A 203,419-nucleotide genomic window follows, 5' to 3' on the forward strand; every position below is an offset into this window, starting at 1 on the left:
CAAAATCTAATCCTTTTGCCCGTTCTTCGATTTCATCTCTCGCGGTAATAATAATGACTGGAACATTTATCGTTGACTCTCTTAAAAAGTTTAAAATTGAAAGCCCATCTTTATCAGGTAAATTCAAATCTAATAAAATTGCATCATACGTATTTACATAAGCTTTTTCTTCACCATCAAGACCTGAAAAAGCTAAATCAACTGAAAAGTTTTCTCGTTCTAACCCTTTTTTTACAGACAGAGCTAACTCTTTATTGTCCTCAATAATTAAAATTCTCATGCATGTCTCTCCTTACTAACGCTTACCATTTCCTCCATAAGATACTATAAGACTGTTCCTTCTGTCCAATCTCTAATGCTAATCTCCTCCAATAAAATCTACAATAAAATAACGAATATCCTTATAAAAAATCTTGATATACATTTTCAACTTCCATATCAAAAATCTATATAAAAATTAGATTTAAAATAATAAAAAGAGCTTAGAAAAAATCTAAGCTCCCTAAATATAATCGATTAAAATAACAGTATAAAAATGAATATGAACAAAATAAGTTTTTTCTTTAACTATTTATCTCTCACTTAAAATGCTTGCTACTTTCGTTGTAATTAAATCAATTGCCACATGATTTTCTCCACCTTCTGGAACGACAATATCTGCATAACGTTTCGTTGGTTCAATAAATTGGTGATACATCGGTTTAACTACACTTAAATATTGATCAATAACAGAATCTAACGTTCTTCCTCGTTCATCCATATCTCGCTTAATACGACGAATAATTCGAATATCATCATCAGTATCTACGTAAAGCTTAATATCCATCAATTCTCTTAAACGAGGATCTTCCAGAATTAAAATACCTTCTAAAATAATGACTTCTTTAGGTTCTTGAATAATGGTTTCTGTACTTCTTGTATGTGCAACGTAGTCATAAACTGGCTTCTCAATCGTTTGGTAATTAAGTAATTGTTTTAGATGTTCAATTAACAAATCTGTATCAAAAGCAAAAGGATGATCGTAATTGGTCGTTAAACGTTCCTCAAAACTTAAATGACTTTGATCTTTATAATAAGAATCATGCTCCAACATCATTATAGAATGATCTGGAAACTGATTGAAAATTGCTCGGCTAACACTTGTCTTGCCGCTACCAGATCCTCCAGTAACCCCTATAACAATCGGTCGTTTCTCTTTCATCCAACAAACCCTTCTTTCTATGTACTCAGCTTTTATGCTCCTTGTTCTATTATAATGAAAACTCAAAAGAAATCTACTACTTTCTCTACCTCAAAACATAACTTCCCTTCTCAAATTACACTAAATCGCAAATTAAAAAAAGACTAGAATCCACTACTAGCATTTATTGCCGGTAAAAAATGGAAGCTCTGAACCTGACGATCAGATATTCGGACGCTCAAACTTAACATTTGAGCTAAATAAAGAGCAAGCCCAAGTAACTCACATTGGATTCTTGGTACGGTTACTGGCAATAACTGCTGATAGTTCCGCTGGTCCTTTGAAAGCGCCTCTTTTTTGAATTAGCTGGACTAGAGTATGAAACGTTGTTTCGTATCTATTTTTATGAAATATTAGTGAACAAACACATCCTAATCGATAGATGACTTATGGTAAAATATTTTTAGAATCAAAATTATTTTATAAATTGGCTCGGTTTAATATAGTTAAATTTTATGCTATAGTCTGCTTTAGGAAGGAGAAAGATTTTATGAACATTAAGAAAATAACAACGATTACTGCCCCCCACTATGAGCTATTACTTTTAGCTGATCCTGCAAAAAAGTTAGTCAATGATTATGTGAAGCGAGGCATTGTTTTTGAGATTGCTCAAAATCACTTACTAGGAATCATCGTGCTACTACCAACTCGACCTGAAACCTTAGAAATCGTTAATATTGCTGTTCATCCTGCGTTCCAAGGAGAAGGAATTGGTCAAAAATTATTAGCTTTCGCTTTAGAGTATGCAAAAAAAGAAAACTATCAAACAATTGAGATTGGCACAAGTAGTACTGGATTCCCTCAACTTTATCTCTATCAAAAAATGGGTTTTCGAATGACTTCGATCGATAAAGATTTCTTCATTAGACATTATGAGGAAGAAATTGTTGAAAATGGTTTAATCCTTAAAGATATGGTTCGTCTAAGTTTGGACCTGTAAGAGAAGATAACTTTCTGGCTTCTCTTACTTATTTTTGATTAATTTTGTACAATCTAATACTAATTTATAAATAGAAAACACCTCAATCAACTGAACATGTTTCATTCAGTTGACGAAAGTGCCTGTATAGTTTGGTCAAAATTGAAGCCGTTTAGTGTAAGATTGAAAAAATATCTTCCAATTTCGTCATAGTATAATCTGGTTGAATCCCTTCAATCGCTGCTAATTTTTTGGGATTGAGCCAGGCGGTTTTAATCTTCGCCATGTTTCCTCCTTTAATATCAGAAGTTAACGAATCCCCCACTATCAAGGTTTTTTCAGGTTCAAAATTAGGTATTCGTTCAAAAACATAATCAAAATATTCTTTCATTGGTTTTTGATAACCTACTTCTTCTGAAACGAAGGTATCTTTAAAAAGAGGCAACAATTTGGACGCTTCTAAGCGAGGATATTGTGTTTCTGCAACACCATTTGTCACAATATATAAGTCATAATGGGGCTGAAGTTCTTCAATAATCTGCTTACTATTTCCAAGTAAATCATGTCCGCGGCTTAAATGATATCGATATTTTTCATCCATCTTTTTCCCGTCCACATCTCTACCTAGCTCTTCAAACAGTCTTTTAAATCTTGTATCTATAACCACTTCTTTCCCGATTTTTCCGATTTCAAAATCGGACCATAGTTGATGATTAATCTTTTTATAGGTAGCTTCAATCGTTGCCGTTAAAGAAATATTTTCTTCTTCAAAAAGAGCTTTTAGAGCTTTTTTTTCTGCCAATTGAAAATCTAACAATGTGTCGTCTACATCAAAAAGTAATGTCTTAAATTTCATTTAGTTGCATCCTCTCTACTTTCATTTCTATTTATAAAAATAAGGCAGTAATGTTTCTAATTCTTTCGGTGTTAATCGCCGATATTCTCCCGGTTTTAACTGCTGATCCAATTCAATGGGACCCATTTTCAATCGTTTAAGAAACGTCACTTTTTTGCCGACAGACAAAAACATTTTTTTTACTTGATGAAATTTCCCTTCATCAATATCTAAATACGCGCGACTTTCGTTATCAGATGTGGATAAAATACTCAGAACTGCTGGTTTACAACACTCACCGCCATGAAAAACAATTCCTTCTTGAAAGGACTTTACATCTTCGTCGTTTAGTCGCTCATTCACAATAACTTCGTAACGCTTAGTAACATTTTTATGAGGAAGTAATAGTTGATAACCTAGTTGGCCGTTATCAGTGATTAAAAGCAGTCCTTCGGTATCTCTATCCAATCGACCAACTGGATAAAGTTTCTGACGATAATCTTCTTCCTTAATTAAATCAACTACAGTTTGGTGGTCTTTATCATGAACAGCTGTGACCACGCCTTGTGGTTTATTCAGCATAAAATATTCATGTGTTTTTTGAGTGATTACAGTGTCTTCCACAGTAATTTCTTGCAGTTGAGCGTCTACATTCTGATTTTCACAAGTGACTACTTTACCATCAATCTTGACTTTTTTACTTCGAATTAGTCTTTTTACTTTTTTCCTAGAACCGAAGTTTTCATGTTCCAATAGCTTATCTAATCGCATGATATCTCCTCACTATTTCGATAACTTTTTATTATACATCACAAATAGTCAAAAATAAATACTTTTCCTTTAATTCCTTGACTTAAATTTTGATTAGAGGTATGGTTGTATATAAGAAGTGAATAAAGTTTCTCAAAATCAGCGTAATGACCTGGGAGAGAATAAGGTACTATATGAATTTTTCCCTGGATAATTGTGCACAATTATTCGGGATTTTTTATTTTCATGTAGGTTGTATTTTGAAGTTAAACTAAAATAAATTCACTCACTTAAGGAGGAATTTAGGTTATGTCAGTATCATTAGAAGTCAAAGAAAGAGCTGTCCGTCCACGTTCATTAAGAAAACAGTTACGTCACTCTGGTCAAGTTCCTGCGGTTGTCTATGGTTACCAGATCGAAAGCACTCCAATCTCTGTAAATGAAAAAGAATTAACAAAAACGTTAAGAGAGCATGGTGTGAACGCTGTTATTTCCATGACTGTTGGCGGCAAAAAAATTAATACATTGATGTATAAAGCCCAATTAAACACATTTACAAGTGAAATTGAACACGTTGAATTTCTAGCTGTAAATATGAACGAAGAAACTGAAGTTGAAGCAGAAATCGTTCTTATCGGTGAATCTAAAGGGGTTAAAGTTGGTGGCGTTCTTACACAAAACTTATACAATGTCCTTGTTTCAGCAACACCTGACAAATTACCAGAACGTGTTGAAGTCGATATCACAGAAATGGCGATTGGTGATTCACTTGTAATTGCTGATTTACCTGTTAATAAAGACTATACAATCGTAACTGATGGTGAAGAACAAATTGTTGCGGTTACTGAAGCGCAATCTGGAAGCGAAGAAGTAAGTGCTGACGCTCCTGAACCAGAAGTCATTGGAGAAAAAGAGAAAGAAAAATAATCAAAAATATTTTTTAATTTAAATAAATAGCTAGCTCTAGCTACTATAAAAAACTAGAATATTCGCCAGAATCTGGAACGAATATCCTAGTTTTTTTTCTAGCTAAATTGCAACAAGAAACGTTAGGAGTAATTCTTAAAATATTGTCCTTGCCATTTCTGAGTCTCATTAGCTGTTTTATTCACTTCTACACACCAGGGAGGATACACTCGCATCGCCATTTTTCCAGTTGATTTTTTTGACAGTCATTTCTTTCCCAAAAAGCCACAAAATAGCCCTCTTTTTCAGCGTCTTCTTAGCAAGTCTACTTCTTACCCTCAACTCATTATTGCCAGTAGCTAACAGCAAGCCTTCGTAAGACTGATTCAAATTTTCATACCTAATAATTTCAAACACACCAAACTCTTTTTTTAATCGTTTTAATGATTCTACTACTTCCTTGTTTCCTTTCTGGATAATTAGTCTAGCATTGTTCCATCCTCTAACCATGTTTCATCTAATTTATCTGAATAAAACTGAATTGCCTTTTGATACTCTTTAATTTTTTCATCATTAGAAGTCGTCGCTAGCAAGTTCAAAACAATGTTCATCGCCTCAGAATAACGTTTAAGATTATATAGAACCATTGCATAAAAGCCTTTTAAAGCGTTGTTTGTAGGAAATTCTTCCATTCCTTTTAGGAAAATTTTTTCTGCTTCATGATAACTGCCGATTGATCGATAGGTGCTACCTAAACCCAGATATGCTCCTTCCAAGTCAGCACCAATCAAGCCCAAATGAATTGCTTGCTCATAAAATGGAATTGCTTCTGTTTCTTTCCCCATTACATCAAAACTCCATGCTACTTGGTAGTTTAAGTAAGGGTCACTTGGTGTACTTTCTAGTAACTCAAGCAATAGTTGATTTGATTCTTCTAACTTTTCTGCTTTTCTTAAAGATAAAGCTTTGCTTAACTGTTCCGTCATTTTTTTGCCCTCTTTCTAAACTATTTTAATCAGAAATTCTAGTATTTCAACACATTTATTTCAGGTAGCACTCACTTTAAAAATAATAAAATAATTAGTGTGACAAATACAAAAAAATTCATGGCAATACCAACGACGAACATTTTTCGAATCGAAGCGGATGAATACAAGGGTAAGTGATCTAAATCAAGTTCTTTCACCTGTTTTACCATCTCCAATTCATTTTTTGGTAAACTAAAATGTCCTGGGCTGTCGGACAAATAGTGCTGTGCATAGGGGAAATAAACTGCCATTGTTGGTTCAGTATCAATTAGTCCTTCATACCAAGTATTTTTCACTATATTTACTTGTTCTAATGGAATATTGAATCCTTTTTCAACTTCTTTAGGATCAAATTTCAGAGAAAAAACATCGCTTGAGTTTAATGAAATTTCTTTCCCATAGCCTACAGATAAATTGCCCTCTAGCCATAATCTCTGATCTAATTTTTCCAACTTTGAATTAGACATCTGGCAATCAAAAATCAGAGACCGTTTTTTCAAACTATTTTTAATATCAACGATAATATTCCCTTCAAAATCAGTTGTTACCAAAGCCTTTTCAGCATTAGACTCCATTAGTCCATTCTTTTTATCATAACTTAATGTATTCGTATCATAGTCAATTATTAGCCAGCTTAACAACCCCGTTTCTTTATTTTCGGCAATGATATTTACTTCTAAACGAGTTCCCCAAAAAGCACTACTATGAACATTAAAGCAAGTGAAAATCATATAATACTTAGGTTCATCCTCTGTAAATATTTTTGTTTTTATTAAGCTAAAATTATCTGGTATTAACGCTTTAGCCTGCTCCAAATCCTTTATTTCATAACATAAAAAAACACTATAAGGCTCTACTACAAAACCCATATACGGATTTTTTTGAGCGGACTGACTGATTATTTTATTTTGAATTTTTTTTGGTACCCATTTCATAAACGGAGACATGGTTTGAAGAGTTGCGACATCTTGGGAATTTATTAGTTGTTCAATTTTTTTGATAAATTTATATTTTTCCATCAGTAAATTCCTCCTTAGTTCATTTTCCTTTTGTTCCAATGAAATCTAACTGATTCTAGTATCTCTTTGATTCTCATTTTTTTCAAAAATAACGAATTCCCTTTTACGCTTGAAAAATCAGAATAGAAGAAAATTTCAAACAAATGAAGTATACTTTATTTAATGATATAAAGGAGGTTGATTTTATGTTTGAAAGCTTTGATACTGACCGTCGTCGCTACGCTTCCCTTGGAGTCGTCTCCAGCCTACCTAGTGAATTGATTGATAGCATTTGGTTAATCATTGATTTAGATTTAAAAGGGGTTGTTCCTTTAACAAATATGCTTTATTTTGATTTAGTAAATAACAACGGCAAAGTAACGGTTCACTTCTCACAAGAATTAAGTGATGTTGAACTATCGATTGATTTACCGTTTCCTTTTTCAGAAGAATATCCTACTCAAATTTTTGCATTTGATGATGGAAACCATGAAACCATTCTTCTCCCTACCGAAATGTTAGAAAATGATTAATTTAAACTACCTATAAAACAATATTTCTAAAAAAACTATGAACCAAGCAGATGTTTTTGCCTCTACTTAGTTCATAGTTTTTTACTGATTTATTCTACATAGGCTAATCGATAAGAGACTGTTCTTCCAAATGGAAATACTTGTAAGTCTTTTAAATGGTCAGATTTTAAATAGCCAATTGCTCCTTGGAACAAAGGTAGAACTGCAGCATCTTTTTCAACCAGCGTTTTTTCTAAAGAAAGTAATTCATTCCAACGTTTTTCAGGTTCATTGGCTAAAGTAATTCGAGCCTCATTAAGCCCTCTATCATACTCTAAATTGCTATAACCAGCCGTATTCAGTCCGCTCTTTGAATCATAAAATTCTAAGAAATTAATTGGATCAGCATAATCTGGTGTCCAAGTTCCAAACACTAAGTCAAATTCACCGGCTGTTTGAAAGTCTAAACGATTTTGCAAAGGAACTGATTTTAATGTAATCGTTAATCCAGGTAAATTTTGTTGCAATTGTCCTTGGACATATTCGATTGTTTTTTTAGCAATCGCAGAGTCTGCTGAAAGAAGTTCTAATTTTATCTCTTCTTTGCCAAGCTCTTTCTTAGCAGTTTCCCAACTTTTTTGTGCCGCTTTAATATCATAAGGTAAGAGATCACCATTTTCTTTGCGGAAATCTTCTTTTGTTTCAGGATTTTTAGCAAAATCTTTAGGGACAAATCCATTCAGGGCAGTCGAACCATCACCAAGAATTTCCTTTGCAAAAGTTTCTTTGTCAATCGCTTGTAAAAAGGCTTTGCGAACATTTACATTTCCTGTTACTTCACGTTTTTGGTTAGGACTTAAATAACCTACTGTTGCTTTTGGAATAAAATGTGCTTCTGGAGCATCTTTGTATTCTAAAGCGTAAGTATCAGCTAATGCTGTATAATCTAAATCGCCTGCTTCAAAAAGGTTTGTGCCTGTTCCAATCTCTTTAATGACTTGAACATTAATCGTATCTAGACGAACATTTTTACTATCCCAATAATCATTATTTTTCTTTAATTTCCAGCTTTCTTGTGTGCCATCCCACCCAGTCAGGACAAACGGACCATTTCCTACAAAATTTTCAGCGGAGGTGCCATAATCTTGACCTTTTTCTTTAGCAAATGCTTCATTTTTTGGCATAAATGGTGTACCAATCAGAACTTGCGATAAATAAGGAATTGGGTATTCTAATGTTAATTCCAGGGTTTCATCATCAATCGCTTTTACACCAAACTCATCTAAGGTTGCTTTACCTTCACGAATGTTACGTCCATTTTTAAAAATGTCCATTTGGTTGCTACTACTTGAACCATAACTAGGATCGACTACATTTTTAAAAGAATAGACGAAATCACCAGCTTTTACCGGATCACCATTCGTCCATTTAGCTTTTCTAAGCTTAAAAGTATAAACGATTCCATCTTCACTAACTGTTGGTTTTTCAGCTGCTAAGCCTAATTCTGGATCGCCATTTTTATCCACACGATACAGTCCTTCAACTACTTGACCAATCATATCTGAACTATAAACATCTGTATAATGTGCGCTATCAAGTGTGGACAACTCGCCTCCAGAAGCGACCTGAATGACTTGCGTAGCTTTGCCAACCTTGTCATCTATCTTTTCTTTCGTCTTCTCAGTGGCTTTATTCCCCCCACTACATGCCGTTAATAATAACGCAGCTACAACAACTAAAACTCCAACCTTCTTCTTCATCTTTTATCCCCCTCTATTTATAAGTTTTTTACAACATAACGGAAAATATTCATTTCTTGTTCCAAATGATCGTATGCAAAATCTGGATGCCATTGAACGCCTAAAAAATTAACGTTTTTAAATTTGCTTTCTACTCCTTCAATAATCCCATCTTCGCTATAGGCGGTTGCTTTTAATGACGGTGCTAGTTTTTTTACCGCCTGCCAATGGAAAGAATTCACTTTTGTTTCTTTCCCATATATTTTTCTTAAAACACTTGTATCTGTTGTTCTAATCTTATGAGTCGGTATTTCTTTCGCAATCGGTGCCTGCATATGTTGAATGTTATCGTCCGCTATATGTCGAATATCTTGATGAAGACTGCCACCAAACGCCACATTGACTATTTGCATCCCACGACAAATAGCAAAAATCGGTTTTTTTTGTTTTAACGCCTCTTTAATTAAAGCCATTTCGAAAATATCTCGTTCTTTTGCCAAAGCACTTTCTTCACACTGAACTGATTCTCCATACCATTCAGGAGCAACATTTTGTCCTCCCGCTAAAATTAGTTTATCAATTTGATTAATATAATCTTTCGCTGTATCTGGTGAGCCTATCGGAAGAATCAAAGGTAATCCACCTGCATTATTAACAGCCTTTACATAGCCAGCCGGAGTATAACTAATCGGTAAATGATAGAGTGTTTTTCCAGCGTCCATAATTTCATTAGCCGCTATTCCCATAACTGGTCGTCCCATCAGCTATTCCTCCCTTTTCAAAATATAGATTATTATTTTTAGTTTATCAGATTCAGAAATGAAAGGATAGCCTTAATATTAAACTCGTGATACGTTTTCTTTATCACAGAATATTGAATTGTTTCAAGCTGATATAAAACTAGACTCTACTTAAAGTAGAGTCCATCTTTTTATCTATTCATCTTTTTCCTCTGTTTCAAATAAACCAAGCCACCTAATAGTACTAATGCACCTCCCGCAACTACACTAAATAATCTAACTTCCTCTCCTGTTTTCGGAAGCTTTTTGAAGCGCTGATCTTTGGAGACCGATAGTGTTGGTGGGAACATATTCGCTGTATCTATCAAGCTATCGGGTATTTTTCTATTTATAGTATAAACATAAAGAATAGTTTGAGATTGCTTCATAAAAATTCCTGTGCTATTCTCTGGTAGCTTAGTTTTATCTAACGTGTAGCCTTCTATTGTTAATTGATATGCTGCTGTTGACACATCATAGCCCTCGCCTATATTTCCACTAATTTTCTGTTCTTTATGAATTTCTACTCCTGATTGATCTACATACTTTACGGTCACATTTCCTGCTATTTTTGGATTTTCAGTGTAGGTATAAGTTACCGTTTGTTCCTGTTCGGTTAAAATTCCTGTGCTATTCTCTGGCAGCTTACTTTCATCTAATGTGTAGCCTTCTATTGTTAATTGATAGGCTGTTGTTGACGCATTATAGCCTTCGCCTACATTTCCACTAATTTTTTGTGCCTCATGAATTTCTCTTCCCGCTTGATCTAGGTATTTTACGGTCACATCTCCTGCTACTTTAGGATTTTCAGTATAAGTATAGGTTACAGTTTGTTCCTGTTCTGTTAAAATTCCTGTGCTATTCTCTGGCAGCTTACTTTCATCTAATGTGTAGCCTTCTATTGTTAATTGATAGGCTGTTGTTGACGCATCATAGCCTTCGCCTACATTTCCACTAATTTTCTGTTCCTTATGAATTTCCGTTCCAGCTTGATCTACATACTTTACTGTCACGTCTCCTGCTATTTTCGGATTTTCAGTGTACGTATAGATTACCGTTTGTTCCTGTTCTGTTAAAATTCCTGTGCTATTCTCTGGTAGCTTACTTTCATCTAGCGTATAGCCTTCTATTGTTAATTGATACGCTGCTGTTGACGCATCATAGCGCTCCCCTACATTCCCACCAATTTTTTGTGCCTCATGAATTTCCGTTCCAGCTTGATTGACATACTTTACGGTTATATCTCCTGCAGCTTTTGCAACTGGTTGCCAAACATAGGTATCGCTTTTAGGCATGTGATCAAAATTGTTCATAAATTCTGCACTAGTCCAGATATCAGTCCCTTGAGGAAAGCCCACAGTTCCTTCTCCAACATTCTGCCATTTTCCAGTATAATTATCATTTACAACAATATTTGGTAATTCTGGTCCGTTGCTTGAGTTCCTAAATTTGAAATTACTGCTTAAAACGATTTCCTTTAAGGAATTTGTATTTTGAAAAAAACGAGAGGTTGCATATGAATTCCAACTATCTAAATTAGTCATATTAAATCCAGATAAATCTAAATAAGCTAGAGAACTATCTCCCATAAATACTCCCTGTGCAAAAAGGTTCGGTGTGACCTGCCATTTTGACAAATCAAGCTCTTTTAACTTTTCCATTGAAGAAAATGCATAAGTAATAGCCTTCATTTGACGAGCGTCCCAAGTAGAAACATCTAGTTTTTCCATATTGACACAACCATTAAAAAGAGAAAAGATATCTTCAACATTTGATGTGTCCCAGCTAGTTAAATCTAATGTTGTTAAGCTAGAGCAACCACCAAAAACTCGTTGCATTGAAGTGGTATTTGACACATCCAAATAAGAAATATTTTGAATCTCAGTAACTTTTGACAAATAATCGAAAAGATTGTTTAAACTACTTGATGCTTTAACAGGTCCTTCAAATATGATTTTATTAAAAGTAGCAGAATAGTTAAGCCAAGGACTTTGAGAATAACCATTTACTTTTGGCGTATCAGCAAATTCTCCCTCTTCAATATGCAAGACTCCATCTAAATCTATGTACCAATCACTTGTACCAAAAGTTCCAGATGCAATAGATGTTGATAAAGTAGCTGTCATTTGGTCATTTTCACTTAGCTCATCATTTATTTTACCATCTATCAAAACAGGTACATCGGTAGAGCTTTCTGGCATGTCACTATTCCACTCATCAGCAAAAGTAATTACTGGTTGAAAAATACCTATCAACATGGCTAAAAGAAGCCCAATATTTATATACTTCATAAAATTCTCCTTAAATTTATTTAAAATTTGTTTTTCCATATAATATTAACATTAAATAAATATTTTACAATTGTAAATAGCTTATATATCAATTTTAAAGTAAATTTATCAAATGGCTATCCATTCAAAAAGGTTTAAAAGTCTTAAAAATAGTGGGTATTCAAAAATATAAAAAAAGAGAAAAAATATCATAAATAAAAATATATAATAACTATTTTCTGTTGCTAAATCTTATAAATAGAAATGATGCTTCATTTTTATCCTTTTCCATATAATTTGATAGAAAAGGACTTCTCCCAATCATTTATGCTCAATACATTCTATTGACTAAATTTTCTAACAATTTAGTTATTGACAGATGGCTATTCGGATGGTAAAGTTATAAAAAAACAAAGAACAGAAGAGTAGCTTTATTATTAGTTTTAGAGAGCCTTTGGTTGGTGAGAAGAGGTCTAATTATTTAGTGAAACACATCTGGGAGTTGATTTTCTGAAGGAACTAGTAGGAAAATTCGGGTAAGCCCGTTATAGCAGTTGAAGTTACAGACTTCATGAGGTTATTGTTGCAAAGCAATAACAAATAAAGGTGGAACCACGATTCTTTCGTCCTTTGGCATTTTGCCAGAGGACTTTTTATTTTTTATAAACAACCAATCATCGAAAAACAGATAAGCAAAACAAGTACTTAATGACTATTTCCAGAAAGAGACTTTTTCATATGCTGAGAGAAAAAGCTGGAAACCATTTAGGAACACATTTGCTTTAGTCATCTTCTGAATTCAGTAAGAGGATGCGGTCTTCTCCGTTATCAGAAAAGACTCTTTAAAATAAAGAGTTTGTGAGGTTATTGTTGCAAAACGATAACAAATTGAGGTGGAACCACGATTCTTTCGTCCTCTTGGCTTAATTGCCGAGAGGACTTTTTTATACCTATAGAAAATGGTTTACCTTTGAATGAAGTAAAATCGTAACAATAAATTGATTTACTGGAGGAATTATTTATGGACTATATTTTAGAAATTTTACCATCTTTACTAAGCGGTGCCGCGATGACATTAAAGGTCTTTTTCTTTACGTTAGTTGGCTCTATCCCCTTAGGAATTGTGGTCGCATTTGGTTTACAGATTCCTTTTAAACCTTTGAACTGGTTGTTAAATATTTATATCTGGCTAATGCGTGGGACTCCTTTGTTGTTACAATTAATTTTTATTTTCTTCGGTCTACCGGCTATCAATATAGTCTTTGAACGCTATGACGCAGTGATGATTGCCTTTGTCTTAAACTACGGTGCTTACTTCGCTGAAATTTTCCGTGGAGGGATTCAATCCATTCCGAAAGGCCAAACAGAGAGTGCTCAAGTTTTAGGTCTAACACCTTTCCAAACGGCATACAAAATTATTCTGCCACAAGTAGTAAAAATCATATTACCTTCTATCGGAAATGAAGTTATCAACTTAGTAAAAGACTCTTCTTTGATTTATGTTTTAGGATTAGGTGATTTACTACGAGCAGGAAAAATTGCCACAAACCGAGATGTTACTTTAGTTCCTCTAATTTTAGTTGGTGGATTTTACCTATTCTTTACAGCCGTTTTAACCTATGTCATGAAATTTTTAGAGAAGCGCTTTGATTATTATAAATAAGTGTAAAAGGAGAACAAAACTATGTTAACTATAAAAAACGCGACTAAAAGCTTTGGTACAAAAAAAGTGCTCGACCAAGTCTCTTACGACTTTCCAACTGGAGAAATTACGGTTATCTTAGGTCCTTCTGGCGGTGGAAAAACCACTTTACTTCGTTGTATCAGTGGATTAGAAAATTTTGATAGTGGTGAGCTTTTACTAGATAATGAAAATTTAACCAAGAAAAAAAAGACTGACCGAGAACGCAGTGTTGGCGTTGTTTTTCAAGATTTCCAGCTTTTTCCTCACTTAAATGTCCTGGAAAATATTATTTTAGCTCCTACAATGGTTTTAAAACAATCAAAAGAGGAAGCTAAAGAGAAAGCACAGGAACTACTAAAATTACTAGGGTTAGAAAATAAAGAAGACGCTTATCCTTACGAGCTCTCTGGTGGGCAAAAGCAACGAGTAGCGATTGCTAGAGCCTTGGCTATGGGTCCTAGAGTTTTATGCTATGACGAACCAACTAGTGCATTAGATCCTGATTTAAGTGGAAATGTGGCTGAAATGATTTTGAACTTAAAATCTCCTAATGTCACGCAAATTGTGGTCACCCACGATCCAGTATTTGCCGAAAAAATTGCCGATCAAACAATTCGGGTCGAATCTGTTTAAAGAATAACTAAAAAATGAGAAGGATGGATGAAAAATGAAAAAAAGAAACGTAGCAATTTTATTGATGGGATTATTGATGGTTTTTATAACAGCATGTGGCAACACGAAAGAAAAAACAGCGGAAACGAAAAAGGATCAATGGAGCACCATTGAGAAAAATAAAAAAATTGTGATTGGCTTAGATGATACCTTTGTACCGATGGGCTTTCGTGACAAGTCAGATGAAATCGTTGGTTTTGATATCGATTTAGCAAAAGCAGTTTTTGCAGAATACGGGATTGAACCAGAGTTTCAACCGATTGACTGGTCTATGAAAGAAAGTGAATTAAAAAATGGCACAATCGATTTGATTTGGAATGGCTATACGGTTACAGAAGAACGAGAAAAAAATGTTGCTTTTAGTATTCCTTACATGAAAAACAAGCAAGAATTAGTAGTTTTAGCTAATAGTGGGATAAAATCTACTGATAATATGAAAGAAAAAGTTCTTGGCGCCCAAAATGAATCCAGTGGTCTTACTGCTTTAGAGAAGAACCCAGAAGTATTAACAGATATCATCACAGACGGCGAGCCTGTTCTTTTTGACACATTCAATGATGCTTTCATGGATCTACAAGCGAAAAGAATTGATGGATTAGTCATTGATAATGTCTATGCTAATTACTATATCGCCCAACAAAGGAATTCAAAAGATTACCTTGTCATTAACACACCTTTTGAAGAAGAAGACTTCGCTGTAGGGATTCGCAAAAGCGATAAAGAATTGAAAAATAAAATTGATGACGCTTTTAAAAAATTAAAAAAAGAAGGCAAAATGAAAGAAATTAGTGAAAAATGGTTCGGGATAGATCAGACCATTTAATTAAAATAAATAAAGGTCTCCTTCAAAAAGAAATTCATGAAGGGGACCATTATTTTACTTGTGATTAACCTGTATCTTAATTTCCATTATTTTTAATCAAGTCTTTATACCAGTAGAAGGATTGTTTTCTAGAACGTTTTAATGTTCCATTTCCCTCGTCATCCATATCTACATAAATAAAGCCGTAACGTTTTTTCATCTCACCTGTTCCTGCAGACACTAAATCAATACAGCCCCATGGTGTGTAACCAATTAAGTCAACTCCGTCTAGTTCAATCGCATCCCGCATCGCAAGAACGTGTTTTTGGAAATAATCGATCCGATAGTCGTCTTGAATTGTCCCATCTGCTTCTATTTTATCAACAGCTCCAAAGCCGTTTTCTACTACAAATAGCGGAACATTGTAACGATCATATAATTTACATAGAGAAATACGTAACCCTAAAGGATCAACAGCCCAGCCCCATTCAGATTCTTCTAAATAAGGATTTTTAACTGCGGGCATTTGATTACCACCAACATATTTTACTTCACTAGGATCTGATGCAGAGACTGTTGACATATAATAACTAAAGCCGATATAATCAACCGTTCCTTCTTTAATAATCTCATCATCGCCAGCTTCTTTTTTGATCACAACATTTTCACGTTCAAATTCTTTCAGCTTATGCGCTGGATAATACCCTTTTACTTGAACATCCATGTAAAATTCTTGCTCACGATTAAATTTCAACGCTTCTAAGACATCTTCTGGTTTACAAGTCATTGGATAACTTGGTATATAAGCAACCATCATGCCAATTTTGAAATCTGGGTTGATTTCATGCCCTAGTTTTACTGCTTTACCGCTAGCCACAAACAAATGATGAGCTGCTTGATATTTCGCTTGTTGATCATTGTCATGGATGCCGATTTGAGTCCAGCTACGTAAGAAATTAATTTCATTAAAAGTCATCCAATAAGTCACTTTGTCTTTGTATCGTTTAAACAAAGTTTCACAGAAAAATAAGAAATAATCAATCACTTTACGATTCGACCAACCATCTAATTCGTCTGCTAGATACATTGGAATATCAAAATGGTTAATGGTTACTACAGGTTCGATACCATAACTTAATAACTCATCAAATACTTTATCATAAAAAGCTAAGCCTTCTTCGTTGACTTCCATCGTTCCTTTTGGACAAATTCTAGACCAAGCAATCGATAATCTAAAGCATTTAAAGCCCATTTCAGCAAACAAAGCGATGTCCTCTTTATAATGATGGTAAAAATCTGTTGCTACATGACTTGGATAATACTGATCTGGATCTACATAGCCAACGGCACCTTCCGGCAAAGCAGCACCTCTTGTACACGATTCGATTTTTCCTTCTTTGGTTTTATACGTAATCATTCGAGGTGTCGTATGGTTGCCACCTGTTATCGCATCTAATGTACTTAACCCTTTACCACCAGACAAGTATCCTCCTTCATATTGGTTTGCAGCCGTAGCGCCACCCCATAAAAAATTTTCAGGAAAAATGGTTTTTGTCATCTATAATTGCTCCTTGTCCAATAATTTTGCCGCTGCTTCATCTAAAATAATCGTTAAATGAGGATGCATTTTCAATATGGAAGCAGGTATTTCGTCTGTTATGGAACCTTCAATCATTGTTTTCATAATAGCTGCTTTTTCTTCTCCACTAGCAAAAAGAATTAAATGTCGAGCATTCATGACACTTCTCGGACCCATTGTCACATAAAAATCTGGAATTTCTTCTTTGTCTTCAAAATGCCCACTAATTCGTTCTTTCATTGCTTCATCACAATTTACTTTTGTTGTAAAATCAGTAAATTTAGTCGTACCTGGAAGATTTCCACAGTAATGTCCATCTGCACCAATTCCTAATAAGATAGCATCTAAGCCACCATCATCAAAAATTCTCTGGTCTTGTTCTTGATAATTTTTTTCATCCAACACATGAATTTGTGCTTCTGGAACTCCCGCTGGATTAAAATATAATCTTCTTAAATCACTAATTGTAATCCCTTCTTGTTTTCCTGAAAAATATGGAATTTCATCAAAATTGTAATAATGGACATGGGCTAAATAGTCTTTTCCTTTCACTTCAGGAGCTAAATATTCATACATTCCAATCGGAGTGCTACCTGCTGTAATGGCTAAATTTACTCGCTCATGTCGCTGAAACATTTCCCCTAACAAGTGTTGGGCTGCTACTTTACTTAAAGACTCATAATCTTTTACTACTATAACTTTCATTATTCTTCCTCCTTATTCTGCTACTAACTGTGTTTCATTATTTAAATAAGACGTACTTGGAACGATTGAAAGCAAGGGTTCTGACGCATTTACCTGTAATTGCTCATCTTTCGTTATAATAGACAGGTAGTCATCTGTATTCGTGATTACAACGATTACACTAGTATCATACCCCAGTTCACTAATTTTTTCACGGTCAAATGTCAATAGTGGAGTGCCAATTTTAACCGCTTGGTTTTGTTTACAAAGTAATTCGTAATGTTCTCCTTCTAATTCTACCGTATCAAGCCCAACATGAATTAATATTTCTACCCCTGTATTAGACTTCAACCCAATCGCATGTTTTGTTTTAAAAGCTACAGAAACAACTCCATCAACTGGAGAGACAATCTCATCTTGGCTGGGTAAAATTGCAATCCCTTTTCCCATCAATTCTTTTGAAAAAGTTTGATCTGCAACATCACTAATTGGATAAGTGGTGCCTGTTACTGGGCTAGCAACCGAGATAACACCTGCTACTTCTGATGCCATTTCATCTGTTTCAATTTCAGCATGCTGATCCTCGATTTTCAAGAAACTCTTTGCAAGTAAAAAGGTAATAACAAAAGTAGAAATGACGGTCACTACAAATCCCACAATGAACCCAAATGCGGTATCATTTAAATAAACTGGAATAGAAAGAATACTTGGCATTACGGGAGCCATTGCTTTTGCTCCTAACATTGATCCTACAGCTCCGCCAATCCCTCCACCTAGAGAAGCCCCTACAAAAGCAGCTTTATATTTCACCAAAACACCATACAGTGCTGGTTCTGTAATTCCTAAGTACCCGGAAACAGTTGAAGACATCGCAATTTGTTTCATTTTTTTGTTAGAGACTAAGAAATAAATCGCAAAAGCGGCTGTCGCTTGTGCCATCGTACTCATAAAGTTCATTGGACTCATGGTGGAAAAACCATACGTTGCAATTTGTTGCTGAGTAATAGGACGAATCGCATGGTGCATCCCCATTAAAACAAGGAGTGGACGAGTTGCACCAATGACAAACCCAGACAACCAAGGAGAAAATTTGATTAGTGCTTCAATACCTTGTGCAATGTATTCACCCGCATAAAAGCCAATTGGCGCTAAAATAACTAACATAATAGGAACCATCACTAGTAAAGATAACAAGGGGGTAAAAATAACCGTTATCATACTTGGGATTACTTTTTCAAAAAAACGATAAACATAACTTAATAACCAAACTGCAAGAATAATCGGTAAAATAGAGCTACTATAATTCACAATCGGAACGGGCAATAACCCTAAAAACTTAACACTGGTTAACTCCCCAGCTAAAGCAGCATTCAGTAAAGTGGGATACATTAGAACCCCCGCTAAACTTAAAGCCATATATTCATTTGTTTTAAATCTTCTAGCACTACTTACGGCCAGTAGAAATGGGAAAAAATAGAACATGGCATCACTGGTCATAGTTAAAACAAACATCGTTCCACTTTCCGGATTTACCCACCCCAGACTAGTAAACATAAATAAAAATCCTTTTAACATACCACCACCAACAATTGGTGCCAAACTAGGAACTAAAATTGCAGATAACGTGTTGATTAATCGATTTAAAATGGTATCTTTTTCCTCCGTTGTTGCCGAATCTCTTTGGTGATCTTCTAATCGCGGTAAAATTTTAATGATTTCATTGTAGACTTTGGCGACTTTTCCTCCAATAATTACTTGGTATTGTCCCCCTTGCGCCTGAACGCCCATTACGCCGTCTAAAGCTTCTAACTTTTTCGTATCCGCAATAGATTCATTCTTCAAGTTAAATCGTAATCTTGTAATACAATGAGTCAGACTAACAATGTTCTCATCTCCACCGACAATTAAAATAATTTCTTTTGCTAAATCGTGCATCTTCTTCTCCTCTTTTCCTTTTTCATCAATTTCTATTTCTGCTAAAAAATAAAAGACCTACTGAAAGAAGCCTATTTTTAGATAAAAAATAGCTCCTTTTCAATCAGGTCTTGCCAGCCGTACTGTAACGAATCCATTTATTGAAAAATTTATGCATATAATAATCGGGTTAAGTGTAGCGTCAAATATAACTGTTCATCTAAAGATGCCTTCTTTTTGTAACGTTCTTCCAAATATTTGCTAATCTTTAAACTACATTTAAATTCTTTTGGATACTTATTTTTTACGGTCAAGACAATTTCATCATTATCTAAGGAGTGCATAGATTCTTGTGTGTTCAATCTCATCAAATAGTAGCGCAAGTGATTTAGAAATCGTTGATAGTTAATAGAGTTTTCGTCAATTTCAACTTGAAAATAATATCTCACTAACTGCGTAATATCCCTCATCGCTTCCATATAATCCATCGTTAACTCCATGGATTCATGATCGAACTGATAATTGATAAAATGCATGGCAATAAAGACCGCTTCTGTCTCTGGTAATCGAATGTTTTTTTCTGTTTCAATCAATTCTAGTGCTTTTTTTCCGATTGCAACTTCTTTTGAATAAAATTGCTTAATTTCCCATTCAATGGGACTTCTAATAATCATATCCTCTTTCAGGCGTTTAAAGGCAAACAAGAGATGATCCAACAGGCTAAATAGAATGACCGGATTAATTTCTTTTCCCAGCTCCTTTTCGCCAATCTTAATCATTTTTTCAACAAGTAGTATTTCCTCAAAACTCGCTTCGTTAAGTAAAACAGCCATTTGTTTGACACTCATTTTCTCAGTAGGTAGATAAACCTTTTGAATCCGCTCCATATTTACAGGTTCTTTCGGATAAGCTTGAAATCCTAAACCTTTTCCAACGACAATTACTTCTAATTCCCCATCAACAGCTAAAATAACATTGTTATTGATCCGTTTTTTTATGTACACTTACTCCCCTCCTTATACCAACTAACTTATTGGGATGTGTCTGATAAATTCGGATTTTCCTATCGTTTTCAGACAAATCTTAGTAAACAAAATAAAAAACCATAACATAGCAAACATGACAAAAACGCTTATCACTTTTACTATACTATGGTTATGCCTGATCGAATCAGTAACAATTCCATTAACTGCCTTCAATATATCATAGGGAGAAAACGCTGTCAAACTCTTTTTCAACAAATTTCTATCTTCATTACAAAAAGATTAGTTACTATTAAACAACAGATAAAACAAATACTATTAGTGCAGATAAAACAGATGAAACTATTCTGATTTTTCAATAACTGGGCTCTGCTATAAGCAGTTAATATCAGTGAAAAACCGTGGAACAACTCTGAGCCCAAACCTTCAAACTTGTGCTAAATAAATAACATGCCCAAGGAATTCATATTGGTTTCTAGTCGCCGTTACTGGGCACCAACTCCTGATAGCACCGCTGTTTCTTTGGAAAGAACCTTTTTTGAAAATTGGTTAGATAGTATTTTGATAATGTTTAAAATCACTACGACTGCTTGCAAAGCAGGTGATGCACAGTATAAAGTGTCTTTCGGCCACTTTATACTGTGCATCATTAGATTATTCCGTTCTTTGAGATTTACACCAATGAAGTTGGCCCTTTACCACGTCTCCTGTAGTGTAGTCGCTGGCTTTGTTCTTTAATTTTGAACCTCTACAATTATAACTTTGTCAAGATACTAGAGGAAGAAACTTTGTTTAGTATCTTTTTTTATGGAACACTATTGAATGAATACATTAGTATTGATACATGACCTATGTTCAACTATCTTTAAAGCCAAAATTAGTTAGTTATTTATAAATTTTGCGGCTGAGTAGACTAAGTTCGATAACTTCTTAATTTTTTAAATTTTCAACATGTTTCTCCCTATTTTTTCTTCTTTATTTAAAAATTAACTTTCTACTTTACCATCCCAAGCAGACATTCCTTCTGAAACATTGATTACGTTATAGCCCGATTGTTTCAAAAATCCACAAGCACTTTGTGAACGAATCCCATGCTGGCAAATAACATAATGTGGCTCCTCTTTGTTTAATTTACTGATTGTTTCAGGCAATGTCGATAGAGGAAAATTTTTTGCTGATGGAATATGTCCTAGAGTAAACTCATCTATTTCCCGAACATCAACAATCGAAACAGGTTCATTCAATCTTATTTCCATCAGCTCTTTCAATTCTTTTACTGATAATCTATTCACTAGTTGTTCTCCTTTAGTTTCTTTAAATACCAACACTCCATGGCAGAATGTTCTGATCCTTTTAGAGGTTCTGCCAATTGTTGGAAACCAAAACTTTGGTATAATTTATTGGCTTTCTCCATCCGTTTCATGGTTTCTAAATAGCAAAAATCATAATGCTCTTCCGCATAAGCTAAAGCTTTGTTCATTAATTTTTTTGCGACTCCTTTTCCCTGACTTTCTGGAGTTAGATAGATTTTTTGAAGTTCGCAAATCCCTTTCTCTTCATCAAACGGACCGATGCCGCACCCTCCAAGGATCTGACCATTCTCTTCAACCACCCAATAGTTTCCATTCGGCAACTGCTGATAATAGCCGGCTAGATTGGCTAATTGCGGATCAAAATACGCCGTTCCTGGAATCGCTAGGTCAAAAGATTTTAGCGATTGCTGAATTATCATTTGAATGACTTGATTGTCCTTTTCTTGGATTTCTCTTATTAACAATTGATTCACCTCTTTTTAGCAGTATAGCATGTCTATTTTGGCAAATAAATATCTCTGCTTACTTTTCCCTCTATTCACTAACTATAATATCTGAATAATACCCGATTTCTTTGGTGATCTGCTGTCCTTTAATAACTAAAAAGACATCAAACATTTTTTCTAAAAAGAAGCGGTCGTGAGAAATGACTAATAGAGTCCCGTTAAAATTCTCTAAGATTTCTTCAATCTCTTCTCTAGTTTCAATATCTAAATGATTCGTAGGCTCATCCAGTAAAAGAAAATTGACTTGTTTTTGCATTAATTTTGCTAATTCTAAACGAATCTTTTCGCCACCACTTAAAAAGCGGACTTGTTTCATCACATCTTCTTGATAAAAACCATATTTGGCTAAGATTCGTCGATTCTCTTGTTCAAATTCCTCAGAAGCGTTGCTAAATTCTTGTAAAATAGTACGGGTTGGTTCAGTGTAGTGAATAATTTGTGGTAAATAACCGATTTGAACTTTACTTCCTATTTTTATTTCTCCTTCAGTAGGATTTTCGATTCCTGCAATCAGCTTTAACAAAGTACTTTTTCCAGTCCCATTTGCACCAATAATCGCCGTTCGATTTTGCCAAAATAGAGACACACTTGCTCCTTTAAACAATATCCGATGACCAAAAAGTTTACCTACTTTGTTTAACAGGACAACTTCTTTTCCAGATCGTTCCGCTTCTTTAAACTTTTTCTCCAATTTGGCTTTGTCCTCTTTCGGTTTAGGAACTTTCTGAATTTTCTCGAGTCTTTTTTCCAATTGCTTCGCCTTTTTGAAGTATTTTTCATTATCTCCTTCATGACCCCATTGTCTAAATCGTCGAATTGCCAACTTCATTTTTTGGATTTCTTTTTGTTGTTCCGCAAAATCTATTCTTAACTTCTCTAACTGAACTTCCTTTTCTTTTTTGTAAAAAGAATAATTCCCTTGAAATTCAAGTAATTGACCATCTTCCAGTTCAACAATTTTTTTCACGACATTATCTAGAAATGAGCGATCATGCGACACAATCAAACAAGCACTTTTACTATGTGATAAATAGCCTTCCAACCAACAAATTCGTTCTGTATCCAAATGATTGGTGGGTTCATCTAATAACAAAAGATCGTTTTCTTGAACTAATATTTTTGCTAATTCAACAAGTGTCTGCTCACCACCACTTAATTCAGAGACGTTATTATTTAATAGATGATTGATTTTCAAGCCATTTGTAATCATTTCTAATTTGCTTTCCAGCTCATAACCGCCAGCTAGTTGAAATTCCTCTTGGCGTGTTCCATAATTTGCTAAAACATTTTCTATCTCTTCAGGTCTTTCAGTCATTTGCTGCTCTAAAAAGGTTAATTGTTGTTGTAAATCATTCAATTTTGAATAACTACTTAATAAGTAATCTCTAACAGGCTGTTCTGTTGCTTTGATTATTTGGGAAAGGTAACCAATCTCGATATTTTTTTGGCAACTGACGGTTCCACTATCTGGACTCTCTAATCCTATGATAATTTTTGAAACCGTTGATTTACCTGAGCCATTAGCGCCAATTAAGCCGATTTTGTCTCCTTGATTAATTTTAAGATTTAAGTTTTCAAAAAGTGGTAACGTTCCATAATTCTTAGTAATTTTCTGTAATTGTACTAACATCATTCTTCCTTCTTTCTACCATTCAGAAATTAGGAAAATAACTTTTTATTCAAAAAGAAAAAGCCACAGGAAAGAACCCCATGACTTATCCGTTATTTTATTTAATAAATCTTCCTTGGTTTATAAGCCTGAATGGTTTGTTTTATTCGATTAATAGTCTGTTTTTGGATACACTCATCCCTTGGACTAAAAAATCGGAAATAATCACATGACAAAAAGCAAGATATTCAATAATAAAAGAATACTGATTTGTTATTTTTGACATATGAACCATTGACTTATTCACCACCTTAAAAAGTATTTGTCATTTTATTATATCACAATTTCTTACTTTCAAGCAAAGTAACTTTAGGTTTGTTGATATCGGTTTAAACGTTCTGATAAAGTTCCTGTATGAAGCTCAAATAAGTGGTTATCGAAATCATAAAAATAGATTGAGCTCGCCTCGGCTGAAATTCTTGGTCGCCCATCTTTAATTTCCAAACCTAAATTTTCAATCCTCTGACAGTATTCCTCAAAATCAGCTTCAGCTATTTTAAAAGCAATATGATTGTATGTTTTTGTTGGCAAAGACTCCCCTTTCATAACGGCAATCCAAAGATCATTTATTAAGAAAAATTTCTCTTCGGAAACGGAAAAAGTCTGTTCTCCACTAGCATAAATTTCTTTTGCATGAAATATCTCTTCAAAAAACTTTGTTGCTTACTCTAAATCTTTGACAATAAAGGTCATATGGCTGATCCCTTGAATTCCACTCATTACTTGTTCCTCCTTTACCTAATAGATGAAAATAGAAATACCAAAAAAATGGTATTTCTGTTTTAAACTAATTCGTTACCCTTATTCAAAATTTTTATGTAACGTTCAATAAATATATTTTACACTTAAAATAAATGATTGCAACACAACTTTTTAGATATGCATTAAACAGCAACACCCTTGTGTTCCTTAGAGTACTTTTATTGCTCACAATCACTTTACATTTCCTAATCAAATAAACATTCAAAAAACTAAAAAGCCTTTTGAATGTTCGTACAATAAGATAGAACAAGTATTTTCATTCTAACTGAATATCAAAGACTTTACTATCCAGCACTAACTAGGATAGGAAAATTCCTCTTCTATTTAACTAGAAATCCCTTATTCAGTTTTCGATAAATTAATGATTACATCCTCAAAAAATTTATTTTCAGTAAATTCTGTTTCTAATTGTTCTTGAATACTTTCAATAGTATTTTCTGGCGAGTTGTTGTTTGTTAACTGGTCTATTTTTATCTTCGAAATATTTTTCCAATACAGGTAAAACTTCTTGCCACGATTGAAGTTGTTCCCATGCATCATACAGTGCATAAATATCTTGGTGACTAATTTCTTTGATTGGTTGCTTATTTTCTGTTTAAATCATTTGTTTCACTCCTTCAATTTTTATTACATGAAAAAACGGTATCAGTGATTGTTGCCTCACTAATACCTTTCACAATAGTTTATACAATGTAGCTGATTGCACTTCAAATAAACATTCGAAAAGACTAGAAAAGTCCTTTGAATTTTTGTACAATAAATACAGTTAGCTTTTGTTAGCTATTGGCAACTTGATTAGTGAGGTCATGCTTACTACTATCCGACGCCAATCAGATAGTAAAGTGCCTTTTTTATTATCATCCTACATATAGCTTTATATTTTCTTTCTCAAATGCTTTAGGTAAGTTTTCTAAAATATAATTGATTCTTTTCTGTATATCAATCTTTATATCTTTATTTTTAATATTTTTTTCTATCCATTCCTTAACAAGTTTTATTTCTTTTAGAATCACTGGCATATCTTCTTTTTCAATCACTATTCCTGTTTCAAAAATAGGAACCCAACTCAATTGTAATTCGTTGGAAGCTTTTAGCCAATAATTAGTAAAAAATTCTTCTGTTGCAACTGGAATAAAAAACAATTGTTCTTCCTCGTTTTTTGGTTCATCAATTATAATACCGATTGACATATTCTACTTACCTCCAAATATAACTTCAAATGTATAATCTGGAAATTCAGATTGTAATTTTTTAATATTTTGATTTACAACACTTTGTAATTCAGCACTATTACCATCGAGCCTAAATACAAATTTTTTAATTCCTTTTATTTCTTGCAAAGAAGGAATAGACTGACTACCATTTACTGTAGGTCTAGTAGCTTCTGCAATATCTAAGTTTTTAATTCTATTTACGGTTTTTTGATAAATTTGTTTATCTGCAAATTGTTGTGGCGTCTGAGTTGGTAATCCTGTTCTAGGATTTACTACATCTAAACCCTTTGCAGTTTTATCTTCATAAAATATCCCTTTGTTTAAATCAATTTCATCAAATTCCCCAAGAGGGCTACCATTCTTATTAATTATTTCAACTTCTTTACTCGTTTTTCCAGCTCTACCAACTTTCTCCACCTTAACCGTTTTCCCGTGAAACCCATCCACTTCTACTTTCGGAACGACACCCTTTGTTCCTTTCATTGCTTTGATTCCTTTATAGGTTCCGTAAGCTGCTAAGCCTATATCCGCAATCCCAGCTAACCCTCGTAAAATACGATCGCCTTGGCTTAATTCTTTACCAGTAATCAGGTCTTTTCCGGAAAGAGTATCATACCCATTTTTCACGCCACCAGCTAATCCTAGCGCAATCATTATGGGGACTGGCAACATCGCTCCTACTGCTAGAGCTGTTCCGTTTACTATAATTGTGACGGCTAAGCCTGTAATCTGCTCTGATTTGGAATAATAATCAAAGGAAGTATCCGCAAAAGCCATCTTCTGATACTCTTCAAAGGAAACATCACCGACTTTCTGGCGCATCTCTTCATACTCCACCTGTAAATAATCAGTTAAAGGAGAGCTACTGCCTAGAATATCTCCTAGCCCGACTTTCATTTTGTATTTCGAGACTCCTACAGCATTCACGCCATTGGAATAAGCGCCTCGGGCCATCGTTGTATACCCCATAATATTCATATTGCTGAGCTTTTCCATGAATTCATCCATCGCCACATCAAATGGATGATCCACTCCAGCAGATAAGGTATCTGGAATAGGTTGCATCGCTCGTTGCAGTTGGTGCCATCTCGTTTCTAGTTCATTATACGCGGGATTTTTTGCGGTTTCAATGTCTATCGCTCGATCCGAGTCATAGCTTTCGCAAAGGGTTTCTGCTTGTTGACTGAGTAAATCTGCCTGTTGAAAATATTCAAATACCGTGGCGTTCGCCATTAATTCTACGCCTTGTACCAACGATAACCAATCGTTTGATTGATACTTTACCTCCTTCATGTCACCTCTCCTTTAGTTATTCATTTCAATTGGTTTAAAACTATTTTTTTTCATTCACACTTCTGGAAATAGACTGATCTACTTCTACGATTGTTTCTGAAGCAAAAGCAACATACGAAGAAAGACGCTCATAATGAGAAATCAATTCATCCATTCTTGCGCTAGTGACACCAAACATACCGACTTGTCCTTTGGCCTCTCCTTCTAAATAGTAGGACGCCCCTTGAATGTTGGTTAATGTTTCAGAAACGGCTGCTAACTCTTGAATAATGGACTGAATTGAGCTTGTAATGCCGGTTAACTCTGTTGGGTTTACAACTATTTTATCTGCCAAACCAATTCATCCTCTCTTGTACTGGTTCTTCTGGTTTTTCATAAAAAATACCTAAATGATCCACCAACCATTTATTCAGCCAATATTGACTTACTCTTTTCACTTGCTTTTCTTCAAGGCGATACAAGAGGTCTTCAGATAAAAGAAACCCATATTCCTTTCTTTCAATAGCCGTTTCTTTTCGGGTTAACCGCCCGACAACTAATGCGGCTTCACCCCCTTGTTCTTTTAGTTCCGCCAACGAAAGCTTTGTACGTCTGGTTCGAAATTCTTGTTCCTCTGGTTTGCCTTCTCGTCTAAGAATCGTGTATTCTGTCAACCATTGGCCTAATAACGCTTCTGGTTCCTGAATCGTTAGCTGAAACCCTTGTTCTTGTTTTTTTAATACGATTGATTGCTCTAAAGGGGCAACATAATAGGTGCTATCCAAACAAAGATAGGTGTCTGAATCGCCATATTTTTCAATCAATGAAGCCACTAAAAAGCCTTTCTTTGTTAAATGTTTTTCCGCATCTAACAAGCCTTTTTCCTGTAGTCCATAACTCCCCTTCGGAATAAAAGTAGCTTCATTTAAACGATAGTAAGGCAATTGGGTGACACCGAATAATTCTTGATGCCCCACCATATTCGCTAACACCAGTAATTCTTCCTCTGAAAAAGTTGCCATCCGTTTCCTCCTAAACACTTTTTATTTCACTCATCTCACTGGAATCAAATGTAGTACAATCTGTTTGTAAATTTTTTACTGCCTTTTTATAAAGTTTTAGACTTTTAGCTAACTCTTCGTGGTATTGCGTGACAATACTCAAATACATCAAATAGCTATCTTTAGCTTCTCCCGTCCAAGTTTGACCATAATCACTAGAGGACGCCACTAGTTTTTTCGCTTGTTCTAATGAGCTTGTTAATTGTCTTTCAGCAGAAGACGCCAGTTGCACAACTTCAGATAACCCACTTGCTTCAATATGTATACATCCATTCTTTTTTCCTCCTATCCAAAAGGATTTGATCGTTGCTGATGCTGTGTGAAAAAATCATCTCCTGATGCACCAGAATTTGAGCGTGAAAAATCAGGATTTGATCGTCTTTCCTGTTCCCTTCTCAAACTCTCCGCTGCCAATCGTGCTTGTTCCGCATGATACGCCTCTTCTCGTTGCTTTTCAGCCAGATATAGCTCATGATATTCTTGATATTTTTGTGCGGCTCTAACTTCAGCAGTAGCTAAATTCTCATTTCGGTCACTGAGCTTTTTTGAAAAAGTAGTTACTTTCTCCATAAGCTTATCTATTTTAGTAATAGTATCTTGATTGGGGGTACCAGAAGCATCGGATAGCTGGCCAAACTGATTTTGAGCTTGACTGATGACCTCAGTCGCTTGTTCTATATAGGACGTGTGCTGTGTTAACGTTGTCGAAAGCCCCTGTTTCAAGGTTTTATAATTGTCTCGTTTTTGTTTATATTCTGCAGTTAGAAACATGTCTACCTCCTTTATTATTTTCAACATAACTATTTTATCATAATAAATAAAGTGAATTAGGGGATTATCAAAACATTCCCTTTTGGTAAAAATATGTGATAATAAAAAAGAACTAAAAAGAGTGAACTGATTATTGAATCCCCTCGTTAGATTCAATTCATAAATTTTTCCAATTATTGAACCGATTAACATAAGCGAGGTATCACATTAGAAATCGCTCTATTTTTAAGTATGATGTAAACGATGATTCTCACTATCAATTTATAGGAATGATGAATCAGAATTGCTTTTTCAGTCCTATTTTCATTACTAGCGCAAAAAAAGTCAGAACAAAAATTTTACTTTTTGTTCTGACCTTACTTAAACTTCACTCATCTGTCCTATTTGGCAAAGAGCTAATTATTCCTGATATTTCCATCATCTGACTAATTTCTAATTCGCAACAATATTCACTAATTTATCTGGGACAACAATCACTTTGCGAATTGTTTTTCCTTCAATAAAAGATTGGACACTCTCAGAGGCTAAAGCCATTTCCTCTAATTGTTCCTTACTGGTTCCGCGAGAGATACTTTGTTTTGAGCGGACTTTTCCATTGACTTGGAAAACGACTTCTACTTCGTCTTCAACCAGTGCTGCTTCGTCATAGGTTGGCCAAGGAGCATAAGTTAAGCTTTCTTTGTTGCCTAGGATAGCCCAAAGTTCTTCCCCAATGTGAGGCGCAATTGGTGCTAATAGTTGAACAAAGCCTTCAACGTATTCATATGGCAATGATTCTGCTTTATTTGCTTCGTTTACAAAAACCATCAATTGAGAAATTGCGGTATTAAAGTGCAGATTTTCCATGTCCTCAGTGACTTTCTTCACAGTTTGATGGTAGACTTTTGTCATTTTCCCATCATTTACTGTTGTAATCCGATCGCGCATTTTACCATTTTCATCAACAATTAAGCGCCAAACACGGTCTAAGAATTTACGGCTTCCTTCAAGGCCATTTTCGCTCCAAGCGATGGAAGCATCCAATGGACCCATAAACATTTCATACATTCGTAATGTATCGGCACCGTATTTCTCGATAACATCGTCTGGGTTTACAACATTTTTCAATGATTTACTCATTTTCGCAGGCGCTTCTTCTAACGCTTCGCCTGTTTCAATATTCACCCAAACCCCATCACGTTTTTCAACCATATTAGTAGGAACAAGAACTCCACGACTATCACGGAAGCTTTGACCTAAGATCATGCCTTGATTGTATAGCTTTTGGAAAGGCTCTTTTGTCGGAACAACACCGATATCATAAAGGAATTTATGCCAAAAACGAGCATAAAGTAAATGTAATACTGCATGTTCAGCACCGCCAATGTAAATATCAACTGGCATCCAACGTTCTAATTTTTCAAAGTTCGCCAGTTCATTTTTATTGTGTGGATCGATATAACGTAAATAGTACCAAGAGCTACCTGCCCATTGTGGCATTGTGTTGGTTTCACGCTTACCTTTTTTCCCTGTTTCAGGATCAACCACATTAACCCATTCTGTGATATTCGCTAAAGGCGATTCTCCTGTACCACTTGGCTTAATATCGTCTGTTTTTGGTAATGTCAACGGTAATTCTGCTTCTGGAATGGTCGTTGTTGTGCCATCTTCCCAATGGATGACAGGAATCGGTTCTCCCCAATAACGTTGACGTGAAAACAACCAGTCACGTAAACGATAACTAATTTCTTTTTTCCCAACGCCTTTTTCTTCCAACCATTCATTCATTTTCGCAATAGCCGATAGTTTGTCCATGCCATTTAAGAAGTCTGAATTGATATGAGGTCCATCACCAGTAAAGGCTTCTTTTTCGATATCGCCACCTTCAAGAACAGGAATGATATCAATAGAGAAGGTTTTCGCAAATTCATAGTCACGCTCATCATGAGCTGGTACAGCCATAATTGCCCCAGTTCCATAAGAAGCTAAAACGTAATCGGCAATCCAAATTGGAATCTCCGCACCATTGGCTGGATTAACTGCATAGGCTCCTGTGAAAACACCTGTTTTTTCTTTGGCAAGATCGGTCCGATTTAAATCAGATTTTTTAGAAGCTTCGTCAATATAAGCTTCAACGGCTGCTTTTTGTTCTGGGGTTGTAATGGTCTTGACTAATTCAAGTTCCGGCGCTAATACCGCATACGTTGCCCCAAAAAGAGTATCTGGACGTGTAGTGAAAACAGTAAATGTTTCTTCTGTTCCGGCAACTTTAAAGGTTACATTCGCTCCTTCAGAACGACCAATCCAGTTTCTTTGCATATCTTTAATACTTTCCGGCCAATCAACATCTTCTAAATCATCTAATAAACGATCGGCATAGGCAGTAATTTTTAACATCCATTGACGCATTGGTTTCCGAATAACATCATAACCACCACGCTCACTTTTCCCATCAATCACTTCTTCATTGGAGATCACCGTTCCTAATTCTGGTACCCAGTTGACAGCGACTTCTGCTTCATAAGCTAAACCGTGCTCATAAAGTTTTGTAAAAATCCATTGTGTCCATTTATAGTATTCAGGATCTGTCGTATTAATTTCTCGATTCCAATCGTAGCTAAAACCAAGTGCATTAATTTGTCTACGAAATGTTTCAATATTTTTTTTAGTAAATTCTGCTGGATCATTTCCAGTATCTAGTGCATATTGCTCTGCTGGTAAGCCAAACGCATCCCAACCCATCGGATGTAAGACGTTGTATCCTTGGCTGCGTTTCATACGAGATAAAATGTCCGTTGCTGTATACCCTTCTGGATGTCCTACATGCAGCCCTTGTCCAGATGGATAAGGAAACATATCCAACGCATAAAATTTCTCTTTGCCAGGCTCATCGTGGGTATTAAAACAGTTGTGAGCTGCCCAATACTTCTGCCATTTTTTTTCAACTTCCTTGTGATTAAAACTCATTTTACATCCTCCTATTTAAATTAACTGACGGGCAGTTATTTTCTTTTCAACATGTCAACTATAGAAAAAACGCCCTATAGGAAAAAATCCTATAGGACGTAGACATGCAACGTGGTACCACCTATTTTTACTTACAAATACTTCCGTCATTGTAAGCCTTCAACGTTGTAACGGTCGTCACCGATTCTACCTACTACGATTCAATAGAATAACTCAAAGGCGAGTTCAAAAGCTTTTGTACGTATTTTCACCAGCCATACGTTCTCTAAAACAAAGTTCTTTCTACTATTCCTCTTCATTGTCGCTATGAGCTATATACTACCAAAGTTTCTGTTGAAATTCAATTATTTTATTAAACTTTTAGTTTTTGACCAACGTAAATGGTATCACTTGATAAATTATTCAATTGCTTAATTCGTTGAACACTTGTACCATATTTGGCAGATAATCCCCAAAGAGTATCTCCACTTTTTACGGTATGTGTCTTTCCAGCTTGACTAGCGTTATTATTAGAAGTGTTAGATGAACCACTGCTTGAACCGCCTTTTTTAACAATTAGACGTTGCCCGGGGTAAATAACATCCCCTTTGAGATTATTCCATTCACGTAAGTTAGTAATGCTTACACCATTGGAATTAGCGATCACCCATAATGAATCTCCAGATTTAACGGTGTATGTTCCTGTGGTAGTGGATCCTCCAGTGGCATTACTTCCGGTATTGCCAGAAGAACTACTTCCTGTACTTCCACCGTCGCCATTGCCTTTTTTAACAATTAAGCGTTGCCCTGGATAAATGATATCCCCATTAAGGTTATTCCACTGACGTAAATTCGTGATACTAACACCATTTTTATTGGCTATTCCCCATAAGGAATCCCCTGATTTAACGGTATAATAGCTATTTGTTGCAGAATTTCCATTGTTATTTCCAGTAGAACCTCCGGTATTTCCTGTTGAACCGCCACTAGTATTGCCACCTGTTGAACTACCAGTGCCTTTACCAACAACTAGATTTTGACCAACAAAGATAGTATCACTTGATAATTTATTCCAGCTCTTAATGTTTGCTACAGACGTACCATACTTGCTAGCTAATGCCCAAAGGCTGTCTCCTGATTTTACTGTATGAACAACATCTTTACCAGATGTGCTTCCTCCAGTATTTCCTCCACCAGTGTTATTATTGTTGTTATTTCCTGTGTTTCCACCAGTCGAACCGCCTGTTTCAGTGCCTTTGCCAACAATTAGTTTTTGACCAACATAGATGGTATCACTTGATAATTTATTCCAGCTCTTAATGTTTGCTACAGACGTACCATACTTGCTAGCTAATGCCCAAAGGCTGTCTCCTGATTTTACTGTATGAACAACATCTTTACCAGATGTGCTTCCTCCAGTATTTCCTCCACCAGTGTTATTATTGTTGTTATTTCCTGTGTTTCCACCAGTCGAACCGCCTGTTTCAGTGCCTTTGCCAACAATTAGTTTTTGACCAACATAGATGGTATCACTTGATAATTTATTCCAGCTCTTAATGTTTGCTACAGACGTACCATACTTGCTAGCTAATGCCCAAAGGCTGTCTCCTGATTTTACTGTATGAACAACATCTTTACCAGATGTGCTTCCTCCAGTATTTCCTCCACCAGTGTTATTATTGTTGTTATTTCCTGTGTTTCCACCAGTCGAACCGCCTGTTTCAGTGCCTTTGCCAACAATTAGTTTTTGACCAACATAGATGGTATCACTTGATAATTTATTCCAGCTCTTAATGTTTGCTACAGACGTACCATATTTGCTGGCTAACGCCCAAAGGCTGTCCCCTGATTTCACCGTATGAATCAAATCTTTAGTTGACGTATTTCCACCAGTATTTCCTCCGGTGTTACCTCCACCGGTATTGCCACCGGTATTGCCACCAGTATTTCCACCACCGGTATTACCTCCGCCAGAAGAAGAGTCATACTGTGTTAAATTATATGCGGAAATGATGTTGTTTAATTTAGTACCATAACTTGGATCGGTTGCATAACGGCCAGTTAGCCAAGCTGTGGCATCTTTGTATGAATTCGTTCTACTTCTCCAAGTACCAGAATAATAATAGACACCAGCTTGAAAAGAAGTATTTTTTAGAACATAGGCATTATCGTTGAATGATTGCTGATAAGAAGGATATTTTCTGAAAGGTTCTTTTTTGATAACCCATTTTCCATTTAAATATTCCCATGTATCCATATACACAGATTGGCCTTGATAACTTCCTTTAATTCCAAATAAATTATAGTTAGGTGCTTGTGATAATGTACTAGCTCCCCAACCACTTTCAATAATTGCTTGTGCCATCATGACAGAAGCATATAAATCGTTTGCAGCTGCTACAGGCTGTGCAAACCCTGCTATTTCAGCGATAAAAGCATCGGCATTGCGAGGTTGTGCAGCGTAAGCCTCCATTTTTGGCCCAATCATTGTTTTATCAAGATCGATGGCTTCTGCGCTATCCACGCTGATACTTTCTGAATCTTCATTAATTGATGTACTTGACTCTGTAGAATTCGCCACTTCTGATTCTGAAGAAGTAGTTGTTTCTGTCGCAGTTGATCCTGTTGTAGAATTTTGCGTTGTAGAATCTGATGTATCTGTTGTCATCTCATTTTGATTAACAACTGGACTATGTGTTTTATTGGAAATTTCAGCACTAGATGACTCTCCATCAGTTGCTTCTGCTACTTTAGGCGTTAGAACAACTGGAGCTGCAATAGATGAAATCATGATTGCTGAACTAAGAACTGTTGTGCCTTTTTTGATTTGTCTTGATGCTAATTTGTATTGGCCGGCTTTCCTCCGCTCTTTTCTTGATAAATTTTGCTTTTTCATAATAATGGTCCTCCAACTTATTTCGCCAAAAAACATTGGCTGTGTATAATAGTATACCTTTTTTTAGAGAAAATTTGAAATTTTTTTTGGTTAAATTACAGTTATTTAAAGTCCTTGTAATGAAAGAAACATACAAAAACTATATATATTTATTTTAAATATCTTATTCATATTATTTGAACTATTTATCTATTTTTAGAATCATAGAGTAGAAGTCTATATGCGGTATTTGGTCATTCTATTTCTATATCATTCACGTCTCCTTTCATTGCGTCCACTTCTTCTAGGACTATAGACTGATTTTCCTCTTTACCTTAGACTGATTTTCTATGCAAGTACTTGTTATTCTCCTTGAAAAAAATTATAGTTGTTTAAGAAGAGAGAACTATTTGACTTTTTATAAATGAAATGAGGGAGAAAAATGAATAAAGAACATTTTTTGATTGAGTTAAAAATTTACTTAAAACCTCTTTCTTATCAACAGCAAGCACTTATTTTAGAAAAGTATGAAACTATTTTTGAAGAACGACTTGCTACTGGTGAGACAGAAGAAGCGATTGCAAAAGAGTTAGGTAAACCTAGAACAATTGCAGAAGAAATCTTACAAGAATTTGATATTGACGTACCAGAAAAACAATTAGGACGTGATGGCTGGCAAGAATTTCATCCTGAAAAAGAAGCTGAGTACAATGTAACTGATTTTGATGAACACAATCCTTATGATGAGCAGTATCGTATTTATGAACGCCCTCGCCATAGCCCTTTCGTTCGTTTCTGTCAAATAGCAGGAATTTTAGCTTTGAACTTTTTCATGATGATCTGGGTCTTTTTTGGAATTTTAATGGGATTTTTAGGCGTTTGGATTGCTGCGATTGCTTGTTTGCTATCACCAATTATTGGTGGTTACGCTGTAATTGCCGGCTATAATGATGGTTCTATGTTCCAATTATTTCTGAGTATTTTTCTTTTTGGCGGATCAATCATTGCTTTATTAATTCTAAAGCCGTTAACTGCTTGGTTTTTACGCATTTTGAAGCATTACTTTGTTTGGAATATCTCAGTTTTAAGAGGGGATGTTTAAGATGAAAAAGACAACTGCATTCTTTTTAGTGATTGGAGTACTTGCAATGATTGGTGGAGGAATTGGCGCTGCGACCTTCTACCATCGTGCTGAAAATACTATGATTACTCATAAAAAAGAAGAACACGTGATAAAAAATAAAAAAGCATTAAAAGAAGTTCATTTGAACCTTAATGGCAATGCCGATTATAAGATTCAAACCGAAGCTAGTGACAAGGTATTAATGGAAACATCTTTTGGAACCTCTTCAACGATAGAAAGTACTTTAAAAGTGGAAGAAAAAACAGATCGTTTAAATATTTCAACATCAGGAAATCAGTCGAATACTGTAACCAATAAATTTAGAATCGGTTTCTTTTTTGATGAATTTAATCCAACTGTCACAATCACTATTCCTGAAAACGCTGAAAAAATTATTGTTGAAGGAGCCGGCGCTGGAGATGTTAGTTTTGAAGGCGTTGGAACTAAGGATTTAGCCATCGATTTGAATCATTCTGATCTTTTCTTCAATCAAGTAAATACAGAAACCTTAGATATCAAATTATCTACCGGTGATATCAATTTATATGGCGACACCCGTTCAAAAAAAATTTCTGCTGCAACCAATTACGGCGACCTTGAATTAGTAAATCTTTCAGTAGAAAAACTCAATGCAAAAACAGGAACAGGGGATATTTATTTAAGCGAAGTGAATGGCGTTTCAACAATTGAAACTAACCTAGGAAATGTCACTGTCTCAAATCTAAAGGGAGATGCTACTTTCACTATTGGTACAGGAAGCTTTGACTTAACGGGTAATGATTTACCAAAAAAATTGAAAGTGACAGCTAATTTAGGCGATATTTCTATTGAGACTGACGAAATTCTCTACAACACTTCTATCTCAGCAACTTCTTCACTTGGTGATGTGGAAATTTTTGGAAATGAAAAGACAAGCTATAGTAACGGAAAAGCTGATCGTTCTTTTGAATTATCAACTAAAACAGGGGATATTAGTGTAGACGGTCCCTCTGGCCACGAAGAAAATTGACTTTTAATAATTTTTGCGAGAAAGCATTTTAGTGCTTCTCGCTTTTTTCTATTCCTAGATAGATGTGTTCTAATTTAAATGATGGTATAATGAAACTCGCTGTCATCTATAGTAGCAAAGAATAAATGAACCCTTTTGACGAGCTATTCAAACAAAGAATGTCGTTACTATATACAAATAAGGAGGTTGAAAGTAGCGTAGCAAGTTAAATTCGATTAAGATCCTTGCTACTACTTAACTATTATTATGGAAAAAAAGAAACTTTACTATCAATTTGCTGGAAGCTGCTTTTTAGTCATTTTTATGTTTTTAGGCTATGTTGTCAGATTTTATCCTAACTGGATTTCTGGTTTTGATCAAACACTAACTCAAATAATTCGGACACCTTATCCAAACTTAAATACTTTTTTCATCTGGTATACTAAATTCGCCAATCCAATGACCATAGCAATTTTGACTCTTGCATTTGTAGTGATTTTATTTCAAGGAAAATACTATGCGGAAACTTTGTGGCTATCTGTCAATACTGTTGTTTTTGCTGGCATTGGAAATTCGGCTATCAAACTTCTATTCATGAGATCAAGACCTAGTTTAGACCATTTGGTTACTGAAACTAGTTATAGTTTTCCCAGTGGTCATTCAACTGGCAGTGTTTTATTCTATGGCACGTTGATTTTACTACTGCCTCAATTTATCAAAAATCGTAAACTCTGCCTTCCCTTACAAATTATTCTCGGTGTTGGTATCTTTTTTATTGGGATTAGCCGAGTGTACTTAGGGGTTCACTTTCCTAGTGATGTTCTTGCAGGTTTTTGTTTTGGGCTTGCTTGGTTATTGATGGGCTACCCTATTTACTTGGAAAAACGATTTGTTTGGCGCTTCAAAAATAAACAGAAATAGAAAGAAGAAAAATAATGAACTCATTTTCATATACAGACGATTCAACTAAACGTTATCACACTTGGAATTATGCCCTACGTCAACAATTTGGTGGAAAAATTTTTAAAGTGCCACTAGATGGCGGTTTTGATTGTCCCAATAGAGATGGAACAGTTGCCCATGGCGGTTGCACTTTTTGCAGTGTTTCAGGATCTGGTGATATGATTGTTGCTCCCCAAGAACCTTTACCAATTCAATTTCAAAAAGAAATTCACATGATGCATAAAAAATGGCCTCAAGTGGACCAATATATCGTCTATTTTCAGAATTTCACGAATACCCATGCCCCTCTTGAAGTTATTAAACATCGTTTTGAACAAGTCGTGAATGAAAAAGGTGTGGTAGGTATTTCGATTGGTACGCGCCCTGACTGTTTACCAGATGATGTCGTCGAATATTTGGCAGACTTGAATCAGCGTTATTATCTCTGGGTAGAACTTGGTTTACAAACAACTTATGAATCAACAAGTGCCACCATTAACCGAGCGCACGATTATCAAACCTACTTAGAAGGTGTGGAAAAATTACGTAAGCACAATATTCGAGTTTGCACTCACTTGATTAATGGACTTCCTGGAGAAAGTCTAGACATGATGTTAGAAAATGTCCGTCGAACAATTTTAGATTCTGATATTCAGGGAATCAAACTTCATTTGCTCCATTTAATGACCAATACGAAAATGGTCAGAGATTACCACGAAGGTCGTTTGCAATTAATGACTCGTCACGATTATGTAAATGTGATTTGCGACCAACTCGAAATGATTCCACCTGAGATTGTCATCCATCGACTGACTGGAGATGCCCCAGCGGATTCGATTATTGGTCCGATGTGGAGCTTAAAAAAATGGGAAGTTTTAAATGCAATCGATGACGAATTAAAAAATCGTGATAGTTACCAAGGAAAATACAATATTCGTTCTTCAAAGGAGGTTTCCTACTAATGTTACAAACCGCGTTACATTTTAGTCACTCGTTACTCAGTGATGTTGTTACGGAAGGAAACGTCGTCGTTGATGCAACCATGGGGAATGGAAATGATACTGCTTTTTTAGCTCAACTCGTAGGTTCTTCTGGACAAGTATATGCTTTCGACATTCAAAAACGAGCCGTTGAAAATACAAAAGAGAAAATAACCGCTTTAGGTTTATCTGACCGGGTAACGTTGTTGAACCAAGGACACGAAACGGTATCAGCTATTTTGCCGAAGGAAACGCCTTTAACTGCTGCTATTTTTAATTTGGGCTATTTACCAAAAAGCGACAAGCAAATCATTACAAAACCAGACACTACTAAGCAAGCATTAGATCGTTTATTGTCTTATCTTGTTCCAAAAGGACGAATTATTGTTGTCGTTTATTATGGTCACGATGGAGGGAAAGCTGAATTAGATTTGGTTCAAACCTACTGTCAACAACTCCCTCAGGAAATTTACAATGTTTTAAGCTACCAATTTATCAATCAAAAAAATAATCCACCTATTCTGTTTTGTATTGAAAAAAAATAATTTTTAAAAGCCTTGGTGATGGAAGTTCTCTATTCCGTCATCAGAGGCTTTTTTCAATAGGATTCCTTTAACCAACCTTTTTTACTTTTCGATAAATAAAATTCCCTACAATTTGGATTATCTGAACAAAAACAATCAATAAAATAACCGCACTGTACAAAATTTTGTCATCAAAGTTTTGATACCCATAAATCACTGCTGTAGAACCTAACCCTCCTGCTCCAACAGTTCCTGCCATCGCTACCGACCCCAATACCGAAATAATAGACAAAATACTACTGGCAACCATGGCTGGAAAAGCCTCTACGACCAGCACTTTGAAAAAAACTTGCAAGTTTGATGCGCCAAATGATTTGGCTGCTTCAATTAAGTTAGGGTTCACTTCATTTAGGTTATTTTCAAATAACCGAGCAATAAAAGGTGTCATGCCTAACGTTAAAGGAACAATTGCTGCTTGAATCCCGATAGTTGTGCCCACAAGTAATCTAGTAAATGGAGAAATCGCCACAATCAAAATAATGAATGGAAAAGAACGTATAATGTTAATGAGAGCATCCAAAAACTTATAAACTATTTTATTAGGTTTTAAACCGTTCTCTTTCGTATACGTTAAAACAATAGATAATAAGAAGCCAGCAACGGTTGCTAGGAGTGTTGAAAAAAAGACCATTACTAAAGTTTCCTTCAAACTGGGAAATAAAATTTTAGTAAATAAATCAAAATAGCTCACTTTATCTCCTCCTCTTCGATTAACCGATAGACACATTTTATTTGATCGAAAAAGTTTTTAAATAACACTAAATGGTGCTTTTCTACCTTGATTAGAAATAGCCCATATGTTTGATTACGATAGGATTCAATCTCACTTCTAATGAGTAAATAAGGAAAAGGAACCGCTTGTGAAAGACGATATAGTAAAGATTCGCTATGGGGCGCTGCCTCAAGAATTTTGAAATAAGTCCCTGTTCTTTCTACTTGATGCTGATTGTTTCTTCCTAAAAGTGAGTTCAAAGCTACCCCTTCTTCAAAAAAGAGTTGTACAACTGCGCCATGTTCTACAACTTTTCCTTTTTCAATCAATGCCATTTTGTGGCATACCTGTTTGATGACGCTAATTTGATGTGTCACTATGATGATTGTGATTCCTAAGGCTTGGTTTATAGTTGATAATAGTTCTAAAATTTCATTCGTTGTTTTAGGATCTAAAGCTGAAGTTGCTTCATCGCAAAGTAATAGTTCTGGTTCAAGCGTTAATGCTCGTGCAATCGCTACCCGTTGTTTTTGTCCACCTGAAAGTTGGTCAGGCATCGCATGAATCTTGTCTTCTAGCCCAACTAATAGTAGTAATTCAGTGACTTTAGATTCAATTTCTTTTTTTGAATAGCCCCAACACTTCATCGGAAGTGCTATGTTATCAAATACATTTTTTCGACTTAATAACGTAAAATCTTGGAAAACCATGCCTATCTTTTTTCTAAATGCTTGCTGTTCTTTCTCTGTAAGATTTTTGACTTCCAGATTGTTTATTTTGATAGAGCCCCCTTCATAGTCTTCTAATCCATTAAGACACCTTAACAAAGTTGATTTCCCTGCACCGCTTATTCCTACAACTCCATATATTTCCCCTTTATTAATGGTTAAAGAGATATCCTTTAAAATAGCTTTATCAGCATACTTTTTTGCCAGTTTTTCAATCACGATCATCCTTTTAGGCTCCTGATGAATTATTTCTATTTTTGATCCCTTGATAGGCTCCTCGATAGTAGTTTTCTTTCCGATTAACCTTGTAATCGTTCTCTCTGTTTTCTATTTTTAATTTATCCAAAATTTTCTTTTTGTTTTGACTATTTTCCATAGGATTTAACGTTTGCTCTATCCCATCAGCTACTTTAGCAAATTGAGAATATGGGATCCCCAGCCCCATTTCATCTTCTCCCCATCTTCCTACATGCCGCGTTCCTGAACACATCATCGAAATATTAATTTGATCCTTTTCATAAGGATAAGAAGTACATTCTTGGCAGATTGCTTGCATACCGGCCATTTTAATTTCTTTTAATTGCCCCGAATGATACGCATGTCCTTGCAAAATTCGCATAGCATTCGCTGGATTAGTAACAATAATGACCATATCTGGATTCCCATCCCAATCTTTTGCAGGAACTACTCCAACACCAAAAATCCTCTTTTGACAATAAACCATATCTTCTGCCACAGAACGACTAACACATAAGTTTTTATAAACTTTCATGTTCGCATGTTTTTCTCCTGATTGACTGTAATCATCTTCTTGAATTAAGCCTAAAGCGACCGCTGAAGCTGGACAAGCAAAATTTTCGACAGTCATTTTTGTCCCTTGCCCTTCACTAGCATTTCGCACCGTTACACAATATGGTAATAATTTTTGACAGACTGGTGCAACAAATTGGTTATACTCTGTTTCATTTTCAAAAAAATAAATTCCTACTATTTGTCTTTTTAAGTCAAGTAAATCATCAAATTTCTTTAAACTTTCTACGTACGTCATTTTTATTCCCCCATATTTTACTAGCATTTTAGCCATATTTAAATGAATCGTTTGAATTTTTTGTAGAGTCAGTGCTTGTGCTTCAAGGAATGAACAAATAGCTTCCAATGAAGTTGGGAATTACTATGAATCACGGAGAACGTAGTGATTCGATGATGAATAGTACACTCCATTCAGCTACGCTTTATTTCGATCTCATCAACTTCTAAAGGCTAAAACATTAAGAGTTGCTATGAACCACAATGCACGTAGTGAATTGATAGTGAATAGTACCTACTCGGTGAAGGAAGGCGAACATCGTGAGCGTTGTCTCCTCTGTTCCTCACAAAGTACAGCTTGTCATAGAGAGGCAATGCTTTCTCAAAAAAACAGTGTTTCCTCGTAAAGTACAGCTCGTCAAAAAACAGTGCTGGGAATCATTGCTACGACTTGCAGAGCAGAGGATGAACTGTACAAGTTTCCTTAGCTGTTTTGCAAGCTTCTACAGCTCATTTGACTCCAGTTATCTAATTCGTCTTTACACCATAACTATATGATAACGGGATGTAACTTCTTGACAAACAGTGCTAGGATTTAAATCAACGGGCTTTACCGAGTCGCTTCTGTACTGCCTACTTCTCCTTTAATCTTAAATCATCTTGTTTTTTTAGTCGGTCAAGGTGCTAGTTAATTTTCATAAAAAGTATAGACACCTTTAAAATGGTCATTAATTGCCTTCTTACTTCTTTCTGTTAATAGAGATGCATTCATCTCTTCCGCCCATTTCTTATCGGCATTTTCTTTTTTTACGATTAAACTACTAGGAAATTCAGAAGCATTTTGATCGCGAACAAGATAATCGTTAAAATCTCTACCTGCTTTAAACATAAACGTAAAGAAACACACCGCTCCATCTAAGTCCTCTAAACTACGTACGGTTTGTGCCTGTTCAATTTCAATAAATTCGATATTTTTGGGATTTTTTTCAATATCTAAAATGGTATACCCTGTCTTTTTGTCACTAGTTAAGCTAATTAATCCCGCATCCTGCAACATTTTTAGTGCATTATCACGATTCATGGCATCATTCATAATTGCAATCTTAGCGTTATCTGGGATCTCTTCCAGTTTTTTGTATTTATCGGAGTACAAACCAATACCAGTATAGTAAACATAAGGTTTTATTAATTCTAAATCACCATTTTTTTGTTGATTAAAGGATTGAACAAAAGGCTTATGTTGTGCAAAAGCCGCATCTACATCCCCAGAATTAACCGCTTCCAAAGATTCGATATTATTAGAGAAGACAACAAATTCAGGGGCATACCCTTTTTCTTCCATGTCTTTCTTAGCTGCATTTAAAACGATTTCAGAAACTTGGTTACAAGCAATCTTAATTTTTTTCTTTTCCTCGTTACTCTCTTCATTTTTTGGTATGGTACAGGCGCCCAGTAAAAATAAAACCATCATCACCCCAAAAAATTTAACAACTTTTTTCATCAACAGATTCCCCCTCAAATTTTGTGCTACGTTAATTTTATCACAAACTATTTACAATTAGGGACTACTTTTTGTTATCTGCTAATAAAACATTTTTCATCTTAATATTCACCTCTAAAAATTTAATAAAAAATGAGGAACTTTCTTCTATCGAAAGTTCCTCATTCCTATCTTTATTCAAAAACAAACTGATTATAATATAATTCTGCGTAAAAACCATTTTGTTTTAATAGCTCATGATGACTTCCTTCTTCAATCACTTCACCATTTCTTAACACAACGATTCGATCTGCATTTAAAATTGTTTTTAAACGATGAGCAATAACGAAACTGGTTCGGCCCTTAATCGCTTCATCCATTGCTTTTTGAATTTTTGCTTCGGTTACTGTATCAACATTACTAGTAGCTTCATCTAAAATTAACAAGGCTGGATTGGTAATAATCGTCCGAGCAATACTGACTAACTGTTTTTGACCTGTACTGAAAATATTATTTTCTTCTGTAATTAGAGTATCATAGCCCTCTTCTAAAGATAAAACAAAGTCATGTATATTTGCCTGTTTTGCAGCATTTACAATTTCTTCTTCGGTAGCATCTGGTTTCCCAAAAGCAATATTTTCTCTAATTGTACCAGAAAATAGTACTGAATCTTGTAATACAATTCCTACATGTGAACGTAAACTACTTAACTCAATTTCACGAATATCCGTGTCATCAAACAAGACAGAACCCTTGTTAACATCATAAAATCTATTTAATAGATTCATAATTGTCGTTTTTCCGGAACCTGTTGGACCAACTAAAGCAACCATTTCACCTTTGTTGACGTTAATTGATACATCTTTTAAGATTGGCGTTTCAGAATCGTAACTAAAATCAACATTCTTCAAAGAAACAGAATGATTAATCCCTGCAATTTCCTTCCCATTTTCGGGATTAACTTCATCTGGCTCATCAAACATTTCATTCAAACGTCTAGCACCTGTTACTGCTAACTGAATCATGTTGTAACCAGAAGAAATTTGCATTAAAGGTTGATAGTATTGTTGAGAATATTGGACAAATGTCACTACTAAACCTAAAGCAACCGACTTATCTAAGCTACCATTGACAGCTAACCAGCCCCCAAAGAAAATAACAATAGCCGTATTGATAAGTGACATTCCCTGCATCATTGGGAACAGAAGCCCTGAGTATACTTGTCCCTTAAACGTTGCCTCACGAACCGTTTTATTATGTTCTAAAAATCCATTTATGGTTTCTTCTTGCAAACCATTAGTAATGATCATGCGTTGACCACTAATTTTTTCATCCACATAGCCATTTAATTTTCCAACTTCATCTTGTTGGATATCAACATATTTATGTGCTTTGCTAATCACTAATACGGCAATCAAAATTGCCACAGGTGTTGAAGCAATAGTTGCCCAAGCTAATTCAACATTTTGTCTAAACATCATAATAAGAATTCCAACAAATAACGCGATATTCGTCATAAACTGCAATAACGCTTGATTCAAACTATTTTGAATATTGTCTAAATCACTTGTAAATCGGCTTAAAATTTCCCCATCTTGATGAGAATCAAAGAAACGAATTGTTAGTTTTTCTAATTTGTTGAACAATCCTATTCGCATCCGATTGGTTGACTTCCCAACTACCTGAGTAAAGAGGATACTATAGATAAAGTTAGCACCACTTAACATCACATAGAATAAAATTAGTTTCCAGATAATACTGACAAACTTACTTTTATCATCTGTTCCGGTCATTAATTGTTGTGCATAATTAGCTAGTTCCTGTATCGCTTCTCCAATAAATTGCGGAGCTTTCACCTGTAAATAGGTTGCCGATACTATTGCCAAAAAGATAAAAAAGAACGAGTATTTATAACGTTTTAAATAGTGAAAAAAGAACTTACTTGCTTTTACTAAATCAGTCATTAGTCCTCATCCTTTCCTTTTTGAGTTTCATATATTTCTTGATAAATAGCATTTGTTTTGACTAATTCTTCATGTGTCCCTTCGCCTACTAGGTGACCCTTGTCTAAAACTAGGATTCGATTGGCTTTTACTACAGAAGAGATTTTCTGTGCGATGACAATGGTTGTTGTATCTTTTAATTCACTGTCTAACGCTTCTCTAACCAATCGTTCTGAGCGAGCATCTAACGCACTAGTACTATCATCTAAAATCAAAATCTTAGGCTCACCAATGACACCTCTAGAAATCGAAAGTCTTTGTTTTTGCCCGCCAGAAAAGTTATTGCTTCGTTCGGCAACTGGTGCTTCATATTGAAGCGCTAATTTTTCAATAAACTCTCTTGCTTGAGCAATCTGAGTTGCATGAGTCATATCTTCTACGGTTGCATCCTTTTTCCCTTGACGCAAATTTTGAGAAATTGTTCCTGAGAATAAAATGGCTTTTTGCAAAACAAAAGAAACTGCATTGCGTAAGCTGTGTTCATTCACTTTACGTAAATCAACTCCTCCGACTTTTACAGTACCTTCCGTTGGATCAAATAGACGAGGGATTAACTGCGCCAAAGTAGATTTACCAGCTCCTGTAGCGCCTACTACACCAATCATTTCTCCAGGGTTAATAGAGAATGAAATGTCTTTCAAGGTATCTGTATCATCTCCTGGATAACGGAAACTTACATGGTCAAACTGGACACTTCCACTAAGCTCTTGTTCTGGAACATCTTGATACGTAATATCTGGTTCTGTATCCATAATTTCTTTAATCCGTTTAATTGATACAGCAGCACGAGATGTCATCATCATCATCATGCCTCCAATAATGATTGCCATCATAATTTGCATCAAATAGTTCATAAATGAAGCAATCCCACCAATAACAGTCGGATCATCTTTTACTAAATTGCTAACAAAAAAGATGGAACCTGCGATGGCTAAATTCGCTGCTAACATAAAGGATGGAATCATAACTGAAAAAAGTGTTCCTACGATAATATTGTGTTTAGATAGCTCATCGCTGACTTTGCCGAATCGTTGTAGTTCATTTTTTTCTTGTACAAATGATTTAACGACTCTAATCCCCAATAAATTTTCTTTGGCGATGCCATTGACCTTATCAATTAATTTTTGGATAATCATAAAATGTTTGCCCATTCGAGAAAATGAAAGAGCACTAATAATTCCTACTGCTATAACTAAAAGAACAATAACCCACCACAATTGCGGTAACGTGGTCATAGCTAAAATAAAACTTCCGATAAAAAGAATCGGAATTCTAAATAGTGTTTGTAAAGCAATCATAATAACATTTTGGATTTGTGTAACATCATTCGTTAATCGAACAACTAAATTTCCTGCTGAAAACTGCTCCACATTTCCAAATGAAAAAGTTTGGATTTTTCTAAACGTTGCTTCTCGGATATCCGCACTAACCCCCTGGGCAACTTTTGCTGAAAAGATGGTATTCACAACTCCCGCAATCAATCCAATTAGGGCAATTCCAATTAGATAGATCCCTAATTCTTTCATTTTATTACTATCTTCCTTAATAATTGCTTCTAATACTTTTTGAAGTAATTTAGGCTGCCATAATGCTGACATGACCATAATAACAACAGTAATTAAGGCTATTGCCACTTCTAGCTTATACTTTTTTGCATGTTCTAAAACAATACTCATCTTATCCCCACTTTCCTATTGAATCTCTACTGATGGTACCTAATAAAAACAAGCGTTATCCTATTGACTCTATTTACTTAACACTGTAAAATTAGGCTGCAAAATAATTTACCATTTTTAGCTTATAAATACAAGATATTTGTTCAAAAAAATCACTATAAAGGATGACCAATAAATGGAACCAAAATTATCCAAAGAAAAAATTGTCCAAGCTGCTTTTGATTTACTGAAGGAAACTCCTGAATTAAGTACTCTCTCTATGCGTAAAGTAGCAACTAAACTTTCTGTTCAAGCACCAGCAATTTATTGGTATTTTGACAGTAAACAAGCTTTACTTCAACAGATGGCAGAAGAAATGGACAGACATTTTTGCCCACCCAAACAACAAAACAATTGGAAAGAAACCATTTATGCATATATGGAAAGTTACTATGAGCTTTATCTGCAATATCCTTGTGGGGTAGAAATTGAAATGAATACCGTGCCCTCTTACCCAACTAGATTAAAAAATCTCGATGCTATGTTGAAAATTTTACATGAAGCAGGATTTTCGGTTTCAAGTAGCTATATAATCGTGTCTTCCTTGCAACATTTGCTATTTGGTATGTTGGTCGATTCTTCTGAAGAAAAAAAATTGCATACCCGATTTCTAGCAGGTGATTCTTACCTCCATCAACAAGTTGATTTAATGAAACAATACGTTCAAGATAACAATTTAGCTCATATAGCTGAGAATATTCAATATCGGCAAGAAACAAAACAGAAAGATTTATTTCTGGAATCTCTAGCTATTTTTCTAAATGGTTTATCGATTTAAATAGAAAAACACTGGTATAAAAGATTCCTTATGCTAACTGATTCCAGTACTGCACAGGCTGTTCCTCTTTTAATCGTACCAGTGTCTTTTTTTATTTTTCTAATGGTAACCAGTCTAATACTCTCTGAATCCATTGATCCCAAAATTCCCACGTATGATTGCCAGGACCCACTTCAAAGGTATGTGGAATATTAGCCTCTGTTAAAGCTTTCGTCATTTCATTGTTTAACGGCAAGAGGTCATCTTCCTCTCCACAGCAAAGAAAGATTTTCGGTATTGATTTTCCGCTTTTGACTAGTTCATTTAATAGATACATCGGATCATTTACAGAGCCTTTTAACTCTTCTAATGGTCCAAAGATACCTTCCCAGTAATTTCTACCTCTAACTGCTAAAAAGGCGTCTACATGCTCAGCAATGTTCACAGCGCCAGACAAAGAAGCAACTGCACCAAATTTTTCTGGCAAAGCTAAACCAAGCTTCAATGCTCCATATCCTCCCATAGATAATCCAGCAGCAAAAGTTTTCTCCCTCTTCGTAGTTAATTGAGGAAATAATTCTTGTAAGATTTCAGGAAGTTCCTGTGATAGAAACGTCCAATAATTCATGTCATAAGTTGTATCAGTATACCAACCTAAATCTGTTGAAGGCATGATAACAGCTAACCCAAGCTTGCTAACATACCTTTCAATAGAAGTCCGCCGTTCCCAAGCACTATGATTTCCACCCATCCCGTGAAGCAAATACAGAACAGGAATATCTGACATTTGTCCCACTGTACTTGTTCCTATTTTCTTTTCAGTCTTTTGAGGTAAAATAAGATCAATCGAAACCTCCATCCCTAAAACATTTGAATAAACATTTGCCTGTAAAAAAGCCATACCTACTTCCTCCTTCACTTTTTCATTTTACAATGAACTTAATTACTTTTCCTCTTAAAAAAGAGATTCAAAATTAGAGCTAATAAAACAATCAGCATGCCCACAAAGTAAACAGAATGTAACCCTTCATAAAGAATTGTACGCAATGGAACCAGTAATTTTGCAGCAATTGTATTTGCTGTGTGTGGATTAACTAGTTTGTTCATAACATCTGTATCTAAAGGCAACGGACTTGCCGCCATTTTATTCGTTGTAACACTTGTTAAAATCACTCCAAAAACTGCCACCATTAATGTCTGACCAATTGTACGAACTAAAGTGTTAAACGATGTAGCAACACCCATTCTAGAAGAATCTACACTACTTTGGGCAGTTACCGTTGTCGTTGTAATCGTAATCCCAAACCCAATTCCCAAAATAGAAGAAATAACCAAGAACCATACAAAGGTCGCCGTGGATGAAGCAAAAGCTAATCCTGCTGCTCCTAATAAAGTAATACTTAAACCAATCATTAAAACTTTTCTAGTGGTATTTTTTTCCATTAAATTACTAGCTAAAAAAGAACCTACCATCCATAAAAGAGACATTGGTGCTAAGATTAGTCCTCCGATTGCTGCGTTTTTTCCTAATACACCTTGCATCCACATGGGGATATAAACCTCTACCCCCATTAAGAAACCACTAATCAACGCTGCTACAATATTTACAATAACAAATGTAGAATTTTTGAATAGCTTCAAATCAATTACAGGATCTTCTGCCCTTCTTTCAACATACATAAACAAGATAAAGAGTCCCAGAGATAATAATAGACATAAAATCACTTTCAGATCAAAGCCACCATCTCCAATTAGTTGAAACCCTAGTAACAATGTTAACAATACAGTCATCAACAATAGACTACCCATAATATCCATTGGAACTTTTGATTTTTCTCTTTTTGGCTCTACTAAAAAGCGACTAATCATTACTAATAAGACAATACCTATCGGAACATTAATAAAAAATATCCAATGCCAACCGACAGTGTCAACAATAAATCCTCCGGCTAGCGGACCAAAAATACTAGCAATCCCCCAAGCAGCACTGTTCAAACCTAAAATTTTTGCTCGTTTGTCTAGTGAGTAAATATCTCCAATAATTGTTAAGGCTACTGGCATGATTGCACCTGCCCCAACTCCTTGAATAGCTCTAGCAATAATCAATGTTATCATATTTTGAGCTAAACCACATAACGATGAACCAATAATAAAAATAATAATTCCAATAATGAAGATTGGTTTTCTACCTATTTTATCTGCTAACTTCCCATAAATAGGCGTCAACATCGCATTCGTTAGTAAATAAATTGAGAACACCCAATTCATGATTTCCATTCCTTGTAGCGAACCTACTATAGTTGGCATCGCTGTTGAAACAATCGTTCCTTCAATTGCTGTCATAAATGTAGCAACAAACACACTGATTGTCACCAATTTTACATTTGTTTTTCTTTCCACTAAAACACGTCCTTTTACTATTTTAATACATTTTAACGATGAATTGTTCTATTTGCTTAATATTGTTCTATTATTTTGCTCTTAGCAACTCATTTTTCGTTTGTTCGTTTAACACTAGCATAACTTGGTATCTGTTCGCAACAAAATAGCGTTGCTAACTTTCATTAGCAACGCCGCCTCTTTATTCCTTTAAACTAGCTTTCAAAGCATCAACTTTATCTGTCTGCTCCCATGGTAGTTCAATATCTGTACGACCGAAATGTCCATATGCCGCCGTTTGCTTGTAAATAGGTCGACGTAAATCTAACATTTCTATTATTCCAGCAGGACGTAAATCAAAGTTTTCACGAACTGCTTTTATTAGTTTACTTTCTGTTACTATACTAGTTCCAAAGGTGTTGATAGAAATAGAGACTGGTTGTGCCACGCCAATTGCATAAGCTAATTGCACTTCAACTTTCCTAGCTAAACCAGCTGCAACAATATTTTTAGCAATATAACGCGCTGCGTAACTAGCTGAGCGATCGACTTTTGTTGCATCTTTACCTGAGAAAGCTCCGCCTCCGTGACGAGCATATCCACCATAGGTATCTACAATTATTTTACGACCGGTTAAGCCAGCATCTCCTTGTGGTCCGCCAATTACAAAGCGGCCGGTTGGATTAATAAAATACTTTGTTTCTTCATCTAATAAATGGGTTGGAATCACTTCATCAATGACGAATTTTCTTACGTCATTTTGAATTTGTTCCAAGGAAATTTCTTCATCATGTTGTGTGCTAATAACAATGGTATCGACACGTAATGGTTGCCCTGCCTCATCGTATTCTACAGTAACTTGTGATTTTGCATCAGGACGTAAATAAGTCAAGATGTTCTCTCGACGTAGCTCTGCAAGTTTCCGCACTAGTCGATGACTCAAAGCAATAGGTAAAGGCATTAATTCAGGCGTTTCGTCAATTGCAAACCCAAACATTAATCCTTGATCACCAGCTCCGATGTCCTCTTGTTCATCTTTTGCTCCGCGAGTTTCCAGTGCTTCATCCACACCTTGAGCAATATCTGGTGATTGCTCGTCGATTGCTACCAATACAGCGACCGTTTCTCCGTCAAATCCATATTTAGCATGTTTATAGCCAATATCTTTGACTGTTTGTCGAACAATTTTTTGAATATCAACATAAGCTGTGGTTGATATTTCTCCAAATACCAGAACTAAACCTGTAGTAACCGATGTCTCACATGCTACTCGAGCCGTTGGATCTTTTTCTAGAATGGCATCTAAAATGGCATCACTCACCTGATCCGCTACTTTGTCAGGATGTCCCTCTGAAACTGATTCTGATGTAAATAAGTGTCTTTCTGTCATAGTGTATTCCCCCTTAGTATATTCGGTTACAAGGCATCTTTGTTACGCAAAAGAATTTAGTAGCTATGCTTATTTAGTAAAAAATACCACAACTATTCTGTTCTCTTTCGTCACAACAAATCCTTTCGGGAACTTGTAACGTTCTCAGTATAACAGATTTAAAAATAAAATACTGCTCTTTTGAAATAATTTATAACTATTTGTTATTCTCATCTCTGCAGTTACGCTTTTTTGTATTATGTTAAAAAAAGGTTAAGATTTTATTCATCTCAACCTTTTCTAACATTTTCTATTTTGGATATTACAAATGTGTTTGCTCAATCATTCTTTCCAATAATCGATTTTCTGTTTGAATGACATCAAAAAAAGCACTGATTTTCTCTAATTGTTCATAGTCTATTTGATAAAGCTTAACGCTTGGTTTCAAGAAAAAGAACCCTCTTCTGATTTTCACACGTCCGTCAATTAAATGACATTGTTCCATCATCGTTTGCAAATCCAATTCTGAAACGCTATTTTTAACTTTTTCTACCCGTGCACGTTCATAAACTAATTCGTCCTTTGTAACAACCATTTTTTCGGTAATTGTCACTAATTCTCGGTTCAAACGCCAAGACTGTTCAATGAATTTAGCTTTTTTATATAAATCATCATATTTTATCAAGTCGATTCTTACTGGTTTATACCAATCTTCTTCGTCTACTTCTGATTTATTATGAGTTTTAAATCGTTTTAATCCGCTAACCAATAAGCTATTTTCTATAGCGAGCAGCTCGTGTTCCAATTTTTCTTTTGCCACTCGCAATCGATCCTTTGACGCTTTTTCTCTTTTGATACTTTCTTGCAAATAGACGATTTCATTTTCATCAGAACGCACGATAGGAGCTGTTGAAGCGACTTGTTTTGACGCAGGTCTTACTTTTTTTGAAGGTTTTCTTATCTCAGCTTCTACTACTGGAATCAGCTCTTCTTCTTCTTCTTCTTCTTCGTAATTATTACCCTCATCTTTTTCATCGTCTACTTCATACTCTTCCATGTCATGCGACTCATCATCAAAGGTTTCTGTTGCTTCTTCTGAATCTGCTAACGTTACTTTCACAGGAAAGAAAACTTCTTCTTGTATCTCATAACCTTGGTTCTTTTCTTCATCCTCATCTTGTAAAAGCGCCAGAAGTCTAGCCTCAAGAACTTCACTTACTGTTTCTCCACCAGAGTAGCCCATTTGTCTCATACTTTCAGACAAATTAAACCGGAATGGAAAAGCATCTTCCTTAAATTCTACAGGAATAAACTCACAAGAATATGTACTAAATGCGCCACTTACTTCTTCCACCACTTTGGTCCAAATAAATTGTGGAAAAATTTCTTTTAGTTCATCTAACAAAACATCCCAATTTAATTCTACTTGATAGAATTGAATTTCTAAGTATTTTTCTAAAGATGGGTGTTGAGAAATTCTTTTTAGATGCTTGGCTTGATCAAATATAGTCAAATAGCCACCTAGTTGTTTATTGTAGAGATCTTCGCAAAGATCAATAAAATCTTCTTGACGTTTTACTTCGAAGAGAACGGTACCTGTTCCATCAGGAATTGCTTTTTGATGAAAAAATACATCAAATAATTCATTCACAGGTCCGCCCCCCTTTCCATTTTTTATTAAACATTATACGATGGAGCTAGCAATAAAAGCTGTCCTTCTGTTAAGAAATATTTATCTAATTGATTCCATTCTTTTAATGACCAAACTGAAATACCTGTTTCTTTAGAAATACTAGCTAATGTATCATTTTTCTTCACTTTATACGTCGCATCAGTCTTTTTACGACTAGCACTAACTTGATATTCAGAAGTTGATTTTTTTGCAACTTGCACTTCTTTTCCAGTAAGAGCACTTGATACTTTCTTAACAACCTCTAAAGAGCGATCTACAACATCATCTTTTTTCACAAGAGTCGTTTCTAGATTTTTTTGTTTAGGTATAATCAGTTTTTGACCAACATACAGCATGCGTCGATCTAATTGATTTTTCTCCAAAATCGCTAGAGTGGAAATATTATATAAATCACTAATTGACTTCAGCGATTCACCTTTTTTTACAGTATGACTAATAAAATCTAATTTTTGATCTTTTTCAGTATTACGTTTTTCAACTTTATCTACACTAGTAAGAATTTTACTATCAGTAGACTTTTTGTCTTTTATCTCATCATATTGAGTTAGACTGTAAGCTTCAATTAAGCTATTCAATTTTGCAGCATAACTAGTATCCGTTGCATAACGCCCCGTTAAATATTTAGTGGCATCTTTATATGTTTTTGTATTTGACTTCCAAGCTCCACTATAAAATCCATTACTGCTATCTGTTCCACCACGAATGAGCTTAACATAATCTCCTAATGACTCTTTGTACGATGGATACTTTCTGAAATTAGAACGAATCGTATACATTCCACCGGAGCCATTATCTTCACTCGTTAGAAAATTAGCACTCTGTCCTTTATAGCTTCCTTTAATTCCAAATAGATTATAATTTGGGGCAGAAGCGAGTGCACTATTACCAGAGGCACTTTCCAAAATAGCTTGAGCAATCATCACTGAAGCGTATAAGTTATTTTGCCCTGCTATATTACGAGCATCTTCTCCAATAACTCCTACAAAAGCTTTTGTAGTCAAGTTAGGACTGATATGGAAAACTTGTTCTCCAACTGGTGTAGAAGCGTTAGCGCCAGTACCATAATTTGGGGTTGTACTTCCATTCGGTCGTGCAGGTACAGTGGGTTGACTCGGTCTTTCTGGTCTTGGACTAGAAGGCTTTGTCGGTTTCGGTTTAGATGGTTTTGGTTTAGAACTTGAACTTGTCGAAGTACTAGAACTTGTTGATGAACTGCTACTAGAACTACTTGTACTTGAAGACGAGCTACTTGACGAAGTACTTGTTGATGGACTGGTTGTTGAATCAGTTGTACTCGAACTGCTTTCACTACTTGTCTCTGTTGTAGATTCTATTGTTGTATCAGTTGTTTCAGACTCTTCAATGTCTGTACTGCTTTCTAGTGTAGTGCTTGTTTCTATCGGCTCACTGTTACTTGTATCATATGTAGAATTGCTAAATTCTTCTGTAGTAGTAATGGTCGCTTCTTTAGAAGAAGACAGAATGTTTACTGTCTCCTTCCCTTCCGCATCTTTTGTTGCTAAATCTTTTGAATCTTGTGCCAAAATAGGTTGTGTATCTTCTACAGAAAGGACCGCAGTTGAGGCCAGTAAGCCTACACTTAAAAGGCGCATTTTTTTACTGTTAAGATTTCTTTTTTTCACCAATTGGTCCTCCTTTTTTTATTCTTCTGAATCTTCTTTTACTAAGTTAATGATTTGATTGAAAGCATGTTCCGATTCTTCTTGAACATTTTTAATTCGATTATAGTAACTTGCATACTCTTTTGTTGCTTTTTCTAGTTGTTTCAAAACAACTGCTTTTCGGTTTGTTTCTTCTTCAACTAGTTGTGCTCTACGATTTGCTTGATTAATAATCTCTTTGGCCTGTCTTTTGGCTTCAATAAGAATTTCACCCAGTTCTTCTTTGCTTAATTGCACACTGGATTCTGCTTCTTTTTGAACTAGCTGTCGTTTAGCAGTTTCTAATTCTGATTTTACACGAGCAAGTTCTTCATAAGCACTTGTGTCCACAACTTTTGTTTCTGCTGGTGTAACAACAACTTGATGCTCTGAAAGCTTATCAATTTCCTCTTGTTTTAATGTTAACTCTTTTTCGAATTGTTTTATTTTAGAAGCATAACGCTCCACTTTTCTACGACTTAAATCTAGCTCATCTAAATAACGATTATTTTCTCTTAACAAACCATTGTACTGAATTTTTACTTGCTTCAATTCAGCAAGTCTTGCTTCATAATCTTTCGGCATTGCTTGCACAGTCGCAAGTTCATTTTCTATCGATTGATTCGTTAAATGTAAGCTTTCGATTTCTTCTTGCAAAGTGCTTTTTTCTTGAAGATTCGTTTTCAATTCCGATTTTATTTTGCGTAGTTCATTTTTAAGCTGGGCATTTTCATCTTCTAGTTCTTCCAACTCTTCATTAACAATCGGCGTTTTTGGACGGCGTTCTTTTGCTTTCTTGACAGGTTTTGGTTTTGACTTTGGCTTTTGTTTTGATTTAGCTTTTTTCTTTACTGGAAAGATAGCTTTAGATTTTGCTTCTTCAAACTCGTCGTCGTCGTAATCATCGTCGTCTTCATAATCATCTTCATCATCTTCATAATCATCATCGTCGTCGTAATCATCGTCGTCATCTTCATAATCATCATCGTCGTCGTAATCATCGTCGTCGTAATCATCGTCGTCATCTTCATAATCATCTTCATCGTCGTAATCATCTTCATCATCGTCGTAATCGTCGTCGTAATCATCGTCGTCTTCATAATCGTAGTCGTCGTCTTCATACTCTTCGTCGTCAAATTCATCATAATCATCATATTTTTTTGACTTCTTTGATTTTTTCGATTTCTTTGATTTTTTGCTAAAAAAATTCAGCATGAGTTCACAGCCTTCCCATTTCAAATATATATTTTCTTATTTATTAACTTCAAAGTAGACGAATAAAAAGAATCCCATTTCATTTTGATTGCAAACTAAGATGGCAATCACATTAGTCGGTAAAATTTTAATCTTTAAAATCGCTTCAACTTTTAAACAGATTTAATTTTTAATGAGAAAATAGTTCTCAAACAAAATAAATATTCTCACATACTATATAAGTTTAATGCATTATCTTCATTTCGTCCAATCCTTTTTTTATCATTATTAGGAAAAAATTGACAATTATCTGAAAAGATCAATCCTTGCCTACGTAAAAAGAACGGGGAAATGGCTTTTAGTTTCGAATTCTTTCATATAAAAGATAATATTTTTCGGAAAAAATATGGTAAACTATTTAAAAAGGAGGTCTAAAATAATGGATATTAAACAGCAATTCAAACTGATTCAAAATAATTTCACTGAAAATAAAGAATTTATTATAGATGGTTATTATAGAATACGAACTTTAGATAGTGAAACCTTTGAACTCGCCTTTTTAGTTGGTGGTCCTTGTGGCGAAACAATTGTACATCCCCAAATTACAGTAAAAATTAACGAAAATGAAGTAATTGGTGAAAAACTTATAGATATGTATACGACACCTGCTAAATTTTTTTCTCGTGAAAAAAATAGTCTTGAAATTAATCAAGCCTTAGAAGAGTTGATAGAAAAATTTCTTAAGAGTAAGCAACTAGACGGAGACTAAACCTTTTACTTCTCCACTAGTTGCCTGCTCTTTATTTTATTAAATATAGTTGAATTATTATATTATGGCTACTTACATTTTGTGGACACTGTGAGCACTTTCGATTCCTTCACAGGCCTGTTTACAAGCTTGATTAATTAATTCAAACGAAGTTTCTTTCCCAATTAGTCCTCGTTTATATTTGATTTCATCCATTACTTCACATTTTTCATCTAGTGCGTCTAACCAATAATAAACCCCTTCTTTGTATGTATCCAGTCCTTGCAATAGAATTTGTGTTGCTTCTTTCCCCTCGTAAACAGATAAATTTCTCCTAAAATTGGCTTCCTCAACAAAAAAGCGACTCACATTATTTCTACAAAAAACATATGTATCTTTTCCCCGACGATTTGGTCCTTGACTATAGCTGTTTTCCTGTACTTCTTTGGAAATGGCATTAAAAATCTCATTGTAAACTTCAACTCTCTGCATTACCGACAAAATCATATCCGTATAATTAAACACAATGCTCTCCCCTTCCTCGTCTCAACAACTTTTAAAGCTTGCTTACCATTATTATAGTATCCTCTACCATTTTATATCAAGTAATATGCTAATAAGGTAATTCTTTAAATATTAAGCTTTTAATCCAAGGTTTTCATTTGACATTTACACTACTTTTCTGATAGTCGTTTGATTTTTTCAGAAGAGGAACTATTGTAGTCATTTAATAATGAAACAGAGTCTTTTCCAGAGGAACTGAGATTCTTTAAATAGTTATTTCACAGCTAGTAAGCTAATAATTATCATATTGTGCCGTTTAGGCAATGTTTCCAATAGAAATAAAGTAAGAGTTCTAGTGACCATGGTACTTGGTCTAGGAACTCCTACTCTATCTAATTTTCATAGCATGATGATTACCTGGAGTTGGTAAAGAACTGACTAGTTTCTCTCCTTTTTTGGAGTCAAACCTTACCGTTCTATATCCCAGTAAAACCCACTTATTATTCGTACAAGTAATACTCTCGAATTGTGTTGATGTCTTCTGAGGACAAATCCATGACCTGCTTCAAATAATTGTCCATGGAGCCTGCTATTTTCTCTATTTCATCATAGGCTGCTTCGAAGTAACGTTCCTTGGTTTGCATCAAACCAGATAAATAAGTCAAAACCGTTTCGTTATTTGTAAATTGCTCATACTCCTTCATACGCTTTTTATTTCGTTCTTCCATATTATTTTTAGTTTGCATATAATCAAGTTTTATTTCTTCTTTGGAAACGCCTAAAACTGCTAAAACTAAAATTGCAGCGAAACCAGCCCTGTCTTTCCCACCTCTACAATGATGAAGAATCGGAAGATTGTCAGGATTTAATAGTAAACGTAAATAAGCTTGATATTTTTTATTTGAAAAAGATTCTCTAACCAATTTCCTCATTTCTTCACTCATTTCGTCTAAACGTTGTGCAAAATAAGTTTCTCCTTCATTCTTCTCAGCAATTTCAACAAGTTTAGCAATTTTCGATTGGTCATCATGCATATTTCCACTGGCTAGTGCAGCAATTGGTGCATTGGGAGATAGGTTTACATACTTAATACCTGCTGGAAGAATATCTGGCGCCTGAGAAATTTCTTTTTCACTTCTAAAATCAACCACTGTTTTGATGCCAAGTTTTTCTAAAATGGTTACATCTTCTTCTGTCAGGTTATTTAATGCATCTGATCTAAAAAAAGTTCCCCATTTGACTTGTCGACCATTCATCCCCGTATAACCACCAAAATCTCTTGTATTAAATGTTCCTTTCAAGCTAATTTTCCTTACGGCAATGATCTTTAATCGATTGGCGAAAGCATAAACAAAATAGCTTTTTTTCTCTAATGATTGTGCTTCAAATCTAATTGGAGTACCTGAAAAATTTCCCAATTTCTTTTTTCCTTCAATTGTTAATGTTGGCTCGGTTCCTTGATATATGGTTACTTCTGTCTCTTCCTGAATTTCTTCATCAAACAACTCATAAAATTGATTTTGTTTTATTAACTCTGTCATTCTTTATACCCCTTTACTAGCTAACTCTCGTTCTGTTATTTCTTCTGCATTGACTTTTTGTCTATCTAACATTTTTAAAAACGGATAGTATAGGAGCAGACAAGCTACAAATTGGATGACTTGAACTGTGACCCCAGCAAAGCCGCCTGCTAAGAACCCTCCAATAATTGGTGGCATACTCCAAGGCAAGTTAATTCCAACTACAGGTAAAAATCCTATAATCGTTGCAAAATAAGCTATTGAAATACACATTACAGGTGCCAATGTCATTGGCACAAAAATAATTGGATTGTAGACCATTGGGATACCGAATTTCATCGGTTCACTAATCCCAAATACACCTGGCACGACAGCAACTTTTCCAATCGCTTTTAATTGTTTAGAATGAGTTAACCACAACAACATGCAGGCTAAAGCTAAGTGACGTGGTCCTTTATAGATATTTAGAAAATATGAGTTCAGAATAAATTCTGGACTTTGGCCTGTTGCTAAAGCTTGGGCATTGGCAATGGCTAAAGGTAAATACAAAGTATTGGTTACAGCGGAAGTTACATTACTTCCATGAATACCAAACCACCAGAACAATTCCCCAATGAAGCAAATAATCAACATTGTAGAAAGAGAGCCACTTGCACCTTCTAATGGTTTTTGTAGAATTGTATAAATAAAACTATGAGCATCTCCAAAAGCTGTTAGAGAAAAGCCAGCTGAAATGCCAATAAATAAGATTGAAATAATAACAATTGGAAATAAGGACTCAAATGATCCTGAAATTGCTGGCGGTACGCTAGGATGCATTTTTATTTTAAAGCCTTTATCCATAAATAGCACATATAGACGTGTCGCAATCAAAGCCGTAATCATTCCTACAAACATTCCTCGGGAGCCTAAATACGTCAGTGTAAAGGCTTGAACTGGCTCGCCCTTTACAGCAAAGGTTGTTAACGGTGTAATTAAAAAGAATGCAACGATTGAAATACATATCGCATTAATTTGTGACTTTTTATAATTTTTGGCCATTTCATAAGCTAGTGCAATCACTAAGTAGATTGTAATAATGCCATTTGTCATAGTATCCCCTAAAGTTAGATACCCTTTAATTCCAGTCTGTTCTAAAAATTGTAAATAAGGTTCATAAGGAATACTACCGATTAATGTAATGACTGAACCGACGATTGTTACTGGCAATAATCGAGCCATACCGGCAGCGATTGTTTTAACAAACATATTACTAGAAAACTTAACGGTCCACTTATTTAAAACTGGCCCAATTCTTTTTGCAGTTTCTTTTAAACTCATTGTTTATCCCCCGTTTCTACTTTATTTCTTTTAGTGCAAAATCCAACACAGCAGTCCCATTCATAGTTCCGTAATCCAGCGATTCAATTACAAAAACTGGCATTGATAGACTTTCTCTTAAATCTTCTAAACGATGAGCAATTTGCGGTCCAAGCAAAATAATGTCACTGTCTAGATGCTCTTCAATATCACTATCCCCCACTGCATCAATCCAAATTTCTTCTCCTTTTTCTTTCGCTGCCTCTTTCATCTTGGCAACAAGCATACTCGTTGAAAAACCTCCCGCACAAGCCAACAAAATTTTTTTCATTTTCCTTCCTCCTTTTCTAATTTTTGTAATCGATGTTCAATTACTTCAAAATAATTAATTAATTCTAAAACGACATCTCGAATAGATAACGCTGTCATCAAATGGTCTTGAGCATGAACTAAAAGTAAAGTCATGGTTTGCGTTTCACCTGAAACTTCTTTTTGAATCAGCTCTGTTTGAACTTTATGAGCGGCCACAGATGACTGACGAGCTTCCTCTAGTAAACATCTTGCTTTCTCAAAGTCACCTTGCTTAACTGATTTTAATGCTAATAAACTCTTACTTCTTGCATCTCCTGCATGTAGAATAATTTTCATAATTGTATCTTCCATGGACTTCTCCTTTACCATAACTTTTTTGCATAAATAACAAATTCTTCAAATGTTTTTGTTTGAGATAGCATATTAATTGTCCCTGTATCTGCCATTAGCTTCATCATAAATTGACTGACTTCTTGATGTAAAAAAAGATGATGTTTACGAATGTTAATTAAAAAGATACACTTAACTTCCTTTTTTTCGTAATGAATCGGTTTTTTCAATAAAATAACACCAATGCTATCTTTCTTGGCATTTTGTACCATACTATGGGGGCCGGCAATACCATTTTCATAGATCGTGCTAAACTTTTTTTCACGTTCTAAGACAGAACCTGGGTAACAACTATCTGCGTAACCATAATCCACCATTTGCTGGCTGTATGTTTCAAGAACATCTAAGTAGTCTTTACTATCCGAACTAAAAAACAAGTCTTTAAAAAATAAATTTTGAATCGTAGGAACTTTGTTGTTAACTGCTGTATCTTGAAAAAGAATCATATTTTTTATTCTTCTCATTTCTTTTTCGGTCATTGTTTCATCAATCATTATGACCACCACTTGTTTATTCAATTCGTCTAAAAGCTCTGTTGAAAAAACTAAGTCTGCTCCATCTAAAAGATCTTGTTCTATTTGTTGTGTTGTCCTAACTGTTACATTCGCTTTTGGAAAATGATTTTCAAAAAGAACTTTTAGTAATAACGTTTTGCTTCTTCTTGAATCTGAAACAACCAAGATATTACGAATATTTTGAATGGATTCTTGATTTTTTCTTTCTTGATGCGCTGCAAAATGTAAGGCTAAATAACCGAGTTCATCTCTAGATAGTGAATGTTGACTTAATTCCTTATGATATTCAATAAAGCGAATGCTAATTAAAAAAGAGTTGGTATATTGCACAGAGATTGAATTAATCAGGGAGTTGTTTAACTCTAATCCAAAAGAAATTCTTAGTAAAAGAGGGTAGACATGCAATAATAAACATTCCTTTAATAAATCATCATGTCTAAAGTCAGTCAAAAACTCTTGATCTATTTTTACTAAAGCTTGTTCTATTGACTCTTTCAATTCCTTTTCCTGTTCTTTTGGTACTTGATTAGACGTAGCCTTCCCGTAAATTTGTGATGCAATTAAATCCATTTCTTGTTCTTTAATGACTACCTTAAATTTACGTTCTAAATAGCGGACTAGTTTTTTTGTTAACTGATAACTTTTTTCATCAATCAAATTCTTATTAATACTTACTTCAGAAATATCATTTTTTTGACTGATTCGGAAGAGCAAAATTTTTAAATGAATTAAAATAGATTCGATAGTATTTTCTGTCATTCTCATTTCGTATTCATAAAGTAATTGAATAAACATTTTTTTCACTTCATCAAATTTCAATCCCTGAATAAATTCAAAGTATTGGTTAGAATTATGATCCAATTCCATTTCTTCTTTTATCATCTTAGAGAATAATTTTCTTTTCATCGCTTCTGAACCTTTAATGGTTAAGCCATAATGGGTTTTTGAAGAGAGAACGATATCAAATTCTAGTAATTGCTTTTTTATAATCTTCAAATCAGAAATGACCGTATTCCTTGAGACATCCAAGACTTCAGCAATTTGATCGATCGTGATGAACCCCTGATTTTGCAACAATAGATAGCGGATCAGCGAAAGTCGATACTCCTTATTTCCACCATCAAAAATTTCATATTGATTCAAGTAATCCAGAAACTCTTTAAATGTCACAGAATCGACAATTTCTAGTCTATATCCTTGATGAATCAAGGTCTTTATATCAAAGCCTTTTTTTATTCCTATTTCTCTAGCCTCTTTAATTAATTCTCTTATTTTCCTTTCAGAAAAAGAAAATTCTTGTTTTAATAGCTGAATCGTTACGATTGAATGCGTTTGAAATACTTCTAACAGCTGATTTATGTTATTCACATTTGTTCCTCCTTACTATCATTTTTACATCATATTATGATTTTATAAAAGGCAAATTTTTGCAAAAAGCTTTTGCAATTTTTTCAATTATATAAAATAGAATGCTGCTGTTACTTGTCCAAAGAGAACAAAAGAGGGTTTTATTTGGGAACTTTAACTTGAATCCTTTATACTATAAAAAGAAGTTACTTCTAAAAATGATTGAATGCGTTTTGTAGAGGAGGAAATATCGCAATGAAAAAAAAGAGGATACTAGGATTATTAGTGCTTATACCTATTTTTGTTTTTATCAATGTAGGTTGTACTTCTAACGAAAAAAAAGATGCCTCAGATAAAACCAATACTAATGCTGCTTTGTATACCTTGAAAGAACAAAAGAAAGCGTTGAAAAATTATGATACCTTCTATGACTTAGCTTTCTCCGACAAATCAAATGATCTTCAAGAAGGAACTTATCCTATCCCTGGTCTATTGGATACTCAAACACTTCTTCTAGGTGAAAATGGTCAACCAAGCATCAGTCAAACGATGGATCCTCAAGGGGTTACTATTGCCGACGATTACTTATTGATAAGTGCTTATAGCCATGATCAAGCCCACAACTCAGTGATTTATGTTTTAAATAAAAAAAATCATGAGTATATTAAAACAGTTGTTTTACAAGGAAAACCTCATGTTGGTGGAATCGCATATGATTCAGATGCAAAAAACATTTGGGTTTGTTCTGATACCGCAGATATGAAAGCCCAAGTTGTAGCAATTTCAATGGAGTCTCTTAAAAAGTATCGTTTTTCAGAAAAATATGAACCCATTCGCTATGAACAAGTGGTTGATTTGGGCGATATTAGAGAAGCTTCTTTTATTACTTATCACAATCAGGCACTCTATATTGGATTTTTTTCTGTCAATCATGAGGGTGTTTTAAATAAGTATCTCGTTGACTCAAATGGAACGTTCGATTTAGATGTAGATAAACAAGTAGCAATCTCTTCTGGAAACAACGATACTGATCCAGAGCAAGCCTATAAGATTACAAATAAAATTCAAGGAATAACTTTCTATGAAGAAAAAATTTTATTTTCACAATCATATGGGCCAGATAAATCTCACATCTTAGTTTTTAATGACTTAAATAAAGAACATCTTTATTTAGAGAAAGACTCTGTGGAAAAAATTGAAACTCCTCCCTATCTAGAACAAATCTACGCAGATAAAGATTCTTTATATACAATATTTGAATCTGCAACGGAAATTTATCGAACCCGTGAAGATATTACAAAAGTTGATCATGTTCTACAATTGAATTTGAAGAAACTCATTAAAGAAAAATAATTTAAAAAACGGGGCTGTGACATTCGTATGCCCCACCCCACTAAAACCGAATAAACGGTGTCCCAAAAGCAGCACGCCACTTCGTTTCAATCTCATCAACTTCTACACATTGGACAAGCTTGAGTTGCTATGAATCATGATGAAGGCAACGAATCGATGCTGGATATTACCTACTTGGTGAAGGTTTCTCGTAAATATGCCGAATAATCTCAAGAATATGGACGCTATTTTTGGATGATTCGGTTTATTTTTCGGAGCTACCCACTGCTGCCACAACTTCTTTTTTTATCATTAAAACTATAGAATTCCACTTCATTACTCTTTGTTTCAGTATATATTTTTTTCTTAGAAGCTTTGCTGCGTCAGAATACAGAATAATTTTGCAATTAAAATTATTTAAAACAAACCTCTCAATTAACATTTCTTATAAAAAAGAGGGAGCAATCTGCGACTTAATCTGTCCCTTCTTGCCCCTCTCCTATTAGTTTTCGTTTCACTTTATTAAATAAAACAATTTGTTCTCATTTATTCTACATTCAAACAATCAAGAACTATTTGCGTGTGCATTGCTGCGCCGTAGACTAAGCAGTCCTCATTAATCTTAAACTTAGGGTGGTGATTCATATAACCGCAACCTTCTGCTGCTGTTCCCCCACCTAATATAAAGAAAGAACCTGGTTTGACATCTGTATAAGCTGAAAAATCTTCTGAGCCCATCATGATTGGCGGTTCTACAACATGATTAACTCCTACCACTTTGTTTGCTGCTTGAATCACTAGATCTGTTGCTGCACTGTCGTTAATTACTGGGCTATATCCTAGTAGATAGTCTAATTCATAAGTTGCACCATACATCTCACAAACACCCTTGATGATTTCTTCAATTCTCTTTTTAACATATTTTCTAACTTCTGGATCATTGGTTCTAACTGTTGCTTGAATCCGTGCATCGTTTGGAATTACATTAGACGTTTTTCCAGAATTAAACTCTCCAATTGAAATAACTACATTGTCAAAAGGACTGATGTTTCTAGAAACAATATTATTCAAATTGCTAATTATCTCTACGCCAACTAAAATTGGATCAATAGACAAGTCTGGTGTAGAACCATGCGATCCTTTGCCATGAATATTAAGTGTCACCACATCGGAAGCCGCAGTTAGTGCGCCTTTACGAATACCAATCACACCAACGGGAACATTTGGGGCAATGTGTAGCCCAAAGACTTCGTCCACATCATCCATCACACCCGCTTCTACTAGTAATTTAGCTCCCCCAGGTGGCTCCTCTTCCGCAGGTTGAAAAATAAATTTCACTGTGCCTGCAATTTTGTCTTGCATTTCTGCCAGAACTTTTATCGCTCCTAATAGCATAGCAGTATGTGTATCATGTCCACAAGCATGCATAACACCATGATTTTTTGAAGGGAAGGTAACATCTGATTCTTCAATAATCGGCAATGCATCAATGTCAGCACGCAAAGCAACTGTTTTACCGGGCTTACTCCCTTTCAATGTGGCAATCACACTATTTTCAGTTAAGCTACTAATTTCCAAATTTGGAAATGTGTCTAAAATTCCTCTAATATACTTTGCTGTCTCTACTTCATGAAAAGACAATTCTGGGTGTTCATGAAGATGTCTTCTCCAAACAATCATATCCTGTTGCGGCATTAATTCTACTATACTCATCCTTCTAGTTCCTCCTTAGTATTTGTATTCAAAACTAAAATAATCAAAGCTGTAAAAATTCCCATGATTAAAAAGAAAATGAACGTGGAAATATATAACCCATTTGACATTTTTACTAAAAAACCAATTAAAATGGGTGAAACAAAACCACCCATAATACCACCCGTCGATAAAGTAGCATAACTTGGAGCAAATTTAGAGCCTGAAAATATTTTTAATGGAATGCTCATTAAGCTAACAAAAGTTATTGTTAAAAGTAAATTGGCGATTCCTAATAAGAACGTCAATAAAACAGTGGAGGAAACAAAATAGACAAGAAAAGCAGCAACGACACCTAAAATACTTGTTACTGAAACCACTATTTTTTCTCTATTTTGAAAAAATCTTCCTACAATATAACTACCACCTACAGCACCTATCAAAGAAAACACTCCAGCAATACTACTAACACTTGCTGCTTGGTTTAAAGTTAAACCAATTTGATCGGTTAAAAAGCTTGGTAACCAATTAATTAAGCCATACAAAATATTATTTATAAAGAAAGCGCCTAAAAAAAGAATCCAAACTCGCTTATCTGACCAGATTTCTTTTAATGAAACTTGGCTTTTTTTACTTTTTGATTCTGATAGAACTTTTTCTTTTGGAATAACAATAATCAAAATTAACGCAATCACCACTGCAACAATGGTGAGTATTTGATAGGCTCTTCTCCAACCATAATAAGTAATAATAGGTGACAATAGCAGCGGGCCAATAATTGCCGCACAGCCAGATGATGAAATTAAGATTCCTTGAGCAAACGTTCGTTGTTCCATCGGAAAATTCATTGTCACTTCTTTGCTTGCAGAGGAAGCATAGCCTGAATGAGCAATTAGTCCTGTAAGAAAGCGAATGACGATTAACATTAAAATTGACGTTCCTACCCCGAATAAGAATGAAAAAACACCAATCCCCAAAATCGAACCAATCAAGATTCTCCTTGACCCAACTTTGTTGATTGCAAAGCCCATTGGAACTTGCATCATTGCATAACCCAAGAAAAAGGCACTCATGACACCACCTTTTATTTCTGGACTTAGTCCCCATTCCTTTGCAATTGGAATCAATGAATAGGCGACAGACATTTTGTCAATATACACCATTGTGTACCCTAAAAATAAAGCTGTTAATAGAATTGCCAGTTTTTTCCCCTTTTTTTCCATACTCTCCCCTTAATTTTTCGTTTCCTTCAAACGATTTTTTTGTTTTTTATCTTTATATTCATGAAGTAGAGGAACTAGTACACTTTTATAAAACAACTCATTTCCCATACCTTTCACCAAATAAGATAAAGAATAATATCCTTATTATATATTCTTTTCGAAAATCATTCCATCTATTTTTATTAAAATTTATCTGTTTTGGTAAAAAAAAAAGAAGACTGACAAAATTCGTTTGAGAATCTTGTCAGTCTTTTCTTCTTAATTTAGTTCTTCCAATTCTCCATCGCGAATCCGCACAACACGGTCACAGTATTCAAGCAGTCGTTCATCATGGGTAACCATAACGATTCCTTTATTTTTATCTTTTGCTTCTCGACCTAATAGCTTCACTACATCAAAGGCCTTTTCCGTATCTAAGCTCGCTGTTGGTTCATCAGCTAAAATAACATCTGGTTCATGATACAACGCACATGCAATCGCAACCCGTTGTCTCTCTCCACCTGATAAATCACGAGGATATTTATCTTTTAAATCATAAATTCCAAGTGTTTTTAGTAATTCAATTTTTTTCTCTTCATTTCTACGACTTTTATCAACTTTTTCAATTAAGTGAAATTGATCTTCTACTTTTAGAAAAGGTACTAAGTTAGAACTTTGCAGAATAAAACCGATTTTCTTGAAACGCAAATCTAGTAATTGTTTTTTTGATAAATTGTTCAATGATTGGTTGCCAACTAGTACATCTCCGCTGGTAGGTTTTTGTAACCCAGCAGCAATGGTTAAAAAAGTACTTTTCCCTGATCCAGAAGGCCCAATGACTGCTACAAACTCTCCTGCTTTTACAGCAAAAGATAGTTCTTTCAAAGCTATTACTTCTGTATGATCAGAGCCATATTTTTTACTTACACTTGATAATTCTAATACATTTGTCATCTTTTTTTATCCCCCTATCGCAATCAAAGGATCGATTTTAGCAATTGTTCGAATAGAGAAGGCGCCCCCTACAATTGCAGAAACAATCAATAATATACTGAATATGCCCATTCGATTATAGTTCGTTGCATACGGCATTGACTCTGGTAAAAAGGCTACTGTTATTGCTGTTAAAGCTAATCCAATGCCTACACCAATCAATGCTAGTACTAATGTTTGTAATAAGACTGACTTCGCTAAATAACTAGTCGGAACCCCTTGAACCTTCAAAACTCCAAACATTGCTGTTTTTTGAAGCGTCATTACGAAGATGAAAATTCCAATAATGAAAGCAGCAATCACAATTAGGAAATATATCATGCCATCTAACGTTAAGTTTTGTGCGCTATATCCAGGTAATTTTTCTATAAAATCAGGAATTGCAATCACTTTGCTATTCCCATCAGACGTCTTAACTGTTTTATTATCCTTAGCACGAACGACATAGCCATTCACTACGTTTTGCATTGCTGGGTTCTCACCATATTTAATGCTTCTCCATGTATCAATAGATGTGTATAAAACTGGCACAATATTAAAGCTGCTTTTTTCAGTCCAGCCCACAATTTCTAACTCTTCATCATATTTACCAGCAGTTATCTTATCACCAATTTTGAATCCTTGATTTTTCAATGCAATCGATCCGATGACTTGATTTTTATCTGTGAAAGCTTTTCCTTCAATCACTTTTGGCATCAAGAAGCCTGCTTCATCAATTCCAAATAAGCTAACGTTTGTCAAATCGGTACTTTTATTTTTATCTTTTGCTTCGCCAATCGCCAATGACAATTGTCCAATCGGTTCTGCTGTTCCGCCAGTAATTGTTTCTTTCACTTTCTCTTCTACAACAGAAGCATTCAAGTTACTATTAGCATCATCAGCTAAAACAATCTTATCAGCCTTCCACTGGTCGACAGCTATTCGATTTCCTTGAGCAAGCCCGTTTGCCAATCCAGATAGAATAAAAATCAACCAAGCGATTAATACCATAACTGAGATGACTAATACATATCTTCCTTTTGAATACTTAATTTCATTAATTCCTAGAAACATAATCTCTCACATCTTTCCCTTTTAATTAATTTTGAATAGTAGTTACATTTTTGACTGCTATTTTTACCGAAATTCGGTTCTTTTTTTGCTACTTCCACAATATATCACTTATCAATCGATAAATCAAATATTTTTTATCGATTGATAAGCGAATATGTAAAAAGAGAGGATAAGACAAAACTAAATATCAGTTTTGTTTCATCCTCTAAATCCGAATAAACGGCGAAAAAAGTCTAGATATTAAGATATTTACCGAAAAATAACTCAATATATAAAGCGTATTGTGCGCTTTTCGGTCCGATTTTTCGACCCAAAACGACTTCTATTTCAACCTCTTTCATGTATCAATTTTATTTAAGTTAGACCATGCAACATTAAGTCTACAAATTTCTTGACGTCTTCTTGTTTCGTTTTTCTTTGGTACGTTGTTTGAATGCTTAATATGGAGCTAACATTGTATAAAACAAATCTGGTGGCATCATCCACACTAACCCCGTCTCTCAGCTGAACTAAGCTATTTTCATCAGTAAACACTGCTGCTAAACTATTAATATATGTTTGTTTAAAAATCGTATATAGTGTTGATCGATATTCTACTTCCATTTCACGGAACATATCATGAAGCATTAAAAATAAGTTAGTAGGATGCTTTTCTAACAATACATGAATCATTTTGCATAATTTCTCATCGACAGGCAGCGGTTCTTCAATAATAACAGTTAAATCTTTTTGAACACTATCCGTTAGTTGTTCAATCACAGCTATGTATAGTTCTTTCTTATTTTTAAAATGATGATATAAGTTGGGTTGTGTGATTTGGCAACGTTCAGCAATCTCTCTTGTAGAAGTGTTTTTAAACCCTTTTTCCATGAATAATTCTGAAGCAACAAGCAGTATTTTACGATGGGTCTGTTCTAAATCAAATTTTCTTGAGTTTTTTTTAACCATTGTTCGTTCATTCCTTTATTGATTCGTTTCATCATAGGCTAGTTTATGAGTACAACGATCATTCATTTACTTGCGTCGCACTCATTCTAACATAAATTTATACTTTCGTTGAACGTTTTTTTCAAAGACTTTTGTCTCTTCTTACTAAAAAAGCAAAATTGTCTCCTTCGATAACTGCTTTGTTTATAAAAAGATAATAAGCTAGAAACGATACTCGAATAAAATACACGCATCGTTTCTAGCTTACTCTATTTAAAATAGATGCTGATTAAGCGGTATGACGAAAAGCTAACATAATACTCATTATTCCAAAAACAATGGCATAAATCCCAATCAAAATGGGTAGTGTCATTGCTCCAACAACAGGATTAAATAGCAGCATGACTCCAATTGCTAAACAAATTAAATCAAAAATAAACAAAAGAATTTTCCAAAAAATATTTTTCCCTTTGTGTCTTTGGATATTCACAATATTTGTCACACTATCAATAATAAACCAAACAGCAAAGACAATCCCAACGAAAACAAAACTACCGTATAAATTCGTGACTAACAACCAACCAATTAGAAAATCTAAAACGGCCATTAACAAGTTAATCAACACTGAACCGCTGCCTGCTTCTCGTCCATACATTAAGGTGTTAATACACATTGCAACACCTCTAAAGATGGCTAAAAAGCCAAACCATAATATCAAAAAACCTAATGTCTGTCCTGGTCGATTAAACGCCAGAATACCAAATATAATAAAAACAACTCCTAGTAAAATTTCAACCCATTTCGGGATGTTGCGATTTGTAAAATCCATCAAACTCTCCTCCTCTATAATAGTGGTACAAATAGGGCACTGATTTTTTCTTTTAGTAATTGTTGCCAATTTTTTTCCAATTGCTTACTTGCAGTGATAGCGGTAGCCTTTTTCAAATCTTGTTGAAAATCGTATGTTAGTTGATCGATACTGCTTGAAGGGCCATACAGAAAAACTGAAATTTCATGGTTTAACTGAAAACTGCGAATGTCAAAATTAGTCGATCCAATCGTTGCCGTTTTGCCATCAATAATCATTAATTTACAATGTAGAAAAGCTGTGTTGTCATATTGATAAACCTCGATTCCAGCATTTAAAAGCGTATCTATAAATGAGTTAGTTCCACTAAAAGAAATTTCTCTATCGCCTTTTCCAGGAATCAACAACTGAACCTTTACACCACTTAAAGCAACTCGTCTTAACACCGCTAAAGATTCATCATCAGGAACAAAGTAGGGCGTTGCAATCTGAACTAAATCATCCGCTGAATCAATCAGCTCCAATAGCCCTTCACGAATAATTTTTTCTTGATCGTAAGGTCCACCATAAACCACTTGCCCCGTTTCTGTTCCAAATAATTCCTTGGAAAAATAGCGGTCTGCTTGTTTGAAAAAGGAATCTAAACTTTTGGGACTTTCATCGAAAAAGATCCAATCATATAAAAACGATTCCTGTAACTCGCAAACTAAAGGACCTTTGATTCGGATATTGGTGTCTCTCCAATAGCTAAATTTTTCTGTTATGCTACGGTATTCATTGCCAATATTTAATCCCCCAGTATGACCAATTTTGCCATCAATCACAACGACTTTCCGATGATTACGCCAGTTTAATCGCCTTGATAACCAAAAAGTATTCACAGGATCATAAGCTCTAACTTCAACGCCTGCTACTCTTAACTCATTAATAAAGGTAAAAGGTAACTTGATAGAGCCTAAACTATCGTACATGAAGCGAACTTCTACTCCTGCAAGTGCTTTTTCTATCAAAATATCCTTTATCTGTTGTCCAACTTCATCTGCTTTAAAAATAAAATAAAAGAGGTGAATATGATTTGTTGCATTCCTTAAATCTTCAAAAAGTTTTTTGTACGCTTCGTTTCCTTCTGAAAGAATCGTGATGTCATTTCCCATCACAATAGAACGGCCAGAAAGTTTTTCCATTTTTCTTGATAAAATCGGACTTGATTCACCTCTTACGCTAGCAATTTCTTGTCTAACAAAATTTTGAAGAGCTGCTTGATTGATTATCTGTTCCTTTGGCAATCGACGAGTTCTTGGATCACGACCTAACAACAAATACAGTAAAAACCCTAAAACAGGAATAAAGTATAAAGCTAAAATCCAAGCAACTTTTGCTTTTGAATTTCTATTATCAAAAAGAAGTAAATAAATGGAAACGCCGATTGCAACTAGTTCAAAAGCCAATAGAATGAAAAAGAAACCATTAGTAAAAACTGCTACTATAAATAACAAGAAAATAGTCACTAAACTAACGGTCATTATTTGAGTCAATTTATTTTTCATCCAGTTGAACCTGATCTTTTTTTAAAAAGAAAACATCACCGGCACTAACTGCCATTAATACCAACCCGACAAATCGAAAAAGAAAAATCATTGAACCAAACGGGTTAATTATCACCACGACTCCTGCTATAATGCCAATAATTCCTATAATTAGTAATAGATTTGCTGGTTGACGAACCTCTTCTTTCCCATTAGCATATCGGAAAACATCCAGTATGCCATTTAATAAAAGAATAATCCCAATCAGAATAACTGTTAAGCTGGCTAATTGCTTGTTATACAAATAAATAATTAACGCTAGAATTAATAAAAAGATACTGTACAATAACGGAAATAAATACGGTTCATTTTTTCCTTTGGTTCGTAAAGCACCCACTACATTAAACAATCCCATAACTGCTAAAAAACCGACAATAATAATAATCGTAGCTTTGTAAAGCATCTCAGGAATCAGTAGTGCTAAGAGACCGAATACAAAAAGACAAATACTTCTAAGGAGCACTTCTTTTTCTAACGTATTCATTATTGCTTTCATCAACACTCATCTCCTTTTTTAGTGTATTCTAAATCATTCAATTTAATTAATGAAATTGACTAAAATTCCTGTAATAAACACTGAAGTAATCGTCACAGTAGAAAATCCGGCAATAATCATTTTAGGTAAAATTTGACCTTCAATCATCGCAATTTCTTCTTCCGTCCCTTGAATACTTTTAGCAGCTTCTTGACTAAGTATCATCGTCCCTGGAAAGCCATATAAAGAAGTAAGTCCTATCGCTATTGCCATTGGAACACTGAAGCCTAATATTTTCCCAGCTATTGACGCAAATACTGCACTACCAAATACTCCAATAAGGAATGACAGTAACAGTGGAATCAATAAATCAATTAAATCTGAAACAGAAGTTGTTGCCAAAGGCCCATAGATAATTAATAGAATTCCCAACATCATTAATCCATAGGCATCAATCCCAACCAACATATTCGGTTTAAAGATTTTTAATTCACGAAGTAAAATCCCAAACAAAAGGCACAAGATAAAAGTATTCAATATTCCACCACTCAAATTATTAATAAAAGTAGAAATAACAACCACTAATCCTAAACAAAATAGAGTGCCTGCCGTGGTCTGTAAGGCTTCTGGAAGAATTGTTTTTTTAACATTCACATCTTCTTTAGGCTTAGGCGTTAATTTTAAGTTGCCTGCTTTATATTCTTGATGTAACCGTTGCGCTTCTTTTCTCAAAATAATTGATGTCAAAGGGAAACCAATCACTCCTTGAAAGGCTGAAATCAACACTGGCAACACAGCTACTGAAAGTAAGCCTAATGATAAAGCTTTCTCCTGAATCATAATAACTGAAATTGTTGAGCCTGAAATTGCACCCATCGCAGCGATAGAGTAATTTCTACTTTCAAACAATGGGCCTAATAGAAATAAAGCTGTAACGATTCCCAAAACTGAAAAGAAACCAATTAGAAACGTTCGCCACTGTTGCTTAAATTCGGAAATACTAATTGTCGTCCCTAAATGGACTAGAACAAGTCCGACCACTGTGCTTCCAAGAGTTAACATAGAGGAACTTGTTAACAAATCCTCTGGGAATATATTTGATTTAAACCCTACAATAAATATCAATGAAGCAACAAATAATGAAGATAACAATGATTTCGTTTTCTTTGAAACAAAATCACTAACTGTCCAAACAAGCATAACTACGGTAAATGCTGATACTGGATTCATACTAAACTCCTCCTTTTATTGAATTGGATGATACGTAAAACCTAGCCCATGTACTTCTGAAACGTTGTAAACAACTACAAATGACATTGGATCAATCTTATCAATCACAGCTTTTATTTCTGGATATTCTTGATTCGATGCCACCATTAAAATCATTTCATTTGGATCACTATCGTTTCCACCTTTAATATCAAAAAGTGTCATTCCTCTAGCAACTTCTTCTTTCAGAGCCTCTTTTATTTCTGGTGCGTTTTCTTTACTGATAATCATTAACGCTTTTCGACGTTTAAGTCCTGTTTCAATGTAGGTCATGACGATTGAAACAAGCGCATTAGCTAGAATCGCGAATAAAAATTCTTCAAATCCAAAAACAAATAAACTAAGCGTTACGATAAAAGTATCGGTTACAAACAGACCAATAGAAGGGCTAACATTAAAATATTTTTCAAAAATCAATGGTGGAATCGTTGTTCCGCCACTAGAAGCTCTAATTTTATAAAGAATAGCGACGCCTGTTGCAAAAATAGTACTCCCAAAAATTACCGATAATAGTCGATCAGAGGTTAGCATAATCTCTGGTACAATTGCTAGTAGGAATGGAAACAGCATGCTTCCATAAAGTGTATTAAAAAAAACTTTTTTTCCTAAAAATATTGCTGCTAAAATCAGCATTACAATATTCAGTGCAAACACTACGACTGAACGATCAATATTCAATAATTGTTCCATTAAAATCCCTAGTCCACTAACTCCCCCAGCAACAACATGATGTGGTCCAAAAAACATATTGACACTGATTGCTAATAAAAGAACAGCAAAGGTAATTTTTATGAGGTTTTTAATTTGGTCTTTCATGACACACCCCTCGACTTTCTATTCTTTTTTAGGAGAATGTTGTACAAGTGCTAAAACTAACTGAACAGCTTTTTCCATCTCAGCTACTGGAATGCATTCATCAATCGTGTGAATCTTATCATATCCAATGGAAACATTGGTTACTCGCTTGCCTTTTGCATTAAACACATTAGCATCACTACCCCCACCGCTAACTTCCGATTGATAGTCTCGACCGATTGTTCCAACAGCTTCTTTGAGAAGTGTAATCACTGGTTCATCCTCCAGTAATCGGAAGCCAGTTGCTTTCAACTCTACATTAATTTCTACTGTTCCTCCGAATTTTTCAGCAGCGGTTGTAAAAGCTTGTTTCATTTCTTCAATTAATTGATCGGCTTTTGCTTTGGAAATCGAGCGAACTTCTCCTTTTAAATTCAAGTGATCCATTACTACGTTGGTTGCATCTCCACCATGAATTTGCCCGATATTAGCCGTTGTTTCTTCATCTAAGCGTCCTGTTTTAATGTCCTTCAAAGCTTCTGCCAAAATATGAACGGTAGAGATGCCTTTTTCAGGTTCTAGTCCAGCATGTGCTGCTTTACCGTGAATTACTACTTCATACATATACAAAGTTGGACTAGCCACAATCGATTTCCCAACAGGCCCACCATTATCTAGTACATAGCCAATATCAGATTCCAATAAATGAATGTCTAAAGCTTCCGCCCCAATCAAACCGATTTCTTCTCCCGGTGATAAAACAAACTCTAAAATACCTGTTTCAATTCCTTCTTCCAATATTCGTTGAATACTTTCAACCATAATGGCAATTCCCGCTTTGTCATCTGCAGCCAAAATTGTTTCTCCTTTTGAATACAGAATTCCCTCACGTTCCTCAACCTCAATTCCAATTCCCGGAGTGACTGTATCGGTGTGACAAGAGAAAAATAGTGGTTTAACCTCTTTTGTTCCATAAAGCGTGGCAATAATATTATTTCCACCTAATCCAGTTTGTTTCTTACTTTGATCTTCCGTCACTTCCAGTCCTAGTGATTCAAAGACTTGAATCAAATGTTCATGTACCTTCCCTTCATTTTTCGAAACAGAATCAATCCCAACAATCGTCGAAAATGTTTCAACTAATCGATTTCGTCCCATACTAAAAACCTCCCTTTTCACTTGATACTTCTATTTTAGGTGCATTTTAATAATACATCGCCTAATTCGTTTGGCTATTTTTTTCATCCCTACCAAATTTTTCTTTCATTACACACTTTTTTTAAATGAATTTTTCTTAGTACAATGTCTACTAAAAACATTTTTTCCTTATTTACTAAAAATTTGTTTTTTCAAATAAAAAACCAACAATAGATACTCCTATTGCCGGTTTAGTTCGCTTCGTCTTCCTTTGGTAAATAGAAAACGGCTCGAGCCTTTTCAATTAAAATATCCGTTAAAACTTGCTTGATTTCGTTTAAATCTCTAGGAGTTGGTTCTTCATTCCAAATAACTGTCGAACAATCCTGATAAAATTCTGCTGTTTCATAAAAATCGTCTGAAATGATTAAATCAGTCTTTGGTTCCTTTTCTCCACTAATACAAATAGGTTCTGACCAAACCGAGGCTAATATTTTTTTATAGTAATTCAAGTGGTTTTTCCCCATTTTAGAAAAAATGGTTAAGTGAATTTCAGGAAGATGCTGATCGATTTTTAACAAATCACTAAAAATAAGCTTATATTGTTGCTTTAATTTTTTTTCATTTTTGTAGATATCATATAATTGCTGATTCTTTTTCAGTTCTTTTAATAAGTTCTCAAAAAACGTATCAAAAAAGAGATCCACGGATTCATTTAAATGGCTAAAATTTGATTGACCGACTTCTTTTGTTTCAGGAAAAAAATAACTTTGTAAATGGATATTTATAAGATTTAAATACAGACTATCGTATTCTTTGATAGAAAGCTCCACGCTTGTCCATTTCTCTAATTGATCGATAAAATAGACTGTTGAGTCAGTAATCTTTCCACCAAGAAAAGCATCAATCAATTGAAACCGTTTCGCTCCCATTCGTTCCTGGAAATTAGGTCGATATTCAAAAGCATACGCAATCAAGTAAATAAAAGCAACTTCGTTTTGTAATCCTTCTACGTCAGTTTCAGTAGGTGCAAATTTACTTAAAAATTCTAGAATATCATCGTAAAGTAACAGATCAACTTTTTTTAAGATTTTAATATTAGCGATTTCTTCCTTGAGAAAATGACCTTGAGTAATCCGCTGAGCCAGTACACCAAACCAAACAGCATAATATTCTTTCATTACAAGATCTAGTGAATGTCCTTGGATTTTTTCAATCAACTGAATAAACTGCTCTGTTTCTTCTTTGCTAACCGAAAAAGACCATTCATAGTAGTCATAACATTTCCAAAAAAGGGTTAGGTAAAAATAGCGAATATTCATTTCTGTTCCACTTAATTCAAAATTAGCAGAAAAATCCCATTCTAACTGAAATTGCTGCAAATACTCTTCCAATGCATTCACTTTTCTATACACAATTGTTGTGCTAAGAAAATTTTTAGATGAAAAGGTGCGAATATCAGTAAATTGAGTATTAAAAATATCTAAAAGTAATTTCATTGCTAAACTGGATTTCATATAATATTTTTTTAGCATTTTTGTTGAAAAACTCGAATGCTTTTCAAAATAAACCGCTCTTTGAGGTGTGTTTAAGCGAATGATATGAGATTTCGAATCAATTTCTTCTAAATCGTGGATTAAGGATTCAATGTTTTTATCCACCGTTACCGCTGAGGTATGGATTTTTTCCGCAATTTCTGCAATAGTAAATGAACGATTTTCAGAACTGATCGTATGCAATACTCTTGTTTTTCTTAATTGATAGCTATCAAAAAAGATATCCATTCCACACACTCCTAACATCAATGATTTCAATTTAATAAAAGAGATTGGTCAGTTTTTCAACCAGTATTTCATCAAACAACTCTTCTAATCGCTCAATATCTCTTGGGGTTGGCTCGTCGTTCCAAATCAGCTTACGTGTTTGGCAGTTTTCTATCTCATCATAGTACCGATCTGCAATTACTAGCTTCGTTTTATCGGTTATTTGCCCAGTAACATTTACATTCTCATACCAAGTTCGTCTGATAATTCTTCTATATATTTCAAAAAAGCGATCACCATAAATAGATAACAGTGCAACATCTAAAACCGGAATATGCTGCCCAAATTCCAACAGGTTATCTAAAAAAGCCGTGTAATTTACAATTAATTCTTGCTTATGATTAAAAATTTTCCGCATTTCTTTGGATTGGTTTAACTCTTCAAATAATTTATCCATATAGCTCAAAATAAACTCTTCTAAACGATAATGTTTTCCCCACTCTTTCTTCCGATGTAGCTTACTAGCGGAGCCTTCAAAATAAAAAACCTTGTAATGCAAATTTTGAATATTAATGTAAAAAGAATTGTATTCTGATTCGTTCAATTCTAAGGAAGAATGCCTTGAAAAGCAGTCTAGAAAATAATTAACACTTGTAACAACTAAATTATTTGGAACTGAAGTAATAATCTTAATCCTATGAGAATTCACTCGTTCTTTGTATTTAAATTGATACTCAAAGCTAAAGCTTACAATACAAAAAAACATAATTTCTTTTTGCAATGTTTCTTCATCAAGGTTTGCACTTTGAAGGGGCTTTGTTTTAAGAAATGCTTGCTTGATTTTGTCATAAATATAACGATCTTTTATTTTCAGTATTTTACTCAACAAGACAGCATCGATAGTATAGCCCTTTTGTAACCGACTCACAATTGTTCCTAACCAAACATAGTAATACTCTCTATCTGAGATAGGCAAAGGACGATCTTGTAATTCTTCAATAATTTCAATCAAATAATCTAACTCTGTCTTCGGAAAATCAAAAGGCCACTCTGTCCCAAAATAAGCATTCCAAAAGAAACTGACATAAAAATAACGAATTTGTCTTTCTTTTCCAACAAGTTTAAACTCTTCGGTAAAATCCAGTGCCAATTTAAAATCTTCCATGATAGGATTCAACTCTGCAAATCGATTATACGCATAGGCTACACTAATATAATTCTCTTCGGCAAATGAACGCATACTAGTAAATTTCATTGTAAAAATATCAATCATAGCTAAAAAAAATGGATTTAATTTTAAATAATAGGTTGTTAAGGTTTGGAAAGAAAAGTTTTTACTCCCAACAAACTGAACCTCTTTTCCTTCTATAGAAATTTCTAGCATTGAATGTTCTCCGGGAAATGCGCGGTCTAAATCAGTCTGCAATGCCTCTAAAGTTTTCCCAATTGTATTTCTAGAATTCTGTAACTTTTCAGCCAGCTCTCCAAACGAAAACAATCGATCTTCACTTCTTAAAATGTAAATTAATGACAATTTTCGCTCGGCAAAACGATCAAGAAAAATGTTCATCTCTCTTCCTCCAAACATACAAAGGTAACCCGACATATTAACCTTTTCTTTATGATAACACGATATAATTTATCAAAAAAATGTTATCCCTTAGCACGCGACAATTCATTTGACCAACTCTTACAAATTCACTTTAAGAATAAAATAGGTCTAGAGTAACTTAGCTTTTTCATCTTTGATAGTCAACTCAAAAATAAAGAAGTTGAAACAAAACTGTTTTAGCTTTGTTTCAACCTCTGAAATTTAGTTTTACCAAACCTTTGTTTGCTAAAATAAAGCTTTTTAAAGATTGGTTCAACCTATAAAAATGTTTATACGTCTTGACTTGATAGCCTATCAGATTTTATCTAATTAGATGTAGCTTTTTCTATCTATCGTTATTTTCTTAGCAATTATAATTTTTGCCAAGGGTTGCTACCAGATTCAGTACTGGCTGCATCATCAGGTACGTTTCCTTGTGTCCACCATTTTGCCTTATATTGGGCCCCTTTATAGGTTACTATTTCACCACCATTATAAACTTTAGTAGCTGACCACTCTTGACTGCCACTTGCTTCTTCTTTTTGAGTATTAAAGCTTCCTTTTGCTATATCTGATACTTGCCCTAGCACACTAACTGCAGTTACCTCAATTGTATAGGCCGTATTTGCTCTAAGACCCGTAACTAATTGATTTGTCTTACTCGTGACAAAATCTATTGTTTGACCGCCACCAGATATTTTTAGTTGATATTCTTTGATACCGGATGCGCTTTGTGAAGCGTCCCAACTAATAGTTGCTGAATCTTTTGTTACATTTGCTATATTGACATTTTGTGGAGTCGAAGGTTTGCTCTCACTCTCAACAACAAATACTTTTCTAGTTGCAACGTTTTCTTGGTTACTGCTATTTTTGACTGAATAAGTAAGAGGATAGGTTCCTACTTTATTCGTATCTACACTACCAGCGATTGTTATTTTGTTCGTTAGGTCACCATCCGTCTTGTCTACTGCTTTTACACCAGCTTTTGGATCAAAGGTATCCCCTAATTTAATGGTTACATCTTGAACACCAGAGATGGTAGGCACACTAACTCCTGGTGTATCATCACCAAAAATAGTTTGAGAAGCCAAGAGGGTATCATTGTCAAAATATTGAAGTAATTCGATTTTCTTTATATTACTAATGTTAACTTCTGCTCCACCTTTTGTAGCTAATTTAAATTCTGCGCTTGCTCCTGGAGCAATATAGCGTCCATCATATTGCGTTGCGATATTTACATAGGTTTTACCGTCTTTTTCAGTTACTTCACCTGATTTGTAATCTCCTTTTTCCAAAGTACTGCCATCTTTCATAGTAATCACAAATGTAGGTTTTTTTACAGTGAAATAGAATTTACTAGCAGCACCTAAAGCAACATTTCCACTTAGGAGACTTTCCTGATTCGCAATGCTAATACCATAGCCATCTTTTCCAGAATCAGTTTTTACTACATTTGTTTTAACGTCTATTTTCAATTGCGATTTATCTAAGGTAACTACTTCTGGAATTTTTTGATCCCCATAAAGTCCTTGCTTAATAGCGGATGATAGTTCATTTCGTTTGCCAGAACCAGTTCCATCTTTATCTTGAGAAGCCATCCAAGAAATAACTCCACCTAATTGTTTCTCCTTAACGAAAGCTGTCTTATACTGAATTGATTTTACATTATCGAAGGTAAAGAATTGTTTTGTTGATTCGCTGTATAAATAGGGCGCCTTGGCAGCATCATCCCAATATTCTTTCAAATCAGGCACTTTCTTTTTCAATTCGTCAATTTTTCGGTAAGACCAAACGCCTCCAGCTCGTCCACCGTCACCATTTGCTAAAGGTAGTTCGTTATTTGCGCCACGACTTGGTGTTAAGTCAGCATCTTTATTGGTTATTGCTGCATCTTGGAAAAGTCCTGGTTGCTCTGGATTGTTCCCTTTTTCTACAGTATTCCATCCTCTTGAATACATCGCTGCTCCAATGACGATTTTGTTGGAGGGAACATTTTTAGACTGTAGATAATTAATTACTGTTTCAACTGAGTAGTTATTTGGCGCTTTTGGATTTGCATATAATGCCGTTTGGTGAGAGCTTTTTTCACTCCAAGCCCCATTCATATCGTAAGTCATCATATTCCCAAAGTCGATAATTTTGAATAGTTCTTCTACATCAATTCCTTGCTCTAACTGAGCCGGAGTTCCTGGTAAAGCACAAGTTAACTCGTATCTTTTACTTAATTCACTTCCCTGTTTGTCTAATCCTGCTCTAAGTTCTCTCATTAACGTAATAAAATTTTGTTTGTCGGCAGGCCCAGCATGAGGGGTACCGTCATCATTTTTATTGTCAACTTTATCAGGTTCACGTTGACTATTCGGATATTCCCAATCTACATCAACAAAATCCATACCTGTATATTTTATAAATTTTAATATATTGTTAATATAGTTTTTGCGTTTTTCAGGGTTAGCTGCAATCAATGAAAAATTAGCTGATTTAGACCAACCGCCAAGTGAAATTCCTATTTTTAAATTTTTATTTTTTGATTTAATTGCAGTAAACGCAGGAATTAATCCTGATAAAGCATTATCCCAACCTACATCAGCATTTCCAACGGGAGCTCCGAAAGCCGCATCTTTATCTGTTAAAATCAGTTCCCCATTTGCATCCATCGCAATAAAGGCATAATTCAAATGGGTATATAAACTTGCATCAAAATTTTTAGGATAAAAGTTATCTTGTCCGCCCCAAATGGACCAATCCCCGTAATACATTACATTTCGGTATGGGACTTGTTCTGCTTTATTCTTTATTGTTTCTTCAGCAAAAGCTTTTGTTGGCAAGCTTGCAAACATTCCTACTGCTCCCATTGCCAACGTAGAACTAGCGATAATTGTTGCCATTGATACTGTGGCTGCTCTTCGTAAACGACTACCATTTTTTTCCTTCATAAAACACACTCTCCTTCTTACTGCAATTTTTTAGATAAATAAGTATTTCTTTATCCAAAAGAATTATAAAACGCTTTCAAAGTTTTTGCAAACTTTAAATATCGGTTTAAATAAATATAAATATATAACCAGTTTTATTAGAGAGCTCTAATTTTTTTGGTCTATCTACTTAAGTCTCTTTCAACAGAGAGCTATTTTCTTTTTTATTCCATTTGGTATGATACTGCAAAACAGAAAAATAAGAATTTTTTAATTTTTTGAAATGAGAACTATTTTTTGCTTAGATAGCGTCAGATAACCCTACTTGCTCTTTTTACATTGCGAGGGTTGTATTGACCCTTTGATTGAGTCTGTAAAAAGCTATAGGCCAATTTTTGCTTGGACTTTATCTCTCAATATACGGTGGTCAATAGTCAGTTTTTCCAAAAAGTTCGCAAAATATGAGTAATACTAAAAAAGCATATTCTTCCTTTTTCCTCCAATTGCTCAATCTAAGTTTCGTTAAACAATTAAACTGGCTTGAAGTAGAGTCTATTGATTATGCATATGACTAGCAAAAATGAATATTACCTGGTTTCTTTTTCCATTTCTATCTGTTTCTTATAACGATTCAAAAAAAGAAATCAAACTAGCTGTAAGGGCTATGCCAACAGCTAATTTGATTTCATTTAAGCTTCAAAAATCTCTACTATTTTCATCGTAAAAAAAGAATGAATGTAACTACTACTCTTTTATTACTAGCAATTATTTGAGATGTAGCTCTTTTATTGATATTGTTCTATTTTTGTCGATTCTTCACTAGTAATATGCGTTTATTTTAATACCCATACACTTGTTTTACCTGGTTCTGACCCTTTGTTCCACCATGATGATACATAGGTTTTCCCCTCATAGATTACCTGATCTCCACCTACATAAATTTTATCTTTATCCCAAGTTAAAAGGACATTTGATAATAACTTCCAAGCATCTGATGAGTCTGGTCGATTGTTTTGTGTCCAATATTTTGCTTCATATTCTAAACCATTATAGAAGACTCTATCGCCACCCACATAAATTTTTGTATTTATCCATGTTGTTGATCCTTGAGCCTCTTCTTTTGTTTTCACTGTGAAGAGAGTACTTTTTGCTGATTCTTGATTTTTAGTGTCCAAAGCACTTATTTGATAACTATAATTCGTATTTGCTTTTAAGTTGTTATCTACAAAAGAGGCTGTTTTAGTGACTCCAACATTTACACCATTTCGATATACAATATAGCCAGAAATCCCAACTGGACTGGTAGCAGCACTCCAACTTAATGAAACAGAGTCTTTTGTAATCGTTGTTGCTTTAATATTCATGGGTGTCGTCGGTAATTCTATTTCTACAACCGGCTCTTTCAATGTTTTCAAAGCTAATTCTGTACTTTTCTCAGAGCTAACCCCTGCGGCGTTAATTGCAGCAACACTGTACTTATAAGTTGTATTTGGTACAACAGAAGCATCTGAATACTCTAATTTCGATGTTCTGGCAATCTCTTTTCCATCTCTAAACACAACAAAAGTTGTTACAGGTTGACTATTTCCGGCATTCCATTTGAACTTAGCAACATTATGAGTAACTTCTGCTGTTGCTAAATTAATTGGAGCTACAGGTTTCTCTACTTCCTCTGGTTTTGTCAGATGCAATAATTCAGAATACTTTTCAAGCATCTGTGTCTTCTTCGGCTCTGGTAATGAATTGATTGCCACTAATAAATTTTTCTTTGCATCACTTTGTATAATATCACTGTTTTTAATCACAGGATCTGATGAAAGGATTGTCGCTGATGCTTCAATTTTATTTAATAAATCTTGTTCAGGATTATTATTAAGTGTTGTATTTTTTAAACCATTTTTTGTGACAGTCCAATAATTAGTATTTCGATTTGAATCTACAATTTTTTCGTTAGAAACTAAACGACTTCTAGCTTCAACATGATAAATTTCAATGATATCACCAATTTTTATGGAAATGTTATCTGTCTTTTTAATGGCTTTTGTTCCTTGTATTGTTTTTTCAAACTTGATTGTTCCATTACTATTTTTAATTTTGACATTCACATATGTTTCACCAGAAAAATAGCTGTGTGGTGATTCATCGGTAATCTTAACTGTTGCGATTCCTTGGTTAATATTTGTAGATAGCTCACCAAAGTTATTATCTCCTAGACCTAAAAAATTAATTCTTTGATCTGCCAACTTGCTAATAGCCAACTTATTCAATGTCACTTCTTGTTTATTTTTACTTTCTTTAATATAAACATAGTGTTGATTAGTAGAATAATGCTTCATTGGCTCCCCAGTAAACGCAATAGAATAGATACCATTTGGTATGTTTTTGAAAGTCAGAGTATTGGATTGAATAGATTGTTCTTGAATGATTTTATGCCCATCCATTAGTCTCACTTTAACATCTTTCAATTCATTAATATCTTGAGCATTTACTTTTACCTCTAAATCTCCCTTTAAACCTAAAGGTTGAATGTCGCTGTTTTTGACCATTTCAAAATTCGACGTTACTACAATTGTAGGATCAATTAGTCGACGTGCTTCTGGTAGTTTATTTTGAGGAACCACATTCGCTAATGATGCCACTGGTGAGTAGCCTCTCAGACGATTTTTTTCCATTTGTAAAGGATCTAGAGTCAAACCCCAACCTTCTAATACAGGTGAAAAATCTAGTTGTGCGTTCTCACTATAATATTGATTCAAAAGATTAGGTAATGGATAGTTGCTGGAATTAAAGTTAGGTTGGTTCGCAGCTTCCCGGTACCCTTGATACATTTTAGTAAAAGCTTTTTCCCCAGCTTTTTGATTCAATAGGGTTAATAAAATTAGCTTTTCTCGTAAATTTACAGCGTCATAAGTCAACTTATTATTGATCATGCTATTATATAGATTGTTTTCAACAATATTTTTTCTGTTGTAATCAAATAACCAACTCATTTCATCGGCCTTTTTTCCATACTTGTTGTAGTGATAACGAGAGGCAAAAATATTATTAGAAACTTCCCCAGTGTACATTCCATTTCCATCAAAACTGATTTGATAGCCATGACCTATTTCATGAAGAACCCCCCAATGATCTTTTGTCAACCACATATCGACGCTACTTTCGCTATTTGCCGTCCAGTTTTCTCCATAGTATGCTCCCCCAGCACCACTATTATCTGCTTTTAAGAAATAACGATTTTTTCCGTTTTGGTTTGTTTTTGATGAATTATCGAAACCAGCCATTTGATCGAAAAAGGCAAAAATTTCTTTATATGTTTCGATTAGGTCATCTAACGAAGTATAACCATTCATTTTTTTTGCTAATGCTTTATCTTGTTTAGGTATCAGTAATTGAAATTCTGCTCCTTTTACCAAGGCATATTCTGCATCTGTTTGATTCCAAAGTGTAAAGAAAGCTTGTTCATTTTTTTTATATTGATAAGTAGGCAATGTTTTTTGCATTTTGCCACCCACTATTGTATATTCAATAGCTGCATTCTGATTGCCATAAGGTGTATCAATAAACGGAACTAACGCTTCTGTCGCACTTATGGTGACCCAGCTAGAGCCTACATTCACTGATTTTTCTCGTTTAGAATCATTTCCTAATAATCGTAGATTAAGGTTTTTTTTGAAATTTGGATTCGTCTGTCTTATTTTTAACTGAGAACCACTACCTAATACAAAACCTAAATCTTGACGATCATGATATTTCCCTTTATTTGTACCCGAATTAAATATCCACTTAGGTTCTTCAATACTTACAACATTCATCGTTCCTTGATTTTGTGCATATGTTACAGATGATCCTGTAAATAATACTATCAAAAAGAGTCCTGCGCAAAGAAGTACCTGTTTTAAACTATTTTTCATTTTTTCATTCCTTTTCCTTGATAATAAACTTTAATTGTTTGTAAATATTGCCTCTTTGATCATATCTTCTTAAGGAATCGAAATTTACCCGAATTTTTTATCTACTTTGTCACTTGGCATATAGAAATGCTAGGAACATATATTCGACGTCTCTAGCATTTCTATATTACTCCTACCTATTTTATAGTTTTTGCCAAGGACTACCAATGGCATCTGGAACATTACCTTTTGTCCACCATTTGGCTTTGTATTGATTTCCTTTATAAGTTACTTTATCGCCAGCTACGTAAATTTTACTTGCACTCCATTCACTAATAGAAGGCTCTGATAATTCTGGATTGGCAAGTCTCCACGGACCATATGCACCAGATTGATCTGGGTGGTTTCCTTGTGTCCAATGATTCGCAATGTATTCTTTTCCTTTATACATTACACGATCTTTTGCAACGTAAATCTTAGTTGCAGACCACTCTGGAATAGTACTTCCTGTTTCTTTTGTCGTTGTGAAAGCTACCGTTACAGGGGTAGAAACTTGATTTTCATTATCTACCGCTTTTACAGTGACTGTATACGAAGTATTTTCCTTAAGGCTTGTTAATTTAATTGTTGTGCCAACAGTTTCAGATTCTTTGGCTTGTGTAGTGCCACTTTCTTTTACAGATACTTGATATTTTTTAATTCCAATTGGACTTGTTGCTGCAGCCCATTGAATAGTTGCAGTCGTATTTGAAATATCAGTTACTTTTAATTCTTTAACCGCAGAAGGTTTACCAATTTCTTTTGCTGTAGTGAAAGATGCTTCTCCTGCTTCAGAAGATTGATCTTTCTTATCTACAGCTACAACTTTTACTGAATAATTAGTACCTGCAGTCAAGCCGCTGATACGTTGAGTTGTTTTATCTGTCGTAAATGTTAGTGTTTTTCCGCCACCTGTTACTGTTAATTGATATTCTTTGATTCCAACCGTACTTTGTGATGCTTCCCAAGTTACGTTTGCTGAATCTTTTGTAATATTTCCAACCGCTACATCTTTAGGTGTAGATGGTTTTTCTGGTTGTGGCTCTGTTGAGTCTTCAATGAATTTATTCGCTACGTTACTGAATTCGTATTTATTTTTTACTTGTCCTTGACCGTTGTCAATTTGTGCGTCTCTGTTCATTGACCAGAATGAAACCATTCCAATTTTCTTGCTGCGAGCATGATCTACTACTTTTGTCATCATTTCTTTTGAGAAATATGGATGAGCTGCTCCTTCGAATCCAACTGATGGAGTTGTTCCTATTTTCGCATACGCTTGCTCAGTTGTTAATGTAGTCTTTGCGTAGTTTTTATAGTGATCTTTCACTTGTTTCATTGTATTGTCAACAGCTTCAATTGAACCTTGAGCATAGTCTGGAACACTAGATCCGTAAACCATCGTCATGATATTTACTAGTTTTAAGTCTACCCCTTCTTCAAGGTATGCTTTCAATACATTTAAACCACTTGAAATTAGACCTGAAGGCATTACCGGCAAGGTCAATGTCACTTCAACACCTGTTTTATCTTGTAATCGCTTGATTGCTTTAGCATTCGCTTTATTGTGGTTATAATCCATTGCACCTGCTTCAACATCTAAATCAATTCGAGTGACACCATAGCCCTCTACGACTTCTGTATAAGCTTTTTCTAAAATCGCTACATCCTGAGTTTTTTCCCAGAATGCACCTGAGTTTAATCCACCAAATGATAGTGTAACGTCGCCGCCTTCTGCACGAATTTCACGAATAGATTTTTTAATTCCTTCATATTGCCACTTGTCATTACCAGCTTCGCTTAGCGCTCTATGACCGCCCCAGCCCCATTCAAGTTTTCCATTTTTTACTTCAACAGCTTGCATAAATCCTAGGTTAAAGAACTTAGTGCCAGATTCCTTAAACATTTTTTTCAAATCAGGAGCACCATTATTGCCGCCACTAGATACATAAGCAACCATATCTACATATGGTGCTACTACTTTATTTGGCCATTGAATTCCTTTACCAACCCCAAAATCAGGAGTTGTTTCTGTTTTTATTACAGTAATTGTACGTTTTTGTTCAGCTTTTAATCCATTGTCATCTGTTACACTATAAGTTAACTCATAGCTTCCAGCTTGATTCGTATTCACATTTCCTGTAACACTAATTTTGTTCGTTATGTCTTTTCCAGCTGCATCCTTAGCAGTAATTCCTGCCATTTTATCAAATGCGTCCCCGACATTAATTGTTTTGTTGCTAATTCCACTAAATGTTGGTGGTGTTGTAGGTTTTTCTTTTTCTTTCACAGTAATTTTTCTTGTTGCTGTTGCAACTTTATTGCTACTGTTTGTGACTGAATACGTTAAAGTATAGACACCTGCTTTATTTGTTTCAACATTACCAACAATCGATAATTTACTTGTTAAATCTCCATCGATTTTATCACTTGCAGATACTCCTGCTTTCGGATCAAACGCATCACCAACAGTAATGGTTCTATCTTGTACGCCAGAAATAACAGGTACACTAACTTCTGGTGTCGTATTGCCTAAAATTGTTTGAGATGCTAAAACAGTATTTTTGTCAAAATATTGAACCATTTCAACTTTTTCGATTTTACTTGGGTCAACTTCAGCGCCATTTTTAGCAGCTAATTTGAAATCAATTTTTGCTCCTGGTGAGATGAATCTAGAATCATATTGCGTTGCAACATTCACATAGGTTTTACCATCTTTTGCTGTTACTTCTCCAGCTTTGTAATCGCCTCTTTCTAAGGTGCTTCCATCTTTCATTGTAATTACAAAAGTTGGTTTTTTGACTGTGAAGTAATATCTGCTAGCTGCTCCCAATGCAACATTGGAACTAACAAGTCTTTCGCGATTGGTTACGTTAATACCATAGCCATCTTTTCCAGAATCTGTCTTAACTTTGCCAGCCTTGAATTCAACGTTCAATTTAGATTTATCTATAGTAACTGTTTCAGGTACTTTTTGATCTCCATATAAACCTTTTTTGATTGCTGTTGACAACTCATTACGTTTACCAGAGCCTGTTGAATCCTTATCATTTGAAGCCATCCATGAGATAACCCCACCTAATTGGTTTTGTTTCACATACTCTGTTTTGTGTTGGATTGATTTAGCATTATCAAAAGTATATACCTGTTTTGTTGATTCACTATATAGGTACGGTGCTTTTGAAACATCATCCCAATACTCTTTTAAATCTGGTACTTTTCGTTTTAGTTGATCTAGATTCCGGTATGACCAAACCCCGCCGGCACGACCACCATCGCCTAAATTTAAAGGCAACTCATTGCTTGCGCCTCGACTTGGTGAGTGATCTGCATCTTTACTATTTAGTGCTGCTTTTTGGAAAAGCCCTGGTAAATTCGGATTATCTCCTTTTTCCACAGTATTCCAACCACGAGTATACATTGCTGCACCAATTACTATTTTATTTGCAGGAACATTTTTACTACGTAAATAGTTTACAACTGTTTCTACTGAATAATCGTTTGGTGCATCTGGATGTGCATAAAGTGCGGTATGATGGGCACTCTTTTCACTAAAAGCACCATTCATATCATAGGTCATCATATTTCCGAAATCGATAATCTCAAATAGTCGTTCAACATCAATTCCCTTTTCCAGCTGTCCGATTGTTCCTGGTAAAGCACATGTTAGTTCATAATACTTGTCTAACTCAGCACCCTGCTTGTCTAACGCCGTTCTAAATTCACTCATTAATGTAATGAAGTTGTCAGTATCTGCTGGTGTTGCATTAGGAGTCCCTTCATCATTTTTGTTATCTACTTTATCTGGCTGTCTTGGGCTATTTGGGTATTCCCAATCGACATCTACAAAATCCATCCCTGTATATTTAATGAACTCTAATACATTGTCGATATAGTTTTTACGTTTTTCTGGATTAGCTGCAATTACAGAAAAATTAGCAGATTTTGACCAACCACCTAAAGAAATTCCAACTTTTAAGTTTCTATTTTTTGATTTTAAAGCTGTAAAAGCAGGAATTAAGCCAGAAAGAGCAGTATCCCAACCAATATCTGCATTCCCAACCGGTGCACCAAAGGCAGCATCTTTATCTGTTAAAATCAGTTCCCCATTTGCATCCATCGCAAGAAATGCATAATTAAGATGAGTATACAAGCTTGCATCTAAGTTGCTTGGATAAAAATTATTTTGTCCTCCCCATATCGACCAATCTCCATAATACATCACATTACGGTATGGAACTTGTTCTGCTTTAGGACTTACTGGCTCTTCAGCATGTGCTTCAGTTGGTGTCAATGTTGCAATCCCCATTGCTGCTGTTGCAAATGTTGAAGATGCCATTACTGCTGCCATTGATAGAGACGTAGCGACACGAACCCTTTTAATGCTTACCTTTTTCATTAATAATCCTTCCCTTCTCATTCTGGTAAGTCTCAGTCAATAAACGAATCACTTCCAACCTACTCATGTTAAAAAGATTGCTACTCTTATGAATAAAACAAATTTCCCATTGAATTCAACTTATTTAAAAGACTTTTTGCCAATTGATGATATGCATTGCTTAGTTATATTTGTTTTTTTTGACAATCTAAAATTTAAGCCTTTTCATAAATAGAATATAGAGTAGCATTATCTGTTAGCGTAAGTATGATTCCCCTGTTGAGATTCATCTATAGATTACTTTGAGTTACCACAGGTCTTTTTATAGAATAAAATCCAAATAACAACGCGTTATTTTTAAATCTCATTCTCAGAAATTATAAAATGTGTATTGTTATTCTACAAGTTCAAAAAGAGGAGACAGCGAAGACTATTTTGAACGATTTAACTAGTTATATCGTCTAAAAGAACGCATGTATATTCATAATTTACCTCTTTTTTCTAAATAATATTCTTTTTTTACCTAATTGTTTTTTTTTGAACAGAATAACATTTATTAATTATTTATTCCCTCAAGAAATAGAAAAACACTTATTTCTCAGGAAAAATTTTGTTTTTTAACACATTAAAGAACACTTTTCTAATGGAGTTCCTAAAGACACTTTCTTTTTTTGTTTCAAATTTTTTAGTTTAAACAAAAAATTATCCTCTTCTGTTCAAAAATCTCTCATTACATATAAAAAAATTCAACAAAGAATTTTTACTCTTCATTGAATTCAAATATCTCTTATTTATTTATAGTTGGCTGTAAGTTCAGCTAAATTTTGTTCTTATTATAAAGTGTCTCTCTTTGTCCCCATTGATTTAAAACAGCTTGATTCAACTTAACTCCAATTCCTAAACCAGATGGTACACGCAGGCTGCCTTTTTCCAATTCAAAAGGTTCTGTAATTACATCTTCATAGAAATAGCGGTTATATGCTGAAATATCTCCTGGAAAAGTGAATACTTTTTGAGAAGCGAATTGAAGGTTCAAAGCTCGCCCAATTCCAGATTCAAACATTCCTCCTAACCAGACTAACAACTCTTTTTCCTGACAAAATTGAACAATTCTCAATGCTTCAGTAATCCCTCCAACACGAGGAATTTTCAAATTTATACTCTGGCAACTTCCCAACGCGTAAGCTAACTGACAATCTTTTAAACTACGAATATTTTCATCTAAACAAATTTTTGTTTGAAGCGCTTGTTGTAAAAGACTATGGTCTAAAAAATCATTTGCTGCGAAAGGTTGCTCAATCATCGCTAATTGAAATTGATCTAATTTTTGCAAATGAGGGATGTCATCTACTGTGTACGCAGAATTTCCATCGACCATTAATTCTAATCTAGGGAATTGCTGACGAATATAGGCTACTGGTTTTAAATCATATCCAGGTTTAATTTTTAACTTTACTCTTTGATAGCCCTGATTGACATACTCTGCTATTTGTTCTAAAAGAAGGTCTAAATCTCTTTGAATTCCCACACTAACGCCAACTGGGATCATTTTCCTCGTGTCAGTAAAGAAAGTTTTCAACGATTGATTCTGTCTTTTCGCGTATAAATCCCAGACTGCTGTTTCTAGGCTAGATTTTGCCATCTCATTCCCTTTGACAACTGAAAAACGTTCACTAATTTCTTCTGGATGCAGTATTTCATCCTGTATTAGCAATGGAATTAAATGCTTGGTAACAATAATCCGAGCCGTTTCCAAAGTCTCTTCTATGTAATCTGGCTGTTCAAAGGCAACTAGTTCCCCCAGACCTTGATTCCCTAATTCATCGGTAAGTATTAATAAATCAAAAGCTTTCTCTGTTAGAAGACCATAACTTGTTTCAAAAGGAGTTCGTAATGGCAAACGAACGCGATACGTATCAATTCGACAAATTTCCATGAAAATCTTCTCCTTCAAGCATTTTCTTATTCACTAATTTTGAAACCAAATCAGGCTTTTCTAAATGTACACAGTGGCCGGCATTTTCGACAACCGCTAACTCTATTTTGGACTGAAGCTTTCGCATTTCCTCTGCAATAGCAACAAATTTTGAATCCGCTGATCCAACAATCAACAGGGTAGGAATCTCTGAAAGTACTAGCAACTCACTCCAAAAGCTCGGTTGAACCCCCGTCCCCATAAACCATAGACTACAGATTAATCCAAATTTATTTTGATTTAATCGTTGATTACGAACTGTCTCTTGAATTCCTTTAGGCAACTGTTTTTGAGTCTCGAATAATTTCAAATTTTCCCATTTATCCACAAAGGTTTCAAGGGAATGTGAATAAATGAATTGAGCTAATTGCTGATCACTTTTCTTTCTTTGGTGACGCTCTTTTTCTGTTCTCAATCCTGGAGAACCACTTTCTAAAAGCAATTTTTCTACTTTTGAAGGAAACATACATGCAATTCCTAAAGCCACTCTAGCGCCCATGGAATAACCAAATAATGAAAAAGTTTCAAGTCCTAAATTTTCTGCTAATAAAACAATTGCTTCACAGACCTTATTAAACTGATAATGATAAGGGTGGACAAAACTATCTGTGTTCCCATGACCGATTAAATCAACTGCTAAAATATTATATTTTTTTGTTTCTCTGAACAGTGGAAGAAAAGTTTGAGAAGATCCTGTAAATCCATGGAGACAAATTAAAGTGGGTAACTGTTTTTTGTACCCAAAAAGCCATTGATAATAATAATTTACCCCTTTAATTGTCTTCTGCATGTTTTTTAGCCCCTTAATTTTTTTGTGATTGACGCTTGGACTTTCTCTTGTAATATTACATTTTCTTGACGATTGCCAACGACTTCAATAATTTGAAACTGAGGTTGCTTTTGGGTAATTTCCAATCTACTTGCCAATTGCTCTAAGCTTTCTACTTTTGCATAAGCAGCTCCATAAAGTTCCGCTACCTGAGAAAAATCTAAATCAATAGGTGTCCCAAAAAGAAGTTCAAACTCTTCTTCGTCTAATTGTCGTTGAGACAAAAAGGAAAAAATGCCCCCACCGTTATTATTTAACAAGACAATCGTTAGGGGGAAGTGGTACCTTTTTGCTAGTAGTAGACCGTTCATGTCATGATACAACGCTAAATCGCCAATCAATAAGACATTTTGAACTTCTGGTTGGACTGCGCACATCCCTAACGCCGTTGAGACAATCCCATCAATCCCATTGATTCCCCGATTACCATATACACGATAACCGGCATTCACTTTATCAGCATAACGATCGATAAAACGAATGGCGTTACTATTAGAAATAAATAATTGACCATTTTTAGCCATTTTTTGGTGCAGCACTCTACTTGCTGAAATTTCATTTAAAGATGCTAATTCAGTAATTTCAGACAAAGTCATTTCTACTGCTTGCTGCCAGTTAATCCAATCTTCACTCCACTTTGCCGGCAGGTGTTTAGGAGCAAAATTGATTAATTGTTTCACAAGTTGTTTTTCTTCTGCCTGTATAATTATTTGACCTTGTTTCAGTTGATCTAGCCATTCTCCTGTTTCATCAATAAAATAAGTACGAGTTTCTTTTGGATCTAGCTGTTGAAGCCAAAGCATCAGATTTTTTGACAGTGGTAATTTGCCAAAACGAACCACAATTTCAGGGGTTGCTTTTTCTAGTACTTTATCGATAAATAGATCGATATGATTCATTACCAACAAACTATCCGTTTCAGCCGTTAAATTATCTAAGGGGTCCCCTATGATTGGCCATTGTAGTTTTTCTGCTAACTGGACGAATGATGTTGCTTCTTCTGGCTGGTGTTCTCCACCAACTATTAGAACACCACGTTTTCCATGCCAAGAAGTCACTATTTCTTTTACTTGCTGATCGGTCAGTTGATTTTCACCACTAATTATCTCTGTCAGTCTAGATGGTAAACTGACTTCTGATTGTTTAGGAAGTAACGGTTCTCTTAAAGGAAAGTTCAAATGAACCGGTCCTTTTGGCGTTTGTTGCGCGGTATTGCCTGTTTTAATTCCTTGCCAATAAGCATAATCTAATAGCTGTGGAGTATTTTCCGGAAGCGCCATTTCCACAAACAATTTAACTTGTTGCTGAAATAACTGTAACTGATCCATTGCTTGCGGTGCACCAACTTGTCTTAATTCATGAGGACGGTCAGTCGTCAAAACAACTAAAGGAACATAGCTAGCTTTCGCTTCGCAAATCGCAGGATAATAATTTGCGGCGGCGGTACCTGAAGTACACAGTAAAACAACTGGTTGTTGGCTGACTTTACTTAATCCTAAAGCAAAAAAACCAGCAGATCGTTCGTCTACTTCAATATACGTTTGGATTTTTTCATTTCTATGAAGAAGCAATGCTAACGGAGTGGAGCGAGAGCCTGGACTAATGACTGCTTTTTGAACACCGCTATTGATTAAACCTGCGATAAATGATTGTAAATAATCGGTCATTGCACTTTGCTTATCAGACATCACTTTTTCCACCTATCCCTCTTAACATTGGTTTAAATTTTACTTTGGTCTCTTCTCGTTCCAAATCTGGCTGAGAATCTTTTACAATCCCACAACCTGCGTACAAATAGCCTTCATTTCCAGTAAAAAAGGCTGAGCGAATCCCTACAGCAAACTCCCCAATATCTTCTTTAACTGAGATCCAGCCAATGGGTGCACCATATAAGCCTCTATTCATCAATTCATTTGCTTTAATCCAATCTAATGCAAGCTCTTTTGGTTCGCCACCTAAAGCAGGGGTAGGGTGAAGAGCCTTCACCCCATCAAGAAAAGAGATTCCTACTTGTCTTGCTACTTTAATCGAGATGAATAAATGCTGAATATCCCTATTTTTCATTAACTGAGGCTGTTGTTCTAGAATAGGAGCATTTGTCATTTTTTTTAGTTCGGTAATCATTCGATTGACAACGATTTGATGCTCTTGACGATTTTTTTCATCTCTTAGTAGATCGTTCCCTAACGCTTCATCTTCTGCTAAAGTTTTTCCTCTTGGGATTGAACCAGCGACACAGGCTGTCGAGAATTCTTCCTTTGAAGCTGCTAATAAACGCTCGGGTGTGGCACCAATAAACACATTTTTTCCAGATTCTAAGACAAAGAAGTACGTATTATTTTGTTGCTTTCGTAAATTTTTCAAGATTTCTTCCGCTTGAAATGGTTGCGTTTGTTGCACTTTCATTTGTCTGGCCAGAACCACTTTTTCTAACGGACCCACTTCTTTTATTTTTTCAACCGTTTTAGCTACTAACCCTAACCAATCTGAAACACCCATTTCTTCAGTCGCAAGTACGTTGTCTGCAGTTTTAGTTTTAGCTGCTGGCTGATTGGTCACTTCTCGCCAGATTTGTTGAAGAGCTTGCCATTTCTCATCTAGTTCTGCTTCTGTTTCAGCTGAAAAATTTAACGTTAAGTACTGCTCAGTCTGATTCACAGTCAACATAAAGGTTGGGAGATAGAACAGCCCTTGCGCCATTTCGTTCCACTGACTAGCCCTTTGATTGGTACCGTCAAAAGGAAAACCACCGAAAAATACAGCTCCTGCTCCTGCAACCACTTGATTTTGATAACGTTCTTCTCTTTCAATGACAGTAATTGTTTTCAAGTTTGTAAAAGATGCTTGTTCTCTAGTTATTTCCAGCTCTTTTCCAAATCCTATTAAAATTAGATCCTTTTCAGGTGTTTCCCAGTAAAATCGTTCGCCGTAAAAACGACTTCTACTTTTCTCAAAACAAGAAGATATATCTCCCTTTTTTTCTTTTAACCGAGATACCCAACTAAATTTTCTGTATCCTTTTTGATATGCTTTTATTATCTCTTTAGGAATGCTCATTGCTCTAAAAAAGCCGTCCTTTCTTTAGTTACTAATCGATGCTTCGCTAATTTGCCACTGGCAGTTCTTGGTAAAGAATGGCAAAAATAAATTCTTTTCGGTACTTTATATTTTGCTATAGACTGACTAACTTTTTGCTGAATTTCGGCTTCAGTTACGTTGGCTCCCCTAACAAGATAAGCCACTGGAACAGTTCCCCATTTTTTATCAGGTTCGCCAATTACAGCGACCTCTTTCACTCCTGAAATATTTTGTAAAGCTTGTTCTACTTCTGCTGGATAAATATTCTCTCCCCCAGAAATAATCAGTTCACTTAAACGGCTAACAATATAAAGATACCCGTCTTTATCCAAATAGCCTAAGTCGCCCGTTGAAAACCAACCATCTGTTGTCCTTTTTCCAAAAAGCTGACGGTCTTCACCGATATAGTGATGAACAATATTTTTTCCACGAAGAAGAATTTCTCCCACTTCATTGGATGGAAGCATTTGCTCCTCATTGTTAACTATTTTTAGTTCAATTCCTAACAAAGGTTTTCCTGCCGAACCAATTTTTTCCATACTGTCGGCACTACTTAAAGCAATAACTTGTGAACAAGTCTCTGTCATCCCGTAAGATTGAATAATCGGAACATTCAATTTTTTACACTGGTTTAAAGTCGCTAAAGAAACGGGCCCACCGCCTAATAGCATGGTTCTAAAACCTGGCGCATAGCCTTCTTTTGGATAGAGAGCCAATAATTCTTCCAGCATGACTGTAACAACTGAAACAATGCTTCCTTTGCCTAAAACTAGGTCATTCGTTACTTGTTGAGCATTAAATTTTTCGTATAAGCGAACACTACAGCCTAAAACCAATTGGCGCAAAATAATCGACAAACCACTAATATGAAATAGAGGAACCCCACATAACCAGCAATCAGTTTCTGTTACTTTCATATTCTCTTGAGTAGCTATAGCGCTCGCCAAATGATTTTCAAAAAGCTGTAAAACCCCTTTAGGATTACCTGTAGTCCCAGAAGTATACATAATTGACGCAACGGACATCAATTTATATGACTCTCTCTCGGTATTGCTTGAAACATCTATTTCAGTTGCAAGTGACATAGGAATCGCTTGAATTTCCTCGAAGGAATTGAATAATTTTAGTTTCATAGGAGAAACAATGACTTGTCTTACCCCTGCGTCCTTAAGCTGATAGTGAAGCTCTTTTTGAGTTAAATGAGTGTTTAGCAATACAAGCTCTTTGCCCAGTTCCCATAAGGCCAGAATCGTAAAATACATTTCTTTTGAATTTTGACTAAATAATGCGATTCTTTTTTCTTTAATTGGAAGAACTGCCGCATACATAGATTGCCATTTTTGAACCTCAGTGTTAATTTCGGCAAACGTCCATTGTTCATCTTGCCAGTAAAAAGCGATTTTTTCAGGTTGTTTTGCTACTTGTTGTTGGAACCAACTAGTCATCTTTTTCACCCTTACGGAAATTTAGGAAATTGATCGAAATCAGGATCGCGTTTTTCTTTAAAGGCGTCACGACCTTCTTTAGCTTCTTCCATTGTGTAGTAAAGTAACGTTGCATCTCCAGCCAATTGTTGAACACCAGCTAACCCATCTGTGTCAGCATTTAAAGACGCTTTTATCATACGCAATGCAATCGGACTATTTTTCAAAATTTCATGGGCCCATTCCATTGTTACATTCTCTACTTCTTCTAAAGGTACCACCGTATTGATCCAGCCCATTTCTAACGCTTCTTCTGCCGAATATTGCTTGCACAAGAACCAAACTTCTTTGGCTTTTTTGTGTCCAATCACTCGAGCTAAATACCCTGAACCATATCCCCCATCAAAACTTCCCACTTTTGGACCTGTTTGACCGAAACGAGCGTTGTCTGCTGCGATCGTTAAATCACAAACAAGTTGTAAAACATTTCCTCCACCGATTGAATAACCTTTAACCATCGCAATCACTGGCTTAGGAATGACGCGAATTAAGCGTTGTAAGTCCAACACATTTAAACGAGGAATATTGTCTGAACCAACGTATCCACCATTCCCACGGATTTTTTGATCGCCACCGGAACAAAAAGCTTTGTCGCCAGCACCAGTTAAAATAATGACCCCGACATCTGTTTTATTACGACAAATTGTAAAAGCGTCAATCATTTCAAATACTGTATTTGGTGTAAACGCATTGTGGACATGAGGTCGATTAATCGTTATTTTCGCTACATTTCCTTCTTGTTCAAATATAATTTCTTCATATTCTTTTATGGTTGTCCATGTTCTCATCATTAGTCCTCCTAAGTATTTTCAATGCTTCTATTATACACAACAAGTAGTCATTTAGAACGAATCTTGTCCGATTTCTAACTATTTTCCAATTCATGTTATAATAGCCATAGAAAAACACCGTATTTCCCTTCCCTAACTATACAGCTAAAAGAAATTGATAGAAAGAAGTTGATTCTGATAAATCTACTAGAGTATCTTCAAATTCAAATAATAGCAAAAAGCCAAGAAAAAGTTACCTTATCAATGAAAATAGAAGAATGTCACAAGCAACCTTATGGCATTATGCATGGTGGAGTAAATGGAGTTTTAATTGAAACAGCTTGTAGTTTGGGCGCTAATGAACACTTATCTCCTAAAGAAGCTTACTCAGTAGGGGTGGACTTGCAAGTAAATCATTTGAAAAGTGTTTCATCTGGTGAGTTAATTGTCATCGCAACTCCAGACCATGTGGGGAGATCAATCCAAGTTTGGAAAGCAGATATTTATGACGAAAAAAATCATCTAATCAGCGTTGGACGTTGTACTTTGATGAATCAATTAATCACAAAAACGAACCAAACGGACTGACTCCATTTGGTTCGTTTTTTATTTTTCTTGCTGAATGACAAACAAAAAGACTCGTAATGAAAAGCGTTCTTTAAATACTTTCATATCCGACTATTGACAGTATAATTTTTAAGTGATAATATTTTAACAGACCGACCCCGGTTAATTAATGGAGGTGTACATAACTATGAGGCCCAACAATAATTTCCCAATTAAAAAATTGGAAATTATCAAAATTGCTTTAGACTTATTTATCGAAAACGGGTATGAACAGACGAAAATCAGTACAATTATGAAGTCAGCTCAATTGTCTAAAGGTGGAATGTATCACTATTTTGATTCTAAAGAAGCCATTTTAGATGCGGTTATTGAATATGCTTTCAGTGAAAAATTAGTTGGATTTGAAAATAAACTCAATGCAGCATCTGACACTTTTAAAAAAATGGAAATCTTCCTTGATAGTGAAATCATTACTCACTCTGAATTTGCAACCAAATTTTCAACATTGACAAAAAATCAAAAAAATACGCTGGTGCAATATAGAGTCAAAGAATTCAACACTCTTTCCGCTATTCCCTATTTACTATCAATTATTAATTTTGGTATACAAGAAGGAGTTTTCCATACTGATTTCCCAGAAGAAACAGCTCGTGTATTATTTTTTGCCGGGGATATGCTTTTTAACGAAATAGCGGCACTAAAAAAATCAATACATCTAGAAAAGGAACAATTAATTTCTAGAAAAATTGATGCCTTCGTTGATTTAATCAAAAAGACTCTAAAAATTAATGAATCAGATACTCAAAAATTCAAACAAATTGTAACAAAAGAAGCTCTCAAAAATGAATAAAAAAGAATTAGGAGGTATGATATGTGGATTGCAATTATTAGTCTTTGCTTAATTATCGGTCTAGTTGTTCTACTATTTATAATAATTAGTCCTGGAAAGTTAGAACCTTTAAAAGATAAAACAGGGAAACCTATCCTCCATTCAATTTCTGAAAAAGTGAAATTAGAGATTGGTGGCGTGAAGCAACAAGCCTTTATCCTTGGAGAAAAAAAAGAAAATCCAGTGCTACTATTTTTACATGGTGGACCAGGAAGTCCAGAATTACCTCTTGTTTTTACTAATGATGGTGACCGAAGACTAGAAGAAGAGTTTATTGTTTGTTACTGGGATCAACGTGGATCAGGAATGTCCAGAGCAGGAATTCCCGTGGAAACGATGACTTTAGAACAACTAATCGCTGATACTCATGAGATCACCCAATATTTAAAAAAGCGATTCAATCAAGAGAAAATCTATATTATCGGGCATTCTTGGGGAAGCTATCTTGGAATAAAGGTCGTAAATAAATATCCTAATGACTATTTTGCTTACATTGGTATGGGACAATTAAGTAACCAACGACTTTCAGAACAATTAGCTTTTCATTATATGTGGGAACATGCTCATAAGATTAAGGATAAAAAAGCAATTAAGGCTCTCTCTAACTATGATTCCACAAGTAATCGATTCCCTGAACTCCCGTATATCATGTCCATTAGAAGCTCTTTAATGAACAAGTATGGCATTGGAATTACTCATACACATGTTTCTATGAAAAAAGTTATGAAACAAATCTTTTTCTTTAAGGGGTATACCTTAATTGATAAAATCAATTATATGCGTGGTTCTCTGTTCTCTTTAAAAACTCTTTTTCACTATACTTTAAAAGATGATTTGGCAAAAACAACTACTGCTTTCGAGCTTCCAATTTACATTATCCACGGAAAATTTGATTATCAAGTATCATACGAACTAGCTAAATCCCATGCAGAAAAAATTCTAGCGCCTAAAAAAAAGTTTTTCTCATTTGAAGAATCCGCGCATTCACCAATTATCGAAGAACGAGAAAAATTTATTGAAACAATGAAAGTTATTAAACAAGCTTGTCAGTAAAAAATATTTATCCATAAACAAGTTAGTCTGGAACATTGTACCAAAGCTTTCACTGAAAAAAAGAGAAATAGAAATACCGCCAAATCAAGGATTTATCTTCCTTTATTTAGCGGTATTTCACTTATTTAAACGTTTATCCCAATATTTTTATCTTCTAATAAATTTTAGGAAAGAAATAACCTCTTCCACTAGATATGAAATCTAAATCACCGACTATTTTACTCCATTTCCTCACTTGGGATTTCATTTCTTTTTGTTGCATAAGCTAAAATTACCCCTAATGCGATAGAACTAAAAGCTGCAGCAACAACACGAAAATTATTTGGTAACAAGAAAATGATACTATGAACAGGAATCCAAAAGAAAATACCAACTTTCAGCCAGTTAAATGTAACAAATTCAACCCAATCAATTTTCTTAATAAGCACAGATAAACTGATTTTTTCTTGTGAGTTGTTATCCACTTTTACTTCTAGGAAGAGATCACAAAGTCGATGAAAGGTGTTCATAACTGGTGCAAAAGTCAAGTTCATAATACTACTACCAAAGATTGCCAGTGCTATATTACTGCCGAGAAACGGTAAGATTCCAACTTCTTGTGCAGTCGCTGCGCCACCCATATACACTTGGAAAACCAACGTTACCATCAGTCCAATAATTCCCCAAACTACCATTCTAAAAATAAAACTCGGTGGAAAAGAGTAACGCCCAGTCACAATTCTTTTGCCTAATAATTCTCCCATCATTGCAAGAATTGCAAACTTAATGAATCCAGCAATATAGGGATGCTTATCGCTAGCATCTAACACTATTTCTCGACTGGTAGGTACGACAAAAATTAGAATACACAACAATAAAATGGTTCCCCAAGCAATATCCTCTTTTTTCATTGTTTTACCCTTGCTTTCTTTTAGTTAGGTGCCTGATATGTGTCATCTATGACAACAACTGATTTGATTACTTCGCCAGTCAATGAATCTGCTTCTGCTTGATTGATGTCTTCAAATGGATAAAATTTAACAAAACGGTCAAATGGAAACTGGCCTTTTTTATAAAAATCTATCAAATTGACTAAATGAATTTTAGGAATAGTGTTACCAATGAGCACTCCTTCAATTTTTTTGTTACCAAAAACTAGATCAAAGAATGTATTCAATTGGAAATCTTTTTTCGTTACCGCTAAAGGAATAAAAGTCCCACTATTGGTAACTGAATGCAAAGCTTGTGTCATTACAGTAGGAACACCCGTTGTATCAATCACGTAATCCATCCCTTGATTCGCTGAGATTTTCATGATTTCATCTGCCGCATCTATATTTTTACTATTAATGACATGGGTTGCTCCACATTCTTTTGCTACTTCTAAGCGCTTCTCATTAATATCAATAGCAATAATCGTCTTACATCCCACTATTTTTGAAGCCATGATTGCCGCAAATCCTACTGCACCTGTTCCAAAAATCGCAATTGTACTAGCTGCTTTTGGTTTCAAGACACTAAATACTGCTCCGCTTCCAGTGCCTAAGCCACAGCCTAATGGACCCAACAATCTCAAATCAATCTCTTTATCGACTTTGACAATATTGGTTTCATCCACTAGACAATGAGTTGAAAAGGCTGATTGGTTGAAGAAATTATTTACTGGTTCTCCTTCTTCAGTATGAAGTACATAATCTCCTCTTTTGTTGACTCCTTTGTTATTAATTGCAAGCCAATCTGTACAAGAAGACGGATGCCCTTCGGCACAATGCTTACAATTTCCACAGTACCCATAAGATAAAATTACATGATCTCCTGGTTTTACTTCCGTTACAGCCTCTCCAACTTTTTCAACAATTCCTGCACCTTCGTGACCTAAAACGTTAGGAAATTCGACACTATTTCCTGTTCTTTCCCCATAATCTGAACGACAAAGTCCAGAAGCTACCATCCTCACTAGAATATCGAAGCCTTGTGGTTCTGCTAGTTCCAATGTTTTCATTTGATAGGGTGCACCTTTTTCTTCAACGAATGCTGCTTTGATTTTCATTTGTAGTACTCCTTTCTTTTCAAACCAACTGAAACTGATTGATTTTTTCCTGTCCTGTTAACACACGGTAAATGCCATTTGATAAAGCGACCATCTCATGTTCTCCTGCTACAACAATCAAAGGAGCAATAAATTCGGTGCTATTCTCAATAAAGTCAGCCAAATAGCTAGAGTGAGCCAACCCACCTGTTAATACAATTCTGTTAACTTTTCCATCAACAACTGTTGCTAAACTACCAATTGCTTTGCTCACTTGGTAGGCCAAAGCCTGAAAAACAAGCTCAAACTCTCGATTTCCTTTTTTTATTTCGTCTTCCACTGCTCTAGCATCATTCGTTCCTGTGTAAGATAGCAATCCCCCTGCTCTCTTATAGAGCGTCATCATTTCTTTTTCGGTGTGAGAATAACACAGGTGAATGACTTCTTTTATTGGTAGCCCACCAGTTCGTTCTGTTGAAAACGGGCCCTCATCATCTGAGTAGGAATCAATCATTTGCCCTTTATGATGGATACTAACGCTATTTCCACCACCTAAATGAGCGACAATGATTGTTGCTTCTTGATAAGTTACCCCAATTTCTGTTGCTACTTTCATCGCTACTGCTCGCATATTTAACGCATGACCTAAACTTCTTCTCGGAACACCTTTAAGACCTGAAATACGAGCAACTTCTTGAAATTCGTCCACAGAGACAGGGTCGTAAATAAATGCCCTTGTTTCTTTACCAGCCTTGTTTTTGATTTCACTGGCTAGGATAGCCCCTAAATTGGACGCATGCTCCACTTTCGTTTCGTAAAGTAAATAGTCCATCATCGCTTGATTTACTTCATAAGCACCTGCTTTTACAGGAGGTAAAATACCGCCACGTCCAACTACTGCGTCTAATGAATCCAGCGAAATTCCTTGCTCGGTAATAAACTCCTCAACGCATTTTAAGCGAAAAAATTTTTGCTGATTAATATGATTAAATTGTTGTAGTTCTTTTAATTGATGTGCATAATTTTTTGTTGCAATCATTTGATTGTCTATTGAAAAACCAATTTTGGTTGACGTTGCACCTGGATTTATCACTAATATCTTCATCGGTTATCTATCCTCCATCACTAACACAAGCAGCTAATAAAATGGATGCCATTTTCTCTTCCTTATCGGAACCTCTTGAACTCATAATAATGGGAACTTTTGCTCCTATAATTATCCCCGCCATTTTTCCTTTTGCAAAAACTGTTATTGACTTACCTAAGAGATTCATAGCGGTAATATCTGGTCCTAATAAGATATCTGCATCGCCAGCAACGAGACTTGTGTATTCCTTTAGCTTGGCAATTTCTTTGCTGACAGCTAAATCTAAAGAAATCGGTCCATCAATCCAACAAGATTCTGGCGCAGTACTAGTCACTTCATTCATTAATCTTTCGGCTTCTACTGAAGATTTCACTTTTGGATTCACTACTTCTGCCGCTGCTAAAACGCCTACTTTAGGTTTTTCAATTCCTAGCCCCTTAGCTACTAGTAAACTATTAGACAACAGGATTCGTTTTTCTTCATAAGTTGGCTCAGTCACCATTCCTCCATCAGTTGTAATTAATAGCTTGTGGTAACTTGGTAATTCATTTACTGCAACATGACTCAAAAGTGAGTTCTCTACCAAGCCATTTTCTTTTGACACAACTGCTTTTAAAAAGGTTCTGGAATGAATCAGACCTTTCATTAAAAAATCAATCTTCCCATGTTTAGCCAAATCAGCACCTATTTGCGCTGCCGCTTCTTCTGTATCCGCTATCATTAATTCATAGTTAAAATCTTTAAAGCCAAGTTCATTAAGCAAAAAATTCGTTTCTTTTTCAGAACCAATCAAGATTGGAAAAACATGTTCGCGAACTTTTTCATCAAAAACACTTTCTAACGCTGCCTGATCATTGCCACAAACAATTCCTAATTTCATTTTTCGAGAAAACGCAGTGTTTTCATAAAGCTCTTGAAATCTTTTAATCCTCATTTTTTTCTCTCCTTTTCTTTGAGATTAATCCCATGGAGATCCTTTGAGTGTAGATTCAGTTTTGTAAGCTATTCTGGAGATATTGATTAAATGTTTGAAGGTTAAATTTTCAGAAATGATGTTGTTTCCCCATGAACCGCAGCCTAAAGAGACCGTTGGATTCAACCCATTTTCTGGACTTCCACCAGCATCAATACTTGGCTGATTAACAACTACACGACTAACTGATAATTTTTCTCCAACGGCTAATATATGTGCATCATTCATTGAAAAAATGCCTGCTGAGTGTCCTGCTCCTTCGACTAGTAAGTTGTTACGAGCATGCTTAACTCCCTCATCAAATTCCTGATAGCTAATTAAAACCAGTACTGGTGACATTTTTTCTTTGCAAAGAAATTCGTCTTTCCCTGAGGTTTCAACCTTAACTGCTAAAATTGGCGTTTCATCTGGGACTTCAATCCCTGCCGCAGAAGCAATTTGTGCTGCAGATAAGCCAATAAGTTCAGGATTAGTTACTCCTTCCGGGAAAATCGTTTCACGAATTGCAGTTACTTCTTTTTCGTTGTCTGAAACAAATGCTCCCTGTTTTCTTAATGACTCAAAGACCAGCGCTTCTTTACTCTTTGGATAAATTAAACTTTGTTGACACGCACAAACAATTCCATTATCAAAAGAACGTCCAATTACTGTTAATTCTGCAGCCACATCAACATCAAAATCATCGTCTAAAATCACTTGAACATTACCTGGCCCTACGCCATAAGCTGGTTTTCCACTAGAATAGGCAGCTTTAACCAAACCTGGCCCACCTGTCGCAATTACAACATCTGAATGGCTCATTAGTTTTTGTGAAAGATCCAACGTTGGTTCTTCAATCACTTGCAACAAATCTTTTGGTGCTCCAACACTGGCTAACGCATTACGCATCATTTCAATCGTGTGGGTAGTCGTTTTTTTAGCTCTGGGATGAGGTGAAACAATCATCGCATTTTTCCCTTTTAATGCCATTAAGCCATTTCCTAATGGTGTAATCGTAGGATTCGTAGTAGGGGTTACAGAACCAATGACGCCAACTGGATGAGCAATTTCAATTAACCCTTCTGCTTCGTTACGATGAATCACACCAACTGATTTTTGCCCTTTAAGATCAGCAAAAATATTTGTAGCCATGTTTTGATTTTTTCCAATTTTATGAGAAACATTTCCTAAACCTGTTTCGTCTACTGCTTCTTTTGCCAATTCTTCTGCATGATCGAAAATTGTTTTTGACATTACATATAGCATCTTATCCACTTGTTCTTGACTGTATCCTTCAATTTCCTCCATTGCTTTCCTAGCTGCTGCGACCTTTTCCTCGATACTCAACATCTCTTTTTGCTCCTTTCAACCTCTTTTTATTTTCAACGTTTGCTAAACGTTAATTATTGGTTTTATATGTTGAAAAAGTAATTACTAGTTTTGGCAATCCTAGAAAAATTGTGAAAAAAACAACCAACTATTTATAAATGAATTATTCAATCTCCTGAAAACACAAACGAAATATAAGCGCTTCCATAAAAAAATAATATAAGTAATTTCACAAACATACATCCTTGTATGTATAGTAAATCTTTTTTTACTGTTTGTCAATCTCATCTTGAGAAATGAATATTTAAACCGCTATTTAAAAAAATTTCTCTTAGTATCTACTGTATTTGGCAAAAAAATAGCCAAAAGATTAGTTGGGTCTCCCATCCATCTTTTGACTTATTCTCTTATTTCACTATTTATCAAATATTGCAGACAAACAATTTCTTATGCCATCTTTTGTATAATTTTCTGTAATTTCTTGCGGGGGATAGCTACTGTACATTCCTTCAAAGTATGAATATAATAAATTCGCTAAATCTTTAGAGGGAAAACATTGTAAACGAGGACTCTCCCTTTGAAGCGCTTCAATTCCTTTTTTAAAAAAATCGTACAAATCTAATCTTGCTTGACTAATCAAAGCTTCTAGCTCTTCAAACTCCTTATTTAATGCTATGGTTACATCCGCTTGTTGCAAAAAGCGAAACTCTTGCTTATTTTCATGAGGTAACCAAATAATTTCAACTGCTTTTTCTTTAAAGTTCAGCGCTGAATTCTGGTAGATTACTTCCTTCTTTTTATAAATTTCATTCAAAATATGCTTTACGGTTTGTTCATAAAGATCTTTTTTATTTTTAAAATGCCAGTAAGTTGCTCCACGGCTTACATTTGCATCCTTCGATATTTTTTCCAACGACGCATTTGAAAACCCAACTTGATAGAAATTATCAAAAGCTGCCACAAAGATTCCTTTTTTGGTTAAGTTGCTACTTTCTCGTTTCCCGTTACTCTCCATCATTTCAATTACCCCACATCTAATAAAATTTCCTCATACTATTATCATAAAGATAATGGTTTTCCTTAGCAAGTAGAAGGTTTCTCTTCCTTCATTCAACGCTCTAAATTTTGTGCCAGAGCTAAAATATCATCCAACGCCTTCTTACCGTCCATTCTACCAAATGTTCTCATCTCAATATCTTCACAAGGGATCCCTACTGGAGTTAACATCTTTCTTAAAATAGGAGTTTTAAAGCGAACTTGTGGACAAACTAACACATAATCTACATATGGTTTAAAAATAGGCTCAATATTGTGCAAGTTAATCTTACTTTCACCGCCATATGCTACAATAATACGATATGTTTGATGCAATAAATCATACTCGTCAATAACTTGCTGTAAGCTACCAAAATAAACGGTTTCTGGATCAGCAGATTTTGCTATTTTTTGACAAAACATACTAGATGTCATGCCTCCAGCACAACAAATATAAATCAACATTTCAGTATTCACCCTCTATTAGCTAAATTAGACTTTCCTATGTAGTAAATCATACCAGTTTGTCTTGATTATGCATACCACTAACATAAAATAAGTAAATAATTCTTAAATCGATACAAACAAGCCTTAAAAACAATCACATCTATGGTAAAATATTAACAACTAGGAGGGAATCCATGGAAACAAAAGAAAAAAAAAGAAAGCCTTCTTCTAAAAAAAAATCAAATCAAAATAGAAAAAGTAAGAAAAAAAGACCAACACCAAAAAAGAAAAAATCAAGAGTAAAAAATTGGCTCATTAATATTTTCTTACTATTGTTGCTTTTAGCCGGTTTGGCTTTAATCTTTAATAACCAAATAAAGAATGCATTGATTCACTGGAGTGGACAAAAATACTCTGTTGCAAATATTACCTCTGAAACAATTCAAAAAAATAAAGAGTCTGCCGATGCTACCTTTGACTTTTCAGATGCTGAATCGGTAAGCACTGACGCTGTGATTCGAGCACAGTTAAGCAATACTGTTTTACCAGTTATTGGTGGAATTTCTGTTCCTCGAGTAGGTATTAATTTACCAATATTTAAAGGTGTAGGCAATGATGTGCTGCTTTCAGGTGCCGGTACAATGAAAGCTGATCAAGAGATGGGGAAAGGTAATTACGCCCTAGCCAGCCATCGCTGCTACGATCCGTCTCTATTGTTTACCCCAATGGACAAAATGGAAATTGGTGACATCATTTATATCACTGACCTTGTCAATATCTACACGTATAAAACCACCTTTAAAGAGGTAGTTCCTCCTGAGCAGACTGAGTTAATCGAAGATATTCCTGGAAAGAAACTCATTACTATGGTGACCTGTGGGGATTTTAATGCGGTTACCCGTGAAGTTATCCAAGGCGAACTCGATTCTGTCACACCACTAAATAAAGCAACCAACGACATGCTTTCCGCTTTCCAAATGGAACGGAATGATTTGAATTAGAAATAAAAAATAAGAGGATGAGACAAAACTAAAAATCAGTTTTGTTTCATCCTCTAAATCCAATTAAATGGTGGACAAAAGCTTGGGTCTGCGGAATTTTCCCGAAAATCACTCAATCCATAAAGCGTATGGTGCGCTTTTCGCTCCAATTTATCGCCCCAAAACGACTTCTGTCTCACTCTTTTTTCTCGCTAGTTTTTTAACAACAAAATTAGTTTGAACCATTATTTCTTACATTTGTAAACAACCACTCATCTATTTTATTATTTCCTACATTTGCAATTGCCAATATAGAAAAGATGATTGTCACAATACTAACCGATAATCCATTCGCTATAAAATTAGAAAAATAAGTTGGCAAACTGTCCACAGTTCCTGTGGATAATAAAGTGAAATAATTTCCTACTAAACCTAATAACCCTGCGATTGTTAATAACCACCAAATTCTGATTTTTGTAAAGCGCCATAAAAGAATTAACAGCCATGAATACATGAGCCAAATAGCACTCAATTTTACCCCATACTCTGAGACCCACTGTCCTTTCGTTACTGAATTTTGAATCATCCATTGTATCGGAAGCAACAAGACCGTCACACTTAACCAGCTTTTTAGCAATCTTTCTTTTTTAGCTAAGAAAATGATACTGAAAAAAATACCTACTAACAGTTCTGAAACTAAAACAATTGGTGACCAATATAATTTTTTATTCACAGCTAAATCAACGATTATGTTAATAACCCCACTTAATAACAGAGTTCCCATTAAAATACGATAAAATATTTCCATTTTGCTTTTTTTCTTTAAACTTGTAATCATCTCTCTATCTCCTTTTAATAGTTTATCTAGAGATATCGAAAATAGATCACTTAGTAGAATCAAACTCTCAATGTCAGGGTAGCTACGCCCGACCTCCCAATTCGAAATCGTTTGTCTTGAAACATGCATTTTTTCTGCCAACTCTTGCTGCGTCATTTTCAACTGTTGACGATTCACTTTTAGTTGTTCTCCTAAGATCATTATTATTCTCTCTCCTAATTCCAAGTTTAGATTTAGTCTACCATTTTTACTAGAAAAGAAAATAAGCAAGTGGCAAAAACGGGCGCTTATTTTCTAAGCATATTGCTATAGCAAGGTTTCAAGTCCTTTTGAATCCCTCCTACTTTATAAGTGTTTTCAATTTTTTCTTACTAATTACTGTTTCTACTTTTTATAAATATCTTTTCTATCCACTATAAAATAAATTTTGCAGCAAATTTCTACTTTTCCAACAAGAAAAAAATTAGTTAAAAGCTTCTCATTCTCTTCCTCCTTTTCATGACAAACGAAACAGAACATGGTAAAATACTACTGTATAAAAGTGAGGTGAAATAGGATGGTAGCATTTATTATTTATTGGGCAGCAATTTTAGTCTGCATTGCTTGGGGTGTAATCAGCATTGGATTTTCAGTCTTCTATCTTTCTCGCAAGGAAAATGGAAACTTATGGGCATTTGCCTTTTTTAATGTTCTTGCCGGTATTGTTTTAGCGATTATTTTAGTTATTTATAAAACATGGGACTTCAATATCACAACATATTCAAGCTTAATTTATACAATCTTGGCTTCATATGGTGTGTTAACAATTTTACAAGCAATCCTAGGTCGCGAACCTAAGACTGCTCCACAAGCTTAATCATTTAGAAACAGAATAAAACAGCCTTTTTTAGGTGTTTTACACTGTTTCTTTTTTTTAGGAAACTTACTAAACATTGACTTTCATTCAAAAATAACGTACAATTTACACTTGAAACTGATAACTGAATAGTACCTCAAATTGAGGTAGAGGTTGCGATTTTTATTACCCTTGTGGAGTGAAAGGACACATTGAAACAAGCTTAGGAAAAATCGCCGAAATGCATAACAGCCTTTCTGTTGTGTGTTGGGACGCAAGTGAATAATTTGCGGACTGTCTTAGTAGTGATGCTAAGTTGTGCTATGTTTTGTTGAGGAATAAATAACGATACTTAGCAACCTTACATCTGTTTGGTTGTTTTTTTGCATTCTAAAGAACAATTGTACCTAGAGAGGAAGAATAAGATGAAGAAAAAAATATTTTCATTTAGTATACTAATGGCTATAATCATTGGATTTATTTCTAATCCAGCTACTAGTTATGCTGACGAAACGACAAACGGAGATTTTCGTGTAGGAATGGAAGCTGGTTATGCTCCTTTTAACTGGACCCAAAACGACAACTCTAATGGCGCCGTACAAATTCAAGGAGACAAAGAATTCGCTGGTGGTTATGATGTACAAATTGCTAAAATCGTAGCTGAAAAGTTAAATAAAAAACTAGTGATTGTCAAAACAGAATGGGATGGTTTGCCACCCGCTCTAACTTCTGGAAAAATTGATGCCATCATTGCTGGCATGTCTCCAACTGCTGAACGGAAAAAAGAAGTAGACTTTACAGATGTCTATTATGAATCAAACTTAGTTATTTTGGTTCGCGCTGATAGTATTTTTGCAAAAGCCACAAGTCTAAAAGATTTTTCTGGTGCAAAAATTACAGGTCAATTAAACACTTTTCACTATGATATGGTCGATCAAATCCCTGATGTTAAAAAGCAACCTGCAATGGATAACTTTCCTGCCATGCGTGTGGCTTTAGAATCAGGTACTATTGACGGCTATGTTACAGAGCGACCAGAAGCTGTTACTGCCGAAGGAGTCAACCCAGCCTTTAAAATGATTGAATTCTCTAAAGAAAATGGCTTCCAAACGAGTCCTGAAGATACGGCCATTGCAATCGGTTTACGAAAAGGTGATCCGAATTTACAACAAATCAACACTATATTAGCTGGGATTTCAACAGAAGAACGTACTAAAATTATGGATCAAGCGATTAAAGATCAACCTGCTGCAACTACAACATCAGAAGATGATTCTGATACTCAAAAAAGTAATAATGTTCTTGTAAATATTTTAAAACAATATGGGCCAATGTTCCTTCGTGGATCAGGAATGACCCTATTCCTAGCCTTAACAGGAACCATTATTGGAACATTCATCGGATTGATGATTGGGATGTATCGAACTGTTCCAGAACCAGAAACGCCAATTAAACGTGGATTATTTAAAGTATTTAATGGCTTACTTTCTGCATATATCGAAATCTTCAGAGGAACACCAATGATTGTTCAAGCCGCAGTTATCTATTACGGTTCTGCTCAAGCCTTTGGTTTTGACATGAATAGAACAGCAGCAGCTCTCTTCATTGTTTCGATTAATACTGGTGCTTATATGTCAGAAATTGTTCGTGGAGGTATTTTCTCTGTTGATTCTGGTCAATTTGAAGCCGCTCAAGCGATTGGAATGACTCACGGACAAACCATGAGAAAAGTTATTTTACCGCAAGTGATTCGCAATATTATGCCTGCAACAGGAAATGAATTTGTTATCAACATTAAAGATACCTCTGTATTGAGTATTATTTCTGTTTCTGAGTTGTTCTTCCAAGGGAAATCCGCTGCTGGTGCAACCTATCAATTTTTCCCAACGTATTTCATTATTTGCGTCATTTACTTTATTATGACCTTTACCGTAACAAGAATTTTACGTACCTTAGAAAAACGGATGGATGGACCAAAAGACTACGTTCCTTATGCAAATCAAATGCAAGTACAACAACCTAAAAAAGCAGAAAAGGAATAGGAGGATCACAATGACTAACATTATTGAAATTGAACATTTAAAGAAAAGCTTCGGCGAAAACGAAGTCTTAAAAGATATTAATGTCAGTGTAACAAAAGGAGAAGTTGTTACCATTATCGGTTCCTCTGGTTCCGGTAAATCTACGTTGCTTCGTTGTATTAACTTGTTAGAAAAACCAACAGATGGGAAAATCATTTACAATGGTGAAAATGTCTTAGCAGCCGATTACAATTTACCACAATATCGAACGCACTTAGGCATGGTTTTTCAACAGTTTAACTTATTTAACAATATGAATGTTTTAGAAAACTGTACTAGTGGCCAAATCACTGTCTTAAAACGTTCAAAAGAAGAAGCAAAAAAAATTGCCATTGAAAACTTAGAAAAAGTTGGCATGGCGCCATTTGTTGATGCTAAACCTTCACAACTTTCTGGCGGTCAAAAGCAGCGGGTTGCTATCGCACGTGCCTTATCAATGAACCCGGATGTCATGCTATTCGATGAACCTACCTCTGCTCTGGATCCCGAAATGGTTGGAGAAGTATTAAAGACCATGAAGGATTTAGCTCACACTGGTTTAACCATGATTATCGTAACCCATGAAATGGAATTTGCCAGAGAAGTATCCGATCGCGTAATCTTTATGGATAAAGGAGTAATTGCTGAAGAAGGAACCGCTGAAGATATTTTTGTTCATCCGAAAGAAGCTCGTACCAAAGAATTCTTGCATCGTATTTTATCGAAAGAATAAATTTTATCTCTATAAAAAATAAAGAAATCCAAGTCTAAGAGCTCTCTTTGTGAGAACCACAGACTTGGATTTTTGCTATGCTCATGGGTTTGTCAACTAAAGTGTGTAATTAACAACTCTCATGTTCATTTATATTCTACTGGCTTTGCTACTTCAAAAGCTTCAATAAACGTTTGTATTTCTTCTAAAGTTCCTGCAATACAAATTTTGGAACGATCCTGTTTTGAAAGGAATCCTTCTACAACCATTTTATCAAAAAACTGTGCCATTAAATCATAATAACCATTCACATTAAAAAAAATACAAGGATTCGGATGTTCTCCTACTCTGCCCCAAGAAACAACCTCTGAGATTTCTTCTAATGTACCAGGTCCTCCTGGCAATGCCAGATAGCAATCAGCTAAATCAATCATCATTCTTTTCCGTTCATGCATATTTTTTACTACATGCATTTCGGTAATTCCTTCATGAGCAATTTCTCGTTCAATCAAAAAAGTCGGCATTACACCAATCGCTTTGCCACCCTGTTCCAGCACCGTATCTGCTACAATACCCATTAAACCAACATTTCCACCACCAAAAACTAAATCATATTGGTTAGCTACCATCCAACTCCCTAACTCTTTTGCACATTCTTGGTAAATAATATTCTTTCCTGTGCTCGCACCACAATAAACTGCCATTCGCTTCAAACTAATTCCTCCTACAACTTATTCAATCATGGTACTCTTCCTCTACTTTTGGTAAGAAATATCATTTAAAGATTTCAATTTATAATTCGCAGTTTGACTATCTCTTTCCAAAATACTGATACTAGTGTTCTCCAAAGGTCCGCCTTCACGCCATTTTGATTTCTCTTTTCCTAACAAATAATTCATTAAAATAATAAGCAACGCTCCATGTGAAACGATTAAAACCGTTCCGTCTGGATGTTCATCACTAATTTGATTTAACACTGCGCCAGCTCGCTCTACTGCATCATTTAGCTCTTCCCCATTAAATGAACTGGGATTGTACAATGCTGGATTGGTTCTCAAATAGTTGGTTTGTTCATCCGATCGATCAATTTTTACACCCTCACGTTCTCCAAAAGAAATCTCTCTCAATCCATCAAAGTACTTTAAGGTTGCACCATGTAAAAAATTGTTCTCTCCAACAATATAATTTGCTGTATGAACCGCTCTTTTTTGCGTACTAACTGCTACTAAATCAAATTGAATCTCTGATAAATACTTCCCAGCTTGCTGTGCTTGGAAAATTCCTTCTTCTACTAAAGGAGCATCAATCGAGCCACCTTGAAAACGTTCTTCAATGTTCAATTCTGTTTTTCCATGTCTTACTAAATAAAAAGTTGTCATTCTGCATTTATCCCTTCAATTTTTTTAAAAGAGAACTCACTATCTATTCTACTTTAAATCCTACAAAATTTCTTCAATTTCTTTCTGTCATATAGTAAAAGCTAAAACAGAATTATTTATTACCTGAGAGTTTTCAATTCATAACGCTTAAAACTTTCGATTCTGATTGGAACATCGCCGGAGTTACTTCTGACTCCCATATTTCTTCGCATTCTCTTGATTTTTGAGTTGCTCCCAAAAGGTTATCACAGGCCCAGTCTTTGAAGTATCTTAAGCGATTGATTCGCTTTTTCACCTGACCAATGTTCTTTCAAAATGGTATACTTAAATGTAACTATTGCATCATTGACAGTTATTTAAAGTTTTAGGGAAATGGGGAGATACAGTGGATATTCAAGAATATCAAGAATGGATTAGTGCCTTCTATAAAGACCGAGGGTGGTATTCATTAAGTCCATTTATTCGTGTGAATTTTTTATCGGAAGAAACTGGCGAAGTAGCCAGAGCGATTCGATCCATTGAAATTGGTCGTGATCGTCCAGATGAAGAAAAACAAAATTCAAAAGAGCAGCTTCAAAATTTGACAGAAGAACTAGGGGATGTTTTAGACAATATTTTCATTTTGGCCGACAAATATAATATTCACCTTGAAGACATTCTAACTGCAAACAAGAAAAAATTATTAGATCGTTTTCATCCATAAAAACTATTTTTAAATTTTTTTATTACCTAATATACTAGGAGGAAAAACGATGACTCAAAAAATCAGCATCCGTTTTATTACCGATAAAGATATTGCTTCATTATTAGAAATCGAAAACAGTGTTTGGACAAATGAAAACTCTCCTGTGATTCATCATTACGATTCTTTGGAAGAGTACAAAAATAAAATTGCCGATCGTAGTATGTTTGTTGCCACTGACGGTCAACATATTTTAGGTTTCGTCGATGTTCACCACCCTACTCATTTAGTCGCTCACCAAAAACAATGGGTACTAGCGATTGCCGTTCGAGGAGATGTTCAATCAAAAGGGGTTGGAAAAAAACTTGTAGATTATATCAAAACAATCGCTATTGAAGAAGGGATTCATAAACTATCTTTACGAGTAATGGCTACCAACGCAAAAGCGATTCAATTTTATAAAAAAAATGGGTTTATTCAAGAAGGACATTTTAAAGATGAGTTTTTCATCAATGGTTCTTTTTGTGATGACTATCAATTTGCTTATTTTATAGAAAAATCTTAGGAGTCTTTAACCATTTTTTCTTATGTCTATCTCTTTTTACAAATTTACTTGCTGTCCTGCTTAGATTCTGTTATTTTGGTTAAGTACAAAAATTAAGGAGTGTTGCAGTTGTCAAAAAAAAACTATCTTGGAAAGACTACTTATATGTTGGTTCCATGCTATTTGGCTTGTTCTTTGGAGCCGGAAATTTAATTTTTCCTGTGCATATGGGACAAGCGGCTGGATCAAGTATCTTTCTAGCTAATCTGGGCTTTTTAATTACTGGAATTGGCCTTCCTTTTCTAGGAGTCATCGCGATTGGTATTTCAAAAAGCAACGGATTATTTGATTTAGCTTCCCGTATCAGTAAACATTATGCTATTATTTTTACCGTTTTACTTTATTTAACGATTGGTCCCTTCTTTGCATTGCCGAGATTGGCGACTACTTCTTTTGAGATTGGATTTGCACCATTTATTCCAGCAGAACAAGACAAATTATTCTTAGCTATTTTTTCTATTTTATTTTTTATTATTGCTTGGGCTTTTTCTCGAAAACCGTCTAAGTTGCTAGATTATGTGGGTAAATTTTTAAATCCATTATTTTTATTCTTACTAGCCATTCTAATTATCTTAGCTTTTCTAACACCTTTAGGAACGATTCAGTCAGCGGCTATTAGTCCTGACTATTTGCAAAGTCCCTTTTTTAAAGGTTTTACAGAAGGATACAATACTTTGGATGCTTTAGCCTCCCTAGCTTTTGGTATTATTATTGTTTCTACTATAAGAGGAATGGGTGTTGAAGAACCAAATGAAATTGCCAAGGACACTATCAAATCAGGTGCTGTCAGTGTGATTTTAATGGGGATTATTTATACGTTACTTGCTTATATGGGAACGATGAGTGCTGGCACTTTTTCTGTCAGTGAGAACGGTGGCATTGCATTAGCACAAATCGCCAATCATTACTTAGGAAACTTAGGCAGTATTTTATTAGCTTTGATTATCCTATTAGCTTGTTTAAAGACAGCTATCGGACTAATTACGGCTTTCTCTGAAACTTTTGTTGAACTGTTTCCACAAAAATCTTATTCCTTTTATATTGCAATTGCTAGTATTTTTCCTTGTTTGTTTGCTAATATTGGTTTAACGAATATTATTCAATTTTCAATTCCTATCTTAATGTTTCTTTATGCATTGGCAATGACTTTGATGCTTTTGGTTATTGCTAGTCCATTGTTTGGTCACCGAAGAGAAGTCTATCAACTGACAACCTATGTTACCCTGTCTGCCGCCTTTCTAGATGCCCTAAATAGCGCTCCTGCGTTTGTTAAAGAGAGTGCTTTTGCAGAAACTATTCTTAACTTTGCTAAGCAATATCTTCCACTTTTTACAATAGGAATGGGTTGGGTTGTACCTGCATCAATTGGTTTCTTGATTAGTTTCTTATGGATTAAAATAAAAAAAGAAGCATCAGTAATATAGAACTGCAAGGAGTAAATAGTTCGATCATTTATTTACTCCTTCTTCAACCCAAATAATCTTTTGGCAAACTTTATTTTATCCGAATTATTCAGATCGTATCAACTTTGCTTAAAGTATCTAAGCAAGTATCTTACAACAGAATATAGGAGGAGGTACATACATAATGCTTTATGAAAAACTTATGATGGATTCAGCAATGCTCAGCAAGTTTAAACTATTTAAGAGAATGACTCAACTACATCAGATGGACTACTCCATTCAACAGTTAGCAGATGAATTGGCACTAAATTATCAACAAACTGCGAGTTTTCTAAATGAAATAGATAAAGAAATCAATACTATCAATAGTAAACAAACTTCTTTTTTAACAAAAGCCGGTAAAATTGACAGCACACGGTTAATTGTAACGATTGATGATTATCGTTATTTCCTATTGCAGTCATCGATTCCTTTTCAATTTATTATCTATTTTCTAAATCAAACTCATCCTACTATTGATGATTTCTGTGAAAAATATTATGTCAGTCGCTCTACAGTCGATCGCAAAATGCTTCCTTTAAAAAAACACGTAAAAAAATTTAATTTGCGCTTTACATACACCGAAGCAAATTTAGTAGGTGATGAACGAGTCGTTCGCGTTGCACTTTTTAACAGCTTATGGTTAGGAACTAGAGGCTCTTTTTGGCCCTTTACTATTGATCGTGCTTATGTGGAAAAATTGGTTCAAAATGTCTCTGAATATTTTCCATTATCAAAAACATATCTGGGTTCTAAAGAACTGACTTATTTCGCAGCCATTTTTTTATGTCGAACCAGTCGGAAATCTTTTGTTAGCTATGATAAACGCTACAATTTTTTGATGGAAAAGAATCCTTATTATGACTTTGAACGAATTGAACAAGCAGATCCTTTTCGCTTTTTGTCACCAGAACAACGTCATGCAGAATGTAGCTTTATCTTTTTCTTGGCTCACTACGCACCTTTTTACACCTTAGAAAATGATCCATCATTAATCCAAACATTGCACGATTTTTCCCAGCGGAAAAATCCTGTTTATGATCTAACCCAAGCGTTTTTAACATATGCCAAAAAAGAAATTTTTTATATAGATCAAGAACTAGCAGATTATTCATTACTGTTGGGAAATCTAATTAATATCACGTTTACTTTCTATGTACTACAGCAACCATTCCCAGATCTTGAAAATTTAGTCACGATCCCTGCTCAGAAAAAAAAGACGGATACTTTTTTAGAAGCTAAAATTAAAGAGTTCATAGAAAAGAAATCAGAAGAGAAAAATAATGCCTTTTTAAAGGCTATTCAACGCCCCATAATTCGAGCATATAAAAATATCTTACTTCCTTACTATGATGCACCAAAATATTCAGAGCATCTAAAAATAGGCATTGCTTTTGAGCACAATTTTATTTTAGTTCGAAAAATGTATCGTTTCCTTGATGGATTAGGATTTGCTGATGCCTCTCCTTTTGAAGAAACAAAAGCGGATGAATATGATTTAGTGATTAGTTCTTCCTTGCTTCCTTTAAGACAAGATCCAAATTTGCCTTTATATTTTTGGGATCTTTCATCTAAAGATGAAGAACTCTCATCTCTGTATAAAAAATTGCAACAACTATTCGAGCAAAAAAATATTATTTCATAACTTAATGGTTGTAGATGAAAAGATGGAAACTTCAGATAATGTTGTTTCCATTTTTTTCATTTCAGTGGTTCTTCTATCTCAAGCACTATATAATGAAAATAGAGTATCTAAAAATAAAACTTTGAGGTGATGATGATATGCTCCAAGGAAAAGAAAACAGAGAAAATCATGAGTATCTTGAACCAATTTTTGGCTCAAATGCTGAAGGACGATTATTATCAAAATACAAACTAAGTCAAGAACCTGTTCATCCTAAAATTGCTCAGCAACTAATTAAAGACGAAATCATGGATGAAGGCAATGCTCGTCAAAATTTAGCTACATTTTGTCAAACCTTTATGGAAACAGAAGCCACCGAGCTAATGGCTGAAACTCTGAATAAAAATGCTATCGACAAATCAGAATATCCTAGAGTTGCTGAATTAGAAAACCGTTGTGTAAACATCATTGCTGATTTATGGAACGCTGACAAAGCAGAAGGCTTTCTGGGAACTTCCACCATAGGCTCATCAGAAGCTTGTATGTTGGCTGGAATGGCTATGAAATTTTCTTGGCGAAACCGTGTAAAAAAACTAGGACTAGATATAAACAAAAAGAAACCAACTCTTATTATCTCATCTGGCTATCAAGTTTGTTGGGAAAAATTTGCTGTCTATTTTGATATAGAGCTAAAAACGATTCCCATGGATAAAGAAAATATGACCTTAGATATTGAAAAAGCAATGGCTGCTATTGACGAGTATACCATTGGCATTGTAGGAATTTTAGGCATCACCTATACAGGAAAATACGATGATATCGAAACATTAAATACACTTGTTGAAAATTATAATCAACAGACAGACTACAAAGTCTATATTCATGTTGATGCTGCATCTGGTGGTTTATATACACCCTTTGTCAATCCAGAGTTGACTTGGGACTTTAGACTAAATAATGTTATTTCTATTAATACTTCTGGTCATAAATACGGACTAGTTTACCCTGGGGTTGGTTGGGCAATCTGGCGAGGAAAAGAATATCTACCAAAAGAGCTAATTTTTGAAGTTAGTTATCTTGGTGGAGATGTTCCTACTATGGCGATTAATTTCTCTCACAGTGCCTCTCATATCATCGGTCAGTACTACAATTTCCTACGTTTTGGGTTTGAAGGTTATCAGGCAATCCATCGTAAAACTCAACATGTTGCCACATTTATTGCTAAAGAAATTAATGAAATGAAAGAATTCAACTTAATTAATGATGGTTCTCAATTACCTGTCCTCTGCTATAGTTTATCGGAAAAAGCAACAAATCCATGGACCTTGTATGATCTTTCGGATCGTCTAAGAATGAGAGGCTGGCAAGTTCCAACCTACCCTCTTCCAAAAGATTTAGATAGTATTCTTGTACAGCGAATTGTCATTCGAGAAGACTTAGGAATCAACTTAGCTCATGAATTTATTGAAGACTTAAAAGCATCTTTAACAGAATTAGATAACAGTCAGCTTGTTTTTCATAAAGAAAAAGAATTAAAAGACTATGGATTCACTCATTAATAACTGAAAAAAGGTTAGACAAGCATTAGTTACGCTTCAATCTAACCTTTTTTATTTTAATCATAGCTGACTTCAACCAAATATAGCCCTTCTGGATGTGCTGTAGGTCCTGCTAAATTACGATCTTTTCCTGCAATAATTTCTGGAATAGCATCTGCTTCAAGTCGATTGTTTCCAATTTTCAACAACGTACCGACTAAAATACGAATCATTTTATACAAAAAGCCATCACCTTTAAAAGTAAAAATTAACTCATCGCCAGTTTCGTTAACTCTCATTGAAGCCTCGTGAATCGTCCGTATTTTATCATCTACGGAACTTCCAGAAGCACAAAAAGACGTAAAATCATGAGTGCCCAATAAATCTTTCAATGCAGATTCTATTTTTCCTAAATCCAAAGGATAAGGATAATAGCTAGCGTAAAAACGACGAAAAGGACTTCTTGGTTTTCCTATATCTACTCGAAATTCATAGGTTTTCCCTATAGCATGATAGCGGGCATGAAAGGTATCTGGAACAACTTCGACACTCTTAACTGCAATGTCTTCTGGTGTCTGTGTATCTAATGCAAAGCGCATTTTTTCTAAATCTCGTTTTTCTGGATAATCAAAATGAATTACTTGTCCCGATGCATGAACTCCTGCATCTGTCCTTCCTGAACCAAAAATCGTAATCGTTTGACCGTTATTCATTTTTTTCAATGTTTTTTCTATCTCTTCTTGAACCGTTCGACCATTCGGCTGCGCCTGAAACCCGTTAAAATTCGTTCCATCATACGCAATAATCGCTTTATAGCGTGGCATATCTTCACCTATACTTTCCTTATTTATCGTAAAAAGAGCATGAGACAATTAGGAGGTATCTGAAAACTCTAGCGACGAATATTTTCATGAATTGGATGTTACTCGTCGTGACAAAACCTCGCCTATGCACCACATAAGCTACGTTTTCTTACTAGATTTCCACACAATTCTCTAAAAAATTCGGATTACACCATAGCTTTCACACATATCCTAGAAAAAACTGTCTCAAGCTCATCTATTGTTTCTTTTAGGCTCTCAAATAAACCAAGAGCACCGTCATTAGTGTAAATGCAATCATCACAAAGGAATCTTTCAAATGCCATTCCAACACGCGATACTTTGTTCTTCCTTCGCCACCTTGATAACCTCGAGCTTCCATGGCAGTTGCCAAATCTTCGGCTCTATTAAAACTACTCACAAATAAAGGAATTAGCAGCGGTACAACAGCTTTCATTTTTTGAATTAAATTCCCTTCACCAAAATCAACACCTCTAGCACGTTGCGCATTCATAATCTTTTCTGTTTCATCCATTAATGTTGGCACAAAGCGTAACGCAATTGATAGCATCAACGAAATCTCATGTACTGGAAAACGGACGGCTTTTAATGGTCGTAATAAATATTCAATTGCATCTGACAAGTCCAAAGGTGGTGTCGTCAAAGTCAATAACGTAGACATGAAAATAATCAAAACAAAACGACAAAAGATAAACAGTCCATTAATTACACCAAATTCGGTAATCGAAAAGATGCCCCACTCAAAATAGGTTGCCCCACCACGAGTAAAGAGTACTTGTAGCGCTACGGTAAATAAAATTAACCATAATAGAGGTCTTACACCGCGGATAAAGAAACCAAGATTTACCTTTGATAAGAAAATAGCGAAAAAAGTAAAAGCAGCTAAAACTACATAGGTTTGCCAATTATTTGCTAAAAAAATAATACCTATAAAATAGAAACTAGCAATTAATTTCGCTCTTGGGTCCAGTGTATGGATAAAAGAATCTCCTGGAATATAACGTCCTAAAATCAATTTATTCATCATTGGCTGTCACCCACTTTTTCCAAAACTTGGAGTAAACTATCCGCCAACTCATCTGCAGTTAATGGCAGCTGATCGAAAGAATACCCTTTTGCTGCTAATTTTTCTGCAAAAGATGCCGCAGTTGGAACCCCTAATTGTTTCTCTTTTAGCCAAGCAATATCAGCAAAGACTTCTTTTGGCGAACCAGCTTTAACAATCCGTCCTTTTTCTAAAACAATGACATGATTAGCATAATTAGCTACGTCATCCATTAAATGCGTAACTAGAACAATCGTCATACCTTGTTCTTTATGTAGACGTAAAAACATCTCCATCATTTCTTTTCTACCTTGTGGGTCTAACCCAGCTGTTGGTTCATCTAACACTAAAATCTCTGGCTCCATCGCAAGAACTCCTGCAATCGCTACCCGACGCATCTGTCCTCCTGAAAGTTCAAACGGGGAACGCTCTAAATAACTATCATCTAAACCCACTAAATTTAACATTTCTTTCGCTAATTTTTTTGCCTCTTCATCTGACACGCCAAAATTCTTTGGTCCAAAAGCAATGTCTTTCTCTACTGTTTCTTCAAAAAGTTGTGCTTCTGGAAATTGAAAAACTATTCCTACTTTTTTACGAATAGGTTTTAAATTCTTATTATTTGTTTCGGCGGTAATTACTCGATCTCCAATAGAAACCGTACCTTTGGTTGGTTTTACTAATGCATTTAAATGTTGTAGCAACGTCGATTTGCCACTTCCAGTATGCCCAACTATCGCTGTATAAGAACCTTCTTTAACCGTTAAATTTAAATCAAATAGTGCTCTTTGCTCAAAAGGGGTGTTCGGCTGATAGGTAAAATCTACTTCTTCAAAACGGATGTCCATAACCAGTCCACCATCCTTTCTTCAGTTAAATACTCTTTTGGAACTGAAATTCCTCGTTGTTTCAAGGCAACCTTTAATCGCTCTGGAAAGGGTAAGTCTAAGCCCATTTCAATCAACTCAGATCCTGCAGAAAAAATTTTTTCTGGCGTTCCTTCATTGACCAACTGTCCTTCTTTCATGACTAAAATTCTATTGGCATTTGCGGCCTCATCTATATCATGAGTAATAGAAATGACCGTCAGATTACTCTCTTCTTTAATCTTTTTAATGGTCGCAATCACTTCTTCCCGTCCTTCAGGGTCTAACATACTCGTTGCTTCATCTAAAATAATGATCTCTGGTCTCAGAGCCACTACACCGGCTATCGCCACACGCTGCTTTTGTCCTCCTGAAAGTCTTGCTGGTTCACGGGTTGCAAAACTATCCATGCGAACCTTTTCTAGTGCATCCTTAACTCTAACAAGCATTTCTTCACGAGGAATCCCTTGGTTTTCAAGACCAAAAGCAACATCATCTTCTACAGTAGAACCTACAAACTGATTATCTGGATTTTGAAAAACCATTCCTACCATTCGACGAATATCCCAAACGTTCTCACTATTCAACTCTTTCCCACCTACAGCAATGCTTCCTGCTGCTGGTAGAAGCAAACCATTAATTGTTTTGGCCAACGTTGATTTTCCTGACCCATTATGCCCAATAATTGCGACCCATTCCCCTTGATTGATGGAAAAAGAAACATTATTTAAAGCTGGTGAAGCATCTTCCGGCTGATAGTTAAAATGGATATTGTTCAGTTCAATTATCGGTTTCATTGCGTACTCCCTCAACTATTTATTCTTATTAACACTAACAAAAAAAGCCTATTTTTTCAATCTTTTCTTGTTTCTTTTCAAGCACTACCTATTATAGCAAAAATCCTTTATTCATGTGTAAAAATACCTCGTTTTTAATAAATATTCTCACTCTTAGAATCACCCTTTTTCCATCATATTTATGAACAACCAAAAAAAATAATTGCTAATAAAGTAAAAATGTATCTTAATATGTAACACTAAAAAAAATACTATCTTTTTTACAAACTTTGTATTTTTAACATTTCGCTAAATTTCTCCTCTTACACCCACCCAAAAAACTGAAGTTTCACCACTTAATGCCTCTTTGTAACGATGGCACTGACATACCCACCTATTTCATATATGTGAAATAGACACTTGATAACATTCACACAAGTGAATATAATGAAAGCAAAGATGAAGGAAGTGAACTTAAATGAGCATTCCAGTTATTTTTAATATTCAAAAATTTTCACTCCATGACGGTCCAGGTATTCGAACAACCATTTTTTTTAAAGGCTGTCCGTTAAAATGTAAGTGGTGCCATAATCCCGAAAGTATCAACTACAACATAGAATCTATGCTTACCAAAGAAGGCACTCATGAAACTGTCGGAAAAAACTATTCTATATCAGAGTTAGTCAAAGAAGTTGAAAAAGATCAATTATTTTATGATCAATCTGGTGGTGGGGTAACATTATCTGGCGGTGAAGTAATGACGCAAGACATGGATTACATTGAACAGCTCGTAGTATCACTCCACAGAAAAGGAATTTCTATTATTATCGACACTAGTGGTATGGCTCCTTTTAAAAATTTCGAGCGTATATTACCTTATGTTGACTGCTTTTTGTACGACTTAAAGTTCATTGATTCACAATTGCATAAAAAATATACTGGTTCCTCCAATAAGGTAATCTTAGAAAACCTAAAGAAACTCAGTGATTATGGTGCGACGATCCATCTCAGACTTATTCAACTTGACGGATTAAACAATTCTACAGAAGTAATCAGTACCTATATTGAATGGCTAAAAACAAATCATATTCATGTTGACGAAATAAGCTTACTTCCCTATCACGAGTTTGGCAGTGATAAATATGCTCGTCTTGGATTGACAAGTGAAATTTTTAACAAACCTACAGAGGACACTTTAGAAAAAGTAAAAAACCAATGGCTTACTTATCATTCAAACATATCTATTGGTGGTTAATAAAACTAAATTTAGGAGGAAATAACATGAGTACAGTTACACTAGAACCAACACGCAGAGGCTCCACAGAAAGAATTAAACACTTGCGTGAAATCAGTGACAATCAATGTCAACCTAGTATTTCTATTGAACGTGCCGTTTTACTAACGGAAGCCTACAAAATGTGGGAAGGAAAATATCCTGCTCCTATTTTAAGAGGAAAAGCCTTTAAGTACATCATGGAAAACCGTACTTTGTATTTAGAAAAAGGCGCTCTAATTGTTGGAGAAAAAGGCGAACGTCCTTGGGCAGCTCCAACATTCCCAGAATTATGTTGTCATACATTAGAAGACTTTGACAATATGGATAAACGAGAAAAAGTATTTTTCAAAGTAACTGAAGAAGATAAACGGATTCAAGAGGAAGTGATTATTCCGTATTGGAAAGATCGGGCTATGATGACACGAATGAACCAACTTCTACCTGACGAATGGCATAAACTGTTCGATGCAGGCCTCTATACTGAATTCTTAATGCAGCGTGGACCTGGACATACAGTAGCAGATGGAAAAATTTACAACTATGGATACAAGGATTTTATCGCAAAAATTGAAGCCGAAATCAATTCATTAAATTTCAATACAGATTTAGATGCCTTAGCGAAAAAAGAAGAACTCGAAGGAATGAAGTTAGTCTGTGAAGGGATGATTATTCTAGGCAAACGCTATGCGGCACTGGCTCGTCAATTAGCTGAAAACGAAGCAGATGCTCAATGGAAAAAAGAACTATTGGAACTTGCTGAAGTTTGTGATGTTGTACCTGAAAATAAACCAGAAACTTTCCGACAAGCGATTCAAGCTTATTGGTTTTCACATATTGGTGTTACAACTGAAATGAATAACTGGGATGCTTACTCTCCAGGAAAATTAGATCAACACTTAGAAGAATTTTATGATAAAGAAATTGCCGAAGGAACCTTAACCAGAGACGAAGCACGAGAATATTTAGAAAATCTTTGGGTTCAATTTAACAATCAGCCTGCTCCTCCAAAAGTTGGTATTACTTTGAAGGAATCTGCCACTTATACCGATTTCTGTAATATCAATACTGGAGCACTTAGACCTGATGGAACTTCTGGGGTTAGTGAAGTCAGCTACTTAATCTTAGAAGTAATGGATGAAATGAAACTTTTACAACCTAGCTCAAATGTACAAATTTCTCGTAAATCACCAGAGAACTTTTTAAAAGAAGCTCTGAAAGTTTCTAGAAAAGGTTGGGGCCAACCAGCATTTTACAACTCAGAAGCGATTATCCAAGAGCTAATTAATATGGGCAAAAATATTGATGATGCTAGAGAAAGTGGCATTGCTAGTGGCTGTGTCGAAACAGGTACAGCAGGAAAAGAAGCTTATGTATTGACTGGTTATTTGAATGTTCCTAAAGTGATGGAGCTTGTTCTAAATCGTGGTTTTGATCCCTATACACAAAAACAAGTTGGACTGGACTTAGGTGATCCTACAACCTTCACTTCTTACGAAGAATTGTATCAAGCGATAGAAAAGCAATTGAAGTATGTTGTCGACGTTAAAGTCGCTGGTAACAACGTGATTGAAAAAATGTATATGGACTTTATGCCTGTTCCATTATTGTCTGTATTAACAGATGATTGTATTAAATCAGGAAAAGATTATAACTCAGGTGGAGCAAGATACAATACGAGCTATATCCAATGCGTAGGAATTGCGACTATTACTGATTCTTTAGCTGCAATCAAGCTAAATGTTTTCGAAAAAGAACGCTTTACGATGACTCAACTAGTTGAAGCTTGCCAAGCAAACTTTGAGAATTATAGCGAACTGCATGCTATTGTCAGCAATGAAACACCAAAATATGGAAATGATGATGATTATGCAGATAACCTTCTTAAGAATGTAACAAATACACTACAAAAAACGATTGGTGGTCGAACAACACCAAAAGGTTCAAAGACCATCGTTGAATTTTTACCAACGACTTGTCATGTTTATTTTGGTCAAGTGATGGGGGCTTCGCCTAATGGACGCTATGCAGGAATTCCATTACCAGATGGTATTTCTCCAGAAAAAGGAGCGGATCGAAACGGTCCTACTGCCGTAATTAAATCAGCCGCAAAAATTGACCAATTAAAAACTGGTGGAGCTTTATTGAATCAAAAATTCCCTCCAGCCGTAGTTGCTGGTGAACGTGGCTTAACAAGTATGGCCAGTCTTATTCGGTCTTACTTTGCAATGGATGGACATCATATCCAATTCAATATTATTGAACGAGACGTCTTAATTAAAGCACAAAAAAATCCTGAAGAATACAAAAACTTAATTGTCCGCGTAGCAGGCTATAGTGATTACTTCAATAACTTAGATAAAGCCTTACAAGATGAAATCATTAGCAGAACCGAACAAAACTTTGGATAATATTGTTTTCAATTGATAACATGAAATAGCCTTCAAATGGGAAATCATCACAGAGAAGGCTATTTCATCCGTTTTAACCACTTACTAAACTCGTCGGTTCACGAGCATAATAGCTATACATCTCGCTAGTAAGTGTAGTAAAATACGTATCATGATACTTTATGGAGGTTATTTTAAACTATGAATAAAAAAATTGGCTTTATTGGCGCCGGAAATATGGGAAAAGCAATGATGAATGGTATCTTATCTTCTGGAATCACATCAGCTGAAAACATTTTTGTATACGATGCTTATCAACCCGTATTAGATCAAGTCCAGCAAGAATTCGGTGTAACTCTTTGTAAGAACGAAAAAGAACTAGCTGAAAAAGTTCAAATCATCATTTTGGCAGTTAAACCGAATATGATATTGACTGTTCTTGATGATATCAAAGAACGCATTAGCAAAGATGATATTGTTGTTTCTATTGCTGCTGGTGTTACAATAGAGAAACTCTCCGCACATTTATTAGCTGAAACAAAAATTGTACGTGTTATGCCAAACACCCCTGCTCTAGTTGGTTTAGGTATGTCTTCGGTCTCCTTGAATGACTTTATCTCTGAACAAGAGGGAGAAGAAATTCTTTCTATCTTTAGAAGTTTTGGAGAAGCAGAATTTGTAGCTGAATATTTAATTGATGCCGTTGTAGGAGTGAGTGGTTCAGCCCCTGCCTACGTTTACATGTTTATTGAAGCTTTAGCTGACGGTGCTGTCTTAGCTGGCTTATCGCGCCCTTTAGCGTACAAATTCGCTGCTCAAACCGTATTAGGCTCTGCCAAAATGGTTTTAGAAACTGGGAAGCACCCAGGAGAATTAAAAGATATGGTTACATCTCCTGGCGGAACAACTATTGCTGCTGTTTCTAGCTTAGAAAACAATGGCTTTAGAGGAGCAGTTATTGATGCTGTAACGACTGCCGCCGAAAAAAATCGAACAATGTAATTAAAGGAGCATAAGTAGATGGAAAATAGATTAAAAAACGTTGATATTGATAAAAAAGCAAACGTCTATTTTGACGGAAAAGTATCCAGCAGAACCATTTTTTTAGCTAACGGTAACCGTATTACACTAGGTTTTATGTTAGCTGGAGAATATGAATTTAGCACCAATGAAAAAGAAATTATGGAACTATCCGCAGGCACGCTAGAAGTGAAATTGCCACAATCAAACGAATGGCAAATCATTCAACCAGAAGCCTCTTTCGAAGTTCCTGCAAATGCTACATTCAAAGTAAAAGTAGCTGAATTTGCGGATTACTGTTGTTCCTATGTAAAAGAATAGCAAACAATTTCTTGTATTATAAAAGAACCTATTTATCTCTTCTTGAAAATCAAAGAGATAAATAGGTTCCTTTGCTAGTCTAAATTTATTATTATTGACGAGGAGGACATTGTTGAGAGGTAATCAAATTTCGAGATCACTTGGAACGTGCACCGCGATAAATTTTACCATTTTATTCGTATAGTTGCCCCAATTATGGGGTGTTGTAGAAGGGTAATGGCTAGAATCACCAGGAAATAACTGATATTCTTGTTCATTCACTTTTAGTGTTAAAACACCTTCCAGTACATAAATAAATTCTTCTCCTTGGTGGGGATAAGAATCCAGATGCTCACTTTCCAATGCAGGTGTCATTTCTACTAGCTTGGGCATCATAATCTTATTTTTTGGGGCTGTACTTAAACTTTTGTAAACACATTGATTCAAAATTCGCAGTACTTTTTGATCATAACTTCTAACAACCAGTTCCTCTTCTTTCACTTCCTCTTCCTCTTCAAAAAAATACTTGATATTTACTCCTAATACTTCTGAAATGCTGACAAGGTGTTCCACGGCAATCGTCGTGATTCCTCTTTCAAATTGAGAAAGATAACCAGTTGATAAACCAACTTTTCCTGACATATCCTTAAGTGTAAATCCTTTCAATTGGCGGAGCTTCTTTACTTTTTCCCCTAGCAATTCCATCCCTATCTCTCCAATCAAGCAAAAAATCCTCATTTTTAAATCCCAATCAAATCATTTTAACTAAAAAAAATGGATTAGTCAAAAGTAGAAAGTAACACGGGAAAGTAGAAGCTTCTTTTTTGTTATTTTTAGAGTAAAAGCACTGTTGTAATATGTCACTTAATGCTTTGTATTAATCCATATAAAAAGAAGAAAAGACAAAAAATAGTTCTGATAAATAATACTTAGTAATAAGCTCTACATATAGAATGGACGTCCAGTCCTTTTTCCGATAACTTTTATATTGACGTCAGAGAGACAGTAGAAGAAAAGTGAATAAAATAATCAAAGAGGATCTGTCCCAAATTCAAGAATAAATTGGCGAGCACTTAGCTCAGCCATTAAGCAAAATATATTCAAATATTAAAAAAGACAAAGACAAAACTAGAATCATTTTGTCTTTGTCTATATTTTTAGATACAGTTAAAATTTCGTAAAAAAAATACACTATATATGATGAGTGGTTACTCACTGAAATACTATCAGTGAGTAACACAGAGCTAGACTCGGAGTCTCCTCCAACATCATAACACTCTAAAAGAAACATCTATAAAGTGACGGTATAGTTTGTTTTTTTATACTAATTCAATAACAACCATTGGTGCTGCATCGCCGCGTCTTGGTTCTGTTTTCAAGATACGAGTATAGCCACCTTGGCGTTCTGCATAACGAGGTGCAATATCATTAAATAGCTTTTGTAAAGCTGATTCAACAACAATTGATTCCTCTTCTTGACGTACGCTAGCAACTTCATTACGAACATAAGCAGCTGCTTGACGACGAGCATGAAGATCTCCGCGTTTGCCTAAAGTAATCATTTTTTCTGCTGTAGAACGTAATTCTTTCGCACGAGCTTCAGTCGTAACGATACGTTCATTGATAATCAAATCAGTAGTTAAATCACGCAACATCGCTTTACGTTGGCTAGATGTGCGTCCTAATTTACGATAACTCACGTTGGTTTTCCTCCTTCGTAAAAAGTATTAATCATCTTTACGTAAGCCTAAACCTAAATCATGTAATTTTAGTTTTACCTCTTCAAGAGATTTACGACCTAAATTACGTACTTTGATCATTTCTGGTTCAGATTTATTTGTAAGTTCTTGTACAGTATTAATTCCTGCACGTTTTAAACAGTTGTATGAACGAACAGACAAGTCTAATTCTTCGATAGTCATTTCCAACATTTTCTCTTTTTGTGTCTCTTCCTTTTCAACCATGATTTCAGCATTTTTCGCTTCATCAGTAAGATTCACAAAGATATCTAAATGTTCAGTCAAGATTTTAGCCGCTAAGCTAAGAGCTTCTTGAGGAATAATTGAACCATCAGTCCATATTTCCATTGTTAATTTATCGAAATCATCACGACGACCAACACGAGTGTTTTCTACTTGGTAGTTAACACGACGAACTGGTGTGTAGATAGAGTCGACAGGTAGAACGCCGATTGGCATATCTTCCTTTTTATTTTCGTTTGCTTGAACATAGCCACGACCAGGTCTCACAGTTAAGCGAGCATGGAAAGTAGCTCCTTCAGCGACACTACAGATAATTAAATCTTTATTTAGGATCTCAACGTCACTATCAACAATAATATCGCCAGCAGTAACTGTAGCAGGTCCTGTAATATCGATTTCAAGGGTTTTTTCTTCTTCAGCATAGAGCTTTAATGCTAAGCCTTTGATATTCAAGATGATTTGAGTTACATCTTCTCTTACGCCTTTAACAGCGGAAAATTCATGTAAAACACCATCGATTTGAATATTTGTAATAGCAGCTCCCGGTAAAGAAGATAATAAAATACGACGTAGAGAATTGCCTAAAGTAGTCCCATATCCTCGTTCAAGAGGTTCTACGACGAACTTGCCATAATCTCTATTCTCATCAATTTTTTCGATTCTTGGTTTTTCAAATTCAATCATTCTTATCTATACCCCTTTCAAAACGAAAAGTGTCTTGTTCAATGACGTTCTTAATTCAAACTCAAAATGAGTGGCACTCATTAAACACGACGGCGTTTTGGAGGGCGGCATCCATTATGAGGAACTGGAGTCACGTCACGAATTGCAGTCACTTCTAAACCTGTTGCTTGTAATGAACGAATTGCTGCCTCACGTCCAGAACCAGGTCCTTTAACTGTTACATCTACAGTTTTTAATCCATGCTCCATCGCTACTTTTGTAGCTGCTTCTGCTGCCATTTGAGCGGCAAACGGAGTTGATTTTTTACTACCTTTAAAGCCTAACGATCCTGCTGATGACCATGCTAATGCATTCCCGTGAGAATCGGTAATCATCACAATTGTATTATTGAATGTAGAATGGATATGTGCAATCCCGGTTTCTATATTCTTCTTCACACGGCGTTTACGACTAACTTTCTTTGCTGCCATGAAGTTCTAACCTCCTTCACTTAGGAATTATTTTTTCTTGCCTGCTACAGTACGAGCTGGGCCTTTACGAGTACGTGCATTATTTTTCGTGTTTTGTCCACGAGTTGGTAATCCACGACGATGACGGATACCACGGTATGAACCGATTTCCATCAAACGTTTGATATTTAAGTTCACTTCACGACGAAGATCCCCTTCAACTTTTAACTTATCAATTTCCGCACGGATAGCATCTGTTTGTTCATTTGTTAAATCACGAACACGAATTTCTTCAGATACTCCAACGTTTGCTAAAACTTTTTTAGCAGTAGTGTTACCAATACCATAGATATAAGTAAGGGAAATTACTACACGTTTATCACGAGGGATGTCTACTCCTGCAATACGAGCCATTATTCGTTACACCTCCTATTATCCTTGACGTTGTTTATGTTTTGGATTTGCTGGGCAAATGACCATAACACGTCCTTTACGGCGAATTACTTTACAATGTTCACACATTGGTTTTACTGATGGTCTTACTTTCATGATAATACCTCCCTGATTTTACGGAGTACAATTATTTAAAGCGGTAAGTGATTCGACCACGAGTTAAATCATATGGCGATAACTCAACAGTCACTTTATCTCCAGGCAAGATACGAATATAATGCATACGAATCTTACCAGAAACGTGAGCAAGAACTACATGCCCATTTTCTAATTCAACTTTAAACATTGCATTCGGCAAAGTTTCGACGACTGTACCTTCGATTTCAATCATATCATCTTTTGCCACGCACAGTACCTCCTTGTACTTGTTTCGCGCTTTCGCGCGATAAAACGGCGGAAACTTCAGCTCCCACCTAGAATTTCACAACTAAACTTCTTTAAAGTTCAAAAAAACTTAGAAGTCGGACTGATATATTCTATCATAAGTTATTTGATTTGGCAAGAGAATCTGAATCCAACAAAAACAGTAGGTAGCGGGCAATCAACTCTATTTTTTCTCAATGATTTGTTTCACATCTTCAAAAACAGCATCGATCTCACGATTTCCATCTATTGAATGCAACAAATCTTGTTCTTTATAATAAGCTAAGATTGGCGCACTACTTTCGATGTTGACTGCCAAACGATTTTTTACCGTTTCAGGCTTATCATCTTCTCTTTGATAAAACTCATGTCCACCGCATCGGTCACATGTTCCCTCTACTTTAGGAGGGTTAAATAGTTTATGATACGTCGCTCCACAAGTACGACACATAAATCGACCTGCTAAACGCTCAATCAAAACATTTTCTTCAACATGAATATCAATGACAGCGTCAATTTGTTTATTTAAATCTTTTAACATTTCATTTAATGCCTTCGCTTGATCCAAAGTTCTTGGGAATCCGTCTAATAGAAAACCTTTTTCTGTATCGGGTTCTGCTAAACGTTCTTTAACAATTCCGTTCGTTACTTCGTCAGGAACCAAGTTACCAGCATCGATATAGGCCTTTGCTTCAAGGCCAAGAGCAGTTTCATTTTTCATTGCTGCACGGAACATATCTCCAGTAGAAATATGTGGAATTCCATACGTATCAATAATTTTTTCTGCTTGTGTCCCTTTTCCTGCTCCAGGTAATCCCATTAAAATGAGGTTCATTATGTTCTCCTCCTAATTTTAAAGGCTGGCTCATGTCATGAAGCTAGCCAATGTGAGAACGGTGCTGAGGAGAATCCTCAACACACAATTCTTACTTATTGATAAAGCCAACATATTGACGTTTTAACATTAAACCTTCTAGTTGTTTAGCTGTTTCTAGAGCAACACCAATAACAATTAGTAAGCTTGTTCCACCTAGTCCAATAGACTGTGGTAAGTTCCATAACATTTGAGCAATGATTGGCAATAAAGCTACCATTCCTAAAAAGATAGAACCGACTACGCTTAAACGCATTAATAGTCCAGATACGTATTCCTCTGTCCCTTTACCTGGTCGTACGCTTGGAATATAACTTCCTTGTTTTTGTAAGTTTTCCGCCAATTTCTCAGGGTTTACTTGAACAAAAGCATAGAAGAATGTAAACGCAACAATCAGTACAGTGTATACAATGGCACCTGGAACTGTATTATAACTAAAAATTTGTTGCATTACTTCGTACCAACCATCACCCTTGAAGTTACCTCCTAGAGCTTGTAAAACGGCATTTGGTGTCGAAATAAGCGAACTAGCAAAGATAACTGGAATAACTCCGGCAGCATTTACTTTTAAAGGTAAATAGCTACTTGTCGGTGCACCAGAAACCCTTTTTGTATATTGGATAGGAATTTTGCGCTCTGCTTGCTGCATGAACGTTACAAAAGTTACAATCAGTAAAACTGCAATAACTAAAATAACGATGAAGACAACAGATTGCCCGATTTTGGAAGAATCAATATTTACGAAATAATCAACATAGATTTCTTTAATAGAGCTTGGTAATCTAGAAATAATACCAGCAAAGATAATCATTGAGACTCCATTACCAATTCCTTTTTCAGTGATTTGTTCTCCCAACCAAGTAACAAATAGTGTACCGGCTGTTAAAATAATAGAGATCATGATATAAGTATTGAAGTTTGGATTTTTAACAATTCCAATTGAACTTAAGCTATTAAATCCAGCGGTAATACCAAACGATTGGGCAATTCCCAATACAATAGTTAGATATCTAGTTGCTTGATTTAATTTCTTACGTCCAACTTCACCTTGTTTTGACCATTCTACAAATTTAGGAACAATGTCCATTTGTAACAACTGAATAATGATTGATGCTGTAATGTAAGGCGAAACCCCCATCGAGAAGATAGAGAAGTTTTGCATTGCACTACCACTAACCATATTCAGCATGTTTAGAAACGGTAAATCACTTAGCTCTGCCAATCCTTTAGCATTTACGCCAGGTACTGTTATATGAGCCCCGATGCGAAATACTAATAGAATTAGAACAGTAAACATAATTTTTGATCTAATGTCTTTGACTTTAAAAGCTTTACTTAATAGTTTAAACATTAGATCACCTCGATTGATCCTCCAGCAGCTTTAATCGCTTCTTCTGCTGCTTTAGAGAATTTAGTTGCTTTGACAGTCACTTTTTTAGTTAATTGACCATCTGCAAGAACTTTAATTCCTGATTTTTCATTTTTAACGATTCCAGCTTCAATTAATGCAGCTGATGTTACTTCAGCTCCGTCTTCGAAACGATTCAATACATCTAAATTGATGATTGCATAATCTTTACGATTAATGTTCGTGAAGCCACGTTTTGGTAAACGACGGAATAATGGAGTTTGACCCCCTTCAAATCCTAAACGTACACCGCCACCTGAACGAGCTTTTTGCCCTTTTTGTCCACGGCCAGCAGTTTTACCATTGCCAGATGAAGTACCACGTCCAACGCGATTGCGTACTTGGCGTGAACCTTCGGCAGGTTTCAATTCATGAAGTTTCATTGGTTTGGCACCTCCTTAAACAATCTACTATTGTAAATTAAACTTCTTCTACGTCCACTAAATGTGAAACAGTGTTAACCATTCCTTTGATTGCATCATTCGCAGGTTTAGTTACAGTACTGTTAATTTTTTTCAATCCCAACGCTTTTACTGTATCACGTTGATTTTGAGGACGTCCGATAATACTGCGTTTTAAAGTAATTTTTAATTCAGCCATTACTGTTGTCCTCCTTAACCGATAATTTCTTCTACAGTTTTGCCACGAAGTGCTGCCACTTCTTCAGCGCGTTTTAATTGTGTTAAACCATCAAGAGTTGCGCGAACAACGTTGATTGGTGTGTTTGAACCTAATGATTTAGATGTAATATCTGCTACACCAGCTAATTCTAATACGGCACGAACTGGTCCACCAGCGGCAACCCCAGAACCTTCAATTGCTGGTTTCATAAGGATACGTCCACCACCAAATACTCCGATTACTTCGTGAGGGATGGTAGAACCAACCATAGGCACTTCAACTAAGTTTTTCTTAGCGTCTTCGATAGCTTTACGAATAGCTTCTGGTACTTCTTGCGCTTTACCAGTACCAAAACCAACGTGTCCATTTTTATCTCCCACAACAACTAAAGCTGCGAAACGTAAACGACGTCCACCTTTAACAACTTTTGTTACACGGTTGATTGCAACAACGCGGTCTTCTAATTCCAAGTGTTTTGGATCAATATAAACCATGAATGGTGTTCCTCCTTCTCTTAAAATTCTAGTCCATTTTCACGAGCTGCTTCAGCTAAAGCGGCTACGCGGCCATGGTAAAGGTATCCACCACGGTCAAAGACTACTACTTTAACGCCTTTTTCAGCGGCACGTTCAGCAACTAATTTACCTACAGCTGCAGCGATTTCTGTTTTTGTTCCACCTGAAATTTCTTTATCCAAGGCAGAGGCACTTGCTAGCGTTACACCCGCTACGTCATCAATGACTTGAGCGTAGATGTTTTTGTTAGAACGGAAAACGTTCAAACGTGGGCACTCAGCAGTACCAGAGATTTTGTTACGTACACGACGATGTCTTTTCTGACGTGTCTTATTTTTATCTGGTTTTGTTATCACAATTGTCACCTCTTTAATTTAATTGTACTACTATTTCAAGCAGTGAACAGATTTCGGAAAAGAGCATTAGTCACGATACAAGGGAAATTTCTTTTGAGGAAAACGAACTTCATCAAAACAATTTTCCTTTGTTTCTCACTTCTAAGCAATTCTCCTACATGTCTTATTCTATTTACCAGTTTTACCTTCTTTACGACGTACAAATTCGCCAACATAGCGGATTCCTTTGCCTTTATAAGGTTCTGGAGGACGAACGCCACGGATGTTTGCTGCTAATTCACCAACATGTTCTTTGTTAGCTCCTTTAACAACTACTTGTGTGTTCGAAGGTACTTCTACAGTTACACCAGCTGGTGGTGTAATTTCTACTGGATGAGAGTACCCAACGTTAAGAATCAAGTTAGATCCTTGTAATTGTGCACGGTAACCAACCCCGATAAGTTCTAACCCTTTTTCAAAGCCTTCACTTACACCAACAACCATGTTGTTGAAGTTTGCACGAGTTGTACCGTGAATTGTTTTCATGTCTTTGCTATCATTTGGACGAGTAAACGTTACTTCGCTTCCTTCGATATTCATTGTGATATCAGCAGAAAACTCACGAGTCAATTCACCTTTAGGTCCTTTTACAGTTATGTTATTTCCATCTTGAGTTACAGTAACTCCAGCTGGTAAAATAACGATTTTATTACCAATACGGCTCACTTAGAGACACCTCCTTGTGTATTTTTTAAATTACCATACGTAGGCGATTACTTCGCCGCCGATATTTTTTGCTCTTGCTTCTTTATCAGTTACTACACCTTCAGAAGTAGAGATGATCGCAATACCTAAACCGTTCAATACTTTAGGAACTTCGCCAGCTTTTACATAAGCACGTAGACCTGGTTTAGAGATACGTTTTAAGTTAGTGATAACACGTTCTTCGTTTTTACCATATTTAAGGAAAACACGGATTACGCCTTGTTTGTCATCTTCGATATATTCTACATCGCGAACAAATCCTTCACGTTTCAGGATTTCAGCGATATCACGTTTAATTTTTGAAGCAGGTACTTCTAAACTTTCATGTTTAACCATGTTCGCATTACGAATGCGAGTTAGAAAATCTGCAATTGGATCTGTCATGACCATTGAACTATTTACCTCCTTTATGCAAGTTTACTTGTTTACCAGCTAGCTTTCTTCACGCCGGGAATTTGACCTTTATAGGCAAGTTCGCGGAAGCAAATACGGCAAAGATGAAATTTACGATAAACTGAATGTGGACGACCGCAACGTTCACAACGTGTATATGCTTGTGTCGAATGTTTTGCAGGACGTTTGTTTTTAGCAATCATTGATTTTTTAGCCACGTAGTTCGCCTCCTTTTTTTATTTTTGGAATGGCATACCTAATTGTGCCAACAACTCACGAGATTCTTCATCAGTGTTTGCTGTTGTAACAATAACGATGTCCATACCGCGTACTTTATCTACTAAATCATAATCAACTTCTGGGAAGATTAATTGTTCTTTAATACCTAAAGTGTAGTTACCACGTCCATCAAAGGCTTTTTTACTTACTCCGTGGAAGTCACGTACACGTGGTAAAGATACTGATACTAATTTATCTAAAAATTCGTACATTCTTTCGCCGCGTAAAGTCACTTTCGCACCGATTGGCATTCCTTCACGTAAACGGAACCCAGCGATTGATTTTTTAGCTTTTGTAATGATTGGTTTTTGACCAGTTACTAATGCTAATTCTTCAACAGCTTTATCTAAATTTTTTGCGTTTGATACCGCATCACCAACACCCATGTTGATGACAATTTTATCAACTTTAGGTGTTTGCATAACAGAGCTATAGTTAAATTTTTCCATCATTGATGGTGTTACTTCTTTAATATATTTTTCTTTCAGGCGGTTCATTCAGTAAGCCCCTCCTTCCTTATAATCTATTTATCTAAGACTTCACCGGTTTTTTTAGAAACACGGACTTTTTTACCATCGACTTCTTTATAGCCAACTTTAGTTGCTTCTCCGTTAGACGGATCAATCACCATTACATTAGAAACATGAATTGGTGCCTCAACTTCTAGAATTCCTCCTTGCGGGGCTTCTTGGTTTGGCTTTTGGTGTTTTTTCATAATATTAACACCTTCAACGATAACTTTGTCTTTTTTAGGAAACGCCGCTAATACAACGCCTTCTTTATTTTTGTCTTTTCCAGTGATAACTTTAACTTTATCGCCTTTTTTAACAAACATTATTGTTTCGCACCTCCTTTGAATAAGTGTCTCGAATTATAATACTTCTGGTGCTAGAGAAACGATCTTCATGAAGTTGTTTTCACGTAATTCACGTGCAACTGGTCCGAAGATACGTGTTCCGCGTGGGCTTTTATCATCACGAATAATTACCGCAGCATTTTCATCAAATTTGATGTATGAACCGTCTGTACGACGAGCTCCAGATTTTGTACGAACGATAACGGCTTTAACTACTTCACCTTTTTTGACAACCCCACCTGGCGTTGCTTGTTTGACAGTAGCAACAATCACGTCACCAATATTAGCAGTTTTACGACCAGAACCACCAAGGACTTTGATCGTTAAAATTTCACGTGCACCTGAGTTGTCAGCAACTCTTAATCGGCTTTCTTGTTGGATCACGATGTGTATCCCCCTTTCAGATTTTATACTTCAATCTATTTAGGAAAATCTCGTTTTATTAGATAATAACTGCTTCTTCGACTACCTCTAGTAAACGGAAACGTTTTGTAGCTGATAATGGACGAGTTTCCATAATTTTCACGATGTCGCCAACTTTAGCTGTGTTGTTTTCATCATGCGCTTTGTATTTTTTTGAATATTTCATACGTTTGCCATAGATAGGGTGATTTTTCTTTGTTTCAACGACAACTGTGATAGTTTTATCCATTTTGTCTGAAACCACGCGACCTTGGTAAACTTTACGTTGATTTCTTTCTTCAGTCATACGCGTTTGGCCTCCTTCCACTATTAGTTAGCTTGTTCACGCAATACTGTTTTGATGCGTGCAATCGATTGACGTACTTCTTTAATACGTGCAGTGTTTTCTAATTGACCTGTTGCTAGTTGGAATCTTAAATTGAACAATTCTTCTTTAAATTGCTTTTCTTGTTCAAGCATTTCGGCAGTGGTTAATTCTCTGATATCTTTAACCTTCATTCGATTCACCACCCATTTCCTCACGTTTTACGATCTTAGTTTTAACCGGTAATTTGTGGGATGCAAGACGAAGTGCTTCACGAGCTACTTCTTCAGGAACGCCAGCGATTTCGAACATTACTTTACCGCGTTTAACTGGTGATACCCAGCCTTCTGGTGCTCCTTTACCTTTACCCATACGAACACCGATAGCTTTACTTGTGTAAGATTTGTGAGGGAAAATTTTAATCCATACTTTCCCGCCACGTTTCATATAACGAGTCATAGCGATACGGGCCGCTTCGATTTGTCGGTTAGTAATCCAATGAGATTCTGTTGCTTGTAAACCCCATTCACCAAAAGCTACTTCTTTTCCGCCTTTAGCTTCACCACGCATTTTACCTCTAAATTCACGACGGTGTTTCACACGTTTAGGTACTAACATGATTATTTCCCTCCTTTCTCAGTGTTTTTTTTCGTTGGAAGAATTTCTCCACGGTAAATCCACACTTTAACTCCTAATTTTCCGTAAGTTGTGTCTGCTTCTTCCCATGCGTAATCAATATCAGCACGCAATGTATGAAGAGGAACAGTTCCTTCTGAATATCCTTCTGAACGAGCGATATCCGCACCATTTAAACGGCCAGATACTTGTGTTTTAATTCCTTGAGCGCCAGAACGCATTGTACGTTGGATGGCTTGTTTTTGAGCACGACGGAAAGCAACACGATTTTCTAATTGACGTGCAATTCCTTCGCCTACTAATTTTGCATCTAAATCTGGTTTTTTGATTTCAATGATGTTAATGTGAACTCTTTTACCAGTTATTTTGTTTAATTCTTTTCTAAGGTTTTCGACTTCAGATCCGCCTTTACCAATAACCATACCTGGTTTAGCTGTGTGGATTGAAATATTCACACGATTTGCAGCGCGCTCAATCTCAATTGTAGACACAGCGGCATCAGCAAGTTTCGTTGCGATAAATTTACGGATTCTTAAATCTTCGTGTAAGAATTCAGCATACTCTTTTTCAGCATACCATTTTGCATCCCAGTCGCGGATGATGCCTACACGCATTCCTATTGGATGTACTTTTTGACCCACTGATTGTCCCTCCTCTTAATATTACGAGGTCTGGTATCCATTATCTCTAAGCAACAATGTGCTCAGAGTAGTGGTCCTCCTCTTAAGATCCGTTAACTGCTAGTTCTTAATGACAAAACATTATGAACAACAGTCCGTCTCTCTTCTATTATTTTTCTGATACGACTACTGTAATATGACTTGTACGTTTGTTGATTGGTGATGCTGAACCTTTGGCACGTGGACGGAAGCGTTTCATTGTTGGTCCTTCGTTCACAAAAGCTTCAGATACTACTAAGTTCTCAACATCTAAGTCAAAGTTGTTTTCTGCGTTTGCAATAGCTGACATTAAAACTTTTTCAATGATTCCAGCTGATTTGTTCGGCATGAATTTCAAAGTTGAAATTGCATCTGCAACGCTTTTCCCTCTGATAAGATCGATTACTAAACGGGCTTTACGAGGTGAAGTGCGAACTGTTTTTGCAGTTGCCTTAGCTGATGTAATTTGTTCTGACATTTGCATTTCCTCCCCTCAAATTAACGTCTAGTTTTCTTATCATCGGCAGCATGGCCACGATAAGTTCTAGTTGGTGCAAATTCACCTAATTTGTGTCCTACCATGTCTTCTTGAATATAAACTGGAACGTGTTTACGTCCATCATATACTGCAATTGTAAATCCAACAAAGCTAGGAAAAATTGTAGAACGGCGAGACCAAGTCTTAATAACTTTTTTCTTTTCAGCACCTTCTTGAGCTTCTACTTTTTTCATTAAATGCTCATCAACGAAAGGTCCTTTCTTCAAACTACGACCCATGGTGAACCTCCTCTCAAAATGTGCGACACATGGTCAAATAGATTATTTAGTACGACGACGAACGATAAGTTTGTCTGATTTTGCTTTTTTGCTACGAGTTTTAAGTCCAATAGCTGGTTGTCCCCATGGAGATACAGGTGCTTTACGTCCGATAGGTTGTTTACCTTCACCACCACCGTGTGGGTGATCGTTCGGGTTCATTACGCTACCACGAACAGTTGGACGTTTACGCATCCAACGAGAACGGCCTGCTTTACCAATGTTGATTAATTCGTGTTGTTCATTACCAACAGCACCGACTGTTGCACGGCAAGTTGCTAAGATCATACGAACTTCTCCAGAGTTCAAACGGATTAATACGTATTTGCCTTCTTTACCAAGTACTTGTGCACTTGTTCCAGCAGAACGAATCAATTGTCCGCCTTTACCAGGTTTCATTTCAATGTTGTGAACGACAGTACCTACTGGAATATTTTCCAATGGTAATGCATTCCCAATTTTAATATCGGCTTCAGGACCTGAAACTAGGCGCATGCCTACTTCTAATCCTTTTGGTGCTAAGATATATGCTTTAACTCCATCTTCGTAATGTACTAACGCAATGTTAGCAGAACGGTTTGGATCATACTCAATTGTTTTAACAAGCGCTTCAACGTTGTCTTTATTACGTTTAAAGTCAATCAAACGGTATTGACGTTTGTGACCGCCACCTTGATGACGAACTGTAATACGACCGTTGTTGTTACGACCGGCATGATTTTTTAATGGCTTTAATAACGATTTTTCTGGTGTAGATGTTGTGATTTCAGCGAAATCAGAACTTGTCATGTTACGACGGCCATTTGTGGTAGGTTTGTACTTTTTAATCGCCACGTCTTATTTCCCTCCTACTTTGATAATTGTTTCGAGCTGACTATTCAGCCGCTTCGAAAAGTTGAATTTCTTTTGAATCTTCTGTTAAAGTCACAATAGCTTTGCGACGTTTTTTCGTATATCCTGCATGTTTACCCATGCGTTTAAACTTAGGACGCACGTTCATGATGTTTACGTTTTTCACTTTCACACCATCAAATGCTGATTCAACAGCTTGTTTTACTAAAGTTTTATTTGCGCGAGTATCAACTTCGAAAGAGTATTTCTTTTCGTCCATTGCAAGCATGGACTTTTCAGTGATTACTGGGCGTTTAATTATGTCTAGTAAATTCATTATGCAAGCACCTCCTCAATTTGAGTAAGAGCAGTTTGTGTTGCTAACATTTTACCGTTAGACACAATATCCAGAACACTAATGTTATCAGAAGTTACAACAGAAACATTTGGTAAATTACGAGCTGATAAAGCCGCAAAATCATTTTCTGGTTCTAAAACTACTAATACTTTAGTATCGATAGATAGATTTGTAAGAACTTGTTTAAATTCTTTTGTTTTTGGTGCATCAAAGTTTAATCCTTCAATTGCTACCAAGTTATTTTCAGCAACTTTTTCTGACAATACAGATTTCATTGCTAAACGACGAACTTTTTTAGGAAGTTTGTAGCTGTAAGAACGTGGTGTTGGTCCAAAGACGATACCACCTCCGCGCCATTGTGGCGAGCGGATTGAACCTTGACGAGCACGACCAGTTCCTTTTTGGCGCCATGGTTTACGGCCACCGCCACGAACGTCGCCGCGGTTTTTAACTGCGTGTGTTCCTTGTCTTAATGAAGCACGTTGCATGATGATTGCATCATATACAACACTTTCATTAGGTTCGATTCCGAAGATTTCTTCATTTAATGTCATTTCACCATTTTGTGTTCCATCTTGTTTAAATAATGCTACATTCGGCATTCCTTAGTTCCTCCTTTCCCTACGATTATTTAGCCTTCACAGCTGATTTGATTGTAATTAATGATTTTTTCGCTCCAGGAATGTTCCCTTTAATTAGGATGACATTTCTTTCAGCATCCACTCTAACAATTTCAAGATTTTGAATTGTTATGCGGTCACCACCCATACGGCCGGCAAGTTTTTTATTTTTAAACACTCGGTTAGGAGCAACTGGACCCATTGACCCAGGACGACGATGATAACGAGAACCATGAGACATTGGTCCGCGGCTTTGGCCGTGACGTTTAATAACCCCTTGGAATCCTTTACCTTTCGAAGTACCTGTAACATCAACGATATCTCCTGCTTGGAAAACATCTACTGTAATTTCTTTTCCTACTTCATATTCTCCTAGCACAACATCTTTGAATTCCTTAATGAAGCGCTTAGGAGCCGTGTTTGCTTTTGCAACATGACCTTTCGCAGGTTTGTTTGCCAAAACTTCACGTTTGTCTTGGTAACCGACTTGAATTGCTTCGTAGCCGTCCGTTTCAATAGTTTTTACTTGTAACACTACGTTTGGCGTAGCTTCAACTACTGTTACTGGAATTAATTCACCAGACTCAGTAAAGATTTGTGTCATTCCCACTTTTTTCCCTAAGATTCCTTTGGTCATGAGTACACCTCCATCATCTTGATTTTTTTTATAGTTTGATTTCAATATTCACACCAGATGGTAAGTCAAGCTTCATTAAAGCATCAACTGTTTTTGGTGTTGGGTTCACAATGTCGATTAGACGTTTGTGTGTACGCATTTCGAATTGTTCGCGTGAATCTTTGTATTTATGAGTCGCACGAATAACTGTGTAAAGCGAGCGTTCTGTTGGTAATGGAATTGGTCCTGACACGTCAGCTCCAGTTCTTTTTGCTGTTTCCACAATTTTATCCGCTGATTGATCTAAAATACGGTGTTCATACGCTTTTAAACGGATACGAATCTTTTGTTTTGCCATCTTGTTCCCTCCTTCGCCTATTTTGAAAGTAGACATAGCTCCACGAAAATTTTTCCGTCACGCTCGTTCGTGGCAAAGCGCCCGGGCGTGTCGCAACCTCTCGTTTCTTAGCCGATAAACCAAAACCTTGATTTATCAATGCTTTTACACTTCTGTAAGCAGCACCTTTGTAATTATATTACAGAAAGACAGCAATAGCAAGGATTATTTCTAAAAAATCCCCTTTTTTTTTTGAACTTTTCATAATTCTTTTGAAATCAGGTTTAGTAAGAAGTGTGCACCTCTTAAAAAATAATACGGAGTTAGTTCTGATTCCAATATTTATTCAGCTTAAAGATAACATTTTCCAAGTTGCGCCTCAGCCTATTCAAAATTCTTCTATACTATAGAAGAAACTTCTTGCAACATAATAATAGCTTCTACAAATAAAAAAGCTTGAAGAATGAATTCTTCAAGCTTACGTCCGAGTACCCTAGCTTTTCACACTAGTCATTGCTATATTTAAGTTTTAATTATTTAGTGATTTCTGAAACAACGCCTGAACCAACAGTACGTCCGCCTTCACGAATAGAGAAACGAGTTCCATCTTCGATAGCGATTGGGTGGATTAATTCCACGTCCATTGCAACGTTATCACCAGGCATTACCATTTCGATACCTTCTGGCAATTCAACTACACCAGTTACGTCAGTTGTACGGAAGTAGAACTGAGGACGGTAGTTAGTGAAGAATGGAGTATGACGTCCACCTTCTTCTTTAGATAAAACATAAACTTCTGCTTTAAATTTTTTATGTGGAGTGATTGAAGCTGGTTTAGCTAATACTTGTCCACGTTCGATATCTTCACGTGCTACACCACGTAATAAAGCACCGATATTGTCGCCTGCTTCAGCGTAGTCTAACAATTTACGGAACATTTCAACACCTGTTACAGTTGTTTTAGCAGTATCTTCATTAATACCAACGATTTCAATTTCATCACCAACGCGAACTTCTCCACGTTCAACACGGCCAGTAGCAACTGTACCACGTCCAGTGATTGAGAATACGTCCTCAACTGGCATCATGAAAGGTTTATCAGTATCACGAACTGGAGTTGGGATATACTCATCAACAGCAGCCATTAATTCCATGATTTTTTCTTCGTATGAAGCTTCGCCTTCTAATGCTTTCAAAGCAGAACCAGCGATAACAGGAGTGTCATCACCTGGGAAGTCATATTCAGATAATAAATCACGAACTTCCATTTCTACTAATTCTAATAATTCTTCATCATCAACCATATCCATTTTGTTTAAGAAAACAACGATGTATGGTACACCAACGTTACGTGATAACAAGATATGTTCACGAGTTTGAGGCATAGGGCCATCAGCAGCAGAAACTACTAAGATTGCTCCGTCCATTTGAGCAGCACCAGTGATCATGTTTTTAACGTAATCCGCGTGTCCTGGGCAGTCCACGTGTGCGTAGTGACGAGCATCAGTTTCATATTCGATATGAGAAGTGTTGATTGTGATACCACGTTCTTTTTCTTCTGGAGCGTTATCGATATCAGCATAGTTTTGAGCTTCACCGCCACCGTGTTTAGCTAACACAGTTGCAATTGCAGCAGTTAATGTAGTTTTACCATGGTCAACGTGTCCGATAGTACCAATGTTTACATGGGGTTTTGAACGGTCAAATTTTTCTTTAGCCATTTTAAAATGTTCCTCCTAAAATATAAAATTTTATTTTTTTGTTTATTTGATAGGTAGTTTCAACAACTTCCTGATCATCTTTAACTATTTTACATGATATCAAGAAAAAAGCCTAGTACTAAATAAGAAAGTCTTATTTGATTTTCTAATTAAGCGTTATCTCCGCCATTTTTCTTAATAATTTCTTCTTGGATTGATTTCGGTACATCTTCATAATGATCAAAGACCATCATAAATGTTCCGCGTCCTTGAGTCGCTGAACGTAGAGTTGTTGCATATCCGAACATTTCTGCTAATGGTACAATCGCATTAACGATTTGTGAATTACCATGAGCTTCCATTCCTTCAACGCGTCCACGACGGCTAGTAACATGTCCCATAATATCACCTAAGTAGTCTTCTGGAACGGTAATTGTTACTTTCATCATTGGTTCTAAAATCACTGGGTTAGCTTTTTTAGCAGCAGCTCTTAAAGCCATTGATGCCGCTACACGGAATGCCGTTTCATTGGAATCGACATCATGGTAAGAACCATCATAAAGTTTCGCTTTAATATCTACTAATGGGTAACCAGCTAATACACCGTTTTCCATCGAAGCTTTCAAACCAGCTTCAACAGCAGGAATGTATTCACGAGGAACTACACCACCAACGATAGCATTTTCGAATGCGAAACCGCCACCTTCTTCGTTCGGTGTAAATTCAACCCAAACGTGACCATACTGACCTTTACCACCAGACTGACGGACAAATTTACCTTCAGCTTGTGTAACAGGAGCACGGAAAGTTTCACGGTAAGATACTTGAGGAGCACCAACGTTAGCTTCAACTTTGAATTCGCGACGCATACGGTCTACTAAAACGTCCAAGTGCAATTCTCCCATTCCTGAGATAACTGTTTCACCTGTTTCAACGTTTGTTTCAACACGGAATGACGGATCTTCTTCAGCAAGTTTTTGAAGCGCAACACCCATTTTATCTTGGTCAGCTTTTGATTTAGGCTCAACAGCAACTTGGATAACAGGTTCTGGGAACTCGATTGATTCAAGAATTACTGGCGCATCAAGTGCACATAAAGTATCACCTGTAGTAGTGTCTTTCAACCCAACTGCAGCAGCGATATCTCCTGAATACACTGTGTCAATTTCTTGACGCGTATTCGCATGCATTTGAAGAATACGACCAATACGTTCTTTTTTATCTTTAGAAGCGTTCAATACGTATGAACCACTTTCAAGAACTCCTGAGTAAACACGGAAGAATGTTAAACGACCAACAAACGGATCTGTCATAACTTTAAATGCTAATGCCGCAAAAGGCGCACTGTCATCAGCAGGACGTGTTGTTTCTTCGTCTGTTTTAACATCAATTCCTTTAATTGCTTCAATATCAAGTGGTGATGGTAAGTAGTCAAGTACTGCATCAAGCATTAATTGAACACCTTTATTTTTAAAGGCAGAACCAGCCATAACCGGGAAAAACTCAACATTGATTGTTGCTTGACGGATACCCGCTTTCAACTCATCAATTGTGATTTCTTCACCTTCAAGATATTTCATCATTAGGTCTTCATCAGTTTCAGCAACAGCTTCCACTAATTTTTCACGCCATTCAACTGCTTGTTCCATATATTCTTCTGGAATATCAGTTTCTTGAATGTCTGTTCCTAAATCATTTGTATATATTTCAGCTTTCATTGTAATTAAATCAATGATCCCTGTAAAGTTATCTTCTGAACCAATTGGTAATTGAATCGGATGAGCATTTGCTTGTAAGCGGTCATGTATTGTGCCTACTGAATACAAAAAGTCAGCTCCGACTTTATCCATTTTGTTACAGAAAACAACACGTGGTACTTTATATTCAGTTGCTTGACGCCAAACTGTTTCAGTTTGAGGTTCAACACCTGATTGTGAATCAAGAACTGTTACTGCACCATCAAGTACACGTAATGAACGTTGCACTTCAATTGTGAAGTCCACGTGTCCTGGTGTATCAATGATGTTTACGCGATGACCTTTCCACTGTGCTGTAGTTGCAGCAGAAGTGATTGTAATCCCACGCTCTTGTTCTTGTTCCATCCAGTCCATTTGTGAAGCCCCTTCATGGGTTTCACCAATTTTATGGATTTTACCAGTATAGTATAAAATACGCTCTGTCGTTGTTGTTTTACCAGCATCTACGTGAGCCATGATACCTATATTACGAGTGTTTTCTAAAGAAAATTCTCTTGCCATTTCAGTTTTTTCTCCTCTCTTTACTTAAATCGATTGTAAAGCAACCATCTGCTGCAACATTAAGTTGCAGACAGAGAGGATCTTACCAACGATAATGTGCAAATGCACGGTTAGCATCTGCCATTTTGTGTGTGTCTTCACGTTTTTTAACAGAAGCACCAGTGTTATTGGCTGCATCCATGATTTCTTTTGCTAAGCGCTCTTCCATTGTGTGTTCTCCGCGCAAACGAGCGTAGTTAACAACCCAACGTAGACCTAAAGTTGTACGACGTTCTGGACGTACTTCTACTGGTACTTGATAGTTAGAACCCCCAACACGGCGAGCTTTTACTTCAAGAACAGGCATAACGTTTTTCATTGCTTGTTCGAAAACTTCCAATGGTTCGTTACCTGTAGATTCTTTGATGATATCAAATGAATTGTAGATGATATTTGATGCAATCCCGCGTTTACCATCAACCATTACACGGTTGATTAAGCGAGTTACTAATTTTGAGTTATAAATTGGATCTGGTAAAACATCGCGTTTTGCAACAGGACCTTTACGTGGCATCCGTAACTCCTCCTTCCGAAATAATCTTTTTATATATTACCTTAACGATTGTCAAATTATTTAGCTGCTTTAGGTCTCTTAGTACCATATTTAGAGCGGCTTTGTTTACGATCTGTAACTCCAGCTGTATCAAGCGCACCACGAACGATATGGTAACGTACCCCTGGTAAATCCTTTACACGTCCACCACGTAGTAAAACCACGCTATGTTCTTGTAAGTTGTGACCAATCCCTGGGATATAAGCTGTTACTTCGATTAAGTTAGACAAACGAACACGGGCATATTTACGTAAAGCTGAGTTCGGTTTTTTAGGTGTCATTGTTCCCACACGCGTACATACCCCACGCTTTTGTGGAGAATTTACGTTTGTTTGAGATTTTTTGAAACTATTATATCCTTTGTTCAACGCTGGTGAATTAGATTTTTCCACCTTTGATTTACGAGGTTTACGTACTAATTGATTAATTGTAGGCATTCCTTGTTTCCTCCTTCCTCATTTCGCTTCTAGTCCCACACATCCAGGTGGTTCTTTTTTTGCGAATAAAAAATAATGCAGTCTCTGCACTCTTTATCAAATATGCTTTGATAGACAGTCAGCACGTCTCAAATGAGACCTGTAGATAAAGCACCTTCGCTAGAATACCACGATACTCCAGTGCTGTCAAGACTTTATAATCGTTTTCTTCATTTTTTTATTCATTATTTCGTTCAAGATTACTAAATGGCTAGATCAAGCTTTTAGATAGTATGAAAAATCTTTGTCTATAAAACCATCTGCTATGATTCAACACTACCTCTTCATGATTCTAAGCGCTTTATTTGGCTTTTCTTTTTCTTGATTTAACGTTACAATATTTGAGAATAGCTGAAAGGAGATAAGTATTCGTATGAATTTTAAAAAAATAGCTGGCATTGAAGCAGCGAAGTATGTAAAAGACGGTATGATTGTTGGACTAGGTACAGGCTCGACAGCAAAATATATGGTAGACGAAATCGGACGCCGTGTGAAGGAAGAAGGTTTGACTATTACAGGAGTTACTACTTCTAATGAAACAGAACGTCAGGCAAAAAGTTTAAATATCCCTTTAAAAAGTATTGATGAAGTCCCTTACGTTGATTTAACAATCGACGGTGCAGACGAAATCAGCGCTGATTTTCAAGGAATAAAAGGCGGTGGTGCAGCATTACTTTTCGAAAAAATCGTTGCTACTTATTCAAAGAAATGCATTTGGATTGTGGATGATTCTAAAATGGTGGAAAAATTAGGGAAATTCCCATTACCTATTGAAGTTATACCTTATGGTAGCCAACAATTAATGCATTTATTTGAGGAAAAGGGTTATCAACCTACTTTGCGATTAGATGATGAAGGAAAAACATTGATTACAGACGGTGGACACAATATTATTGATCTTCATTTAAATGAAATCGATAATCCAGTGGAATTTGGTCATTACTTAGATCAACTGGTTGGTGTCGTAGAACATGGATTATTTTTAAATACAGTCTCTCTCGTGATTGTTGGAAATCAAGATGGGCCTCAAACGATAAAGGTTCCTCAGTAAAAATAGTCATTTCTTGAAATAACTAATCAATTGAAGTTTTAAAAAAAGAAGTACCATTTAATTAATTTGTAGGCTACATTTTTGTTGCTTAGTATTTTATTTATTATTTTATTCAGGAAGGGCAACGTATGAAAACAATTGGTTATGCGCGGACAACAATTACTGACGATGACCTAAAATCTCAATTAGATACTTTATCTAAATACGGTTGTGATGAAGTGTATCAAGAGACTTTCGATACCATTTCTAATGAGGACAATCGTTCTGAATTAGAAAAAGTAGTTGATAAATTAGAAGCAAATGATACGCTCGTTATCTGCCGTTTAACTCATTTAGGTAAATCAACTCGACAGTTAACAGAATTAACTCAGTTGTTAAAAGATCAATGTGCTCACTTAGTCAGCTTAACTGAAGAAATCGACACACGTCAACCTATGGGAGATATCTATTTTAAATTAATGGATGGTCTCGCCTCTATGGAATGTGATTTGATTAAGGAACGTACATTAGTCGGTTTGAATAACGCGCGAAAAAAAGGGAAAATTGGTGGTCGACCAAAAATAGATAGTCGAGTCGTAAAAAAAATATGTCATCTGTATTACAATCAAAAAGAAACGATTCAGCACATTTCTTCAAAATGTGGTGTTTCAGTTGGGTCCTGTTATAAATACATCAACCTTTCAAAAGATGAACTAAAAAAGAGAGAAGATTAAGTAAGTCTATATCTAGAAAGAACGAAGTTAAAATAAAAGTGTTTTAGTTCCTAGCACAAAATAAGCTTCATGCTGCATTAAATCACATGGTTCTTCATGATTCACAGTAAGATCAATCTGAAGCTTAGTCCATCAATTCTAGCATATTCTATCCGTATAAAGTGATGTGATTTGGAGGATCACGGAGTATAGCTTTTGATTTCATTCCCTCTATTCAAATTTCAAGAATCCATGACAGAACTCTTTCAATCAAACGTTTAGTAAACTTACTTAAATAGCCAAAAGATTTCTCGTAATTTTCATTGGAAATCTACTTTAAAACAGTGTACAATAGAAAAGGAAATGAAATGAAATTTTCAGAAACTATAACTCAAAGGAGAGCTATGAATGTTAAAATTAGTTTTTGTCCGTCATGGTCTTAGCGAATGGAATGCCTTAAACCAATTTACTGGTTGGGTAGATGTAGATTTAAGTGAAACAGGTGTAGAAGAAGCTCAAGCAGCTGGTCAGAAAATTAAAGATGCTGGAATCCAATTTGACGTTGCATATACTTCAGTTTTAAAACGCGCAATCAAAACATGTAACTATGTATTAGAAGGTTCTGATCAATTATGGATTCCTCAATACAAATCTTGGAGATTAAACGAACGTCATTATGGCGCATTGCAAGGATTGAACAAAGAAGAAACAGCTGCCAAATACGGTGCAGATCAAGTTCAATTATGGCGTCGTTCTTACGACACGCTTCCTCCACTTTTGGAAGAAACTGATCCTACTTCTGCAGTGAACGATCGTCGTTACGCTAGTTTAGACCGTCGTGTTATCCCTGGTGGAGAAAACTTAAAAGTTACTTTAGAACGTGCGATTCCTTTCTGGGAAGATCATATTGCTCCTGCATTATTAGATAGCAAAACTGTTTTAGTAGCAGCACACGGTAATTCTTTACGTGCATTAGCAAAACATATCGAAGGCATTTCTGATGATGATATCATGGGCTTAGAAATCCCAACAGGTCAACCACTTGTTTATGAATTAAACGATGATTTATCTGTATCTAAAAAATATTACCTATAATAACAGCAAGAGGTTGAGACAGAAGTCGTTTTGGAAAATTTCCGAAGACCTGGACTTTTGACCACTGTTTATTCGGGTTTAGAGGATGAAACAAAACTGATTTTTAGTTTTGTGCATCCTCTTTTTTTGCAAAAAAACTACTCAGCCGTTTCACTGAGCAGTCCTTTTTTACTATCCATTCTTAGTCCTTTTAGAAAGTCATTTTTACTAATGATTTACGATAAATTGTTTCTACATCTTGACAATCCAAAGGAACATAGGCATTTACTTTTATCGTACTATGATCTACTGCTTGTTTAGCCATCACCTTCAACTTTTCTTCACCAATGCCAACTTCAGGCAAGGTCATTGGGATTCCACAAGATTCAAAAAATTCGTACAATGCTTTAATTCCTTTTTTTGCAGCTATTTTTTTATCAGACTCAGTGATCCCCCAAACATTTCTTGCAAACTGAACAAATTTATCAACTGTTGCTTCTGACAATACATATTCCATCCAACGAGGAGTTAAGATGGCCAACCCTACACCATGAGTAATATCGTAAAAAGCACTCAATTCATGTTCCATCGGATGGCAAGACCAAGCACCTGTTTTGCCACTTCCTGTCAGACCATTTAAAGCTAAACTACTTGACCACATTAGATTTGCTCGCGCATCGTAATTTTCCGGTTCTTGCATAGCAATTGGGCAGTTTTTGATAACTGTTCGCATTAAGCCTTCTGCAACAGAATCTTGGACATCTGTTCCTTCTGTCTTTTTAAAATAATTCTCAATCAAATGACTTAAAATATCTGCTGAGCCTGCTGCTGTTTGATTTTTAGGAACAGTAAACGTATTTTTGGGATCTAAAAATGATACTTTCGGAATCATAGATGTCCCACCCACACCTAATTTTTGATTGACAGCTAAATTAGAGATGACAGCACCACTATTCATTTCACTGCCAGTAGCAGCTAAGGTTAAAATCGTGACAATCGGCAATGCTTCACCTGAATAACTTCTTCTCTCTAAAACTAGATCCCAAGCATCTTTTTCAGAATAAAAACCTGCTGCAACTACTTTCGCACAATCTATGGTTGAACCTCCACCAACTGCCAAAATGACCTCGACGTCATTTTCTCGACACAATTCAATGCCTTGACGAACAGTTTCGACTCTAGGATTAGGTTCAACGCCGCTTAATTCAACGAACGTATTCTGATTAGCTCTTAAGATTTCAACAACCGTATCATATAAACCGTTTTTCTTAATGCTACCTCCACCATAGACAAGCAACACCTTTTTGCCATAAGTATTCAAAACATCTGCCAACTCATCTGATAATCGATTTTCTCCAAAACGTATGTCTGTTGGTGCATAAAAACGAAAATTATCCATTCTTTTTCCCTCCGTTTGAATCAACTTTTTTTTAGCCAATGATAACTCTTTTCACAACAATATAGTAGCAAACAAGCTTATCTCTTTTTTAATTCACTCTATCCTTTACAAAAAAACGCAAAGCTACAACAGCTTTACGTTTTTCCTTTTTTATCGAATCGCTGTTTCTAAACCAACTTCAATCATATCATTAAAAGTTGTTTGACGTTCTTCTGCAGTTGTTTCTTCCCCAGTCACTAAACTATCACTTACAGTCATGATGGCCAATGCTTCAACATCAAATTTTGCAGCCAAATAATACAATGCCGCTGCTTCCATTTCAATTGCTAAAACACCTAGTTTTCCAAGTTTAAAAACAGTTTCCATGCTATCGCTGTCTTTATAGAAAACATCGTCAGACAATACATTTCCAACATGGGTAGTGAAGCCCTTCTCTTTAGCAATTTCATAAGATTTCAAAAGTAAATCAAAGGTTGCGATTTGCGGGAAATCATACTTAGGAAAATCATTACGAATCATAGATGAAGGAGTTGCTGCAGCTTGTGCAATCACTAAATCTCGCACGGTTACTTTTTCAGAAATGGAGCCACAAGTTCCTACACGAATTAGTTTTTTCACGCCATAAGAATTAATTAACTCATGGGCATAGATAGACGCTGAAGGCATCCCCATTCCTGTTCCTTGTACAGAAACGCGTTCACCTTTGTAAGTTCCAGTGTAGCCTAACATTCCTCTCACATTATTGTAACACGTAGGATTTTCTAAAAATGTTTCCGCAATGTATTTTGCACGTAATGGATCTCCTGGTAATAGGATTTTATCTGCAATTTCCCCTTGTTTAGCTTCAATATGAACACTCATTTTTTTCCTCCTACACACTCATTTTTTTATTTTAAAGTTCAACTAATGTCGCTTTGATTAGTTCCTTAAATTGGACTTTTACACGCTCAGTTGTTTCAACTACTTCCTCATGGTTCAAGCTACTTTGCATTCCTGCTGCTAGATTCGTAATACAAGAAATACCTAGAACTTTCAGTCCGCAATGTGCTGCTACAATCACTTCTGAAACAGTTGACATCCCTACTGCATCAGCTCCAAGAGTACGAGACATGCGAATTTCTGCTGGCGTTTCATAGGTAGGTCCAGAATACCCCATGTAGACTCCTTCTTGTAGATCAATTTTTTGTTTTTCTGCTACTTTTTTTGCAACCTCACCATAAGCAGCAGTGTATGCATGACTCATGTCTGGGAAGCGCGGGCCCATGTCGTCTTCATTTTCACCAATTAATGGGTTATCTCCTGTAAAATTAATATGATCTGTAATCAACATTAAATTACCTGGCGTAAAGTTTTCATTTACACCACCAGCAGCATTTGTAACTACTAAGGAATGGACACCTAAAGCGGACATTACACGAACTGGATACGTCACTTTTTGCATAGAATGTCCTTCATAATAATGGAAACGGCCTTGCATTGCCATCACTTTTTTACCAGAAAGAGTACCGTAAACTAATTTCCCTGCATGTCCAACGACTGTTGAAACCGTAAAGTGTGGAATTTCAGCAAAAGGAATGGCAATTGGGTTTTCAATTTCATCCGCTAATTCGCCTAAACCAGATCCTAAAATCAGACCGAAATCAACCGCTCCAAATCCTTTTTCTTTTAAAAATTCAGTTGTCTCTTTCAATTGTTCACTTAATTTTCTCATGGTCAAGTCTCCTATTTCAATTTATCCAAAAAGCTTTCGCCATTTTCCGTTTTAGTTACAGCAAAATTTTCAGCAATTGTTGCTGAAATATCTGCATAATGCCCTTGTGGCAACGCCCTTTGTTCTTTCATATTTTTACTATAAGCCAACAGCGGAACATATTCTCTTGTATGATCGGTTCCTGGAAACGTGGGATCATTTCCGTGGTCAGCAGTGATTAGCAATAAATCATCCTCTTCCATATTCTCCAACAATTCTGGAATTCTTAAATCAAATTGTTCAATCGCATGAGCATAACCCACTACATCACGACGATGACCAAACAAAGCATCAAAGTCTACTAAGTTGGTAAAACTTAATCCTTCAAAATCTTGTTTCATTACTTTTATTAATTGATCTACACCATCCATATTACTCTTGGTGCGAACAGCATCTGTAATCCCTTGCCCGTTAAAAATATCATTAATTTTCCCAACAGCGATAACATCTTTCCCGGCTTCTTTTAAAGAATCCAACACTGTTTTTCCAAAAGGATCTAATGCATAGTCATGGCGATTACTAGTTCTTGTAAAATTCCCAGGTTCTCCTAGATACGGACGAGCAATAATGCGACCAATCATGTAAGGTTCGTCTTTTGTAATATCACGAACATACTGACAAATACGGTACAATTCTTCTAAAGGAATAATTTCTTCGTGAGCTGCAATTTGTAACACGGGATCTGCTGAAGTATAAACGATTAGATCACCTGTTTTCATTTGATGCTCACCATAGTCATCTATTACTGCAGTTCCACTATACGGCTTGTTACATACCACTTTACGTCCAGAAAACTCTTCAATTTGTTTCAATAACTCTTCTGGAAAGCCGTCTGGAAACACTCGGAAAGGTTTTTGAATATTCAAGCCCATAATTTCCCAATGCCCTGTCATCGTATCTTTTCCAACCGAAATTTCTTCTAGTTTTGTTACATAGCCTAAATGATCTTGTACTGCAGCAACTCCATGTAAGGGAGCAATTGTGCCTAATCCTAGTTTTTCTAAGTTGGGAATCGTTAAGCCTGCTTCTTTCGCAATATGTCCTAAAGTATCGCTGCCAACATCACCAAATTTTTCTGCATCTGGCGCTTCACCAATTCCTACAGAATCCATCACAACTAAATGAACACGTTTAAACATCTGCATTTCCTTCTTCCTCTATCAATATTTTTCATTAATAAACGAAATAATCTTAAACGGTTTAAGCTTACTCCCTCTATTATATTGCACTTCCATAAATGTTGCACTTTTCTAGGATGTTTATGAGAACGCTAAAATATGTTATAGAAAACGAGTGTAGTTAGCCAAAAACAGCTTAAACTACACCCTTAATGTCTCTATTTAGATTTAATATAATTTTTCCCGTTCGCTTTAGGTCCTGACGCTTTTCCAAAGAAAACAACCAATACAATAATCGTCAAGGCATAGGGTGCTGCTTGTAAATAAACGTCTGGAATTTGAGAAATAATCGGTAAATCTCCTCCAGCAATACTTAAGTTTTGAGCAAACCCAAAGAATAACGCTGCGCCCATCGCACCAATTGGATTCCATTTTCCGAAAATCATCGCCGCCATTGAAATAAATCCTTGTCCAGCAATCGTTGTGATACCAAAGCGTCCAGCAATAGACTGTGCAAAAACAGCACCACCCATACCACCTAAAAATCCTGATAGCAAAACACCAGAATAGCGCATCAGATAGACATTGATTCCTAAAGTGTCCGCAGCTTGTGGGTTTTCCCCAACCGAACGTAATCTTAAACCAAAACGAGTTTTATATATAACAAACCAAGCAATAATCGCTATCAGAATTGCTACAAATGCCGGTAAAGAAGTTTTCTTAAAGAAAAGCTCTCCGATGACAGGTATATCTTTCAAAACAGGGAATGAAAAGTATCCGAATGTTTCGGGAATCATATCTGTTTGCCCTTTATCATAAAAAACTTTTACTAAAAAGACTGCTAAAGCCGGTGCCATCAAATTAATTACGGTTCCGCTAATAATATGATCTGCACGTAAATTAATGGTTGCCACTGCATGTAAGAGAGAGAATAAAATCCCTACGACACCTCCAACAAGACAACCTAGCCAAGGTGTTGCAGCCCCAAAAGCTTCTGCAAAAGTCAAGTTAAATACTACTGAGCTAAAAGCGCCCATAACCATAATCCCTTCTAAACCAACGTTAACAATCCCGCTTCGTTCAGAAAAAGTTCCACCGATAGCAGTTAGAATAAGAGGGGTAGAATAAAATAATGTTTGAGTAATAATAGATGCAATCATCGCTAAATCCATCAGATTGTCCCTCCTTCTTGCTTGTTTTCATCCTCAGTTGATTCAATCGTTTCAACAACTGCTAACTCTTTTTTATTCCCAGAGGTTTTAGCAAGAACGAAACGAATCAAGTAGTTAATCCCAATAAAGAAGATGATTGAGGCAATTACCACGTCTACTAACTCTGTTGGTACGCCTACAAATGGCATTCCTTGTCCACCAAGTTTTAACATTCCAAACAGTAAAGCTGATAGTAAAATACCAATTGAGCTTCCTGCACCTAATAACGAAACAGCCATTCCGTCAAAGCCGATGCTTAGAGAAGAATTTTGAATAAAGAAGTTTTGGAATGTTCCCAAGCCTTGAATCACTCCACCTAAACCAGCTAGAGCGCCTGAGATAACCATAGACAAGATAATTGTTCGTTTACTACTCATCCCTGCATACTCTGATGCAAATGGATTCAATCCAACAGAACGTATTTCAAATCCAAGAGTTGTTTTTTTCATTAAGAACCAAATGATAATAAGGAAAATAAAGGCTAAAAAGATTCCTAAATTCAAGCGTGAACCTTCACTAATTTCTGTCAAAAACGGTGTTCGTAACGAAGCATTAGCTCCTACCATCTTAGTAATTCCTTTGTTCGCCATGATACTTGCTTTCATCACATTATTGGCAATATGGTTAGCAACATATAAGAAAATGTAGTTCAGCATAATCGTTACAATTACTTCACTCGTTCCGAAGTAAGCGCGTAAAATCCCTGGAATTGCAGCGGCAAATGCGCCAGCTAAAGCACCTACAATAACCGCTAGAGGTAAAACGATCCAACGAGACATATCAGGGAACGATAACGCCACCCAAATACTCGCTACCCAACCACACAACGCTTGACCAGATAACCCAATGTTAAAAAATCCAGCTGCATTCGCTACAGAAAAGCCTAATGCTGTAAAAATTAATGGTGCTGCTGTAACAAATATTTCGCCGATGCTTTTTCTTCCTTGAAAAGCTGTTTCAAACATCGCTTGGTATCCTTCAATCGGCTGATAACCAAACGCTAACATGATGACTGCTCCCAAAACAAATCCCATAACAACTGATAGAACAGGAACCAAGATATTTCTAAGTGTTTCTGATCGATTATTCAACAGATTCACCTACCTTCACTTTTGCTAATTCTTCTCTTGCTTCTTCCAAAGAATATCCCGCCATTAAAAGACCTAATTCGTTTTCTGTCGTTTCCTTTGGATCAACAATTCCGACTATTTTTCCAGCATGAATTACCGCAATTCGGTCAGAAACATTTAAAATTTCTTCTAACTCAAAGCTGACTAATAAAACAGCTCTGTTACGATCTCTTTGTTCAATCAAACGTTTGTGGATGTATTCAATCGCTCCTACATCCAAGCCACGAGTAGGTTGGGCAACAATCAACAGTTCAGGATCACGATCAACTTCTCTGGCAATAATCGCTTTTTGTTGATTTCCACCTGATAGTGATTTTGCTGGCACTAACTCATTCGTTGTTCGCACATCATACTCTTGAATCAATTCACGAGCATGTTGGTTGATGTTGCGATAATTTAAGATACCATTTTTACTTAATGGTTGTTGATAGTAGGTTTGTAAGCCAATATTTTCCGCTAAGGACATTTCTAAAACTAAACCATACTTGTGTCGATCTTCTGGAACATGACCTACACCAAGCTCTGTAATTTGTCGCGGTTTCCGATTTGAAATCACATCGCCATTTAATTCAATTGAACCACTTTCAACTTTCGTTAAACCAGCAATCGCTTGAACTAATTCTGTTTGTCCATTGCCATCAATCCCTGCAATCCCAACGACTTCTCCTGCACGAACTTCTAAATTTAAGCCTTTCACTGCTTCTAATCCACGACTCTCTTTTACCACTAAATCCTTAATCGCAAGAATCGTTTCTTTTGGTTCAGCGACTTTCTTTTCAGTTTTAAAGGAAACAGAACGTCCCACCATCATGTCCGCCAATTGTTGCGAAGAAACATCCTTCACCGTAACAGTATCGATACTTTTTCCACGACGAATAACGGTACAACGATCTGCAACTTTTTTGATTTCATCTAATTTATGCGTGATAAGAATGATAGATTTCCCTTCATTTGTTAGCTCATGCATAATGGTCATTAGTTCATCAATTTCTTGTGGTGTCAAAACCGCTGTTGGCTCATCGAAAATCAGCACATTGGCTCCACGATAAAGAGTTTTTAGAATTTCTACTCGTTGTTGCATTCCAACAGAAATATCTCGTATATAGGCATTTGGTTTTACTTCCATTCCATATTGCTTAGATACCTTCTCAATTTCTTCTTGGGCTTTTTTTCTGTTTAGAACTCCAGCATTTGTTGGTTCGCTACCTAAAATAATATTTTCGGTCACCGTAAACGCATCAACTAACATAAAATGTTGATGAACCATTCCAATTCCTAAACGATTGGCAACCGTTGGACCAGAAATATTGACTTTTTCTCCGTTCATGAAAATATCGCCAGAGGTTGGTTCTAATAACCCAGACAAAATATTCATTAACGTTGATTTCCCAGCTCCATTTTCTCCCAATAACGCATGAATTTCCCCTGGTTTCACTTGCAAGTTAATTTGATCATTCGCTTTAAATGTTCCAAATTGTTTAGTGATATTGCGCATCTCAATTACGTACTCTTCCTGAGACAAGTTTATTCACTCCCTAACAGTTAAATTGGCTTTTCTTTAGAGCAATGTTTAGGCTCTTAAGGAAACATTTGATTTTTTCCAATGCTTCCTTACAAACCTAAATAGAAAACGAAATCACCCAGTTTATTCTCCATTGTAAATATAGACGAAATAAAGGAAGGGAAAATGAAGGGTAACAGCAGTGCTTTGCCTTGAGAATTTAGAAGGAATAGATGAAAATAGCTTCCTATATTCTCAATCTAGTTCAGCTTAATTCCGAAAAGGTAGCTTCTGAAGCACCGTTTATTCAGGGGTTAAATGGGATGAAACAAAACCGCCTAAGTTTTGTCACACCCCGATTTACCCGATTTTTTAATTAGCGATACTATAGCCATTAAAAAATAATATATGCCTTATTTAACTCTTTATTTTTCTGGTTTTTCAGGTACTTTTACATCACCAGAGATTACTTTTTCTTTTGCTGCTTTTACTGCATCTTGTGCTTTAGTATCAAGAGAACCTTCAGTTAAATCAACTCCGCCGTCTTTCAAACCATATACTAAGTGTTCGCCACCAGGGAATTTATCTTCTAATGCACGGTTTGCAATATCTTGAACTGCAGTTCCAACACCTTTAAGCGTTGATGTTAAAGTGAAGTTGTCTTCTTTACCATCTTTTGTTTTGTATACGCCATCTGCTTCTTGGTCTCTATCTACACCAATAACCCAAACTTTATCGCCACTACCTGCTTCGTTTAAAGCTTTAGCTTCTTGGAAGACACCTTGTCCTGTGGCACCAGAAGCGTGGAAAATAATATCTACGCCACCTTGATACATTGCAGCTGCTAAGGCTTTCCCTTTGGCTGGATCAGCGAATGATGCTGCATATTTAGAATCCACTTCAATCTCTTTCCCTAATTCTTTCGCTGCATCTGCAACCCCAGCTTCAAAACCAGCTTGGAAACGGTCAATAACTACGCCTTCTTCTCCGCCTACAAAACCAACTTTATCTGTTTTAGTTGTGTATGCTGCCGCAACTCCGGCTAAGTAAGAAGCTTCATTGTCTTTAAATGTTGCTGAAACAACGTTATCTTTTCCTTCAATCACATCATCAATTAAAGCAAAGTTTGTATCTGGATTTGCAGCCGCTGCTGCATCAACTGCATCTTTCAATAAATAGCCAATTCCAAAAATTGTTGCAAAATTTTTCGATACAGCTTGGTCAATATTTGTTGTGTAATCAGAAGCATCTGTTGATTGAATGTAAGCAAAACCTTTTGGTCCTTCTGGTAAATCGTGTTCTTTACCCCAAGCTTTCATTCCTTCCCAAGCAGATTGGTTAAATGATTTGTCATCCACACCGCCCGTATCTGTAACCATCACAATACTGTGTTTCGCATCTCCTGCTTTGTCAGCTCCTCCATCAGAAGAATCCGTTCCTGCTTTCTTTCCGCCACATGCAGCCAAAAATACAGTCATCCCTAGCACAGCTAAGCTAAAACCAAATAATTTTGCTTTTTTCATCTCTGTAAAGCCCCCTAAAATAGTTTTATATTTTCAACAGTCAAACGACTGAATTGAACCTAATATTTGTGAATCCTACTTAATCAATAAATCACTTTAGATAAAAATTAAAAATCTTTTTCTGTAAATGCATACGGCAATAACTCACCCACGGTTGTTTCCATCGTCACACCATTTTTACCAACAAGTGTGACCGGCATAGTTGGTTCACAAAACTCAGCCATCACTTGTCGACAAGCACCACAAGGAGAAATGGGTTCTGGCGTATTCCCAATAATCACCAGATGTTGAAAGTTTCTATTTCCTTCTGACACAGCTTTAAAAAAAGCCGTTCTTTCAGCACAATTAGTTAATCCATAAGAAGCATTTTCAATGTTTACCCCTTGATACATTTCTCCTGTATCGGTCACAAGACAAGCACCAACAGGAAATTTAGAATATGGGACATACGCTTTTTCCAACGCAGTTTCTGCTGTTTCTAACCATTCTTTTTTCGCTGTCATCGTTTCACGTTCCTTCGATTAATATCCTGTACCTGTTTCACCAGCCATAATTGCAACACCAGCACTTGTTCCAATACGGGTAGCCCCTGCTTCAATCATTGCCATTGCTTCTTGTTTATCATGAATGCCACCAGAAGCCTTCACACCCATATCAGGTCCTACTGTTTCACGCATTAATTTAATATCTGCTACGGTTGCTCCACCTGTTGAAAAACCAGTTGAGGTCTTCACAAAATCAGCTCCTGCTTCTTTTGCCAATTCACAGGCTTTTACTTTTTCTTCTTCCGTAAGCAGTGCTGTTTCAATAATCACTTTTACTAGCGCACGATCTTTCGCTGCTTCCACAACCCCTTGAATATCTTTTAACACTTTTTTGTATTGTTTTGACTTCAAGGCCCCCACATTGATTACCATATCCACTTCAGTCGCGCCATTGTTAATTGCATCGTTAGCTTCATACGCCTTCACTTCAGAAGTATTGGCACCTAAAGGAAAGCCGATTACTGTACAAACATCTACACTCGTTCCTGCTAACTGCTCTTTTGCAAAAGCAACCCAAAACGGGTTGATACAAACTGAAAAAAAGTTAAATTCTTTTGCTTCTTCAACGATTTTCAATACGTCTTCTTCCGTTGCGTTTGCCTTTAAAATAGTATGATCGATCATTTGATTCAATTCCATTTTTTTTACACGTCCTTTATGCTGTTATTATATCATGAATCAACGCTGGTTCTTCACCAAAAGAGCCAACAATAATATTTTTGTAGAGAAGCTCTTTGACTTCATCAATGTTTTCCGTATTACTGTATATCGTTAATAAAGAGTCTCCTTCAGTTACACTCATTCCAACTTTTTTATGCAATTTGAGCCCCACGGCATAATCAATCGCTGCTTCTTTCGTTGCTCTACCTGCACCTAGTTTCATTGCAGCAATACCGATTTCGTTTGCAACAATTTTTTGTATAACACCGGTCTCTTTGGCGGGTAAGTCAAATTGATACTTTGCTGTAAGTAGTTGGTCTGGGTGATCTACAATGCTGTCATCTCCACCTTGATTCGCAATCATTTCTCTGAACTTATCTAGCGCTTCGCCTGATTCTAGCGCTTCTTCAAGTAATTTCCGAGCTGCTTCTAATGTATCGGCTTTCTTCGCCAAAACGACCATTTGGCTACCTAAAACATAACACATTTCAAGCAAATCTTCTGGACCGTTCCCTTGAAGCGTTTCAATGGCTTCCACAATTTCCAAACTATTACCAATCGCTTCTCCTAATGGTTGCGACATGTCAGAAATAACGGCCATTGTTTGACGATTCGCTAATTTACCAATCCTTACCATGGTTTCAGCCAAACGCCGAGCATCATCGATACTCTTCATAAATGCGCCTTCGCCAGTGGTTACATCCAAGACAATTGCGTCTGCTCCAGCCGCAATTTTTTTACTCATAATTGAACTGGCAATCAATGGAATGGAATCAACAGTTGCAGTCACATCTCTCAATGCGTAAAGCTTTTTATCAGCTGGTGCTAAGTCGCCTGATTGTCCGATAACTGCAACGTGACTTTCATTAACCAAACGTACAAACTCTTCATCTGGTAATTCAACATGAAATCCCGGAATAGCTTCTAATTTGTCAATCGTGCCACCTGTATATCCTAATCCTCTACCTGACATTTTGGCCACACTAACACCGACACTTGCTACTAAAGGGGCGAGTATCAGCGTCGTTGTATCGCCAACACCACCAGTAGAATGTTTATCGACTTTTATTCCCTGGATAGACGACAAGTCAACAATTTCTCCAGAATTAGCCATAGCCAATGTCAAGGTTGTTATTTCTTCGTCTGTCATATCCTTATAAAAAACAGCCATCAAAAAGGCGCTCATTTGATAATCTGGTATCTCACCATTAGTGTATCCATTAATAATAAATTGAATCTCATCTTTTGCAAGAGCATGACCGTCTCTTTTTTTCTCAATAAGGTCTACCATTCTCATCGTCATTTTCCTCCGAATCTCAATGTTGTATTATACACTAAAATCGTTCACGTTTAAATACTTTAGTAAAACAGTTTACTACTCGGCCCCAAATAGAAAGCACTTACAATACGAACATTAAATTATTTGTTTAGGAATGTCAATCGATTTCGTGCTTTTTCTTTTAACAAAATTTGTATTAAAAATTCTATTGGGTATTTTTTGCTTCGGATTATTAATTGTTTGAACCAAAAATTGAGCAGCCGTATGCCCAATATCAAAGCTCGGTTGATAGATGGTTGTTAGCGCTGGAACTAGGTATTTAGAGATATCTAACCCATCAAACCCAATCACTGAAATGTCATCTGGAATTTGTTTTCCAGCTTCTGCAATCGCCTGATAGGCTCCCATGGCCATTTCGTCATTCCCACAAAAAATAGCGGTTAATTCTTCATTGTTTTCTAATAATTCTTTTGCAGCTTTATGCCCGCCATCCAAGTTCAATTCTCCACAAGCGATAAACTTCTCTTGTAAGGGAATAGCGTTATCCCTTAAAGCATGCTTATACGCCATTAAACGTTCCGTTAATTGATAGTATCCCTGACTTTCCCTAATCATGCCAATATTTCGATGCCCTTCTGCGATTAAAAAATTCATGGCTTGGTAAGCACCCTCATACTCTTTTACAATTAGCCGGCCACTTTCTCTAGGATTAATTCCCCGATCAACTAATATAAAAGGCATGTTCTGATTGACCGGTTGTTTTAAAATGTGATCTTCAGGCAACAGGTTAGGGGTTGCCAAAATAATGCCATCTACCGAACGATGGATCAACTCTGTTACATATTGCGTTTCTTTTTGCAAACTGTGTTTAGAATTACACAATAAAATCATATAGCCTGAATTATTTAGATAGGTTTCTACCCCTTCAACTACCTTAGAAAAAAAGAAATCTGTGACATCCGGTACAATCATCCCAATCGTTTTAGAATGTCTGGTAATCAAATTTGAAGCAAAAAAATCTGGTTTGTACTGATATTTTTCAACGACCGCTAAGACCTTCTGCCGCGTTTCGCTGCTAAAACGACTCCCTTTATTATTTAAAATTTGCGACACTGTTGTCACAGAAACTCCTGCCAAATCTGCTATTTCTTTAATTGTTAGCTTCAAACTATCCCCTCCATTTCGTTGTTGACAGTTTCCCTTACGTCATGTTAAAGTCGTAAAAATACTTTATTAAGTGCTTTCATTTTATCAAACTTGGATGAAAAGAAATAGACTAATTATTGGAGAGGAAGAATTTTATGCACCGAGAGATCGTTAAACAATTGCCAAAAATTGAGCTTCACTGTCACTTAGACGGATCCATTCGACCAGAAACATTAGTCAAAATAGCAAGTAAGCAAGGAATTCAGTTCCCCACAAACACACAAGAACTTCATGATTTATTAGTCGCCCCACCAGATTGCCAAAATTTAAATGATTATTTAAAACGCTTTGACGTTGTTTTAACTTGCTTGCAAACCGAAGACGCTTTACAGGAAGCTTCTTTAGACATCATTTCACAAGCTGCTGAAGAAAACATTCGTTACATTGAAGTCCGCTTTGCTCCTTCTCTTCACATGCAAAAAGGGTTATCCCTTCCCAAAATAGTTACGTCTGTTTTAAAAGGACTTCGCCAAGGTACCGAAAAATATGGTGTTCAAAGCAACGCTCTTTTATGTGGTATGCGGAATGAGGAATTACAAGATATTGAGAAAATCGTTCACTTAGCAAAGGATTTTGAAACACAAGGCGTCGGTGGTTTCGATTTAGCTGGTAATGAGATTGATTTTCCTCCTTATACCTTTGAAGAAACGCTAGATTTAGTTCAACAGTTGGATCTTCCTTTGACGCTGCATGCTGGAGAATGTGGTTGTGGTAAAAATGTTGCCGATGCCGTCACTCTTGGTGCTAAACGAATCGGACATGGAATTGCCGTAAAAGATACACCAGAATATTTTTCTTTACTAAAAGAAAACAATGTTCTTTTGGAAATGTGTCCTACTAGTAATTTCCAAACAAAAACCATTACTTCAATAGCTGATTATCCATTTAAAGCTTTTTTAGCTGCTGGAATAAAAGTCTGTATTAACACCGATAATCGAACCGTTTCTGAGACCACTTTGACCGATGAATACATGAAATTACATGAGTGGTACAAAATTACTTATGCTGACATGGAACAATTAAATCATCATGCGATTGAGGGTGCGTTTATTTCAGATAGTGAAAAACAGCGATTACACGAACAATTAAGCTCAAGTTATCAGCAAAAAAAAGGGTAAAAAGAGAGAGAGGTTGAGACAGAAGTCGTTTTTGGGCGAGAAATTGGACCGCAAAGCACACCCATCCGCTTTATGGATTGAGTGGTTTGCGGTAACTTTCCGAAGACCCTGACTTTTAGCCATCGGTTATTGCGATTTAGAGGATGGAACAAAACTGATTTTTAGTTTTGTTCCATCCTCACTTCTTTGTATTCATCTACTCGTTATTGATTAATGATGCCTGTATCGTTAACACCGATAATTTGCCAATCATAGATTCTTGCGACTTTACCGTTTTGCTCAGCTTTTTCTAAAGAAAGTTTGACATACCTAGCTTCTACCAATGCAATAGCATCCTTACTACTATCTTCAGTATTGCCTCGACGTTGGACAACATTTATCCAATTAACGCCATCGCTACTGACCAAAAGATCATAATCCCGTGTATTCCAATCAGAACTTTCACCACCTGCTCCTGCATGGAAAAGTTCAAAACCAGCAATTGTTTTTTCTTCGCCTAAATCAGCGATCATCCACGGTTTTTCACTGCCATTATCACACCATTTGGTTGTTAAATTGCCATCTAAAGCATAGCGATAGCTTTCACGTTCATTAGTATACCCTGAGCCTTGTTCAGCTTTCGTTGAAGGCAAGAGAGAAAGATTTTCTTTTTTGATCCCTGCATTTTGATCGTAGATATATAAGTACTTTTCTCTAACAAGCTCAGTTTCACCGGAGCTATTCACTGCAGTTGCCTTTACCGAATAAATTCCCGGACGATCGAATGTAACAGAGATTTCGGTTCCAGATTGGCTTTGCGGCGTTGCACCAACGATTTCCCAATGAACTTGCTCTGTTGATTTTGACACATTTGCCGTTAAGGTAATCACTTCGCCAATCGCACTTAAAGTCGTATCCGCATTGATAGAAATTTCTGGTTTTTTCAGCGCTTCAAAAGTATAAATTGCCATGGCACTGCTTTTTTGATTTTCTTTGCCGTATTGGTCGACAGGAACTACCCGATAGTTTGTCGTATCATTTATTCGTTTTTGATTTAATAAAGTAAACGCCGTGTTCGCTGTTTCCCCTTCAAAAGACAATTGAGCACCTTCTTCGCGATAAATCCGGTAAGAGGCAGTATTTTTACCTTGATGCTCCCATTGCATCCGCACACTTTCTGTTAGATCGTCTACAATAGTTTTTCCAGAAAAGCGTAGATTTTTAATTTGTGTAGTAAATGTTGCTTTTTCTTGACCTGCCATTAGTTGACCTAAATAGATAGTTGCTGGTCCTGTTTGCTGATTTTTCACGTTCACTCCGATTGATGTAATCATTTGGCAAGCAGCTGATTTTAGTGGATACGTTGTTTTGACCCAACCATTTTCCAGTGCTTGTTGATTACCCTGGATCACTAAAGGAGCTTGTTTGCCTTTGATACCTAAAACAAGGGCGGTTTGATCTGTGCCTTTCGTTATAATACTTACTTTTTCAGAGGCTCTTGGTTTTACTTGTGTTGCGTAAAGTTTAATAAATGTTTCTTGTCCAGCGGTCATTTGTCCTGATAAGGCAATAGAAGAACCACCGTTAAACGCATCTTCGTAACTAATTGTCGCCTCTAATTGATTGCCAGCTTGATTATCAATAATCCAACGATATGTCGGCATAACATCTTGAATACTTCGATTGTTGAACGTACCTTCTTTCACTTTTGTACCATTTTGGTAAATCGCATCTCCATTCCCCACATTGAAGTTGGTTAGGAATGGAAATTCATTTACAGTTGTTTTTTCAACAAAATAACGTGAAATTCCTTGCCATTCATTTTTTGTGCTAGTGATATCACGAGGATCTCCCTGCGCATTAATCCAAAATAGTTTTTCATTTTCCCAGTATCGTTCGACATCATATTGACCGCCATCGCGCAAAGTCCAGTCGGGACAGTATAATCCTAATGAAACCAGCGCTTGACTCGTTGATCCCAGAATACTGCTAGGCTTTCTACTGCTGTTAATACCGTTTGCCTGAACATCAATTCCTGCGTAAAGCTCATATGGATCTCGCTTTAATTCTTCAGCTTTAACTTTTGAACCAGCAAGTTCGCGCCAACGGAAATCGATGAATAGTTTGTCTGATACGCGTTTTCTTCCTTCTTGGAAATAACTTTTATTTTGATCGTTCAAAGCCCCTTGCCAGCTAACACTACCGCTTGGAAGCATTGAATCGTACCAAATAATTTGCTGTTTTTTTGTTTTTTTGGCTTGTAAATAGATTAACAGTTCTTTCATCGCAGCAGCTGTTTGCTCATCTACATTCGTTTCTTGATTGATGAACCAGCCATCAAATCCATACGCTGTAGACATTTCTAATAATTTGTCCGCCATTGGAAATTTTCCTCTCGCATCTTTTTGGACAAACTGTCTGACCCATTCTGCTTTTCCACCGTAAGCCTCTGGTGGAAAGAAAACTGTCCCCACAACTGGTACACCATTTCGATGAGCTGAGTCTGTCACATCACCACTTGGCGGCACAATAATCCCTTCTCCTGAAGAACCAGCCCACGCAACTAACGTATCGACGTATTGCCAATTGGTAAAATTGTAAACAGCTTTGTCAGTGTTCCCTTGCGATGGGGTTCCTTTCGTATGGCGGTTAACAATCGCAATCGACAAAACTTTTGCTTCGGTACTTTGATCGGCGTTTGTTTTATCAGCTTTAACCCGATTCGTTAATTGAACACGGGAAACATTGAAAGGGGCATCTGGGTCAGTTTTGGGACTCCAATTTAATAATGTTTCCGGAAATAAGGCTGTTGATTCTGGTATTTGCTCATAAATTGGAATACCGCTTTCTGTTTCAGTAGAAACCTTACTTTCAGCATAAACTGGCGACATTGATAGTAGACTAGCTCCCATAAAAAAAGCTGCTAACATTATCGAGTAACAAGACACTTGTTTCATTTTTTTTCTAGCCACTGAATGAACCTCCTCTATTATTTGCCAAAAACTTAGCTTTATTCATTCTCATTAAAAATGTTAACGCTTTCTTCGATTTTTATAAATATAAAAACTATAGTATTTCTGTCAAAAATTATAGGTTACTTCTGTTATTTTCAGCAGTTACAGATAAATAAAGGAGCAAAACTAATTTCTCAGCTTTGCTCCTTTATTCTATTAAATACTGTTTCTCATTCATTAAAATGTATAGACAAGCTCCGCATTAATTCTGACAGATCTTCTAAAATTTCCTTTTCACTTTTGGCATTTGGGTAATCACACCAAACAGCTAATGCAACTCCTTTAACTTGTTCCATTTCTTTTTCAGTCACTAGTTGATTAGACGCAAAAAGCTTTGGATGCCAGCCATTTTTGATTTTCTCAGCTTTTGGATAGGAGTAGCCAGCATTTTCCCCTAACACATAGTACAGATAGTTGTCATTAAAATTAAGCACTGAAAAGTCTTTATTCAAAAAAGTTTGAATAGGAGCCATATTCTTATGCCACTTTGTCCAATAAGTAATCTCAATATTTTGGGAAAGTTTACTTTCTCCACCATTCCTAAAGAAAGCATCATTCCAAACTCTAGGGGTAAATCCACGCTCTCTGACAAATTCAGCCACTTTATTCACATAATTTTCAAACTTCATCAAACCATCTTGTGCCAACGCTGGATAATTCTCAAACTGCTCAAAATCAATAAACTCATCTGCCCCAATATGAAAATAGTGACTTTTACTGAATAATTTCGTGTATTCTTCATACAACGATAAAGTGAATTGGACTGCCTCCTCGTTCGTAATATCCAATGCCGAGACAACCTTTTGATTCTCCCCGTTTGGCGTTTTTCTCGATAATTGCCATTCTGGTTTTCCTTTTAACAACTGTGCCATATGTCCCGGTGTATCCAAATCTGGAATGATCTCAATCGATAAGTCAGCGGCATACTCAATCAACTCTTGCACTTCATCACATGTTAAAAATTGCTCCGAAACAAGTTCAGGATACAAATGAGATTCAATCCGAAACCCTTCATTTTCAGAAAAATGAAGCTGTAAGTAATTAAAACCACAAAGTGCCATTTGTTTCATTAGCTGGCGTAATGTTTTAGGAGAAAAATATTTTCTACCAATATCCAGCATGATAATCCGTTCTTTTACTAACGCTTGTTTCACTTTAAACACCTTGCTCTTTTGCCAACAGCAAACAACCTAAAGTTCCACTATTATCTCCTAGCTCACAGCCAACTACATATTCATCTAAATTTGGCAAAGAAACATAACCGCCTAGTTGTTTTTTTAGAGACTCTCTAATTTTCGGAAATAACTGTGTTTGTTTCATGACACCACCACCTAAAATGATTTTTTCTGGCGAAAGTGTTAATGTATAGGACATCAAAGCTTGTGCTAAGTAATACGCCTCAATCTCCCAAACATCGTGCGTTTGTTCTAATAATTGGCCTTTTATTCCAGTTCTTTTTTCCAATGCTGGCCCTGCCGCAAGACCTTCTAAACAATGATCGTGGAATGGACAACTGCTAATTAATGTATCCTTAGGGTAACGTTCCATAGGAATATGTCCCATTTCTGGATGACTGAATCCTTGTAATACATGACCATTTACAACGGCACCGCCACCAACACCTGTCCCGACTGTTAAATAAATACAACTTTGTGTATTTTTTCCTGCGCCTAAATGCATTTCACCATAGGCAGCCGCGTTAACATCTGTTGTCCATGCCATTGGGATATTGTAATGTTGTCTCAACTTGCCTAAAAAATCAACATTTTGCCAACCTTGTTTGGGTGTCGAAGTGATATAACCATAAGTATCTGAGGTTTCGTTGACATCAATTGGTCCAAATGAACCCACACCTAATGCTCTTAATTGATAGGCATCGAAAAAGTCAAAAACTTTCGCTAACGTTTCTTCCGGGAGTGTTGTTGGAAGACTGACCCTATCTAGAATAGTCAAATTCTCATCAGCAACTGCACAAACAAATTTTGTTCCACCTGCTTCAATTGATCCATAATACGCCATGAAACTTACCTCCACTTTCTATCGGTCAAAACCGATTGTACGAATCTCATATGCACCTAGTTCATTTGAAACTGCCCCTAATTGTTTTTCTTCCAGTAAATTTAATACGTGCGGTGAGCCATTGTTCGCTTCTTTTATCAAAACTTCAGCTGAGCTAGCCCCCATATTGAATCCACGAATGACTAATAAGTCGTTATCTTGACTATTTTTCATCGCGGTTATCGCTAAGGTTTCACCTCGAACCGTTAGATAGCTAGCTTCTGGCTGTAGCGCTCCACTGTGCTTGCTTGTTTGTTTCACACTAAACGGAATTTGTGCAGCATAAGCTTTTTGATAAGTTGCATAGCGTTCTTTTGCAACTCCATGGAAGTCAATACCATATTCAAACTGATGAACCCCTAAACATTGCGCTTCCGGCGTTGGAAAATAGCCCCAATCTCCTAGTTCCCCCACAGCTCTAAATAAAGTCAGGGCAATCGTATTATTCTCAGCTAAAATTTCGTATTCATTTAAACCATAATTTGAAACAGTGACCCCAGCACTTTCTTCGTGAACATTGACAAAGGCGTGTTGATGCTGCGGGTTTGTCGGGTTTTCCCAGCTTTTACTAACTTGATTCGGACGTTTTACTACCTCGTAGATACTATCGGCTTCATGTGTTTTTGTTTCAAGGTCAGTCGGAAATAGCATCCGTACCCGGTGATCTTTACATTGATTATCAATTGTTGTTTCAAAGCTTAAGCGAGAAGAGTCTTTCTCCATCGTAACGATCGTTTCAACTGTCATTTCTTTTCGTTTCGTTGATCTGCCAGCTTTACGGTAACGGAAATCAACAACCGCTATTTGTTCTTGTGCTAATAAATCAGTTGCTGCTTCCGGAATCATTAACCGTTGGACAATTTTCAGCTGCGCTTTAAATGATTCATCCATTAGGATGGAAAAATCTGCTTGATGGCCACTTGATAAAATGGGGTTTGCTCCTTCAGGTTGCTTAAAGATATACTCATTCGCAATGTCACCTGTATCTTCAATCGTTAATAATTCTTTGTAGATCCGATTCGTCTTTTTATGCAGCACATCCAAAGTACCATCACTTTTTACCGTAACGCGTAAAAGACCATTTTCTAATTGGTACGTTCCATTAAAGGTAATCATAGACGTACTTTTTTCTGTTGGTACCTGTATTTCCTTCAAAGCAAATGTTGCCCATGAAAAGGCTGGTAATTCCCTTACCTGAAGCGTGACGTCTACATATTTAGCCATATATGGAACCCTGAAACGATTTTTTGGTAGATCATAGCCAAAACGAACGTTTGGTGCTGAAATGATTGCTGCTATTTTTTGTCCCCGACTATCAATAACCTCAAAATCCGGCGTGGTCTCCTCATTCAGTTTTTGCCACATTTCATGAGGAAGCCCCTCTTTGAAATCTTTCCGACCAATTTCAACGGTAACCGTTAGACAATCAGTTTTTTGGTAGCCAGACGTATTGAAGACCACAAAGGGATAACTCGCATCGGAAAAGTGAGTGGTGTTGATTGCATCAACCACTGTTGTTAAGGATTCTTCTGCTAAGAATTTCCCAACTTCATGAGCCTTTTCAAACCTTGTCATCATTTCTCGATGAACTTCGTCAACGGAACAACCGCAAATACTATCGTGTGGATGATTTTGCAGCAATAATTTCCAAGCGTAATCGATTTGGTCATGTGGATACTCTTGTGTTAAATCATAAGCCATCGCCGCTAAAGGTTCAGTAATATTTTCTAGTTGACGCTGCACTTTAGTATTCCATTGTTTCAAATAGACTCTTGCCGAAGCTGTATTTGCCAGCGTAAACCAGCCATCGGTTTCTTGGCTTGTTAATTCCCCGTGTACTGTTCCAACTTTTTCTGGTAACTCTTGACGAACTGCTTTTAGATAATCGTCAAAATTTGAATGAATAAATTCATACTCTGGGAATAACTGTTTGGCTAAGGCAATCGCTTGCCCCACATCTTTTTGAACCGGTTGATGATCGACACCATTCAGCATCAATAAATGATTCGTCGAAGCAAATTTTTCTGCATCCGCTAATTTTTGAGTCCAAAAAGCGATTGCTTCCTCTTTTTCTGTTGGAATTTCATTTCCGTTGCTGTACCAGTTAGCAAAAAGGAGGCCTAAAATTTCACTACCGTCAGGCCCTTGCCACCACATTTCCGAAAACTGAGAGGTATAATTTTCGTCGTCAAGCACTTCGTTATTAAAACCGACTGGTTTAACGCCCCTTCCGAACGCCGCCACATCTAACCCAGCCTGCAACATCATTTGCGGTGCTTGCCCCATGTTGCCAAAAGTATCTGGAAAATAGCCCAATTTAACTGAAGCACCCCATTTTTCACAGTCTTTTTTACCAAGCAACATGTTGCGAACGTTGGCTTCTGAACTAATCAAGAAATCGTCTTGCAGGATATAAAAAGGACCAATTCGAAGCCTCCCTTCTGAGATTGCTTTTTGAACATCTGCTCTACGCTCTGGACGAACTTCTAAATAATCATCTAAAATAATCGTCTGCCCATCTAAATGGAAACTTTTAAAATCTGAATCTGTTTCAAAAAGATCTAGTAAATCATCCATTAATTCAACTAATCGCATGTGATGCTGTTCATATGGCATGTACCATTCCCGATCCCAATGTGAGTGAGAAATGATATAAACTTTTTTCTTCATGTTTTTTCCTCCAAACGTTTTCTATTAACGTGCTACTCGCAGATCAAAATAGTCCATCACTAGTTCACAAAACATCATATTCGCCCATGAAAACCACTCACGAGTGTATTGATTCGGATCATTTACATCAAAACCTTCGTGCATTAAATGAGTCCCCCCATCGTTTGCAACCAAAGTATTTAAAATACGTTCTTTTTCAGCTTTATTCTCCGTTGTCATACCTTCCATTGCTAAAGCAATCGGCCAAACATAATTTTCAGGTGTATGGGAACTACCGATGCCTTTCGCATATTCTCCTTCGTAAAAATAAGGATTTTCTCTACTTAGAATTGTTTTTCTCGTCGCTTGATAGACAGAATCATATTCAGAAACATAGCCTAAATACGGTGCTGAAAGTAAGTTAGGAATATTACTGTCATCCATAATACTAGCGTTGCCTAAACCATCCACTTCATAAGCGTAAACTTTCTCTCCCCGTTGATTTACTGTTTGACCATATTCTTGAATGCCTTGTTCAATTTTCTTTTTTAACGCGATAGCGGTTTCAACTATTTGAGCATCCGGCAAAATTTCGGTAAAAATCTCTGCAATATACCCTAAAATGACTACCGCAAACATATTCGAAGGAACTAAGTAACCATAACGACAAGCATCATCACTTGGACGAAAACCAGACCAGATCATTCCCGTTGGCTTCACCGGAGAGCCGTACCCATTGTTCGGCAATGTATCTTCTAAGCGAGTCGTATCGCGTTCAAACGTATATGGAGAAGTAGCATGATTTTGCTCAGTAGTAAATACCTCTAGAATTTTTGTGACACCAGCAACAAAGCTGTCGTCAAATTGCTTTGTATAACTAGTATTTTTAAACAATAGATAAGCCAATTGAACTGGATAGCACAAGGAATCAATTTCATATTTTCGTTCCCAAATCCACGGATTCATGGTTGTATGATCGCTTTGATGACCAGCATGATTGGCTGTTTCATTAAAAGCATTGGCGTATGGATCAATGTTGATATAGAAAAACTGACGTTGAACCAAGCCTGCAATCATATCTGCTAATTCATCATCTTCTTTAGCAAGCACTAAGTAGGGACGCACCTGTGCAGTTGAATCTCTTAGCCACATCGCCGGAATATCTCCTGTTAGTAAAAAAGTTGTCCCATCTGATTGTTTACGAACAGTTGTTGTTAAAGTATTTGCAAAGGCTGCACGAAAATTTTCTGCCCAATCAGCGTGTTCTTCACCGCATAATTGTGTCACTTTATTCATAAATTCTTTCACTGAGCTTGGTATATTATTGTTAGTCATATGAACCTCCTAAATTTGATATATCATTTCACGATGCAAGTATATGCTAACGAAAGCTTTTTGTCTACTATTTTTTTAATATACATTGATTTACATTTAGGTTGAGCTCTTTTAAATTTTATGATACACTCACATCAATGATATATCATTTCACATTTAGGAGACTAATTATGTCAAAACCACTATACCAAAAAATTATGGATGACCTATTACAAGCGATGCGAAATGGACAGTTGCCTGAACACGCACAACTGCCGACAGAAAAAGAGTTATCCCAAACATACGGCGTTAGCCGAATTACATCAAAACGAGCGTTAACAGAACTAGAAAGTCAAGGACTCATCTATCGAATTCAAGGCAAGGGGAGCTATGTTCAAACGAAAAAAAAGCAACAGAAAAAAGTTTCCCGAATTTTATTTTTAATTCCTTTCGTGAACGACCTTTCACTTGGAAATTTTAACGAAGGTCTAGCTCCTGTAACCAGCGCTCATCAGTATGAAGTAATCATGTCTTCTGCAGAATTTTTAATTAATAAGCAGGCTGCGGATATTATCGAAGATTTTGACGGAATGATTTACTATGCGCATAATACAGAGGATTTTTTAGATACGTTATTTGAGTTATCGATTGCTCAGTTTCCGGTCATTATTTTAGATAAAAAAATTCACGACCTCCCTTATCCAACCGTTCAATCTGACAATTTTTCTGGTGGTGAGATGGCTACTAAACAATTGATTGCTCAAGGTCACCAGCGAATTGCTTATATTTTTGGTGAATCAACATTGCCTCAGTCCGTCCGTCAGCGTTATTTAGGTTACCTTCATGCAACCAACGAGCATAAGCTTGCCTTCCACACGGCAATAACTGATAAGCAAGCTTTTTTGACCAATGATGTTCTTACTTACCTTAATGAACAGCACATTACTGGCGTTGTTTGTGAAAATGATTTAGTCGGTATTTCTTTAATGAACCAAGCAAAACAAGTCAACGTTGATATACCAACTCAACTGTCTGTAATTGGCTTTGATAACATTCAAGCGGCTGCCCTAGTTAATCCAGCACTCACAACCATTGCTCAAGACTTTGAAGGCATGGGTAAGCTAGCAGGTGAACTTTTGATTAACTGGATTGAAAAGCAAATCGTACCAACAGATCAACAAATTTCAGTTCAACTAATTATCCGAAATTCAACAAAGGAGAACGATTAAATGCTTCTTAATCTTATTGATACAAGACACGGTACCAATAACCAGTATTCCTTTTCAAACGGTAATTGTTTACCTTACACAGGCGTTCCTTTTGGAATGAACTACTTCGCTCCTCAAACCAACGGCGATAATGGTAGTTGGTGGTTTCATCCTGAAGATCGTATTTTTCAAGGCTTTCGTTTAACGCATCAGCCTAGCCCATGGATGGGCGATTTTAGTCACTTAGTAGTATTGCCATTTAATGGAGAATTAAAAGAAGAAACCTTATTCCAGGCACAATCTTCTTATCGACCAAGTGAAAGCGTTTTTAATCCTAGCTACTTAAAAATTACCGAACAACGTTACCAATTAACCACTCAAATGATCCCTAGTATGTATGGCGGCGTGCTTACTATTGACTACACACAAAGAGCTGCTGGATTAATGCTTTCACTGCCTGGAAAATACGAATTAAGGATTGAAGACCCTCACACAATCTCTGGAAAGATTATCAATTTTTCTGGCTGTGAAGATCCTAATTTTTCTTTCTTTTTCACTTTACATTTCCAACAACCACTGGCAACAGAAAGCTTTGGGGAGAAAATCGGGGCAAATAAATGTCTGACAGTTTCTTTTGGTGATATTTCAGAACAAGTCATTCAATTCGGTACTTCTTTCATTAGCGACAAACAAGCAAAATTGAACTTGGCTCGTGAAATTGAATGGGCACCAAAAGATTATTTAAGTAACTCAGAACAACAGTGGCAAAACTATTTAAGCAAAATCGAAATCCATGATAAAAACAACGCACGACGTTCAACTTTTTATCATAATTTGTACCGAGCCTTTTTATTCCCTCAAACTTTTTATGAACAAGATACAGACGGGAAAATTATCCACTATGATACCTTGGCAAAAGAAGTCAAACCCGGTTATCTTTATACCAATAATGGTTTTTGGGACACTTACAAAACAGTTTATCCGCTATATTCTTTAATCGCTGAAGAAAAATATGCAGAGATGCTGGAAGGCTTTTTGAATAATTATCGGGAAAGTGGCTATTTACCGAAATGGTTATCACCTGATGAACGTGGTTTGATGCCTGGAACATTGATTGATGCCGTAATTGCTGATGCTGCGGTGAAAAATATTCGGCCTGATTTAATGCCTGAATTATTAAAAGCTATGATAAAAGGTGCGACTATTCAAAGCTCTAATCCTAATTATGGTCGGCAAGGAACTAAGGACTATTTAACTTACGGCTACGTCCCAGCCAGTTATCACGAATCCGTCAATCACACTTTAGATTACACTTACAGCGATTTTTGTATTAGTCAGGTAGCAAAAACATTGGGTAAAGCAGATGTCGCCAACCATTATCAAACGCAAGCGAAGAACTACCTTAATATTTTTGATCCGACTACTGGATTTATGCGGGCAAAACTATCCGATGGGACTTTTAAAGAACCATTTAATTGTCACCAATGGGGAGAGGATTATGCGGAGTGTAGTGCGTGGCAAAGTAGTTTTGCAGTGTACCATGATTTTGCGGGATTAATTCAAGCTTATGGCGGAAAAGAAACGTTTCAAGAAAAACTGATTGAACTTTGCAATCAAGCCCCAACATTTGATGTTACGGGCTATGGTTTTGAGATTCATGAAATGAGCGAGATGGCTGCTACTGAATTCGGTCAACTGGCGATTTCTAATCAACCAAGTTTCCATTTTCCTTACATGTTTAATTATATCGGTAAACCTGAATTTGCCCAGCCTTTGTTAAAACAATTGATGACCCAAGTATTCAATGATAGTCCTACTGGCTACCCCGGTGATGAAGACAATGGTAGCATGGCTGGCTGGTTTATTTTTAGTTCATTAGGACTATATCCCGTTTGCCCTGGTTCTGGTGAATATGTTGTTGGGATACCGCTATTTGACAAAGCAGTCATCCATCTCTCAAGTGGTGAAAAACTAACTATCACAGCAAAGCCAAATCAAGAACAACAGCAATTTGTCGACCATATAACATATAATGATTCGATTTACGAAAAATTGTTCTTCACCCATGATGAGTTAACGTCTGGAGGAACCATTGATTTTTCATTAGGTATCGTCCCGCGACCAAGAGAATATACGCTAGAACAACTGCCATTTAGTTGCAATTAGAGAAACTAAAAGAAGGTAAGACAGAAGTCGTTTTGGGGCGAGAAATTGGATCGAAAAGCGCACAATATGCTTTATTTGTTGAGTGATTTTCGGGAAATTTCCGAAGCCTCAGACTTTGGACCACCGTTTATTCGGATTAAGAGGATGAAACAAAACTGATTTTTAGTTTCGTCCCATCCTCTTCTAGCTATTTCTACTTATCTTCTCCCACAGAATGATATTGATTCTGATATTTTTCACGGAATTCTTTGGGTGTTAAGTCATTCATTTTTTTGAAAATCTGAGAAAAATACGTGCTATTGTTAAACCCAATTTTATCCGCAATTTCATTCACATTATCATCTGAATACAATAGTAAATTCTGCGCTTTTTTCATTCGGTATTGATTCAAATATTGAGAAAAACTCTTTTTGGTTTCCTTTTTAAAAAGCTGTCCTAAGTACATCACATTTAAATGCAGTGATTGTGCTACACTTTTTAAGGTTAGTTCACTGGCATAGTCAGAACGAATTTTATTAATCACATTTTGTACATTCTCTGAATAGTCATAAGATAACTTTTCTTTCGTGATTTGCTTAATCGTAGTCGTTAAAATCCCTTGTAATTTATCTGCATTTGACGAGTGGTTGATGTCATCTAAAATTTGCTGATACTCGCTTTCATCTAAGTGATTAAAACGTCGATAAATATCCATAAATAGCATAAACGTAATATGCCGAACATCTTCAGGGCGTGCACCAATTTTCTGTGTTTTTGCAAAGATCTCTGCAATTGTAGCTTCGATTGTCGTAAAATCGCCTACCATCAACGTTTTATTAAAATTAATAATGTCTGCAGATAAATCAAAATCATCTGAAAAAACCGAATACAGTACCTTACTGCCACTACTTTCATAAAATTTATAGCGCTGCAATGTTTGATTCGCCTTCTCGAAGCTATCTGGAACGTCTTCCCAATCATTTACTGTTTCCCCGATACTTACTAGCCAATTCTTATCTTCACTAGATTGGAACTGATTACTTGATAACAATTGGTTTAACTGATATTTCCCCCCTTTAAAAATATGCACAACCAAACTTTTATCCCCTAAATTTCGAGTAAAAAAGAGCGTTTGTTGCTGCTCTTCCAGCCATTGTATTGCCTGTGCCTTTTCTTCTCGGGTAACTTCAATCATCAGAACTGTCCATTCAGCTTTTTCCGAGGTATTTATCAACTGGTTTAATTCTTCATAGTTATCTTTATCAATCTCTCCATTAACCCATTGCGCCAATAAAATATCGCTGTACAAACCATCTCTGGTTTCTTGTTGACTACGACTATCCAAACGCTTTTTGGCTTTTCGGACACTCTTTAACAGCTCTTGTTTGTCAACGGGTTTCATCAAATAATTGATTGCCCCAAGTTGTAGTCCGCCTTTTAAGTAATCAAATTTTTGATAGCCAGAAAGAATCATAAATTCAAATTGATTGGCGTCTTTTTGCGCAGCTTCAACAAATTCTAAACCAGTCATTTCCGGCATTGTAATGTCTGTAATCACTAAATCAATTGCTTCTATTTCCATGACCGATAGCGCTTCTTTGGCATTCCTAGCTGTTCCTTTAATCGTGAACCCTTCTTCTTCCCAAGAAATAATTTTTTTCAAGCCATTTACAATCATATATTCATCATCAACTAACAAGACATTATAATTCATTTTTTTGCTCCTTTTTAAACGACAGTGTAATTGAAACACCCTTCCCCTCATTCGGATTAATGTTCATCAAAAAAGTAGGGCCAAAAAAAGCACGCAACCGTTCGTTGACATTTTGTAGACCAATCGAGTCATGTAGTTCAATTTGAGTGTTGCTTAATTTCGTTCGAATCAATGCTAGTTTTTGCGTTGAGATGCCTTTTCCATTGTCACGAATCATAATTTCCACTTGCTCATCAATCAATTGAGCTTTAACGCTAATTGCATTATCATTTCTAGAAAAGTCAATCCCATGAACAAAATAATTCTCAATTAAAGGCTGAATGGCGAATTTTGGAAGTGTTAAATCTTTCAGTACATCGTCGATTTCAAAGTGATAGGCAACGCGATCCGGATAACGCATTTGATATAAGTATACGTATTTCTCACAAAAATTTAACTCTTTGGCCAATGTCGTTGTTTTGGCCTGATCCGTATTGTTCCGTAATAACGTCGAAAATGCGTAGACCACATCAGCCAACTCCTCACTCCCTTCACTCAGCGCATACATCCGAATATACTCTAGTGTATTATAAAGAAAATGGGGGCTAATTTGCGACTGTAGTGCTCTCATGTGTGCATCCTGTTGCTTGATTTCTAGTTTATAAATATCTGCAATATACTGTTCACTATTATCCAGCATCGTATTGATTCCTTTAGACAACTCTCTTAATTCAAATTGAGTGGTTTTTTCATCGATTCGCGTGTTTAAATCTCCTTGTGAGACCCGTGCCATTGAATCCATAATAATATCAACTTGGTGAGAATATTTGGTAAATGTCCGATACAATAAATATAACAATAGTAAAATTAAGACAATTCCCCCTACTATTAAGATACGCAAATCCCAGAATACATGTTTAAAAATTTTCTCTTTTGAGATGGTCACTAAAATATCAAACCCACTCGTCGTTTGAAGATACTCCAACTGATTCTTTTCTTTCAGTGTTTGAATAGGTAATTGGGAATTCTTTTTCATTTCTTGTTGAATCAACTGTAAATCATTTTGTTTTGGACTTTCTGAATAAACTAATAGTTGATAAGCTGTATTTGAAAAAACATAGGCCGATAGTCCCCCGAAAGAAGTCAAATTAGCCAGGCTATCCAACATATCTTTTTTAGAAAATTCAACATAAAAACTTCCCAAAACTTCAAGGGTAACTTGATTGGTAATCGGATAAGCCAAATAAAATTTATTATTCAACTGTGGTGAGCCACTTTTTTTGATCCCACCTTTATTAGACAAGGTTGATAGGTAATACCCATCATAATTATTTAGCACTATCGCAATAGACTCAATATTATCGTACATTGTATAGAAATTTCGCACTTGTCCTGGCAAAAACAAATAATTTCCTGATGCCAATTGTTGGTCGTAAGAATAGTTTAAATAATTAGAGATTGGCAAGTCCATATAGCGATTCAAGCTATTGATTTTCTCTTGATTATCGGTCAAATTATTCAACATGGTTTTTCCCTGCATGTTTTTATCATTAATTGAACGACTAATCATATCAACTGCTTCCTGTACCGTAATTTGCCCTCTTCCCATTGACTGCCACAAAGTATTTATACCAATGCTAAACATACCAAACAAAATCACCACGACTAAAATTAGCGCATAATTTTTCAACAATCGATTCAGCAAAGTTTTTTCGTTTAAAGAAGAAGGCTTCGTTTTACGCATGTAACCCCAACCGCTCATCGATTGTTTCCCGCCATGATTTTGTTGCAGTAAAGCTCCAAAGTTGCATCATCGAAAACGTTCCAAATAAAATTAGACCTTTAAACTTCCAAGTGACAAACAAAAGAACCGCTATACCGATTGCAATTTTTAATAGATTAGTAAAATTAGATAACGTTGAAATAAATGCTAGTTTCAATAAATTTTTTAACCCGATTTCATAAAAGCTGTCCAATAATAACGCATATTGAAAGGTAACCAGTCCATAAATCATGGCAAATACTAAGAGAAAATCAACCACTAAAAAAAGCAGTCCTTGGATTTGAACCGACAAAAACAGATTGTACGCCAAAAGACCTAGTAACAAGATAACGCCGTAAAAAAGAATATTTCCTCGAATAAAGTTCTGCTTAAACCGCTCCCAGCCTTCTTTTAGTGTAATCTCCTTATAATCGAACTCATGACGAACAAACAAATCATTGATTGTTTTTAGAGCAGGGCCAACCCCAACGACTACTAACCCACAACAGCTAAACAACCAGAAAAATAAATTCAGCTTTACAATCACCCAGATTTTTATGAATAACGTTTCCAAAGCTTTTCCAACCATTTGTCTCTTCCTTTCTCTATCCCTCATTAACATCATAAATAACTCTTGCTGGAAATCCAAATAGAAAACATAGCGAAAACGAATATCTGTTTTCGCCACGTCTCAAAAAATCTGAATAAATGGCGAAACAGAAGTCGTTATTATAAAATAATCACTTCTGTCTGACCTTTTTTATTGTTGTTTATTTTTCCAAAAACAGATCATATTGTTTTTGCATTTCTGTTAACACTTTATCATAGCCCGCACCTTTTAGTGCTTCTTTTAGTTTTGGTACTGTTTCTTCTGGATCAACTGTTCCTGTGTTTAAGCCATCTAGATATTGATTCATGACATTTGCGATGTTACTTAATTCTGTTTTTACACTAGATGTCACAAAGTTAAACCCTAGAATAGGTGAGGTTTCCGCTTCAGCAATTGTTTTATCACGTTCTTTAATCATATCATCGGTAATGCTGTCTTGTGTGTACAATATTTTATTGTTTCCTGTATTCCAAGCAGAGAAATGGGTATTGGGTTTGTAGCCATCAAGTAATTTGATTTTATCGTCCTTCCCTTCAATTTTCTCCCAGGCTTCGCCTTCAATCCCCCAAACTAAACCATTTAACAATTCAGGATTACTATTAATTTGTCCTAATACTTCTACAGATTTTTCTTTATTTTTAGACGTATTTGAAACGACGAAGTTTGCCATTTGGGCTTGAGCGGTTGACTTCAAGGGAATGGTAAATGCTTTAGAAACCAATTCTTGCCCAGCAGCATTACTTAAAATTGTATCACCATAATCGTAAGGACCTTGTGTTTCTTGACGAATGAACCAAGTATTTCCTTCAAGTGGATACTCTGTATTACTTGTTGCTGCATCAGATGGAATGTATCCTGCTTGATACCATTTGTGCATGATTTTTAGTGAATCCATAAAGTCTTCATTTTCATATTGATTGATAATTTTTGTCGAATCTCCATTTAAATCCACTGCAAACGGATAATTATTCCCAATAGGAAAATCGAAATCTCCTTGCACTTTAAACCCTTGCCCAATCGCAAAGGCAGCGGTGTTTGGGCTTTTTTCATGAAACGTTTTTAGGACAGTCTCAGCATCCTGATAAGACTCAATGTCATCAATTGATAGATTATATTTATCTAGATATTGCTTGTTAAATGTTAGCACTTGTTGGGAATAAACATTTCCATTCACCGGAAACGCATACAATTTACCATCAACTAAATTCCCTTTGATGTATGCTTCATCTAACTGATCATAGGCATCTTTGGCATATTTTGGTGCTAAATCAGTTAAATCAGCAAAGGCTCCTTTTTGTGCATTCGGCACATAATTATCAGCAAACGCAATATCATAATTTTCACCTGAAGAAACAATGACACTCATTTTCTTTTGATAGTCTCCCCAGCCAATATACTGAATATTTAACTTTACACCTGTTTTTTCTTCAATCTTCTTATTAGCAATTTCCATCAAGTCATCATAATTCTCCGGCTTATCACCAATTTGATACATTAATAATGTCTTCTCATCTGCATTCTTACTACTGCCACTGCTACCACCACAAGCTGTTAAAGCACCTAAAAGAACAACCGTAGCACTAATACTGAACACTTTTTTCCAGATTTTCATTTGAATACCTCCTAATTTTAAAAGCTGAATGAACTCGGTAGTATCGACGAAAAATAGGAAAAGTTGGGTGTGACGCTTTCTGTCACAAACAACTTTTATCTTTTTTACGAGATACTGGTTCATGAAGCTAGATAACTTAAAAGCTGAGTAGGTCATTTAACTTTGTTAAAAAGCAAGAAAACATAACTGAGGCGTCCTTTGCCTCATACTAAGTTTCAGCTTTTTTCCGAAAGGTTGACCTGCAAAGCTGGATAGATAAAAGCTGAATGAACTGAGCAACATCGACGAAAAATAGAAAAAGTTGAGTGTGATGCTTTTTGTCACAAATATCTTTTATCTTTTTTCGAGATGCTGATTCAAAAAACTAGATAACTTAAAAGCTAAGAAGGTTCTTTAACCTTGTTTTAACTTTTTTTCAAAAAACTAACCTGAACGTTAGATAACAGTTAAATATATTTTATTCTTTCACCCCACCAATTGTTAACCCTTTGACAAAGTATTTTTGGAAAAATGGATAACTAATCGCAATTGGTAAAGTTGAAATGACGACAATTGCCATTCGAGCTGACTCCCCTGGGATAGATGCCATACCACCGGCCAGTTGACTGCTGGCACCTGCATTTTGGGTAAGATATTGAATATTATTCTGAATTTTCATCAATAAATATTGTAGTGGTACTAAGCTATCTTTTTGAATATATAGTAACGCGTTAAACCAATCATTCCAATAGCCTAAAGCTGCGAATAAACTAATCGTCGCAATTCCGGGAACTGCCAACGGCAACACAATCTGAAGGAAAATCCGTAACTCAGAGGCTCCATCAATTCTAGCAGACTCGATAATAGAATCTGAAACAGAACGCTTAAAGAAGGTTCGCATGACAATAATATTAAATGGACTGACGGCCATTGGTAAAATCAAGGCCCAAATTGTATCCTTTAACTGCAGTAAATTCGTCATCACAATATAATTAGCAACCATTCCTGGAGAAAATAGCATTGTAATCAAACAAAACACAGTAAAAAAACGACGGAAGGGAAAATTCGACCGTGAGATAACATACGCATACAATGATGTTGCCGTACTGTTAATCAACGTACCTACGACTGTCACAACCACTGTTACAAACAGCGCTTGAAAGATTTTTTGATTCATTTGATCGAATAAATAGGTATAGCCAAAGAAACTAAACTCTTTTGGCCAAAAGCTATAGCCATAAGTTGCTAATGCTGTTTCATTAGTTAAAGAAATTGCCACAACAAATAGAAACGGCAAAATACAAGAAAGAGCAAAAATAGCGATTAAGAAATTAAAAAATACATTGATAGGTTTATTAAACGAACGAATTTCTACTTTTGAAACTGTTTTTTTCCTCAACATTTTCACCCCTTCTTAGAATAAGGCTGATTCATTATCGAATCGGCGGACAAGACCATTGGTAATCATTAATAAGACAAACCCAACTGTGGATTGATATAAACCAGCAGCTGCGGTCATCCCCAGATCTCCTGTTGAGGTCAAACCATTATAGATATACGTATCTAGGACAGAAGTTACCTGATATAAGGACCCAGAATTTCTAGGTACATTATAGAATAAACCAAAGTCTGCTCTAAAAATATTTCCCACTGCCAAAATCGTTAAAATCGTCATCAATGGTAATAATTGAGGGATTGTTATATTTTTAATCTGCTGCCACTTACTGGCACCATCCACCATTGCCGCCTCATAATACGTTGGGTCAATCCCCATAACGGAAGCAAAGTAAATAATGCTATTGTAGCCGATTCCTTTCCAAGTTCCAATGAATACTAAAATAAATGGCCAAAATTTCGGCTCACTATACCAATTAATTGGTGTTCCTCCATTGCTTGTAATCCATTGATTGAAAATGCCTTTATCTGGACTTAAAAATGCATACACAAAATACCCGATAATAACCCAAGATAAAAAGTAAGGCAATAAAGACATTGTTTGATAAACTTTTACCAAACGCTTATTCCGTAACTCGCTCATTACAATTGCAAAAAAGACAGAAATGATGAGATTTAATGTAATAAATGTCACGTTGTACAACACTGTATTTTTAGTAATCAAGAACGCATCATTGGATGAAAATAAAAACTTGAAGTTTTCCAACCCCACCCATGGACTTGCCTTCAAACTAGCAAGAAACCCATCTGAAGAAATATGAAAATCTTTAAAAGCCACAACGTTTGTCAACACTGGAATGTAAAAGAAAAAAATCATCCAGACCATCGCCGGAATCGCCATAATAATCAGTGCTTTATAGCGCCACACATTCTCCCAAAATTTGGCGCTTTTTGATTTTCGTTTCATTTACTCAACTCCTTTCCTAAAATCTCTACATTTGAATTGTAGCCTTCTCAAACTAAAATAAGAATAAACAAATTATAGATGTTCTTATAAAAAATATAGATATTTATAGAATGTAGAAAAGATACTCTATGAAAGTGATTCCTCCATGCTATCCTCATCATAAAAATGAGAAGGCAGCCATTATGGCAAGTTACCAAAATTCAAAAATCGCTATAAAATCAGAAAACTAAAAAGTAACTGCTAACGATCTAGTCAAAATCACTCGCTACATTACTGAAACAGCCTGTTGGCAAATGGTTCGTGAAAAGTCGCTGCATTTGAGGTCATTCAAAACTCATTGCCACGCTATTTGTACTTACAGGATTGATTGAACCTACAGTTAAAATAGAAATTAATAGAATTGCTACTGTAAATACGAAAAAGAGACCCAGACAAAACTAAAAATCAGTTTTGTTTCGGTCTCTAAATTCGAATAAGTAGCAAGAGCAAAGCAGCCTCTGCACTTTTCCTCCCTCTCATCAAGCGATACAAGCTAAAGAATAACGTTCTTGAAGGTCTGATTATTTCTCAAGACTAATCACTTTTAGCTTAAACAACTATTCCACTTCTTCTTTAACACTTTTCAAAATATAATAACCTTTGTCTTTTTTGACTAGCTCCACATTGCCGAAAACATCTTCCATCTTTTTCTCAGCACTTGGTGCGCCTTGTTTCTTTTGAATCACGACTGTTAACGTCCCTCCAACTTCAAGTAACGGATGAGCTTCACTTAAAATTTCGTGAACGACTTTTTTCCCTGCCCGAATTGGCGGATTACTGACAATTGCTGCATATTTTTCTTCATGAACAGATTCATAGATATTTGATGCATGGACATCCACGGTTTCAATTCGATTACGAACCGCATTTTCTTTTGCTAATGCTACCGCGCGAGTATTCACATCAATCATTTCCACTGTTCGTCCTGTAATTGAAGCTAACGTCAACCCAATTGGTCCATAGCCACAACCCACATCTAAAATTTTTCCCTCTGGCAGTTGCTCCCACTCAAAGGTATCAATCAATACTCTTGAACCATAATCCACCGTTTTCTTTGAAAAGACCCCACTATCGGTCACAAATTGAAATGTTTTTCCTCTTAATTCAAAAGCCCATTGCTCCAAATGATGAGCCAGCTCTGGATTTTCTGTATAATAATGATTTGCCATAATCTTCTTCTTCCTAACCTTGTTTTTTCACCAGTCTACCTTTTATTTCCTTCACAATCAAGTCCGCCAGTAAATCATACCCTAACTGAGAAAAGTGCAAGCCATCTACCTGTAAAAGCGTTTCTGTTTCAGGATAGGCCGTCATTGTCTGATACAAATCGATCAGCGGTATTTGCTGGTTTTTTGCCACTTCTTTTCCTTTAAGAACAATTTGAGCAACTTTTTCTTTAGGACGTTCAGGCCTTCTTCCCGATGCAACATAGGGAGCCGTAATTAAGACCACTTTTTCCCGACCAATTTCTCGAATCATTTTTTCCAAGTTTTCTCCATATTGAGTCACGGAAACTGGACGATCGACAGAACAATCATTTGCTCCAAAAAAGATCACCACAATATCTGGTTTTTCCTGTAGGACTTCTTTTTCTAAACGTTTTAAGCCATCTTCAGTCGTATCTCCTGGCATACCCGCATTCACTAATGTCACATCTTCTAGATCAAGCCGATAAAGCCTTTCCTTGATCAAATTTATTAATACAGGAGAAACGGCTTCTTTGAAATAGCCAGCTGTAATACTATCACCAAACAAAACAATTTTTTTCATGCTCATTTTTCCTATTCCTATTTATTTGTTTTTATCATATCATTATTTGATGTTTTTTGCTGTACCCAATGATTCTTTTTACAATTTCAGGTGTGGATAGAAGGAAATTATGTTAAAATGTACAAGAGTTTAAATGTTGGTTTTTGTGGAGGAATCGATGGACAACAAAATGAATTTTTATCGTATTTCTCGTGAAGAATGGCAAGGCTTCTATCGTGATGGCAAAGCACCACTAACTGAAGCTGAATTAGAAAGCATTAAAGGGTTTAATGACCAGATTTCTTTAAAGGATGTACAGGATATTTATGTTCCCCTTACTCACTTGATTCATTTATACATGAAAGAATTTGAATCGCTAACAGTAAGTAAAGGCTTGTTTTTGCATGAATATGTGCCAGTCCCCCCGTTTATTATCGGAATTGCTGGAAGTGTAGCCGTTGGGAAAAGTACCACTGCTCGGTTATTACAAACAATTCTTGCTCGCACATTCAAACGAAGAAATGTACAATTAATTACAACCGATGGCTTCTTATACCCAAATAAAGTTTTGGAAGAAAAAGGCCTTATGGATCGCAAAGGATTTCCGGAAAGTTACGACATGGAACGCTTAATCACGTTTCTAAATGAAGTCAAAAGCGGCCAAGAAGAAATCAAAGCTCCTTTATATTCTCACAGTGTCTACGACATTATTGAAAATGAATACGAGATTATTCAACAGCCAGATATCCTGATTGTTGAAGGTATCAATACTTTGCAACTGCCTGCAAACCAACAGATTTATATCAGCGACTTTTTTGACTTTTCTGTCTTTGTGGATGCAGAGTCAGAACTTATCAGAAAATGGTACTTAGATCGTTTTGGCGCCTTGTTGGATACGGCTTTCTTAGAGCCTGATAACTATTACTATCAATATGCTATTGGTGACAGAGAAGAAGCCTTTACTATGGCTAAAAATGTCTGGAAAACCATCAACCTAAAAAACTTGGAAGAATATATTTTACCAACCCGCGAACGGGCGGACTTGATTCTTCATAAGACAGACAATCATATTATTGATGAAATTTTCCTACGTAAATATTAGAACAAAAAAGTAGACGAATTTTTCGCGCTTAAAAAGTTTTTTTGCTACAATCAATTATAATTTCTAAATTGCTATAGTTTTACTATATATAGCAATTTAAGATAAATCTAAATGAATAGGGGTAATACACGTGACCAACGTTGCCGATTTGACAACTGTCGAAAAAATTATTGTTTTAGACTTCGGTAGTCAATACAATCAATTGATTACACGCCGTATCCGTGAGTTTGGTGTTTTTTCAGAACTACTAAGCCACAGAACAACAGCCGAAGAAATTCGTAAAATGAACCCAAAAGGAATCATCTTTTCAGGTGGACCTAACAGTGTCTACGATGATAATGCCTTCCGCATTGACCCAGAGATCTATGAATTAGGAATTCCGATTCTAGGTATTTGCTACGGTATGCAACTTATGACGTACAATTTAGGTGGAAAAGTAGAACCTGCCGATAACCGCGAATACGGAAAAGCAGAGTTAGACCTACTAAACGCTGGATCTCCTTTATTCAAAGAAACACCTACTAAGCAAACCGTTTGGATGAGTCACGGTGATTTAGTTACTGCTATTCCAACAGGTTTTGAAAAAGTTGCCACAAGCAAAGACTGCCCTATCGCTTCTATCCAAGATGAAACTCGTCAATTCTTTGGCGTTCAATTCCATCCAGAAGTGAATCATTCTGAATACGGAAACCTATTGTTACGTCATTTTGCCTTTGATATTTGTCATTGTGAAGGAAACTGGACAATGGATAATTTCATTGACATGGAAGTTGCAAAAGTTCGCGAAAAAGTAGGCGACAAAAAAGTCTTACTTGCTTTATCAGGCGGAGTAGATTCCAGCGTTGTTGGCGTTTTACTACAAAAAGCAATCGGGGATCAATTAACCTGTATCTTTGTCGATCACGGTTTATTGCGTAAAAATGAAGGCGATCAAGTAATGGAAATGTTAGGCGGTAAATTCGGTCTAAACATTATCCGTGTTGATGCTCAAGACCGCTTCTTAAATAAATTAGCTGGCGTTTCTGATCCAGAAGTAAAACGCAAAATCATCGGTAATGAATTCGTTTATGTCTTTGATGATGAAGCAACAAAGCTTAAGGGGATTGACTTCCTTGCACAAGGAACGTTATATACTGATGTCATCGAAAGTGGGACAGAAACGGCTCAAACGATTAAATCCCATCATAACGTTGGTGGATTACCAGAAGATATGCAATTTGAACTAATCGAACCTTTAAACACTTTATTTAAAGATGAAGTTCGTGCCTTAGGAACACAGCTAGGTATGCCTGACAGCATCGTTTGGCGCCAACCGTTCCCTGGACCAGGTTTGGGCATTCGTGTGCTTGGCGAAATAACTGCTGAAAAATTAGAAATCGTTCGCGAATCAGATGCCATCTTACGTGAAGAAATCGTTAATGCTGGCCTAGACCGTGACGTTTGGCAATATTTCACCGTTTTACCGGGAATTCGTAGTGTGGGTGTTATGGGCGATGGTCGTACGTACGACTATACTGTCGGCATTCGCGCAGTCACTTCAATTGATGGTATGACTGCTGACTTTGCCAGAATCCCATGGGATGTCTTACAGAAAATTTCTGTGAGAATTGTCAACGAAGTCGCTCATGTGAATCGGATTGTTTATGATATTACAAGTAAACCACCTGCAACTGTGGAGTGGGAATAAGATAAAAAGCTTTGGAAACTCTTATTTATAGGGATTTCCAAGGCTTTTCTTTTGTCTGTGATAACAATTTGATAACAGTTTATTTTATTTCAAAATAATCTATATCATTTACTTACATATTCTTGAGGGGAAAAATAGTCCTTTCTTTTTTCAGGTACGTTTGTCCAACAAGAGCTTATATTATGTTTTTTACAAAATTCATAAGTTGATTCTCCCAAATATTGTTTAGTTTTTTCGAAATTTTGTGCCTTTCTAGTATTATAAGTTTGCCATCCACAAAAATATATTTTATCTGACTCAGGTACATCAATTTTTTTATACTGGGCAATTTCATGTGGTTGAACATTAGATTTACTGTATTTAGAAGGGATTTTCTGTGCAAAATACTGCAAAAATTTATAAGAAGTCAGACCTTCTTTACTTGGTTTCAGATTAAGTATGGTGCATAACTTATAAAATACCTCATCAGGAAGTGACTCTAATTGAAATCCTGCTCGTAGCTTCAACACAAAACTATAATTTTTATCTACGACTCCAAATAATAATTCAAATGGTGTACTATCAATAAAAAAAATAACTTCAAATGTAACTCCATTATACGTAAAACGAAACTTTTCTTTTGTAACCTCATTTTTTCTCATATCCAACAATAATGGTTTAATTTCCAACAACTTCATAAATTCATAGCCCCCTCAGTCTTAGTACTAATATATTTATCTTACTTAACGAGCTAAATTACGTCAACTGATTTCTACCGCACTTCCGTTTGCTAAACTCGATTTTTCATAAAGAAATACAAACCATTTCTTTATGAAAAATCAAGTGCTATTGGTTAGATTGAGTTTGAACTAAAAAGAGATACTCCTTACTGGAATACCCCCTCATCTGATTATGCAGGTTGTTTTTTCTTAATACTGATTCCTTCCGCTTTAAAGGAAAGAGCGATAAATCCATTTTGTACGTAAGGGTTACAGTTGACCCCTTCTAACGTTACAAAAGTTTCTCCTGCCTTGTCTAGCTCACTCTGAGTGATAATTGGTTCTGAACTTGAGACAGATACCCGAATACTCTTGTATTTTTTGTCTTTCATGAGAAGCTCATACGTGTAACCATCAATTTCTCCTGTACGCTCATTTTTTCCCGTCACTTCATTTTTTTCATATTTTGGTTTAGGTGATACCTCCACCAAAAGTAATTCTCTTCCCAATTGTCCGACTAAATCAAAATCTTTCATTTTCCATTCTGCCATGTTCCATTCCCTCTTTCTTGATATATTGGTTGCCCTGAAAGGCTTTTTCTTTTCTTCTATTTCTTTATTTTGTTTCCAGACTAAGACATGGGTTAGTTTTGTCGCAACTTCCCGATTCATATTTGGGTATAAATGTCCATAGGTGCCTAATGTTGTTTTAATATCCTCATGCCCTAAACGATCTTTGATGATTAAAGGATTTTCTCCCATTGAAATCAGTAGTGACGCATGAGAATGCCGTAATCCGTGAATACGTATCGGGTGAATCCCTGCCAATTCCGCATGACGGTGGATAATGTGTCGTACCGTATGTTTATTGGTTGGTAGTCCATTATACGAAAGAACGTAGGTTGTTCCTTGTATATTCTTTTGTTGGATAGCCTGCCATTCTCTTAAATAAGAAATCGTTGTGTCATCCAGTGCCACAAGGCGCTTACTTGCTCGTGTTTTTGTTTCTACAACATAAAATTCTTTTGCATTTTTGTAGAACATTGATTTACTAATAGACAGTGTTTTTTCATCAAACTGAATATCAGTTTCCCATTGTAGCGCTTGGGCTTCTCCAAAACGCATACCCGTCATAAAAAACAGCCACAACACCATAAACGAAAAATGTTCATAATAATCGTTGCGATCAAACGTAGAAAGTATCTGTTCAAATTCCGCTTTTGTCCAAAAATCAACGGCCGCTTTTACTTTTTTCACATTTCCCACTGTTTTTGCAGGGTTCTGAGGAATCATCCCCAATTTGTATGCTCGTTCCAAACTCATGGAGAACAAGCCATAGATATTCCTCACATAGGCATTACTCATTATTTTCATTAGCTCATTCTGCCACTTTTGTATGAGTATCGGTGTAATTGCTGACACTTTCTTTTTGTAAAACGGCTTAAAGTGTATCTGCATAGAGGATAAACGATTCTGATATGTCCGTTCTTTTACTCTACCTTGATACCATGGTAGAAAAATACTTTCAAAGTATTCACCATAGCTCATGGTACTATTGGTTTTAAATGCCATTTTTCCATAGTCGTTCATCAACTCGTTATAGGCTTGTACAGCTTCTTTCCGTGTATTAAACCCACGTTTCAATTTTTGAATTCTCTTCCCTGTCACGTCATCAAATCCAAGGCTAGCGACATAATAGTAGGTTCCCTTTTTCTTATCTTTATACACATTCGCCATGGACAGCTACCTCTTTTGAAATTTCCAAAGTGATACCTAAAATATGTTCTACTGCATGAACGGGTACCCGCCCTAACCGGCGACTTTTGTAATAATCAAAACCTTCTTGTACCATATAATTCTTGGCTAATCGAATAATTGTTTGTGATTGACTGGTGCCAAATCCCAGTTGAATCAATTCCTCTTTTGTAATAGTAATCAATTAAATTCTCCTATCTTCCTTCCATTGATTACCCTTCCTGTGCTATACTTAAAGTGTCGAGTCTTAAGTGGAGCTTAGGAAGAGGTCTCGTTGGACTTTTTTTCTAAGTTCTCTTTTTTTGTTTGGTCATAGACGAGTTCTATTAATTCCTCTCGCCCAATATCTATCAAATGGTCAGCGATTTTTTTCGCTAAAGAACGGGTATACTTTGTTTCTGCTACTAAGTTATCCAGTTGCTCCAAATGTCCTAATGCTTCATATTCTGCTAAAAATCGAAACGCTTTGATTCCTGCTAATCCACCACCATGAATCAACCAGTCTTGTGTGTTAGTCAAACCAGTAACTTCATACACCCGTGAAAGGTGAAGAGGCTGAATGTTGCCTAAGTAACGTTCCCATGGTCGCCAAACCTTCTCCCATGTATCATCTGTGTAAAATGTTAGCTCGTCTTTTACCACACCTCGTATCAGCTCTTCTAACGATCGTTCGTCAAAGGCGATTACTTTTGCCATAGAATGAGCGACTTGCCTTTTCAACTCAATTTCAAGCCGTTTCCATGACCCTATTTCTTCTACAGCACAATGTTTTTGCTTGGCTGTTTCTAAATCCTTATCATAAATACGAAACATCACATCTGATTTTCTCCTACCAATATAGAGCGTAAAGCTTTTTTTATTCCCTATTGCTGTACTTTGGAAAACATCAGGTTTACGATTTCGAGAATAGAACTGTTTTTTCTCTGTCTTGGCGATTAATTGTTTCACTGTAAAATAGGGTTGTTCATTGCGATCATCTAAGGCAACATCCAATCGTTTCACTTCAAAGAAACCGTCAAAGTAGCGAAATAACCGCTGAAAAAAATTACGCCAAGTAAGACCCATTGCCTGCAATAAGCGCTCATAGACGGTACAGCCTTCTCCACTCAATACTAAGTAACATTCCAAATTTCCTGTCTTGGGTGTTTCCTCCGTAAAGACTTTAATAGAACCGTATGTGTAACAAATGTCATAGGGTTTGTGTTTCACTCGTCCATTCTCAATCAGAAAGCAAGCAAGGTCAATTTGTAAGGCAGTGGTTAACACTTCCTCGATTTCCCAACCGTGAAAGACTATCTGGAGCCAGTCAATTTTAGCAGTCACAAATTCTCTGCTTCTCGTCTCTTCCACCTCCATTTTGCGCCAAAATCGTGCAGGCATTTTGTAGATACAAAGCCTTTTACAGCAAGGGTTTCACACTAGTTACAGGTGGTTTACACAGTGCTATTAGAGAACACTGTGTCTCCGCTTCGCAAGCGAAGCTCCCTCTTGCCATCTTTCCTACGCTCCATCCGTCGGGCTATGCCTTGAGGCTCGCCCTCGGTGTAACGGGAAAGCTGTCAAGAATTCTTTCGTTTAAATGGTTTATCCATTTTGCCTGTTTCAACTGCTTCAATCCGCTGTTCTAGCTTATTCACTCTCTGCACCATCAGGTGCCATTGTCGTTCAAGCGACTGGATAGATTTTGTTTGTTTTTGCCTTTCTCCATCTAACGTCTGAATCGCTTCTATTAACTTGTCAAAGAGCTGTTTGTGCTGTTCTTCTATAGATATCTGCTTTTTTTCTTCCTTGAATACAGAAAGAATCGCTTCTTTAACTGGATGTCCTCGATTTCGAAGAACAGAAACTTGACGAAATTTTTCTATATCTGCTTCTGAAAACTGATAGATTTTTGTGTAGCTTGTCGCCCCAACTTGCTTTGTTTTTCGTTTGAACGAAACATGGCACAATTCTTCTGCCAACTTCCGCCATCTATGAAAGGTTGATACACTATTCAATCCTTCAACCAATGAAACAACTTCTTCTGCTTCATACATTTTCTCACCTCTTACCCTCTTTCTCTTTCCAAAGAGAAATTAATTTAGTATAATACTTTAGAAGAGAAATTTATTTCCTCTAGCTATATATCAGAGCAATTTTATTCCCCTGTCAATAATTAACGGAAAAATATTTCCTCAATAGAAAGAAGTTGAAAAAATGTCAGATAGCTATATTAATTACACCTCTATATTTAATAACTTTAGTAAAAATATGCGAAATAAAAGACTAGAGTTGAATATGTCTCAAAAAAAATTAGCTCAAATTGTAGGTGTATCAGCAAAAACGATTCAAAATTACGAAAACAGAAATACTGTTCCTAATTCAGTAGTCATGGAAGCAATTGCAACTGCTCTAGGTTTATCTTTAGAAAAAATAATTGACGATGATGAAAACACAAAAAGAAAATTACAAATCGCAAAATATTTAGACTACATGGACAAAAATGGTGTCTACTATCGTCATTTAGAAGGCTTAGATATAGCTGGATTGATTTATGATAAAGTTGATTTTAAAAAGAGGGTTGCTGATGGGATCGAAGATGAAAAACTAGATATAATTCTAAAAGGAAAGCTAGACATTACAAGAGAAGAAAAAATAGAACTAATTGAGCTTATATTTGATTCAAAAATAAAGGATGAATTAAAGAGAGCTGAAACGCAAATTGAAAAAAGATTTGAGGACTATGCTACAGGATTTCGTGCTATTCGTGCAAATGATATGTCAATTTTAGAAAAAAATGATTACTTTTCAAATGACGAATATGAAGATGATTTTTTATAACCTTACTTTTACTTACATTTTCAAACTAAACATTTACTCTATGTGATTTATTTGAGATAATTAATTTTTAGAACGATTCTATATACGTATATATTCTTATACTAATAACTTGATACATTGAGGAGTGTGATACTTTGAAAAAGAAAACTTGGTTTATTGGTTTAATTTTACTTATACTAATTGGAGGTGTTGGGTTCATGTGGTTTAAACAAAACGAAGCAGAACGAAAAGAACAAGAAATGGTAAGAATGGAAACAATTACGGCGAAACAAATTAAAAATACTTTTGCGAATGTGACAAAAGTTGAGTTTTCTGAGGAATACGGCGAAAATACATTAACAGGTTATACAGAGGTGATGGTTAAATTATCAACTAGTTATGGCGTAAATTCAGAGATTGGGGTCAGTATGTCTCTAAACAATAAATCAAAAACTCTTAGATCATATGATGGAGGTTCTGAATTTGAAATAGGTACTACAGAAAACAAAATAAAAGTTACCTTTTCTAATGGAACAGAGGTGAGTTTATAATGGCAACAGAAGAAGAATTAAGAGATTTAAATAATCGGGTTTATAGGGTGGATCCAAATTACAAAGATAATGGGAATAAAATTCAATATACAGATAAAGCTGATAAAGATTTGAAGGAAAATGAAAGGAATAGCCTTACCGCAGGTGCCCAAAAATTTAAAGTATTATCAGTAAAAGACGGCGATTATGGATTTCAAGGAATGGCAGTAGCGCCAATAGTAAATGGTGTTCCCGATGTATCACAAGTAACAGTTGTTGCTGCTGGAACTTATCCTAGTGACAACAAAGATCTTAAATCTGCTGCAAAAGGACTATCTCCGAATGGCTCCCCTCAAGATGACGTGGCTTTAAAGTATGTTGGTGACCTTATTTCTAATCACCCAGATTGGACAATTAATCAGTTATCAGGGTATTCACAGTCTGCTTATATGTTGAAAGTTGGCGCTCATTTTGGTATTCCTACAACGGTATTTAGTGGGTGGTTCCAATACGGCTCGTTAACGGAAGCAGAAGAAAAATTCATGAAAGAGAATCCTCATTTATTTTTGAATTATCGACAAAAGAATGATGATGTAACAAAATGGAACGATTTTAATACTCGTTGGGGAAATAGTGATGATTTTGGTACAATTGTTTGGGTAGATGGCAATAGTCATAAATTAGAAAGTTGGGACTTTGATGAAAAAACAGGGCAATTAAAAATCCCCGATAGTTTGGGAAATTCTGAAGGAGCAATGATTCAGCAAAGCCATTTTATTATGCGTGGATTTTTAGCTCAATTGACAATGTTAGACCAATTAAAAGCAAAACTAACAACTAGTGGTGGAGCTCTTTCGAAAAATGAAAAAATCTATTTGGACGACCAACAAGCATTATTAGCTGTTAATACTGGGCGATCTGCTTATCAAAATGCAATGGCAAATGCTATAAAAGTGTATCAGAATGCAATTACAGAGGCGGAAGAGATTTGGCAAGAAACGTTAAGGGAAGCACGCGCTCAGCTAGAGGAATTATCTGATAATGAAATGAAGGATAGTTTATCCGCAGTAGGTGCCACTGAACAGCGAATAGTAGGGGAACCAACAGAATTTTTTCAGCAAAAAATCAATAAAGCAAAAACGATGGATGAAAAATTCGAGTCATTATCTAAAGAAATTAAAAGTAAAATTAATGAACTTGTTCAACTAGATCAGCAATTAGCTCAACAACTACGGTCTTAAAAAGGAGCGAAAACATGAAAGAAGAACAGATGACAGCAGATTATCAGCGAAAACGCCGTACACTAGAAGAGGATGAAGATATTCTAAAAAGTACGCAACGAAAAGGAGAACAGTTGATCCAAGAAACATTGTCAGATATTTATCGTATTGTTCAACAGTCAGCTGTAGATAGTGAACCCTTTGATCGTGCAAGACAGGCAATTATGCAAATAGAAAATGACTATCATGAGGAGCTATCAAGAGCGAAAAAACAAGTTTATCTTCAACAAGAAGAACTTGAACAAGACTATCGAAAGGATCTTCAGAAAACAGATGGAGAATAAGGGTTTACTACGTTGGAAGAACTCGCAAAAAAACTATTAAAAGAGTTAAAAAAGAATTTAGAGAAAATACGTGTCCAAGCGATTGGTTCAGCAAAAATACAGAAATCTCATACTAAGAAACAAGAGGCTGAGAAACAAGGTCAAACAGCAATAGAAAGTGCTAAAACGGCATTGTCTTCTTCCTCTCAAACTTTAGAAGGTGCTGTTAAAGGGCAGTTTGGAAAAAAAGTAACAGAAACTTTTGAGAAGCAACAACAAACTTTAGATAAGCTATCTTCTTAGCATTCATAATTAAATTGATAACACTTTGATAACACTCTACTAAAATTGAGTACATTTTAAACAAACTCAAATCACTTAAAATAGCGTAAATTCAACTAATACGTATTGTACAAAACTAATTTATTTTTGAGTGGGAATAATTAAAAGAACCGTGAATCCTTTGCTATTAAAGGGTTTCACGGTTTATTTTTTGTAGGTGCAACCATTTTGCAACCAATAGACCTATTTAAATGTATAATTATCAATCGTTATCAATTAATTTAATTAACTCTTCTCTTTTTTGTTTCCAATTCAAAACAATCGTTTTAAATTGTTCTAATGACAGAATCACTAATGGATAAACATCTTCTTCATCTACCATATCTTCAAATAAATCATAGATAGTTACCTGATTTTCTGTAATTTCTGCAAGACTTCTCTCGCTACCAATTTTTTGAATCAAACTATGTTTATCTTCTACCAATTTTATATCTCTTAAAATGTCGTCAAGTGTGATAGATAAGTGATCTACATTTAATAAATCTTCTAAAGCAATATATTCTTTGTCAAAACCAATTGTAGGATGTTTAGTAAAGCCTTTTGCATCAAATATGCCATATTCGATATTCATATTTTTTTATGCTCCTTCTAAAATTTTAGAAATGCAGAAATAATTTTCCTATCTTTTCCAAGATACATTATTATCTCCAGACCATCATCTAAACTTCCTATATAAACATTACCTTTGTCTAAAACTTTAACTTACCCGAATCTAATCCCCATCTACCAACTTCTAAGGTCTCTCAATCGAAATTACCTAGTAAACAAAGCTTGAAATCTTACAATCGATTATGCTCTTAAACCTCAAAATTTATATAATCTTTAATAACCTTTTTTAAATCTGTAATAGAAATATTAATGCTAGGAAATACATCAGAATCATCTACTAACCCTTCAAATAAATCATAAATTTCTACGCCTGTTTTTTTAATAACAAAAATTGCTCGCTCAGTACCAATTTCTGCTTGCTCTTCGATCCCTGAATCAACTAAATCTATCTTTTCTAGTATATCATCCAATGTAATAGAATAGAGGGAAATCGTATTTAAAACTTCCTGTAATCCTATAAAACGCTCATCTGGAAAAAGAATTATTTTTTTTTGATTTTCAAGTTTAACAGTATATTCCATAAAAAGCACCTCTTTTTTTTAATATTTAGGGAAAGCGGAAATAATTTTCCCATCTTTTCCAATAAACATTGATATAGTAAATCCTTCTTTTGTTACACCAGTGTATGTGTTAAATGAACCAACTTCAAATTTTCTGTTTTTATATGCCTCATTAATAGAATCTACTACTTTTTGTGAACTCCAATCATCTGGAAAGAAAGTGGATTTCCCTCCATTTCCACCTTTCAATACACCATCTACTTCTACTTTTGCTTCATAGACTCCATACTTATTAGGAGCTGTTTTAGTGCCATCTATAATTTTCCCGATACTACCATCAATTGTATCAACATGATAACCAGAAGCCCCACGTTTTGTTAGTTCTCCTTCAAATACATGTTTTAATGATTTATCAGTAAAAACATCCGTGTTTTTCAGTTTTTTAAGGTCATCCAGAGTTTCAATATTTTTAGCTACTTTTGTAGCATCTTTCCCTCGATCCATCGTCTTAACTGTATCTGCTGACTTTTCAAAATCTTTTAGTATTTGCCATTCTTTTGCACTTAACTTGATGGCGTCCATGCTATGTTCGCCTTTTGCTAGAAGCTTCGCTGTTTTGAGAAAATCTTTCACTTTATCTGGTGGTAAAATAGACAACAGTAGAAAAATACTTGAGGAAGAACGTTGTAGTTTGGTTGAGTCTTTATCTAGAATAATTTCTACATCATCTAAATTCATCAATATTTTAAAGATTTCAGGTCCATATTCCTTAAACAACTCCACATTATGCACTCGAAACATCTCTTGCAGTTCTTTGGTTTTTTTCGTGTCTTTCTTGCCATTGACATAGACTTCATAAATAGGACGTTCCCCATCCGTATTTATGACAATTTCTTCCCGCATTTTTGGTTGTTTTTGGTTAAACGCTTTTAATGTTTTATACCATGCTTTGTTAGCAAAGTCTATCTTTTTATAGCCTTCTTTGCCTCCTGCAAAATTGCCTGCTGTTCCTAAGAATGCTACGCCTTCGCCTACAGAAGATATCACGGATTGAACCTCCGAAAAATCATTGCCGTGGGCATTTTCAAAGGGTTTCTCAAAAAAGATATTAGCTTTTTAAGCACTAATATCTTTTTATTTCATTGTAATATTTTACGGAAACTACTTTGTACATCAAAAAACATTAAAAACGATTAAATATAGCTTTCGAATTTCTAATTTTTTAATGCCCGCTGAACAATATAAATGTTTTTACTCACTAATAAAGCTCACATCTTGACATACAATTTTTAAAAATTCATTTTCATCATCTATCGTAAATAGTTTTATACAAATCTGTTTATCTAATTCTTCAACTAAAACTTTAGTCAGTGTAAACTGACTGACATTTAATTCATAATCATTTAATTCATAAGTTTTTTTCGACATTGAATAATTAAGGTCTGTACAATTTCTAAATAGTAAAAGAAGATGTTCTTCTTCCTTTTCAGTAAAAAAATAATCCACAATTAGCTTGAAATCTTTTAAATTATCTTCGAATGAAATATACTCTATTACGCTATCCGTTAAATCATAGTTATAAAACTTATCTTGTACTGTCAATAAATTATCTTCAAATTTCAACAATAAAACCTCCATTAATTAAAATAAAAATGTGTTAAATCCCTTACTTCTTGTCTAGTAGCACCAGATGGAAATTTACCTGTATCGTCTATATAGTTCCCACCCTTATTTTGTACTCTAAAGTATGGTTTTCCAGTTGCTGGAGAACCATGTAGCCTTATTTTTTCTCCCGTAGCAGGATTAACTAAAATTGTAGCGGGACCACTTTTACTTCCACCATTCTCAATAGTTTTCATCCAACCTTGTAATTCTAAACTATCAGTAAGTTGGTTAGGTGTATAATTTTTACCTATTTTAGAAAAATCCTTGCTTTCCCATTTAATTTTAGAAACATCTTTCCCTAGATCAATCGTCTTAACGGTATCTGCTGACTTTTCAAAATCTTTTAGTATTTGCCATTCTTTTGCACTTAACTTAATGGCATCCATGCTATGTTCGCCTTTTGCCAATAGCTTCGCTGTTTTGAGAAAATCTTTCACTTTATCTGGTGGTAAAATAGACAACAGTAGAAAAACACTTGAAGAAGAACGTTGCATAGTTGTGGAATCTTTATCTAAAATAATTTCTACATCATCTAAATTCATCAATATTTTAAAGATTTCAGGTCCATATTCCTTAAACAACTCCACATTATGCACTCGAAACATCTCTTGTAATTCTTTGGTTTTCTTCGTGTCTTTCTTGCCATTGACATAGACTTCATAAATAGGACGTTCCCCATCCGTATTTATGACAATTTCTTCCCGCATTTTTGGTTGTTTCTGGTTGAACGCTTTTAATGTTTTATACCATGCTTTGTTAGCAAAGTCTATCTTTTTATAGCCTTCTTTGCCTCCTACAAAATTGCCAGCAGTTCCTAAAAATGCGACTCCTTCACCTACAGAGGATATCACAGATTGAACCTCCGCAAAATCATTGCTGTGGGCATTTTCAAAGGCTTGGTATTTCTCTAGGATTTCAATCTTTTTAGCGGTTCCTAACATACTTTGGCGGTTGAAAAATTGATTCACAAAGGGC

At 35.8% G+C, this 203,419-nt stretch carries 192 protein-coding genes, 4 pseudogenes, 1 riboswitch and 3 other annotated features (1 of these 200 running past the window's edge); of the genes and pseudogenes, 44 read left to right on the top strand and 152 right to left on the bottom strand.

Going from position 1 to position 203,419, the window contains the following annotated elements; translation table 11 throughout:
* Positions 1-280 carry the 5' portion of a response regulator transcription factor gene (locus BCR26_RS00275; RefSeq protein ID WP_069696956.1) on the bottom strand. The gene continues 389 nt to the left of window position 1, outside the view, so the window shows 280 of its 669 coding nt (coding positions 1-280); the start codon lies at positions 278-280; its stop codon lies beyond the left edge, outside the window.
* 291 nt (positions 281-571) lie between these two features.
* Positions 572-1,201 carry a uridine kinase gene (udk, locus tag BCR26_RS00280; RefSeq protein WP_069696957.1) on the bottom strand — a complete coding sequence of 210 codons (630 nt, stop codon included), beginning with the start codon at positions 1,199-1,201 and terminating at the stop codon, positions 572-574.
* Positions 1,202-1,367: 166 nt separating this feature from the next.
* On the opposite strand from udk, the gene BCR26_RS18645 reads away from it, so the two are divergent.
* Positions 1,368-1,541, top strand: coding sequence for a hypothetical protein (locus BCR26_RS18645; protein WP_211272268.1), 174 nt, complete (start codon positions 1,368-1,370; stop codon positions 1,539-1,541).
* A 189-nt stretch (positions 1,542-1,730) separates the two neighbouring features.
* Entirely contained in the window at positions 1,731-2,180 is a 450-nt protein-coding gene (locus tag BCR26_RS00285; protein ID WP_069696958.1) for a GNAT family N-acetyltransferase, read from the top strand.
* Positions 2,181-2,331: 151 nt separating this feature from the next.
* On the opposite strand, the gene BCR26_RS00290 is transcribed toward BCR26_RS00285, so the two are convergent.
* Together BCR26_RS00290 and BCR26_RS00295 are read right to left on the bottom strand one after the other, a co-directional pair.
* Complete coding sequence (locus BCR26_RS00290) at positions 2,332-3,015, bottom strand: YjjG family noncanonical pyrimidine nucleotidase (protein ID WP_069696959.1); 684 nt, start codon at positions 3,013-3,015, stop codon at positions 2,332-2,334.
* Positions 3,016-3,042: 27 nt separating this feature from the next.
* Positions 3,043-3,765 carry a 16S rRNA pseudouridine(516) synthase gene (locus BCR26_RS00295; RefSeq protein ID WP_069696960.1) on the bottom strand — a complete coding sequence of 241 codons (723 nt, stop codon included), beginning with the start codon at positions 3,763-3,765 and terminating at the stop codon, positions 3,043-3,045.
* 288 nt (positions 3,766-4,053) lie between these two features.
* Here BCR26_RS00295 and BCR26_RS00300 point away from each other — a divergent pair, with 288 nt between their 5' ends.
* Positions 4,054-4,671: a 50S ribosomal protein L25/general stress protein Ctc gene (locus tag BCR26_RS00300; protein WP_069696961.1), complete on the top strand. Its 618-nt coding sequence runs from the start codon at positions 4,054-4,056 to the stop codon at positions 4,669-4,671.
* A 122-nt stretch (positions 4,672-4,793) separates the two neighbouring features.
* On the opposite strand, the pseudogene BCR26_RS18410 reads toward BCR26_RS00300, so the two are convergent.
* The 3 genes and pseudogenes from BCR26_RS18410 to BCR26_RS00315 form a co-directional block, all read right to left on the bottom strand.
* A pseudogene (locus BCR26_RS18410) lies at positions 4,794-5,160 on the bottom strand (MepB family protein).
* A complete protein-coding gene (locus BCR26_RS00310; protein WP_069696963.1) occupies positions 5,130-5,636 on the bottom strand; it encodes a tetratricopeptide repeat protein in 507 nt (168 codons plus the stop codon). Before BCR26_RS00310 ends, BCR26_RS18410 begins: the two are co-directional and overlap by 31 nt.
* Positions 5,637-5,707: 71 nt before the next feature.
* Positions 5,708-6,697, bottom strand: coding sequence for a hypothetical protein (locus tag BCR26_RS00315; RefSeq protein ID WP_069696964.1), 990 nt, complete (start codon positions 6,695-6,697; stop codon positions 5,708-5,710).
* Positions 6,698-6,882: 185 nt separating this feature from the next.
* On the opposite strand from BCR26_RS00315, the gene BCR26_RS00320 reads away from it, so the two are divergent.
* Positions 6,883-7,209: a DUF960 domain-containing protein gene (locus BCR26_RS00320; RefSeq protein ID WP_069696965.1), complete on the top strand. Its 327-nt coding sequence runs from the start codon at positions 6,883-6,885 to the stop codon at positions 7,207-7,209.
* Positions 7,210-7,298: 89 nt separating this feature from the next.
* Here the strand turns inward: BCR26_RS00320 and BCR26_RS00325 are convergent, their stop codons facing one another.
* From BCR26_RS00325 to BCR26_RS00335, 3 genes are all read right to left on the bottom strand, one after another.
* Positions 7,299-8,948 carry a peptide ABC transporter substrate-binding protein gene (locus tag BCR26_RS00325; RefSeq protein ID WP_069696966.1) on the bottom strand — a complete coding sequence of 550 codons (1,650 nt, stop codon included), beginning with the start codon at positions 8,946-8,948 and terminating at the stop codon, positions 7,299-7,301.
* Positions 8,949-8,965: 17 nt separating this feature from the next.
* The gene (locus tag BCR26_RS00330; RefSeq protein WP_069696967.1) at positions 8,966-9,688 is read right to left on the bottom strand and encodes a gamma-glutamyl-gamma-aminobutyrate hydrolase family protein; all 723 of its coding nucleotides are present in this window, start codon (positions 9,686-9,688) and stop codon (positions 8,966-8,968) included.
* 170 nt (positions 9,689-9,858) lie between these two features.
* Positions 9,859-11,997: a MucBP domain-containing protein gene (locus tag BCR26_RS00335; RefSeq protein ID WP_069696968.1), complete on the bottom strand. Its 2,139-nt coding sequence runs from the start codon at positions 11,995-11,997 to the stop codon at positions 9,859-9,861.
* Positions 11,998-12,380: 383 nt separating this feature from the next.
* Positions 12,381-12,610, top strand: a binding site (T-box leader).
* Positions 12,611-12,655: 45 nt separating this feature from the next.
* Positions 12,656-12,897: a binding site (T-box leader), on the top strand.
* A gap of 100 nt (positions 12,898-12,997) precedes the next feature.
* Between BCR26_RS00335 and BCR26_RS00340 the strand changes: the two genes are divergently transcribed.
* The 3 genes from BCR26_RS00340 to BCR26_RS00350 are packed head-to-tail and all read left to right on the top strand — an operon-like array spanning position 12,998 to position 15,155.
* Positions 12,998-13,639: an amino acid ABC transporter permease gene (locus BCR26_RS00340; RefSeq protein WP_069696969.1), complete on the top strand. Its 642-nt coding sequence runs from the start codon at positions 12,998-13,000 to the stop codon at positions 13,637-13,639.
* Positions 13,640-13,660: 21 nt separating this feature from the next.
* Positions 13,661-14,293 carry an amino acid ABC transporter ATP-binding protein gene (locus BCR26_RS00345; RefSeq protein WP_069696970.1) on the top strand — a complete coding sequence of 211 codons (633 nt, stop codon included), beginning with the start codon at positions 13,661-13,663 and terminating at the stop codon, positions 14,291-14,293.
* Between the two features lie 34 nt (positions 14,294-14,327).
* Complete coding sequence (locus BCR26_RS00350; RefSeq protein ID WP_069696971.1) at positions 14,328-15,155, top strand: amino acid ABC transporter substrate-binding protein; 828 nt, start codon at positions 14,328-14,330, stop codon at positions 15,153-15,155.
* A 76-nt stretch (positions 15,156-15,231) separates the two neighbouring features.
* On the opposite strand, the gene BCR26_RS00355 is transcribed toward BCR26_RS00350, so the two are convergent.
* From BCR26_RS00355 to BCR26_RS00435, 18 genes and pseudogenes are all read right to left on the bottom strand, one after another.
* Positions 15,232-16,692, bottom strand: coding sequence for a glycoside hydrolase family 1 protein (locus BCR26_RS00355; RefSeq protein ID WP_069696972.1), 1,461 nt, complete (start codon positions 16,690-16,692; stop codon positions 15,232-15,234).
* Positions 16,693-17,418 (bottom strand): glucosamine-6-phosphate deaminase, encoded by a 726-nt coding sequence (locus tag BCR26_RS00360; RefSeq protein ID WP_069696973.1) that lies wholly within the window; start codon positions 17,416-17,418, stop codon positions 16,693-16,695. It lies immediately after the preceding gene.
* Positions 17,419-17,430: 12 nt separating this feature from the next.
* On the bottom strand, positions 17,431-19,332 hold the full coding sequence (locus BCR26_RS00365; protein WP_069696974.1) for a beta-glucoside-specific PTS transporter subunit IIABC: 1,902 nt from the start codon (positions 19,330-19,332) through the stop codon (positions 17,431-17,433).
* A 149-nt stretch (positions 19,333-19,481) separates the two neighbouring features.
* Complete coding sequence (locus tag BCR26_RS00370) at positions 19,482-20,315, bottom strand: PRD domain-containing protein (protein ID WP_069696975.1); 834 nt, start codon at positions 20,313-20,315, stop codon at positions 19,482-19,484.
* 464 nt (positions 20,316-20,779) lie between these two features.
* A complete protein-coding gene (locus BCR26_RS18415) occupies positions 20,780-20,941 on the bottom strand; it encodes a hypothetical protein (protein ID WP_211272269.1) in 162 nt (53 codons plus the stop codon).
* 339 nt (positions 20,942-21,280) lie between these two features.
* Positions 21,281-21,586, bottom strand: coding sequence for a rhodanese-like domain-containing protein (locus tag BCR26_RS00375; RefSeq protein WP_084386962.1), 306 nt, complete (start codon positions 21,584-21,586; stop codon positions 21,281-21,283).
* Positions 21,586-22,080: a GNAT family N-acetyltransferase gene (locus BCR26_RS00380; RefSeq protein WP_245676893.1), complete on the bottom strand. Its 495-nt coding sequence runs from the start codon at positions 22,078-22,080 to the stop codon at positions 21,586-21,588. Before BCR26_RS00380 ends, BCR26_RS00375 begins: the two co-directional genes overlap by 1 nt.
* A 61-nt stretch (positions 22,081-22,141) precedes the next feature.
* Complete coding sequence (gene abc-f / locus BCR26_RS00385) at positions 22,142-23,743, bottom strand: ribosomal protection-like ABC-F family protein (RefSeq protein ID WP_069696977.1); 1,602 nt, start codon at positions 23,741-23,743, stop codon at positions 22,142-22,144.
* A gap of 348 nt (positions 23,744-24,091) precedes the next feature.
* Positions 24,092-24,502, bottom strand: a pseudogene (gene fosX, locus BCR26_RS00390) (FosX/FosE/FosI family fosfomycin resistance hydrolase).
* 381 nt (positions 24,503-24,883) lie between these two features.
* Positions 24,884-25,084 (bottom strand): hypothetical protein, encoded by a 201-nt coding sequence (locus BCR26_RS18650; protein ID WP_069696978.1) that lies wholly within the window; start codon positions 25,082-25,084, stop codon positions 24,884-24,886.
* 317 nt (positions 25,085-25,401) lie between these two features.
* Positions 25,402-25,734 (bottom strand): hypothetical protein, encoded by a 333-nt coding sequence (locus BCR26_RS00400; protein ID WP_069696979.1) that lies wholly within the window; start codon positions 25,732-25,734, stop codon positions 25,402-25,404.
* 3 nt (positions 25,735-25,737) lie between these two features.
* Positions 25,738-27,051 carry a pre-toxin TG domain-containing protein gene (locus BCR26_RS00405; protein ID WP_069696980.1) on the bottom strand — a complete coding sequence of 438 codons (1,314 nt, stop codon included), beginning with the start codon at positions 27,049-27,051 and terminating at the stop codon, positions 25,738-25,740.
* 40 nt (positions 27,052-27,091) lie between these two features.
* On the bottom strand, positions 27,092-27,385 hold the full coding sequence (locus tag BCR26_RS00410) for a hypothetical protein (protein WP_069696981.1): 294 nt from the start codon (positions 27,383-27,385) through the stop codon (positions 27,092-27,094).
* Positions 27,375-28,052, bottom strand: a complete 678-nt coding sequence (locus tag BCR26_RS00415) for a DUF5081 family protein (RefSeq protein ID WP_069696982.1) — start codon at positions 28,050-28,052, stop codon at positions 27,375-27,377. Before BCR26_RS00415 ends, BCR26_RS00410 begins: the two co-directional genes overlap by 11 nt.
* 10 nt (positions 28,053-28,062) lie before the next feature.
* Positions 28,063-28,323, bottom strand: a complete 261-nt coding sequence (locus tag BCR26_RS00420; RefSeq protein ID WP_069696983.1) for a hypothetical protein — start codon at positions 28,321-28,323, stop codon at positions 28,063-28,065.
* A 53-nt stretch (positions 28,324-28,376) separates the two neighbouring features.
* The gene (locus BCR26_RS00425; RefSeq protein ID WP_069696984.1) at positions 28,377-28,862 is read right to left on the bottom strand and encodes a hypothetical protein; all 486 of its coding nucleotides are present in this window, start codon (positions 28,860-28,862) and stop codon (positions 28,377-28,379) included.
* Between the two features lie 432 nt (positions 28,863-29,294).
* Positions 29,295-31,808 carry a leucine--tRNA ligase gene (gene leuS / locus BCR26_RS00430; RefSeq protein ID WP_069696985.1) on the bottom strand — a complete coding sequence of 838 codons (2,514 nt, stop codon included), beginning with the start codon at positions 31,806-31,808 and terminating at the stop codon, positions 29,295-29,297.
* 89 nt (positions 31,809-31,897) lie between these two features.
* Positions 31,898-32,116, bottom strand: a binding site (T-box leader).
* Positions 32,117-32,160: 44 nt separating this feature from the next.
* Entirely contained in the window at positions 32,161-34,683 is a 2,523-nt protein-coding gene (locus BCR26_RS00435; protein WP_069696986.1) for a LysM peptidoglycan-binding domain-containing protein, read from the bottom strand.
* A 421-nt stretch (positions 34,684-35,104) separates the two neighbouring features.
* Between BCR26_RS00435 and BCR26_RS00440 the strand changes: the two genes are divergently transcribed.
* From BCR26_RS00440 to mnmM, 5 genes are all read left to right on the top strand, one after another.
* Entirely contained in the window at positions 35,105-35,764 is a 660-nt protein-coding gene (locus BCR26_RS00440) for a DUF1700 domain-containing protein (RefSeq protein WP_069696987.1), read from the top strand.
* Position 35,765: 1 nt separating this feature from the next.
* Positions 35,766-36,794: a DUF4097 family beta strand repeat-containing protein gene (locus BCR26_RS00445; RefSeq protein ID WP_069696988.1), complete on the top strand. Its 1,029-nt coding sequence runs from the start codon at positions 35,766-35,768 to the stop codon at positions 36,792-36,794.
* A 246-nt stretch (positions 36,795-37,040) separates the two neighbouring features.
* Positions 37,041-37,694, top strand: a complete 654-nt coding sequence (locus BCR26_RS00450) for a phosphatase PAP2 family protein (protein ID WP_069696989.1) — start codon at positions 37,041-37,043, stop codon at positions 37,692-37,694.
* Between the two features lie 14 nt (positions 37,695-37,708).
* Positions 37,709-38,677 (top strand): tRNA modification radical SAM protein MnmL/YtqA, encoded by a 969-nt coding sequence (gene mnmL, locus BCR26_RS00455; RefSeq protein WP_069696990.1) that lies wholly within the window; start codon positions 37,709-37,711, stop codon positions 38,675-38,677.
* Positions 38,677-39,240 carry a tRNA 5-(aminomethyl)-2-thiouridylate-methyltransferase MnmM gene (gene mnmM / locus BCR26_RS00460; protein ID WP_069696991.1) on the top strand — a complete coding sequence of 188 codons (564 nt, stop codon included), beginning with the start codon at positions 38,677-38,679 and terminating at the stop codon, positions 39,238-39,240. The genes mnmL and mnmM overlap by 1 nt, the downstream gene beginning before the upstream one ends.
* Positions 39,241-39,307: 67 nt before the next feature.
* On the opposite strand, the gene BCR26_RS00465 is transcribed toward mnmM, so the two are convergent.
* From BCR26_RS00465 to BCR26_RS00490, 6 genes are all read right to left on the bottom strand, one after another.
* Positions 39,308-39,970 (bottom strand): methionine ABC transporter permease, encoded by a 663-nt coding sequence (locus BCR26_RS00465; protein WP_069696992.1) that lies wholly within the window; start codon positions 39,968-39,970, stop codon positions 39,308-39,310.
* Positions 39,967-40,944, bottom strand: a complete 978-nt coding sequence (locus BCR26_RS00470; protein WP_069696993.1) for a methionine ABC transporter ATP-binding protein — start codon at positions 40,942-40,944, stop codon at positions 39,967-39,969. The genes BCR26_RS00465 and BCR26_RS00470 overlap by 4 nt, the downstream gene beginning before the upstream one ends.
* Positions 40,945-40,948: 4 nt before the next feature.
* Positions 40,949-41,767 carry a DUF169 domain-containing protein gene (locus BCR26_RS00475; protein ID WP_139124842.1) on the bottom strand — a complete coding sequence of 273 codons (819 nt, stop codon included), beginning with the start codon at positions 41,765-41,767 and terminating at the stop codon, positions 40,949-40,951.
* A 666-nt stretch (positions 41,768-42,433) separates the two neighbouring features.
* A complete protein-coding gene (locus tag BCR26_RS00480; protein ID WP_069696994.1) occupies positions 42,434-43,246 on the bottom strand; it encodes a MetQ/NlpA family ABC transporter substrate-binding protein in 813 nt (270 codons plus the stop codon).
* A gap of 173 nt (positions 43,247-43,419) precedes the next feature.
* Positions 43,420-45,189 carry an ABC transporter ATP-binding protein gene (locus BCR26_RS00485; protein WP_069696995.1) on the bottom strand — a complete coding sequence of 590 codons (1,770 nt, stop codon included), beginning with the start codon at positions 45,187-45,189 and terminating at the stop codon, positions 43,420-43,422.
* Positions 45,189-46,904 (bottom strand): ABC transporter ATP-binding protein, encoded by a 1,716-nt coding sequence (locus tag BCR26_RS00490; RefSeq protein ID WP_069696996.1) that lies wholly within the window; start codon positions 46,902-46,904, stop codon positions 45,189-45,191. Before BCR26_RS00490 ends, BCR26_RS00485 begins: the two co-directional genes overlap by 1 nt.
* Before the next feature lie 175 nt (positions 46,905-47,079).
* On the opposite strand from BCR26_RS00490, the gene BCR26_RS00495 reads away from it, so the two are divergent.
* Positions 47,080-47,721 (top strand): TetR/AcrR family transcriptional regulator C-terminal domain-containing protein, encoded by a 642-nt coding sequence (locus BCR26_RS00495; RefSeq protein WP_069696997.1) that lies wholly within the window; start codon positions 47,080-47,082, stop codon positions 47,719-47,721.
* Positions 47,722-47,812: 91 nt separating this feature from the next.
* Here BCR26_RS00495 and BCR26_RS00500 read toward each other — a convergent pair whose 3' ends face one another.
* The 6 genes from BCR26_RS00500 to BCR26_RS00525 all read right to left on the bottom strand — a co-directional run bounded on the left by BCR26_RS00500 (position 47,813) and on the right by BCR26_RS00525 (position 56,017).
* Entirely contained in the window at positions 47,813-48,601 is a 789-nt protein-coding gene (locus BCR26_RS00500; protein ID WP_069696998.1) for an alpha/beta hydrolase, read from the bottom strand.
* A 38-nt stretch (positions 48,602-48,639) separates the two neighbouring features.
* Entirely contained in the window at positions 48,640-50,100 is a 1,461-nt protein-coding gene (locus tag BCR26_RS00505; protein WP_069696999.1) for an MDR family MFS transporter, read from the bottom strand.
* Between the two features lie 181 nt (positions 50,101-50,281).
* Entirely contained in the window at positions 50,282-51,469 is a 1,188-nt protein-coding gene (gene metK / locus BCR26_RS00510; protein ID WP_069697000.1) for a methionine adenosyltransferase, read from the bottom strand.
* A gap of 301 nt (positions 51,470-51,770) precedes the next feature.
* Positions 51,771-53,099 carry a hypothetical protein gene (locus BCR26_RS00515; RefSeq protein ID WP_069697001.1) on the bottom strand — a complete coding sequence of 443 codons (1,329 nt, stop codon included), beginning with the start codon at positions 53,097-53,099 and terminating at the stop codon, positions 51,771-51,773.
* Positions 53,100-53,125: 26 nt separating this feature from the next.
* Positions 53,126-54,784 (bottom strand): glucosaminidase domain-containing protein, encoded by a 1,659-nt coding sequence (locus BCR26_RS00520; RefSeq protein WP_069697002.1) that lies wholly within the window; start codon positions 54,782-54,784, stop codon positions 53,126-53,128.
* A gap of 18 nt (positions 54,785-54,802) precedes the next feature.
* A complete protein-coding gene (locus BCR26_RS00525) occupies positions 54,803-56,017 on the bottom strand; it encodes a coiled-coil domain-containing protein (protein WP_069697003.1) in 1,215 nt (404 codons plus the stop codon).
* A 418-nt stretch (positions 56,018-56,435) separates the two neighbouring features.
* Here BCR26_RS00525 and BCR26_RS00530 point away from each other — a divergent pair, with 418 nt between their 5' ends.
* Complete coding sequence (locus BCR26_RS00530) at positions 56,436-56,765, top strand: hypothetical protein (protein WP_084386964.1); 330 nt, start codon at positions 56,436-56,438, stop codon at positions 56,763-56,765.
* A 72-nt stretch (positions 56,766-56,837) separates the two neighbouring features.
* On the opposite strand, the gene BCR26_RS00535 is transcribed toward BCR26_RS00530, so the two are convergent.
* The 6 genes from BCR26_RS00535 to BCR26_RS00560 all read right to left on the bottom strand — a co-directional run bounded on the left by BCR26_RS00535 (position 56,838) and on the right by BCR26_RS00560 (position 62,652).
* A complete protein-coding gene (locus BCR26_RS00535) occupies positions 56,838-57,269 on the bottom strand; it encodes a hypothetical protein (protein WP_069697004.1) in 432 nt (143 codons plus the stop codon).
* Positions 57,270-57,748: 479 nt separating this feature from the next.
* Entirely contained in the window at positions 57,749-58,789 is a 1,041-nt protein-coding gene (locus tag BCR26_RS00540) for a tyrosine-protein phosphatase (RefSeq protein WP_084386965.1), read from the bottom strand.
* Between the two features lie 3 nt (positions 58,790-58,792).
* Positions 58,793-60,088 carry a PTS sugar transporter subunit IIC gene (locus tag BCR26_RS00545; protein ID WP_069697005.1) on the bottom strand — a complete coding sequence of 432 codons (1,296 nt, stop codon included), beginning with the start codon at positions 60,086-60,088 and terminating at the stop codon, positions 58,793-58,795.
* A 16-nt stretch (positions 60,089-60,104) separates the two neighbouring features.
* Positions 60,105-60,398 carry a PTS sugar transporter subunit IIB gene (locus BCR26_RS00550; protein WP_069697006.1) on the bottom strand — a complete coding sequence of 98 codons (294 nt, stop codon included), beginning with the start codon at positions 60,396-60,398 and terminating at the stop codon, positions 60,105-60,107.
* The gene (locus BCR26_RS00555; protein ID WP_069697007.1) at positions 60,395-60,730 is read right to left on the bottom strand and encodes a PTS lactose/cellobiose transporter subunit IIA; all 336 of its coding nucleotides are present in this window, start codon (positions 60,728-60,730) and stop codon (positions 60,395-60,397) included. Before BCR26_RS00555 ends, BCR26_RS00550 begins: the two co-directional genes overlap by 4 nt.
* 11 nt (positions 60,731-60,741) lie before the next feature.
* A complete protein-coding gene (locus BCR26_RS00560) occupies positions 60,742-62,652 on the bottom strand; it encodes a BglG family transcription antiterminator (protein ID WP_084386966.1) in 1,911 nt (636 codons plus the stop codon).
* Positions 62,653-62,886: 234 nt separating this feature from the next.
* On the opposite strand from BCR26_RS00560, the gene BCR26_RS00565 reads away from it, so the two are divergent.
* Positions 62,887-63,984 carry a YncE family protein gene (locus BCR26_RS00565; RefSeq protein ID WP_069697008.1) on the top strand — a complete coding sequence of 366 codons (1,098 nt, stop codon included), beginning with the start codon at positions 62,887-62,889 and terminating at the stop codon, positions 63,982-63,984.
* Between the two features lie 525 nt (positions 63,985-64,509).
* Here BCR26_RS00565 and BCR26_RS00570 read toward each other — a convergent pair.
* The 22 genes from BCR26_RS00570 to menB all read right to left on the bottom strand — a co-directional run bounded on the left by BCR26_RS00570 (position 64,510) and on the right by menB (position 98,627).
* On the bottom strand, positions 64,510-65,676 hold the full coding sequence (locus BCR26_RS00570) for a M20 metallopeptidase family protein (protein WP_069697009.1): 1,167 nt from the start codon (positions 65,674-65,676) through the stop codon (positions 64,510-64,512).
* The gene (locus tag BCR26_RS00575; protein ID WP_069697010.1) at positions 65,673-66,878 is read right to left on the bottom strand and encodes an MFS transporter; all 1,206 of its coding nucleotides are present in this window, start codon (positions 66,876-66,878) and stop codon (positions 65,673-65,675) included. The genes BCR26_RS00570 and BCR26_RS00575 overlap by 4 nt, the downstream gene beginning before the upstream one ends.
* Before the next feature lie 258 nt (positions 66,879-67,136).
* Entirely contained in the window at positions 67,137-67,811 is a 675-nt protein-coding gene (locus BCR26_RS00580) for an ABC transporter ATP-binding protein (RefSeq protein ID WP_069697011.1), read from the bottom strand.
* A gap of 6 nt (positions 67,812-67,817) precedes the next feature.
* Entirely contained in the window at positions 67,818-68,903 is a 1,086-nt protein-coding gene (locus BCR26_RS00585) for an ABC transporter permease (RefSeq protein WP_069697012.1), read from the bottom strand.
* Between the two features lie 354 nt (positions 68,904-69,257).
* Positions 69,258-69,851 carry a TetR/AcrR family transcriptional regulator gene (locus tag BCR26_RS00590; RefSeq protein WP_069697013.1) on the bottom strand — a complete coding sequence of 198 codons (594 nt, stop codon included), beginning with the start codon at positions 69,849-69,851 and terminating at the stop codon, positions 69,258-69,260.
* Between the two features lie 268 nt (positions 69,852-70,119).
* Complete coding sequence (locus BCR26_RS00595; protein ID WP_069697014.1) at positions 70,120-70,659, bottom strand: HdeD family acid-resistance protein; 540 nt, start codon at positions 70,657-70,659, stop codon at positions 70,120-70,122.
* A 14-nt stretch (positions 70,660-70,673) separates the two neighbouring features.
* On the bottom strand, positions 70,674-72,185 hold the full coding sequence (gene cls / locus BCR26_RS00600) for a cardiolipin synthase (protein WP_069697015.1): 1,512 nt from the start codon (positions 72,183-72,185) through the stop codon (positions 70,674-70,676).
* The gene (locus BCR26_RS00605) at positions 72,175-72,720 is read right to left on the bottom strand and encodes a DUF308 domain-containing protein (RefSeq protein WP_069697016.1); all 546 of its coding nucleotides are present in this window, start codon (positions 72,718-72,720) and stop codon (positions 72,175-72,177) included. The genes cls and BCR26_RS00605 overlap by 11 nt, the downstream gene beginning before the upstream one ends.
* 42 nt (positions 72,721-72,762) lie before the next feature.
* On the bottom strand, positions 72,763-73,929 hold the full coding sequence (locus BCR26_RS00610) for a hypothetical protein (RefSeq protein WP_069697017.1): 1,167 nt from the start codon (positions 73,927-73,929) through the stop codon (positions 72,763-72,765).
* A 15-nt stretch (positions 73,930-73,944) separates the two neighbouring features.
* Entirely contained in the window at positions 73,945-74,784 is an 840-nt protein-coding gene (locus tag BCR26_RS00615) for a YitT family protein (RefSeq protein WP_069697018.1), read from the bottom strand.
* An 18-nt stretch (positions 74,785-74,802) separates the two neighbouring features.
* Positions 74,803-75,921 (bottom strand): M20/M25/M40 family metallo-hydrolase, encoded by a 1,119-nt coding sequence (locus BCR26_RS00620; protein ID WP_069697019.1) that lies wholly within the window; start codon positions 75,919-75,921, stop codon positions 74,803-74,805.
* Positions 75,922-76,151: 230 nt separating this feature from the next.
* Positions 76,152-77,684, bottom strand: a complete 1,533-nt coding sequence (locus BCR26_RS00625; RefSeq protein ID WP_069697020.1) for an AcpB/EbpR/MafR family transcriptional regulator — start codon at positions 77,682-77,684, stop codon at positions 76,152-76,154.
* A 31-nt stretch (positions 77,685-77,715) separates the two neighbouring features.
* Positions 77,716-79,233, bottom strand: a complete 1,518-nt coding sequence (locus BCR26_RS00630; RefSeq protein ID WP_069697021.1) for a helix-turn-helix domain-containing protein — start codon at positions 79,231-79,233, stop codon at positions 77,716-77,718.
* Between the two features lie 392 nt (positions 79,234-79,625).
* The gene (locus tag BCR26_RS00635) at positions 79,626-82,190 is read right to left on the bottom strand and encodes a glycosyl hydrolase family 18 protein (protein WP_084386969.1); all 2,565 of its coding nucleotides are present in this window, start codon (positions 82,188-82,190) and stop codon (positions 79,626-79,628) included.
* A gap of 812 nt (positions 82,191-83,002) precedes the next feature.
* A complete protein-coding gene (locus BCR26_RS00640) occupies positions 83,003-86,080 on the bottom strand; it encodes a putative mucin/carbohydrate-binding domain-containing protein (protein WP_069697022.1) in 3,078 nt (1,025 codons plus the stop codon).
* Between the two features lie 181 nt (positions 86,081-86,261).
* Positions 86,262-90,494: a glycosyl hydrolase family 18 protein gene (locus BCR26_RS18655; protein ID WP_069697023.1), complete on the bottom strand. Its 4,233-nt coding sequence runs from the start codon at positions 90,492-90,494 to the stop codon at positions 86,262-86,264.
* Positions 90,495-91,290: 796 nt separating this feature from the next.
* Complete coding sequence (gene menC / locus BCR26_RS00650; RefSeq protein ID WP_069697024.1) at positions 91,291-92,409, bottom strand: o-succinylbenzoate synthase; 1,119 nt, start codon at positions 92,407-92,409, stop codon at positions 91,291-91,293.
* A complete protein-coding gene (menH, locus tag BCR26_RS00655; RefSeq protein ID WP_069697025.1) occupies positions 92,390-93,238 on the bottom strand; it encodes a 2-succinyl-6-hydroxy-2,4-cyclohexadiene-1-carboxylate synthase in 849 nt (282 codons plus the stop codon). Before menH ends, menC begins: the two co-directional genes overlap by 20 nt.
* 5 nt (positions 93,239-93,243) lie before the next feature.
* Positions 93,244-94,965, bottom strand: coding sequence for a 2-succinyl-5-enolpyruvyl-6-hydroxy-3-cyclohexene-1-carboxylic-acid synthase (gene menD / locus BCR26_RS00660; protein ID WP_069697026.1), 1,722 nt, complete (start codon positions 94,963-94,965; stop codon positions 93,244-93,246).
* Positions 94,958-96,334 (bottom strand): isochorismate synthase, encoded by a 1,377-nt coding sequence (locus BCR26_RS00665; RefSeq protein ID WP_069697027.1) that lies wholly within the window; start codon positions 96,332-96,334, stop codon positions 94,958-94,960. The genes menD and BCR26_RS00665 overlap by 8 nt, the downstream gene beginning before the upstream one ends.
* Positions 96,331-97,800 carry an o-succinylbenzoate--CoA ligase gene (locus tag BCR26_RS00670; protein ID WP_069697028.1) on the bottom strand — a complete coding sequence of 490 codons (1,470 nt, stop codon included), beginning with the start codon at positions 97,798-97,800 and terminating at the stop codon, positions 96,331-96,333. The genes BCR26_RS00665 and BCR26_RS00670 overlap by 4 nt, the downstream gene beginning before the upstream one ends.
* An 11-nt stretch (positions 97,801-97,811) precedes the next feature.
* The gene (menB, locus tag BCR26_RS00675; RefSeq protein ID WP_069697029.1) at positions 97,812-98,627 is read right to left on the bottom strand and encodes a 1,4-dihydroxy-2-naphthoyl-CoA synthase; all 816 of its coding nucleotides are present in this window, start codon (positions 98,625-98,627) and stop codon (positions 97,812-97,814) included.
* 180 nt (positions 98,628-98,807) lie between these two features.
* Between menB and BCR26_RS00680 the strand changes: the two genes are divergently transcribed.
* From BCR26_RS00680 to BCR26_RS00690, 3 genes are all read left to right on the top strand, one after another.
* Positions 98,808-99,197 (top strand): PaaI family thioesterase, encoded by a 390-nt coding sequence (locus BCR26_RS00680; RefSeq protein ID WP_069697139.1) that lies wholly within the window; start codon positions 98,808-98,810, stop codon positions 99,195-99,197.
* A gap of 166 nt (positions 99,198-99,363) precedes the next feature.
* The gene (locus BCR26_RS00685; protein WP_069697030.1) at positions 99,364-100,026 is read left to right on the top strand and encodes a TetR/AcrR family transcriptional regulator; all 663 of its coding nucleotides are present in this window, start codon (positions 99,364-99,366) and stop codon (positions 100,024-100,026) included.
* A 21-nt stretch (positions 100,027-100,047) separates the two neighbouring features.
* Positions 100,048-101,118: an alpha/beta fold hydrolase gene (locus BCR26_RS00690; RefSeq protein WP_209591797.1), complete on the top strand. Its 1,071-nt coding sequence runs from the start codon at positions 100,048-100,050 to the stop codon at positions 101,116-101,118.
* 218 nt (positions 101,119-101,336) lie between these two features.
* On the opposite strand, the gene BCR26_RS00695 is transcribed toward BCR26_RS00690, so the two are convergent.
* The 7 genes from BCR26_RS00695 to BCR26_RS00725 all read right to left on the bottom strand — a co-directional run bounded on the left by BCR26_RS00695 (position 101,337) and on the right by BCR26_RS00725 (position 107,994).
* Positions 101,337-102,008: a hypothetical protein gene (locus tag BCR26_RS00695; RefSeq protein ID WP_069697031.1), complete on the bottom strand. Its 672-nt coding sequence runs from the start codon at positions 102,006-102,008 to the stop codon at positions 101,337-101,339.
* Positions 102,009-102,028: 20 nt separating this feature from the next.
* Positions 102,029-103,147 carry an NAD(P)-dependent alcohol dehydrogenase gene (locus tag BCR26_RS00700; protein WP_069697032.1) on the bottom strand — a complete coding sequence of 373 codons (1,119 nt, stop codon included), beginning with the start codon at positions 103,145-103,147 and terminating at the stop codon, positions 102,029-102,031.
* A 19-nt stretch (positions 103,148-103,166) separates the two neighbouring features.
* Complete coding sequence (gene buk, locus BCR26_RS00705; RefSeq protein ID WP_069697033.1) at positions 103,167-104,231, bottom strand: butyrate kinase; 1,065 nt, start codon at positions 104,229-104,231, stop codon at positions 103,167-103,169.
* A gap of 7 nt (positions 104,232-104,238) precedes the next feature.
* On the bottom strand, positions 104,239-105,147 hold the full coding sequence (locus BCR26_RS00710) for a phosphate acyltransferase (RefSeq protein WP_069697034.1): 909 nt from the start codon (positions 105,145-105,147) through the stop codon (positions 104,239-104,241).
* 24 nt (positions 105,148-105,171) lie between these two features.
* Complete coding sequence (locus tag BCR26_RS00715) at positions 105,172-106,515, bottom strand: aldehyde dehydrogenase family protein (protein ID WP_245341805.1); 1,344 nt, start codon at positions 106,513-106,515, stop codon at positions 105,172-105,174.
* Positions 106,516-106,909: 394 nt separating this feature from the next.
* A complete protein-coding gene (locus BCR26_RS19070; RefSeq protein ID WP_084386972.1) occupies positions 106,910-107,512 on the bottom strand; it encodes a TetR/AcrR family transcriptional regulator in 603 nt (200 codons plus the stop codon).
* A gap of 92 nt (positions 107,513-107,604) precedes the next feature.
* Positions 107,605-107,994: a PTS sugar transporter subunit IIB gene (locus tag BCR26_RS00725; RefSeq protein WP_069697035.1), complete on the bottom strand. Its 390-nt coding sequence runs from the start codon at positions 107,992-107,994 to the stop codon at positions 107,605-107,607.
* A 176-nt stretch (positions 107,995-108,170) separates the two neighbouring features.
* Here BCR26_RS00725 and BCR26_RS00730 point away from each other — a divergent pair, with 176 nt between their 5' ends.
* A complete protein-coding gene (locus BCR26_RS00730) occupies positions 108,171-108,977 on the top strand; it encodes a class A sortase (protein ID WP_084386973.1) in 807 nt (268 codons plus the stop codon).
* A gap of 211 nt (positions 108,978-109,188) precedes the next feature.
* Here the strand turns inward: BCR26_RS00730 and BCR26_RS00735 are convergent, their stop codons facing one another.
* Complete coding sequence (locus tag BCR26_RS00735) at positions 109,189-109,995, bottom strand: helix-turn-helix domain-containing protein (RefSeq protein ID WP_069697036.1); 807 nt, start codon at positions 109,993-109,995, stop codon at positions 109,189-109,191.
* Positions 109,996-110,350: 355 nt separating this feature from the next.
* Here BCR26_RS00735 and BCR26_RS00740 point away from each other — a divergent pair, with 355 nt between their 5' ends.
* The 3 genes from BCR26_RS00740 (at position 110,351) to BCR26_RS00750 (ending at position 113,422) form a co-directional block, all read left to right on the top strand.
* On the top strand, positions 110,351-110,650 hold the full coding sequence (locus tag BCR26_RS00740) for a hypothetical protein (protein WP_069697037.1): 300 nt from the start codon (positions 110,351-110,353) through the stop codon (positions 110,648-110,650).
* A gap of 139 nt (positions 110,651-110,789) precedes the next feature.
* Positions 110,790-110,961: riboswitch (Lysine riboswitch) on the top strand.
* Between the two features lie 93 nt (positions 110,962-111,054).
* The gene (locus BCR26_RS00745) at positions 111,055-112,671 is read left to right on the top strand and encodes an ABC transporter permease subunit (protein ID WP_069697038.1); all 1,617 of its coding nucleotides are present in this window, start codon (positions 111,055-111,057) and stop codon (positions 112,669-112,671) included.
* A gap of 10 nt (positions 112,672-112,681) precedes the next feature.
* Entirely contained in the window at positions 112,682-113,422 is a 741-nt protein-coding gene (locus tag BCR26_RS00750) for an amino acid ABC transporter ATP-binding protein (RefSeq protein ID WP_069697039.1), read from the top strand.
* Between the two features lie 125 nt (positions 113,423-113,547).
* Here the strand turns inward: BCR26_RS00750 and BCR26_RS00755 are convergent, their stop codons facing one another.
* The 3 genes from BCR26_RS00755 to BCR26_RS18660 all read right to left on the bottom strand — a co-directional run bounded on the left by BCR26_RS00755 (position 113,548) and on the right by BCR26_RS18660 (position 115,075).
* Positions 113,548-114,105, bottom strand: a complete 558-nt coding sequence (locus BCR26_RS00755) for an LOG family protein (RefSeq protein WP_209591798.1) — start codon at positions 114,103-114,105, stop codon at positions 113,548-113,550.
* A gap of 51 nt (positions 114,106-114,156) precedes the next feature.
* Positions 114,157-114,780 (bottom strand): histidine phosphatase family protein, encoded by a 624-nt coding sequence (locus tag BCR26_RS00760; protein WP_069697041.1) that lies wholly within the window; start codon positions 114,778-114,780, stop codon positions 114,157-114,159.
* A 133-nt stretch (positions 114,781-114,913) separates the two neighbouring features.
* Positions 114,914-115,075, bottom strand: a complete 162-nt coding sequence (locus BCR26_RS18660) for a hypothetical protein (RefSeq protein ID WP_211272270.1) — start codon at positions 115,073-115,075, stop codon at positions 114,914-114,916.
* A 90-nt stretch (positions 115,076-115,165) separates the two neighbouring features.
* Here BCR26_RS18660 and BCR26_RS00765 point away from each other — a divergent pair, with 90 nt between their 5' ends.
* The 5 genes and pseudogenes from BCR26_RS00765 (at position 115,166) to gad (ending at position 120,691) form a co-directional block, all read left to right on the top strand.
* Positions 115,166-115,483 (top strand): MazG nucleotide pyrophosphohydrolase domain-containing protein, encoded by a 318-nt coding sequence (locus BCR26_RS00765; RefSeq protein WP_069697042.1) that lies wholly within the window; start codon positions 115,166-115,168, stop codon positions 115,481-115,483.
* A 49-nt stretch (positions 115,484-115,532) separates the two neighbouring features.
* Positions 115,533-116,027, top strand: coding sequence for a GNAT family N-acetyltransferase (locus BCR26_RS00770; protein WP_069697043.1), 495 nt, complete (start codon positions 115,533-115,535; stop codon positions 116,025-116,027).
* Between the two features lie 116 nt (positions 116,028-116,143).
* A pseudogene (gene brnQ, locus BCR26_RS00775) lies at positions 116,144-117,490 on the top strand (branched-chain amino acid transport system II carrier protein); the annotation flags it as partial.
* 163 nt (positions 117,491-117,653) lie between these two features.
* Positions 117,654-119,153 (top strand): helix-turn-helix domain-containing protein, encoded by a 1,500-nt coding sequence (locus tag BCR26_RS00780; RefSeq protein ID WP_069697045.1) that lies wholly within the window; start codon positions 117,654-117,656, stop codon positions 119,151-119,153.
* A gap of 137 nt (positions 119,154-119,290) precedes the next feature.
* Positions 119,291-120,691: a glutamate decarboxylase gene (gene gad / locus BCR26_RS00785; RefSeq protein WP_069697046.1), complete on the top strand. Its 1,401-nt coding sequence runs from the start codon at positions 119,291-119,293 to the stop codon at positions 120,689-120,691.
* A 56-nt stretch (positions 120,692-120,747) separates the two neighbouring features.
* Here gad and truA read toward each other — a convergent pair whose 3' ends face one another.
* The 4 genes from truA to BCR26_RS00805 form a co-directional block, all read right to left on the bottom strand.
* Positions 120,748-121,494: a tRNA pseudouridine(38-40) synthase TruA gene (gene truA / locus BCR26_RS00790; protein WP_069697047.1), complete on the bottom strand. Its 747-nt coding sequence runs from the start codon at positions 121,492-121,494 to the stop codon at positions 120,748-120,750.
* Between the two features lie 247 nt (positions 121,495-121,741).
* Positions 121,742-122,539 (bottom strand): energy-coupling factor transporter transmembrane component T family protein, encoded by a 798-nt coding sequence (locus BCR26_RS00795; protein ID WP_069697048.1) that lies wholly within the window; start codon positions 122,537-122,539, stop codon positions 121,742-121,744.
* Positions 122,536-123,405, bottom strand: coding sequence for an energy-coupling factor ABC transporter ATP-binding protein (locus BCR26_RS00800; RefSeq protein ID WP_069697049.1), 870 nt, complete (start codon positions 123,403-123,405; stop codon positions 122,536-122,538). The genes BCR26_RS00795 and BCR26_RS00800 overlap by 4 nt, the downstream gene beginning before the upstream one ends.
* Complete coding sequence (locus tag BCR26_RS00805) at positions 123,381-124,220, bottom strand: energy-coupling factor ABC transporter ATP-binding protein (protein WP_069697050.1); 840 nt, start codon at positions 124,218-124,220, stop codon at positions 123,381-123,383. Before BCR26_RS00805 ends, BCR26_RS00800 begins: the two co-directional genes overlap by 25 nt.
* Positions 124,221-124,677: 457 nt before the next feature.
* Between BCR26_RS00805 and BCR26_RS00810 the strand changes: the two genes are divergently transcribed.
* The 4 genes from BCR26_RS00810 (at position 124,678) to ppnP (ending at position 129,203) form a co-directional block, all read left to right on the top strand.
* On the top strand, positions 124,678-125,454 hold the full coding sequence (locus tag BCR26_RS00810) for a glycyl-radical enzyme activating protein (protein WP_069697051.1): 777 nt from the start codon (positions 124,678-124,680) through the stop codon (positions 125,452-125,454).
* A gap of 26 nt (positions 125,455-125,480) precedes the next feature.
* Positions 125,481-127,883 carry a trans-4-hydroxy-L-proline dehydratase gene (hypD, locus tag BCR26_RS00815; protein ID WP_069697052.1) on the top strand — a complete coding sequence of 801 codons (2,403 nt, stop codon included), beginning with the start codon at positions 125,481-125,483 and terminating at the stop codon, positions 127,881-127,883.
* A 180-nt stretch (positions 127,884-128,063) separates the two neighbouring features.
* Entirely contained in the window at positions 128,064-128,864 is an 801-nt protein-coding gene (gene proC / locus BCR26_RS00820) for a pyrroline-5-carboxylate reductase (protein WP_069697053.1), read from the top strand.
* A gap of 18 nt (positions 128,865-128,882) precedes the next feature.
* A complete protein-coding gene (gene ppnP / locus BCR26_RS00825; RefSeq protein ID WP_069697054.1) occupies positions 128,883-129,203 on the top strand; it encodes a pyrimidine/purine nucleoside phosphorylase in 321 nt (106 codons plus the stop codon).
* Between the two features lie 123 nt (positions 129,204-129,326).
* Here the strand turns inward: ppnP and BCR26_RS00830 are convergent, their stop codons facing one another.
* From BCR26_RS00830 to rpsL, 34 genes are all read right to left on the bottom strand, one after another.
* Positions 129,327-129,887 carry a helix-turn-helix domain-containing protein gene (locus BCR26_RS00830; RefSeq protein ID WP_069697055.1) on the bottom strand — a complete coding sequence of 187 codons (561 nt, stop codon included), beginning with the start codon at positions 129,885-129,887 and terminating at the stop codon, positions 129,327-129,329.
* Between the two features lie 614 nt (positions 129,888-130,501).
* Positions 130,502-130,882: a 50S ribosomal protein L17 gene (gene rplQ, locus BCR26_RS00835; RefSeq protein WP_069697056.1), complete on the bottom strand. Its 381-nt coding sequence runs from the start codon at positions 130,880-130,882 to the stop codon at positions 130,502-130,504.
* Between the two features lie 27 nt (positions 130,883-130,909).
* Positions 130,910-131,848 (bottom strand): DNA-directed RNA polymerase subunit alpha, encoded by a 939-nt coding sequence (locus BCR26_RS00840; RefSeq protein WP_069697057.1) that lies wholly within the window; start codon positions 131,846-131,848, stop codon positions 130,910-130,912.
* A gap of 80 nt (positions 131,849-131,928) precedes the next feature.
* Entirely contained in the window at positions 131,929-132,318 is a 390-nt protein-coding gene (gene rpsK / locus BCR26_RS00845) for a 30S ribosomal protein S11 (protein ID WP_069697058.1), read from the bottom strand.
* A 27-nt stretch (positions 132,319-132,345) separates the two neighbouring features.
* The gene (rpsM, locus tag BCR26_RS00850) at positions 132,346-132,711 is read right to left on the bottom strand and encodes a 30S ribosomal protein S13 (protein ID WP_069697059.1); all 366 of its coding nucleotides are present in this window, start codon (positions 132,709-132,711) and stop codon (positions 132,346-132,348) included.
* Between the two features lie 18 nt (positions 132,712-132,729).
* Entirely contained in the window at positions 132,730-132,846 is a 117-nt protein-coding gene (rpmJ, locus tag BCR26_RS00855) for a 50S ribosomal protein L36 (protein WP_002288710.1), read from the bottom strand.
* 31 nt (positions 132,847-132,877) lie between these two features.
* Positions 132,878-133,096 (bottom strand): translation initiation factor IF-1, encoded by a 219-nt coding sequence (gene infA, locus BCR26_RS00860; RefSeq protein WP_067395111.1) that lies wholly within the window; start codon positions 133,094-133,096, stop codon positions 132,878-132,880.
* A 201-nt stretch (positions 133,097-133,297) separates the two neighbouring features.
* On the bottom strand, positions 133,298-133,948 hold the full coding sequence (locus BCR26_RS00865) for an adenylate kinase (protein ID WP_069697060.1): 651 nt from the start codon (positions 133,946-133,948) through the stop codon (positions 133,298-133,300).
* 91 nt (positions 133,949-134,039) lie between these two features.
* A complete protein-coding gene (gene secY, locus BCR26_RS00870) occupies positions 134,040-135,338 on the bottom strand; it encodes a preprotein translocase subunit SecY (protein ID WP_069697061.1) in 1,299 nt (432 codons plus the stop codon).
* Complete coding sequence (gene rplO / locus BCR26_RS00875; protein ID WP_069697062.1) at positions 135,338-135,778, bottom strand: 50S ribosomal protein L15; 441 nt, start codon at positions 135,776-135,778, stop codon at positions 135,338-135,340. Before rplO ends, secY begins: the two co-directional genes overlap by 1 nt.
* A 37-nt stretch (positions 135,779-135,815) precedes the next feature.
* Positions 135,816-135,995 (bottom strand): 50S ribosomal protein L30, encoded by a 180-nt coding sequence (rpmD, locus tag BCR26_RS00880; RefSeq protein ID WP_069697063.1) that lies wholly within the window; start codon positions 135,993-135,995, stop codon positions 135,816-135,818.
* A gap of 14 nt (positions 135,996-136,009) precedes the next feature.
* Positions 136,010-136,510, bottom strand: a complete 501-nt coding sequence (rpsE, locus tag BCR26_RS00885) for a 30S ribosomal protein S5 (RefSeq protein ID WP_069697064.1) — start codon at positions 136,508-136,510, stop codon at positions 136,010-136,012.
* Between the two features lie 20 nt (positions 136,511-136,530).
* The gene (rplR, locus tag BCR26_RS00890) at positions 136,531-136,887 is read right to left on the bottom strand and encodes a 50S ribosomal protein L18 (protein WP_084386974.1); all 357 of its coding nucleotides are present in this window, start codon (positions 136,885-136,887) and stop codon (positions 136,531-136,533) included.
* Positions 136,888-137,055: 168 nt separating this feature from the next.
* The gene (gene rplF, locus BCR26_RS00895) at positions 137,056-137,592 is read right to left on the bottom strand and encodes a 50S ribosomal protein L6 (protein ID WP_069697066.1); all 537 of its coding nucleotides are present in this window, start codon (positions 137,590-137,592) and stop codon (positions 137,056-137,058) included.
* A 30-nt stretch (positions 137,593-137,622) separates the two neighbouring features.
* Positions 137,623-138,021: a 30S ribosomal protein S8 gene (gene rpsH / locus BCR26_RS00900; protein ID WP_069697067.1), complete on the bottom strand. Its 399-nt coding sequence runs from the start codon at positions 138,019-138,021 to the stop codon at positions 137,623-137,625.
* Between the two features lie 35 nt (positions 138,022-138,056).
* A complete protein-coding gene (locus tag BCR26_RS00905; RefSeq protein WP_002356214.1) occupies positions 138,057-138,242 on the bottom strand; it encodes a type Z 30S ribosomal protein S14 in 186 nt (61 codons plus the stop codon).
* 18 nt (positions 138,243-138,260) lie between these two features.
* A complete protein-coding gene (gene rplE, locus BCR26_RS00910) occupies positions 138,261-138,800 on the bottom strand; it encodes a 50S ribosomal protein L5 (protein WP_069697068.1) in 540 nt (179 codons plus the stop codon).
* A gap of 26 nt (positions 138,801-138,826) precedes the next feature.
* A complete protein-coding gene (gene rplX / locus BCR26_RS00915) occupies positions 138,827-139,138 on the bottom strand; it encodes a 50S ribosomal protein L24 (protein WP_069697069.1) in 312 nt (103 codons plus the stop codon).
* A 36-nt stretch (positions 139,139-139,174) separates the two neighbouring features.
* Positions 139,175-139,543 carry a 50S ribosomal protein L14 gene (rplN, locus tag BCR26_RS00920; RefSeq protein ID WP_069697070.1) on the bottom strand — a complete coding sequence of 123 codons (369 nt, stop codon included), beginning with the start codon at positions 139,541-139,543 and terminating at the stop codon, positions 139,175-139,177.
* Positions 139,544-139,601: 58 nt separating this feature from the next.
* Positions 139,602-139,868: a 30S ribosomal protein S17 gene (rpsQ, locus tag BCR26_RS00925; protein ID WP_002359348.1), complete on the bottom strand. Its 267-nt coding sequence runs from the start codon at positions 139,866-139,868 to the stop codon at positions 139,602-139,604.
* Between the two features lie 23 nt (positions 139,869-139,891).
* On the bottom strand, positions 139,892-140,080 hold the full coding sequence (gene rpmC / locus BCR26_RS00930; protein WP_069697071.1) for a 50S ribosomal protein L29: 189 nt from the start codon (positions 140,078-140,080) through the stop codon (positions 139,892-139,894).
* Positions 140,070-140,504, bottom strand: a complete 435-nt coding sequence (gene rplP / locus BCR26_RS00935; protein WP_069697072.1) for a 50S ribosomal protein L16 — start codon at positions 140,502-140,504, stop codon at positions 140,070-140,072. The genes rpmC and rplP overlap by 11 nt, the downstream gene beginning before the upstream one ends.
* Positions 140,505-140,506: 2 nt before the next feature.
* A complete protein-coding gene (rpsC, locus tag BCR26_RS00940; RefSeq protein ID WP_069697073.1) occupies positions 140,507-141,163 on the bottom strand; it encodes a 30S ribosomal protein S3 in 657 nt (218 codons plus the stop codon).
* Positions 141,164-141,311: 148 nt separating this feature from the next.
* Complete coding sequence (rplV, locus tag BCR26_RS00945; RefSeq protein WP_069697074.1) at positions 141,312-141,659, bottom strand: 50S ribosomal protein L22; 348 nt, start codon at positions 141,657-141,659, stop codon at positions 141,312-141,314.
* 20 nt (positions 141,660-141,679) lie between these two features.
* Positions 141,680-141,958 carry a 30S ribosomal protein S19 gene (gene rpsS, locus BCR26_RS00950; RefSeq protein WP_069697075.1) on the bottom strand — a complete coding sequence of 93 codons (279 nt, stop codon included), beginning with the start codon at positions 141,956-141,958 and terminating at the stop codon, positions 141,680-141,682.
* 42 nt (positions 141,959-142,000) lie between these two features.
* Positions 142,001-142,831 (bottom strand): 50S ribosomal protein L2, encoded by an 831-nt coding sequence (gene rplB / locus BCR26_RS00955; RefSeq protein ID WP_069697076.1) that lies wholly within the window; start codon positions 142,829-142,831, stop codon positions 142,001-142,003.
* Between the two features lie 40 nt (positions 142,832-142,871).
* Positions 142,872-143,165: a 50S ribosomal protein L23 gene (locus tag BCR26_RS00960; protein WP_069697077.1), complete on the bottom strand. Its 294-nt coding sequence runs from the start codon at positions 143,163-143,165 to the stop codon at positions 142,872-142,874.
* A complete protein-coding gene (gene rplD, locus BCR26_RS00965; RefSeq protein WP_069697078.1) occupies positions 143,165-143,788 on the bottom strand; it encodes a 50S ribosomal protein L4 in 624 nt (207 codons plus the stop codon). The genes BCR26_RS00960 and rplD overlap by 1 nt, the downstream gene beginning before the upstream one ends.
* 25 nt (positions 143,789-143,813) lie before the next feature.
* Positions 143,814-144,443 carry a 50S ribosomal protein L3 gene (rplC, locus tag BCR26_RS00970; protein ID WP_069697079.1) on the bottom strand — a complete coding sequence of 210 codons (630 nt, stop codon included), beginning with the start codon at positions 144,441-144,443 and terminating at the stop codon, positions 143,814-143,816.
* 28 nt (positions 144,444-144,471) lie between these two features.
* Positions 144,472-144,780 carry a 30S ribosomal protein S10 gene (gene rpsJ, locus BCR26_RS00975; protein ID WP_002389727.1) on the bottom strand — a complete coding sequence of 103 codons (309 nt, stop codon included), beginning with the start codon at positions 144,778-144,780 and terminating at the stop codon, positions 144,472-144,474.
* Between the two features lie 512 nt (positions 144,781-145,292).
* On the bottom strand, positions 145,293-146,480 hold the full coding sequence (gene tuf / locus BCR26_RS00980) for an elongation factor Tu (protein WP_069697080.1): 1,188 nt from the start codon (positions 146,478-146,480) through the stop codon (positions 145,293-145,295).
* Between the two features lie 149 nt (positions 146,481-146,629).
* The gene (gene fusA, locus BCR26_RS00985) at positions 146,630-148,717 is read right to left on the bottom strand and encodes an elongation factor G (protein ID WP_069697081.1); all 2,088 of its coding nucleotides are present in this window, start codon (positions 148,715-148,717) and stop codon (positions 146,630-146,632) included.
* 82 nt (positions 148,718-148,799) lie between these two features.
* Positions 148,800-149,270, bottom strand: coding sequence for a 30S ribosomal protein S7 (gene rpsG, locus BCR26_RS00990; RefSeq protein WP_069697082.1), 471 nt, complete (start codon positions 149,268-149,270; stop codon positions 148,800-148,802).
* Between the two features lie 56 nt (positions 149,271-149,326).
* Positions 149,327-149,746, bottom strand: coding sequence for a 30S ribosomal protein S12 (gene rpsL / locus BCR26_RS00995; RefSeq protein WP_069697083.1), 420 nt, complete (start codon positions 149,744-149,746; stop codon positions 149,327-149,329).
* Between the two features lie 412 nt (positions 149,747-150,158).
* Between rpsL and rpiA the strand changes: the two genes are divergently transcribed.
* The 3 genes from rpiA (at position 150,159) to gpmA (ending at position 152,623) form a co-directional block, all read left to right on the top strand.
* Positions 150,159-150,836, top strand: coding sequence for a ribose-5-phosphate isomerase RpiA (gene rpiA, locus BCR26_RS01000; protein ID WP_069697084.1), 678 nt, complete (start codon positions 150,159-150,161; stop codon positions 150,834-150,836).
* Positions 150,837-150,964: 128 nt separating this feature from the next.
* Entirely contained in the window at positions 150,965-151,549 is a 585-nt protein-coding gene (locus BCR26_RS01005; RefSeq protein WP_069697085.1) for a recombinase family protein, read from the top strand.
* Between the two features lie 387 nt (positions 151,550-151,936).
* Positions 151,937-152,623, top strand: a complete 687-nt coding sequence (gene gpmA / locus BCR26_RS01010) for a 2,3-diphosphoglycerate-dependent phosphoglycerate mutase (RefSeq protein ID WP_069697086.1) — start codon at positions 151,937-151,939, stop codon at positions 152,621-152,623.
* Positions 152,624-152,813: 190 nt separating this feature from the next.
* Here gpmA and BCR26_RS01015 read toward each other — a convergent pair whose 3' ends face one another.
* From BCR26_RS01015 to BCR26_RS01070, 12 genes are all read right to left on the bottom strand, one after another.
* Positions 152,814-154,001, bottom strand: coding sequence for an iron-containing alcohol dehydrogenase (locus BCR26_RS01015; RefSeq protein WP_069697087.1), 1,188 nt, complete (start codon positions 153,999-154,001; stop codon positions 152,814-152,816).
* A 150-nt stretch (positions 154,002-154,151) separates the two neighbouring features.
* The gene (gene deoD / locus BCR26_RS01020; protein WP_069697088.1) at positions 154,152-154,862 is read right to left on the bottom strand and encodes a purine-nucleoside phosphorylase; all 711 of its coding nucleotides are present in this window, start codon (positions 154,860-154,862) and stop codon (positions 154,152-154,154) included.
* Between the two features lie 31 nt (positions 154,863-154,893).
* Positions 154,894-155,712, bottom strand: a complete 819-nt coding sequence (locus BCR26_RS01025) for a purine-nucleoside phosphorylase (RefSeq protein ID WP_069697089.1) — start codon at positions 155,710-155,712, stop codon at positions 154,894-154,896.
* Between the two features lie 11 nt (positions 155,713-155,723).
* Positions 155,724-156,890, bottom strand: coding sequence for a phosphopentomutase (gene deoB / locus BCR26_RS01030; protein ID WP_069697090.1), 1,167 nt, complete (start codon positions 156,888-156,890; stop codon positions 155,724-155,726).
* Positions 156,891-157,087: 197 nt separating this feature from the next.
* The gene (locus tag BCR26_RS01035) at positions 157,088-158,041 is read right to left on the bottom strand and encodes an ABC transporter permease (RefSeq protein ID WP_069697091.1); all 954 of its coding nucleotides are present in this window, start codon (positions 158,039-158,041) and stop codon (positions 157,088-157,090) included.
* Positions 158,041-159,171: an ABC transporter permease gene (locus BCR26_RS01040; RefSeq protein WP_069697092.1), complete on the bottom strand. Its 1,131-nt coding sequence runs from the start codon at positions 159,169-159,171 to the stop codon at positions 158,041-158,043. The genes BCR26_RS01035 and BCR26_RS01040 overlap by 1 nt, the downstream gene beginning before the upstream one ends.
* Positions 159,164-160,732, bottom strand: coding sequence for an ABC transporter ATP-binding protein (locus tag BCR26_RS01045; RefSeq protein WP_069697093.1), 1,569 nt, complete (start codon positions 160,730-160,732; stop codon positions 159,164-159,166). The genes BCR26_RS01040 and BCR26_RS01045 overlap by 8 nt, the downstream gene beginning before the upstream one ends.
* 404 nt (positions 160,733-161,136) lie before the next feature.
* Positions 161,137-162,234: a BMP family lipoprotein gene (locus BCR26_RS01050; protein WP_069697094.1), complete on the bottom strand. Its 1,098-nt coding sequence runs from the start codon at positions 162,232-162,234 to the stop codon at positions 161,137-161,139.
* A gap of 107 nt (positions 162,235-162,341) precedes the next feature.
* Positions 162,342-162,737: a cytidine deaminase gene (locus BCR26_RS01055; protein WP_069697095.1), complete on the bottom strand. Its 396-nt coding sequence runs from the start codon at positions 162,735-162,737 to the stop codon at positions 162,342-162,344.
* Positions 162,738-162,755: 18 nt separating this feature from the next.
* Positions 162,756-163,418, bottom strand: coding sequence for a deoxyribose-phosphate aldolase (gene deoC / locus BCR26_RS01060; RefSeq protein WP_069697096.1), 663 nt, complete (start codon positions 163,416-163,418; stop codon positions 162,756-162,758).
* 16 nt (positions 163,419-163,434) lie between these two features.
* Positions 163,435-164,736 (bottom strand): pyrimidine-nucleoside phosphorylase, encoded by a 1,302-nt coding sequence (locus BCR26_RS01065; protein ID WP_069697097.1) that lies wholly within the window; start codon positions 164,734-164,736, stop codon positions 163,435-163,437.
* Positions 164,737-164,853: 117 nt separating this feature from the next.
* Positions 164,854-165,885 (bottom strand): LacI family DNA-binding transcriptional regulator, encoded by a 1,032-nt coding sequence (locus tag BCR26_RS01070; RefSeq protein WP_069697098.1) that lies wholly within the window; start codon positions 165,883-165,885, stop codon positions 164,854-164,856.
* 134 nt (positions 165,886-166,019) lie between these two features.
* Here BCR26_RS01070 and add point away from each other — a divergent pair, with 134 nt between their 5' ends.
* Positions 166,020-167,042, top strand: a complete 1,023-nt coding sequence (gene add, locus BCR26_RS01075) for an adenosine deaminase (RefSeq protein ID WP_069697099.1) — start codon at positions 166,020-166,022, stop codon at positions 167,040-167,042.
* Positions 167,043-167,245: 203 nt separating this feature from the next.
* Here add and BCR26_RS01080 read toward each other — a convergent pair whose 3' ends face one another.
* From BCR26_RS01080 to BCR26_RS01100, 5 genes are all read right to left on the bottom strand, one after another.
* Positions 167,246-169,993, bottom strand: a complete 2,748-nt coding sequence (locus tag BCR26_RS01080) for an endo-beta-N-acetylglucosaminidase (protein WP_069697100.1) — start codon at positions 169,991-169,993, stop codon at positions 167,246-167,248.
* Between the two features lie 212 nt (positions 169,994-170,205).
* Positions 170,206-171,189: a family 20 glycosylhydrolase gene (locus tag BCR26_RS01085; RefSeq protein WP_069697101.1), complete on the bottom strand. Its 984-nt coding sequence runs from the start codon at positions 171,187-171,189 to the stop codon at positions 170,206-170,208.
* Position 171,190: 1 nt separating this feature from the next.
* Positions 171,191-172,054, bottom strand: coding sequence for an ROK family protein (locus tag BCR26_RS01090; RefSeq protein WP_069697102.1), 864 nt, complete (start codon positions 172,052-172,054; stop codon positions 171,191-171,193).
* A gap of 18 nt (positions 172,055-172,072) precedes the next feature.
* Positions 172,073-174,763: an alpha-mannosidase gene (locus BCR26_RS01095; RefSeq protein ID WP_069697103.1), complete on the bottom strand. Its 2,691-nt coding sequence runs from the start codon at positions 174,761-174,763 to the stop codon at positions 172,073-172,075.
* Between the two features lie 24 nt (positions 174,764-174,787).
* The gene (locus tag BCR26_RS01100) at positions 174,788-176,077 is read right to left on the bottom strand and encodes a glycoside hydrolase family 125 protein (protein ID WP_069697104.1); all 1,290 of its coding nucleotides are present in this window, start codon (positions 176,075-176,077) and stop codon (positions 174,788-174,790) included.
* A gap of 170 nt (positions 176,078-176,247) precedes the next feature.
* Here BCR26_RS01100 and BCR26_RS01105 point away from each other — a divergent pair, with 170 nt between their 5' ends.
* Together BCR26_RS01105 and BCR26_RS01110 are read left to right on the top strand one after the other, a co-directional pair.
* Positions 176,248-177,285, top strand: a complete 1,038-nt coding sequence (locus BCR26_RS01105) for a GntR family transcriptional regulator (RefSeq protein WP_069697105.1) — start codon at positions 176,248-176,250, stop codon at positions 177,283-177,285.
* Positions 177,286-179,430, top strand: a complete 2,145-nt coding sequence (locus BCR26_RS01110) for a GH92 family glycosyl hydrolase (protein ID WP_069697106.1) — start codon at positions 177,286-177,288, stop codon at positions 179,428-179,430.
* A gap of 193 nt (positions 179,431-179,623) precedes the next feature.
* On the opposite strand, the gene BCR26_RS01115 is transcribed toward BCR26_RS01110, so the two are convergent.
* From BCR26_RS01115 to BCR26_RS01150, 8 genes are all read right to left on the bottom strand, one after another.
* Positions 179,624-181,123, bottom strand: coding sequence for a response regulator transcription factor (locus tag BCR26_RS01115; RefSeq protein WP_069697107.1), 1,500 nt, complete (start codon positions 181,121-181,123; stop codon positions 179,624-179,626).
* A complete protein-coding gene (locus BCR26_RS01120) occupies positions 181,113-182,846 on the bottom strand; it encodes a sensor histidine kinase (protein WP_069697108.1) in 1,734 nt (577 codons plus the stop codon). The genes BCR26_RS01115 and BCR26_RS01120 overlap by 11 nt, the downstream gene beginning before the upstream one ends.
* A complete protein-coding gene (locus BCR26_RS01125) occupies positions 182,839-183,453 on the bottom strand; it encodes a YesL family protein (protein WP_069697109.1) in 615 nt (204 codons plus the stop codon). The genes BCR26_RS01120 and BCR26_RS01125 overlap by 8 nt, the downstream gene beginning before the upstream one ends.
* Before the next feature lie 181 nt (positions 183,454-183,634).
* Positions 183,635-185,086 carry an ABC transporter substrate-binding protein gene (locus BCR26_RS01130; protein WP_069697110.1) on the bottom strand — a complete coding sequence of 484 codons (1,452 nt, stop codon included), beginning with the start codon at positions 185,084-185,086 and terminating at the stop codon, positions 183,635-183,637.
* A gap of 457 nt (positions 185,087-185,543) precedes the next feature.
* The gene (locus tag BCR26_RS01135; protein WP_069697144.1) at positions 185,544-186,464 is read right to left on the bottom strand and encodes a carbohydrate ABC transporter permease; all 921 of its coding nucleotides are present in this window, start codon (positions 186,462-186,464) and stop codon (positions 185,544-185,546) included.
* A 15-nt stretch (positions 186,465-186,479) separates the two neighbouring features.
* Positions 186,480-187,427 carry an ABC transporter permease gene (locus tag BCR26_RS01140; protein WP_069697111.1) on the bottom strand — a complete coding sequence of 316 codons (948 nt, stop codon included), beginning with the start codon at positions 187,425-187,427 and terminating at the stop codon, positions 186,480-186,482.
* 596 nt (positions 187,428-188,023) lie between these two features.
* On the bottom strand, positions 188,024-188,635 hold the full coding sequence (locus tag BCR26_RS01145; protein WP_069697112.1) for a class I SAM-dependent methyltransferase: 612 nt from the start codon (positions 188,633-188,635) through the stop codon (positions 188,024-188,026).
* 13 nt (positions 188,636-188,648) lie between these two features.
* Complete coding sequence (locus BCR26_RS01150; protein ID WP_069697113.1) at positions 188,649-189,236, bottom strand: DUF459 domain-containing protein; 588 nt, start codon at positions 189,234-189,236, stop codon at positions 188,649-188,651.
* A 157-nt stretch (positions 189,237-189,393) separates the two neighbouring features.
* Between BCR26_RS01150 and coaA the strand changes: the two genes are divergently transcribed.
* Entirely contained in the window at positions 189,394-190,317 is a 924-nt protein-coding gene (gene coaA, locus BCR26_RS01155; protein WP_069697114.1) for a type I pantothenate kinase, read from the top strand.
* 130 nt (positions 190,318-190,447) lie between these two features.
* The gene (guaA, locus tag BCR26_RS01160; protein ID WP_069697115.1) at positions 190,448-192,004 is read left to right on the top strand and encodes a glutamine-hydrolyzing GMP synthase; all 1,557 of its coding nucleotides are present in this window, start codon (positions 190,448-190,450) and stop codon (positions 192,002-192,004) included.
* 104 nt (positions 192,005-192,108) lie between these two features.
* Here the strand turns inward: guaA and BCR26_RS01165 are convergent, their stop codons facing one another.
* The 5 genes from BCR26_RS01165 to BCR26_RS01190 all read right to left on the bottom strand — a co-directional run bounded on the left by BCR26_RS01165 (position 192,109) and on the right by BCR26_RS01190 (position 196,492).
* The gene (locus BCR26_RS01165; protein ID WP_069697116.1) at positions 192,109-192,681 is read right to left on the bottom strand and encodes a DUF6037 family protein; all 573 of its coding nucleotides are present in this window, start codon (positions 192,679-192,681) and stop codon (positions 192,109-192,111) included.
* Positions 192,682-192,893: 212 nt separating this feature from the next.
* Complete coding sequence (locus tag BCR26_RS01175) at positions 192,894-194,438, bottom strand: site-specific integrase (protein WP_084386975.1); 1,545 nt, start codon at positions 194,436-194,438, stop codon at positions 192,894-192,896.
* Positions 194,422-194,640, bottom strand: a complete 219-nt coding sequence (locus tag BCR26_RS01180) for a DUF3173 domain-containing protein (RefSeq protein WP_069697118.1) — start codon at positions 194,638-194,640, stop codon at positions 194,422-194,424. Before BCR26_RS01180 ends, BCR26_RS01175 begins: the two co-directional genes overlap by 17 nt.
* Before the next feature lie 74 nt (positions 194,641-194,714).
* Entirely contained in the window at positions 194,715-195,806 is a 1,092-nt protein-coding gene (locus tag BCR26_RS01185; RefSeq protein WP_245676894.1) for a replication initiation factor domain-containing protein, read from the bottom strand.
* A gap of 209 nt (positions 195,807-196,015) precedes the next feature.
* Complete coding sequence (locus tag BCR26_RS01190; protein ID WP_069697120.1) at positions 196,016-196,492, bottom strand: hypothetical protein; 477 nt, start codon at positions 196,490-196,492, stop codon at positions 196,016-196,018.
* Between the two features lie 160 nt (positions 196,493-196,652).
* On the opposite strand from BCR26_RS01190, the gene BCR26_RS01195 reads away from it, so the two are divergent.
* The 5 genes from BCR26_RS01195 to BCR26_RS01215 all read left to right on the top strand — a co-directional run bounded on the left by BCR26_RS01195 (position 196,653) and on the right by BCR26_RS01215 (position 199,631).
* On the top strand, positions 196,653-197,276 hold the full coding sequence (locus BCR26_RS01195; RefSeq protein ID WP_069697121.1) for a helix-turn-helix domain-containing protein: 624 nt from the start codon (positions 196,653-196,655) through the stop codon (positions 197,274-197,276).
* A 134-nt stretch (positions 197,277-197,410) separates the two neighbouring features.
* The gene (locus tag BCR26_RS01200) at positions 197,411-197,806 is read left to right on the top strand and encodes a hypothetical protein (RefSeq protein WP_069697122.1); all 396 of its coding nucleotides are present in this window, start codon (positions 197,411-197,413) and stop codon (positions 197,804-197,806) included.
* Positions 197,806-199,026: an ATP synthase subunit B family protein gene (locus BCR26_RS01205; RefSeq protein ID WP_069697123.1), complete on the top strand. Its 1,221-nt coding sequence runs from the start codon at positions 197,806-197,808 to the stop codon at positions 199,024-199,026. The genes BCR26_RS01200 and BCR26_RS01205 overlap by 1 nt, the downstream gene beginning before the upstream one ends.
* A 14-nt stretch (positions 199,027-199,040) precedes the next feature.
* Positions 199,041-199,349 (top strand): hypothetical protein, encoded by a 309-nt coding sequence (locus BCR26_RS01210; protein ID WP_069697124.1) that lies wholly within the window; start codon positions 199,041-199,043, stop codon positions 199,347-199,349.
* A 12-nt stretch (positions 199,350-199,361) separates the two neighbouring features.
* Positions 199,362-199,631 carry a hypothetical protein gene (locus tag BCR26_RS01215; protein WP_069697125.1) on the top strand — a complete coding sequence of 90 codons (270 nt, stop codon included), beginning with the start codon at positions 199,362-199,364 and terminating at the stop codon, positions 199,629-199,631.
* Positions 199,632-199,872: 241 nt separating this feature from the next.
* Here the strand turns inward: BCR26_RS01215 and BCR26_RS01220 are convergent, their stop codons facing one another.
* The 5 genes and pseudogenes from BCR26_RS01220 to BCR26_RS01240 all read right to left on the bottom strand — a co-directional run.
* On the bottom strand, positions 199,873-200,241 hold the full coding sequence (locus BCR26_RS01220) for a hypothetical protein (protein ID WP_069697126.1): 369 nt from the start codon (positions 200,239-200,241) through the stop codon (positions 199,873-199,875).
* A gap of 226 nt (positions 200,242-200,467) precedes the next feature.
* Positions 200,468-200,800 (bottom strand): hypothetical protein, encoded by a 333-nt coding sequence (locus BCR26_RS01225; RefSeq protein ID WP_069697127.1) that lies wholly within the window; start codon positions 200,798-200,800, stop codon positions 200,468-200,470.
* Positions 200,801-200,818: 18 nt separating this feature from the next.
* A complete protein-coding gene (locus tag BCR26_RS01230) occupies positions 200,819-201,826 on the bottom strand; it encodes an EndoU domain-containing protein (RefSeq protein WP_069697128.1) in 1,008 nt (335 codons plus the stop codon).
* Positions 201,827-202,030: 204 nt separating this feature from the next.
* Positions 202,031-202,402, bottom strand: a complete 372-nt coding sequence (locus BCR26_RS01235; protein WP_069697129.1) for a hypothetical protein — start codon at positions 202,400-202,402, stop codon at positions 202,031-202,033.
* A 14-nt stretch (positions 202,403-202,416) separates the two neighbouring features.
* A pseudogene (locus BCR26_RS01240) lies at positions 202,417-203,419 on the bottom strand (hypothetical protein); the annotation flags it as partial.

This window comes from Enterococcus rivorum (assembly GCF_001742285.1).
Lineage (GTDB): Bacteria > Bacillota > Bacilli > Lactobacillales > Enterococcaceae > Enterococcus_L > Enterococcus_L rivorum.

Bases quoted from the DNA above. Each gene is read 5' to 3' on its own strand.
- udk (WP_069696957.1), bottom strand. From the start codon at position 1,201: ATGAAAGAGAAACGACCGATTGTTATAGGGGTTACTGGAGGATCTGGT.
- BCR26_RS00285 (WP_069696958.1), top strand. From the start codon at position 1,731: ATGAACATTAAGAAAATAACAACGATTACTGCCCCCCACTATGAGCTA.
- BCR26_RS00290 (WP_069696959.1), bottom strand. From the start codon at position 3,015: ATGAAATTTAAGACATTACTTTTTGATGTAGACGACACATTGTTAGAT.
- BCR26_RS00295 (WP_069696960.1), bottom strand. From the start codon at position 3,765: ATGCGATTAGATAAGCTATTGGAACATGAAAACTTCGGTTCTAGGAAA.
- BCR26_RS00300 (WP_069696961.1), top strand. From the start codon at position 4,054: ATGTCAGTATCATTAGAAGTCAAAGAAAGAGCTGTCCGTCCACGTTCA.
- BCR26_RS00310 (WP_069696963.1), bottom strand. From the start codon at position 5,636: ATGACGGAACAGTTAAGCAAAGCTTTATCTTTAAGAAAAGCAGAAAAG.
- BCR26_RS00315 (WP_069696964.1), bottom strand. From the start codon at position 6,697: ATGGAAAAATATAAATTTATCAAAAAAATTGAACAACTAATAAATTCC.
- BCR26_RS00320 (WP_069696965.1), top strand. From the start codon at position 6,883: ATGTTTGAAAGCTTTGATACTGACCGTCGTCGCTACGCTTCCCTTGGA.
- BCR26_RS00325 (WP_069696966.1), bottom strand. From the start codon at position 8,948: ATGAAGAAGAAGGTTGGAGTTTTAGTTGTTGTAGCTGCGTTATTATTA.
- BCR26_RS00330 (WP_069696967.1), bottom strand. From the start codon at position 9,688: ATGGGACGACCAGTTATGGGAATAGCGGCTAATGAAATTATGGACGCT.
- BCR26_RS00335 (WP_069696968.1), bottom strand. From the start codon at position 11,997: ATGAAGTATATAAATATTGGGCTTCTTTTAGCCATGTTGATAGGTATT.
- BCR26_RS00340 (WP_069696969.1), top strand. From the start codon at position 12,998: ATGGACTATATTTTAGAAATTTTACCATCTTTACTAAGCGGTGCCGCG.
- BCR26_RS00345 (WP_069696970.1), top strand. From the start codon at position 13,661: ATGTTAACTATAAAAAACGCGACTAAAAGCTTTGGTACAAAAAAAGTG.
- BCR26_RS00350 (WP_069696971.1), top strand. From the start codon at position 14,328: ATGAAAAAAAGAAACGTAGCAATTTTATTGATGGGATTATTGATGGTT.
- BCR26_RS00355 (WP_069696972.1), bottom strand. From the start codon at position 16,692: ATGACAAAAACCATTTTTCCTGAAAATTTTTTATGGGGTGGCGCTACG.
- BCR26_RS00360 (WP_069696973.1), bottom strand. From the start codon at position 17,418: ATGAAAGTTATAGTAGTAAAAGATTATGAGTCTTTAAGTAAAGTAGCA.
- BCR26_RS00365 (WP_069696974.1), bottom strand. From the start codon at position 19,332: ATGCACGATTTAGCAAAAGAAATTATTTTAATTGTCGGTGGAGATGAG.
- BCR26_RS18415 (WP_211272269.1), bottom strand. From the start codon at position 20,941: ATGCACAGTATAAAGTGGCCGAAAGACACTTTATACTGTGCATCACCT.
- abc-f (WP_069696977.1), bottom strand. From the start codon at position 23,743: ATGTTAGTACAATTACAGAAAATTACTAAGAATTATGGAACGTTACCA.
- BCR26_RS18650 (WP_069696978.1), bottom strand. From the start codon at position 25,084: ATGATGCATGGGAACAACTTCAATCGTGGCAAGAAGTTTTACCTGTAT.
- BCR26_RS00400 (WP_069696979.1), bottom strand. From the start codon at position 25,734: ATGTCAATCGGTATTATAATTGATGAACCAAAAAACGAGGAAGAACAA.
- BCR26_RS00405 (WP_069696980.1), bottom strand. From the start codon at position 27,051: ATGAAGGAGGTAAAGTATCAATCAAACGATTGGTTATCGTTGGTACAA.
- BCR26_RS00415 (WP_069696982.1), bottom strand. From the start codon at position 28,052: ATGGCAACTTTTTCAGAGGAAGAATTACTGGTGTTAGCGAATATGGTG.
- BCR26_RS00425 (WP_069696984.1), bottom strand. From the start codon at position 28,862: ATGTTTCTAACTGCAGAATATAAACAAAAACGAGACAATTATAAAACC.
- leuS (WP_069696985.1), bottom strand. From the start codon at position 31,808: ATGAGTTTTAATCACAAGGAAGTTGAAAAAAAATGGCAGAAGTATTGG.
- BCR26_RS00435 (WP_069696986.1), bottom strand. From the start codon at position 34,683: ATGAAAAAGCAAAATTTATCAAGAAAAGAGCGGAGGAAAGCCGGCCAA.
- BCR26_RS00440 (WP_069696987.1), top strand. From the start codon at position 35,105: ATGAATAAAGAACATTTTTTGATTGAGTTAAAAATTTACTTAAAACCT.
- BCR26_RS00445 (WP_069696988.1), top strand. From the start codon at position 35,766: ATGAAAAAGACAACTGCATTCTTTTTAGTGATTGGAGTACTTGCAATG.
- BCR26_RS00450 (WP_069696989.1), top strand. From the start codon at position 37,041: ATGGAAAAAAAGAAACTTTACTATCAATTTGCTGGAAGCTGCTTTTTA.
- mnmL (WP_069696990.1), top strand. From the start codon at position 37,709: ATGAACTCATTTTCATATACAGACGATTCAACTAAACGTTATCACACT.
- mnmM (WP_069696991.1), top strand. From the start codon at position 38,677: ATGTTACAAACCGCGTTACATTTTAGTCACTCGTTACTCAGTGATGTT.
- BCR26_RS00470 (WP_069696993.1), bottom strand. From the start codon at position 40,944: ATGATCGTGATTGAAAAACTGGCAAAAAAGTATGCTGATAAAGCTATT.
- BCR26_RS00475 (WP_139124842.1), bottom strand. From the start codon at position 41,767: ATGACGTACGTAGAAAGTTTAAAGAAATTTGATGATTTACTTGACTTA.
- BCR26_RS00480 (WP_069696994.1), bottom strand. From the start codon at position 43,246: ATGAAAAAAGTTGTTAAATTTTTTGGGGTGATGATGGTTTTATTTTTA.
- BCR26_RS00485 (WP_069696995.1), bottom strand. From the start codon at position 45,189: ATGACTGATTTAGTAAAAGCAAGTAAGTTCTTTTTTCACTATTTAAAA.
- BCR26_RS00490 (WP_069696996.1), bottom strand. From the start codon at position 46,904: ATGAGTATTGTTTTAGAACATGCAAAAAAGTATAAGCTAGAAGTGGCA.
- BCR26_RS00495 (WP_069696997.1), top strand. From the start codon at position 47,080: ATGGAACCAAAATTATCCAAAGAAAAAATTGTCCAAGCTGCTTTTGAT.
- BCR26_RS00500 (WP_069696998.1), bottom strand. From the start codon at position 48,601: ATGGCTTTTTTACAGGCAAATGTTTATTCAAATGTTTTAGGGATGGAG.
- metK (WP_069697000.1), bottom strand. From the start codon at position 51,469: ATGACAGAAAGACACTTATTTACATCAGAATCAGTTTCAGAGGGACAT.
- BCR26_RS00525 (WP_069697003.1), bottom strand. From the start codon at position 56,017: ATGCTGAATTTTTTTAGCAAAAAATCAAAGAAATCGAAAAAATCAAAG.
- BCR26_RS00530 (WP_084386964.1), top strand. From the start codon at position 56,436: ATGGATATTAAACAGCAATTCAAACTGATTCAAAATAATTTCACTGAA.
- BCR26_RS00540 (WP_084386965.1), bottom strand. From the start codon at position 58,789: ATGACAGAGTTAATAAAACAAAATCAATTTTATGAGTTGTTTGATGAA.
- BCR26_RS00545 (WP_069697005.1), bottom strand. From the start codon at position 60,088: ATGAGTTTAAAAGAAACTGCAAAAAGAATTGGGCCAGTTTTAAATAAG.
- BCR26_RS00550 (WP_069697006.1), bottom strand. From the start codon at position 60,398: ATGAAAAAAATTTTGTTGGCTTGTGCGGGAGGTTTTTCAACGAGTATG.
- BCR26_RS00555 (WP_069697007.1), bottom strand. From the start codon at position 60,730: ATGGAAGATACAATTATGAAAATTATTCTACATGCAGGAGATGCAAGA.
- BCR26_RS00565 (WP_069697008.1), top strand. From the start codon at position 62,887: ATGAAAAAAAAGAGGATACTAGGATTATTAGTGCTTATACCTATTTTT.
- BCR26_RS00570 (WP_069697009.1), bottom strand. From the start codon at position 65,676: ATGAGTATAGTAGAATTAATGCCGCAACAGGATATGATTGTTTGGAGA.
- BCR26_RS00575 (WP_069697010.1), bottom strand. From the start codon at position 66,878: ATGGAAAAAAAGGGGAAAAAACTGGCAATTCTATTAACAGCTTTATTT.
- BCR26_RS00580 (WP_069697011.1), bottom strand. From the start codon at position 67,811: ATGACAAATGTATTAGAATTATCAAGTGTAAGTAAAAAATATGGCTCT.
- BCR26_RS00585 (WP_069697012.1), bottom strand. From the start codon at position 68,903: ATGTTTCTAGGAATTAATGAAATTAAGTATTCAAAAGGAAGATATGTA.
- BCR26_RS00590 (WP_069697013.1), bottom strand. From the start codon at position 69,851: ATGGTTAAAAAAAACTCAAGAAAATTTGATTTAGAACAGACCCATCGT.
- BCR26_RS00595 (WP_069697014.1), bottom strand. From the start codon at position 70,659: ATGGATTTTACAAATCGCAACATCCCGAAATGGGTTGAAATTTTACTA.
- cls (WP_069697015.1), bottom strand. From the start codon at position 72,185: ATGAAAAATAAATTGACTCAAATAATGACCGTTAGTTTAGTGACTATT.
- BCR26_RS00605 (WP_069697016.1), bottom strand. From the start codon at position 72,720: ATGAAAGCAATAATGAATACGTTAGAAAAAGAAGTGCTCCTTAGAAGT.
- BCR26_RS00610 (WP_069697017.1), bottom strand. From the start codon at position 73,929: ATGAATCCAGTATCAGCATTTACCGTAGTTATGCTTGTTTGGACAGTT.
- BCR26_RS00615 (WP_069697018.1), bottom strand. From the start codon at position 74,784: ATGAAAGACCAAATTAAAAACCTCATAAAAATTACCTTTGCTGTTCTT.
- BCR26_RS00620 (WP_069697019.1), bottom strand. From the start codon at position 75,921: ATGGGACGAAATCGATTAGTTGAAACATTTTCGACGATTGTTGGGATT.
- BCR26_RS00625 (WP_069697020.1), bottom strand. From the start codon at position 77,684: ATGGATATCTTTTTTGATAGCTATCAATTAAGAAAAACAAGAGTATTG.
- BCR26_RS00630 (WP_069697021.1), bottom strand. From the start codon at position 79,233: ATGAACATTTTTCTTGATCGTTTTGCCGAGCGAAAATTGTCATTAATT.
- BCR26_RS00635 (WP_084386969.1), bottom strand. From the start codon at position 82,190: ATGAAGGAAAAAAATGGTAGTCGTTTACGAAGAGCAGCCACAGTATCA.
- BCR26_RS00640 (WP_069697022.1), bottom strand. From the start codon at position 86,080: ATGAAAAATAGTTTAAAACAGGTACTTCTTTGCGCAGGACTCTTTTTG.
- BCR26_RS18655 (WP_069697023.1), bottom strand. From the start codon at position 90,494: ATGAAAAAGGTAAGCATTAAAAGGGTTCGTGTCGCTACGTCTCTATCA.
- menC (WP_069697024.1), bottom strand. From the start codon at position 92,409: ATGGAAATTTGTCGAATTGATACGTATCGCGTTCGTTTGCCATTACGA.
- menH (WP_069697025.1), bottom strand. From the start codon at position 93,238: ATGCAGAAGACAATTAAAGGGGTAAATTATTATTATCAATGGCTTTTT.
- menD (WP_069697026.1), bottom strand. From the start codon at position 94,965: ATGTCTGATAAGCAAAGTGCAATGACCGATTATTTACAATCATTTATC.
- BCR26_RS00665 (WP_069697027.1), bottom strand. From the start codon at position 96,334: ATGAGCATTCCTAAAGAGATAATAAAAGCATATCAAAAAGGATACAGA.
- BCR26_RS00670 (WP_069697028.1), bottom strand. From the start codon at position 97,800: ATGACTAGTTGGTTCCAACAACAAGTAGCAAAACAACCTGAAAAAATC.
- menB (WP_069697029.1), bottom strand. From the start codon at position 98,627: ATGAGAACATGGACAACCATAAAAGAATATGAAGAAATTATATTTGAA.
- BCR26_RS00685 (WP_069697030.1), top strand. From the start codon at position 99,364: ATGAGGCCCAACAATAATTTCCCAATTAAAAAATTGGAAATTATCAAA.
- BCR26_RS00690 (WP_209591797.1), top strand. From the start codon at position 100,048: ATGTGGATTGCAATTATTAGTCTTTGCTTAATTATCGGTCTAGTTGTT.
- BCR26_RS00695 (WP_069697031.1), bottom strand. From the start codon at position 102,008: ATGAAAAAAGAGGATATTGCTTGGGGAACCATTTTATTGTTGTGTATT.
- BCR26_RS00700 (WP_069697032.1), bottom strand. From the start codon at position 103,147: ATGAAAATCAAAGCAGCATTCGTTGAAGAAAAAGGTGCACCCTATCAA.
- buk (WP_069697033.1), bottom strand. From the start codon at position 104,231: ATGAAGATATTAGTGATAAATCCAGGTGCAACGTCAACCAAAATTGGT.
- BCR26_RS00710 (WP_069697034.1), bottom strand. From the start codon at position 105,147: ATGAGGATTAAAAGATTTCAAGAGCTTTATGAAAACACTGCGTTTTCT.
- BCR26_RS00715 (WP_245341805.1), bottom strand. From the start codon at position 106,515: ATGTTGAGTATCGAGGAAAAGGTCGCAGCAGCTAGGAAAGCAATGGAG.
- BCR26_RS19070 (WP_084386972.1), bottom strand. From the start codon at position 107,512: ATGATGGAGAGTAACGGGAAACGAGAAAGTAGCAACTTAACCAAAAAA.
- BCR26_RS00725 (WP_069697035.1), bottom strand. From the start codon at position 107,994: ATGTTGATTTATATTTGTTGTGCTGGAGGCATGACATCTAGTATGTTT.
- BCR26_RS00730 (WP_084386973.1), top strand. From the start codon at position 108,171: ATGGAAACAAAAGAAAAAAAAAGAAAGCCTTCTTCTAAAAAAAAATCA.
- BCR26_RS00735 (WP_069697036.1), bottom strand. From the start codon at position 109,995: ATGATCTTAGGAGAACAACTAAAAGTGAATCGTCAACAGTTGAAAATG.
- BCR26_RS00740 (WP_069697037.1), top strand. From the start codon at position 110,351: ATGGTAGCATTTATTATTTATTGGGCAGCAATTTTAGTCTGCATTGCT.
- BCR26_RS00745 (WP_069697038.1), top strand. From the start codon at position 111,055: ATGAAGAAAAAAATATTTTCATTTAGTATACTAATGGCTATAATCATT.
- BCR26_RS00750 (WP_069697039.1), top strand. From the start codon at position 112,682: ATGACTAACATTATTGAAATTGAACATTTAAAGAAAAGCTTCGGCGAA.
- BCR26_RS00755 (WP_209591798.1), bottom strand. From the start codon at position 114,105: ATGGCAGTTTATTGTGGTGCGAGCACAGGAAAGAATATTATTTACCAA.
- BCR26_RS00760 (WP_069697041.1), bottom strand. From the start codon at position 114,780: ATGACAACTTTTTATTTAGTAAGACATGGAAAAACAGAATTGAACATT.
- BCR26_RS00770 (WP_069697043.1), top strand. From the start codon at position 115,533: ATGACTCAAAAAATCAGCATCCGTTTTATTACCGATAAAGATATTGCT.
- BCR26_RS00780 (WP_069697045.1), top strand. From the start codon at position 117,654: ATGCTTTATGAAAAACTTATGATGGATTCAGCAATGCTCAGCAAGTTT.
- gad (WP_069697046.1), top strand. From the start codon at position 119,291: ATGCTCCAAGGAAAAGAAAACAGAGAAAATCATGAGTATCTTGAACCA.
- truA (WP_069697047.1), bottom strand. From the start codon at position 121,494: ATGCCACGCTATAAAGCGATTATTGCGTATGATGGAACGAATTTTAAC.
- BCR26_RS00795 (WP_069697048.1), bottom strand. From the start codon at position 122,539: ATGATGAATAAATTGATTTTAGGACGTTATATTCCAGGAGATTCTTTT.
- BCR26_RS00800 (WP_069697049.1), bottom strand. From the start codon at position 123,405: ATGGACATCCGTTTTGAAGAAGTAGATTTTACCTATCAGCCGAACACC.
- BCR26_RS00805 (WP_069697050.1), bottom strand. From the start codon at position 124,220: ATGAAACCGATAATTGAACTGAACAATATCCATTTTAACTATCAGCCG.
- BCR26_RS00810 (WP_069697051.1), top strand. From the start codon at position 124,678: ATGAGCATTCCAGTTATTTTTAATATTCAAAAATTTTCACTCCATGAC.
- hypD (WP_069697052.1), top strand. From the start codon at position 125,481: ATGAGTACAGTTACACTAGAACCAACACGCAGAGGCTCCACAGAAAGA.
- proC (WP_069697053.1), top strand. From the start codon at position 128,064: ATGAATAAAAAAATTGGCTTTATTGGCGCCGGAAATATGGGAAAAGCA.
- ppnP (WP_069697054.1), top strand. From the start codon at position 128,883: ATGGAAAATAGATTAAAAAACGTTGATATTGATAAAAAAGCAAACGTC.
- BCR26_RS00830 (WP_069697055.1), bottom strand. From the start codon at position 129,887: ATGGAATTGCTAGGGGAAAAAGTAAAGAAGCTCCGCCAATTGAAAGGA.
- BCR26_RS00840 (WP_069697057.1), bottom strand. From the start codon at position 131,848: ATGATTGAATTTGAAAAACCAAGAATCGAAAAAATTGATGAGAATAGA.
- rpsK (WP_069697058.1), bottom strand. From the start codon at position 132,318: ATGGCAGCAAAGAAAGTTAGTCGTAAACGCCGTGTGAAGAAGAATATA.
- rpsM (WP_069697059.1), bottom strand. From the start codon at position 132,711: ATGGCTCGTATTGCAGGAGTAGACATCCCTCGTGATAAACGTGTAGTA.
- rpmJ (WP_002288710.1), bottom strand. From the start codon at position 132,846: ATGAAAGTAAGACCATCAGTAAAACCAATGTGTGAACATTGTAAAGTA.
- BCR26_RS00865 (WP_069697060.1), bottom strand. From the start codon at position 133,948: ATGAACCTCATTTTAATGGGATTACCTGGAGCAGGAAAAGGGACACAA.
- secY (WP_069697061.1), bottom strand. From the start codon at position 135,338: ATGTTTAAACTATTAAGTAAAGCTTTTAAAGTCAAAGACATTAGATCA.
- rplO (WP_069697062.1), bottom strand. From the start codon at position 135,778: ATGAAACTTCATGAATTGAAACCTGCCGAAGGTTCACGCCAAGTACGC.
- rpmD (WP_069697063.1), bottom strand. From the start codon at position 135,995: ATGGCTGAATTAAAAATTACTTTAAAACGCAGTATTATCGGACGTCCT.
- rpsE (WP_069697064.1), bottom strand. From the start codon at position 136,510: ATGGTTTATATTGATCCAAAACACTTGGAATTAGAAGACCGCGTTGTT.
- rpsH (WP_069697067.1), bottom strand. From the start codon at position 138,021: ATGGTCATGACAGATCCAATTGCAGATTTTCTAACTCGCATTCGTAAT.
- rplE (WP_069697068.1), bottom strand. From the start codon at position 138,800: ATGAACCGCCTGAAAGAAAAATATATTAAAGAAGTAACACCATCAATG.
- rplX (WP_069697069.1), bottom strand. From the start codon at position 139,138: ATGTTTGTTAAAAAAGGCGATAAAGTTAAAGTTATCACTGGAAAAGAC.
- rpsQ (WP_002359348.1), bottom strand. From the start codon at position 139,868: ATGACTGAAGAAAGAAATCAACGTAAAGTTTACCAAGGTCGCGTGGTT.
- rpmC (WP_069697071.1), bottom strand. From the start codon at position 140,080: ATGAAGGTTAAAGATATCAGAGAATTAACCACTGCCGAAATGCTTGAA.
- rplP (WP_069697072.1), bottom strand. From the start codon at position 140,504: ATGTTAGTACCTAAACGTGTGAAACACCGTCGTGAATTTAGAGGTAAA.
- rplV (WP_069697074.1), bottom strand. From the start codon at position 141,659: ATGTCAGAACAAATTACATCAGCTAAGGCAACTGCAAAAACAGTTCGC.
- rpsS (WP_069697075.1), bottom strand. From the start codon at position 141,958: ATGGGTCGTAGTTTGAAGAAAGGACCTTTCGTTGATGAGCATTTAATG.
- BCR26_RS00960 (WP_069697077.1), bottom strand. From the start codon at position 143,165: ATGAATTTACTAGACATAATTAAACGCCCAGTAATCACTGAAAAGTCC.
- rplD (WP_069697078.1), bottom strand. From the start codon at position 143,788: ATGCCGAATGTAGCATTATTTAAACAAGATGGAACACAAAATGGTGAA.
- rplC (WP_069697079.1), bottom strand. From the start codon at position 144,443: ATGACCAAAGGAATCTTAGGGAAAAAAGTGGGAATGACACAAATCTTT.
- rpsJ (WP_002389727.1), bottom strand. From the start codon at position 144,780: ATGGCAAAACAAAAGATTCGTATCCGTTTAAAAGCGTATGAACACCGT.
- tuf (WP_069697080.1), bottom strand. From the start codon at position 146,480: ATGGCTAAAGAAAAATTTGACCGTTCAAAACCCCATGTAAACATTGGT.
- fusA (WP_069697081.1), bottom strand. From the start codon at position 148,717: ATGGCAAGAGAATTTTCTTTAGAAAACACTCGTAATATAGGTATCATG.
- rpsG (WP_069697082.1), bottom strand. From the start codon at position 149,270: ATGCCACGTAAAGGTCCTGTTGCAAAACGCGATGTTTTACCAGATCCA.
- rpsL (WP_069697083.1), bottom strand. From the start codon at position 149,746: ATGCCTACAATTAATCAATTAGTACGTAAACCTCGTAAATCAAAGGTG.
- rpiA (WP_069697084.1), top strand. From the start codon at position 150,159: ATGAATTTTAAAAAAATAGCTGGCATTGAAGCAGCGAAGTATGTAAAA.
- BCR26_RS01005 (WP_069697085.1), top strand. From the start codon at position 150,965: ATGAAAACAATTGGTTATGCGCGGACAACAATTACTGACGATGACCTA.
- gpmA (WP_069697086.1), top strand. From the start codon at position 151,937: ATGTTAAAATTAGTTTTTGTCCGTCATGGTCTTAGCGAATGGAATGCC.
- BCR26_RS01015 (WP_069697087.1), bottom strand. From the start codon at position 154,001: ATGGATAATTTTCGTTTTTATGCACCAACAGACATACGTTTTGGAGAA.
- deoD (WP_069697088.1), bottom strand. From the start codon at position 154,862: ATGAGTGTTCATATTGAAGCTAAACAAGGGGAAATTGCAGATAAAATC.
- BCR26_RS01025 (WP_069697089.1), bottom strand. From the start codon at position 155,712: ATGAGAAAATTAAGTGAACAATTGAAAGAGACAACTGAATTTTTAAAA.
- deoB (WP_069697090.1), bottom strand. From the start codon at position 156,890: ATGTTTAAACGTGTTCATTTAGTTGTGATGGATTCTGTAGGAATTGGT.
- BCR26_RS01035 (WP_069697091.1), bottom strand. From the start codon at position 158,041: ATGGATTTAGCGATGATTGCATCTATTATTACTCAAACATTATTTTAT.
- BCR26_RS01050 (WP_069697094.1), bottom strand. From the start codon at position 162,234: ATGAAAAAAGCAAAATTATTTGGTTTTAGCTTAGCTGTGCTAGGGATG.
- BCR26_RS01055 (WP_069697095.1), bottom strand. From the start codon at position 162,737: ATGACAGCGAAAAAAGAATGGTTAGAAACAGCAGAAACTGCGTTGGAA.
- deoC (WP_069697096.1), bottom strand. From the start codon at position 163,418: ATGGAATTGAATCAAATGATCGATCATACTATTTTAAAGGCAAACGCA.
- BCR26_RS01065 (WP_069697097.1), bottom strand. From the start codon at position 164,736: ATGAGAATGGTAGACCTTATTGAGAAAAAAAGAGACGGTCATGCTCTT.
- add (WP_069697099.1), top strand. From the start codon at position 166,020: ATGCACCGAGAGATCGTTAAACAATTGCCAAAAATTGAGCTTCACTGT.
- BCR26_RS01090 (WP_069697102.1), bottom strand. From the start codon at position 172,054: ATGGCGTATTATGGATCAATTGAAGCAGGTGGAACAAAATTTGTTTGT.
- BCR26_RS01095 (WP_069697103.1), bottom strand. From the start codon at position 174,763: ATGAAGAAAAAAGTTTATATCATTTCTCACTCACATTGGGATCGGGAA.
- BCR26_RS01100 (WP_069697104.1), bottom strand. From the start codon at position 176,077: ATGACTAACAATAATATACCAAGCTCAGTGAAAGAATTTATGAATAAA.
- BCR26_RS01105 (WP_069697105.1), top strand. From the start codon at position 176,248: ATGTCAAAACCACTATACCAAAAAATTATGGATGACCTATTACAAGCG.
- BCR26_RS01110 (WP_069697106.1), top strand. From the start codon at position 177,286: ATGCTTCTTAATCTTATTGATACAAGACACGGTACCAATAACCAGTAT.
- BCR26_RS01115 (WP_069697107.1), bottom strand. From the start codon at position 181,123: ATGAATTATAATGTCTTGTTAGTTGATGATGAATATATGATTGTAAAT.
- BCR26_RS01120 (WP_069697108.1), bottom strand. From the start codon at position 182,846: ATGCGTAAAACGAAGCCTTCTTCTTTAAACGAAAAAACTTTGCTGAAT.
- BCR26_RS01125 (WP_069697109.1), bottom strand. From the start codon at position 183,453: ATGGTTGGAAAAGCTTTGGAAACGTTATTCATAAAAATCTGGGTGATT.
- BCR26_RS01130 (WP_069697110.1), bottom strand. From the start codon at position 185,086: ATGAAAATCTGGAAAAAAGTGTTCAGTATTAGTGCTACGGTTGTTCTT.
- BCR26_RS01140 (WP_069697111.1), bottom strand. From the start codon at position 187,427: ATGAAACGAAAATCAAAAAGCGCCAAATTTTGGGAGAATGTGTGGCGC.
- BCR26_RS01145 (WP_069697112.1), bottom strand. From the start codon at position 188,635: ATGGCAAATCATTATTATACAGAAAATCCAGAGCTGGCTCATCATTTG.
- BCR26_RS01150 (WP_069697113.1), bottom strand. From the start codon at position 189,236: ATGAAAAAAATTGTTTTGTTTGGTGATAGTATTACAGCTGGCTATTTC.
- coaA (WP_069697114.1), top strand. From the start codon at position 189,394: ATGGACAACAAAATGAATTTTTATCGTATTTCTCGTGAAGAATGGCAA.
- BCR26_RS01165 (WP_069697116.1), bottom strand. From the start codon at position 192,681: ATGAAGTTGTTGGAAATTAAACCATTATTGTTGGATATGAGAAAAAAT.
- BCR26_RS01175 (WP_084386975.1), bottom strand. From the start codon at position 194,438: ATGGCGAATGTGTATAAAGATAAGAAAAAGGGAACCTACTATTATGTC.
- BCR26_RS01190 (WP_069697120.1), bottom strand. From the start codon at position 196,492: ATGTATGAAGCAGAAGAAGTTGTTTCATTGGTTGAAGGATTGAATAGT.
- BCR26_RS01195 (WP_069697121.1), top strand. From the start codon at position 196,653: ATGTCAGATAGCTATATTAATTACACCTCTATATTTAATAACTTTAGT.
- BCR26_RS01205 (WP_069697123.1), top strand. From the start codon at position 197,806: ATGGCAACAGAAGAAGAATTAAGAGATTTAAATAATCGGGTTTATAGG.
- BCR26_RS01210 (WP_069697124.1), top strand. From the start codon at position 199,041: ATGAAAGAAGAACAGATGACAGCAGATTATCAGCGAAAACGCCGTACA.
- BCR26_RS01220 (WP_069697126.1), bottom strand. From the start codon at position 200,241: ATGAATATCGAATATGGCATATTTGATGCAAAAGGCTTTACTAAACAT.
- BCR26_RS01225 (WP_069697127.1), bottom strand. From the start codon at position 200,800: ATGGAATATACTGTTAAACTTGAAAATCAAAAAAAAATAATTCTTTTT.